The organism is Hyalangium gracile (assembly GCF_020103725.1).
Taxonomy (GTDB): domain Bacteria; phylum Myxococcota; class Myxococcia; order Myxococcales; family Myxococcaceae; genus Hyalangium; species Hyalangium gracile.
Map to the genome: position 1 here is coordinate 457790 of NZ_JAHXBG010000002.1, position 230686 is coordinate 688475.

Genomic DNA, 230686 nt, shown 5'->3' on the forward strand with positions numbered 1-230686 from the left:
GCTGCACCCAGCGGCCGTCGAAGCCACCGTTCGCCGGGTGGTACCACTGGCCGGGCAGCCAGAAGCCCGCCTCCACCCCGTCGGTGGAGTCGACGGTGCCGGAGTGGACGAAGTAGTCGTGCTGCCACCACCAGGTGGACAGCGAGCTGGGGTAGCCGCTCGCGCTCGCGCGGGTCTGCCCGCGGGAGTCCGCCACCGTGCCCGCCCACGACCTGTCATGGAAGACGCTGGAGCCCCCACCGCCCGTGTCCGAGGCGCTGGAGTTCAGCTCGTAGGTGCCGAAGAACCACTTCTTGTGGAGATAGCCCTCGCGCTCGTCCTCGTTCTCGATGTCCCGCGTGACGGCGAAGAAGCGCTGCATCCCCGGGCTGACCTCGGCCTGCCCCGCCTCGTCGAGGACCGGGCTCTCGAGGAAGAAGTCGCGAGGATCCGTGCTCAGCCAGTGCGTCTGGTAGCCGCCGTACTGCCAGTGGGTGGGCACGATGTCCGCGAGATCCTGCAGCTCGTAGGTGACGCGCTTGACGTTGGCCCAGGAGACGGAGCTGCCGTTGTCGGAGCGGCTCGCGAGCTGGTCCGCCGTCGCGTAGGTGATGGCCCGCGCGCCGAACGTCGAGACCGCGGCGGGCGAGCCCTGCGGCACGAACGCGTAGTGCACGTTCTTCTTCCCATCGTTGTTCACGCCGGTCTCGGCCTTGGCGTTGGCCGCCATCTGGCTCGACACCCAGGAGGCCGGGTTGGTGACGAACCGCAGCTCCTGCCCGTGCGCCGCCAGCAGCTTGTCCGACCACTCGGCCTGCCAGATCATCAGGTGGTTGCCGGTGGCGGTCTGCATGAAGTTCAGATCCGCGTGCCCATAGTGGCGGATGACGTTGCGCTTGTGCTGGGTCACCACGGCGTGCGCGACATACTCCCCGCTGCCCGGAGAGCCGACCACGTTCTTCACGAGCATCTCCACGCGCTCCCAGTCGTGCAGCTGGTAGTCGCCGGCGGCGTTCTTATCGAGCGCGTGATAGATGTGGTAGATGAGGACGAGGTTCTTGCCTCCGTCCATGAACTCGATGAGCGACGTGTAGAGCGTGGGACGGATGCTCCAGCGCTCGTAGGCGCTGGGCCCGACGCGCGAGGCATTGATGTAGTCGTCGATGTTCTTCCAGTTCAGCTTGTTGTTCGAGAAGTCGCCGTCCTGGTCGAAGTTGAAGTTCGTGATCCAGTCGTACCCATGACGGCTGCTGTCCGCGTTGGCGCGCTTGAAGACGATGGGCGCGTAGTAGTGGAGGTAGGCCTGGCGCTGGGCCTGGGTCAGCGACCAGCTCTGCGCCTGGGCCCGCGCTGGCCAGCAGAGGCTCGCCAGCGCGATGGCGAGCACTCCCCAGATTCCGATTCCTCGTGGCATCGACAGGCTCGTTCGGGTCGTGTGCATGGCGGCGGAGAGGATCACAGGGCGCTCCAGGCCGTCAAGCCGCAAAACACGAATTAGCAGGATTCCATTTGAGGGATTCCAGGCACTTGGCGGTAGTGAAAAAGAAAAAAAATGCCGTGTCGATCTCGCCGACCCCCGGTCGACGCAATGGTAGAGCGCGGCTCACAGCCGCCCGGCACTCAACCCCAAGAGGAGGAACGACCATGCGATTCATGATCCTGGTGAAGGCCACGAAGGACTCCGAGACGGGCGTCATGCCCAGCGAGCAGCTCATGGCCGAGATGGGCAGGTACAACGAGGAGCTGGTGAAGGCCGGCGTGCTGCTCGCGGGCGAGGGGCTCCACCCCAGCTCCAAGGGCGCCCGCGTCCGGTTCTCGGGCACCCAGCGCACCGTCATCGACGGGCCCTTCGCCGAGACCAAGGAGCTCATCGCCGGCTTCTGGATCTTCCAGGTGAAGTCGAAGGAAGAGGCCATCGAGTGGGTCAAGCGCTGCCCCAACCCCATGCTCGAGGACTCCGAGATCGAGATCCGCCAGGTGTTCGAGACGGAGGACTTCGCCGAGAGCGATCCCTCGGGCGAGCTCCGCAAGAAGGAGGAGGAGCTGCGTAAGGTCCTTGACTCGCAGCGCCGGTAGGCCCCGCCTCGGCCTTGCGCTGACGGAGGAAGTGCTCTAGTCGGAGGCCGTGACGGCTTCCGACACGCACCGAGCGATCCACGCGGTCTGGAGAATCGAGTCCGCCCGGCTCATCGCCGGCCTGGCGCGGATGGTGCGCGACGTGGGCCTGGCCGAGGAGTTCGCGCAGGACGCGCTCCTCGCCGCGCTCGAGCAGTGGCCGAAGTCGGGCGTCCCGGACAAGCCCGGCGCCTGGCTCATGGCCATCGCGAAGCGGCGCGCCATCGACGAGCTTCGGCGCGGCAAGCGGCTCGAGCGCAAGCACGAGGAGCTCGGTCACGAGCTCGAGGCCCGACAGGCGCAGGCCACTCCGGATCTCGATGCCGCGCTCGATGATGACGTGGGCGACGACCTGCTGCGCCTGGTGTTCACCGCGTGCCATCCGGTGCTCTCCACCGAGGCGCGCGTGGCGCTCACGCTGCGCCTGCTCGGAGGCCTGACGACCGAGGAGATCGCTCGCGCGTACCTCGTGCCCGAGCCCACCGTCGCTCAGCGCATCGTCCGGGCCAAGCGGACCCTCGCCGAGGCCCGCGTCCCCTTCGAGGTCCCGCGCGCCGACGAGCTCGAGGAGCGGCTGGCCTCGGTGCTCCAGGTCATCTACCTCATCTTCAACGAGGGCTACTCGGCGACGACGGGCGACGACTGGCTGCGGCCGGGGCTGTGCGAGGACGCGCTCCGGCTGGGCCGCATCCTGGCAGGGCTGGTGCCCAAGGAGCCCGAGGTGCACGGCCTGGTGGCGCTGATGGAGATCCAGGCCTCGCGCTCGAAGGCGCGGCTCGGTCCGTCGGGAGAGCCCATCCTGCTGCTCGAGCAGAACCGCGCGCGGTGGGATCGCCTCCTCATCCAGCGAGGGCTCGCGGCGCTCGATCGGGTCCGGGCGTTAGGGGGCGAGCAGGGCCCCTACGCGCTGCAGGCCGCGATCGCCGCCTGTCACGCCCGCGCGCGGACCGCCGAGGAGACGGACTGGGCGCGCATCGCGGCGCTCTACGAGCAGCTCGGCGAGGTGGTCCCCTCCCCTGTCGTGGAGCTGAACCGCGGGGTGGCCATCTCGATGGCGTTCGGCCCGGAGGCAGGCCTCCAGGTCATCGATGCGCTGGCCTCGGAGCCCCTGCTGCGCAACTACCACTTCCTGCCGAGCGTCCGGGGCGACCTGCTCTGGAAGCTCGGCCGCTTCGACGAGGCCCGCAAGGAGTTCGAGCGCGCGGCGTCGCTCACGCGCAACGAGCGTGAGCGGGGGCTGCTGCTCGAGCGCGCCGCGGCGTGCGCCCGCCCCCCGGCCTCGGAGCCCAAGGCCCCCACCCGGTTTTGAGCCGGCTCAGGCTCCGGGCGCGAGCCGCTCCCGCACCGCCGCGAGGGTGCGAGCCGCCTTCGTCACATCCTCCAGCGCGCCGCGGATCTCCTGGGCGTCGTCCGAGAAGCCGAAGTACGCCACGTGCGCCCGGTTCTTCTCCACGAAGCCGACCCGCTTGGGGTTGTAGAGCGAGAGGAGGGCCTGCTGGGCCTGGGGCTCCTCGACCAGGGCCTGCCCTTCCTGGGGGCGGTCGCTCTGGAAGATGTAGCACTCCTTCAGGGCGGGATCGGTCGGGGTGAAGGTGTTGTCCGCGAGCATGCGGTCGAGCCCCGTCGTCCAGCGGCGCGGCGCGGCGACGAAGCCCTCTGGCAGCTTCGCGGGCACCTCCGCGCGCACCACGCAGAACTGGCCGTAGCCATCCGGGTTGCGATGCGTCTCCATGGCGATGCGCACGCGCAGCCCCGCGTACTCTCCCCGGATGACACTGCCCTCGTGCGTGAGCCCGAGCTGCTCGGCCAGCGTCTTCCAGGTGGACTGCCGCTTCTGGCCCTGGGAGTAGACCTGGAAGATCGCGACGCTGAAGATGGCCACGGCGGCGATGACGATGAGCGGGGCGGGATCCATGCACCGCATAGGGTAGGCCGGAAGGCCGGGTCCGCGCACGCCCCCGCGCCGGCCCTCGCTCAGGCCGGCACCCGGCGCCACTCCAGGAAGTTCCGCAGCAGCCGCTGGCCGCTCCGCGTCCCGATGGACTCGGGATGGAACTGGACCCCGAAGATGGGGAACCGCGTGTGGGCCACGCCCATGATGAGCCCCTCGTCCGTGGCGGCCGTCACCCGGAGCGAGGCCGGCAGCGAGGCCGGATCGATCACCAGCGAGTGGTAGCGCATCACCTCCAGCGGGCTCTCCAGGCCCGCGAAGAGGCCCTCGCCCTCGTGGCGGATGCGGCTCGTCTTGCCGTGCATCACCCGGGGCGCCCGGACGACCCGGCCGCCGAAGGCCACGCCAATGCCCTGGTGGCCCAGACAGACACCCAGCAGCGGCGTCGTCCGGCCCAGCGTGAGGATGACGTCGCGGCAGATCCCGAACCAGCCCGGCTCCTCGGGGTTGCCGGGCCCGGGAGAGATGACGAGGTGCGTTGGGTTCTCGCGGGCGATGGCCTCGACGCTGGTGCGGTCGTTGCGCACCACCTTCGCCTCGACGCCCGTCAGCTCCCCCAGGGACTGGTACAGGTTGTAGACGAACGAGTCGTAGTTATCGATGAGGACGATCCGCGGCCTCGGGTCAGCGCTCATCGGCGATCTCCAGGGCCAGCACCAGCCCATGTGCCTTGTCGAGCGTCTCCTGGTACTCGTCCTCGGGGATCGAGTCCGCGACGATGGCCCCACCCGTGTGGAAGCTGACGCGCGAGCCCTGCTTGAGCACCGTGCGGATGACGATGCTGAGATCCATGGCTCCATCGAAGTCGAAGTAGCCGATGCTCCCCGAGTACACGCCTCGCCGGGAGGGCTCCAGTCGGGAGATGAGCTTCATCGCCTCGATCTTCGGCGCGCCCGTCATGGAGCCTCCGGGGAACGCCGCGCGCAGCAGGTCCACCGCGTCCAGCTCGGGGCGCAGGCGCCCGTGCACCGTGGAGACGAGCTGGTGCGTCATGGGGAACGTCTCCACCTGGCAGAGGCGGGGCACCCGGACCGTGCCGAACTCGCAGACCCGGCCCAGATCGTTGCGCGCCAGATCGACGATCATCAGGTTCTCGGCGCGATCCTTCTCGTTGAGCTCGAGATCCGCTCGGAGCGCCGCATCCTCCTCGGGGGTGCTGCCTCGTGGCCTGGTGCCCTTGATGGGGTGTGTCTCCACCTGACGCGCCCGATCCAGGGAGAGGAACCGCTCCGGCGAGGCCGAGAGGACCTCGCCCTCGGGGAGGCGCACGTACGCGGCCATCGGCGCTTCGTGGACGGCGCGGAGGATGCCGTACAGCGTCTCTCCCGAGCCCGAGTGCTCCGCGTCGAAGCGCTGCGTCAGGCAGACCTCGAAGACGTCACCGGCGGCGATGTGCTCCAGCACCTCGTAGACCGACTCCAGGTAGCGCGTGCGGTCGATGGAGGGGCGGACTCCGCGCTCCGCGAGGTGGGGCTCCAGCAGCCGGGGACGGAGGGCCAGCCGGGCCTTGCGCCGCTGGATGTACTCGGCCGCGCCGGGACGGGACGCCGCCGCGGGCACCGAGGCCAGGCGCCGCAGCATGTCCTCCAGCTCCAGGTCGGCCCTTCGCGAGGCCTCGGCGTGGGTGGCGCCGAAGCCGCTGGCGAGCACCCAGCTCGTGCCCTCCTGATGGTCGGTGGCCAGCACGGCGCCGCAGAACATCAGGCAGGCATCCGGCAGCGCCAGGTTGGCTTTCCCGGGAGCCGGAATGCCCTCGTGCGAGTGGAGCAGCTCGTAGCCCAGGTAGCCCACGGCGCCCCCGAGGAACGGCGGGAGCCCGGCGGTCCACTGCGGCGACGGGGAGCGGTAGCGCGCCAGCAGCGCCCTCAGCTCCTCGGACGGCTCGCCCGGCAGCGTCTGGAGATCGCCTGGCGGCCCGGCCCGGCTCGTGGTGCCCTGGGCCTGGAAGATGAGGAAGGGGTTGGCGCACAGGAACGAGTACCGCCCCCGGCCAGAGGAGCGCCCCGGAGTCTCCAGCAGGCACAGGTACGACTGGTCGGAGAAGCCGGGCAGCGCCTCATACGGCGTGAGGGCCGTGGAGAGCCTGTGCACTCGCAGGCTGCGCTGGAGCGGCTCGCGCGAGCTCATCCCGGACCTCCCGGAGAGAGCGGGCCGACGGTGCGCTGGCGGTAGAGGCCGTGCAGCCGCTGGTACACGGGCCCGGGCCTGCCCGCCCCAATCGTGGCCTGGTCGATGCGGACCACGGGCAGCAGCTCCGCCAGCGAGCTGGTGACGAAGACCTCCTCGGCCGCCGAGAGCTTTCCGACGGGGAGCGGCTCCTCCGCCACAGGCAGGCCGGACGCGCGCGCGATCGCGAGCACCTCCGCCCGCGTGATGCCCGGGAGGCACACCGTCCTGGGCGGCGTCACCAGGGCGCCATCCACCACCGCGAACACGTTGGAGACCGTGCCCTCGGTGACGTGGCCCGCTCCGTCGACGAAGAACCCCTCCTGGGCCTCGCGGCGGGGCAGCTCCATGCGCGCCACCACCGTGTGCTGGTAGCTGGTCGTCTTGAGCGTGGGCGGAGGATGCACCTGCGTCGGCCGGGCCCAGAGCACCGTGGCGGAGACACCCTCCACGTACCAGGCCTCGGGATAGGTCCGCAGCGGCAGCGCGGCGATCAGCACCGTCGGCGTGTCACAGCCCGCCGGATCCAGCCCGCGAGTGCCCACCCCTCGCGTCACCGTGATGCGCAGATAGGCCTCGGGCAGCCGCGCGCGGGCCAGCGTCTCCAGCACCCGCTCGTGCAGCACGGGCCTCGCGGGAGCACCTCGGATGGCCAGCGCTGAGAGCCCTTCCTCCAGCCGCGCCAGGTGCTCCTCCAGCCGGAAGGGCACACCGCCATAGGTGCGCAGGGTCTCGAAGAGCCCGTCCCCATAGAGGTAGCCATGGTCGAACGCCGGGACGGTGGCCTGGGCGGGCGCGACGAACGCCCCGTTCACATAGACACAGCCTTCCGTCGGTCCCATGGCGCTCCCAGAGCCCGCCCCCTGCCTCCCAGCGGAGCAGGCCCCGTCGGGCAGCCACCATAGGCTCGGGTCCCGTCCTCCGTCCACGGCCGCTGTGGTAATGGGCTCGGGTCATGGCCCCTCCCCGCCGTCCCGGTCGCGCTCTCGCCCTCAAGGCCCGCCAGCGCACACCAGGCCACCACTACAACGGCAGCTTCCTCTCGGCCGCCGACCGCGCCGAGATCCTCTCCTGGCTCGGCACCCTGAAGCCACTGTGGGAGGAGCGCTACTCCAAGCACTTCCCTCCCCCGCCCGGGCAGACGCAGCGCCGGCTCCTCCGCCCGGTGTACTGGCTGGGCAACTGGCAGTTCGCCTGCCTCGACTACTACCGGCCACCCAAGGGCGTGCACAACCGCTGCGTGAAGGCCGAGCCCTTCCCGCCGGTGCTCCAGCGCCAGGTGGAGAAGATCGAGGCGCTGGCGCGGCGGATGTTCCGGGGGCCGGACATGCCCCCGCGCTGGCACCTCAACACCTGCCTGGTGAACTTCTACGGCAACCGCCTGGAGGACGGGCGCTGGGTGGACACCGCCCGCGTGGGCGAGCACAAGGACTTCGAGCCTGGCCCGGTGGCCTCGCTCTCGCTGGGCGAGCGCGCCCTCATCCAGTTCGTCACCTCCACCCGGCCCGGCGAGCGGGACGCGGTGGTGCTCGAGCAGTGGCTCGACGATGGGGCGCTGGAGCTCTTCGGCGGCGCGCAGTGGAAGGAGCAGACCTTCCACCGGGTGCAGCGGGTGGACACCCGCGCGGGCCACGTGCTGCCGCCCGAGCTGCCGGACTTCCAGACCCGGCGCGTGAACCTCACCTTCCGCTACGTGCCGGACGAGCACGTGACGCCCTTCGCGAAGCTGTCTCCCGAGGCCCGTGAGGACGTGCGGCCCTACATGCGCAAGCTGGCCGAGGGCAGCGCCTTCTTCCGGGCGGAGCTGGCCCGCGAGCAGCCCGAGCCCGGTGCGCCTCCCTCGGGCGCCGAGAGCTGAGCGGCACCCTCGCGCTCAGCGCCTCGTGCCCCCGCGCGGGACGATCACGGGAAGGCGGCCTGGGCCGCGGCCCGAGCCTGACCCTCATCGCCGATGACGCCCACCACCAGCCGCTCGGCGCAGCCAGCGAACTCCTTCCGCAGCTCCGCCTCGCTCACCGCCTGGAGCAGCGCCGGACGGCCCGTGACGGCCGCCACATCCCAGCCCAGCACCCGCGCGTTCAGCAAGGCGTTCACCCAGGCCCCAGACGTCGTCAACCCCACGGCCTGCTCCGCCAGCAGCCCGCTCCGAGCGCTCTCCAGCTCCGCCGCTGGCACCCCATCCCTGGCATATGTCAGCAGCGCCGAGCGCACCGCCGTCATCGTGGCTCCCAGCTGGGGCGCGTCCACAACTCCCTCCAGCAACAGGTGGGCCGCGCCGCCGCGAGCCATCGACACCTGGGTGTGGAAGCCGTAGGTGGCGCCCATCTGCTCGCGGACCTCATGCCACAGGTGCCGGCGCAGCACGGCGGCCATCAGCGCATACCGCGCCCCGGCCTCGGGCGTCACCTCTGGCAGCCGGCAGGCCAGCTGCAGGTGCCCCTGCGTCGCGCCAGGGCGCGGGGTGATGAGCAGCTCCGGCCGCGCAGAGGGCGCCCCCAGGGGAGGGAACGATGGGGACTCCACCGCGCCGCCCCTGCCCCCCCACCCACCGAGGTAGTGGTGCACCAGCGGCATCACCTGCTGCGGCTCGAACTCGCCGGAGATCACCACCACCGCGTTCGCGGGGCGGTGCACCTGCGCGAGCCAGTCCTCGACGTCCGACTGTGTCACCTGGCCCATCTCCTCGCTCGAGGCGACCTGGCCATAGGGGTGCGCGCCGTAGAGCGCCCGCTGCAGCGCTCGCTGGGCCTTCTCCTCTGGATACGAATCCAAGGCCTTGCGCCAGGGCAGCACGTTCTCATGGTAGAAGCGCAGCACGGCGTACTCGGTGACCATGCTGGACAGCCGCTCCGAGAGGATCGCCAGGATGTTGCCCACGTTGCCCGCCGCGCCCTGAAGCCTGTAGCGCAGGTGATCGCGGTAGAGCACCCGGGAGCTGCGCAGGCCGTAGTCCCCCGGCCCTCCTTGGAAGTCCGACCTGGGGAAGGAGACCCACTCGGCCAGCTCCGCCACCCCACGCTTTCCGATCGCCTCGCCGCCGCCCAGCGCCACTCCGACGCTGACCAGGGGCATGCCAGGCCGCGGCGCCAGCAGCACCTCCATGCCGTTGGCCAGGCGCACCGAGGTGATCTGCGCGGGGCTCGAGAGCGCCGCGGGCAGCGGCCCCTTCGGCCCCTCCACCTCCGCCTCATCCGGAGGCAGCCCCGCGATGGACGAGAGCGCCGCCACCCCGTTCGCTCCCGGCTTCACCAGGATCATGCGGGCCCGGTCTCGCTGCAGCCAGTGATAGGCATACTCGGTCATCTTGGAGGAACCGATCGACGCCAGCGCGGCCTGGGTACGGCCATAGGACCGAGCGTCCAGGGTGAAGTGGGTGAGCTCCGCCCGGCTCAGGGCGCGCTCCAGGAGATCCTCTGCATCCAGCGCCATGCCCATCACGGCGCTGCGGTGCAACCGCTGGTAGGCGAACGTCTGCGCGAGCGCGTCGCCCGCCCCGCCTGTCGAGTCCCACACCCCGAACACCTGATCCAGCATCGCCTCGGCCGACTTCTCCGGATGGGCTCCGGTGATGAGCACCACGCGAACGATCAGCAACGAGGCCCGTGTCCCGGACACCACCCCAGTGCTGAAGCCCGCGATGTCGCCGTCGGTCATCATCGCGCGGCCCAGCTCGGACTCGAGGCTGGAGCGCATGAACGCCTGCAACGCGCTCTCCTCGTCGAAGCCGCGCGGCAGCACCCAGCTCAGGTACAGCTCGGGAGAAGGAACCGCGGCCTCGTGAGACACCAGCTTCGGGGCCGCGGGTGCCAGGGGAGGCTCGGGCGCCGGCTGTGCCAGCCGGGGGCTCACCGCCAGCGGCAGGCCGCTGCCATGCCAGGCCTCGGGCAGCCGCTCCTTCAGCATGGCATCCATGGCGGCCAGATCCACGTCCCCGGTGATGACCAGGGTCACGTTCTCCGGCTGGTAGTGCTTGCGCACGAAGCGCTGGGCATCCGCCAGGCTGAGCCGCGAGAGCGACTCATGGCTGCCGATGACCGGCCGCGCATAGGGATGCCCGGCGGGGAAGGATGCTTCCTGCACCCAGTGGAAGATCTGACCGAAATAGCCCGTCTCGTTGCTCTGGCGCAGCTCGTTGCGCACCACCTCGCGCTCCACGGCGAACACCTCCTCGGTGACGCCTGCGAGCGGAGCAGCCAGCCGCTGAGCCTCGAGCTGGAGCATCTCGGTCAGCGCCTCGCGCGGGACGAGCGTCTGGTAGAGGGTGTGGTCCAGGCTGGTGGCGGCGTTGAACCGACCCGCGCCCATCCGCTCCAGCCGTGTCCACACCGAGGCGCTGCCCCCATGGCGCGCCCGGAAGGCCAGGTGCTCCACGACGTGAGCCAGGCCCTCCTTGCCCGCGGGATCGCTGGAGCTGCCGCTCCCCACCAGCGCCACCAACGCCACCACGGGTGAGCGCCGATCCTCCTCGACGACGACCCGCAGGCCCGACGGCAGGCGGAAGTCCCTCAGGGGGAAGTTCACGTCCCGCATCACCACCTTGCCGCGCTCGGGCAGCATCGTGGCGCACGCGGACAGGGCGAGTGTGAGCAGGAGGAGCAGCCCTGGAAAAGCGCGCGGGCGCTTGGAACGACGGGACTCGAAGAGTCGGGTAGGCATGGCAAGACACTACCTAAAAAGGCGGGTGCCCTGCCAATCCCCCTGAAGGGGAACCTCCCGTCCCGGCCCCGCGTGCCCGGCTCAGTACGAAGCCGTCAGCCCCCAGCGGATGTCGATGTGCTGCTCGGAGGCCACGCCGCCCTCGCCCCAGCCGAACCGCGCGCCGGCCCCGGTGAAGGTGTCCTTCACCGTCGTGTACCGGCCTCGCACCGAGTAGCCCAGCGGGCCCCAGAGCTCACCGGCGAGCCCTACTTCCGCGAACCAGCCCGAGCTGGACACCTCCGCGCCGAGATCCCTCACCTCCAGCTCCAGCTCGCCGTCGTCGGCGGTGAGGCTCTGGCCGGCCTTGGGGCCGATGAAGAACTGCCCACCCCCCTCCAGGCGCAGCCAGTGGCGCAGCGGCACGGAGAACTCCAGCCCCGCGGACGGGTGCAGCCGGTGCGAGCCCGTCAGCGGCGCCCGCGCCTGCTGATCCACCTCGAAGGCCCGGCTCAGCATGCCGCCCCGGAAGCCGGCGTAGCCGAGCCTCGGGTGCGACTCGGTGCCCATGTTGAAGTAGTAGCGGTACAGGAGCATGCCGGTGATGACCGAGTCGGTGGCCACCACGCTGCGCGTGGGCGTCTCGCCCGTCTCCGTCGTCACCTTCACCCGCGTCTCCGAGTAGCCGCGCTGGTAGCCCGCCACCAGGCCCAGGCCGCGCCAGGGCTTGCCGGAGCGCGCCAGCGGCAGCACCTCGAGCTGGCCCGTCAGCCCCAGGTAGGGCACGCCGGACTTGAAGTCGATCGTGTCGCCCACCTGGTTCTCCTCGGGGCGGCTGTCGAACTCGCCGCAGGAGGACACCCCCGGCCGCGCGCAGTAGGTCCGCCACGTGGTCGTCCCGCCCAGGAACAGGTGGACGATGGGCGGGTGCCGGTGCCGATCCTTGGCCTCCAGCTCGGTGCGCGTGGCGTACTCGTCGAACGGCTGCGTGGAGGTGTGGGACTCGTCATCCAGGGACTTGGGGACCTCCAGCGGATCGGCGGGCGGCTTCGCGGCCGTCGAGTCCGCGGGCGTCTCAGTGGAGCCCGTCGCGGCGGGCGGCGTCGCGGGCGGCGTGGCCGGCGGCTTCGTCTCCGCCGGAGGCGGCTCCGTGGCCGGAGGCTTCGCGGCCGTGGCGTCGGGAGCGGGCGTCGTCGGCGTGGCCGTGGGCGGCGGAGCGGGCTCCGGCGTGGCGGGCTGCGCGGGCTCGGTGGGCGGCGGAGCCACGGCCGGAGGCGGCCTGGCGGCCGTGGTGGCGATGCCCGCAACCAGCCGGCGCGCCTCGCTCGCGGACATCTTCCCGCGCTGGAGCTTCACGTTCTTGGTCCACAGCTCGCTGCCGTCGGCGCCCAGCACCTGGACGTTGAGGGTGCGCCCGGCCGTCGCGATCACCACGGCGTCGACCTCGAGCCCGGGGGCCACCTGCGCCACTCCCTCGGGCATGCGAGCCGCAGCGCCCTTCAGGCCCACCTTGCCGGCGGCGCTCATGTACCGCTTGAGCGGGACGAGCTCCACCTGCTTGCCCTTCTTGAGGCCCGACTCCACCTGAGTGCGCAGCGCGCCGCGGCGGTCACCCTCGAAGTCGAGGACCACCACGCGCGGCTTGCTGGCCTTCTGGGCCAGCGCCACCTGCGAAGTCAGCGCCAGGGCCAGGGCGAGCAGCGCGCCCCACCGACTCATCCATCGTCCCAGGGACATCATCTGGGTGGGGAGGTTCACCCACCCCACACCCGATGTCCACAACCACACGCATCACGTTTCGATGGAGGACGCGGACAGGGTGGGCGCGGCCTCCAGGACGGCCGGGGCCAGCACCGGCGCGGGCTCCACGGCGGCCTGCGCGCGGGAGGGAGGCGGCTCATGCGGGGACTCGAACACCGCCGGCTGCGTCAGCCCCAGGAAGTCGCGCCGGTAGATGCGCACCATGGCCATGAAGAGCGCGGCGATGAGGGGCCCCAGCAGCATCCCCATCATCCCGAACACCGCCACCCCGCCGAACATCGACAGGAAGACGAGCAGCGGGTGCAGCGCCATGCGCGAGCCGCACAGCCGCGGCCGGATGAAGTTGTCCACGGTGCCCACGACGAGGCCGCCCCACAGCGCCAGGAAGACGGCGTCACCCACCTTGCCCGACAGGGCCAGCAGGATGCTGATGGGCACCCAGACGAGGCCGGTGCCCACGACGGGGACCAGGGCGGCGATGACCATGGCGGCGCCCCACACCACCGCGTGGGGCACGCCGGCGATCCACAGGCCCACCAGGCCGACGGCGCCCTGGATGAAGGCGGTGACGGTGTTGCCGTAGACGATGGCGTGGGCCACGTCGGTGAACTCGCGGGAGAAGTGCTGGATGTAGCGCCGCTCCAGGGGCACCAGGCGGATGGCCTCCGCGTAGAGCCGGCGCCCATCCAGGAAGAAGTAGTACATGGCCACCGTCATCAGGAAGAGGTTGATGACGAACTCGGAGCCCAGGCCCACCGCGCGGCGGATGACGGTGGCGCTGCCCGTGGCGGCCGACAGCAGCGCCTTCTCGGTCTCGGCGCCCACCGCCTCCGAACGCACATAGCGGCTCAGCCCTCGAGGCAGGTTGGAGAGCAGCTCCTGGCGCACGTCCACGCGCTCGAGGACGTCGGGCAGGTTGGTGGCGAGCTGGAACAGCTCACGCCCCACCAGCCACCCCACCGCGGCCAGCGGCGCGAGGATGAGCAGGAAGACGGTGAGCGTGGAGAGCAGGGCGCAGAGCGCCTTGTGCCCCTTCAGCCGCCGACACAGGAAGTCCTGGATCGGTAAGAAGAGAACGACGAGGAAGCCGCCCAGGAGCACCGGCATCAAAAAGGGCAGCAAGATGCGAGAGAACAGCACGATCGCGAGGGCAAACAGCCCCGCGAACACGAAATTGGACCACCGCTTCGAATCCGCCGCCGACACGCCCCACCACCCTTGAGCCCCCAGGCCCCCACGCGCCACACCGAACGTAGGAATGCCCCCCATCTCGGGGAAGTCCCGACCACACTCCTGGAGAAACCGATCTATGACTTCTGGACGCTTCTGGCTGATCGCCGCCACGCTCGCGAGCACCCTGGTGGCCTCGGCCGTGGGCTGCGGCAACAACGGCACCCCGTGCACCACATGCCCCTCCATCGAGGGCCGCTACCCCCTGGAGTTCGCCGCGGGCACCGTCCCGGCGGACTGCGCCTCGCTGGGGGTGGAGTTGCCGAAGGGGCCGCTGGACATCCAGCGCGCGGGCAGTCAGCTCACCGCCACGCTGGAGGAGGTGGAGCTGCAGGGCACGCTCTTCCAGGGCGCCGAGTTCACCCTGCTGGGCACGCGGCAGGCGATGGACGGCGGCAGCAGCAGCACCCAGTTCAGCCTGAATGGAACCTACACCCCGGGGAACCCGGACGGCGGCACGGGCCGTATCTCGGGATCCTTCACGGGAACCTACAACCGGCCCTCGGCACAGGGCATGCGCCGCTGCTCCGTGCAGCGCGCCTACACGGCCACCCAGAACGGGCAGCCGTGAAGCGGGCGCCAGGGGGCTACTTCTTCTTGCCGGCTTCCTTGGCGGCGGCCTTCTGCTTCTTCACGCGCTTCTTCCACGCCTGACGGTTCTTCATCTGCACGCGACGGTGCTTGCTCTTGCTGCGGGCCATTCGGGTGACTCCTGGGTGATGAAAAGGGAGCGCTACGTATCAGAAGACCCCCCGGGAGCGGAACCCTCCGCTTCATCCGGGGCGGGCCGGGTGGGGTAAGGGATGCCCTCGGCCCCTCGGACGTCGGTCGGCAGGGCCTCGGCCAGACGGACCTCGCCCTCCTTGTCCGCGTCCACGGGCTTCTGGCGCGAGGCCGGCGCGCTGCTCTGCTGGGGGCGCTTCTTCACCGAGGCGAAGATGGGCCGGCAGGCGTCCACGAAGCGCCGCACCTCGTCCAGGGGCAGGGCCGGGCAGTAGTTGTCGTTGACGCCCTTCATGGGCTCGGCCATGCACATGGAGTTGAGGATGGCCTCCTCGGTGGCCTCCATGACGGCCTCGTAGAGGGGGTCCAGGCGCTGGTCCAGGAGGATCTTCAGCTTGTAGACCATCTTCTGGGTGCGCCGGGGGATGATGTTGGCCGTGGAGAAGCCGACGATGATCTCCCCGGAGCCGTGCGCCGCGTAGCTGCCCACCCGGCCGATCCCCAGGGAGACACGCTTGCACAGGCGGTTGATCTGGTGGCTGAGCAGGGGGGCGTCCGTGGCCACCACGGCGATGATGGAGCCGTACGTCTGCCCTCGCCGGGGGGTGTCCTTGAACTTCTCGGCCAGCACCTCGCCCACCGGCAGGCCTCCCACCCGCAGGTTGTGCATCTTCCCGAAGTTGGACATGACCAGCACGCCCAGGGTGTAGCCGCCCAGGGCCTCGGGCAGCTTGCGCGAGGCGGTGCCGATGCCGCCCTTGAAGTCGCACGTCACCATGCCGGTGCCGCCGCCCACGTTGCCCTCGGCCACCGGGCCCGCCTTGGCGTTGTTGATGGCCTCCAGCACGTGGTGATCGCGCACGTGCCGGCCGGAGATGTCATTGAGATAGCTGTCGTCGCACTCGCCGACGATGGGGATGATGACGTCGTGCTCGTCGCCGATGCCGGGGTAGCGCTCCACCAGGTAGCGCGCCACGCCGTCGGACACGGCGCCCACCGCCATGGTGTTGGTGAGCATGAGGGGGGTCTCCACCAGGCCCCACTCCATGAGCTGCGTCATGCCGGACACCTCGCCGGCGCCGTTGAGGACGAAGCCGCCCCCGTTCATCCGCTCCATGAAGATGTTGCCGTTGTTGGGCAGGATGGCGGTGACGCCGGTGCGGACGGGCCCGTGGCCGGGCCGCAGCGGTCCCTCGCCCCGGATGATCGTGCTGTGCCCGACGAGCACGCCCTCCACGTCCGTGATGGCGTTGTAGCGGCCGGGCTTGAAGCGGCCCAGGGGCAGCCCCAGCTCGCGAGCACGGACGCGTGGCACGTTCAGTTCCAGTTGGCGCTGAGGCGACATGAGGGACCGGACGCTAGTCCAGCCCCGCGCGCGGTCAACCGTTCTGGGGCCTGTGCCGGAGCCCGTCCAACAACTGCCGGGTCTGGGCTACCGCGAGCGCCTCGGCGTCCGCGGCCCCCTTGCCCATGCTCTCGAGCACCCGGTCCACCAGCAGCGAGGACAGGCCGTGGACGATGGACCAGGCCCCCAGCGCCATCGACAGCGTGTCCCCCGGGCGCAGCACGCCTGCCTGCTGGCCCTGGGTGAGGCACTGCACCAGCAGGCCGAAGGCATTGCCGCCCTCGCTCTCCAGGCCTTCGTGCCTGGCGGGCCGGGCGAAGTGCGGCCCGAACATGACGCGGAAGTGCGAGGGGTGCTGGACGGCGAAGAGGACGTAGGCCACCCCACAGGCAACCAAGCGCTCGGCGGGGTCGCTCTCCCGGGCCATGCGCTCGCGCATCTGGGCCGCCATGGCGCGAAAGCCCTCCTCCGCGACGGCGGCCAGCAGGGCCTCCTTGTCGGCGAAGTGCCGGTAGGGCGCCGCATGCGTCACCCCCGCCCGCCGAGCCACTTCCCGCAGGGTGAGGGCGCTGAAGCCCTCCTCGGAGATGAGGGCCAGGGAGGCCTCGATGAGCGCACGGCGCAGATCGCCATGGTGGTAGCGCGCCTTGGGCTCCGCGCTCGTCGTCTTTCGGGCGGCCACGAATGCTCCTTTCGCCGGAAAGGTAGCACCGGAGGACGCTCAAAGTAACCACCGGCAACATCAACTCGGGGACTCCTCGGAATTCCAGCCCCCACCCTCCCCGCGTGCCGGGCGCAGTTTGTCCGAACTGGTCTACCTGTCATACCAGTTCGCTAGCGGTTCGCGGACAGGGCACCTCCCTGGCCAGGCCACTCCCCCGGCGCCTCCAGGAAGGGTGTATAGAACACACCATGCCCCCTCCCCTTCAGCTCCACCTGCGGGACCTCAGCGCCGGGCTGGTGGAGGCCTGGCGGCAGGAGTTCTCCGGCCTGTCCGGCATCACCATCTCCCAGGGAGACATCTTCTCCGAGCGCGCCGGACCGGTGTCGGCCAGCGATCCCATCGACATCCGAGCCGATGCCGTGGTGAGCCCCGCCAACAGCTTCGGCTTCATGGATGGAGGGATCGACCTCGTCTACACCTACCAGCTGGGCCCTCAGGTGCAGGAGCGGCTACGAGCGCTGCTGGAGGAGCAGCACGGCGGCGAGTTGCCCGTGGGCCAGGCCGTCATCGTCCCCACCGGTCACCCGGACATCCCGTGGTGCATCAGCGCCACCACCATGCGCGTGCCCACGGACGTCAGCGACACCGTGAACGCCTACCTCGCCATGCGGGCGGCGCTCCTGGCAGTGCTGGAGCACAATCGCCGAGGCCTCGAGCCCATTCGCACGGTGCTCTGCCCTGGACTGGGAACCGCCGTCGGGCGCATGCCGCCCCAGCGCTGCGCACGGCAGATGCGCGAGGCGTGGGTGCGGACCGTCCTGGACAAGCCGTTCATCCCCTACTCGCTCCGAGAGGCCGCGGAGCAGGACTGGAACCTGCGCAAGTGAGGCGCTCGCGCCCCTCGGCTCAGGAAGCCCGACGGATGGACGGACGCGAGGCGTTCGTCAGCTCCAGCTGCTTGGCCCGGTAGAGCTTCTCCAGATCGCTGCGCTCCTGCTCGGAGATGCGGCCCCCCGCCCGCGCCTCCTTGATGCTCATGCCCACCTTGCGCAGCGAGCGGGCATCCCGCGCCCCGGCAATCCCCCGGGCCAGGTTGCTCGCCTCGCCCCACGTCAGCGGCACCGGCGCGCCAGCTCCCTCCGCCTTGCTCGCGCCAGGCTCGAACCCGGGCGCCCGCTCACCCGCCATCAGCGGCGGCAGCGGCTCGTGTCCGCCCGTCCCCTCCCCGGCCCCGTCCACCCGAGGCGTCGAGAGCGGCGCCGGCGTGCCCGCCCCCAGATCCTGGAGCATGAAGTCCTCCACGTCCTGGGTGAACATGTCCGAGCAGCGCGCCAGCGCGATCGCCCCGTCCACCAGCGCCCGCTTCTTCGCCATCTTCAGGATCGTGTTGTCCAGGTCCGCGATGTCCTCGTTCTCCACCCGCCCCACCGCCTGGCTGGTGATGCGCTCGTCGGTCACCGCGTACTTCTCTCCGCAGCCGCCCTTCTTCTTGAAGCACACCCAGCCGCCGCCGTACTCGCTCTTGCCCTGGATGATCGCGTCCTTGTTGCAGGCGGGGCACTTGCGGTGCGCCAGGCGCCAGCGGAACCGGCTCTCGCGGCTGTTGGCCGAGCCGTAGCCCTCCGCCAGCACCGCGCCCAGCTCCCGGCTGAGGATGCGGCAGCGGAACGTGTACTTGAAGAAGCCGCTCTCGAAGTCCTCGTGGCAGAACTCCGGCACCAGGGTGAACTCCGGCGTGCAGCCGAACAGATCGATCAGCTTCTCCGCGCCGGGCTTGAGCAGGGTCGGCTTGTCCGAGCCAGCGATGCGGCCGTAGTCCGTGCCCTCCACCATGCACTGCTTCACGTACTGAGCCAGGACCTGGTGCTGCTCGCGCTCCTCCTTCAGGAGCCCGGCAGTGAGCTGTGCGCGGCGGGGGGCCGGAACCGACGTCTCGCTGCGAATCATCTCACCCTGCATGGCGCGACCTCCGTCTTGATCGTCTCCAGGTCTAAATCAGGGGTCTGACGTCCTCTCCCTCGGAGAACAGGCCCCTGCTCCCAGGGCAGGCGACCTGGCAGGGAGGGTGCCTCACCCCCGGTGAAAACCTTGCGTCCGTCCACAACCCCACAAAACTGTGGCGACCATGCGCACTTCCACCCTGATTTCACTTGGTTTTTTCGCCACCCAGACCCTCGGCTGCGGCCTGCTCGACGACACCCTGCCCGGCCGCGATGCGCGGTGTGACATGAGGCCCGCCTACGACCAGTGCACGGACCTGCGCGACTTCAAGGGTCCCTCGTTCTTCACCTTCGAGGGCGTCTGCGGCACCCTCCGCGCCGCCGTGGGCAGCGCCGACTACCAGGAGGATGCCCGGTGCGACATGGCCGGCGTCATCGGCGGCTGTCGGGCCCACAACGGGGACGGCTCGGACCAGACCAACTGGTTCTACAGCGGCGAGAAGTACAAGACGGAGGCCGACGTGAAGGAGGAGTGCGGCAACGGCCAGGACTTCCAGGCGCCCGAGCCGTAGTACAGGAGCCAACGCGGCCGGTGGATCCAGTGGTCCGGCTTCGCACCCCGGTGCTAGGGTGCCCGCGCCATGGCCAAGTCCCCCTGCCCCGTGTCGCTGTCGCAGTTCCAAGAGAAGGCCGAGCCGTTGAAGGTCGTCATCAACGGCCAGGAGATGCTCGCCGAGGTCAAGGCGTTCTCGACCGGCTCGTTCGGCTGGTACATCAATGGCAAGACGACCGTCACCGTCGACGGCAAGCCCGTCTCCGTGCAGATCGGCATGAACATGACGGTCGTCGGCTCGAAGGAAGCCGCCCGCTAGCCGCCCTCCGGCCGCCCGGCCGGCGAAAATCGACACGGCGGGTTCCCACGAAGTCCAGCTCGCGGAACCAATGGGCATGGAACCGGATGCCCCGCTGCCCTGTCCCTCGAAGCTGACCCTGGAGCGCTATGAGCTGGGCGAGCTGCCGCCCGTCCAGCTCACCGCCCTGCACGGCCACGTGCGTCAGTGTGAGCGCTGCCGCCAGCGCCTCGAGGAGATGAGCGCCCAGGGCGCGGGCTACAGCCGCACCCTCTCCGCACGCAAGGCCAGCGCCGCGCTGCTCGAGGCCGAGGACCGCTGGTGGCGGCGGACGGGCCTGCTGCTGGCCACCCCGGTGCTGGCCTGTGCCCTGGTGGCACTCGTCGTGCTCGCGCTCCCGCGCCTGGAGCGCGCCGGCCTCGGAAGCTCCCGGTCGCGGGTGCAGGCCCGGACCCTCCCGCTCGGCGAGCGCGTCGTGGAGCCTCGTCCCGACTCCTCACCGCGCAAGCGGGTGCACTTCGTCCAGCTGCGCGGACAGCGCGTCGACTTCGGCCAGGGCAGCCTCGAAGCCGCACCGGACAGTGGCCCGCCCCGCCCCTTCCTGCTGAGGCACACCGAGGTGGAGGCGGAGCTCACCGGCTTCGTCTCGGACGTCACGGTGACGCAGGAGTTCGAGAACCCCTTCACCGAGCGCGTGGAGGCCATCTACGTCTTCCCGCTGCCCGACGACTCCGCCGTGCACGAGATGATCCTCGAGGTGGGCGGGCGGAAGATCCGCGGCGTCATCCAGCGCCGCGAGCAGGCGCACCAGACGTACGAGCAGGCCCGCGCCGAGGGCCGCCACGCCGCGCTGCTCGATCAGGAGCGGCCCAACATCTTCACCCAGTCGGTGGCCAACGTCCTGCCCGGCGAGCGGGTGAAGGTCTCGCTGCGCTACGTGGCTCCGCTGGCCTATGACGACGGCACCTTCGAGTTCAACTTCCCGATGGTGGTGGGGCCGCGCTACACGGCTGGAGTGCCGGACGCCTCGCGCATCAGCCCGCCCGCCGAGCCGCCGGAGCGCTCGGGGCGCGACATCCGGATGACCGTGCGCCTCGACGCGGGCGTGGCGCTGGAGGCACTGGAGTCCACCTCGCATCGGCTGCGGGTGGACCAGCGGAGCGAGCGCGAGGCCGTGATCCGGCTCGCCGAGAACGAGCGCGTCCCCAACAAGGACTTCATCCTGCGCTACCGCACCGCCGGCGAGCAGCTGCGCGGCGCGGTGATGGCCACCGGGGGCCGGGACGGCTTCTTCGGCCTCATGCTCCAGCCCGCCTCGCGCAAGGCCTCCCAGGGTGAGGTGATGCCGCGGGACGTCGTCTTCGTGCTCGACACCTCGGGCTCGATGGAGGGCCCTCCGCTCGACGCCGCGAAGCGCGCCGTGCGCAGGGCCTTCCAGAGCCTGTCCCCCCGGGACCGGTTCATGCTCATCGACTTCGCCGACGAGGCCTCCAGCTTCCGCGATGAGCCCCTGGCCGCCACCCGCGAGAACCTGGAGCTGGCCTCGCGCTACCTGGACGACCTGCCGGCCGGGGGCGGCACCCACCAGCTCGCGGGCATCCTGCGCGCGCTCACCCTGCCGAGGGACGAGCAGCGCCTGCGGGTCGTCCTACTGATGACCGATGGCTTCATCGGCGACGAGGCGGAGATCTTCGCCAGGACCCACCCGCTGCTGGGCGACACACGCCTGTTCGGCTTCGGCGTGGGTGACAACGTCAACCACTACTTCCTCGACCGGCTCTCGCGCATCGGCCGCGGCTTCTACCAGTACATCCGCACCGACGAGGACCCCGGAGAGGCCATCGAGCGCTTCGTGCGCCGCATCGAGCGGCCGGTGCTCACGCGCGTCCAGGTGGACTGGGGAGGGCTCGACGTGTGGGACGTGAAGCCCGAGCAGCTCCCGGACCTGTTCGACAACCAGCCGCTGATCGTGCTGGGCCGCTACCGCCAGCCAGGGACCGCCACCGTCCGCGTGCGCGGGTCCACCCCGCTCGGCGAGCACGTCACGGAGGTGTCCGTCACCCTGCCCGAGGAGGGTGGCCACGCGCGGGCGCTGCGGACCTTGTGGGCCCGCTCCCAGATCGAGGAGCTGGAGATGCAGCGCGCGTTGAACCTCGGAGATCTCCGAGCTGCTCCGGCTCTCCCGCAAGACGGTGGGCCGACGCCTGAGAGCCCTCGCCGGACGGCTCTCCCTCGCGCTCGATGAGCAGGGACTGCCCGCGCTCCCGGGCGAGCGCACCCCTCCGCTGGAGCAGGTGTCGAGCCGCTGACCCGCAACACGAAGGGCCTGCCTCTCGCCATGGCGAGCAGCAGGCCCTCGTGTGTTCGAACCACCTCGCGTCGCGAAGTGGCTCCGCTCGATCAGATCGGGCGAACGTTCTGCGCCTGCAGGCCCTTGGGGCCGCGAGCCACGTCGAACTGCACGCGCTGCCCCTCGGAGAGGCTGCGGAAGCCATCGGCCTGGATGGCCGTGTGGTGGCAGAACACGTCCTCGCCGCCGCCATCCTGCGTGATGAAGCCGAAGCCCTTCGCATCGTTGAACCACTTCACGACACCAGTTGCCATTGTCGATTCCTTGCTCGTCCGGACGCAGTGGATTGCGCCGGAGCACCAGCTCGTCATGCGAGCCAGAGCCCCCCTGACAGCTTCCGCGGAAAAAAGCCAGAGGGGGGACCCCGGTTTGCGCGCCAGACCGCTCAAAGAGCGCTCGGGAAGGCTGAGAAATCCGGGGAAGTGCTGGTCACTCAACACTCAGTGGGCTAGATGGGACGGCGAATGCTCCGATACTCCGCCGACGTCCGGACACTGCTGTGGTGCGCCGCCATGCCCGTGGTGGCCCTCTCCATGTACGCCCGCCCCGAGCTCATCCCCTGGCTCAGCCCGCTGGCCTGTTATCTCGCGCTGTCCGCGGGAGTCATCGCCCACAACCACAACCACTGCCCCACGTTCCGCAACCGCCAGGCGAACAACGTGTTCGGCATGTGGCTGTCCATCTTCTACGGCTACCCCACCTTCGCGTGGATCCCCACGCACAACCTCAACCACCACAAGTACGTGAACAAGGCGGGGGACGCCACCATCACCTGGCGCTACACCAACCGCCACAACTTCCTGGTGGCCTTCACCTACTTCTTCGTCTCGTCCTACTTCCAGAGCGACCCCATCAAGGCCTTCATCCGCAAGGCGCGCACCAACAACCCGGCGCTCTTCCGGCAGATCGTCACCCAGTACGTGGTGTGGGCCGGCACGCACCTGGCGCTGCTGGGGCTGGCCATCGCGCTGCACGGGCCGGCGGCGGGCGCGCGGGTGTGGATCTTCGCCTTCCTCATCCCCGCCGTGTTCGCGCTGTGGACGATCATGTTCTTCAACTACATCCAGCACGTCCACACGGACCCCTGGAGCGAGCACAACCACAGCCGCAGCTTCACCGGCCGGGCCATCAACTTCTTCCTCTTCAACAACGCGCTCCACGCCGCGCACCATGAGATGCCGGGCGCGCACTGGAGCACGCTGCGCGAGGCCCACGCGCGCATCGAGTCCGGGATCCACCCGGACCTCAAGCCGCGCTACTTCTTCCCGTGGTGCTTCGCCAACTACGTGCTGGCCCCCTTCTTCCCCCGGTTCGGCACGCAGCAGATCGGCCGCGCCCCCTTCTCGCTCCCCACCGGAGAGAAGGCGGACGTGCAGTTCGGCGACGAATTGGAGGCCGTGGAGTCCGGCAGCAACGCCGCGCGCGTGTGACGCCGCGCCCGCCACGGCGCCACGCGCTCGCGTGTCAAGTCAGCCTCCGCGCGCGCTGAGGCTGCAACAATTCGGGCTCACAGCACGCAAAGTGCCATGCCGTGCTGGACCCACAGCGCGCCGTCAGTGACGTCTCTGAGACAATTTGTATCGAGGGACGGGGGCATGTCCTCCGTGTCTCTCGAGCCAAGGAGACCGCACATGACGGGAATGCTGCTCATCAGTCTGGCGTCGCTCGGTTTCGTGTCCACGGAGTCCCCGGAGCTCCACACCGCTCCCATCACCTGCACGGCGTCGGCGCCGGGTGTGACGTTCGGCATCGGCTCGGGGCTGATGTGCTTCCACTACAACACGACGTGCGACGGCCCCGTCGAGAGCATCACCATCAACGCCAGCTACAGCGGGCCGGCGACGGGCTCGGGCACCAAGACGTGCACCGACACCAGCTCGTGCGCGTACGTGCTGTGCACGCCCTACCGCCGGGGCACGTGGAGCTTCACCAACGACTCCACGTACACCGGCGGGGTGTGCGCCGCGACCAACAGCGTCACCTACAACCAGTAGGCCCGCTCACTTCACCGACGGCGGCCGCCGCGCGGGGACGCACCGCAGCTGGGTGGGATCGCACACGGAGACGAAGTCGGGGTTGATCGTCCCCGCCTTCGCGCAGAGCTCGTTGCTGGGCGCGCCGCCCTCGCCCGCGCAGTCCACGTCTCCGGGCCACATGCCCCACACCTCGTACCGCGCGGTGCAGCCGTCCTCGGTGTACTCCAGCTCCGCCACCATCTGCGTGCCGGGAGCCTGCGGGGTGGCGAGGATCCGGACGTCGTTCCAGCGATAGACGATGTCCTTGGCGGGCTCCGCGTCCGACGCCGCGGGGGCGTGCTTCTCGGCGACGGCCACGTCCGTGGCGGCGCAGAAGCCCTCCTCGTCCGACTCCTTGGCCAGCGTGCCCAGCGAGTACGCCAGGCGCTCGGGGTCGCGCTCGTCGAGCGCCACGAGCGTGGCCGGCTTGATGGAGAGCCGCTCGTCGCCCGTGGGCGTGGAGAACTTCTGGATGCCGAGCTGCTCGCCCGCCTTCACGGGGCAGGCGCTCTGCTCCAGGGGCTTGTAGGTGACGGCCCACGTGAGGCTCTGCACCGGGCAGCCGATGGGCGGCTGCTCCGTGTCACAGGCGGAGAACAGGGCGGTGGCCAGCACCAGGCCGAAGATTCGTCGAGTCATGGGAGAGACCTTTCCTGGGAGCAGCACGGCCTAGAACGTCACCCGGGCGCCGAAGCGGAAGGAGCGCGGGGCCTGGTAGGCGGTGGGTTTGCCGAAGTTCTTGTTGATGGCCTCGTCGGTGATGGGCTCGCCCGTCTCCGCGTCCAGCACCTTGCCGGGCAGATCGCCCTTGGAGCCGCCCTCGATGGGCAGCACCGGCGAGTACGTGTAGTTCTGATCGAACGCGGTGGCCGTCTGGAAGTTGAAGACGTTGAAGACGTCCAGGCTGAGCGAGGCGGTGATGTTCCTGGCCACCGTGTAGTTGACGGCCAGGCGGCTGTCGAAGCGGTTCACCCAGGGCAGCCGGCCCGCCGTGCCACGCTGGAGGATGTAGGCCTGCCCGGCGCCGTAGTCCACGTGCGCGCCGAGGTAGCTGTACGGCGAGCCCGAGTTGCCCCGGTACGACAGGCCCAGGTTGAGGCTCAGGCCGGGACGCAGCACGAACTCGCGCGCGCCGAAGGCCTTCACCTGGTGCGTGCGGTCGGCCGGCAGCAGGCCGTTGCGGTTGGGCAGCAGGGAGACCAGATCGAAGTCGGAGTTGATGTTCGGATCGAGCTGGCCGGTGTCCGAGCGGAACAGGCCCTCGTAGTTGCCGTAGAGGCGGGACCACGTGTAGCTCACCTGCGCCAGCCAGAAGTCCGCGAAGGTCTTCTGGAAGAAGAGCGTGACGCCGTCGTAGGTGCGCTTGGGCTTCGTGAAGTCCTTGGCGAAGCCATAGCCCGGGTTGCCGATGAAGTACGTCTGCCCGTCGTCGCGGCTCATGTCCTCGATGGCCAGGTTGAGCACGCGCCGGGTGTACGACAGCCCCACCCGGGCGTTGGCCAGCACCTCGTACTCGCCGCCCACGACGAGCTCGTCCGTGGACTGGGGCCGGATCTCCGGATCCACGATGGTGGCGCCCGCGCCCACGGTGCTCCACAGGCGGTTGGCGTCCAGCGGATCCTGGGAGCGCCGACGCGCCTGATCGCTCTGGCAGATGCCCTGCTGCTGCGCCGGATCGCGCGGGTCGCACAGCGCGGAGTCCTTCTCCGAGCGCACGCCGGGCTCGCCCGGGAACGAGCGATCCACCATGTCCAGCGGGACGCTCTCGTAATACCGGGCGTAGTTGCCGAAGAGCTTCATGCGCCCGGCGCGCGACGGATCGACGATGAGGCCCAGGCGCGGGGACCACTGGTTGGGCAGCACCAGCGCCGTCTTGCCGCCGCCGATGAGCTGCTGGGTGTCGTAGCGCAGGCCCACGTTGAGGGTGGCCATCTGGGAGAGGCTCCAGCTGTCCTGGATGAAGCCTCCGATGGCGTTGGACTTGGACCTGGGGCTCTGCGCGTCCTGGATGAGCACCTCGTCCGGGCCCACCAGGTAGCCGTACTGGCGGTAGTCGTAGAAGTAGTCGCCCTCGTCGGACTCGATGAGCACGCTGCGCCCCGTCACCGAGCGGGTGTGGTCGTAGACCATCTGCTCCAGATCGATGCCCGCCTTGAAGACGTGCTGGCCGGCGGCCGTGGCCAGGAAGGTGCCCACGGCCTTGGCCTGGTAGCGGTCCAGCGTGGCCTCGTCCAGGCGGCCCGGCCCGCCCGTCAGGTACGAGAGCACGGGGCAGCGCGTGGCCGTCACGGCCGGGTTCGACGAGTCACACACCGAGGGATCCGGCAGCGACTCGAACTCGGTGATGGCGTGCTGCGTCGGAGCGGTCCGCTGCCAGGTGACGTTGGAGATGCCCGCCAGGCCCTCCATGCTGCCGCCCACGGTGCCGTCCGAGGCGCGGATGGACAGCGTCTGGTGGTGCCAGCCCGCGGTGACGTTGAAGAGCAGCCGCTTCTCGAGGAACGAGGAGGACCACTTCAGGCTGGCATCCATGCTGTTGATGTTGCGCTGGGTGGCGATGGCGCCGTACTCGCCGGCGATGCGCTCCACCTCGGGGGCGCCGGTGCGCTCGCTGATGGCGAAGCGGCCCGAGCCTCCGGACGTGGTGGGCGTGCCCGTCAGCGTCACCGCTACGTTGTGATCCGGGTTGATCAAATAGGTGAGCTTGCCGATGTACTGGAAGCTCTTCTGGTCGGCGAAGTAGAGCTGCCGGGTGCCCTCGATGCGCTCCGTCTGGGTGAAGCCGCGCTCGTCCTGCAGCGGCTGGCCGTCCTCGCCCAGCACCAGGGCGTTGAGGTTGCGCTCCAGCTGGTAGCGGGTGAACGAGGGCGCGAAGCCCACGTAGAACCAGAGCTTGTCGTGGAGGATGGGGCCGCCCAGCTCCGCGCCGATGTCGCCCAGGTTCCACAGCGAGGCCTGGCCGGAGATGGTGCCCGCCTCCTGGCGGATCTCCGTGGTGGTGCCGCCCAGCGTGCCGGGCGTGAGGTTGCCGAACACGGAGCCGTGGAACTCGTTGGAGCCGGACTTCGTCACCGCGTTGACGACGCCGCCGGTGGCGCGGCCGTACTCGGGCAGGTAGCCGCCGCTGATGACGTTGACCTCGCTGATGAACTCCACGCTCAGCGGCGTGCCGTTGATGCCGAAGCCGGGATCATTCACGGACACGCCATCGACGATGTATTGGTTCTCCGGAGAGGTGGTCCCGCTCACGGAGACACCGTAGGTGTCCGCGTTGGCGCCGGGGGCGAGCTCCGCCAGGGACTCGAAGGAGCGGGACGCCGCGCCCTTCCCCGTGGGCGCCACGACGGCGATGTTCTTCACGAAGGCGGTGCTGACGTTGATGCCCGTGGTGGCCGAGCCGATGTCCACCGTGGGCGCCTGGCCGACGACGACCATCTCCTCGGTGAGCGCGGACTCGGGGATCAGCTCCACGTTGAGGCGGACCGAGTAGTCCAGCCGCAGGGTGACGCCCTCGCGGGAGTAGGGCCTGAAGGCCTCCTTCTCGAAGCGCACCGTGTAGACACCGGCGGGGAGCTGGGGAATGCGGTAGTTGCCGGAGCCGTCGGTGACCACCACCTGCTCGCCCTGAAGGTTGGGAGAGGTGGCCGTCACCACCACGTCCGCCACGGGCTTCTTCGTGGTGGTGTCGACCACGGTGCCGAGCAGCACCGAGCTGCCCTGGGCCAGGGCCGTGCTGCTCGCCAGGCACAGGACCAGCACCAGGGCTCCGATGTGCCGCAGCTTCCTTCTGTCTGTCATTGGGGCTTCTGGCCCGGGGGGGCTATCCATCTCTCCGCCAGGCGTTCCTCGCGGGCGTAACAAATGTCTGCTCGCGAACAGAATCAAGCCCTCCTTTCGATCTCCAGGCCCGGGGCTACAGTGGAGCGCGTGGCAGCTCCGCCTCACATCCAACCCATGGGCGACTCGGCCTTCGTGGTCCGCTTCGGGGACAGCATTTCCTTGGAGCTCCATGCACGCGTCGTCGGAGCGCTCCGGGTGCTGGACTCGGCCCGCGAGCGCTGGGTGGTGGATCTGGTGCCGGGCTACGCGAGCATCATGGTCCTCTACGACGCGCTGCGGGCCGCTCCCGAGGACGTCCTGCGCTGGCTGGAAGCGACGCTCCCGAGCGCTCGGCCGGAGCCTCCGAGCCATCGCCTCGTCGAGGTTCCCGTCTGGTACCACCCTTCGGTGGGACCGGACCTGGAGCCCCTGGCGCGCGAGAAGGGGCTCGCCGTGGAGGAGCTGGTCGCCCTCCACACCGCGCCCGAGTACCCCGTGTACATGCTGGGCTTCCGGCCCGGGTTCCCCTTCCTCGGCGGGCTCGACCCGAGGCTGTTCTCGCCCCGGCTGGCGACTCCGCGCGCGGCGGTCCCGGCGGGCTCGGTGGGCATCGGCGGACAGCAGACGGGCATCTACCCCCAGAGGAGCCCGGGAGGCTGGCGGCTCCTGGGCCGGACACCCCTGAAGCTCTTCTCTCCCGAGCGGGAGCCACCCTTCGCACTGAACGTGGGAGACAGGGTGCGCTTCGTCTCCGTCTCCGAGGCGCGATACCGCGAGCTCGGAGGGGAGCTGCCCGCGTGAGCCTTCGGGTCCAGAAGCCGGGGATGTTCACGACGATCCAGGACCTCGGCCGCCCGGGCCAGGGGCGCTGGGGCGTCTCGCCATCCGGGGCGATGGACCCGCTGGCGCTGACGCTGGCCAACCTCCTCGTGGGCAACCCCGCGGGCGCCGCGGCCCTCGAGGTGACCGCGCTCGGACCGGAGCTGCTGTTCGAGAGGGAGGCCACCTTCGCCCTCACGGGAGCCGAGCTCCGCGCCACGCTGGACGGAGCGCCCGTCGCCACGAGACAGGCCCACCGGGCCCGCGCCGGGCAGGTGCTCCGGTTCGGGGCCAGAGCCCACGGGGCGAGGGCCTACCTGGCGGTGGCTGGAGGCCTCGGAGCCAGCGCGCAGTCCTTCCTGGGCAGCGCGGCGACGGATGTCGAGGCGCACCTCGGAGGGCTGGGTGGCCGACCGCTCCGAGCGGGGGATGTGCTCGCGCTGGCCCCTCAGCCTCCGTTCCAGCCCAGGAGCGTGCACGCGGGGTGGGAGCGCTGGTACCAGCCGCCGGACGTGGTGCGCTTCATCCCCGAGCCGGGCGCTCGCCTTCCGGCGGAGGCACTGGAGCGCTTTGAAGCCGCCCGGTTCCGGATCTCCCCGCGCTCGAACCGCATGGGCTATCGGCTCGAAGGCCCCGCGCTGCCCACGGAGACGGGAGGGCTCCAGCTCTCGGAGCCGGTGGCGCCCGGCACCATCCAGCTTCCCCCGGACGGCCAGCCCATCGTGCTGATGGCGGACCGGCAGACCACCGGTGGCTATCCCCGGCTCGGGCACGTCCTCCGGGCCGATGTGCCGAAGCTGGCGCAGCGCTGGCTCGGGGACCCGGTGGGCTTTCGTGCCGTCACGCTCGAGGAGGCACGCCAGGCCCTGCGTGATCTGCAGGCCTGGCTCGAGCAGGCGGTGGCGTGATGCTCGAAGACATCGAACAGGTGGAGACCATGGACTGTCTGCTCAACATCGATCTCGGCGAGCTGCCCGATGAGGACGAGCAGCTCTATGCGCTCGCCCATGTGGCCAACATCGCCTGTGGCGGCCACGCGGGAGACGACGCCTCCATCCGCCAGGCCCTGGAGCGGTGCGCGCGGCATGGCACCCGGGCCGGGGCCCACCCCTCCTATGTCGATCGCGAGGGCTTCGGACGGCGGGCCCTGGACGTGACGCCGGAGGTGCTACGCGCCCAGATCGTCGAGCAGTGCGCCCGGCTCGCCGCCCAGGCCAGGACGCTCGGTGTCCCTCTGGAGTTCGCCAAGCCGCATGGAGCGCTCTACCACTCGGCGAACCGGGAGCCGGCGCTGGCTCGGGCGGTGGTCTCCGCGGTGAAGGAGGTGCTCGGCGCCCAGGTCATCGTCGTCGGCCCGGGCGCGGGGGCGCTGCGCGAGGCCGCCCGGGAGTCAGGGCTCCCCTACGCGCGCGAGGGCTTCGCCGATCGAGGCACGCTGCCAGATGGGACACTCGTGCCCCGCGGGCAGCCCGGCGCCGTCATCACCGATCCCCGTGTGGCCCGGGAGAACGCGGTCCGCCTGGCCCGGGGAGGCACCATCGACACGCTCTGCGTTCACGGTGATACACCCGGGGCGGTGGCCGTGGCCCGCGAGGTCCGAGCGGCGCTCGACGCACTGGAGCCCGTTCAGGGTGAGCATAAACGTTGACCGTGCCGGTTGCGGATCCGCACGGAGAGTCTCAGGTCAGCGACGCGCGGCCCCATCTGATGGATACTGTCGGCGCCCTTGCAGGGGGATTCATGGAGGCCGCATGAAAGCGCAGCGACTCACGAAGGCTCTCGTCCCGATGTTCCTCGGCCTGTGTCTGGCGGGGAGCACGGCGCTGGCCGCGGGCGTCAAGCAGCGCAAGCCCTCCGGCCGGGAGATGGCCACCCTGAAGGAGCTCTTCGCGGGCAAGGAGCTCAACACCAAGAAGGCGCTGTCCGTGTCCACCAAGAGCATGGGCGCCTTCCTCTTCGCGCCGGTGATGGACTTCACCGCGAGGCCGCCGCTGCAGCTCCACCTGGTGCAGGACCAGAAGATCCTCCTCACGCTCGCGCCGACGCCGGGGGACAAGACGTGGCCCGTCCTCCGCTTCGAGGGTGTCCTCTTCAAGGATCTGAACGATGACGGCTTCGAGGACGTGGTGACGCTGACCCGGTACATGCCCATGTCCGGGCCCAAGGCGAACCAGGTCTTCGCCCAGGGCGCCCTGTACCTGGGCCGGGGCGGCAAGTCCTTCGAGCTGCTCACCGGCGAGGTCCACACCGCCCTCAACGAGACGCCTCCGTCCTCGATGGCCGATCTGCAGAAGCGGCTGAAGAAGCTCGACAAGCGCAAGCTGGTCCTCCCCGCGCAGGTCAGCACCGGCCCGAAGCCCTGAGCCACACGCCGGCTTCCCTTCCCTTGCCTACCGGCTCACGGGAAGACACACAGCCAGCGTTCCAGCCCGCCCCAAAGTCTCCACTGTCATTGCCTCATTTCCGTCTGGATTTGAGGGTAAAAGACAGACATGTCCGAGAGCGTGTGGAAAAACAAATCACTCACCAGCCGAGCGAGCCATGCCATGATTCACGCGCGGTGATTCTCGGGAGGTGAGAGTGTGCGTCGGACTCCTGTTGATAGTCGCGGTGCTGGCTGCTCGAGAAACACTCCCTGGCCGCGGCGGTGGAGCGCCTGGGGAGCCCTGGTGCTGGTGCTCACCAGCTGCCAGGGGATGAACACGGAGCCCTCGGGAGAAGGAGAACCGGAGCCCGGTGGAAAACTCCCCGAGGCCTCTGCCCTTCCCGTGCAGGTCATCCGTCGGCTCAACCGGACGGAATACACGAACACGGTGAGGGAGCTGCTGGGCCCGGGCGCCACCACCGCGCAGGTGCTGCCGGCCGACGATCAGGTGGACGGCTACGACAACAACGCCCAGGTGCTGGGCATCAGCCCCCTGCTGCTGGAGAAGTACGCGCTGGCGGCGGAGGATCTGGTGACGTCGGCGCTGGCCTCCACCAACGCGGAGGGGCGGGCGAGGCTGCTCACCTGTGACTTCTCGGGAGCGAACGAGGGGCCGTGCGCGAAGCAGATCCTCTCTCGCTTCGGGCGCAAGGCGTGGCGCCGGCCGCTGACCGAGGAGGACGTGGGCCGGCTGCTCGCGCTGGTGCAGGAGAGCCGCGCGGCGGGCGACGCCTTCGAGGTGGCGCTGGGCGTGGGGCTGCAGGCCATCCTCACCTCGCCGCACTTCCTCTTCCGCGTGGAGCTCAATCCGGCCGTCGGGCTGCCGGACACGCAGCCGCTCACCACCTTCGAGCTGGCCACGCGGCTGTCCTATCTCCTCTGGAGCGGCCCGCCGGACGAGGCGCTGCTGGCGGCGGCGGAGAGCGGAGCGCTGCGGGAGGACACGGAGCTGGAGCGGCAGACGCGGCGGATGCTCGCGGAGCCGCGCGCGGCGGCGCTGGTGGACAACTTCGCCAGCCAGTGGCTGCGCACGCGGCAGCTCGCCCTGACGCAGCCCTCCCCTGCCCTGTACCCCACCTTCGAGACGCGTCAGCTGGGCCCGGCCATGGCCCAGGAGACGGCGCTCGTGTTCGCCGAGCTGCTGCAGGGCGACCGCAGCATCCTGGATCTGGTGGACGCGGACTTCACGTACGTGAACGCGGCGCTGGCGGCCCACTACGGCATCCCCGGCACCTTCGACCCGAGCCGCTTCACGCGCGTGACGCTCTCCGCGGACAGCCACCGGCGCGGCATCCTCACCCACGGCAGCATCCTGGCGCTGAACGCGACGCCCACGCGCAACTCGACGGTGAAGCGCGGCAAGTGGGTGCTGGGCCGGCTGCTGTGCCAGGAGCCGCCTCCGCCTCCGCCGAGCGTGCCGCAGCTGCCCACGGGGCCCACCTCAGCGGGCTCGCTGCGCCAGCGCATGGAGCAGCACGTGAGCGATCCGGCGTGCTCCGGCTGCCACGTGAAGATGGACCCCATCGGCTTCGCGCTCGAGCACTACGACGCCATCGGCGCCTGGCGGATGATGGACGGCGCCTTCGCCATCGACGCGCGGGGCACGCTGCCGGATGGCCGCTCCTTCAACGGCGCGATCGATCTGGCCAGCACGCTAAAGCAGGATCCGGATCTTCCCGGGTGCGTCGTGCGCCACCTCTTCACCTACGCGCTGGGCCGGCAGCCCGAGTACGCGGACGAGGCGGCGCTGGCGCGGCTCACGCAGTCCTTCCAGGAGAAGGGCTATCGGATGCGGGAGCTGCTGGTCCAGCTGGTGCTCAGTCCTTCCTTCCGGATGCGCCGTGCGCAGGAGGCCCTGCAATGAAGAAGTCCTGGGAGCTGTCTCGGCGAACGTTGCTGCGAGGAGCCGGCACGCTGCTGGCGCTGCCCGTGCTGGAGGCCATGGCCCCGGCGGTGGCCCGAGCCCAGGCGGCCGGAGCCCCCTCTCCGCGGCGGATGGCCGTCTTCTTCGTCCCCAATGGCATGTACCCGCCGGAGTGGTACCCGGCGACGAGCGGCGAGGGCTACGCGCTCAGCCCGCTGCTGACCCCGCTGGCGCCCTTCAAGAGCGACGTCCTGGTGCTCTCGGGCCTGGGGAACAAGCCGAGCCACGCGTCCTCGGTGGACGTGGGGCACGTGGCCTCCACCTCCACGCTGCTCACCGGCACCTCGGTGGCGGACGGGCCGCTGCGCAACGGCATCTCGATGGATCAGGTGGCCGCCGCCCAGCTCAAGCAGTACACGCGCTTCCCCTCGCTGGAGCTGGGGACGAAGAGCGGCACCTCGTTCGTGCTGCACAACAACATCTCGTGGAGCGCGAACTCCACGCCCATGCCCAAGGAGATCCGCCCGGACGTCCTCTTCGATCGGCTCTTCGAGGGGATGAACTCGAACCAGAGCAACCAGCAGGCCGAGGCTCGGCGGCGACGAAGGCTGAGCGTCCTGGACGCCGTGAAGGAGGACGCGACGCGGCTGGAGTCTCGGCTCGGGCGGCAGGATCGGCTCCGGGTGGACGAGTACCTGACGGGCGTGCGCGAGTTGGAGCAGCGGGTGGAGCAGACACGGCCGGTGCAGTGCACACCGGGCGCGAAGCCCGCGGAGCCGACGGACGTGCGCGATCAGGTGAAGTTGATGCTGGACATGATGGTGCTGGCCTTCCAGTGCGACATGACGCGGGTGGCCACCTTCATGTACGGCGAGGCGGTGGACGACAGCAGCTACGACTTCCTCACGGTGGCCGACGACCAGGGCAACCGGGTGCCGGTGAGCCAGGGCCACCACACGCTCAGCCATGAGATTGCTCCAGGCTCGCTGAGCCAGCGCATGTACAGCGCCATCTGCAAGTGGGAGGTGGAGCAGTTCGCCTACCTCCTCTCGAAGATGAAGGCGGTGCAGGAGCCGGACGGCACGCTGCTGGACAACTCGGTGGTGATGTTCGCCAGCGGCATTGGCGAGTCGAACCTGCACGACACGCTCAACATGCCGGTGGTGCTGGCGGGCCGGGGCGGCGGGAAGATCCGACCGGGGCGCCACGTGGTCTACAAGGACTACACCAACTTCTTCACGCCGGGTGTGCCCATCACCAAGCTCTTCATCTCCATGCTCGGCACCGTCGGGGTGAACGTGACGAAGTTCGGCCAGGACGGAGACGGTCCGCTGCCCAACCTCGCCTGAGGCGCGCGGCGGCGGGGCCGCCCGGCGCGAAAAGGGGCTTCCCGAAAGGGCGGTAATTCCTGCAAGGTTCGCAAACACCCCTTGCCGGAAGAGCCCCCCTCCATGCCGCTTCGCCTTGCCCTCCTCCTCGCGCTGGGCGTGCTGTTCGCGTCCACCTCGGTGCACGCGCAGCCCGCGTACAACGAGCTGCGCCAGAAGTCGTCGCACAACTCGTACCAGCGTCACGAGGCGCTGCTCGATCAGCTCGTCTACCACCGCATCCGCTCCATCGAGCTGGACATCCACACCGGCAAGGACGGCCGGTCCAAGATGACGGGCGACTGGTTCGTCTACCACGACGACGGAGAGCCGGAGACCACGTACCACCGGCTCTCGGACTGCCTGGCCGAGCTGCGGGCCTTCAACGCGGCCAACCCCAGGCATGAAGTGGTGACGGTGTGGATCGATCTCAAGGATGACTTCGAGGGCACCCGGATGCCGCAGGATCTGGATGCCCTGCTCATCAGGAGCCTGCCGCCTGACTCCATCTTCACGCCCGAGGAAGTGATGGAGAGGTGCCCGGGCGTGAGCAGCCTCCAGGCGGCGCTGACGGGTGCCTGCACCTGGCCCACCCACGAGGAGCTGCGTGGCCGGTTCATCTTCGCCCTCACGGGTGGAAGCGCAACCGCCAGCAAGCTGGGCACCTATGCCCCCGACGGCGCCACCGCGCTCACGCGCCAGGGCTTCATCGCGCCGGACCTGAGGACCTTCACGGACATCAGCGCCCGGCAGCACGTGGTCTTCTTCAACATGGAGAACGCCTACTCCTTCCTGGCCACCCACGTGCACCTGGCCAACTTCATCGGCCGAGTGTGGGGCGTGAACGACTCGAACAGCTGGACCAACGCGTCGGCCTTCAACGCCCACCACATCGCCACGGACAAGGTGAACTACCACGTCGATCCGTGGGCGGTGACGCACAACAGCCGCGGCTGGCCCTTCCAGTGCCTGGAGGGCTGGCCCTGCGGGAGCAACCAGGAGCTGGTGGATGTCATCGGCACGGAGGTGGACTCGGGGGACATCTGGAGCGGCAGCGACAGCTTCTTCTTCGCCCATGAGAGCAACAGCGCGGTGACGACGACGACGTGGACGACGTCGGTGTCCACGCCCAACAGCCACGTGGAGGAGTGGGGCAAGGCGTGCCTCATGGCGCGCGCGGGCACGGCGGCCAACGCGCGCTACTTCGCGGTGTGCCGCGCGTCGGACAACCACAAGCTGCGCATCCAGTACCGGACGGCGACGGGGGGAGCCTCCTCGTCCGCCGAGGTGGACATCGTCGCGCCGGACACGGTGGATCAGGAGAGCCTCACCTTCATCAGGCTCACCGTGCAGTATGACGGGACGCAGACCTGCGCGACGGGGCACGGCTCGCAGAACGGCTCCACGTGGATGTTCATCGGCAGCAAGTGCATCTCGGGGCTGCTGGGCAACCAGGGGCTGGCGGTCAGCTCGCACGGCAGCGGCCGGGTGAAGCTGCTCTTCAGCAACGTGAAGCGCGGCTCCACGCTCTACCGGGCCGCCAACTTCCCGAACAGGACCGCCATCGGCGGGGCGAGCTCCTCGCGCATCTTCGACGGCTTCTTCTGAGCCGGCGCGCCGGGAGCGGCGGGAGACTCCGGGGATTGAATAAACGAGCGGCCTTGCTCGTCGCGGCCCTGCCACTCTTCCGTCCCCAGGGCCGCTCATGCTCCTCACACTGCTCGGCATCACCCTCCTCGCCTCCGCTCCCCCCTTTCCTCCTCCCGACTGCCTGTCCGCCAATGGGAAGAGGGCCTGCGGCTACTCGTGCCGCGCCAGCTTCGAAGAGGTCCGCTGCGCCAGCACTCCCTACGGGACGTGCGCCACCTTCGATGGCCGGGTGGTCTGCTTCGATCCACCGGCCTCGGCCATCCACCACCCGCCCGACCAGGGGCTGCGCCCGGAGTGCAAGGGCGTGGCGGGCCAGGCTGCCTGTGGCTTCAACTGTCTCGTGGCCAAGGGCCGGGTCGCCTGTGCGCGAACGCCCTACGGGGTGTGCCGGGAGCACTACGGCCAGCTGGTGTGCTGGGATCCGTCGGAGGCCACCATCCACGAGTACGGCTCGGACATCCCCAGGCCCGAGTGCCTCACGGCCTCCACGGCGCTGGGGTGCGGCTATGACTGCAAGGCCGACCGTTCGGAGGTGAAGTGCGCGACGCCGCCGCGCGGCCGGTGCGAGAAGCAGGACTCGGTGTTCGAGTGCTTCGATCCGCCCATCCTCACGCAGTGCGCGCACACCCAGCCGCCCGACCCCAGCGAGATCCGCAAGCCGAAGAGCCAGAGGCAGGAGTCGAAGCCGGCCACCCCCACGCCGTCGAACTGACGCGCCCCGGGAAGGCGGATGGCCACGAGGCGGAGCGCGCTGCCCAGTAAGTGCTCCGCCTCGGCCTGACTCGCTCCGAGCCTTCCCAGGGCGTGGAAGCGGATTTCCCCTCCCCCACGGGCCTGGGTTCGCGGGCATCCCCCCGTGAACCGGCACCCCACCTGCAAGTGCCACGACTCACGGACGCCCGTTCCAAGCGAGGGCGTACCGGTGAACGGATGGAGGTCGGGCGTGGGCAGGTGGAAGCGAGGCATGAGGTGGGCGGTGTGCACCGCGACGGTGGGCGTGCTGGCAGGCTGCGGCGAGGAGCTCCCGGAGGCGGCGCCGCCGGAGCCGCTCGAGGCGACGCGGCAGGAGCTCGCGGAGACGCGGGTGTTCACCCCGGTGGCGGACGCCCGTGTCGAGGGCACGACGCCGACGGGGAACTACGGGAGCTCCAGCGTCCTCAAGGTGGATGGCTCGCCGCAGTACGCGTCCTTCCTGCGCTTCGAGCTGAGCGGGCTGAGCGGCACCATCGCCAGCGCGAAGCTCCGGCTCTACTCGACGGACGCCACGGTGAACGGCCCGGCCGTCTACACCACGGGCTCCTCGTGGCAGGAGAGCACGATCACCTTCCAGAACAAGCCCGCGACGCAGACGCTGCTGTCCACCGCGAGCACGGTGGCGGCGAACGCCTGGGTCGAGTGGGACGTGACGGCGGCCGTCCAGGGCAACGGCGCGGTGAACCTCGCGGTGGTGCCCACGGGCACGGATGGCACCGTGTTCTCCTCGCGCAACACCTCCAATACCTCCGTGCACCCGCAGCTCGTCGTGACGCTGAACACGGGCACGCCTCCCACGGGCAGTGACTGGACGTTCCACGGCGCGGCGCAGGGCGGCCCTCGGACCGTGTACGGCGTGAGCGCCGACGAGGGGGGCAACATCTGGGTGGCGGGCGGCGAAGAGGGGCTGTTCGTGCTCCAGAGGGGGCAGACGCAGTTCCGCCGCTTCACCATGGCGGACGGCCTGCGGCCCTACGGCTACATGCTGGATGGGAGCGCGCCTCCGGGGGTGAAGTACCTGAAGGTCATCTCCGTGACGGGAGGCCCGGCGGGCGTGGCCTTCGTGGGCTACGAGGGCCGCAAGCCAGCGGCGGGCATGCCCACCTGCGAGGACGAGTGGGACCAGGCCTACGCGGCGGGCCGCACTCCGGACGCGAGCATCTACAAGAGCGGCGACGCGGATCGGGTGACGCTCACCTCCTCGGGCAGCATCCAGGTGGTGCACTACGATCTCTCCACGGGCCCCAACAAGGTCGCCGCCGAGCCGCGCGGCCGGGAGAAGGTCTGCAACGTCCTGCGCATCGCCTACGATCCGCGGACGAAGAGCGTCTGGTTCGGCGGCAACCATGGCTTCGCCTGGGGCCGCGCGGACTTCCCGGGCTACAGCTGCGCGCCCGGGACGTGGGACTACGGCTGCGCCGGAGTGATGGAGCACGTGCACCCGGCCATCAATGGCTACAACTCGGACGGCACGCGCATGGTGCTGCTCACGGACGCGTACTACGGCGTCGCGGTGGCCTCCAACAGCGACGTCTGGATTGGCGGGGCCATCCGCTCGACGCGGTTCCGCTACGGCACCAACGGCAACAACTACTGGCAGGCGCAGGTGGAGACGGAGGGCAGCGCCTACGCGTGGAACCGGTATGACATCTGGCCGGACGCCGTCTCGGAGCCGACGCCGCCCACCCGGGCGCAGCGCGTGGATGACCACGTGTCGGGCATGGCGGTGATGAGTGACCAGACGGTGTGGGTGGGCAGCTTCAGCAACGGCCTGGCGCAGCTCAGCTCGAGTGGACAGCGGCTGCGCACCCTGTCCACCGAGCTCATCGATGGGCACGGGTATGTCTCCTCGATCGCGGGAGATCCGCTCGACAACAGCGTGTGGGCGGGCACGTCCTGGGGCGGAGGCATCAGCCGCGTGCAGGGCAGCACGGTGACGAAGTACGGCAGCGGCGTGCTCCCCAGTGCGCTGCTCTACATGCGCGTCACGGACATCCAGGTGGACCGCTCGACGACTCCGCGCCGCATCCTGATCGGGTTCCAGGGGACGGACAGCACGCCGGGCTCCATCGGCATCTACACCGGGCAGTAGGCCCCTGCTCCAGGCTCCAGCCGTGCTCTCCGCGCGGCTGGAGCCCCACCGTGTCGTACGCCTCACGAGAGCGTGATAAGCCCTTCTCGAAGGCCGCGACTTCCAGTGGCCGGAGGGGCTGGAATGCGGATCGTTCGGAGAATCCTGATCGGACTGGGCGTGCTGATCATGGCCGCCGCGATCGGGCTCGCCACCTGGGAGCCGCTGCTCACCGCCCGCCCTGCCCCGCCACCCGCGCACCCGTACGACGTGACGATCACCCGCGACGATTTCGGCGTGCCGCACATCCTCGGCAAGACGGATCCCGACGTCGCCTATGGCATCGCCTATGCCCATGCCGAGGATGACTTCTCGACGCTGCAGGAAGTGCTGGCGATGACCCGCGGCCGGCTCGGCGCGCTCATCGGGCCGGATGGAGCCAAGACGGATTTCGTCGTCCACCTGCTCGGAGCCCGTGCCACGGTCGCGCGCGATTACATGAAGCAGCCCGCGGACGTTCGCGCGTTGCTCGATGGCTACGCCTCGGGCCTCAACCGCTATGCCGAGACGCATCCGGACGAGGTGCGGCTGTCCAGGCTGTTCCCGGTCACTGGCGAGGATGTCGCGACCGGCTTCGTCGTCCGCTCGCCCTTCTTCTTCGGGCTCGAGGGCGTGCTCGGTGCGCTCGCCGGAGACAAGCCGCTGCCGATCGAAAGCGCCGCCAGCCCGCGGCCTGAAGCGCCTGCCGGCACGCCGCTCGGCTCCGAATCGAACCAGTCCGGCTCCAACGCCTTCGTCGTCGCGCCCAAGCGCTCGGCGGATGGCTTCACCCGGCTCGTCTCGAACTCGCACCAGCCCTGGCGCGGCGGCGCGGCGTGGTACGAGCTCGTCGTCCATTCACAGGCTGGCTGGGATTTCGCTGGCGCGCTGCTCCCCGGCGCCCCCTACCCGCTGATGGGGCACAACAAGGCGCTCGGCTGGACCAACACCGTCAACCGTCCCGACCTGATCGACGTCTACAAGCTCGTCACCGACGACGACCGCTATCGCTATGACGACCAGTGGCGACAGTTGGAGACACAGCGCGTCTGGCTGCCGGTCAAGCTCTGGGGCCCGTTCGTGCTGCCGGTGCCCAGGACGGTCTATCGCGCGGTGCAGGGGCCGGTGATCGTCAACAAGAGCGGCAGCTACGCGCTCCGCTATGGCGGCGCCGATCAGCTCAAGATGGTGGAGGCGTATTACCGGCTCAACCGAGCCACGGATTTCAACCAGTGGCAGGCGGCGCTGGCGCTGCAGGGCATTCCCGGCACCAACTTCCTCTATGCCGACGCGGCCGGCAACATCGCCTTCTTCTACAATGCCAGCTTCCCCAACCGGAAGCCGGGCTTCGACTATTCGAAGGTGCTGCCGGGCGACACCTCGAGCGCTTATGAGCCAGGCACCGTTCCGTGGAGCATGGTCCCGCGCAACGTGAACCCGGCCTCGGGCTTCCTGATCAACGGCAACAACTCCCCTTACCAGTCGGCGGGGCCAGGATCGGAGCTCCCGCCCCAGCCACCCTTGCTCGGCGTCGAGACGGACACCACCAATCGAGGCGACCGCGCGCTGGAGCTGATGAGCGCCGTGCCATTGATCTCCGAGGAGGACCTGAAGCGGATCAAGTTCGACACCGGCGTCGCCAAGAGCGGCTATCTGGAGGCGTGGTTCAAGGAGCTGCTCGCTGTCGAACCCCGTGGCGACGAGCTGCTCGTGCAAGCGCGCGATCTGCTCTCCAGGTGGGACTGGAACTGGGACGGCCAGGGCCCCGCCGACTCGCTCGCTTTCTCGATCCTGCGCTCGCAGCATCGCTTCCATTACGAGCGCAAGCCCAAGCCCGATCCGCGCGCGGTGATGACCGAGGCGGCGGGCTATCTGCGGAAGCACTTCGGCAAGCTCGACGTGCCGCTCGGCGAGCTGATCCGCCTGCGTCAGGGCAAGCTCGATCTGCCCATGGACGGCGGTCCGGATTCGCTCCGCGCCGCGACCAGCTATGACGAGGCGCCCGACGGACGCCTGGCGATCCGCCACGGAGACAGCTTCATCCTGTTCGTGACGTGGGACAAGGCGGGCAAGGTGCGCTCGGAATCGGTCCAACCGTTCGGCTCGGCCAGCACGCGGCCGGATTCACCGCATTACACCGATCAGGCGCAGCTCTTCGTGCAGCACCGCTTCAAGCCGGTGTGGTTCGACCCGGCGGAGCTGCAGGCGCACGCCGAGCGGAGCTACCGGCCGTAATCTGGAACCAGAGCCTGCTCCCCCTGAAACGGGCACAGGGGCCGAGTCCGCCCCCACGTCCGGTCCACCCCCCTGTCGGTCGCGCCCTGTACGAACTGGTCTGCTTGTCATACCAGTTCGCTAGCGGTTCTCGACCAGGGCGCCTCCCTGGTCAGGCCGCTCCCCTGGCGCAGGCGCCTCCCTCCAGGGTGCATGAACTTTTCCGGAATGACTTCAGGCGACGAGGCGCCCCGCGCGAGCGAGCCGGAGCAAGCCGGCGCGGGCCTCGGACCACTGCCGCGTCAGCGCCTCGGACGGCTCGCCGGGCCTGCTCGTGGCCTCGAGCAGGGGGAACGGTGAGGCCATCGCGCGTGGGCTGGGCAAACGATCGGTCGTCGGGAGGATCGTCGTCATCCCGACGTGAGCCTGGCGCTCGACTCGCACGACGCCGTCGGGCCAACGCTCGACGAGGGCGTGGACGACGGTCGCGACCGCGGCCTCCGGCAGCCGCTGCTCGGTCGCCTCGGCCCACCGTACCAGGACCGCGAGCCCGCGCAGCACGTCGTAGTAATAGAAGCGCGGGAACGTGAGCGCGCGCCAGGCCACCGCCGAGCCTCGCTCCTCCGCGTTGTGCACGGTCCTTGAGCCATGGATGAGGGCCCGATCGATCAGGAAGCCCCCGGCGCGAACGACAAAGTCGCGCTGCTCGCCCGTCCAGACTCCGCCGAGCAGCATGGCCTCGAGGGGCGCGACCGTCCCGACCATCGAGCTCGGGCACTCGCCCGTCTGGCGGTACGCGGTGCTGTCGCAGTTGAGGCCGCCATCGGCCATCTGGTACCGCACGAACCAGGGCCGGACCCAGGGCAGCTCGCGCTCGACGTCGACGCCGCACGCGGCCAGCACCGGGTACATCGTGCCGAGGGCGCAATGGCAGGCAGTGTCGCGCTGCGTGTCGACACCCGGGGCATCGCTCGGGTGGATCGGGAAGAGGTGCAAGAGCCGATTGATCCTCGCGGCCATCGCGGCGGAGGTGCGCACCGGGATCTGGCGCGCTTCGCCGAGCTCGTGGAGCAGCAGCATGTGCCACCACGGCGAGTTCCACTTGGGCCAGTACGGATCGAGCTCGATGCTGCTCAGCGCGGCATCCGAGCCGAGGAAGGCCACGGAATAAGCAATCCCACGCTCGACCTCGGCGCTCCGGATCGGCGTGGGATTGGGAACGGCGGCAAGCTCCTCGAGATCGATCATCATCAGCGACTCTGGCGTGGGAAGTCTCTCGGGTCCAGGGCTCTGATGACGGAGGGCGGCGCGGGTCGCTCACCCCCTGGCGTCAGCGCGTCGCGCGGACGGGAGCATGGAGCCCAGCAGCGCCAGGGCCACGAGGATCAGCTGGAAGACCGAGGTGTGCGACGTCGGGTTTCGCTCGCGGGGGGTGGGATTCATGGTCACGCTCCTCTCTCAGCGCTTGGACGTGAATACCAGAACACCCTGACATTCCGGCCAGCGCTTCCCAAGCGAGGCAGGCTCATCCTTCGCCGCGTGACGCGGACGGCGCTCGGGCAGCGACCATCCAGCAAGCAGCGGTGAAGCGGACGTCCGCTCCCTGCACATAGGGCTCGAAAGCGGCGCGGACCGTTTCGATGAGCTGGGTGCGAGTCCGCTCATCCGCCTCGTGAAGGATCATTCCGACAGGACCGAGCCGCGTCAGGTACCGGACCAGCTCCTTCTCGGGCAGGGTACAGGCAACATCGAGCGGCCGGATGTCGATCCCGGCCCAGCCGCTCTCCTCCAGAATGCGGGAGACGCGGCGCTGGTCCGCGAAGGCGAACTGCCCCGGACCGTCCGGCCGGCGAGCAGGAAGGTTCGGAAGGAGCGGTGCCGCGGCGCGCTCGGCCGTCGTCATGAACGGATTCTCCGAAGGGCCCCTCCAGGCGATGAACCGCAGCTCGGCGTTCTCCTCCGAGGCTCGCCTCAGGTTCGCGAAGGCCTGGACGGAGTCGTCGAAGAACATGACGCCGAAGCGCGAGATGATCATGTCGAAGCTCGCGGGCTCGAAGGCATGGGTCTGCGCGTTGGCGATGATGAAGCTTGCCGGCGTACCTTCCCGTTCGGCGCGAGCTCTGGCGGCGGTGATCATCGGAGCCGAGATGTCGATACCGGTGCAGCGGCCCTGCGCGCCCAGCAACCGCGCGACGGCGAGCGTCGTGCTGCCCGTACCGCAGCCTATGTCGAGCACCCGGCGACCAGCTCCAGCGGAGACCGCCTGGACGAGCAGCTCTTCCATCGGCTTGAACATCGAGTCGAACAGCTCCTGCGTCTCGACCCAGGCTCGTCCGGCGGGACCGTTCCAAAGCTTCGTCTGCTCGTCATCGGACTGGCGCGTGGCATTCATGCTCGTCTCCATTGGTGTGCCATGAGGAATGGAAGGCCGTACTGTGCCAGCTCGAGTCGACTTGAAGTCAAGCGGTGAGAGACCTGGACAGCACGGAGGAAATAACCTCCTCGCCTTCGTCACGAGCGATGCCGCCGGCAGCGACGAGTCCAGTCCGGCGCCCTAACGAGGGTCTACTCTTCAACCCGGCCTTTTGTTAGAAATTCTCAATCACTCCACCCAAGGAACGAAAAATGCGAATTGATCGGACACCCTCCTGGTTGGTGCTCGTGGGACTCGTCGTGGTCCTGGCCGCGTGGGACGCGCGTGCAGACTGTTGCGGCGCGGCCTTCGGGAGCACTTCCATCTGTGGAGATGGCACCTCAAGCAATGGAGGATGCTGTGGCTATGGCCCATGCAACATCTTCTGCTGCAACTGCGATGGAGGCTGCCGCCAGGCGCAAAACCTTCAGCAATGCGACGCAGCCTGCCAGGGACAGCGCGGCACCTGCATGAGCGGCTGCGACCTGACCTGCGGCGAGGGCGCGGCCGATGACTGCGAGATCTGCTACGCGGCGTGCAACGTGTCGGAGGGGAACTGCGAACAGCAATGCCAGCAGAGGTTCCCCTCCACGGCCACGGAGGCGAAAGCCACTCCCCCTGCTCCCTCCAAAGCCTCGCCTTCCCCCAAGAGCCAGCTATTGGTGGTTCACCGCTTCGCGCTCGTCGACAAGGACAGGAATGGAGCGATTTCACGCGGCGAGTTCGACGCCTTCGTGAAGGACCCCTCACAGGCGAAGTGTGGTGGGCCTGCGCGCTTCGAGCAACTCGACGCCAACAAGGATGGCCAGTTGACGCTCGATGAAGTGGACAGCAGTGGCGCCACCTACCTTCGCGAGCACCAGAAGGAGGCCCTGGCAAGCGCCCAGAAGCTGAAGCCCTACCTTGCTAGCCTCTTGAAAATGCTCGGAGCCCCCAAACAGCAGCCGTCCAAGAAGTAGCAGCCATCGAGCAGGAGCCTCGCAAGGGCGAACCGCAGCGCCGCGCATAGCGCTGCGGCGGCCGCCTGGCAGGGCCTGATGATACAGGCGACACGATGACCTGAGTCGAGTGGCACGAGCGACCGAGCTTCATCGCTCGGCAGCCCCCATCGCCTTCGCGCGACGCCGTCCGAGCAGGTTCCGCGCCACGATGAGCAGGCCAAAGAAGAGGCCAGAGTCCGTGCCGGAGGTGGCGCCACACCCGCCTCCACCCCCACCCCCGCCCCCGCCTCCGCCCCCGCCGTTCCCGTTACGCACGGTGACGGTCACCGGGGCGGCGTGCACCACGTTGCCCGCGCCGTCGGCAATGACCGCGGTGATGGTGTGGACCGAGTCGTCCTGCACCTTCGTGCTGTCCCAGCTGCCAGTCACCGTCGCGCCCGTGCCGCTGACGAGCACCACCCCATCCACGAGGATGGCGAGCTCGGCCAGCGTGGTGCCCGAAGCGACCGTCCCCGTGGCGGAGATCCGGACCTGGCCGGAGACGGTGGCACCATTGGCCGGCTCCGTTATCGCTACCATCGGCGGGGCCAACGGCGTGACGTTGAGCTGCGCGGTACCGGTCAGGCTCGCCGTCGCCGTGTCAGTCAGGGTGAGCGTGCGCAGCCCTGGCGACTTGAACGTCACCTTGAAGCTCTGGAGCACGCCTCCGGCGAACGTCGCCGTGGGAGCGAAGGACGCCGCGCCGTCGGAGCTGGTCACCTTGGCCGTGCCCCCGTAGCTGGTGGCCTGATTGCCGTAGGCGTCGTAGGCCGTGGCCGACAAGGTGGCCTGCTGGCCCACCGGCACGCTCGGATCGAGCACCAGCGTGTAGCTGGCCGCCGCGCCCGGCTTGACGTTGAACGCCTGGCTCGTCACCCCCGCGAAGCCCGACGCGCTCGCCACCAGCGTGTAGCCATTGCCGACCTTGCGCAGCGACAGCCCCTCGAACCTCGCCACGCCCTGGACCGCCGACACCGTGAGGGTGCCCAGCAGCTGAGCGCCCGTCGGGTTCGCGCCAAGGCCCAGCGTCACGCTGCCCGTGGCCTCGGTGAGCACGTTGCCCTGCGCATCCTGCAACTCCACCTCGACGGCGGACAGCAGGTCACCCGCGGTGACGTCCGCCAGCGTGGCACGGAAGACCAGCCTCCCCCCCCCGCTCGAGGTGATGTTGAACACCGCGCTCGTCACCGCCGGCAGCGCACCCGCGCTCGCCTGGAGCGTATAGCCCTGCCCAGCGCGGTTGATGGACAGATCCGCGAAGGTGGCCACGCCGTTGACGGCGTTGACCGTCTTCGTACCCGACAGCGTGCCATTGCCAGGGTTGTTGGCGATCGCCACCGTGACGGCCTGCGTGGCGTTGGTGACCGCGTTGCCGAAGGCATCCTGGAAGGCCACGCGGACCGCCGGGCTGATCACCGCGCCAGCCTGGGTGGAGCCCGGCTGCACCGTGAAGACCAGCGCCGCCGCCGGCCCATGGGTGATGTCGAACGTGGAGCTGGTGGCCTCCGTCAGCCCGCTGGCCTGGGCCTTCAGCTGGTAGCCCGTCCCCACCCGGGCGATGGACAGGGTGTTGAACGTCGCCACGCCGTTGACAGCCGCCACCGTGGTGGTGCCACTCAGCGTGGCACTCTGGCTGCCCTGGAGCGTGAGCGTGACGCTGCTGGCGACATTGACCCGGTTGCCCTGGGCGTCCTGCACCTCCACGGTGACCGTGCCGAGGTTGGCGCCTGCCGTGGTGCTCGCGGGAGCCTGCGTGAACACCAGCCGGGTCGCGCTACCTGCCTGGACCTGGAACGCCGTGCTGGTGGCGCTGCTGAGCGCCCCCGACGTCGCGGTCAGCTGGTAGGCCGTACCAGCCTGGTTGATGGACAGGCTGTCGAAGGTGGCCACGCCGCTGACGGCCGCCACCGTGGTGGTGCCGCTCAGCGTGCCGCCCCAGGGGTTGGCCGCCAGCGCCAGGGTGATGTTGGGAGTCGCGCTCGGAATGGAGTTGTTGAAGGCATCCAACACGGAGACCCTCACCGCCGGAGCGATGATGGCCCCTACCCCCGTGTTGCTCGGCTGGACGCTGAAGGCCAGCTTCGCCGCCGCCGCCGGGACGATCTCGAAGACATCACTGGTGGCGCTCTGCAGTCCCGTGGAGGCCGCCGTCAGCGTGTAGCCGGCGGCCGCCTTCTGGATGGAGAGGTTGGAGAAGGTGGCCACGCCGTTGACGGCCGCCACCGTGGTGGTGCCTCCCAGCGTGCCGCCCGCGGGGCCTCCCAGGGTGAGCGTCACCGGCGCCGTCGAGCCGGTAACCACGTTGCCCCCCAGATCCTGCACCTGAACCTGAACGGCGCCCAGTGTCGTCCCCGCCACCGCATTGCCTGGAGGCGCGCTGAAGACGAGCCGAGCCGCCGCCCCCACCGTCACATTGAAGCCGGTGCTGGTGGCGGTGAAAGCGCCCGAGGTCGCCTGCAGGGTGTAGCCCGTGCCTGGCTTGCTGACGCGCAGGTTGCTGAAGGTGGCCACGCCATTCACCGCCGCCACCGTGGTGGTGCCAGCCAGCTCGGCCCCCGTCGGGTTGTTGCCCAGGGAGACGGTGACATTCGCCGTGGACGTCGTGATGTTGCCGAACGCATCCAGGAGTGTCACCCGCACCGCCGGGTTGAGAGGCGTGCCCGCGCTTCCATTGGGGGGCTGGGTGCTGAAGAGCATGCTCGCCGGCGCGGCCGGGGTGATGTTGAAGGCCTGGCTCGTCTTGGAGCCGAGCAACGGGGAGCTGGCCACCAGCGTGTACCCTGTCCCCACCTTGTTGATGGACAGGTTGCCGAAGGTGGCCACACCCGCGAATAGCGTCGCCGTGGTGGTGCCGGACAGCGTGCCGCCACCCGGGTTGGCTCCCAGCGCGAGGGTGACGCTGCCGCTGCCCGACGAGACGATGTTGCCGTACAGGTCCACCAGCCTCACCTTCACGGCGGGGTGGATGGGGACTCCCGCCACCGCGGTGGCCGGCTGCACGGAGAAGATCATCCCGGACGCCGCGCTCGGGATGATGAAGCTGCTGCCGCTGCCTCGCAGCGTCGGGTTCGTGGTGGACGTCGCGGTGAGGGTCTGCGTGCCCGCGGTGCGCAGGGTGTACAGGCCAACCGCCTCGCCCGCGGTGAAGTTCAGGCTGGTGGCCCCGCTCCACTGAGGGTCCGAGCTGCTGATCGCCGCCGTGCCGGTGTAGCTCGTCACCGGGATGCCCACCGAGTCCACCGCGGTGAAGGTGGCGAAGAAGGACGAGCCCGACTGCCTCGAGTCGCTCATTCCGCTCACCCGGTAGGCGACGGCCGGGCCAACGGGCGGAGTCCGCGTGGAGCATGTCGCGTACGCATCCGCGGTGAGGCGCACGTCGTCAAGGTAGAACCCCTCTTCCTCCCAGGAGCTGTCGGTGTAGAACCGGAAGGCGAACCACACCCTCTGGCCCGCCAGCGCCGACAGGTTGACGGTGACCGGTTTGAAGGAGCCATTCGCCCCGCTCCTCGGGCCGGTCCAGATCCGGATGTTGGGGGAGGCGTCGAGCGCGCCGTCATAGCCCCCCGCGGAGATGTAGGGCGCCGTCGAGGACTCCGCGTCGCCAACCTGGGTCCACGGCCCGTTCGGCCCCTGCGTGCTGTAGGAGAGCCAGGCTCCATCCCGGCCCGTCTCGAGGACGTGCCAGATGTTGAACGTCAGCTGCGGAGTGCGGGTGCTCACAGGCAGGTTGAAGCCGTAGATGCTCGGGGCGGTGACGCCGTTGCCGCCGAGCACCAGGGTGCCCTCCGCGCTGGAGGGGTAGTAGCCCCCACAGCCGGTGCTGGCCCTGCCGAAACGGTAGGCCTTCAGGGCCGACTGGTAGCGACAGTTCGAGGTGAGGTTGATCAAGCCCGCGGGAGTGGAAGTCGGGAGCCAGTACAGGGACGCATTCGTCGGGCGGTTGCCGTCCAGATCATCGAAGTAGTTGAGGCCCGTGGTCTCGGCGCCCGTCGGCGTGGAGGACTTCTCGACGGTATTGGTGTCCTCGTTGGTGGCGCCGCCCTGCTCGGTGGCTCGGACCACGTAGAAGTACTTCGTGCCGCTGGTCAGGTTCAGATCATCCGCGAAGCTGGTGCCAGTCAGCCCCGTGGCAATGCGGTTGCCCACCGACGGAGTGAAGCCCGGGCTGGTGCCGCGGTAGACCGAGTAGCTCAGCGTGCCACCACAGGCCGGAGTGCCCGCGGCCCAGGTGACCGTGTTGGCGCAGGTGGCCGCCTGAGCGTTGCTCACGGCGGAGATGCCCGCGAAGGTGGGCGGCAGCGTGCATGCGCCGTTGGGAATGGCGGAGACCTCCGTGGACCGGGGGGACTCCGCGCACTGCACCGCGCGCACCACGTAGTAATAGCGGATGCCTCCCGACACTCCGAGGTCCGCGTACGGAGGCGCCGCCACGGTGGCCACGCGAGTGTACGGGCCGCCCGCGGTCGTGGAGCGATACACGTTGTACTCGGTGGCTCCGTTGGGCGCCCAGTTCACGTCGATGCGGTGGTTGCCATTGGCGGTGGCGCTCACCCCCGTGGGCACCTGGGACGCGCTGGCGCAGGAGTTGTAGGCCACCAGGGCGTAGTCCTGGTCCAGCGAGGAGGCATTGGCCGGCACGCCGTCCGAGTTGATGTTCGCCGCCGTCACCGTGATGGTGAAGGTGCCGTCGGTGCCCGGGGGCAGGAACACGCTCTCCACGTTGTTCACGCCGTCCGCCGTGCCGCCAGGGGTGGAGCTCGGGCCGGTGAAGACGTTGCCCTTGTAGGTGTTGGCGCCGACCGTGACGGTCAGGTCCAGGTTGTTCTTCCACGGACTGGCGGTGGTGGTGCCGGGCGCGTCCGTCCACGCCAGCGTGACGCGGAAGGGCCGGGTGGTGTCCGCGATCACTCCGGAGAAGGTGCGCGACTGGCCCGTGGCGGTGAAGAGGTTGGCCGGGTTCTCGTCATCCAGCAGGCGCTGGGCGCCGTCGAAGGCCATGCCCAGGTCCATCAGGCCCATACCCTGCTTGTTGGACCAGAGAGCGTCGATGGCATCCGCGCCCGTCAGGTAGCGGGCGGTGTTCATCAGGTACGCCTTCGTCATCGCCGGGCTCGGCGGCGTCATGCCCTGGTTGATGAAGTACTGGCGCAGCAGCGCCGCGCCGCCGGAGACGACCGGAGCCGCGTGGCTGGTGCCGGAGGAGGCCGTGTACCACTGCTGGCCCGACGGGAAGTACGGCGCGCCGTTGGCGCCGCCACACACGCCGCTGGCGTCGAAGCACGCGAGCGACTGGCCCAGGGGAGCAGCAGGCGGGTTGGCACGCTGCGAGGCCGCCTGCGCCACGCCACCGACGACGTGCGTGCCAGGGGCCACGAGGTCCGGCTTCTTGCGGCCGTCCGCCGTGGGGCCACGGCTGGAGGCATCGAAGAGCTCATGGACGCTGTTGGCATCGTCGTCCCCCACGGTGCAGAAATCCAAGGCGTTGAAGGGCTGAACGCTCTCGGAGGCTCCCACGGTGAGGATGTTCTTCGCGGTGGCCGGAGTCCTCACGGTGTTGGGGCCCGGGCCGCTGTTGCCCGCGGAGAAGACGATGACCATCTGCTGGTTGCCCGCGGCGGGCACCGCGGACCCGGTCGGCTGCGCGTCACGCACCAGCGCGTCGTACCGCTGGCTCTCCTGGGTGTAGGCGTTGCTGCTGTCGCTGCCCCAGCTGTTGCTGCTGATGCGCATGCCATCCCGATAGGCGCGTGACTGCAGGTCCTCGAAGTCGGGGTTGGTGAAGTCCGGTCCGTAGACGACAGACGAGCCTAGCTTCACGAAGGGCGCCACACCCAGCCCGTAGGCGTAGCCCTCCGCATCCGCGAACGGGGACCCGGTCAGGTCCGAGTAGCCACCGATGATGTGCGCGTTCAGTGTGCCGTGGCCATTGCAGCCCGAGAGCATGCTGCTCCCGGACCCCTCGATGCGGTTGTAGACGACACGGCTGGCCTTGCTGACGTCGCCGTCCACGTAGAGCCCGAAGTGGTTCGGCGCCTGGGTGCCGTTGTCCAGACCGCTGTCGGACACATCCACACCGAAGCCGGAGGCGGTGAACTGCGCCTGCGTGAAGCCCTTGGAGGCCAGCCAAGCCAGGTAGCCCGGCCCCGTGGGGTTGTTGCCGCTCAGGCGGCCGGAGACGATCACGCCCTGGCGCTCGTCATGCGGGCGCGGCACGAAGTACGGCTGGATGGAGAGCACGTCCGGACGGGCGGCCAGCTCGTGGAGCTCCCTCTTCGTCAGCCAGGCCACCACGTTCACGTAGCCCAGCGCCTCCTGGGTGGTGCCGTCGCGCGACTGCCGGGCGCGGATGAGCTCCAGCGTGGCGCCGTTGGCCTCTTCATCCTGGATGAGCTGGAGGGCGTACGTCTCCGTCTGGAGCCGGTGGATGGACGGATCCAGCTTGAAGTCCGGGAGGTAGTCCCCGCTCCACTGGATGGAGCGCTCGGAGCTGACGTGCCGCTGCAGGCGCGTCAGCGAGGCCGCGTCGCCGTACACGATATAGGCGTTGTTGGGGATGTACGTGATGAGCTGGACGCCGGTGGCCTGGAGCGCCTCGACCCACTGAGGCTGGATGGGGCCGGCGAACTGGACGATGTGCAGGCTCTTGCCGGAGGCGGGCAGCTTCATCCCGCGCAGGGACTGGCCGTGAGGAGACGCGGTGTCGATGGTGCCCGCGTTGAGCAGGATGTCGTTGAAGTCATCGCGCGGCTCGGCCCCCTCGGGCAGGGCCGCCATCGCATCCTCATCCACCGAGACGAGCTGGAAGGAGCCGTAGTCCGCGATGTGCTGGACATTGGCGCCACGCTGCGCGAGCTGCCGGGCCTGCTCCGCGCTCAGCTGCACCTTGTGGGTCGCCAGGCCCGGGCGAATCGCCTCGGACCGCGGCTCGAGCCCTGGCCCCGAGCCTTCGCACGCCAGTGTCGCAACGAGCCACATCGCCCCGAGCACCTGGGTGCTCCACCGCAAGACGCCTCCAGGAGGCATCCGAGTGCCTGATTTCATCATCGTCATGAGCCCGACCCACGCGGTTTCGCGTCTGAGAGGGCGTCACGAGTAACACGGCCGTGAGTTCAATTTTCCGCCAACCGACACACCTGGGGCTTTCCCTGACGCAACACCCGCAGGGTTTTCCCTGAGAGGGATTGCATCTGACGCGACGCAGGGTGACTTCCGCGCTGGCGCAAGCATGTACATGAGGGCCCGCCTGGTGCACGCAGCACGCGCAGTGGCCAGCGTAGCCCTGCACGGGAGAGGAGGATCACCATGCCCGAGGTGCTTTCTCACGAGGCGCGCATCCGTTTCGAGGACACAGGGCAGAGCGAGCCGGCACTGCTCCTCCTGCCTGGGTGGTGCACCAGCCGGGCTGTCTTCGCCCCGCTCCTGCCCAGGCTCTCGGTGCGTCACCGGGTGCTCTCCATGGACCTGCGCGGGCACGGCCAGTCCGAGCAGGGAGGCGAGGACTTCTCCAGCGAGACGCTGGTGGACGACGCGCTCGCGGTGGTGGAGGCCAGTGGTGCGCGGCAGGTGGTCCCGATCGCGCTGTCCCATGCGGGATGGATCGCCCTGGAGCTGCGCCGGCGGCTGGGCGAGCGCGTGCGAGGGCTCGTGCTGCTGGACTGGATCGTCCTGGAGCCACCCCCACCCTTCCTGGCCGCGCTCCAGGGGCTCCAGTCCGGTGCGTGGCAGGACAGCCGTGACGCGCTCTTCAGCATGTGGCTGAAGGGCGTCGACTCGCCCGCCGTCATACGGTTCGTCCGCGAGGACATGGGCGCCTTCGCCGGAGAGATGTGGCGCCGGGCAGGAAGGGAGATCGGCGCCGCCTACGCCCGGGAGGGCTATCCGCTGCGCGCGCTCTCCGCCCTGTCGCCCCCGGTTCCGACGATGCACCTGTACTCGCAGCCAGCGGATCCGGCGTACCGGATGGCACAGCAATCCTTCTCCGCGGATCATCCGTGGTTCCAGGTCCTGAAGCTGGAAGCGACCAGTCACTTCCCGACCTTCGAGGTACCCGACGCGCTGGCCACGCACGTCGAGGATTTCCTCCGAGCAGCTCTAGCGCGTCACCCCAGGATGGTAGACCTCGGTCTTCCTTCCGCGTGAGGCGTACACATGAAGCGCATGTTCCCGAGGTGGCGTGGGGGTCTCTTCCCAGGCCTGCTGCTGGCCCTGGCGTTGGCGTGCTCCAATTCGGAGCAGCCCCCGGCAGACCCGGATGGAGGCAGCCCCTCACCGGACGGAGGCAACACGGCTCTGGATGGAGGAAACACGAATCCAGACGGAGGGAACCCGGGGCCAGACGGAGGGAACCCGGGGCCAGACGGAGGGAGCCCTGAGCCGGATGGAGGCACCACCTCGCGCAAGCCCTACGTGATCTTCGTGGTGGATCGCTCCGCCACCATGATCTCGCCCCTCGACACGACCAACCCGAACTGCCGGATGGGCGACAACACCCTCTGCGGCACCCAGGGACAGGACAACTGCGATCTCTCCCGATGCCCCACACGCCTCAGCACCGTGAAGACCCAGCTGGAGACCTTCCTGTCCAGCCATGCCACCCAGGCTCGCTACGGCCTGGCGTTCTTCCCCGCCACCGAGAGCGGCAGCTCGACGGCGGCGGAGTCCTGCCGGTCCTTCTCGCAGCTGACGGTCCCTCCGCCCACGGTGGATGAGGCCACGCGCCTTCAGCTCTCGGCGGACGCGGTGCTGCAGGCGATCCGGAACGTGCCCACTCCCGCGGGCTCGACGCCCCTGGGCGACACGCTGGAGATGCTGGTGCAGCAGACGCCGCTCGGCACCTCGGCCGCCAGTGCCGGAGACGCGGTGGTGATCATCTCGGACGGCCTGCCCAACTGCAACGCCAACAATCCCAACGACGGCTCCCAGCCCGCGCTGTGCCGCTGCACCGCGCTGAGCTGTATGGGGGCGCTGGCGCGGCTCGGCTGCCTGGACCTGGACGCCCCATCGGCCTTGATGAGCAACCTGCGCGCTCGGGGAGTGCGGACCTACGTGATGCCGCTGGGCAACGAGGTGGCGATGGGTGAAGGCCCCCAGGTCTTCCAGTCGCTGGCCGAGGCCGGTGGCACGCTCCGCCCCTGCCCCAATGGCACGAACGCGGAGTGCGGCGCCTCGTATGTCTGCAATCCCTCCACGCGCCTGTGCAGCGGACCCTCCCTGCTGCCCGGCGAGCTCGACCGCGTCCTCGCGCCCTGAGGCCACCCGCATCCCGCTCGGGGCGCTTCACGAGGTGCCCGGCGCGGCGGCGCTCAGGGGACAGCTCCGGGAAGGCGCCAGACCGTCCGAGCGAGGCTCGAGCCTGACAGCCACGAGCGCCCGGTGACGACATCATCCGGGCGTGGAGGCGCGGAGGCGGGCAGCCCGAAGGTCTGGTCCACCAGTGTCAGGTCCCCTCCGTCTACAGGCACGCGGACGCGCAGCTCCAGGACGACGCCGTCTGGCGGCAGGCCGACGAACCGGAACCCCCAGCGCTCACCGGGGAACGGCGCCGAAGCGGCATCCGCCACCGGCAGTCCATCCACGGAGGCTTCGAGGACCTGGACGGCGGGCGAGAGGAAGACCCACAGCCAGGGCGCCTCCCGCGTCGATGCGAGTCTCAAGCGGACCTGTCGCGTACCGTCCGGGCGCACCTCGTCCAGCTCAGGCTCGACTCGCGGAGCCGGCAGGGGCTCGGCAGGCGCCGGGGCCTGCCACACACTCGCATCCGTGGCGTTGACGAAATCACTGGGGCCGCGGAGAGCCTCGTCACCCAGGAGGGTTCGGGCGTAGCGGTCCAAGCGCTGGCTCATGCTGAGCCACGAGCCCTTGCCCGTTGCCGCATCCCAGCCATAGGCCACGTCGGAGAGACTGGGCTGGGCGGCCGTCCCGGCGCGCGCGGAGAAAGCGCCTGCCAGGAGGCAGAGGAGCGCTGCACCGAGGAAGAGGCCCCAGGCCCCCCGCAAGCGCCCGAGGAACGGGAGCAGCGGAAGGAGCGCCAGGCCCGTGATGCCGCAGGAGAGCGCTGCTTGCGCGAGCGGGAGCCCTATCCACCCCATGAAGAGGAACGGCGCCCAGAGGCACACGGTGACGACAAGTACGGCTCCATCCAGGAGAGCCGGGGCGAGCTGCGTCCTGTCCGCGCGGGCGCGGGTGCGCCACAGCGCCGCGCCGGCCTGTGCCAGGAGCGGGAGTGCCAGCAGGTAGCTCGCCTCCGCTGCGCGCACCAACAGGAACAACGCGAGGACGGCCGCGGCCGGCGGCCCTGCCCACATCCGGCCTTCGGGAGACAGGCGCCGGGCGAGCCCCGCGGCGAGTGCGACACAGAGCAGGAGCAGCCCCACGCGGAAGGGGGCAGGCACATAGGGGTCCGCGCGCGGGGATGGCAGCAAGGACGGGTGAACGCGGGAGAGGCCCCACCAGACAGCAATGCCCAGCGCCGCACAGGCCGCGGGCAGCACGAGCGCCCAGGGCAGGGAGCGAAGCCACTGGTGAGCGGACCAGCGCCCTCCGCGTGCACCCATCCGATAGGCCGCGAGGGCGAGGGCCGCTGCCAGCAGGGCGAGGGCGATGGACAGGCTCGCGGGGTAGCGCACGAGCCATGGCCCCAGCGTGAAGAAGGTGTCGGGCCTGCGGGGATGGCCGCTCGCCCCAACGGGGTGTGTGGCAAACCACCGGGAGAGCGCCGTGGCCATGTCTCCCGCCTGCTGGAGGCTTCCTTCGTCCAGAGCCTCCGGCGTGTCGGCTCCCGTGTGATAGCGGGCCGCGCCGTCGACGATGACGAAGTTGAGCCCGGCCAGCCCTGCCTCGGCGAGCGGCGAGAAGTCCGTTCCGCGCGTCCACGGCCGCGCCATCCAGAGCAACGCAGAGGACGCGCTCAGGGGAGCGGCGGCCCGCCTCGCGCCGGACACGAGCTCCCCCACGGGCCCGGCCGCGGACACCAGGAGCACAGGGCCCCTGACTCCCCGCGCGTCGAGGTTGAGGACGAACCCCACCCGCTCACGCCCCAGGTGCTGCTGGATGAAGGACTGGATGCCGAGCAGACCTCCCTCCTCCGCGTCCGTGAAGAGGAGCAACACGTCGCCCTTCAACCGCGGTCCCGCCTTCAGCGCGCGCACCGTCTCCAGCAGGGCCGCGACCCCCAGGGCGTCATCGCCCGCTCCGGGGCTGCCGGGCATGGAGTCGTAGTGGGCGACGAGCAGCACGGCTGACGCTTCCTCCGGCGCCGTGCCTCTCAGCCGAGCCAGAATGTTGGTGACCCGTCCGGCCTCGAAGGGGACGCCGTAGCGCACACTCACCGAGGCCCCCGTGAGCAGGTGCACTTCCGCACCGGACGCCTGGAGACTCTCCTGGAGGTAGCGCTGCGCGCGCTGGTGTCCGGCGGAACCAACAGGCCGCGGCTCCGTCGCGAGCACCTCCACGTGACGCCAGGCCCTCTCTGCCGAGAACACCTCGGCGGGCCCGGACGTCAGCACCACCGCCGGAGGGCTCAACGGACGCAGGCTGAAGAAGAGCGTGCAGGCCACGAGGATACATGCTCCGAGGAGGCCTGGAGCGGCACTTCCAAGGCTGCGCAGGAGGGATCTCCCGGATGGTGGGGGCCGCCCAGGGGCAGGGGCGTCCGAGGATGTCGTGTGCATGGACAGCCGATACCACAGAGCGCCCCATCCCGCCTTGGCGTGGACTGCGAATGTGCAGAGCGGTGGCGCCTCACCCTCAGGGGCACCGGGGACCTCCACCGGGCTTCCTTCAGGGGCTGTCCGAGGTGGGCTCTCGCCCGACGGGGTACGAAGGCACGTAGCAGCCTCCCTTCCAGTCATACGCGTCCTCCTTCCCCTCCTCCTTGCAGGGCGGTTTGAGGTCGCGGAGCGCGGACCAGCATCCGCCGTGGATCGCCACCTCACCCGCTCGTTTGCATGGAGGCTTGCTCTGGCCAGGGAGCGGTGTCTCGGGCAAGGCCCGTGCCACCGTCAGCTTCCCGTCTGCCGTGGGCACCCCGCCGTGCGTCGATGCGGAGGTGTCATGGCTCCTGTCGCCCACCGCGACCGTGCCCTTCTCGGGAGAGGCCCTCTCCGAGCCATCCCCTACCCCGTTCCGAGCTCGGTGCAGTGTGGCCCCCATGAGACAGGCGAGCAGCAGCCCGAGGACAGCCACCGCCATTTCCGTTCCCCACAAGGGGCTCCTGGGCCTGCGCGGCACCTGCGGGCGCATGACCTCCGCGCGCTCGTGCTCCCAACTGGACGGAGGCCCCTCCCCCTCCGTCTCCGCGCCTGCCCCGGCCTGCTCCAGTGCCTCGGCCGCCTTCCGGGACTGACCTTCGAAGCGCTCCACGGGTTCCCTGGACAGCAGCCTCAGGATGAGTGCATCCAGCTCCGGGCTCACGTTGGGATTCAGCTCGCGCGGAGGGCGCGGCCCTGCACCTCCCTCGCGCCATACCTCCGAGCCTGGCTCTTCCGGTTGGGTGGGCGGCGGATACTCGTCCGTCACCAGCCGGTAGGCCATCACTCCCAGGGCGAACAGGTCATCGCTCGTGCTGGCGGGATAGTGCGCGGTCGGGTGGCGCTTGAAGAGGCCCAGGAACGCCCAGGCCTCGGGGCTGCGGTAGACGGATGTCCCCGGAGGCAGCAGCTTCGAGGTCAGCGTGGCCGCGCCCCGGTAGTGCCCCGCCCCGAAGTCCAGGAGGAAGGCCCTGCCGTCCGCCGGCCGCACCAGCACATTGTCCCCCTTTACGTCGCGGTGCACGCCACCGATGGCATGGACGGCCTCGAGGGCGCGTGCAACCTGGGCCAACACCCGCAACATCTGTCGCGAGGAGGGCTTGTGCCGCTCGGCCCAGTCGTACAGCGGCTCTCCCTCTATCCAGTCCATGACGAGGTACGGAAAGGTTCCGAAGGGGTGTTTCCACTCGCCCCGCGCGTGGAGCCGGGGCACGTGAGGGCTCCGCGTTCGTGAGAGCAGCCACGCCTCGCGCTCGAAGCGCTCGTCCCGAGGGAAGTGAGCCATCTTGAGCGCGAACCTGCCATCTGCCCCAGGCCCGGCGCGCTCCACCCGGTACACGCTGCCGTTGGCGCCTCGCCCGCTCCAGCCTCGGATCCGCCATGGGCCCACCCTCATCCCCAGCGGCAGGCACCGCGGGTCCACTTCCAGCAAGGGCACCTTCTTCCCCATGGCGTTCTCCGGCGTGGGGCGCTCATCTCCACCCCTTCGTCGCACCCTACCTCATGGGTGGAGTGGAATCGGCTTCATGCAGCACCTCCTGCAAGTCCCTGCCCTCCCCTGGGTCACTGCCATCCAGTTGACCGCGCTGACTCAGCCGACGCCGCTGGGTTGCCAGAGATAGAGCATGCACCCAGCAGCGAGGACGCGGGTTCGATTGCCGCCGCCTCCACCGGGTGGAAACAGCAGCGGCCCCGCACTCCGAACCTTCCGGAACACGGGGCCGCTGTTCATTCACCGCGAGGTTCTACGACCGCTGCGGCTTGTCCTGCCGCTTCACCGGCGTCGGCGCCATGCTCGCCGCCGAGTACTGGCTCAGCAGCCCCTCGATCAGGTGATTCACCTGCCCCAGGGGGATGTACCGGATCTCCATCACCGACTCGTCCTTGTTTTTGCCGAACGTTCGGTTCGGCAGCGTTCCGAACGAGCCCTCGTTTTTGCCGAACGTTCGGCAAATAGACGCTCACCCGTGTCGCCCGAACGCCATGCCGCTCAACCCCGTGGCTCCGGCGCTGGTCTACGGTGCTGGGGGCGGTTCGTCCAGGCCCGCTAGGTTCTCCTCGGCGGCACGGCGGAACCTCGGGACGACCTCCACGGCGAGCCATTCGCGGATCTGCTGGCGTGCACCTTCGAGATCCCCTGCATCCCGGAGTTCCGACATTCTTGAGAGCGCGTGCTCAAGGCGGTCTTCGGCGTCACGGAAGCGCCCCATGATCTGCCCGAGAAGCGCCCCTGCACTCTCAGGACTGCCTAGCGCCGGTTCCGTTTCGGCCTCGCTCATGCCTACGTCAGCGGCGGCCCGTCGCAGGAAGACGAGCATCCCCTCGTTGAGTTCCAGCGGGTGCCCTTGCTGGACGCGGTGCAGAAGGACGGGGAGCTGTGCACGAACGGAGAGCTTCGCATCTGCCTGCCCGCTCGCAGCAACGGACTTGAGCCGGGTTGCCTTGCGAAGCTGGGCCTCGGCGATCCTGCGGTAGTGAGGAACGACCTCAACGGCGAGCACCTCTTCCATCAGCTTGCATGCGCCGTCCAGGTCGCCTGCATCCTGGAGGTCGGATGCCCGGATTTGAGCCTTGGAGAGACGGGCCGAGCCCTCCCGGATGCGGCGCGTGATCTCTCCAAGCAGCGTTGTGGCCGTGGGGACACTGCGCAGAGCACTCGCCGCGTCCTCTGGAGAGAGCGCTACCTCTTCTGTGGAACGCTGCAAGAGAGCGCGTACCTCGTCCGAGAGTTCGAGCGGTTCACCGCGCTCGATGACTCGTCGCCCCAGTACGCGAATGGGTTCCCAGTCAAGCTCAGCAGCCATGATGGCATTCCTCTCTAGCTCGGTTCTTTGAAGCACCGATCCTCCGGCCACTTCCCCTGCTGGCCTTCGCAGTACCGGAGGCAGTCAACACAGTTCCATGTTCCGACCCAGCCGTCATTCATGCATTCGGTATATTGTCGGCGGCACTCCTTCTTCCAGGGTGGCTCCCTCCGTCCCGCCGCTTCCAAGACCCGTGCGGCGGCTTCAAGCTGCCCGAGCGCTTCGAGGATCTTCGCCGCTTCGAGGGGATCAGCGCCGCAACTCTGCACCGGAGTCAGGGGATGTTTCTGGACACAGCAACTGATGGTGTTCCAGCAACTCCCAGCAGCCTGGGACACGGCGTTAGGCGGGTTCGGGTCGGTCATGGCGAGCATGTTCGGCTCAGCCCCAGGGAGCGGCGCGAGAGCACGAACGGTAGTGACGCGGGCTCCCGTGGAACAGCCTCCCATGAGGGCCGCGAGCATGACCGGCATCCAGAGGACAAGGGCTCGCTCCGGCAATTTCATGGACTCCATGATAAAACGGCCAGAGATGCCGAACGACAGCGCCGAAGGTTGTCCCCCTGCCTCCCATCCTGCCAGGTCAGGTGAGCTATACTCGACCTCCTGCCTTCCCGGCTCGTTTTGCTTGCCGTGCTGGTGGCCTCGGTTGCCAGTGCTACGGACCGCGAGCCCCAGATCCGGGTGGTAGTGCTGGTACCGATCCTCGATTTGACTCCAGAGGACCGCCTGCCACTCGTGGTGACGTTGGTGGAGGGGACGCAGGTTCCCATCACCGTCACGGCGGACAAGGACACCATGGATCATCACGGACTCCGTGCGCATGTTCCGGCCTGGACGCTCGCAGCGATGCCCCAGCGCTCACCACGCCCGCCATGTTGCACGTATGTCGCAGGAGCGTGCGGAACAGGATGGAACAGGACGGGACGAAACGGGACGCGGCGGGATATCGACTCCTAAGCATTCCAGGCGGTTACGAGGTAAGGGCGCGATTCTGCTAGAGGTTCGCACCGCCCGGTGCGGGTTCGATTGCCGCCGCCTCCACCGGGTGGAAACAGCAGCGGCCCCGCACTCCGAACCTTCCGGAACACGGGGCCGCTGTTCATTCACCGCGAGGTTCTACGACCGCTGCGGCTTGTCCTGCCGCTTCACCGGCGTCGGCGCCATGCTCGCCGCCGAGTACTGGCTCAGCAGCCCCTCGATCAGGTGATTCACCTGCCCCAGGGGGATGTACCGGATCTCCATCACCGACTCGTCCTTGTAACGGGCCAGCTGCACCCGCATCGGCGAGCCCCGCGGCACGCTGCGCATGATGGCCTCGCGGTAGCCGTCCACCACCGCCCGATCCTCCGGCGGGAAGGGCGTGCCAGGCTCCTGCTCACGCACATGCCTGAGCGCCTGGCGCAGCTCCTCCACGCTGCAGTCGGCGAACAGCTTGAGCTTCACCTCGCCCTTCTTGTCCGGCACCTGGATGGGGGTGGTGCCCGGCTCCTGGTAGTCCAACTCCAGCTTCGTGGCGTCCTTGTAGTTGAGCAGCAGGCGCAGCCGCGAGATGCCGTAGCGGGTGCTCACCTCCTCGCGGAAGGCGCGCGCGACCATGCCGTAGTCCTGCAGGGACGTGCGCGACACCTCCTCCACGTTGTCGCAGATGAAGTCCAGCGGGCTCTTGTACTGCTTGGAGCCCTCCAGCAGCTTGCTGTCCACCAGGTAGTTGTAGAGCAACCCCATGCGGATGTGGTTGCGCGTCTCGTCCTTCACCAGCTGGCGCATGGTCTCCAGCGCCTGCTCCTGCGTCAGTCCCTCATAGGGATTGGGGATTACGTCGTTGCTATTCATGGATGTGTGCGCCCCCCTGTTGAGCCTCACTCCTGCTGAGACTCGGCCGGTGAAAAGGGCTTGCCGGCTGCGTCCCCATAGAGCAGGACCGGGGCCAACCTCCCGCACGCGGAAATTCAGGCGCTTGCGAAGAAGGTGCCGTCCGAGAGCCGAGACTGTGCAGTCCACGGTCGGAGACAGGGCACTGCTGGGGCCTGCTGCTGCCGCGTCCCTCCGGTTTTGCCGAACGTTCGGCCCGGCAGCGTTCCGAACGAGCCCTCGGTTTTGCCGACCGTTCGGCAGGAAGAGCAGCCCCAGCGGAAGGCCTACCAGCAGCGCCGTGGCGGCCATGTACCAGAAGCCGCCGGCCCAGTGGAGCCCGCCGAAGAGCCCCGCGCTCAGGAGCAGCGCTGGCCACGATCCCCACCGTTCCGCCAGGCGCGGCAGCACATGCCCCCGGTAGATGACCTCCTCCGCCACGGGCGCCATGACACAGTTGGCGAAGCCTCGTGGATCTCGGACCCCTGAAAGAGCGATACCCTCCTCGCTCTGCCGCGGAGGCCTCCCATGAAGCTCCGAAAAACGGGTGTGCTGCTGAGCCTGCTGCTTGCAGCGTGTGCCTCGAAGCAGTCCCTCCTCACCCTGGCTGGAACAATCGTGCCGGCCCGAGGAGTTGGTAGGCGTATCCACGGCGAGGGAGAGCGCGGGGGCTTGTGGAACAACGCCTGGAGACAGTTCAGGAGGGAAAATCCGCGCGCGTTGCCGGACGCCATCTACCGGCAGGCTGGGAAGATGATCTATGAGTTCGAGCTGGCAGGGCCTGTTGTCCCCTACTACTCAGGCCGGCGTGGGTGACAGGTGAAGTTCTATTTGCTCGACCCCGAGGAATTGTCGCGCCGCACAGGTGATATCGACGCTGCCCATCGGTGGAAGCTGCCCGGAGTTCGCTGTCCTACTTGTGGAGCCACCTGGTCTGACGGCTCGGATGCCTACCCCTCCGTGGACCTGGGTTCCCTGCCACAACACAAGGAGTTCGAGGAGCCTCGAACGAAACCTTTCGCCGAGTTCGCTCGACTCCGTGAACTCGTACGTCCCTGGGTACCTTCTGGGGTGCCTCTCTGGCCAGGAACAAGGTTCGGCCCACTGGTAGGCACTGCCTCGGGGACCTTTGGACCTTTCTGCTTCCAGAACCCGTGGACGATGCTGGCCCACCGCGAGACGGTAGAGCGCCTGCAAGCCGAAGGACTCCGCGACATCAAGGGCCGCCGCACCGAGCTGCGCTTCCGCAAGAAGAATCCCCCCGAGCTGCTGGAGCTCGAACTTCACCCGTACGGCCAGCTCCACGCCGACTGCCTCCCACCCGACCTTCCACCTCCCTGCGAGACATGCGGCCGCCAAGAACTCTCCCTGCCAGAGCAGCCCATCCTGGAGGCCGCGTCGCTGCCCACGCACGTCGACCTTTTCCGGCTTGCGAGCTTCTTGACCTTGATCATCGGTAACGAGCGCTTCGTGGACACCGTGCGCCGACTGGATCTGGGAGGAATCGTGTTTCGGGAACTCCCCGCCCGCTGAGCTCAGTGTTCGCCCCCTCGCCTGTCCTCGTGCGCGGCGTTCCACGCCATGGAACGGCGTGTACGCCTCTTGGCACGACCGTTCAGGCGCTCACCCATGTCGCCCGAACGCCATGCCGAACTTGAGCAGGTTCAGCGTGAGGTGCGCCGCGAGCGGTAGTGCCGTTGAGCCGCTCCGACGCTGGGCAGGTTGCGAGCGACACAGCAGGCAGGAGTTCCGTAGTGGCGTGGCGCTACGTGGCGAGGGAGGCGGGGACGCAGCGAGATTCAACGCGCCAGCGTTGGGGAGAGCATCCCCCGTAGGATGGGCGGGGAGGAGCAACAGGCGTCACCCGGCGCCTCCTCCTTTTCCAGGTGGCAGCCCTCTAGCCTGCTCCCTCCTCACATGAAGGGGTGCCACATGATTCTGCGGGTTCTCTGGAGGCTCAACGCGGTGATCCTTGCGTTCCTCGTGGCGTGCAGCGGCATCCCGAGGGCCCCCGTTGTGGAGGAGAAAGGCCCAGGGAAGGTCGTCGTCCACATTCCCCGCACGGCGGACCTGCAACCCGTCGTGTTGGAGGAAGAGGAGTTCCAGCAGGCCATGAGGCAGCTAGCGCGCGAGGCGCGGCTGACAGGCACGCCGCGCCAGACGGCGGAGAGGATGTTTCAGATCGATCCCCAGAGCGGTAACTACCTCTACCTGCCGAGGGATAGGAAGGTGGTGCCACTGGGGCCCGGCGAGACCTGGGACGGCACCTTGACGAAAGACGACCTGGAGACAGCGGAGCGTTACCGGGTCTGGTGCCAGCGTGTGCACAACTTCTATGGGGACTGTCTCGGGGCGCGCTGGTGGGTGGGCGCTACCTGGACATGCACGGCCGCTATGTCTGGGCGCTGGCCCTGAGCAAAAGCCCGGTGCTGGACGAGATGCAGAAGGCGCTGGGCGAGATGGTGGAATTTCGGGCGCTCATGAGCGCGGCCCTCTTCACGTTCGGATACATGCTGCTGATCATGGCGCTCAACCCCGTGGCTCCGGCGCTGGTGGCGGTGGTGGGCCTCGGGATGATCCTGTACGTGGGCTACGACACTATCCGCAACCTCGTGACGGGATGGCTCGAACTGATGGATGCGGTGAAGGTCGCCACCACGTTTGAGCAGATCCGCGATGCGGGCGAGCGATTCGGGAAGATCATCGGGCGTGAGTCGGCGCGCGCGTTCGCCATGCTGCTGATGGCGGCGATTGGACGGACGGCGCAAGAGTTCGCGGCGCGGGTGCCGACGCTGCCCGGCTCGGCGCAGGTAGCCATGCAGGCCGAGGGTCAGGCCGGCATCCGTCTTCCAGCGCTGGGGGCGGTGGAGGAGATTGCGGTGACGGCCGAGGGCGTCAGCGTCACGATGCCTGCAAACGCGGTGGCGATGGCAGCGCGGGACAGTGGCGGCAAGGCCCCTTGTGTCGAGACGCACCACATCGCCACCATCTGCAACGACAAGTCCACCGCACGCGGGGGCCAGTGGACGCCGAGGTTCCGGGAGATCTTCGCCAAGGCCGGGATGACGCTGGATGATCCAGCGAACAAGATGCCTCTGCCGGGGCATTACGGACCACACCCCGAGCGGTATCATCAGATCATCTTCAAGGAACTCAACGCGGCAACGCGGGCCTGCCGCACCGTCACGGACTGCCGTGAGGCGTTGACGGGCCGACTCCGGAAACTGGCCAGGCAGATCGCCACGCCGGGAACAGAACTGAACCAACTCGTCACCCGGCAGCCACCGCGCTAAATGGCCCTCATGCCCAAGCGTTATTTTGAACTCGCCGACGATGTGAGCATCCCGCACCGCTGGCACCTGGCGATGCCGAGGGACCGTCATGGCCTCAAAGTGGATGACGCGCAGTTTTCGAGTGGTGCCCCCGTCCACATTCAGGAGCGCTTGCGAATCCCCATCGAGATCGCTGGCAAGCCACTGGACTTCACGGAAGCGGGCATCAGTATCCCGGTGGTTCATGTCCGGGTCGCGTCCATGTTGGCGAAGGTGGCCCCTGATGATGTGCAACTGCTCCCGGTGGACGTGGAGGGCCACCCTGATCAGTACCTGATCCTCGTGGCCACACGATTGATCCGCTGCATCGACGAGACAGCGTCCCGGATCGAACTCTGGACGCACGAGGACGGAGTGCCTCACAAGGTCGGTCAGTATGCCTCCGTGCGTGACATGCGCATCGACAAGGCCAGCGTGGGAACCGCTAAGGTGTTCCGTCCCGAGGGTTGGGAGGTCACCCTGATTGTCTCCGGGGAGATCAAGGACGCCCTAGAGGGTATGGGCGCCATAGGCACGAGATTCGAGGAGGTCTAGTCAAGGCACCGAGGGCTTCTCGGCTCCGGCAGCCCTGGCCCGTGGAGCACGCGCGGTGACGAGGGCTTGCCGGCTGCGTCCCCATAGAGCAGGACCGGGGCCAACCTCCCGCACGCGGAAATTCAGGTACTTGTGAAGAGGTGCCGTCCGAGAGCCGAGACTGTGCAGTCCACGGTCGGAGACAGGGCACTGCTGGGGCCTGCTGCTGCCGCGTCCCTCCGTTTTTGCCGAACGTTCGGCCCGGCAGCGTTCCGAACGAGCCCTCGGTTTTGCCGAACGTTCGGCAAAAAGGCGCTCACCCGTGTCGCCCGAACGCCATGCCGAACTCGAGCAGGTTCAGCGTGAGGTGCGCCGCGAGCGGCAGTGCCAGCATGCCCGAGCGCAGGAAGAGCAGCCCCAGCGGAAGGCCTACCAGCAGCGCCGTAGCGGCCATGTACCAGAAGCCGCCGGCCCAGTGGAGCCCTCCGAAGAGCCCCGCGCTCAGGAGCAGCGCTGGCCACGATCCCCACCGTTCCGCCAGGCGCGGCAGCACATGCCCCCGGTAGATGACCTCCTCCGCCACGGGCGCCATGACACAGTTGGCGAGGAAGAAGAGGCTCAGCGGCCGGCTGATGCGATCCACGATCGCCCCCGAGGACACGTAGTCGCCCAGACTCGCCTGGAGCGCCACCAGCTGGCGCTCGATACCCAGCGCGTAGGCGGCGAAGAGGCCTGCGCCGAACAGCACGCCGATCACCACGGCTCGTGGCCATGGCCAGGCCGGCTGCCGGAGGGTGGTGGCAACGGCTCCTGAGCGCCAGAGCCAGAACGCGGTCGTGGCCAGCACCACCTGAACGAGCAGCAGGATGAGCCCCATCTTCCCCGTCACCCATTCGGCAACCTCCTGCGGGTCGCTGGGAGGGCCGCCTCGGACGAACCAGGCGGAGAAGCCCACCAGCAGGACGAGGAAGGCGACAGGCCCGACGAAGGCCGACACCAGCGGTGCCTTGAGAGACCCCTTAGCCATGGGCGAGCCCCTGTCCCAACAACCCACGCTTCATACTGGTTCTCCTTGCTCGACGCATCTGGCAGATATATCTGGAAGATAGATGAAGGAACCCAGAAAGCCAATAGGAGTGCGTCAGAACCGGACCCGGCCCGCGGTGTTGGGGGTGCTGGCGCGCGGCCCTGCGAGCGGCTACGAGATTCGCCGGCGCATTGAGGGCAGCTTCGGCCACTTCTGGCAGGAGAGCCTGGGACAGCTCTACCCCACGCTGTCGGCGCTCAGCGCAGAGGGGCTGATCCGCGTCGTCGACGAAGGAGGGCTCGGCGATCGCAAACGCATCCGCTATGCCATCACGAAGAAGGGCCGCGAGGCGCTGGCCCTCTGGATCAAGGAGGCGCCCGCCCCTCACGTCGAGAGAAACGAGCTCCTCCTCAAGCTGTTCTTCGCGAACGAGGGAGAGCTGGCCGACGCGCTGGCTCACCTGGAGTCGAGCTCGAGGGACGCTCAGGCGCAACGAGACTTCCTGCTGACGCTCGAGAAGGAGCTCTTCCCCACCGGCGAACCGCGCGAGCTGGATGCATTGCTCGGCTGGTTGACGCTGCAATATGGCCTGGCCGGGTTGGGCGCTCACATCGACTGGTGTAAGGGGGCGCTCCGCCGCCTGCGTGCCCGCGGCTGACGTAGGGTGCGGCTCGAGTGCTGCGCGAGCACCGCCCAGCTGGCCGTCTTCACCTCAGCTCGCTGAGTCCTCGCCTCCTCGTGTACGCAGGAACTCCTGGCTCCACTGGCTCAGCTCCTCGGGCGCGCGGAAGAGGGCGCTGCGAGCGCGGAAGGGCGCGAGGGCCTCCAGTGCTTCCGCGGCGTCCGCCGGGCGCCGGTCCGGATTCTTCTCCAGCATCCGCAGCATGAGCGACACCAGGCCCGCTGGCAGCTCCGGCCGGCGCTCCACCGGCGGCTGGGGGACCTTCTCGCGGATGGCCTTCATCTCGGCCAGGGGATCGTTCCGTTCATAGAAGGGGTGGTGCTCGAAGAGCATCTCGTAGAGCAGCAGCCCGAGCCGGTACACGTCCGTGCGCGCATCTCTGCGCGAGTGGTAGGGGGCCAGCTCTTCGGGCGCCGTGTCCGCCATGGACGGGATGATGGAGCTGAAGCGGCCGTCGAGCACCCGCTGTGTCTGAAGGGCCTCGCGACCGAAGCCCAGGTACATCAGCCGCACGCCTCCGTCTGGCAGCACCCAGACCGTGGACGGATCGAGCAGGTAGTGGCACAGGCCCGCGCGGTGGCTCTCGGCCAGCGCTTCCGTCACCTGCGTGGCCACCCAGAGGCAGGACTCGACGCTCAGGGGCCGCAGGCCCTTCATGAACCTGGGGTAGATGCGATCCTTGAGCGGCACGCCTCTCAGGTCCTCCCAGAGCAGGAAGCCTTCATCCTCCAGGTGGCCTGCCTCGAGCAGTGGGGGCAGGTTGCGGTGCTGGACGGCCTGGGCCCGCCGTGCCTCCTCCAGCCAGTCGGCCACCAGCTCCCCGTCCGGGCCTCTCTCGAGCGTGGGCAGGCGAGCGAGCAGTACGGTCTGCGCGCGCTGCCGGTCCCAGGCTCGCGAGACCGTACATTGCCAGAACGGGCGCACCAGCGTGCCCTTCTCGAAGCGAGGAAGGGCCTGCCGCAGCTCTCCCCAGAGCCGCTCGGCGATGCTCATTACCTCGGGCATGTCCTCGAGCGGGGTGACTCCCGGGGGAACGTCGGGCGTGCCGGAGACGAGCATGAAGAGACGCGCCCTGGAGGACTGGCGCTGGTGCTCCAGCAGCAACCGTTGGAGGACCAGCTGGCGCGTGCCCGGCATCAAGATGAAGGCGATCGGATCCTCGTCGGCGGTCAGCAGCGAGGTGGCGTGGAGCGGAGACTCCACAGAATCCACCTTGCCGGCCCCCAGCTCCATGAACGCCCGGCCCAGCGCGAAGAGGCGGTCACTGTCTTTGCCGATGAGCACCACTCGAGCAGCCATGACGGTCCGTGTCTCATGCAGCGGGTTCGCGAGCGATTACCCGGTCTCACGGGGACTGACACCGCGGCAAACCCGACGAGTCCGAGGGCAGGAAGCGCGGGGGGCCTCAGTACCCGAGCCGCTCGCCCACGTAGTGGTCGAGCTGCCGGAACCACGTGGTCCAGTCGTGGGGCATGTCGTGGCCCCAGATGTCCAGGTTGTGGGGGATGCCGCGCTGGTGCAGCAGGTAGCTGAAGTGCTCCGAATAGCCGGGGTGCTCCCACGCGCCGCGGCTCGACAGCAGGTGGATGCGGCTGTGGTGCCGGATGAGATCCATGGCCGGCCCCTCGGGCAGGTTCGGCACATAGGAGGCGGGGTTGTTGAAGTAGACCTCGTCACTCCAATAGCCGTGGAGGAAGTCCGGCTGGAGATCGTAGAAGCCGCCCATGGCGAGCAGCACCTCGAACAGATCCGGACGCCGGAAGAAGGCGTTGGCGGCGTAGAAGGCCCCAAAGCTGGCGCCCGTCGCGCCGATACGCGCGTGCGGGTTCTGCAGGCAGGCGCGGATGTGCGGGACGACTTCCTGCTCCACGTAGTCCGAGTAGAGCGCCTGGTTGTGGGCCTTCGCGTGGATGGGGATGCGGGAGTTCATCCACGCCCAGGGGTTGATGCTGTTGATGCCGAAGATCTGGAACCGGCCCGCGAACAGGTGGTGCGCGACGGACTGGATGAGCCCCATGCGCTCGGCCTCGAGGAAGTCTCCTCCGGCGGTGGGGAAGAGCAGCATCGCGGGGCCCCAGTGGCCGTAGCGGACGATGGGCATGTCCATGCCCAGCCGGTGGCTGTACCAGCCGAAGATTTCCCGGCGCAGGTTCGGATCGACGTGTGACATGAAGGCGGCTTCCTCTCGTGGGTGGGAGCGCGCCCTCTCTTATCAGTCTTCGGCGGGGAAGGTCCGCGAATCCGTCCGCCCCTCCCCTCAGCTGAAGACCGTGTTCAGGTGCAGCGGGCCGGCGGGGACGCCGACATCCTTGCCCGCGGGGTTGTCCGAGGGCGTCTGCCAGGCGTTCGCCTCCGTCACGGTATGGCCCGAGGCCTCGTTGGAGATGGACATCCTGCCGCTGTGGCCCGCGGGGCTGATCTGGCTGGTGTCATAGCCGCTCCAGCCCGTGCCGGCGTTCGCGAACGTCGCCTCGCCCCAGGTCTGCCCGTAGTTGGCCTCCGGGTTCGCCGTGCCGTCCTTCGACACGCACCACGCCACGCTGCTGTTGGTGTCGAACGCCACGAGCTGCGACTGGCCGGGCTGCAGCGTGAACGTCTTCGGCGTGCTCTTGTCGAAGTGCTGCCCATCGTTCGGGTTGCCAGTCTCTCCCGTCTTGTTCCACAGGGTGATGGTCTGCGGCTTGTCCGTCTTGTTGGTGAACGTGTTGGTGTACTTGTACTGGCTCTTCTGGCTCGGATCGATGAGCAGCATGTTGCTGTTGTAGGGCGTGCCGACGTTGTTGCGGGCCAGCCACGGCTCGCTGGGGTTCACCTGCTCGGTGGACCCGGCGGAGGGCGGACCGAAGCCCGGGCCCGCCTCGCTGGCGTAGGTGGGGTGCTTCGCGGTGTCCGGGCTGTTGGACGTGCTCGCTGCCGCCGCTGAGCCCTGGGCCTTGGGCGCGTCGAGGGGCGCCTGCACCGCCTGGGGCGCGGAGGCCGCCCCCCCTACCCCGCCCACCGCTCCGGCAGCGGCATCAGGGACGCCGCCCGCGGCTCCTGGAAGCTGCGCCTGCAGGCTCTGCAGCAGTTGCATGAGCTCGCCCAGCGCCTGCGCCACCAGCTGCGTCTTCTCGGCGCCACCCGCAGCGCCCATCGCCTGGCCGGCTCCCAAGGCGTCGCCCAGCCCGCGCGGGCCCTGCTCGAAGGAGTCCGCCATCAACCGCTGGCGCAGGGCGTTCCCAGGCTGCTGCGCCGAAGTGCGCTCCAGACCCTGGACCGGAGAGGAGACCGGCTGGCACTGAGAGGCGCTCGAGAGCGGCAGGGAGCAGGCAGAGCGGTTCAGGGGCGCGATGGACATTTCCGACTCCGGGTCGAAGAGTGAGGGGCAGACGTGACCAGGGCATGAGCAGGAAGCGCGCCATGTGTAGGCGGGGCCATGCCCAGGTGGGCTGGAGTCATCAGTCCCTTGGGAAATCAGGCACTTGAAACGAGCGCCCCGCTCACCAGGCCTCGACTGGAGTCGCTCCGCGCGATGACGGCATTCACCACCTGGTGTCTGGGGTCACCAGCTTTCGTCTCACGGGCTACCGTAGCAGGGCGAGCTCACTCACGATCGCGCGGTGGTCGAGCGGCCGTGGACCGGTGAAGTGTCGGCAGGCCCTCACGCTCCAGGCGTCGTCCCGGACGAAGACATGATCCAGGTCGAGCCAGGGAAGAGGAGCGCGCCAGGTGCCGCGCCAGCCGCTGAAGGACGCGGCACTGGTCCACCCTGCCCCGGCATAGGCATCGAACCCGATGCTGCGCGACGGAGCGTTGAAGTCGCCGACGATCCAGTCGACCGGCTTCCCGTCAGCCGCGGCTCGGGTCACCCATTGCAGCACCGCGGCGAGCATCGGCCGGCGGTCATGCCACGGGGCACTGGGCCCATCGACCACGAGCACGCGCAGCGCTCGCTCCGGGCGCGCGACCACGAACTCGCCGCCGACTCCATCCGCCAGGGCATGCTCCGCCACCAACGTGACGGGATGGGGCGCCACCACGGCGAGCCGATACCAGTCATCCGCGCCGGCGGCGTGCTGGACGTGCGCGAACGACCAGCGCGGGCCCAGCGCAGCAGGCAGCTCCCGAAGGTGAGCCAGGGACGGCGCCTCGCTCAGCACGACGACATCGGGGGACTCCGCCACGATCGCGGCGACCGTGCCGGCCCATGCGCTGGTGACGCGCTCGGGCGTCTCCCCTCCCCAGCGGACGTTCCACAACAGCACACGGACTGGAACGCTGCCCGGAGGTACGGGCCCCGGCGAACGCCATCCGATCATCCCCGCTGCATGCCACACAGCCACTGCAACGCAGGCGAGCGAGAGGCCGAAGCGCGGTCGCCGCCACGCGCGGCCCCGAAGCCATGCGTCGATCAGCACTCCGGCCAAGGCAATCAAGGGCACCGGGGCGTACGTCAGCGCCGCCACCGCCGCGACGCGGTCGCGAAGCAGCACTCCAGCCGTCGCGGCGAGCCAGGCCACCGTGACGAGCAACACGACGCTTCGCCGCACCCTCCACCCTTTCAAGGAGGGAGGAAGGCAAACACCCGCGCCGGAGCGCCGCTGCCATCCTTCACGAAGAGCGGAGAGACGACGAGGAAAGCCCCGGTCGGTGGCAGCGACGAGAGATCGGCGAGGTTCTCGATGTGGTAGCCGCCCCCGGCCAGGAAGTCCTTGTGCTGCTCGAACGTCGCGCTGGGACCTGGATCCGTGGAGAGGGTGTCGATACCGATGGCTCGCACCTGTCGCTGGCGCAGCAAGCGGCTGGCGGCCAGGGACAGGCCGGGGAAGTGCATGACACCGGCCGCATCCGCATTGCGGTAGCGCTGCTCGTCAGGCCAGCGCGCGGCCCAGCCTGTCCGGATGAGCACCAGGTGGTGAGGCTGCAGGGGACCGTGCTCGCGTTCCCAGGACTCGATGTCCGCGGTTGTCACCTCATAGTCCGGGTTGCCAGCCACTTGCGCGGTGACATCCACCACTGCCGCTGGCCCCGTCAGCACCTCCGGGGAGAGCTTGTCCACGGTGGCAGAGCCCGGAGCGAAGTGAGCTGGCGCGTCCACGTGGGTGCCAACGTGCTCTCCCACCTCGACCTGGCGGATGAAGTAGCCGTCACGCTCCACGGTGCCCAACACCTTCGCGTTGAGGCGCGTTCCGCCCGGGAAGACGGGCATGTCCGGGGTGAGCGGGTGGCCGAGCTCGACGACCCGGGCACGCGCGAGCCACGCGACCGGGGAGCTGCCCGCCCCGCCGCCGCTCGCGCCCGCAGTGGCACAGGCCCCCAGCAGCGGGGCCAGGAGAAACGGCAGGAGCTTCCAGCATCCGGTACTCATGGAGAAGGCCTCCAGCAGAGAGAGATTCGCTTCACGCCGTGAACGGCAAAGCCAGGAACGCTACCGGAAGCAGACCGACATGACGGAGAGGAATCGCCCTCTACCGGAACCATCGTCTGGATTCAGGGAGCGGGAGCGGCCATGGGGCTCAGCACCTGATCCTCGCAGCCGACCTTGGCGGTGCCGTTGGCGATGCGCTTCTGCCGAATCTGCTCGCGGAGCCGCTCCGCGCGAGTCATGTCCTCAATGGGCCTGGTGGACGTAGGATAGAGCGCGGCGTTGGTGCACCCATGAGCGCGGCCCTCGATGCGGTGGGATGCGCTGGATGGCCCCTGGGCCTCCTGCTGGCGCGGAGTGCACTCCGGCGGGGTCTCCGTCAGGTTCCACAGGGAGTGGTACTGCGTCACCACGTCGAAGCGCGGAGGGATGTACTCGCTCCGGTGCTGATACTCGTACCGGGTCACCGTCCGCGTCACGGGGACGTGGGAGCAGCGCTGCCTCATCTCGTGACGCGTCACCATCCGCGTGCGTGTCACCGAGCGCGTCGTCTTCGACGAGGGATCGTACTGGGACTGTTGATACGTCTCGGACACCGTCCTGGGTTCGGAGACCATCTGGCACCGGAAGTCCATCTCGGTGACGGTGCGGGTCACCGGCATCAGGATGGGCCGCGAGACGATGTGCCCCGGCCTCTGCACCTGCTGCTGGGTGGTGTGCGTCGAGAGGACCGGCACGACGCGCGTGCGGCACTCCACCGGCTGACCGTCCTCTTCCGTAGCGATCACGATGCTGACGTCACTGAGGTATTTCGCCCCGGCGGCATCCGCCTGCTCCATGAACTTCAACATCAGCTCCGTGCCATCCTGCTTCGCGCCAAAAGGCAGTGTCAGTGTCCACCCCGGCAGCTGCGCCTTGCGGACCTCTTCAGGGGTAGCCACGACGACACGCACGGCGGGGTCCGGCGCCATGTAGCCCTGAGGCCCGTGCACACAGGCGGCCAGGGAAGCCAGCGCGCCCAACGCCAGGATGGATGAGAGGGACGGTTTCATGCGGGCCCGGATGGTAGCGCTTACCCTGACGACCGAGAAGCGAGTGAGGCGAACCGAGCACCCGGTCTCTCTCATTGAAGGCAGGCTGCTTCGGGTATCCTCTGGAGCATGCGCCTTGCTCTCACTGTCTGCATCCTCGCCCTGACCTCCTCGGCCTGCGGCGTCACCAACAACAATGATGAGGATGAGGATCCAGCCATGGCCTGCACGGACCTCTGTACGACCTCTGGCTTCGCTCAGGGCAGAGCCGAGGTCTACCCGCATGAGCTGAATTGTTTCTGTGAGGGCGGGAATGCTTCCGCCAAGGTCTCCGCCGCGACGTGTACGCAGACCTGCAAGGACCTGGGCTGGAGCGAAGGGGAGGCCTTCGCGACTTACGCCTGCCAGTGCAGCTGAGAGGCTCTGCTACCTGGTCGACCCGCGGACCGAGAGCTGCTTGCTCGTCTTTGCCGGCGGCGCCGCGGCCCAGGTGTCCTGCGCGAAGCTGAAGCAGAACGTCCCCGAGGCCGCGCGCTACATCACCTGGGACCTGGGGGAGGACGCTGCTCCGGCTCCTGCCAGCGAGCAGACGCGCCCTCCCCCGCCTCCGCCGTCCTCTCACTGAGCGGACACCCGCCACGCTCGGCGGAGGACGGCCCGCGACAGCCTGGGCCTACAGGACGCCGGAGTACACCAGGAGCAGCGACGCGCCGCTCTGGTTGAAGGGGTTGAAGCTTCCGACAGGGGCGACCCAGCCGCACTTGCCGTAGCCCGACAGGCCGACCACCTGGTTCCCAGAGCTATAGGAGTAGGTCGATCCGCCGGTCGACACCCCGCCAATCCCGATCTGACCGGCCGCCACTGCGAAGGGCGTGCCGCGCAGGTCGATGTTGCCCATACCCCATCGGTCGCAGCCCATCGCCGTGGCATAGGGCATGGAGGTCACCTGGGTGGAGCCGTGCCGGAGCGAGCCGGTCGAGGTGGAGAACGTCTGGTCCGACGTGTTCACCCGCAGCGTGAGGGGGTCGATGCGCAGCCGCGTGAACGTGGTCCGCACGTCCGTGCCCGGCGAGTACCCGCCCGCCGTGTACTGGGAGTAGTTGGAGGACGCGCCCTGCTGGACCAGGGAGAGGTACTCGGAGGGCGTCCCCGCCATGTTGTGGCACCAGACGCTCCAGGGCTGGAAGAGATCCTTGTTGAAGTACAGCGTGTACTCGCCATCCGGAGCCAGCGCGTCCGCGGCACTGATCTCCTTGCACGTCGCGGGCAGGTGCTCGGCGCGGTACCGGAGCTGGAGCTGCGCGCCGCTCTGGTTGAAGGGGTTGAAGCTGCCCACGGGGGCATCCCAGCCGCAGTTGCCGCCTCCCGACAGGGTGACGACCTGATTGGCCTCGCTGTAGACGGTACCGCCCACCGGGCCCGCGCCGGCGATGGCGAACGCGTTCGGGGCCACCGCGAACGAAGTACCCCGCAGATCGATCCGAGCCGGGACCACGCTTTGGTTGCAGGTCATTGCCACGCCATAGGGCATGGAGGTCACCCGCGTGTTGGCGTGCCACAGCCCGCCCGTGGAGGTGGAGAACCGCTGGTCCGCCGTGTTCACCTTCAGCGTGAGGGGATCGATGCGCAGCCGCATATAGGTGGTCCGCACGGTGGTGCCCGGTGCGTTGCTGCTCGCGAGGTACTGGGAGTAGTTCGCATCAGGCCCGGTCTGAGCCAGCGTGAGGTACTCGGTGGGCGTGCCGGCCATGTCGTGGCACCACACGGTCCAGGGCAGCAAGGCATCCCCGTCGATGTGCACCGTGTACTCGCCATCCGTGGCAGCCGGGTCGGCCGCCTTGATGTCCGCGCACGTCACGGGCAGCAAGGAGAGGGACTGGGACGACGCCTTCGCGAACGCATCGCTCCACGGCTGGACATCGTCCCCGGCACCGCAGCCGGTGGCGAGCGCGGCGAGGCTCAACGCCAGCGCGCGCAGGCCACGGCGACGGCTCGGGAGGGGAAGAACGGCGGGAGAGACACTCGAACGCTTCGGGAAGTTCATGGGGGGCTCCGTGGGGGTGACGGGAACCTCCCATCGCAAGCGAGGTGCCACGCCTCCCGGAGTCCCCAAAACCCCTGAGTTTCAGGGCTTTACGCGCCCACGCGCTCCCTGGAGCCCGGGAGCCGCAGGCAGAACGTGCCAGTTCTGGCACGCACGCGCGCTCCTCCTGGAGACAGCCATGTCAGGGGGGCCGGGCTACACGCCGCCGGTGGCGGCGGTGAGCGTGTTGCGCATCAGCATGGCGATGGTCATCGGCCCCACGCCACCGGGCACCGGGGTGATGGCGGACGCGCGCTGCGAGGCGCTCTGGAACTCCACGTCCCCCACGAGCTTCCCGTCGGCCTTCCGGTTCTGCCCCACGTCGATGACGACCGCCCCGGGCTTGATCCACTCGCCCCGGATGAGCTCGGGCACCCCCGCCGCGACGACGAGGATGTCCGCCTGGCCCACCTCGCGGGGCAGATCGCTCTTGCGGTGGCAGATCGTCACCGTGGCGTCCGCCTGGAGCAGCATCAGCGCCTGGGGCTTGCCCACGATGTTGCTGCGGCCCACCACCACGGCCCGCCTGCCGGAGAGCTCACACTTCGCCTCCTCCAGCAGCCGCATCACCCCGAGCGGAGTGCAAGGCCGCAGCCCTGGCCGGCCCAGCGACAGCCGCCCGGCGTTGAGGGGATGGAAGCCATCCACGTCCTTCTCGGGGTTCACCGTGGAGATGATCAGCTCCGCGTCGATGTGCCTGGGCAGCGGGAGCTGGACGAGGATGCCGTGAACCGCCGGGTCCGCGTTGAGCTGGCGGACCAGCGCCAGCAATTCGTCCTGAGAGATGCTCGCGTCGCGGTGGTGCTCCCAGGAGTTGAAGCCGAGTTCCTGCGCCGCCTTCTTCTTCCCGTTGACGTAGATCTTCGAGGCGGGATCCTCTCCCACCCGGACGACGGCGAGCCCGGGGGTGAGCCCCCGCTGGGCCTTGAGCCGCTCGACCTCCGCCTTCACGTCCGCCCGCACCCGCGCCGCGACGGCCTTGCCATCGATCAACTGAGCCATAGGTCGGCGGACTCTATGCGAAACCGCGCCCTGGAGGTTGAAGCGGGAGCGGGCCGAGCGCGGCACGAACGTTCGGGCAAGGCGTGCGTCGACTCCCTGAAGGCCGTAGTCTCCCCCTCGGACTCGGCCGGGGGTCCCTGGGAACATGCCCCTATGAACTCGCTTGCTCCATCGATGAAGCGTCCGAAGTCCGGCCTCCTCTGTGCAGCGCTCCTGCTGGCCCTCGCGGGCTGCGGCGAATCCAAGCCGGAGGAGGAGAATGAAAACGACGAGCGCGCCAGCACCTACTGCGCCGACCTCCGGGCGATGGTGGAGGGGCTGCGTCAGAAGCGAGGCACCTGCGCGCCGCACTACAACAACGAAGAGCCCCTCGCGTTCCGCAACGACGAGTGCCAGGCCGCGCTCGAGAACGGCGCGTGCGCCGACAGCGACTTCCCGTTCGTCCGCAGGTACATCGACTGCCTGAACGCGGTGGGCAGCTGCGATCCCTCCCAGCAGACCGTCTTCAACGAGGCCATCGACGAGTGCGTGGATCAGCTCCAGGAGGAGCGTCAGTTCGAGCTGAATGGCGAGGAGAGCTGTCGCACCATCGTCATCGGCGACTGAGCCGCACCACCCACACGGCCCCCCTTGCACGCCGCCCTCCTGTTGCGTGTTCATGGGGGGGCGTGTCAACGGCATCCACCCAACCGACCTCGCCTGGCCTCCAGGAGCAGGCGCATGCGACCACCGCCTCCTTGCCCCTGGAGACGGACCCGGCTGGGCTCACCGAGAGAGCTCCCGCCGGGGAGACGCACCGCGCGAGCACCTCACGTTGGCTCGGCCCCCTGGCGCTGGCAGGCCTGGGACTGGCCATCGCGGGCATGACGGTGCCTACGTACGTCATCCGCGAGGTGCAGCTCGTCAACGGGCTCGCGCGACCGGTGGAAGTGCGTCTGAACGATCAGCCCCGCCTCCTGCAGCCAGGAGAGCTCTCGCGGGAAGACGTCTTCAGCCTGGGAGCCCCCTACCACGTCGAGGCGCGGTGGCCAGGCAGCTCGCAGCCCTTCGAGACTGTCTCCCTCGAGGCGACGCAGCGCTCTGTCTACAACGTCCTGGGCGCGGCCTCCCTGCGCGTGGGAGACCCGACGAAGGCGACGGACCCGACCCGGCTGGAAGCTCGCACCGGGAGCCTGCGGCCCGAGGAGGAGGTGCGGTGGGCGGGCAACTGGGAGCAGCGGCTGCGCGAAGACATGAACGCGAAGCGCTGGCGTGAAGCCGCGGACCTGGCTCGCGCTGTCTTCCACGCGGACTCCTCCCAGCTCCAGGCTGCCGAGACGGCCGCCACCCTCCTGGCTCGAACCCAGCCGGACGAGGCGCTCAGGTTCGCCCAGGAGCTCGCGCGGATGTCCCCGGACGCGCTCGCCGTCCACCGGCTCGCGCAGGATCTGTTCCTCGCCCTCGGCAAGCGCGAGGAGGCCTTCGCGCTCTACAGCGCCTCGGCCGAGCAGGCCCCTGACTCCGCGCGGAGAGCCCTGCTGGCTGCTCACTTCGCCCCTCCCGAGCAGCGGCGGGAGGCCTACGACCGTGTGCGGAAGCGCTTTCCCGAGGATCCCGAGACCATGCGCGTGGTCGCCCATTTCCACCTCGACGATGGTTATGGGCGGGTCGCGCTGCACCTGCTCGACACGGCGCGGGAGAAGAGCCCCGAGCCCTTGGAGGCCCTGGAGCTGCGCGTGCGCGTCCTGATCGCCGAGAGAGCGCACCGGCAGGCCTCCGAAGCGGTACACCAGTTCGCGGAGGAGCCGGGCCATGGCTCCTGGGAGCTCGCCATCCTCGCCGCCCGGGTAGCCCTCGTGACGGAGCCCAAGCGCCTGCAGGGCACCGCGCGAGCGCTGATCCCTCCCCGGCTCACCACCTCTCCGGAGCACATGGCGCTCTTCGATCTGCTGACGGAGGGAGGCACGGTCTCGAAGAAGCAGCTGAAGTCCATCCAGGACCCGGCCACGCGCGAAGCCATCGCGCTCACCCAGACGACCGTGCAGGATCCGGACAAGGCCGTGGAGCTGGTGCGCCAGGCCTCGGAGGAGGTGGTGTGGCGCCTGGATCCGGAGACCGCCGCCCTGCTCGCCCTGAGGCTCTCACGCCTGGGTGAGGAGCAGGCCGCGACCCGCGTCTTCGGCTCGAGCCTCTCGCTCATGGCGGCCCGCGAGCCGCTGGAGCGCTACCTGCACCATGGCGAGAAGCGAACCGACTTCCTACTGCACCCGCCGGGCCTGCAGGCCGCCGCGCACCTCGCGCGTTCGCGTCCCGGGCCCGAGCCCCGGTCCTCGGCGATGCTCGATGTGGGCCAGGCCGACAGCCCGGGCGGCATCGCCCGCCGGGCGCTCGACCCGTTCGACAAGTCCCCGCCCGCATTCGAGGACGTCCGGACCGTATCGCCCCGCCCTTCCCCAACCTACCCCATGCCCTGCAATGGCGGGCGCCTGTGGCGACCCCATACCTTCAGCGAATGACCTCGCTGAGGGCCAGCAGCTCGGGCTGGAGATCCGCGCCCTCGGCCAGGGAGGAGCGAAGGTTGACGATGAGCGCGGGCCTCGCCCCCTTCCGGAGGAGACCGACGCTGAGGCGCTCACGTACCTCTCGCTCCCGCCCCGAGAAGGACAGGATCCTGGATTGCCGCGTGGTGCCCGTGATGGACTCCAGCACGTCCACGAGCCCGGGACAGACGTAGAGCGCGGCCAGCGGCTGCCGCGCCATGGCCGCCGCGAACTCCTCCTGGCTCGAGTACGCGATGCTGATGACCTGCACGGGCAGGTTTCGGATCGCGGTGGTCCGCGCGAGATCCCGAAGCGCCGTGGCCATGTCGATCGCATACGTCTCAGATTCGAGGTTTCCCCCCCGATAGACGACGGCAATCTTGACGGTGTTCGTCGCACGGCGCGAGAAGGCGCGATCGTAGGGGAGCACGCGGAGCAGGAGCGCGGCCTGCTTGCCAGGCGCGAGGTCATCCGCGGCGAGGGCCGCCCGGCTGAAGCCCAGCACGACCAGCAGGAGCGCGACAGCACGGCCTGGAAGTGGGGACATCATGAGGAGAGCTCCCTAGAAGCCGAGGGCCAGCTGGATGATGAGCCGATGGCTCATGGGGGTATCCGCGCGAGGGTTCGTGACGCGATAGACGGTCTTGGCCAGGGCCGTCGGGATCTGCTCTGGAAACGGGTAGTAGATGAAGCCCGCCCAGACGGAGCTGGCGTCCTCGGCGAAGCTCCGGCCGTCGAACGGAGCGGGCAGCGTCCCTACCCGAACATGATCGAAGGAGACGAGCGGCTCGAACCAGGAGTTGAACCGATACGCCACGACGGCGCTGTAGCCCCACTTGTCCAGCGTTCCATCCAGGACCTCCTGGCGCGCCAGCGCGGCCTCCAGCTCGAGGGTGAGCGGGCCTCGGACGAAGTTCGCGTCGACACCGAAGATGCTCAGATCACGCGCCGCGTCCTTCGTGTAGGCGCCCAGGTAGCCTGAAGCACCGAGCGTCAGCCCCTCGGTGATCTGCGTGCTGAGCCGGGCGCCAAAGGACTTCCGCGTGTTGTTGGCGTCCTCGTAGGAGGGCGTGAAGAAGGCGATGGAGCCGCCCTCATCGATGCCGTCGTCACTCGGATCAAACAGGTTGTCGACGTCGTACTGCTCCATGCCGTTGGTGGCGTAGAGCGCGTAGCGGAGCGAGCGACCCGAGGCCCACTCCCACTCGCCTCCGAGCTGGATCCCCACCTCCTGCCAGGGCGTCGGAACCACCTCTCGGAAGACGGTGGGCCGCTCCGGGAGCTTGGTGATGAAGGCGGGGAAGGTCGTCGTGTTGTAGGTGCCGAAGGGGATCATGAAGAGCCCGGCCCGCAGGACGACGAGCTCCTTGTAGAGGCGGACGTCCACCTGGGCATAGCGGAGCCGGATCCCGGTGTTGAACTCGTAGGAGGTGAAGCTCGGCTCGAACTCGAGGAACACCTCGGGGACGATGATGTCGAGGATGTCCGCGCCGAAGTAGAGGTTGGCATCGCGGAGCTTGAAGGTGTTGCGATGCGGCGCATCACCGGTGCGGCGCTGCCACTGGAACAGGTCGGCGGAGAGCACCCCGTGGACATAGGGAGTGATGCCGTACCGCCGGAGCCGGTAGCCGAAGGAGCCCACCGAGGCGGGGGCCACCTCTTCCTGCAACAGATCCTCCAGACTGTCGGGCTCCGCCGGCGCCTTGGGCTCCTCGGGCGCGGTGGGGGAAGACTCCTTGGCCTCCTCGGCCTCCTCCGCGGCCGGCGGAGGCTGCCCCGGCGAGCCCGTCCCAGCCTCCTGGGCACTGGCCGGCAGGCCCTGGAGGAGCCAGAGGGGAATGAGACAGAGCCCGAGCCTGGTCCAGCGATGCTTCCCTAAAGGGCTTCCCGTGAGACTCGAGTGAACACCCAGCATGGTGACTCTCCTTGATCAAGAGAGGCATGCTCCCCGGCGCGCATGTCTCCCGATCTGGAGTATCATGTGAAACAGGCTCATGTGAAACACTCTCTTGCTGTCGATTCACGGGTGGCGGGCTAGCGAGGCGCAAAGCCGACGCAGCTCTCCAGTATGCGCATGTTGCGTTGACCGCCGCTGGCTGAGAAACTCGATACACCTTCTCCGGAGTCATCCACGATCCAGAAGGTCCTGGGGCCCGAGCCGCTGAACGAGCTGATCGAGTTGGAGCTCATCGTGGCGGACTCCCCGCTGCTGACCCGGGGGTTGCCGCCATCGTTGATGAACATGCGCACCGTCCGTGAGCACTCGTTCTTGATCGAGAAGCTGTAGTAGCCGGAGTCCCCTCCTCCCGTGCTTGCCCCGCCCGCCGAGGCGCTGCTCGCGGCGCGCTGCTCGGCCTCGCGCTTCTGGCGCTCTCGCTCCCACTCGGCCTGCCGGGCCTGCTCCCGCTTCTCGAACTCGCGTGCCTCCGCCTGGGCCTGGGCCATGGCCGCGCTCTGCTCGCGCACCTTCGCCTCCAGCTCCTGGGCCGAGAGCTGACGCTCGAGGAGCTGCACCTGGAAGTAGCCCTCGCCCAGCCGGGGGCTGCGACCGATCGTCCGCAGTCCGAGCTCGGCGCTCCCCGCCGCCGCCGCGCACCCGAGATCCGCGCTGAACGAGCGCAGCTTCAAGTAGCGTCCGTGGAGGGGAGCCTCGATGGCCGTGCCCTCGAACTCGCCCACCTTCTCCCGCGCCATGTAGCTTCGGTTGAGCATCAACGGATCCTGCGAGGCCAGCTCGAACAGGAGGTAGCGCTCGCCCTCGTCGCTGAGCCGGGCGTCGGGCTCCAGCGCCACGGCCACGGCGTAGCAGCGCCCGCGCTGGAGCTGCAGCGTGGAGGCGGGCGCGGACGCCAGCGGGTAGCGCGTGGGCTCGCCCACCGGCCTGAGCCCCGCGAGCGCCTGGACCTCCTTCTGCAGGAGCGCGCGCGCGTCCGTGGCGGGGAGCGGCGCGGGCGTCCGGGAGACGTACAGCGCGTACGCATAGAACGTCCCCGGCTCGGGCTGGAACATGGCATTGGCGCCGAGCTCCGCGGCCTTGGCCTTGAGGGCCTGCCGGACGGCCTGAGGCTCCGCGTAGCCACCCGAGGCGCTCACCCCCATGGCGGCGATCACCTCATGGGTGTCACTCTCGACCGGGTAGGACGGCACCACGTAGAGCTTCCGCCGGCCGTCCGGCATGAAGAGGAACATCAACCCAGGCGGCAGCGCCTGGACACCGAGCAGCTCCACGACCGTGGCGGAGTCCGTGGCGGGTCGCGCTGTCCCCAGCGGCTTGACCTCGACCTGGAGCGAGGCGGCCGAGGGGAACATGGAGTGAAGGCAGCCAGCCAATGCCACGGACAGTGCAACCGTGACGACGAGCGGTCTCGAGACGAAGTGCATGGCTGCAACTACCGCACCCCCGCGCCGCCCTCAACGGCAGGTGGAGGGGTCTCCGAGTCGGCCCGAGCGGGCTACCGCGGGGGGCTCGCGTCGGGCCGCGGGTTGGGTGACGGGATGAGGATGAGCTCCTCCTGAGGAGGGATGAGATACTCGGCCCCCGTCTCCGTCACCACGGCCATCTCTTCCACGGAGAGGGTCTTCGTCTCGCCCGGAGTGGGCAGCTTCCAGGCGAAGAAGCCATCGAAGGCGAACACCTGCCCGGGCCGGATGATGCGCGCGGAGGCGCCCTTGGCGGGCTGGCCCTTCTGTGCGCCAGACAGCGCCGGGCCGACGTCGTGCGCCCAGTAGCCCACGGGGTGGCCGGTGCCCCACATGACGGGCTCGCTGCCCACCTGGCGCATCCAGTCGCGCTGGGCCTTGTCCACGTCCCAGCCACGGGCTCCGGGCTTGATCGCGGCGAGCGCCACGCGGTTGCCCTTCTTCGAACGCTCCCACTTCTCGAGCGCCTCGGGGGGTGGCTTCGTCTCGCCCGGAGCCAGCACATAGGCGAAGCGCTGGATGTCCGTCACCCAGCGCCCCTGGATGGCGATGCCGAAGTCCGTCTGGATGAAGTCTCCCGGCTGGATGACGCGGTCGGTGGCATGGGAGTGCCCGCGGTCGGGGCCCGAGTTGACGTTGGGGTTCTGGTCCGGAGCCCAGCCGTCGGTGACGCCGAGCTCGGCCATGCGTCGCTTGAGGAAGCGCGCGACGTCCGAGTCCCGGGTCTTTCCGGGGATGATCTGCCGGTAGGCCTCCTCTTCCAGCTGGGCGGTGAGGGCGGCGGCGCGTCGCATCACCTCCACCTCCTCTGGAAGCTTGATGCCGAGCCACTCGACGACGAGCTCCTCGGAGGAGACGAGCCGCTGGCGCAGGGCTGGGGGCAGCGCGGCGGTGAGGAGCGCGCGCTGGGTGGAGGACAGCCCGTCAGCCACCGACATCCGCTCCGAGAAGTTGAGGGCGATGCGGCGTGGCTTCAGGCGGGCCAGCCGCTCGGAGACCTTGGCGTACAGGTCCGTGCCGCGAGGCAGGGACTCCACCTCGTCGTGCAGGCCCACGTCGCGCAGGGCCTTGGCCTCGCCCTCGGGAGACAGCGCGATCGAGCGCAGCTGCTCGGCCTCACGCAGGAAGAGGAAGGCAGCCGGGGCGCCAGCGTTCTCTCCGCCCACGTGGGCCGCGAGCGGATCGTTGGCGTTCTCGCGGCACACCACCACCCAGGCATCCACTCCGGCGCGCTTCATGGCCTCGGGAAGAAGGCGGGTGACGCGGGCCTTGCGGACCTCCGCCCAAGAGGGCGCGGGGAGAGCGGGAGTGTCTGCTGACCAGGCCTCGGGAATGGGGAGAGAGAGCAGCAGGAGGAGCGCGGAAGGGAGGACTCGCATGGAGAGCATTCGCTGGGGAGGAGACCCGTGCAACCGTGGGGGGTGGAGCCTAGCGCAGAGGAGGGCCCCTTGACGGCAGCGGGCCGCCGTTTCATAGGAAGAGCATGCCTGCGTGCCCGTGCTGCCTGGAGGTCCTGAAGCCCGCCCTCCTGGGTCTCGGCGGCCGTCGCATCGCCGGCAGTTGCGAGCTCTGCGGTGACGCCGTGTGCCAGGGATGCCTGCACTCGGGCTCGCGGGATGTGGAGGCGCTCTTCCGGCTCCGGGCCCCCGACGGAGGCTCCGCGCCCCGAGCCTCACCAGGAAAGGCTTGCGCCAGCTGTCTGTGGGAGTCGTTCGCGGCCCGCGGCAAGTCCCCGCCCTTCCCCGAGCCACCCGGCCGGCGCAAGCGGGCAACCCAGGCGGACTGCAAGCACTCCCATGCCGTCCGGTGGATGCAGTGCTGCCCCACCTGCGGCGCCAAGGTGTCCTGGGAGGTCGAGCACGACAACCCCGTGTGCGATGCGTGCGGAGCCCCCTCGCACTCCGCGTTCAACTGCTGCTGGGCCTGCGGCGAGTCCTTCGAGGAGGACAACGAGCCCGAGGATGCCGAGGGCTATGCGCTCACCTACGAATGTCGCTCCCGCAAGTGCCAGGGGCTGGTGGGGTGGCTCATGCCGTACTGCCCCTGGTGCGCCACGGAACAGCACTGGCACCCCTCCCAGGAGGAGGACGCGCCCACGTGCACGGCGTGCGAAGCGAGCCTCGATCCCACCTGGAGCTTCTGCGCCACCTGCGGCGAGGAAGCCCCCGTCCCCGAGGCGTGCTTCACCTGCGGAGCGCCGCTCGATCGGGCAGAGTGCGCCGCCCGCTGCGAGCACTGCCGGCGGATGGTGTGTGGCGACTGCTTCGGCGACTACACACTGAGGGAGCCAGTCCCCGCCCAGCCCGCCGAGAACGCCGGCCCCCCCGGAGTCCGAGAGCTGCTGCTGTGCACGGCGTGCGCGGAGGAGCTCGGGGCGGCTCCGCTCTCGGACGAGGAGGACTCCGAGGCAGATCCTCCAGCGGAGGAGCCGCGGGAAGATGAGGATGAGCCCCCTGCCCCCAAGGAGACTCCCCCGAGCAGCCCATGGGAGGTGCTCGGAGTGGCGCCGGGGACACCGCTGCCCGAGGTGAAGAGGGCCTACCTCGCCCTCATCACCCAGTACCACCCCGACAAGGTGGCGCAGCTGGGGCCGAAGCTCCAGGCGCTGGCGGCGGAGGAGACTCGCCGGCTCAACCAGGCGTGGCTCGAGGTACGCCAGCGGGCCGGCCAGGGCTCTTCGTAGCGTCCCCTTTCATTTTTCCCCGCAACCGCCGCGCGTGCTCCGGGTTCAAGGGACCGGAGGGTTTTTCATGCGCTGGTGCGCCATCCTGCTGGGCAACCGGCTCGTCCAGTTCCTGTCGCTGGGCGGGCTGCTGTTCATCCTCACCCCGAGTACCGGCTCGCCCACCCACATCGAGCTGTCTCGGCGGCACATCGCCGCCCTTCAGGCCGCGCAGGCCACCCGGCAGGGCTCGGACACGCTCCCGGAGAGCCATGCCTCCGAGGTGGAGTCCCGCGCCATCGAGGACGAGGTCCTCTATCGCGAGGCGCTACGCCTGGGGCTGGACCAGAGCGATCCTCTCATCCGGCAGCACCTCATCCAGAAGGTGCTCCTGCTGGCCGAGGATCTGGGCGGCGCCGGACGCGATCCCTCCGAGCCCGAGCTGCGCCGCTACTTCGAGGAGACCCGCCAGCGCTGGGTGATGCCCGGAGAGGTGCGCCTGCTCCACGTCTTCGCCAGCGAGCCCGCGTCCCTCGCCGCCCTGCGCCCGCGGCTCCAGGCCCACGAGGCCGTAACTCCCGAGGCCCTGCCCCCTCTCGGCGAGCCCTTTCCGCTCTCACGCGACGTGCGCAGCCCTCAGCACCGCCTGGCGGCGGAGTATGGCCCCGACTTCACCCAGGCCGCCTGGAGCCTCCCGATCGGCACCTGGAGCGAGCCTGTCGCCTCGCGCTACGGCTGGCACCTGGTGAAGGTCCTCTCGCGCACCGAGGTCCGTCCGGCCACCTTCGAAGACGTGCGCACGGAGCTGGTGCTCGACTTCGCCATCGCCCGCCGCAAGCGAGTGGTGTCCCAGTTCGTCGCCCGCGCGCTCGAGCGCTACACGTTCACGGTCGACAGCGTCCCCGTGACACCGCCCTCCCCCTCCGGTCGCCTCGGCATCCGCACCGAGGCCTCCGCGGAGGACTGACATGCGCGCCGCCCTCGTCCTTCTCCTGTTGCTGGGTGCCCTGGTGCCTCGGCTTGCCGGGGCCCACGGCATGCGTACCGCAGCCATCTCGCTCGACGAGCTGGAGCCGGGCACGGCCCGCGTCCAGGTCCGACTGAGCGTGCCCGATCCCTCCTTCCGCTTCCGCATCCCCGAGTCCTGTCAGCTCTCGGATGCTGTCTCGGAGGGAGAACTCCGCCACGCCTTCACCCTGCGGTGTCCCTCGGCGCTGGCCGGCCAGACGCTGGGCGTCATGGGCCTGGGGCCGGTGCTGGGAGAGGCCGTCCTCTCGCTCTCGCTCCATGACGGTCGCGCGCTCTCGCACCTGCTGCTGCCGGACGCCCCCTCATGGCGCATCCCCGAGCCAGGAAGCACCCTCTCGGTGGCGGTGGACTACGTCCGCCTCGGCGTCGAGCACATCCTCGCCGGCCCGGACCACCTGCTGCTGCTGGTCCTGCTGGTGCTCGTCCTGCGGAGTCCCCGAGCCGTGCTGCTCGCGGAGACGGCCTTCACCCTCTCCCACAGCCTCACCTTCGCCGCCACGGCGCTCGGCTGGATTCACGTGCCCTCGGCCTGGGCCGAGGCGTGCATCGCCTTGAGCCTGGTGCTCCTGGCGCTCGACGTGGAGCGCCCCGGCCTGCCGGCCCCCTCCGCCCTGCGCGGCGCCGCGTCGGCGCTCGTCTTCGGCCTGGTCCACGGGCTGGGCTTCGCTGGCGGGCTGCAGGAGCTGGGACTGCCCGAGCAGGCCGTGCTGCCAGCGCTGGTGGGCTTCGGCGCGGGCGTCGAGCTGGGCCAGGTGCTCTTCCTCGCCGGGGTGCTCCTCGTGGCATCGCTCGCGGCACGCCTGAAGGTCTGGCCGCGCCTCGTCCTCGCCGGTGGCTACGCGGCCGGCGCCGTCAGCTCCTGCTGGCTGCTCCAGCGCGTCTGGCTCTGTCTCGCCCGCTGAACTCCCTCTTCCTTCCGTGCACTGAAAGGCCCCTGCCATGAACTTCCGCTTCCCTCCCCCTTCGCTGCCAGGAGCCCTGGTGCTCGCGGTGTTGCTCGGCTCCGGCTGCACCCTCGAGGCCCCCGGACAGGCCCGCGACACGTCCTCCCCGGAGACACCACCCGCCGAGCCCCGCACGCCTGCCCTGGGGACCGCCACGCAGGCGCTGTGCTCCGACTACAACGCATACAAGAACGTCTACTGGGGCGATCTGCACACGCACACCTCCTACTCCGTGGACGCCTACTCCTTCCGGACGCGGAACACGCCCCAGGACGCCCATGCCTTCGCGCGTGGAGCTCCCAAGCAGATCGCCGCGGGGGATCCGGCCGGCGCGGGCCCCACCGTGCAGCTCAACTCCGGACGCCTGCTCGACTTCAACGCAGTGACGGACCACAGCGAGTGGCTGCCCACCGGCTTCGGCTGCGGCGCCGCCACCGACGGGACTCCTTATGATCCGGCCAGCCCCTACTACGGCTCGGCGGCATGCCAGTACTACCGCAGCGAGCAGCTCACCTTCCCGGGCTCCTTCCTGACCCAGGTGCCCATCTGCGGGAACTCTCCCAATGGAACCCCCGAGTGCACCGCGGAGCTGCGCTCGGCGTGGCAGGCGGAGCAACAGGCCGCCAACCAGGCCTACGTGCCCTGCACGTACACCACGCTCCATGGCTACGAGTGGACCTCCTCGCAGGATGGCGCGACGCTGCACCGCAACGTCATCTTCGGCTCGGACGTCGTGCCGGACGTGCCCTACTCGGCGCTCGACTACACGGATCCCGGTCAGCTCTGGACGGCGCTCGACCAGGGCTGCCTGGCCTCGGCGGGATGCGAGGCGCTGACCATTCCCCACAACACCAACCAGAGCAACGGTCTGGCGTTCGATCTGCCCGGGGACGCCGGCCCGGATGTCGTCGCCCAGGCGGGGCGCTACCAGCGCCTGGTGGAGATCCACCAGCACAAGGGCAACAGCGAGTGCGCCTACAAGCCGGATGCGGGCTACTCGCTGGATCCGCTCTGCCAGTTCGAGCAGTTCTCCAACGACACCCCGCCGCAGAGCTACGTGCGCCAGGGGCTGACGAAGGGCCTCGGCATCCAGGCGGCCACGGGCAGCAACCCGTTCCGGCTGGGCATCGTCGGTGCCACGGACAACCACAACGGCATGTCGGGCGCGGTCTCCGAGACGAGCTGGAACGGGCACGTGGGCATCAACGACAACACGCCGATGAAGCGCCTGCAGAAGACGCCGAACGAGAACCCCGGCGGCATCACGGGGGTGTGGGCCGAGCAGAACACCCGCGCCAGCATCTTCGCGGCCCTCAAGCGTCGCGAGGTGTTCGCCACCAGCGGCCCGCGCATCAAGGTGCGCCTGTACCAGACATGGAGCAGCACCAACTTCTGCACCGCCACCTATCCCCAGAACATCATCGGCGCGGGCGGCGTGCCCATGGGCGGGACGATGAGCGCCAACCCCGGCTCGGGCCGGCCGTACTTCGTCGTCTCCGCCGTGAAGGACGTGGTGGATCTGGCGAGCATCGACATCATCAAGGTGGACATCCTCAACGGCCAGCCGCGCGAGCGCGTCATCTCCTTCCCCCTCACGGGCGCGCAGGCCTCGACGACGTGCCTCTCCTGGCAGGATCCCGAGTTCGTGCCCGGGGCGCCGGCCTTCTACTACGCCCGCGCGGTGCAGGCGGCGACTCCTCGCTGGTCCTCATATGACTGCGACCAGCTCGGAGGCCTCGCCCCCGCTGGCTGCCAGGCAGGCGGCAAGTTCCGAGAGATGATCCAGGAGCGCGCATGGACGTCTCCCATCTGGGCACTCCCGTGAGCCGCTCCTTCCTCTGAGATGGGCAGGTTGCTGCTCGTCCGCGCTGCGCTCCAAAGCCTGTTCAGGACTGAACGCTGACATGTCAGCGTTCAGCACTGACACGATCCAGCGGGGTCCCGCCCCGTCTACGCCTGAATAGCAGGCGCGTATAGGCTTCGGAGCCGTACTCCATGGCAAACACTCCCCCATCCAAGGCAACGCCGGGTCGCTCCGACTCCCAGACTCGAGGCGGGCCTCCCCGAACTCCTCCCTCGTGGTTCATCCGAGCCCTGGACTCACTGCTCTCGGAAGAGCTGCGCGGGAGCCCTCCGTCGGATCTGGCGCGCTGCCGGGTCCTCGCCGGAAGCAGCTGCATCCTGCTGCTGTTCGCCCTGGTGGGACTGGTAGCCTTCCCTTCTCCAGCGCTCCGAGTCGTCATGGCGCTGATCTTCCTGGGCTATGGCACCGTGCTGGTGCTGCTGCGGCGGGCCACCTCCCACATCCCGCCTTCCCTCGTGCTGTGCTCCGCCTCCATCGTGGGGGGCGGCGCCCTGCTCTTCTTCATGAGGGACATGCCCTACTTCGGCACCCACGCGGGGCTCATGCTGCAGCCGGCGCTCGCGGTGTACCTGCTGGGCCCCCGCCGGGGCATCTTCGTCGCCCTCATCTGGGCCTGTGAGGGACTGCTCTACCCGCTCTACTACACACGGCTCGGGCCGGGCGTGAACGCCTCCTCGCCCGACGAGCTCCTCTGGCCGCTCTACCTCTGCGCCGCCTTCTCCTTCCTCGCCTCCTGGGGGCTGGGCTCGCTGGCCGACTCCGCGCGCGCCGAGGCCCAGAGCACGCTCGAGCACACCTTGAAGGAGCTGCGCGACAGCGAGGGGCAGCTGATCAGCCTCATCGAGAGCACCGAGGATCTGGTGTTCTCGCTCGACTCCGAGGGGCGTCTGCTCACCTTCAACTCCGCCGCGCAGCGGGCGTACGCGGCCCGCTTCGGCCAGAAGCTCGTCACGGGCCAGCCGTTGTTCTCCGACACGTCCCCGGAGCTGCGCGCGGCCTGGGAGGCGCAGCTGGCCGGGCCGATGGCGGGCCAGCGTCGGCGCTTCGAGGATGGCTACGAGCTGGGAGGCACCCCCTACACGTTCGACATCAGCCTCAACCCCGTCCACGGGACGGAGGGCCGCATCACGGGCGTGACGGTGTTCGCCCGCAACATCAGCGCCCGGAAGGACGCCGAGTTCCGGATGGGGGAGATGTACCGCACCCTGGTGGATGTCTCCCGCCAGGCCGGCATGGCCGAGATCGCCACCGGCGTGCTCCACAACGTGGGCAACACCCTCAACAGCGTCAACGTCTCCACCACCCTGGTGCTCGATCAGCTCCGCCAGTCCCGCCTGCCCGGACTGGCCAGGCTCTCCGAGCTGCTGCAGGAGCGGTCCCGGGAGCTGACCTCCTTCCTCACGCAGGATCCTCAAGGGCAGGTGCTGCCCGCGTACCTCTCGGCCCTGTCCGAGCAGCTCCAGAAGGAGCACACGGTGCTGCTCAAGGAGATGCGGTCGCTCAGTGACAGCGTCGACCACATCAAGGCCGTGGTCAGCATGCAGCAGAAGTACGCCCGCGTGGCCGGAGCCGTGGAGGAGGTACAGGTCCCCCAGCTCATCGACGAGGCCCTGCGCCTGCACGCCATCTCCTTCGAGCGCCTGGGCATCCGCATCGAGCGCAACTATGCCCCGGTGCCTCCGCTGCTCATCGACCGGCACCGCCTGCTGCAGATCCTCGTCAACCTGCTGAGCAATGCCCGCGATGCCCTGCTCTCCAGTGGTGTCGAGGGCAAGCGCCTGGTCATCGACATCCACCTGTCCGCCGACGGCCAGCAGCTGGTGCTGCAGCTGACCGACAACGGCATGGGCATCGCCGCGGAGAACCTGCCGCGCATGTTCACCCAGGGGTTCACGACGAAGAAGACAGGCCACGGCTTCGGCCTGCACATCAGCGCCCTGGCCGCCATGGAGATGCAGGGGAGGCTCTCCTGCACCAGCCCCGGGCCGGGCAAGGGCGCCACCTTCACGCTCGAGTTCCCCGTGTCGGGAGCCACGCCGCTGGAGCCGCCCCCCAGGCCCACCCTGCCCCTGAACGAGTCCCCGCGCTAGGTCCGCGCCTTGCCGTAGCGCCCCGTCTCGTAGGACCAGTCCATGTTGCCGCGCACCCAGGAGCGCAGGCCCATCAGGTAGCGCTGCACCGCGCCATCCAGCTCGGCCCCATGGGACGGCATGCGCTGCTGCAGGTCGACGTACTCCCGCATCCGGGCATTGAAGAGCCGTGCGGCCTGATCCACCGCGGACTGCGTGCTCAGCCGGTACTCGTGCTGCAGGAGGATGACGAGGTTGTGCACGTCCCCGGCTCGCAGCTCCTTCTCGAAGGAGACGATGTCGTTGAACCAGGCCACCATGTCGTTGGCCAGCACCTTCAAGGTGTGGGCCTGCTCATGGATCTGGTCGGGCAGCGAGACTTGTTCCACCAGCTCGATCAGATCGAAGAAGAGGTAGAGCGCGGAGGAGCGCCGCCGGTGCTCCATGTACTCCGCCAGGGGCGGAATCCGATGTCGGGCGCGATTCTCCGCCTCCCACTGGCAGCCCTGGGTGTAGTCCTCGAAGGACCGGATGAAGCGCTCCTCCCACCCCGGAGGGGCCCGGCGGCGCATCCGCTCCCATATTTCCGAGAGGCCCGCCACCAGCGGGTTCTCCTCCCGCTGGCCGGGGCGCGGATGCCTCATGGCCTGGATCAGCTCCTGGTGCTGGGCCCTCAAGCGCTCCGGCTCCCGCCCCAGTGCAGCCTCATCACACAAATCGTCCACCATGAAGAGCCAGCTCATGTAGGTCGCGACGATGAGGACGGACTCGAAGTCGGCATCCGGGTGCGCGCGTCCCGTCACCCAGGCGAACCGGCCCGCCTCGAAGCGACGGAGCGCGGCGTCCGTGCGGATGTAGCGCCGCTCCTGCATCCACTGGTTGAGGTGGGGCTGGACGGCTTCGACATGGGGACTGAGGGCGGGTGGAAACGGGCAGTAGAACTCCGGCAGATGGATGCTCTCCAACAGGTGTCCTCTCATGTCTGGGCTCCGCTGGAACTGACCGGCGGCTCGAATGGTAACGAGGAGGGAGCCCGCGCTGCCATGTGGGTCAGCGACCAGGGGGGCGAGCGCAGGTGTCTTCGCTGCGCGGACCGCCATGCGTCTGGGAGGAGAAACGTAGGAAGGGGTGCGCGGCACCTGAGGTCTTGCGCCGATGCCGGCCTGTTGGATCGCGCCGTCCGAGGAGACCTCAGACGTGGCGGCCGCGGATGGCCTCCGTCATGGCCTCCACGCCGACTTCCTTCTTGTGCTGCGCGAACATCCACTGGTGGCCGTCGGGATCGAGCAGCACGGAGGTGCGAGCCCCGAAGAACTGCTCGCTGGGGGGCATCAGCTCCCTGGCGCCGGCGGCCAGCGCGCGGGCGTGCAGCTGGTCCACATCCGCCACGTAGACGAAGAGCGAGACAGGCGTGCCCCCGGCGGTGATGGGAGAGCGCATCCCCCGCTCCAGGCTCTCCGGGCCAATCATCACCGTGCAGTTATCGTGGCCCATCTCGGCGTGCATGATGCGCCCGCCGGCTCCAGGCAGCATGAACTTGCGAGTGAAGCCGAAGGCCTTCTCGTAGAAGGCGGCGGCCGCGGCGACATCCCGGACCGTGAGGTGGGGGGTGATAGCGGTGGTCTTCTTGGGCATCTGCATGGTGGAAAGGACCTCTCGGGTAGAGCGGGCCTCGGACGATTCCAAGGGCCCGGAGGAAAGGAGGCTACGCGGCGGCCTGGTACGGCGAGCTCGTCTGCGTGGGCCGCTGGCCGATGAAGGGGCAGGAGCCGCCGGTGCGCCCGGGCTGCCCCATGCCGATGGAGCCGATGGGCGTGCTGGGAGCGGACTGCTTCGGAGGCGGCAGCAGCCCGAGCCGGCGCAGGGAGGCCTCCTCCAGCGCGTCGTTCATGGTGCGCTGCGGCGTGGCCGAGGGCGCGCCCAGGTACACGCGGTCCAGCACGTCCACCATGGCGTTCTCGAGGGAGTCCCCGTTGAAGACGCCATCCGAGGCCATGTCCGCGTCGCGCAGCATCTTCAGGTGCTCGGGGTTGAGGTTCACCTCCATGCGGTTGTTGCTGTTCAGGGCGTAGTTGATGATCGAGCCGTCGATCTTCCCGCCGGTGAACAGCGGCGAGTGCCCCCACAGCTGGAGCACCTCGTTCTCGAACTGGCTGAGGCCGTTGCCGCCCGTGAGGCGGTTGTCCATGTTGACCGGGCCCTGGGCGTAACGGATGGGGGCGTTGCCGTAGCGCTGGGAGATGTCCTTGCCCGTGAGCGTCTGGTAGAGGCCGAAGAACTCGTTGTCGAGCGACTTGCCGGTGATGCCGCCGTACAAGGCCTGCTCCCTGGCGGCGAGCTCCCTGGCGAGCGCGACCTCGGCCGGCTTGAACTTCTCCGGGTTGTTGAGGACGTTGAGCAGCACGCCGCCGTCCTGGTGGCCCGCCGAGCCCATCTGGATGCCCCACAGGTGGAGGATGGCGCGCTGGTGCTCGCTCATGCCGCTGGCCGCGTTGCGCTGCTCCGTCGTCATGTTCTGGTAGCTGACGCCCGTGGAGATGCCCGTCGTACCCGTGGTCCCACCGCCAGCGCCACCGCCCTCATAGGGATTGGAGCCACCGCCCGGCCCCTGCCCCCCGCCGCGCAGGTAGTTCGTCAGCTGCGTCACCATCTCGCGCAGCGCCACCTCGAGGATCGCGGTGATCAGCTGCGTCTGGAACTGCGACAGGTTCGAGCGCAGCCCCGTCTGCCTCGCGCTGGACAGCAGCGCTCCGCCGAGCACGTCCAGCGGGCGGCTCTGCAGAGGGCTCACGCCGCCGCTGTAGAAGGCCGGCGAGGCGGAGGCCGCGGCGAGGCTCGCGGTCGCTCCAATGCCTGGCATGAAGGCGTCGCGGGTCTGCTGCACGGCGCTGGCGCTCGTGGTCAGGCCCTGGGTCTTCTGCGGCTGCCGGGTCACCCCATGAAGTCCCTGCGGTGTCACCGAGCCATAGCCATAGTGGTGGATTTTCATGGTCCTGCCCCTGGAAGGAAGAGGGAGATGGATGAGCTGTCTTTGTAGCTTGTTATCGCCCCTGCCCCTTCAGAGTTGCTCGATGTGCGCGCAAAGCCAGCAATAAATCTCCGAGCCATCCAGATGTGTCTCTTTTCTGGGACAGGGTGTCTCGCGGCTGGGACACCCCTGTCCTTGGCCTGGGACAGTCGGGCGCCTCCCAGAGAGAGCCGCTCCTTTGCAAACACAGACTGTCTCCATTCTGGGACAGTCAAAATAGTTTCGAAAGACAAACAACCATTATTTCCGGGGTGCGAAAACAGGTTTGTGGGCTGCGCCATCGCCCTACCAACACTTACCCCCTATCTCGGAGAACGTCATGATTGGCTCTACCCGGTCGGTTCCTAGCTACTCGGTCACCTCCCGCCCCGCCGCCACCTCGTACGCGCCCGCGACCCAGAGCCGCGAGACGCTCTCCGCCCAGAGCCTGAGCGACAACCCGGTCCTCCGCTCACTCATGGGCCAGAGCGGGTTCGATGGCATCGGGAGCGCCAGCCAGCTCGGGCAGGACGGTGGGCTCGGCCAGGTGGCGGCGGTGCTCCAGCAGCTGGTGGGCATGCTCCAACAGGTCCTCGGCAATCAGGGCGGGCTGACGCCTGGCCAGGGCTCGGCCCAGCAGGTGGGGGGCACGGCGGGCACGGCCGGCACGGCGGGCTCCAGCGGCTATGGCAGCTCAGGTGCCAGCAGCTACGGAGGAGGCTACGGCGGGTACGGCAGCGTCGGCGGCGCTGGATACGGCGGTGGTGCCTACGGGACCGCCGGCAGCGGCTCGCTCCCCGCTCCTGCCGATCAGTCGGAGTTCGCCAGCTATCTGTCGGCCGCCACGCGACGGGGCAAGGGCCAGAACGGCAACATCGCCCAGAAGGACGCCCTGGCTGGCACCCGCTTCGGCCAGATCAAGGACGGCAAGCTGTTCGACGCCGCCGTCGCTCGCGGCTATGCCTATCAGTTCGCCGCCGTGGCCAAGGGCTACAACGCCAGCTCCCCGGATGGACTGGCGGCTGGCGCGGCGGCCTTCTCGCGCATGAGCCCGGACGCGCAGGCCTTCATGCAGGTGGCCGCCGTCTACAAGGGCGACCTCGAGGGCGGCGCCAAGAACTACAACAACGGCAAGCTCAAGGAGCTGCTCAAGAAGGCCGGCTATCCGGGCGCCAACAACCCTGGCGTGGGCAAGACCGACATCGAGACCCTGGGCGCGGTGGCCGACGCCCTCGACAAGGGCCTCCTCTCCCTGAATGACGTCATGCAGAGCGGCGCCATCAAGGACATGGGCAAGTACCAGAGGGTCATCAACTACGTGCAGGGCGGCCAGTTCGCCCAGGCCCTGGCCCAGTACGACGCCACCCCCATCCAGGGCGGCAACGGCGGCGCGGGTGGCACGGCAGGCACGGCAGGCACGGCGGGCACGGCGGGCACGGCCGGCACAGCGGGCACCGCTGGCTCCGGCGGCAAGCACGGTGGCACCGCGGGCACGGCCGGCACGGCGGGCTCCGGTGGCAAGCACGGTGGCACGGCGGGCACGGCCGGCACCGCTGGCTCCGCCGGCGCGCAGCAGACGCCGAGCTCGGGGAACTACTTCGAGACGCTGCTCCAGACGCTCCAGCAGATCCTGCAGCTCATCCTGCAGCTCCAGCAGGCCCAGGGCGGCGAGCAGCTCCCGCCGTCCAACGACCCGGGCATCCCCGTCACCACCCCGCAGCCCCAGCCGATGCCGTCCTACGGCGGCTACTGAGCCTGAGCCTCGCGGTCCCGAAGTGACACGGCCCGCTTCCCTCGAGGGAGGCGGGCCGTCGTGCATTCAGGAAAGCCCCGGTCAGCGCTCCCGGCTGTCCGTCGCGACCTGGCGAGATGGGCAGTCAGCGTCCGCGCGCATCTGCTATGTGCCATCCGTGGTGAGACTCCGTCTTCGCGGCGCGCTCGGAACCGGCCTCCTCCTCCTGGCATGGGGCAGCCTGCTCGTGCAGGTGCTGCGCCACTTCGCCCCGGGGAGCGCCTCCGTCACGGACTGGAATTCGGACGCGGCCATCCCCGTGCTGCAGTCGAACGATCCCGTCTTCGATGCCTTCCGTCTCTATTATTACGGGCAGGATCGCATCGGGGCATGGCCGTGGCTGCTGGGCCAGGGTTGGCGTGCCCTCACGGGCTTCGACTGGACGCCCTGGCGCGTCTTCGTCTGGCAGGCCACCTGGGCGTGTGGCGCGTGCCTCGCGCTTCGAGGGCTCCAGCGGCAGGCCGGGTGGCTGATGGCGTCGGCCTTCGCCGCGCTCGCGCTGCTCTCACCGCTCTTCCAGGTACAGCTCTTCGCGCTCAGCCAACCCTTCAGCTGGCAGCTCACGGCGCTCTTCCTCGCGTGGCTGACACTGACGCGGCTGCTGCGAAGCCTGGCCGAGCCCACCTCCGGACGTGGCGCCACGTGGCTCCAGGCCGCCGCCGCCGCGCTCTTCTCCACGCTGGCCTGCTGGACCTCCCCTACCTCCGGCCCTCTGCTCCTGGTGGCCGTCGTGGTGGAGGGCGTTCGCGTGGGGCTGGGCAGTCCCTCCGTGCGGCGGCGCTGGCTGCTCCTGGCCGCGCTCGTCCCGCTGGCGGTGGGCATCTCCTTCGAGTCCTGGACGCGCCACCTCTTCCACCGCTTCGCGAAGCGGCACTTCGGCTACGCGTACTCCACGCCCTTGAAGGTGGACAAAGGCTTCCTCGCGGAGAACGCCAGGGCCATCCTGAGCCGCATCGTCGAGGATCCGCTGGCCCCGGTGGTGCTCCTGGGCTTCGTGGCGGCGCTCGTGGCGGCAGGGTACCTCCTGCTCCAGCTTCGCCGACGCGCCCTGGAGGCGCACCGCCCCGAGACGGAGCTGGCGTTCCTCACGATCGCGTTCGTGGGCGGGGCGCTCGCCAACGCCGCCATCGCCACCCTGGTGCTCCACGTCCGCCTGAACGACTACGACATCCGGTACCTGGTGCCTACGCTCGTCCTCGGCATCCTGGCCGCGGCCTCGGGCGTCACCCTCGCCTTGCACCTCGTGCCAGTCCTGCGCGCCCGCGCCGCGGGGCTCTCGGCGCTCGCCGCCCTGGGGCTCTTCGCCTCGAGCCACCTGCTCGTACCGCCTCGCGTTCCGGAGCCGACGCTGGAGCTGGCCCAGGCCGCCACGGACGCGGTCACCGCCCGCGCGGGAGAGACGGTCCTGCTCGGGGACTACTGGGACACGTACCTGCTGGGGTCGCTCGATCCCGAGCACCGCCTGCTCTCCGTCTCGGTGGATGGGGACTACCTGCGCACCCCCTTCTGGGTCCCCCGCGTGCGCGAGGCCCAGCACGTCCTGGTGGCGCTCTACCAGGGGCAGCTCGCCGGGAGCGCGGAGCGTCCCAACCCGTGGCTGCTGCAGTACGGGGCACCATTCCAGCTCGAGGACGCGCGCTGGGCGGTCCACCCGCCCTTCGTCTTCGCCCGCTACCGCAGTGCCCGCTCCCAGGAAGTCCCGCTGCGCCAGGAGTCCGCGAAGGCATTCACGCCTTGCGAGCCCGACACCACCGTGACCTTCCACTTCGAGCTCCCCGTGGAGCGGGGCGTCCTCCTGGTGAGCACCAACGCGCCGACGAGCGGCACCGTGGCGCACGCACCCGAGGGAGCCCAGGCGCGGCTGGAGGGAGTGGCCAGCCTGTGGCTCCTGCAGTTCCAGGGCGGGACCCGTCCGTTGCGCGAGGTGACACTGCGGACCGGCCCGGAGCCACGCCCTGGAGGCTGCTGGTACCGAGGAGTCACGCTCCTGCGCCTCGAGGAGTGAGCGCTGGTCATCCCCAGGGGCCCGACGCTCGAGCCTTCGGCCCCGGCATCCCCTCCCCGCGTGTTGGGCAACCGAGCGGACGAGGGCCCGTCCGAAGGGACCTCACTCACCGAGCGCCCTTCACTTCACCACTCTGTGAGAGCGGAGGAATGGAATGCACACGGAGTCGGCTCTCAGTGCGCGCTGGTTGGAGAAGCCCGCGCGGCACGATGCGCTTCACGCGGCGAAGGTCGAGCGGATTGCACGGCAGCTGCGGCTACGGACGAGCACGCAGCCTGTCTCCCTCAAGAAGAAGACGCCGCCGCACCAGGTCCCCAAGCGCCATGATCGTCGGCGCAGCGACGAGAAGATCGATCTGAGCGATCTCGACCAGATCCTCGAGATCGATCCGGTGGCGATGACGTGCACCGCCGAGCCCGCGGTCACCTTCGACGAGGTGGTCCGCGCGACGATGCGCCACGGGCTGGTGCCCATCGTCGTCCCCGAGCACAAGACGATCACCCTCGGGGGCTCCGTCGCGGGGTGCTCCATCGAGTCCATGTCCTTCCAGTATGGAGGCTTCCACGACACCTGCCTGGAGTACGAGCTCATCACCGCGAAGGGCGAGGTGCTGAGCTGCTCCCCGGACCGGCACGCGCTCATCTTCCAGATGATCCACGGCTCGTTCGGGACGCTGGGCATCCTCTCGAAGCTGAAGTTCCGGCTGGTGCGCGCCGCGCCCCACGTGCACGTGAAGTACGAGACGTACACCACGCTGGACGCCTTCCAGCAGGCCATCTGGCGCCACTTCACCGCCCAGGACGTGGACTATATGGACGGGCAGATCTTCTCGCCGACGAAGCACGTGCTCTGCCTGGGCCGCTTCGTGGAGAAGGCCCCGTACGTCAGCCGCTACGACTGGCTCAAGGCGTACTGCGAGAGCATCCCCAAGCGCTCCGAGGACTTCCTGACGACGTACGACTACCTCTTCCGCTACGACCGGGGCGTCACCCACGTCACGCCGAAGAGCCTCGTCGGCCGGGCGCTGTTCGGCAAGCTGGTGCACTCCGACAGCATGCTGAGGGCCGCGGACCGCTTCCACCGCTTCCTGCCGGCCAAGAACCCATCGGTCATCGTGGACGTGTTCGTCCCCTTCTCGCGCACGGCCGAGTTCATGGACTGGTACCACCGCGAGGTCCACTACTACCCGGTGTGGTGCGTGCCCTACCGGCGCATGCGAGACTATGAGTGGCTCTCGCCCCGCTGGTGGGCCGGCGTGAATGATCCGCTCTTCCTCGATCTCGCCGTCTACGGGCTCAAGCAGCAGCCGGGCCGCAACTTCTACAAGGAATTCGAGGGCGAGCTGCTCCAGGTCAACGGCACCAAGACGCTCATCTCGTACAACTACTACGACGAGCAGACCTTCTGGAGCCTCTGGAACAAGGCGACCTACCAGGCGGTGAAGCAGCTCACCGATCCGGACAACATCTTCCGGGACCTGTACACGAAGACGTGCCGGGCGGCGCTCGGGCTGCAGGAGCAGTCGCCCTCCGGAGGGGCCACGGTGCACTGAGGCCCCGGCCCGGGCCCATCTCAGAAGGTGGCGTCGAGCTGGAGACGGGCCTGGTGCCGCGGATCCCCGTCCGTGGAGCCGAAGATGTAGAAGTAGTCGGCCTGCACCTTGAAGGCGTGGCCGTTCAGGTAGAGGTTGAGGCCGCTGCCGAGCTGCTTGCCCTGGGTCTGGACGAGCTGCACCAGCTGCGGATCCGTGGCGCCCCGGGAGAAGAGCTTGTCCCAGCGCGCGGTCACCTCCAGCTGGGAGTTCAGCAGGTAGCCGGCCTGCACGAAGTAGCCATGGCCGGAGCGCGTGGGCTCGCGCGTGACGGTGCCGTTGGTCTCCTTCTCCAGCACGTCCTGGCTGGCCTTGCGCCACAGGCCCTCGGCCAGCAGCGAGAAGCCTCGGTACTTGAACACCAGGTCCGCGGCGAGGTGGGTGTAGTTGACCGTCCCGGCGGTGAAGGCCGTTCCGATCGTGCTCTGGCTGCGCGAGGTCCGGTAGTTGTAGGCGCCCGCCACGCCCAGGGCCAGCCGCGGCTTGTCCGCGCGGGACAAGTCTCCCTCCTGATCTTCGTCGAAGGTGCCGAAGGGCCGCAGCGTGAGCCGCAGCGAGGTGAGCGGCCCGGCGGCATACGCCGCGAAGCGGTTGCGCCCGTCCCCGCCACCGAGGAAGAAGTTGTAGCCGAGCAGCTCGTTGAGCCCGAAGAGGTTGGTGGACGAGAGCATCACGCCCACGTCTCGATCGAGGTTCAGCTCTCGCACCGCTATCTGACGATCGGCGAACTGCAGCGCGAACTCGCGGATGGTGCGGGCCCGGTCGAAGGGCACGAAGAACTGCCCGACGCGGATGTTCAGATCCCGGAAGCGGGTGTAGTCCACGTAGGCATCGAAGATGGGCGAGCTGCTGCCCGTGTCGAAGTCGTTGCCGCCGAAGGCCAGCTGGATGGTGTAGCGGATGTCCGGCGACAGGATATTGCCGGCCACGGAGAGGCGCAGCGTCCGGACGTTGATCTCACTGGTGTCGCTGTCGCCAAAGTGGACATACGTCTCGCGAAGCTGGATGCGCGCCCGGACTCCGAAGGAGTACTTGCCGTCCGCGGTCTTCACGACGATGCCCTTCCCGGGCTCCGCGGTGACGGTAGGCGGCGGGTTGGCCGGGGCCTGCGAGGCAGGAGCGCTCGCGGGAGGCGCTGCGGCCTCCTGGGCCCCGGCGACAGCTCCGAATCCCAGCCACAGTGCGACAAAGAGGGTGAACGCGCGCGAGGTGCGCGGAGAGACATGTGAAGACATGAGAGGTTCTCGAGTCACCGGTACCGCGAGGATGCTTCCCACCGCTCTGGCACAGGCTTCGTGGTGGAGCGGAGGCTCACTTCTGACATGCAGAGGAGCAGCAACAGCGGTGACAGGCCTTCATCATGTATCCAGCCAACATAACGGACACTCGCAGGCGCTTCAACGGCAAAGCGTCCGTTATCACGGATGCGGGCGCTCGACGGCCCTCCTCCCAGGAACACCTTCCCAGGGAGGAGGTTGGAACGCGCCGTCTCAGTTGCGCGTGAAAGTCACCGTCCCGTTCTCCACGGAGCAGTTGGCGCCGAAGCCGCTCCTGAAGGTTCCAGAGATGGTGCCGCTCGCCTTGTTCTTGTCCGTCACGGTGGTGAGCTTGATGGAGAGGTCCGTCTCATCCTCCCGCGTGGAGGCCTTCTGGTTGTCGGAGCCCTTCAGGGGGAAGGTTCCGCTCAGGTCCAGCTTCGCGTTACTGCCCGTCCCGCCCATGTAGTAGTTCACGTCGGTCTGGGCCTCGAGCGCGCTGTTCTGCCCGGTGAGCGCCACCGTGAACTGCGTGGTGTAGTTGGCGGTCTTGATGTTGCCGAAGCCATGATCGCACCGCACGCCGTACTGCAGGGCGGCGTCCCACGTCCCGGCCCACGCGATTGTCTCACTCTGCGGCGGGTTGCCGGCCGGCGGATCGTTGTCGGTGTCCCCTTCGGTGCCCCCGCCGCAGCCGATCACCATCGTGGAGAAGAGTCCCAGCGCAGCACCCAGAAAGAATCGCTTCATGTGTTTGTCCCCTTGGCATGTCGCGCATCGGCCCTTGCCGGCGCGAACGGGGACACCCAGGGCAAGCGAAGTGCCACGAGGCCTCCGGGGGAAAAAGCCCCCGGATTTCATGCGGATGGGCGCCTGAGGCCCCAGCGAGCCCCGTGGGTGCGGGGAAGAACGTGCCAGGACTGGCACGCGCTCGGGGCTCGCCTGGGGCCGCGCATGTCATAGCGGTGTCGCGGCTCAGTCCGCCTGGCGTCGCGTCCGCTTCCGGCGCAGCACCAGCAGCAGCCCCAACCACCCCATCGCCCCCGCCGAGCCCGCGCCGCAGCCACAGCCTTCCGACGCGTCCTCCGGCGGCGGCTCCGTCCCGCCGTCCTGCTGCACCCCTCCGTCCTCCTGCATGGGCGGGACACACTCGCCATCCCCCACGCACACCTTGACCTCGACCGCCGCGCTCCTGCCGCCGGTGTCGTAGACGACCATGCGCACCTGGTGCGCGCCAGGCCGCAGGGACGTCGTGTCCCAGCGGTTGTGCTCACCGCCATAGTGGTAGTGGCCTGAGCTCTGCGCATCCGTGCTCGAGAGCACGCCGTCCACATAGAACTCCGCCTTCGTGCAGCCCACGTCGTCGAAGCAGTCCCCGAAGAACTCCGCCGCGGCCCCGGAGACGCGCTCCTCCTCCGTGGGACGCGTGAGCACCGCGCGGGGCGCCTCGTCCGCCTTCACGAGGACCTGGAAGGACTGCGTGGCGTCCGGCTGCACCCCATTGCTCGCCCGCACCGTCATGTCCACGGTGCCCACCACCTCCGGGCTCCAGACGAGGACGCCGCTGCTCGCGCCGATGCTGGGGCCCTGCACGCTGCTCGTCAGCGAGAAGGTCGGAGCGGGCAGTCCCTCGGCCACCACCTCGTAGCGATACGGCGCCCCCACCACCGCGGAGGTGACGGGCGTGGACACGATGGTCGGAGCCGAGGGGTCATTGTCCCGCACGGTGACGGCCAGCACGCGCGCGTCTCCTCCCGGTGCGGCCACGGTGAGCGTGGCCGTGTCCTTGACGTTGTCCGCGTCCTCCGCGGCGGCCACGGTGACGGTCTGCGGCGTGCTCCAGTTGCTGGGAGTGAAGGAGAGCGTCGCGCCGCTGGAGATCGTCACGTCCGCGTCCCCCGTCGTTCTCCCCACCGTGACGGAGACGTTCTGCCCGGGGGCCTTGGAGAGCGCCACCGTGAAGGTGTTGGTCCCTCCCTCATCCACCGTCAAGGACGCGCTGGACAGCACGATCCGCGCGGCGTTGTTGTCGATGGACACCACTCGCACCGTCTCGGAGGCCAGCCCCTGCGCGGACACGGTGAAGTCCGCGATGTCGGCGGTCGCGTCCGCATCCTCCACGGCGGAGAGCGTGACGACCTGGAGCTGGTTCCAGTTGGCCGGCGTGAAGGTGAGCTGCGAGCCGCTCTCGATGCTCAGATCCGCGTCTCCCGAGGCCCGCACCACGCTGACGCTGACGTCCGCCGTGGGAGCCTGGGCCAGGCGCACGGTGAACACGGCCTTGCCGCCCTCGACCACGTTCAGGTTGAGCGCCGAGACGATGAGCTTCTGCCCGGCAGCGACAGGCTGGACCCGCGTCACCGCGCCCGAGGTGACGCCCACGAAGTACAGCGCGCCATCCGGCCCCACGTCGATGTCCACGACCTGGGTGAAGCCCGTGCCCCACGAGTCCACCGTCGCCACCGAGCCATCCGCGGCCAGCGTGGCACGCACCACCCTTCCGGAGTTGTAGTCCCCGAAGAGGAAGTTGCCCCGGTACTCGGCGGGAAGGAGCGTGGAGTCGTAGAAGACGCCTCCGGTGATGGAGCCGCCCAGGTTCTGCGTCGCCGCCGTGCCCCCGCCGCTCGTCGCCTCGGGCCCGGCCTGCGCCGCCGTCCACGTGGTGGGGCTCGGGACGCTGGCCACGTAGACATCCCCGTTGAAGCTCGCGTCCGTGACACCCGACACGGTGATCTTCTCGCCCTTGCGGAAGCCATGGGTCGCGGTGGTGGTGAAGGTGACGGTGCCTCCGCTGCGCACGGCGCCGTTCGCGTTGAGGGTACGCGTGTCCGCGCCGTTGGTGCGGTACTTGATCACGGGCGTGATGAAGCCGTTGGGCTGATTGTTCTCGTAGTCGTTGTAGCCGGCGTGATCGCCCCGGTTCGTGACGAAGATCTGCTCGTAGCCCGTACCCACCGAGTTCACCCAGAGCTTGCCGGTGCCCGGCTGGAAGGTGAACGTGAAGGGGTTTCGGAAGCCGCGCGCCCAGACGTACTCGCTGTTGGGCCCCACCCCATCGTTGAAGGGGTTGTCATTGGCGGGCGTGCCATCCGGATTGGCCCGGCTCACCTTGGCTGCCATCGAGGTGAGATCCGCGTCCACCCCCGTGCCATTGCCCAGGTCGCCGATGGCCCAGTACAGCTTGCCGTCCGCGCCGAAGCCCACGGCCCCGCCATCATGGTTGTTCCCCGCGGTGGGCAGGTTGTCGACGACCACCGTGCGAGCGATGCCCACCCCGTTGGAGTCCGTGTAGCGGACGATCTGCTGCTTGGAGGCGGTGGCGGTGACGAACAGGTAGACGTAGCGGTTGACGGCGTAGTTCGGATCGAACGCGATGCCGATGAGGCCGCACTCGCTGTTGGTGTGGACGGTCTCCGTGGCGAACGTGGTCGTCACCAGGTTGTTGCCGGACGTGACGAGCTCCCCGTCCCGCATCGTCGCGATGCGCACGACGCCGTTCTTGTTGAGGAGGAAGAGACGCCCCGAGCCATCCGGCGCCCACGCCAGCCCCGTGGCGGGGGTGAGAGCCGAGGAGGAGTAGCGGGTCTCCTGGAAGCCCGTGGGCACCGCGGCCAGCACGGGAGACGCCAGGAGGCCGAGAAGAGCGAGACAGAAACGAGTTGAGCGCATGGCTCACACTCATAGTACGAGCCACGGCCACATCCGAGTGTTCTTCGTCGGCTACTCCGGCACGCCCTCGAAGAACTCCACCCGGCCGCTCACCAGATCATACTCCGCGCCCACCACGAGCAGGCCGTCCTCGTAGACGAGCTTCTCGAGCAGCTGCGAGCCGTGGCGCAGGGCGGACACGCTGGCGCGCACGTTGGCGCGGGTGGCCTCGCGCCGCAGCGCCGCGGGCTGGTGGGCCAGCTCGGTGTGCAGCAGCGGCACCACGCTGGGCCGCACGCGCTCGACGATGGAGCGCAGGCCGGGAGACTGCTTGCTCGGCGGCTCCGTCATCGCCTCGAGCGTGGCGTCGATGGCGCCGCACAGGGTGTGGCCCATGACGACCACGAGCCGGGCGCCGTGCCGCTCCACGCTGAACTCCACGCTGCCCACCTGCGAGGGAGCGACGATGTTGCCCGCCACGCGGATGACGAACAGCTCTCCCAGGCCCACGTCGAACACCGTCTCGGCGGGCACGCGGCTGTCCGAGCACCCGAGGATGACGGCCCACGGCTGCTGGCCCTGGGCGAACTCCGCGCGCCGAAGGTTGCTCAAGAGCGACTCGGCGCTCAGCACGTTGGATGCGAAACGGGCGTTACCCACCTTGAGCTTCTCGAGCGCTTCCTGGGCAGTGAGCGTAGGCACGGGCGGCGCATCTACCGCGCTTGCGGGATCGGGCAAAGCCTTTGTGGAGGGCCGCGCGTGGGTGCCCACATCCCGCGACACCGCACCGGGTTGCGCCAGGGCCCTTGGGACGGGTGTGATGGAGAGGTGAGCCACCCCGCCGAGCAACTCCCCAGCCCTCCTGCACCTTCGGCCCTGCCGCAGCCTCTCACCGTCGTCCCACCGCGGCCGGCGCGGGATGCGCGCTACGACTGGGCCGCGGAGCGAACCTTGCTGGCCTGGGTCCGCACCGGCCTGGCGCTGATGGGGTTTGGCTTCGTGGTAGCCCGCTTCGGCGCCTTCATGCGGGCCCTGGGCCTCACGGCTCCGGGGGTGGCTCCCGACGAGAGCCACTCGTATGCCTCCATCGCGGCCGGCGTCCTGATGGTCGCGCTCGGCATGGCCACCCACCTGGTGGCGGTCCGCCGCTTCCTGCGAAACCACCAGGCCCTCTCGCGTGGGGAGCCGATTGATCCCTCTCCCGTGGGCCCCGCGGGACTGGCGATCCTCGCCGCGGTGCTCGGCGCCGGGTTGGCTGTGCTGCTGGGGCTCACCCTCCTGGGCTGAGCGGTTGCTGTCGCCGGCCCAGGGGCTGGCCGTTTGCCGAGCTCGCTCCGGCGCCTCCGCGGGGAACCCTGCAGGATGGAATTGGCGTGCGATTCCAACCAATGACTGCCGCGTCAACTCACTCATTCTCAGAGGTGGGAGCGCCAGGCTCCAGGGGCGCTCCGCCTCGGCCCCGCGACAGCGCTATGCTGTCTCCATGAGAAACCTGCGCCTTGGAGTGCTCGCAGCCGCGCTCTTCGTGACGGCTTGCGCGACCCTCGCTCCGGACTCCACCCCCGGGCGGCCCAACAGCACCAGCTCCATGCGGAGCTCCCAGCAGAGCCAGCCCAAGGATCCGCGTGATTTCGTGGGGGACCCGACCATCGGCGCGGATCCTCCCCGCCCTCCCGAGAAGCCGCTGTGCCGGCTGCAGTGCGGCCCCAACATGCACTGCGACAACTCCGGCTTCGTCGAGCGCTGCGTGCGCGACGAAGAGCAGAAGCCTTGAGCAGGCCGTAGCGGCCACGGCCAGGCTCCACCGGCGGCTGCCACGCAATCCCTACTGGCCGTCCTTGCCTCGCTCGCACCTGGCGTCCTGCTCCTCCATTCGTAGGGCACCCTGGCCAGCCTGAACAGCCCCACCCCAACGGGAGGTGGAACGCGACCCGCGCCCTGAGGCATAATCCCCGCAAGTCTGGGGGAAGCTGTAATCGCAGCAAGGCCACCTCTCCAGGTCGCGCCTATGATCGCTCTCACGAGAACCAATGTCCGAGAGGAGAGCGCCGAGGAGCTCTACGAGCACGCGCCCTGCGGCCATCTCTCCACGCTGCCTGACGGCACGATCATCAAGGTCAACGAGACCTTCCTGGAGTGGACGGGCTATACGCGAGAGGAGCTGCTTGGAGGGATGCGGTTCCTCGAACTGCTGACCATCGCGGGGAAGATCTTCCACGAGACGCACTACGCGCCCCTGCTGCGGATGCAAGGGTTTGTCCGCGAGATCCAGCTCGATCTGGTGTGCAAGCAAGGCCGCGCCCTGCCCTCGCTGGTCAACAGCGTCCAGAAGAAGGACGCCGAGGGCCGGGTGCTGCTCCATCGCACCACCCTCTTCAGCATCACCGACCGCAAGAACTACGAGCGAGAGCTGCTGCTGGCCCGCAGGAAGGCCGAGCAGGCCGAGCAGGCCGCCAGGTCCAAGACGGCCTTCCTGTCCATGGTCAGCCATGAGATCCGCACCCCGATGAATGCCATCGTGGGGCTGGCGGGGTTGCTGCGGCAGAGCACGCTCTCTGCCGAGCAACAGAAGTACGTGAGCATCCTTCAGGCCTCTTCCGAGAACCTGCTGGGCCTGCTCAACAACATCCTGGATCTCAGCAAGATCGAAGCAGGCAAGGTGGCGCTGGAAGAGAGGCCTTTCGACGTGCGCCAGCTGCTCCACGGCATCTTCTATGGGCTGACCGTCAAGGCCGAGGAGAAGAAGCTGAACGTCCTGGTGGAGGTGGATGAACAGGTGCCGGCCTGGCTCCTGGGAGATCCCGTCAAGCTCAGCCAGGTGCTCACCAACCTGCTGGCCAATGCCATCAAGTTCACCGAGCGGGGCACGGTGACGCTGGCGGCCCGAGTCCAGGAGTCCTCCTCGCAGTCCGTCTCCATCGAGTTCCGGGTCACCGACACGGGCATCGGCATTCCCAAGCACCAGCAGGCGGAGATCTTCGAGGAGTTCACCCAGGCCAGCTACGACATCCACCAGCAGTATGGTGGCACCGGCCTGGGCCTCACCATCTGCCGACAGCTGCTGGGCCTGCATGGCAGCACGCTGAGCCTGGAGAGCGCGCCAGGGGAAGGCTCCTCGTTCTTCTTCACCCTGGGACTGAAGAGGGCCCAGGCGTCCGGGGCGCAGGAGGCTGCCACGAAGGACACGGCCTGCCCCCGGGACCTCCAGGGCGTCAGGCTGCTGGTGGCCGAGGACAACACCGTCAACGTCTTCGTGCTCTCGCAGTACCTGCGCAGGTGGGGCGCCAGCTTCGAGGTGGTGGAGAACGGGCATGCGGCCGTCGCGCACGTCCAGGAGGCGCGGTTCGACGCGGTGCTGATGGACCTGCAGATGCCGGAGCTGGATGGCTACGAGGCCACGCGCGCCATCCGGGCGCTGCCGGAGGAGAGCTTCAAGCGGCTGCCCATCCTGGCCATGACGGCCTCGAGCCGGGCCGGACTGGAGGATCGACTCGCGGACGCTGGCTTCACGGACTTCGTGTGCAAGCCCTTCAGGCCGGAGGAGCTCCTCTCGAGGATTGCCCTGCACGCTCGCCAGTCCCCGACGGTTCTCGCGGACGCCGCCCCGGAGGAGGAGCCTGGACGAAGCCAGGAGCTGCCCGCGCCCCCTGCCCCCACTCCCCCCCGCTTCAGCCTGGACGGATTCCGACGCATGGCCGAGGGGGACCCGGAGGCGCTGACCGAGTTCATCACCATCACCATCACCAACGCCGAGCAACACGGGCACGCGTTCCAGAAGGCGCTCGCGACGGGCAACCTGGAGGAGTTCGCGTTCCAGGCCCACAAGATCAAGATGACCGTGGCGCTGCTGCAGGCCCATGTCCTGGAGGAGGCCCTTCAGCGGGGTCGGGCGCTGCTGACACGGGAGGAGCGTGCCCCGGCCGAGCTCCAGGCCGCCGCCCACGCCATCCAGGCGGAGCTGGACGCCATCATCGTGGCCTTGAAGGAAGACTTGCTGCAGTCAGGGCGAATACCTCCACTGGCACGTGACTGACCATCATCAAGGTCCAGCCCACGACTGCTCGACGCGATTGCACGTGCCAGGAGCGAGGCGGCCCACTTGGGACCCGTGATACACAGCGGGACGAGCGATTGGGGCCGTTCACAGGACTTTCAACCGAGGCCCTCGACTCCAAAGGGGAATGCTCGATGCTCGAGGCGACCTACCGTGTCCGCGACTCCGCTGTCCTGGATGCGCCCATCGACGAGGTGTGGCCCATCGTCCGTGACATCGTCCGTCTCGTGCCGCTGGTCTTCGGCGAGGGATTCGAGGCTTGCCACTGGGTCGAGGGTTGCTCGGCCGAGCAGGTTCCCGCCCGGTATGAGGTGAAGAGTCGCTCCTCGGGAACGAGCGTCCTGGAGGTCGTCGGGCGCTCCGAGACGGAGTACTTCGTGACGTACCGGCTGGTCGGGCAGGCGCTGGGGATCACGGGGTACATCGCCACGTACCAGCTCCGCCCCATCACGACGGAGCCCGATCGAACCTTCCTCGATTGGGCCCGGCAGTTCGCGGTGGCGCCAGGGAATGATCCGGCGAAGGTTGTCCCCGCGATGGCTTCCTCCACCGCCAAGGAAGCGCTGGCGCTCAAGAAGCACTTCTCCAAGCGCTCCACACCCGCTCCCAGGTAGGAGAGCGTTCGCTCGCCCCGCTGTCTCGACAGGCACCTGCCCTGAGCATTAGCCTTCAGGCACTCTCCCGCTCCGCGAGGTGTCTTTGTGACTTCATTGTCCCAGCCCCAGATGTTGGGACGTCACGCCATCGTTTGTGGCAGCAGCATGGCCGGACTGCTCACCGCAGGCCTGCTGGCGCGCCACTTCGAACGCGTCACGTTGGTAGAGCGCGACCCCCTGGAGGACTCGGCGCAGCCGCGCAAGGGAGTGCCGCAGGGTGTCCACACGCACATCCTGTTGCGGCGGGGCCTGGACATCGCGGCCAGCATCTTCCCCGGGCTCCTCGAGGATCTCCAGGCGGCCGGGGCGCAGGTGATGGACATGTCCGCCGACTGCGAGTGGCATGTGGCAGGCATCTGGCGCAAACGCATCCACAGCGGCGTCTCCATGTATTCGCAGACCCGGCCCCTGTTCGAGTGGCGCGTGCGCTCGAGGTTGGCCGCATTGCCCAACGTGCGCATCCTGGATGGGCAGGAGGCAGCCAGCTTCCTGGTGAGCGCCGACGGCACCTCCATCAGGGGCCTGAAGATTCGCGCCGTCGGGAGTGATGCGGAGACCGAGCTCGAGGCCGACCTGGTGGTGGATGCCAGCGGCCGCGGGAGTCGAACGCCACAGTGGATGGAGGGCCTGGGGCTCCCGAAGGTGGAGGAGACGCAGCTGAAGGTCGACGTGGGCTACGCCACGCGGCTCTACCACAGGCCAGCGGGCTTCGACCCAGGGTGGAGAGCGCTCATCCTGTCGGCCGAGCTGCCGCGAATCCGGCGCATCGGAGCCATCCTGCCCGTGGAGGGAGACCGGTGGACGATCACTCTCGGGGGCTGGCTGAAGGACTATCCGCCGACGGATGACGCGGGCTTCCTCGAGTACGCGCGCACGCTGGTCCAACCGCACCTGTACGAGGTGCTACGGGGCGCAAGTCCGCTCGGTCCCGCGAGCAGCTACCGCTTCGCGCACAGCCAGTGGCGCCACTACGAGCGGCTGCCCAGGTTGCTCGAGAGGCTGGTGGTGGTGGGAGATGCATACTGCTCGTTCAACCCCATCCATGGGCAGGGCATCACCACGAGCGCGTTGCAGGTGGAGTGGCTGGGCGAGTGCCTCCGCCAGGGGATGAACACGCTGGCGCGTCGCTACTTCGAGGGCGCTGGAAGCATGTTGAAGGGTGTCTGGGCCATGTCCACCACCGAGGACCTGCGCCTGCCCGAGCTGGATGGGGTCCGCCCGATGGGGAGCGGCCTGGCGTCCTGGTATGGGGAGCGGTTCCAGCGGCTGACGACGAAGGACGACGAAGCCATCCAGACGTTCATGCAGGTGATGCACATGATCAAGCCACCGACGGCCATGTTCTCGCCGCGGCTGGTGCTGAAGACGCTGATGCGGCAGCCGGTGAGCTCGGAGCTGGCACGAGGGCCGGCGCTGCCCACCCAGGGGGAGCAGCAAGTCGCGTGACACCCGGGCCTCTCCTGGCGCGGGCCCATACCGTCACCGCGCGGCCGGCGGCGACCAGTGCTGCGCCCCACCCCCGAGGAAACGCGCTCGTTCAGCTTGCGTGAAGGTCGAGCGCCCCCGGCGAGCCTCAACGCGGCCCACCAGCGATTTCAAGCTGGTGGCGTGCAGGCGGAGCCACCCGTCATGGCCCACGACGATCAGCCAGTCGCCGTCCTCGCTGAAGGCGGCGGCACGCGGCTTCGACAGATCCTGATCGAAGACGGCGCTGATGGCCCAGCCACCCTCGGCGGCTCTCCAGAGCAGGCCACGCCCCGTCTTGTCCGCGGAGAACAGCAGAGTGCCGTCGTGGTTCCAGATGAGCTGGTGACCGCGCAGGCCACGGATCTGGGGGCTCATCACGAGATCCTTCCGGGCGGCGTTCCAGATCCCAACCACCCCGGTGCGATCACTGGTCGCGAGCAGATTGCCCGCGGGGCTGAACGCGACCCGCTGCACGACGTTGTCGAGCTGGAGCTGGGTGCTGAGGGTCACCACGGGGGCCTCCGGCGTCCCCCGGTCAGTGACGTGGTAGACGCGGACGTGCCGATCGTTGCAGGCAGCGGCCAGGTGCGCGCCCGAGGGGTGCCAGGCCAGGTGCCATAGCCCGTCCAGCTCCTGACTCCCCCGCGGCGTCGGTGGTGCGGGCCATGGGCCCTCGCCGGAGGATGGCTCGCCTCCCAGCGCCGTCGAGAGGTCCCACAGCCGCAGCGACTCCCCGTGCCCGGCCCACACGCCCAGCGCGATCAGCGGACGCTCCGGATGCCATGCGACCGGCAGGACCTTCTGCTCGAAGCTGGCTCTCGCCCTCAACCGGAGGGGCTCCGCCTCCCAGACCGAGACGTGCTTGCCCTCACGCACGGCGAACCACCTGCCGTCGGGGCTCCAGAAGACATCCACGGGCCTGCCCGCAAGGCCCTCCAGGAATCCAGACGGCCATCCCTCGGCGGTGCGCCAGACGCGGGGGACAGCGAAGCCCTCGCCGCTGTCGGGGAGCATGGCCACCGCGGCCCGGCTCCTGTCGGGGCTGAGTCGGCACCACGGCCCCGTGGCGGGTCGTCGCGGAGGCAGCTCGAGCTGCGGCATCACCTGCCCGGTGGACCAGGCGATCGGCCTCTCGGAGCGCGTCGCCGCCTCGAGCTCCGTGAGGCTCGAGAAGTGATCAGGCCCCCCCAGCTGGTGATCCCACAGCCGCACCGTGCCATCCCTGTTGCCGGTGGCCAGGAGCTCGCCATCCGGGCTCCAGACCATCGAGGAGAGCTTCCCCGTATGGCCGGTGAGCCGCGTCAGCAACCTGCCTGTCAGGGTATCCCAGAGCCAGACCCGCGCTCCCTCCCCGACGGCGAGGAGGCCAGGCTCGGCCGGGTTCCACGCGAGGTGCGTAGGGACTCCCCCGTCGCACCGCAGCACATCCATGAGCCCGCCCGCGTCACCATCCCAGAGGGAGACCGCGCAAGACGCCTGGCTCAACGCGGCCAGCGTGCCGCCGTCCGGGCTCCAGGCCACCTCGCTCGTCGGCGCTCCCCGGGTCTCGAGCGGCACCGGAGCGCGGCCAGGCGAGTACAAGAGGATGCCAGCCGCGCCACCCACCGCCAGCATGGGCTCGCGACGAGCAGCGCCTTGGGGGCGCCAGGCCAGGGCGCATGCACCCGCGAACGGTGTCCGCTCGACGACCACCGGCTTCCCGGACTCCAAGCGCCAGAGCACGAGCTCGCCGCTCCCCACCGTCGCGAACCGGTCCCCTCCCGGCTCCCACGCCGCGGTGTCCACCTGCACCTCGAGCGGCTTCGCGTTCCGCTCCGAAGCGCTCTGCCCCAGATCGACGAGCGCAGCGGACCGGTGGTCCTTGCTGCTCTCCCCGCTGGCGCTGACGTTCGGAGCGAGCAGCCAGGTCGCGGACGGCGCGAACGCGAGCCCCCAGTGGTTCCAGGTCTTCACATACAGCCCACGCCCCGGGGACTGGCGCAGCGCCGCCGCGCTCACGTCGCCTCCGGAGGAGAGCTCCCACAGCTTCACCCAGCCATCGTTGCCAGAGCTCGCCAGCAGGTCTCCCGCGGGAGACCAGGCGAGGTGGTTCAGGCTTCGATCCGTCCCCTCGGAGTGGCTCCGCGCCCCGGGCTCCAGGCTCTTCTTCTCCCTGTTCCACAGCCGCAGGTTCCCTTCGTTGTCGCCGATGGCGAGGTGGGTCCCTCGCGGGTGCCAGGCGAGGCACGTCACTCCGGACCTGGAGCTCTCGATGGTGCCCACCGTCAGGCCACGCCGCGCGAGGACGCAGCGCAGGGCCCGATCGACGTCCAGCGACAACACGCCCGCCTGCGCCGTCCGCACCGCATGCGCCGCCTCCAGCGCCAGCAGCCGCGCGAGCTCGAGATCGCCTTCGCGGCTCTCGCGCTCACTCTCGGAGGCCAGGACCCGGATCCACGGCACCTGCCGTTCCCGCCGCTTCTCCTCCTCCCGCTCTCGCCGGGCCTCCACCAGCTCCGTGAACCGGAACACGGTGGCCTGATCCACGTCCTTGCGCGTCTCCACGTTCACCAGCGAGAGCAGCGCATACGGGGCAACCCAGGAAGAGATGGCCACGGAGCTGCCGGTGATGCGCTGCGGCACCAGCGGCTCGAGCCAGTCGCGGATCACCTCCGCGCATTCCCCCGCGTGCTTCTCGGAGGAGGAGGCCACCTCGAGCCCGAAGGACACGATGTCCCTGCGCTCCAGCAGGTACTGCACCAGCTCATGCAGTGCCTGCTCTCCCGCCACCAGCTCGCGGCCGGTGACAACCAGCGGCATCTCCAGGGTGAGTCTCGTCCCGTCGTCTCGTACCGGCTCGGGCACGTTGTTCAGGCGGGCGCGCCACTGTGCCCGCGCCTGCGCGACGGCCTGGGCCAACTGAATGCTCTCCCGCGCCTCGTTGGCGATGCGGCGGCCCTCCCCGAACGCGAGCACCCACGCATGGTTGTGCTTGGGGCGGTACATCACGGTATTGCGCCCCACGCCCTGGCTCTCCCCCGCGGTCCGCGCGACCATGATGAGCATCCGCAGGGTGTCCTTGGCCCTCAGTATCGGGTTGAGCTCGCGCAACAGCACCCCCAGCACGGGCACGGACGGGAACGAGCGCACGCGGGGAGACACCCGGGAGATGGCGTTCGCCGCGATGAAGATGTCGGCCCCCTCCGCGCGCAGCACATCCACCGGCACGTTGGCCACCACGCCGCCATCGAGGAAGCGGCGATCACCGACGAGCGTCGGACCGATGAGAGGGGGCAGCGAACCGCTGGCCCGCGCGCCGAGGCCCACCGTGCCATGGCGGATGTCCCACTCCACACCCGCGTCCGCGTCCGTCACCACGGGGAACAGCGGCACCTCCAGCTCATTCAGATCGATCGCGCCGAGCTCATAGTCGACCCACCAGCCGAGCCCCGCGCTGCTGGCGACCCCGAGGAGCGCGACGACGTTGATCATGGAGGCGTGATCCACCAGCAGGTTCAGCCCCATCAGCTCGCCCGCGCAGTAGAAGGCGCCCACCACCGAGCCGAAGCTGGAGCCGGACACCATGTCGACCGGGACGCTCCGAGAGAGCGCCGCTGCGCGGGCCGCCTCCGGAGGGGAGCTCCCGCTGGCCTCTCGCGGCGGAGCGCCGAGCAGCTCCTCCAGCAGGGCCAGGTGCACGAAGCCGTAGGCACCACCGCCCCCGAGCGCGACACCTACCCGGCGGCCCGTCGCGGCGCGGGCCCACCGGTCGAACGTGCGCCGCAGCACCTCCGGCGCATCCTCGAGCGTCCGGGGGAGCGGGCCGCCCGAGGACCAGTCCTTGGGGAACCGGACCCGCACCGTCCCCATGGGCCACCTCATCGTCGCCTCGTCCCGCTTCCGTCGTATCCGGGCGCGCAGGCCATCCGCCGCGAGCCCTGCCACCTCCCCGAGCCGGGAGAACAGCTTCCACCGGCCATGCTTCACGTCGTCGCCCGTCGCGTGCTCGACGCCATCCTGGCGGATCCTCTCGAGGCGAGCGGGCACCTCCGAGCTCAGCAGCCCCGTGGGGATCAGCTGGACCTTGCCTCCGTACCCGTCGAGCGAGGGGCGCTCGCTGACGTCATTGAGGAGGTACAGCAGCCTGGCGGGCCCGCGCCGGGCCCCCTCCGTCGAGAGCAGCTCAAGCACCTGGGCGCGCTCCGGGCGATCGAGCGCGGAGACGTCGATGATCGTGACGTTCACCTCACCCGCGACGCGAGCCCCATCCTGCATCCAGGCGAGCTCGTTGTTGTAGGTGAGTACCCGGCCCGCCTGTGCTGGCCACTCGATGGTGCTCTCGGCCACCCACCCATCCCGGGCGCCCTTCGGCCGGCGGATCTTCCCAGGGCGCGAGGTGGTCGCCTCGGCCACGAGGTGCACCACGTGGACGTGCTCCTCGAGGTGCGCCGCGATCCGCTCCGCCAGCAGGCAGGCCAGCTCCCTCAGCGGGAGTGTCACGGAAGGCGCGCTGTCCAGCATCAGGAACTGGTTCAGCGCGGGAGGACCTGGGTCGGGTATCAGCTCGGGACTCCCCCGGCGAATGGCTCGATGGAGGTCCGGCACCGTCTGGATGAGGTGCATCAGGTGCGCTCCCTCGATGCGAAGGAGCACCGTGCTCCCCACCTCCTCCTCCGGCACCACCACGCTGCCCGCCAGCGGCTTCTTCAGCAGGAGCTTCTTCGACGCGATGATGGCCGGCGGTCGAAAGACAGCGAGGCGCTGGACGCCGCGGCGAAGCTCCGAGGAGCCCCCGAGCAGGATGAAGAAGGCCGTGGGGAGAGCCCCCTCCCTCATGAGCACACGATAGCCGCGGTCACCGATGGTGACGCGCTCCAGGCTCTCCACGTCCACCCGCGCGGCACCCTCCACGAGCCGGCGAAGATCGTGCCGGTGCGCATTGGTGAACCGAGGCTCGTAGTCGAGCGCCCGCACCGCGTCGCACGCCAGCGGGACGGCGGCCGCGGCCGCGAGCAGGCGCTTCAGGATGTCAGTGCCCAGGCCCGTGAAGGCCCGAGGAAAGGACTCGAGCGGCAGCTCGAGGAGTTCCATCGGCTCGAGCGCCGTGGCCCGGCGTGGCTTGCGCCCGGCCTGTCCGGTGGACCATTCCGCTACGTACTGGAGCCCGAGGACACTCCCGGGCTGGGGCTTGAACCCCCCACCCTCTTCCTGCACGAAGGCGGCTCCCTTCCAGACGAACCTGAGCGCGGGCGGCAGCCTGTCGAGCCGCGTCCCGGCTTCGTAGCGGCGCAAGACGAGCCACTCCGCCAGCCAGCTGGCGTGAGCTGGCTGAAGCGGGGCTGGTTGCGGCTGCTCTGACTGCGGCGAAGCTGACTGGGGCGCCTCGTCAATCGCCAGCGCCGGGCAACCCAGGAGCAGGCGCTCCCATTCACTTCCAGAGCTTGCAGCCATGCGTTCTCGCTCCTCCAGGTTCGCTTCCATACCGAGGCGTCGGTGTCCTCACCAGTGGTCGCGGAGCCACTCGAGGACTCCCTGCCAGCTGCGCGTGCTCTCTCCCTGGGTGCCCGGCAGGCCCTGCACGTAGGCCTTGGCGTCACGCTGGAGATGGCGGTTCATGAACGAGGGGAAGTTGAGCCCGTACATCATCACCCACTCGAGCAGGTTCACGCCCGCCTGCGGGTTGACGCGCAGGTATGGCAGGTCCTCGGATCGGGTCTCTGGATGCAGCGCCTTCATCAGCTCCATGCCGTCTTCGGTGGAGGGGTAGATGTTGAGGTCGTACAGGAAATGCACCAGCCGCAATCGCCGGAGCCATTGCAGCCAACCCCAGTCGTGGTCACCAACCACCTGGCCGGCCGGCACGAGGCCGTTGCCGATCGACAGGAGCACGAAGTCCTCGGGCTCCGGAATCTCGTCGGGGTGCTTCCTGTGGAGCTGCCACAGGTAGACCAGTGCCATCGCGCTGGGGTTGTTGCGGAGCAGCCCCCCATCAGCGCTGCCATCATGGATCGGCGCCAGCAGGGGCGCGGCGGAGGAAGCGAGCGCGACGTCGAGTGCCTTCCTGTCGCCGTGTTCCCAGCTGTTCCAGTTCCTCAGGTTGAACAGCGTGGGGCCGCTGAGGCCCACGGCCGTCAACAGCACCTTCTTGCTCAGGCCTCCGAGCGTACTCGCGCCGACGAGGGGCTCGAGCACATGACGGAAGTTGTCGCCGTACAGGGACTTGCTGAGGAGAACGAAGCGGAGCCAGTGGGGGTTCGTCAGCGCGCGGGTTCCCTGGTTGCTCCACAGCGCGGACAGCGCCCGCTCCACCCCCTTCGCCCATTGATCAGGCGGCTGCGCCGCGATGGTGAGCGCGTTCCAGGCACCAGCCGAGGTACCGACGATGACGTCGGCTCGCTCCAGCAGGCTGGGATGGTTGTCCATCATCTCCTTCAAGAGCAGGATCGACACCATCCCCCCCGAGGTGCTTCCACCGTCGAGGGAGAGGATGCGGAACTTCTTGCGATTCCCAGCACCTTCCCCTTGCTTGCCCATGAACTCCCCGTTTGCCATTGAAGTCACGCGCCGGTAAGCCGGTCGATCCGCGTCCGCAGGGCCTGCCCGAGCTTCCCCACGTTCTCCTGGCTCAGCAACGTCATGTGATTGCCCGGCACCAGCTCCACCTCGAGCTCGCTGGTGACGAAGTCGCGTGTCTGCTCGAGGTCCAGCATCCGCCTGTCGAGTCGGCTGCCCGTCGCCCGGAAGAGGGTGACCGGGCCCCCGTAGGGCCGCGGCTGATAGTTCACCGCCGAGAGGAAGTTGGTCTTGTACACCGCCATCAAGCGCGGCAGGTTGAGCGCCAGGCTGCGACCGTAGCGGGCAATGGTGGCGGCGTCCCGCTCCAGCAGCGTGCGCATCGAGTCGGGCAGGTTCACGCCCACCCACCGGCTGAGCAGCAGGAAGTCCTGGTAGGAGGTCGGCGGCTTGATCTCGAAGAACAGCCGCAGCACATCCGAGACCGCGGAGGCCACCCGCAGCCTGCTCTCTCCCAGAGGGCGCCCCCCCGCCGACACCACCCCGCTGTCCAGGAGCGCGAGCAGCGGCACCGGCGCGGAGGCCTGCGCCAGAAGGCGCGCCATCTCGAAGGCCACGACGCCGCCGAAAGACCACCCTCCCAGGCAGTACGGCCCGCTCGGCACCACCTGCCGCAGCTCGCGCACGTAGCGCGCTGCCAGCGCCTCCACCGTATCGGGCGTCTGCTCGTCATCGTGCAGGCCAGGGCACTGAAGGCCGTAGACGGGTTGGTCAGGCCCGAGGTGAGGAATCAAGCCCGCGTAGCACAGCGGGCTGCCGCCCGCGGGATGAACCAGGAACAGTGGCGGCCGGCGTCCCGTCGGCGAGAGCGGCACGACGCAGGTCGGCGCCGCGTCCCCTCCCCTCTCTCGCCGCGGCGATTCCAGCAGGCGCCCCATCCCGGCCACCGTCGGATCGCGCATGAACTCAGGCATGCTGATGGCCACCCCGAGCTCGTCACGCACGCGGGCGAGGAGGTGCACCGCCACGAGCGAGTCGCCCCCCGCGTCGAAGAACGTCTTGCGGCGGTCGAGGCCGCGGACACCGAGCGCCGCCTCCCAGATGGCCACCAACCGCGCTTCCACGCCCCTCGCGCCGCCAGCGTCGGGGACAGGAGCGCTCACCGCCGGAGGGGGCCGCATGGGCTCTCCCACCGCCGCCCCAGGCGCGCGCTGAGGGCTGTCCGGAAGGCCGAGGGGCTCGAGCGGACGCTGGGCGATGAACAGGCGGTGATCGGCGCCAGGCGAGCCAGCGGGGAAGGTGCGGGCGGACGCGACGTCGAGGCGTGCGAGCACCGCCTCCCACTGCGCGGCGCTCATGAGCAGCTCCGTGCGGCCGTCGTTGAAGTCCCAGTAGCCGGGCGCCAGCCCCCACATGAGGTGGTGGAAGCGCTCGACCTCCACGGCCTCGATGAGCATGAGCAGGCCTGCCGGGGCGAGCAGGGGCAGCAGCTGCTCCATGGTGCGCCGCACGTCGGGCGTCGCGTGCACCACGTTCAGGGCCAGGATCACGTCGTAGTCGCCGAGGCGCAGACCCTGCTCCACCGGGTCGGCGGCGATGTCGTACCGCGAGCAGCGCAGGTTCGTGATGCCGCGCCGCGCCGCCTCCGCCTCGGCGCGAAGCACGAACAGACGACCGATGTCCGTGAAGTGATAATCCACCCTGGCGCCTCGGAGCGCTTCCAGGGCTGGCCAGGTCAGCAGGCCGCGGCCCCCGCCGACCTCCAGGATGCGCAGCGGGCGGGCTCTCGGCCGCGCGGCGAGCTCCGCCAGCACCTCGGTGGTCAGCGAGATGCACACGCGCGACTGGTTGTACTCCACCGTGCGCTGCTCGCAGTCGCGGATGAAGGCGTCGGTGCCATCCGGGAAGAGCACGCTCACCGCATCGTGCTCGCCGCACAGGGCGGGGCCGAGGTGCTCCGCCGAGCGCCGAAGGAAGCTGAGGATGCCGGCGAACCCAGGGTGGGCGGCGGCGAGCTCCGCCTCTCGCGCGGCCGAAGGTGGGATGTCGGATGCGTCCGTCAGGCACTCGATGACTTCGCCGCGCCGCGCGAGATGCCCGTCCCGCTCCAACGAGTCGAGCAGGAAATCGAAGAAGCGATGGAACCGGGGAAGCACGCCGACTGCCCGGAGCCACTCGTCGCGCGAGCGGGATTCACCCCGCCGGAGCCCCACCCCGCGGGCGCTCAAGCACTCGCTGATGTAGCTGGTAGTGAGCGCCGAGAGCCCCTCGCGCAGTCCTGGGTACGCATCCAGCCCTGGGATCGCGAGCTGCTCCTGGATCCGCGCGCCGCGCCGGGCGATCTGGCCGCTCTCCTGCGCCAGCACGAAGGCGCCGTCTCCACTCGCGGGCGCCTCCGGAGGCTGGTCGGTGCGGGAAGGCACCGGCGCGACTGTCCGCTCTGGCAGCACCAGCGGAAAGGACCGCCGCTCGAAGGGATAGGTGGGCAGCGGCACGCGGCGGCGGGACTCGCCCCGGTACAGCGCTTGCCAGTCGATGGGGACACCGGCCGACCACAACCCACCGAGAGTGGAGAGGAACGCGCTGCCTGCGTCGCGGCTCGGCAGGACCGGAAAGCAGCGTGCCGGGGCGCCAGAGAGACGCCGCTGCATCGCACGCGACAGGCCGCGCCCTGGTCCCGCCTCCACGAACACCAGGCTGGCATCGGCGGCCAGCGTGTCCAGCCCGCGAGCCAGTTGCACGGGCTGGCGCGCGTGGCGCACCCAGTATGTCGGGTCCGTGGCCTCGGCGGCGGTGATCCAATCTCCGGTGACGTTGGAGACGAACGGGATCGAGGGGGGCGAGAGGTGCACGGCCCGCACCCGCGCCTCGAAGTCGGCGAGCAGCGGCTCCATCATCCACGAGTGGAATGCGCGCTCCACGGGGAGCCGCTCCGTCGCGATTCCGGCAGTCGCGAGGCGGCCTTCCAGCGCCTCCACCTCCTCCGGTGGCCCGGACACGAGCGTCCGATCGGGCAGGATGCCCGCGATCGAGAGTCGTTCCCCCAGCCACGGCTCCAGCGCGGACAGCGGGGCGAGCACGGCCACCATCCGCCCGGGGGGCATCGCCTGCATCAGCTGGCCACGGGCGACCAGCAGGGCCAGGGCGTCCTCCAGCGTGAACACTCCCGCCACGGCGGCAGCCGCGTACTCCCCCAGGCTGTGTCCCATCGCGGCGGCCGGCCTCGGGCCAACGGACTCGAGCAGCCGCGCGAGCGCATACTCCACGGCGAACAGCGCGGGCTGCGCCAGCGCCCCCTCAACGAGCGCCGGCGGCTCGGACGCGCTGGGGTGAATCGCGGCGCGCAGATCCAGTCCCAGCAGGGGGAGGAGGATCTCGGCGGCGCGATCGATCTCGGCGCGGAACACGGGCTCGGTCTGGTAGAGCGCGCGGCCCATGTCCGGATGAGGCACTCCCTGCCCGGGGAACAGCAGCGCCATCCGGCGTGGCGGCTCTCCCACGGGGACTGGTGGCGCGGGCGAGAGGGAGTCCAGGGAGGCGACGGCCGAGGGCACGTCGCGGCAGACGGCGAACGCGCGGTGCGGATGCTCGCCGCGGCCAACGTGCAGCGTGTAGGCCACGTCGGCGAGGGGAAGGTCCGGCCGTTCGCGCAGGTGGGAGGCGAGTGAGGCAGCGGCGGCGCGGAGAGCTCCCTCCGAGCGCGCCGAGAGGCACAGCAGCCGCACCGGGCGCTCGCTCGACTCCACGGGAGCGACGGGTGGCGCCTCCTCGAGGATGACGTGGGCGTTGGTGCCGCCAAAGCCGAACGAGCTCACCGCCGCGCGACGAGGGGCATCGCCCTTCTCCCAGTCCAGCACCTCGGTGTTGACGAAGAAGGGAGTGGCGGCGAAATCGATGTGCTCGTTGGGAGCTCGGAAGTGCGCCGTGGGAGGGATGCGCCGGTGCTTCAGGGCCAGGATCGCCTTGATCATCCCGGCGATGCCCGATGCCGCCGCGAGGTGGCCGACGTTGGACTTGACCGACCCGACCGCGCACCGATGCCCGGGCGCCTTCCCGTAGGCGCGCGCCAGCGCCTCGATCTCGATCGGATCTCCCAGCCGGGTGCCAGTGCCATGCGCCTCGACGAAGCCAATGCTCTGGGGCGCGATGCCCGCGGTCCGGAGTGCGCTCCGGATCACCTCCTCCTGTCCCTCCACGCCGGGCGCGGTGAAGCTCGCCTTGCGCGCGCCGTCGTTGTTGACCGCTGCTCCCAGGATCACGGCATGCACCGTGTCGCCGTCGCGCAGCGCATCAACCAGCCGCTTGAGCACCACCACTCCCACCCCGCTGCCCACGACGGTGCCGCTGGCGTCACGGTCGAACGGTCGGCAGCGGCCGTCGCGCGAGAAGATGCTCCCCTCGCGGTATCGATACCCCACCGCCTGGGGGGCGATGACGCTCACCCCACCGGCCAGCGCCATGTCACATTGCCCCGCCTGCAAGGACTGGCAGGCGGCGTGGACCGCCACCAGCGAGGTGGAGCACGCCGTCTGGACGTCGAGCGCGGGGCCACGCAGGTCGAGCTTGTAGGCCACCCTCGTGGCCAGGAAGTCCTTGTCGTTGCCCAGCGCCATCATGATGTCGAGGCCGGTGTCGTGGGTCGGCCAGCTGGCATGCAGGTTCGCCACCGAGAAGCGGTTCATGTGGGCCCCGCCGAACACCCCCACGCGCTGGGAGGTGCGGCGCGAATCGTAGCCAGCGTGCTCGAGCGCCGCGTGACACTGCTCCAGGAACAGCCGGTGCTGCGGATCCATCCGCTCCGCCTCGGTGGAGGAGATGGCGAAGAAGTCGGCGTCCAGCCCGTTGGCGTCCGAGAGCAGAGCGGCGGCCTTCACGTAGTCCGGATCGGCCAGCACCTCCCTCGGCACCCAGGCGCCAAGCTGCTCGTCGGTGAGCTGAACGATCGAGTCGACACCGTTGCACAGGTTGTCCCAGAAGCGGGCGAGGTCGGGAGCACCCGGAAACCGCCCGGACAGGCCAACGACGGCCACCGCTCCAGCAGGATGAGCGCCACCCTCCGGCGCCGTTCCTGTCGAGGCCGCCAGCGCCGCTCCGGACGCCTCCCTCCCCCCCGCCAGCCGTGCCGCCAGCGCCTCCACGGTGGTGTAGCGGAACAGCTCCGCAATCGTCAGGTCCACGCCGAACGCCTCGTGCAAGCCGCGCCGGACCTTGACCAGTGCGAGCGAGTGGCCGCCCGCGTCGAAGAAGTTGTCGCGATGGCTGAAGTCGTCGCGCCCGAGAACCTCCGCCCACACCGCGGCGACGCGGCGAGCCACACCGTCACGGTCTGCCGCGGTCCCCTCGTTGAAGCCCGAGCTGGGAGCGGGAGGGAGGTCCCGGCGGAGGGGGACGTTCCACATCGGCCTGCCCTCGACGGGAGCAGCGGCCACCGTCCCGGGCAGCTCCCACCACGGCGCTACCGCCGGGCCGCGATGGAAGAGCACGTCGAACTGATCGAGCGTGCCCGACCAGCCAGCCTCCACGTGGTAGCCCTCCGCGACGGCCAGCTCCCGCAGATCCTCGGGATCGAAGCCAGGAGGGAGGCTGGCGGCACGCGCGCGTAGCTCCGCCACCGTGGCCGGGGCATCGGTCGCCGAGAGCAGCGCCGCGCACGCCACTGCTTCCTTCACCCTCGCATTCAGCAGCCCACGAAGGAGGAGCGTTTCCGGCCGCTCCTCACGCAGCCGCCCGCGCAGCTCCGCGAGGTCGGCCGGTGGCGCCGCTGGGGAGATCCGTGACGGCAGGGGCGGCGGGGGCGGCGGGCCCACGCGCAGGCACACGTTGTAACGAAACGCCGTCATCTCGTTATGGTGACGGCCGCGCTGCAGGCGCACGCCCACCGAGGTGATGGTGGGAAAGCGGCGCGGCAGGGAGTGGAAGAAGGAGGGATCCAGCACCAGCTCCTCCTCCGACCGGATGCGTGCGTCGACGCGGGAGCGCAGCGCGGAGACGGGGAGCCCGTCGTCCGCCTGCTCCAGCTGCACCCAGGTATGAAACGCCTCCAGGAGCGGCAGGCTGCGCACGTCGCCGAGGAAGATGAATCCGCCCGGGGCAAGGGCTTCGACCGAGGCACCGATGACGCGCAGCAAGTAGTCATCATCGGGGAAATGCTGGGCCACCGAGTTGATGACCACGGTGTCGTACTGCCCTGGCCGCACACCGCGGAAGTCGTCCGCCTCGCGCACCGTCACTGTCGCCCTGGACGCCTCCGGAAGCGCGGCGATCCGGCTGGCCAGGCGGGCGGCGAACACGCGGCTGAAGTCCGTGCCGTCGTACACCTCGCAGTGTGGGGCGATCCGCAGGAGCAACATGCCGGTGCCGCAGCCCAGCTCCAGGACCCGCCGAGGGCCCAGCGCCCGGATTGCCTCCACCTTGTCCTCCACCCATTCCCGCATCTCGCTGGCGGCGAAGGGGAGTCCGCCGCGGCTGCTCGTCCACCCCTGGGTGTCCAGCCGCGGATCGGTCGCATCCGGCGCGTGCGACTGCGCCATCTCGTCGAACAGCGCGCGCCACTCGGCGACCCGCTCGGCGGAGGTGGACGTGGCGGCCAGTGACGCGGCGGGAGATGAGGTCGCCGCCCGCGCGACGAGAGCGGGACGGTCGACCTTGCCACTCCGGGTGAGAGGCAGGGCCGGCAGGGGGAGGATGCGGGACGGGACCGCGTAGGCAGGAAGGAGCTGCTGGAGGTGGCGTCGCACCTCGACATCCGTGACGGGCATCGCCAGCGAAGGCCCGCTCTCCAGGAGCGAGGACGTCGCCGCTGGACGCGGGGCGTAGAACAGGGTGATGTCTCCGTCGCCGTCCGGCCGCCGCACATGCACCGCGGCGCAATCGCCGACCGCGGGGTGCTGTCTCGAGGCGGATTCGATCTCCCCCAGCTCCACCCGGCAGCCGCGTACCTTCACCCGGCCGTCCGTACGCCCCAGGAAATGCAACCGCCCGCCCTCTCCTACCCGGACGCGATCGCCGGTGCGGTGCAACCGCGCGCCGGGGGTGGTGCCGAAAGGATCGGGGATGAAGCGCGCCGCTGACAGGTCCGGCGCGCCGAGATAGCCGCGCGCCACCCCCACCCCACCCACGTACAGCTCTCCCGGCTGGCCGTGCGGCACCGGGGACAGGTGCTCGTCGAGCACGTGCACCGTCACGCCAGGAAGAGGCAGGCCGATGTCGTTGGGATCGTCCCCCGAGCGCAGCACACCCAGGGTGGCGCAGACGGTGATCTCGGTGGGGCCATAGGCATTCACGAACCGCCGCCCGGCGGCGAAGCGGTCGAGGATCCGGTCCGTGCACGAGTCCCCCGCCGACACCAGCGTCGCGAGCTCGGGCAGGGGCGCGTCCGGCAGGGCGGCGAGCACGGCGGGCGGAAGCGTGGCCACGCTCACCGCATTCGTCTCCAGGAACCGCACCAGCTCTGGCCCGGGCAGGCGGACCGAGTCCGGAGCGAGCACCAGCGTCGCTCCAGCGCCGAGCGCGGTGAAGGTCTCCTCCACCCAGGCGTCGAAGACAGCCGGGGCGAACTGAAGCACCCGGCTGGCCGGCGTGATGTGGAACGCGTCGATGAATGCCCGCACCAGGTTGACCGCGCCCCCGTGCTCCACCATGACCGCCCGTGGCACGCCGGTGGAGCCGGAGGTGTAGAGGACATACGCTAGGTGGGACGAGCCACTCGCGCTGTCCAGGGGGGCCGCCTCCTGCGCCTCGAGGAGGGCGGCGGCGTCGGGCAGCGAGAGCGTGAGCGCGGCGGTGGAGATGGGCTTCCCGCCGCTACCCGTCACCAGGATCCGCGCCTTGCTGTCGGACAGCATGAACCGCAGGCGCTCGTCGGGCGCCTCTGGATCGAGCGGCACCCACGCCCCGCCGCTCGCGAGGATTCCCAGGATGGCCACGAGCAGGTCCGGCCCGCGGCCGGCACTCACCGCCACCGGCGTCTCGGGCCCGACTCCGAGCCCACGCAGCAGGCGCGCGAGCTGCCAGGCCCGCTCGGCGAGCCGGCGATACGTGAGAGGCGGGCCAATGCCGGTGACGGCGACAGCGTCGGGGGACGCTGCTGCCTGTGCCGCGAACATCGCATGCAGAGTGACGGGTCCGGGTCCGACACCATCGCTCATCGCGGCAGCTCCAGGATGAACTCGGTGAAGCGTCCCTCCTCGGTCTCGAAGCGCAGCCCGCCGCGGTGACGCTTGACCACGATGTCGTAGCTCAGCGACAGCCCCAGCCCCACCCCCTGCCCCGCCGGCTTGTTGGTGGTGAACGGGGAGAAGATGCGGTCGCGTAGCGCCACGGGGATGCCATCGCCGTTGTCTCGTACGCGCACCTCCACCCGGTCACCGATGTTTCGGGTGGTGAGCCGCACCTCGGCCTCGAAGCCGGGCTCCGCGCGCTCGGCGCGGGCCCGCGCGGCGAAGCAGGCATTGTTGATCAGGTTGATGAACACCCGGCTCAGCTCCTGGGCGTTGGCCTGCACCGGCGCCAGCGCCTCGTCGTATTCCTTGACGAACGTGACCAGCCTCGCTCCCTTCTCGCCGACCGCGGCGAGGGGGATGCTGTTGTCGAGCAGGGGGTTGATCTCCACCGGGCCCGGCGTACTGGCGGAGCCGCGCGCGTGCATCAGCATGCTGTGGACGATCCGCTCGACGCGCTGCGAGTGCTCGCCGATCTTCTGGCTGGCTTGCTCGATCTCGCCCAGCAGCGCCTGCACCTCGGACGGATCGCCGTGCCCGCTCTCCAGCTGCTCGCGAAGATCACGCACCAGGTCCAGGAGCGACTGGCTGAAGTTGTCGACGAAGGTCAGGGGGTTGCGGATCTCGTGCGCGATGCCGGCGGTCAGGCTGCCGAGAGAGGACAGCTTCTCCTGCACGATGATCTGCTCCTGCATCCTCTGCAGGGACGTCAGCGCCTCGGCCAGCTCCCGGTTCTTGCCATGCAGCTCGTTGGTGCGCTCCGCGACGCGCCGCTCGAGGGTGGAGTAGAGCGACGCGTTCTCGAGCGAGGTGGCGAGCTGGGAGGAGAGCAGCTCGAGCAACCCGAGCCGATCCGCGGTGAAGCTGCCGGCGACCAGGTTGTTCTCCAGGTAGAGGACGGCGGTCACCTGGCCCTGGTAGATGAGCGGCATGCAGAGGACCGACCTGGGCCGGCGTGCCGCCACGTAGGGGTCCTTGCGAAAGCGCGGATCCTCCCCGGCGTCCTCCAGCACCACCCGGCGGCCCGTGCGCTCGCAGTACGCGACCACCGTGAGCGCGAGGTCCGCGGCCTCGTCCACCGCCCGCCCGCCCACGAAGGTGACCACCTGGCCGAGCGCGGTTCCCTCGGCGTCCACGTACAGGCGCCCCGCGCGCCGCCGCGCCAGCACGCCGCGCTCGGCCCCCGCGTTCTCCAGCACGATCTTCATCAGGCGCTCGAGCAGCCGCTCGAGGACGATCTCTCCCGACAACGCCTGCGATGACTTGAGGATGGAGTACCAGTCCAGCAGCTCCAGCGAGTTCGCGGTGGAGACGCCGGGCTCGGTCTTGTCCGTGGTGTGCACCGGCACCCACCCAGGACGCGCGGCGGCGGCGATCATCGCGCCGTGCTGCTCCTGCATGGCCGCGACCTTGGCATGGGCGCCCAGCCGCCCGTACAGCTCATGGGCATCGCCAAAGTAGGAGCGGGCGAAGCGCCGACGCCCGAGCGCCAGGCAGCGGAGGCCGGCCCGCTCGCACGCCAGCCCCGCGTGCAGGAAGAACCCGTTCGCCCGAGCGGACGCCGCCGAACGGTCGTACAAGTCGGTCATCCGGGCCAGCTCGCCGCCCTCCTCCGCCAGCAGCTCCGCCTCGATCAGCAGCACGCGGTGCTCGAAGTTGCCCGGACAGTGCCGCGCCCACCGACGGAGCTCGCCCAGCTTGCGCTCGATCTCGGCGCGGTACGCGGCGCGCTCCGGCTCCGCCGCGGAGCCTAGCATCCCCACGAGGCACAGGCAGCGGAAGAACCTGTGCTCGGCATACACGATGAGGCCGGTGGCCGACGCCGCCGCCTGCTCCGCCGCGTCGCTGTGCCGTTTGGCTTCCCCGAGATTGCCGTAGAGGTAGTGCAGGATCTCCTTGCACAGGTGGAAGTAGAACAGGTTCGTGTAGTCCTGGATGTCCTGCCAGCGCTGAACCGCCTGTACCTCGTCGAAGTCCTCCCCGGCGAGCACGGTGCGCTCGGAGGAGCGCCCCATGAGGTTGAGCCCCATCTGGCGAAAGAGCTGGCAGTTGACCTTGAGATCGGTCTTCCGCCGGAAGGCATCGTAGGAGGCGAACTGTTCCTCGCTCTCCGCCAGGTCGCGCCATCGCACCAGGATGGTGTAGTGCAGCGCCTCCAGACAATAGTTCCAGTACTCGTAGTTGCCCGTCTTGACGGAGGCGTCGAACGCCGTGGAGATGAGGGCCAGCCCCTCGCGCAGGTGCTCCTTCCAGTGGCGCAGGAAGACGCCCGCGATGAAGAGGGTGACGGCCTCGTAGCGGTTGAACCCGAACTTGCGCTGGAGCGCCAGGCTGAGGGTGCCGTAGCGGTGGCAGGCGTCGAGGTCCTCCATGGCGCCGGGCGTGAACAGCATGGCGTAGTAGCCGAAGGCCACCGGAGAGATGCTGGAGAGGCCGTGCTCCAGCGTGAGCGCGATCTGCCGCGTCATCACCAGGGGCAGCAGGTGCGGGCTCGCCACGTAGACGGCGGGGATGATCCGCAGAAGGATGGCTATCGCCGCCTGGGCCGTCGGGTCGGTCATGGGCGGCAGGTTGAGCAGATCGTCGTCGGACAGGGCGGAGAGGCGGGCGGCGGTGGCCTGCATCAGCCGGCCCGTCTCCGCCTCGATCGCGGCCGGCTCCTCCGGCAGCACGATGCCGATGCGGCGCAGGGCCTCCAGGCCCAGCCGCAAGGCGACGTCGTACTTGACCTCCCTCACCATGTGGCTGGCGATGAGCAGCAGGTAGGCGGGGACCTTCTCCAGGTCCGTGTGGGCATGGGCGAGCACGGCGTCGATGTGCCGCCCCATCTCGGCGAAGTCGCCCTCGGCATGGGCCGCCTCGGCCAGGTCCATGTGCAGGCGATAGCTGAGCTCGTAATCCGTCTCCCAGCAGGTGGCCGGCAGCAGCTCCACCGCGGCGGTCCAGAACTGGATCGCGGGGCGGAAGGCAGCCGACGCTCCCGCCCGGCGGCCGGCCAGCACGTTCAGCTCCGCCACCTCCTTGCGCTCGGAGGGCTCGGTCAACAGCTCGCGCCCGCTGTTCAGGTGCTCGACGATCTCGAACAGCCGCTCGCCGCGGGCCTCGACGGGCGTGCCGCGGAGCAGCAGGCGGCCGATGCGCAGGTGGATGGACGTTCGCTCGGCCGCTGGCACCTGAGCGGCGGCGGCCTGCTGGATGCGGTCGTGCACGAAGCACCAGCGCGGAGCGCCGCCGTCATGCGCGGAGGTGACGTGCACCAGCCCCGCCTCCAGCGCGGGCCCGAGCGCCCGCTCGACCTCGGCGGGCGACCGGCCCGAGATCGTCGCCAGCGCGTCGATGTCGAAGACGTGCCCCATGCAGCCCGCCAGCAGCAGGAACTCCCGCGTCTGCCCGTCCAGCTCGCGCATCCGCTCCGACAGCAGCTCGACCACGTTGTCGGTGATGTTGCGCGCCCGGATGGCCGCGGTGTCCCACCCCCAGTGTCGGGTGGTGGCGTCGTAGCGGAGCAGTCCGTCGCGGTGCAGGCGCTTGAGGAACTGGGTGAGGAAGAACGGATTGCCGCCGGTCTTCTCCTTGAGCAGGCCCGCCAGCTCCGCCGCGCGCCCCGCGTCCGCCCCGAGCGTCTCCCCGACGAAGCGGGTGATCTCCGGCAGCGCGAGATCGGCCAGGTGCATCTCGGACACCGGCATGGCGCGGTGAGCCTCGGCCAGCGCGGTGCGCAGCGGGTGACCAGGGCCAACCTCGGAGCTGCGGTAGGCGCCGATCAGCAGGAGGTGCCGGCTGTCCGGGTCCTCCAGGAGGGTGCGCAGGAGCGCGAGGGAGCCGTCGTCCGCCCACTGGAGATCGTCGATGAACAGGACGAGCGGGTGCTCGCGCCGCGCGAACAGGCCGACGAAGCGGGCGAACGTCAGGTGGAAGCGGTGTCGCGCCCCGAGGGCATCCAGCTCCGGGACGGGCGGCGGGGTCCCGATGACATGGAGGAGCTCCGGGATCACATCGGCGATGACGCCGACGTTGGCCCCCAGCTCGCGCGACAGCGTCTCCGGCCACGCGCCCAGGGACTTCTGCTGCAGGAGCTGGTTGACCAGGCTGCGAAACGCCTGGATGAAGGCGCGGTACGGCACGTCGCGGAAGAGCTGCTCGCAGCGGCCCTCGGCGAGCCACCCGTGGGAGGCCGCCAGCGGCTTGTACAGCTCGTGCACCAGCGACGACTTGCCGATGCCCGGCATGCCCAGGATCAGCAGCGCCCGGCTGGCGCCGTTGCGAGCCGCCTCGAAGTGCTCCAGCACCATGCGGAGGTTCTCGTCGCGGCCGTAGAGCTTCTGCGAGATCGCGATCCGGTCGCTCCCGTCCTCCTGCCCCAGGGGGAAGGGCGCGATGGTGCCGGTGCGCTCCAGCTCCGCGCGGCACCGCTCGAGATCGTGCATCAAGCCGGCGGCGCTCTGGTAGCGCTCCTCGGCGGTCTTGGCGAGCAGCTTCAGGACCACCGCCGACAGCGCCGGGGGCACCGCGGGGTTGACCTCGTCAGGCGGCACCGGGCGCCGCGCGATGTGGCAGTGCACCATCTCGATGGGATCGGCGGCGCGAAAGGGGGGCGCACCGGTGAGCATCTCGTAGAGCAGCGCCCCGAAGGAGTAGAAGTCGGTGCGATAGTCCAGCGAGCGGTTCATCCGCCCGGTCTGCTCGGGGGACATGTAGGCCAGCGATCCCGCTATCCGGTCCGTGTGCTGCACGGCCGGCGTCTCGGACACGAAGCGCGAGGCGAGATCGAAGTCGATGATCGTGACCTGCCCCGTCCGCTCGTCGACCAGGATGTTGCCCGGGCTGAGATCCTTGTGAACCACGTTCGACTTGTGGATGCACCCGAGCGTCCGGGCGCTGCGGATCGCGATCCGCAGCGCCTCGTCCAGCCGCAGCCGCCGCGCTCTCAGGAGCTCCGCGAGCGAGCGCGCGGCGACGTCCTCCAGGAGCAGCGCCGGCCGATCCTCGAGTTCCAGCAGGTCCACCGCGCGCACCACGCCGTCGCAGCGCAGGTGCTGGAGGATCTCGAACTCGGCGCGCAGGTCGGCTCCGGCGCGCGCGGCGGAGCGGTCACCCGCCACGCGCTTCACCACCACGGGCTGCCCCTTCCAGACGCCTCGGACCACCACGGTGCGCGAACTTGAGTACAGCGTGGAGTGAACCTCGAGCTCACTGACTGATCTCATCAGGGCGATTCGAACACATTTGCTGCTGGAGCGATCATCCAGCTCTCAACGGTCGCCCTGGATTCCAGTCCCAGGACATCCGTATTTCCGGGCTTTCGGGTACCGTTCGCCTGCACGCTGGTACCGCCCCCCATGCCCCTGACAGGCCTCACCGCCGACATCCGCAAGGAGATCGAGGCCTCCACGGCCCTGGTGGAGGCTGTGCGCGCGCACTGGCCCGCCGACATCGATCCGCGGCCGGACGGGGTCTCCAGCTATCTCGATCTGCCCTACTTCTTGCTGCCTGCCTTCCCCCGCCTGCCCTCGGAGGCCATCCGTCCGCTGACGGCCTTCGCGCGGCTGATGCACGGCGCCATCCTCCAGCACGACAGGATTGCGGACGGGGACAGCTCCCCGCCCCGGGCCGGCGAGGCGGCCATGCGCCTGATGGCCATGCAGTTCGAGGCCTGCCACGTGCTGTACCCGTCCATCCCCGCCCACGCCCCCTTCTGGGAGCGGCTGCGCAGGGATCTGGCCGAGTACGCCCACGCCTTCGTCGAGGAGCGGCGCTTTGCCCAGGGCCAGCGCTCGTGGCGCGAGTACACCGAGGAGGTGGCGCGCCGCATCGTCCTGGGCAAGAGCGGCGTGGCCCGCACCGTCGCCGCGGGGCTCGTGGAGCTGGCCGGGGATGACGGCCTGCTCGCGCCGCTGCTGGAGGCGCTCGACGCCTTCCACTTCGCCTCGAGGATGTGCGACGACCTGCTGGACTGGCGCGAGGATGCGTTCCGGCGCACCCCTTCCCTGCTGCTGGCGCGCGTCCTCCCCGAGCGCCCCACCCAGCAGGGCGCGGAGCTGGAGGCGGAGCTGGATCGGCTCGGCCGCGAGCTCTACCAGGGAGGACATGCCGCCCACGTCGTCGGGCTGGCCCTGTCCGCCCTGGACACCGCGAACCGGCTCCGCGAGGTGCTGCCCGGCCTCCAGCTGCCCTGGTACTCGCTCACGGAGGCGCTGCGCCGCAGGTGTCTGGCCGTTCAGGAGCACATCCAGCGGCTCGCCGTCGAGCACGTGCCTCGCGCGCGGCAGCTGCCCTCCGTGGAGCTGGAGCTGCCGGAGCCCGAGGGCCGCTGGCAGCGCGTGGCCTGGGAGGCCCTGCGCTTCCTCGTGCGCCAGTGGCACCTGGGCTTCGGCGAGATGCGAGCGGCGGCGCAGGAGCCCGATCGAGAAGGTGCCGGGAGCGATGTCCGCTCTCGCGCCCTGGTGCTCGACGCGCTGTGCGACGCGGACACCCTGCTGGGAGGACGGCTGCGAGGGCTGCTCGACTACGAGGCGCGCACGCTGCTGGGCCGCCGAGGCCCTGGCGGCCTCCTCGAGCGAGGCGCCTCCGAGGCAAGCCGCCCGGACGCCGAGACCGTGACGCAGCTCGCGCGGACCCTGCTGCGCACCGGCCACCGGACCCAGGCCCAGCAGGCGCTCGGCACGCTCATGGAAGAGGCGCTCGCCGCCTCCGCCTCCGGCCTCCCCGACGTGGAGCAGGCCGCCTCGCTCCACACGCTCTGGCTCCTGAACCCGGAGCGCTATGCCGCCCGGCTCCAGCAGTGCGCCGAGCAGCTGGAGCAGCAGCTGGAGCCCGAGCGCTTCTGGCAGGAGCTCTCGCGCTCCGGCCCGTACTCGCGCGCCCACGCCCGCCTGCGCCTGCTGTCCACCGTCCGCCCCGCCTCGCCCGCGATGCGACGCCTGCGCGAGTTTCTCCTCGAGTCACAGCGGGATGACGGTGGGTGGAACACGGGCTCGGGCCCGAGCGATGCGCTCAGCACGGCCCTGGCGCTCCTCATCCTGTCGGTGGCCCACGAGGCGGGAGAGGCGCCTCCGGAGACGGACCTCGCCACGCGAGCGCTCGGCTTCCTCGAGGCGGCCCGAGGCGCCGAGGGGGCCTGGTCCGCCCGCCCGCTTCCGAAGGCCAACGCCGAGGCGATACAGATCAGCCGCACCCTCACCAGCGCCCTCGTGCTCCAGGCCGCGCTGAGCTGCCAGCGCTGGGCCACCTCCTCCGGGTAGAGGACTGGCCGCGCCTGCCGCGCGCGGTGTATGAACCGCCTCCCCCTCGCCGCGAGGAAGTCCATGGGCCGAGCTGAAATCCACCGAGGGTCTTCCTTCCTCCTGCTGGCCACGCTCCTGCTCTCCGGGCTCGCGCTCGCCGAGGAGCCCGTGGTGCCGGACTGGGCGGAGGGTTGGAAGGAGACGTGGCTCGACGCCTATCGAGACGGCTCGATCCGGATGTCGAGCAAGGTCACCCCCCGCTTCCTGGGGAACGGCCGACAGGAGCTCTTCGCCGTCCTGGAGCTGCGCTCCCTCTCCTTCCCACCGGGAGAGCCTCCCGCCGCCAGCGTGGCGCTGGTCATCGATCGCTCGGCCTCGACGGCCGGCCGCCGCCTGCTCATCGCCCGGAAGGCCGCGCTGAGCGTGATCGACGGGATGACCGAGAAGGATCAACTGGCCATCATCCGCGTGAGCGACGAGCCGGAGGTCCTCCCCATCGAGCCGCTGACCGCCGAGCACCGCGCGAGGATGAAGGCGCTCGTGTCGGAGATGGAGGCGGTGGGCCGCAGCGACCTCTCCGCGGGGCTCGAGGCCGCCTTCGCGCAGCTCTCCAAGCCCTCGGAGGCGGGCCTCTACCGCCAGGTGATCCTCCTGAGCGATGGCCGCCCCACCGATGGCATGGTGGATCAGGACGGCCTGGCCCGGCTCGCCCGCGCGGCCCGCGAGCAGCACAGCATCCACGTGAACACGGTGGCCATCGGCGAGGACGCCGATCTGGATCTGATGGCCGGCATGGCGAAGCAGGGCTGGGGCTTCGCCGCCAGCCTGAATGACTCGGCCGCGACGACGCGCGTGTCGACCCGGCGGCAGCTGGATCTCGTGCGTCGCGCGGCCAGCGCCGTGGAGCTGCGCGTGAGGGTGGGCCCCACCGTCACCCTGCTGGGGGTGATGGGGCTGGATGCCGCCGTCCAGGGCAGCCTCGCGCGAGTCCCCGTGGGCGAGGTGGGCTCGGGCGAGGTGATCCGGCTCGTCCTCCACCTCTCCACGGACAACGTCGGCAAGGAGGTGCGCCCCATCGAGCTGGCCCAGATCGATCTCCAGTACGAGGACGCGCTCACCGAGAAGCGCCGCACCCAGAGCCTGAGCGTGAAGGCGGAGCTCAATCCCGCGAAGGCCAGGGGACGCGGCGCGCTGGATCCCGAGGCCCTGAAGCACGCCTCCGTGGCGTTCGTGCAGCGGCACACGGCCCGCGCGGATGAGACCGCGGAGGATGGAGACCGGGCCGGGGCCCGGGAGATCCTCGAGTCGACCCGAGAGAGCCTGAAGCAGATGGCCAGGCTGGCCCGGCTCCAGATCACCGACGCGATGGCCCTGCTCGCCAGGCGCAGCAGCGAGATCGCCGAGCAGAGCCGCCCCAAGGCGAAGCCCGACCCGTCCGCCTCGAAGAAGAGCCCGAAGAAGAAGCCCTGACCCTCCGTCCGCAGCAGCTCGCCAAGAGGAGAAGACCGTGGACTTCACCGTGTTCGACAAGCCAGGAGCGAAGGTCAAGCTCGCCTCCATCTCCGAGAAGCCGCCCAGGGGGCTCACCCAGGAGCACGCCCGGGAGGAGTTCGAGACGCTGGGTCAGGAGCTCTTCGATCTGCAGGACCTGCTCTGGGGCTCACGCCAGCACTCCGTGCTCGTCATCCTCCAGGGGCGCGACAGCGCGGGCAAGGACGGCGCCATCAAGCACGTGGTGGGCAGCCTCAACCCTCGCGGCGTCCACGTGACGTCCTTCGGCGCGCCCACGCCGGAGGAGCTGGAGCACGACTTCCTCTGGCGCGTCCACCGCCACGCGCCGCGCCGGGGCGAGTTCGCCATCTTCAACCGCTCCCACTACGAGGACGTGCTCGTCGTCCGCGTGCACGATCTCGTGCCGAAGTCGCTCTGGAAGGAGCGCTACGATCACATCCGCGACTTCGAGGAGCTGCTCGCCGAGCACGGGACGATCATCCTCAAGTTCTTCCTCCACATCAGCCGCGGCGAGCAGAAGAAGCGCCTGCTCAAGCGCGAGGAGGATCCGCGCACGTCCTGGAAGCTCAACGCCGGGGACTGGGAGGAGCGCGAGCTCTGGGACGAGTACACGGAGGCCTACGAGGAGGCCCTGTCGCGCACCTCGACGGAGATGGCTCCGTGGATCGTCGTGCCCGCGGACGCCAAGTGGTATCGCAACCTCGTGGTGGCCCGCGCGATCGCCGACGCGCTCCGGCCACACCGCAAGGCCTGGCAGCAGCACCTCGACGAGCAGGGCGCGCGCAAGCGGGCGGAGCTCGAGGCCTGGCGCAGGGGTAGGCGCTGACCCGGCGGACTCCCCTGCTTTCCTCGGATGTCCTCTCTCTGAGCCGCGGACGGCGGCTGCCGGAGGCGCTTGCGCGTCACGTCATCGGTCACGTGGCGGATGGACACGCGGTGGTGTCGCGAGCGTAGAGTGTCCTCGTACCCGCAAGGCACCGCGGGCAGGGGAAGTCGCTAGCGCTCTCACGGAGAGGTACCCCGCGTGAACGGGCAGACTGGCAGCACGACAGAAGCCCGGGCGCACGGCGCTACCCCTCCTCTCCCTCAGCTGGAAGGCTTCCTCGCGCTCGAGTTCCTCGGGGCAGGCCCGTCGGGACAGACCTGGCACGCCCGGACGAAGGCGGGACGCGCCGTGGCGCTCAAGCTCTTCTCCCCCCGGCTCACGGCGCACCCGGGCTTCCCCACCCGCTTCGAGAAGGAGACGGCGCCCCTGCTGGCGCTGCGCCACCCGCACATCGCGGAGCTGGTGGAGCGCGGGCGCGCGGGGGACCAGTACTACGTGGCGACGGAGTACCTCTTCGGGGGCTCGCTGCGGAAGCGCGCCGCGGAGCTGCCGGACACCCAGGCCGCAATGCGGCTGGTGCTCGAGGTGTCCAAGGCGCTCCACCACGCGCACCAGCGCGGGCTGGCGCACCGCGGGCTGAAGCCGGAGAACATCCTGCTGACCGACTCGGGCACGGTGAAGGTGGCCGACTTCGGGCTGGCGCGGCTGAGGGAGGACGAGGCCACCAGCCCGAGCCCCTACGTCGCGCCGGAGCAGCGCGCGCGCCCGGCCTCCGCCGACGGCCGCGCCGATCTCTTCGCGCTGGCCACCGTGCTCTACGAGGGGCTCTACCGCGAGCGTCCCCCGAGGCCCTGGAGCGCCGCGGCCTCCAAGGTGCCCGTGCGGGACACGCGCCTGTTCTCCCTGTTCTCGCAGAGCCTCGCCGAGGACCCCGAGCGGCGCTTCCGGCGGGTGCAGGACTTCGCGGACGAGCTGGAGCGGCTCATGCTCGACACCGGCTCGGCGGCCCCAGCCGCGCCCGCGGTGATGGCGAGCCAGACGGCCGGCCCGCTCTCGCTCGAGGTGAAGGGGCGCACGGTCTTCGTCAGGGTCCGGACGCGCGGGGACGCGGAGTGGCTCAAGCGCTCGCTGCTCTCGGTCGAGCAGGTGCTCCGTCAGCCGGGCCCCTGGGGCGTGGCGTACGATCTGTCCGAGATGACAGGCTGGAGCACTCGCGAGGTCGAAGCGGTGGTCGAGCTCCACCGCCGCTACGCGAAGAACCTCCGGCGGGTCGGCTTCTGCTCGTCGGTCTCCTCGGTGCGCGGCGGAGGCGTGCTGGTGGGCACGTCCGTGAAGGAGGTCTCCTGGAACACCTTCGCCTCCTCGCGCGCCATGCAGGACTGGGTGGAGGGCGGCTGAGGCCCCACGCCGCGCCGCTTCTCCCTGGCTCGCAGGGAGGAAAACGGTAGGCTCTCCCGGACCTCGAGCAGAACGGGAGAAACGATGCCAGGAAGAGTGGAAGGCAAGGTAGTGATGGTGACGGGCGGCGCGTCAGGGCTCGGCGCGGCCTCGGTGCGGATGCTCGTGCGCGAGGGCGCGCGCGTGGCCATCACGGACCTGAACGAGCAGGCGGGCCAGGCCCTCGCGAAGGAGCTGGGCATGGCCACGCGCTTCTGGCGCCTGGACGTCACCCGCGAGGAGGACTGGACCCCGGCGGTGGATGCGGTGCTGGCGACCTTCGGCCGGCTGGACGTGATGGTGAACAACGCGGGCGTCGGCATCGTCAAGGACGTGGAGACGATCTCGCTCCAGGAGTGGCGGTGGGTGCACTCGGTGAACCAGGACGGTGTGTTCCTGGGCTGCAAGCAAGCCATCCGCGCCATGCGGCAGTGCGGCGCCAAGGGCTCCATCATCAATATGAGCTCCGTGGCGGCGCTGGTGGGGTCGGCGGCCTTCCCCGCCTACTGCTCCAGCAAGGCCTCCGTGCGCCTGCTCACGAAGTCCGTGGCGCTGCACTGCGCGCAGAAGGGCTACGACATCCGCTGCAACTCCGTCCACCCCGTGTACGTGGAGACGCCCATGCTGGACAAGCTGGCCAGCGTGATGGGTGATGCCGCCGCGGCCAAGGAGAGGCTGGGCAAGAGCATTCCCCTGGGGCGCCTGGGGCAGCCGGACGAGGTGGCGCACGCCGTCGTGTACCTGGCCTCGGACGAGTCCTCGCTGATGACGGGCTCGGAGCTGGTGCTCGACGGCGGCATGACGGCGATGTGAGCCGGCGGGGCGGGGCTCAGCCTTCCCGGCACGCCGGGTCGAGCAGCTCGGGGCGGTACTCGAAGTGCATGGTGTCGTAGTGGTACCAGCGCCCGCCCCAGATGAAGCCCTCCGCCTCGAAAGCGTCCACGATGACCTGGGGGATGCGATTCTCCCAGCGCACCGGGCTCTTCGGCTTCGCCCACTCCCAGTAATGGGAGCGCGCCACGTTCAGGTCGATGGACACGCCATACGAGTGGGCGCTCTGGCGGTTCGTGTTGGCGATCTTCCGCCAGTTGAAGGTGCCGCCCACGTTGGTGAGGAAGGGGCGCAGCGCCGGCTCCTTCTCCAGCACCGCCGCGAGCCGCTGCTCCACCCGCGCGAAGACGGGCGCCACCTTGCGGTGCACCTTGAGCTTCTGCCCCAGGAAGGTGATGCCCACCACGTCCACCTGCTCCTCGGACGCGCCGTAGGCCGCGTGGAACAGCGGATCGAAGCGGAAGCGCCCGGGGTCCTCGTTCTCCCGCGTCACCGGAGCGATGGGGCCCGCCCGGTAGGGAATGGAGAACGTGTCCTCCAGATCGGGCGCGTCGAGCTTCTCCTCGAAGGACTTCGTGCGCCCGTCATCGAACGGGTACGTCTTGCCCCCGGGCAGCCGAGCCTTCCACTCGCCGTCCACCCGCACCGGCTCCACCGGGTACCACTTCGCCAGGCAGGCCAGCGCGCGAGGAGGAGCCTCCGCCGGAGCCTCGCTCCCCTCCCCCGCCGTGGCCGCCACGGGCCCTCCGAGCGACAGCAGCAGCAGGACACTTCGGAGAGGCCGAGCCAGGACGGGCATGGGACGCGTGAGCACCCGAGCATGCTGCCACACTCGTGCGCGCCGTGCCGGCCGCCTCAGCGGATGCGCACCCGGCCTGCCTGGATGCGCGCGTCGCTGCCGAGATCGTCGGAGAGGCTCTCGATGAGCTGCGCCACGCCTGGATCGTCCTCCGCGCGCCGAGGTGGCTCGCGCAGGCCGGCGCGCAGCGGCACCGCCTCCACGTCCACGGCGGCTCCCGTGGCGTCGATGCGGAAGCGCAGGACATAGGCATCCCGCTCGTCCGTACAGCTACAGGAGAACGCCAGGTTGCCCAGGGAGTACGCGATGACCCCGCGCCCGCGCCGCTCGATGCCCTGCGGCGTGTGAGGACCGTGGCCGAGCACCGCCGTGGCCCCCGCGTCGATGAGCCGAGCCGCCAGCCTGCGCTGCTCCCTCGTGGGCAGCAGGGCTCCGGCGCGCCCCCAGTGCAGCGACACGAGCACCGGCCCCGCCGCGCGTGACTCGCGGACCCGGGCCTCCAGCGCGGAGGCCTCCGACTCGGTCCACTTGTCGGACAGGTTGCGCGCGATGAGCCGCACCCGGCGCTCCCGGACGCTCCACTCCGCCTCCGTGGAGGCCGTGGCCACCTGGAGGCCCCGGGCTCGCAGGTGCGCCACCGTCTCCGTGAGCCCCTGCTCGCCCTGGTCCAGCGCGTGGTTGTTCGCCAGCGACACCACGTCCACGCGGCCCTCGAGCCAGCCCGCCACCCGGGGGGGCGCGTTGAACTTCAGCGCCCCGACCGGCGTCCCGTCCTCGGCCAGCCCGGACTCCCGGCCCGATGCCGTGAGCGGGCCCTCCAGGTTGACGAACCGCACGTCCCCCTGGAGCAGCGTGCCCAGCGCCGCCACCTGCGCCTCGGGCGTGCTGGCGCCAGTCTGCAGATCTCCGCCGGCGGAGACGGTGATCGGCGCGGCCCCCAGGCACAGCAGCAGGAGCAGTCCCATTCAGACGGACCAGATGGACTCGACGCGGGTGCGCACCTTGAGCCGCCCCTCGTTGAAGCCGGGGAGCGAGCGCATGGCGGTGAGTGCCGGGCAGCGATCAATCCACTCCAGATCGATGAGCGCCGTGTTCGCCGCCCGCTGGAAGTACGTCAGCGCGAGCTCCGGACGATCCGTCAGGCACAGCACCTCCGTCGCGAGCTGACAGAGCATCGACGCGAACCTCGGGCTCACCAGGCCCCCGAGCACCATGTCGAAGCTCACCATCGTCTCCTCCACCGGCACCTCTCCCAGGACGGCGGACGCGTAGAGCTCCGTGTTGCGCGCGAGTGAGTTCGGCTCGTGGCGCAGCTCGATCCGGCACCGCTGCACCTCCTCGAGATCCCGCTTCCACGCGGCGATCCGCATGCGCAGGAGGAGCGACGGCAGGCGGAGGAATGGAAAGGCCGCCAGCTTCTCGAGCGCCTCGCGGTACTCCTCCATCTGCCCCCGGAGCGCGCTGCAGCGGGCGATCTCGTACTGGGCGCTGGACATGGTGGGGTCCAGCTCGAAGGCCGTGCGCAGGCGCTGCAGCCCCTCGTCCGCCCGGCCCGCCTCGCACTGCAGGCTCCCGAGGTACTGCAGGGCTCCGGCGCAGGTCGGCGCCGCGTCCAGCACGGCCCGGAGCGCCACCACCGCCCCCCGCCAGTTGCCCTCCTGGGTGGCTCGCATGGACCTGGCCAGGAGCGTGTCCACCAGCTCCGGGGCCTGCTGGTTGGCGCGCTCCATGCTGGCCATGGACACGGACAGCCAGGTCTGCTGCTGCTCCGGCGAGCGCATGAACCACGTCCGCATGGTGGCCAGGGCGTGCAGGCCGATGGCCGGCAGGAAGCCGGGCGCCCGCGCGATGCACTCTTCCAGCGGCCCGAGCACGTCGTCCGGGAGCACCCGGGGCGCCGAGCTGGCCTGCACCAGCGCCTGACGGTAGAGCGACTCCACCTCGGGCGTCGCGTGCGCGCGGTACGCGGCGATGAGCAGCTCGCAGCGCAGCGCCTCCGTCATCCGCCGCCCCAGCCGATCCTGGAGCGCGAATGCGTCCTCTCCCGAGTCCTCGAAGCGCCCGTTCCAGAGCTGCACGCCGGAGGCGACCTCCACCAGCCGCAGCGAGACGCGCACCATCTTCCCGAGGCTCTGCACCGTGCCGTCGACCATGAGCTCCACGCCCAGCTCACGCCCCACCACGCGGGGATCCCGCTCGCTGCGGAAGCGCGCCGTCGCCCCGCTGCTCTGCACCCGCACGCCCCGGGTGCGGGACAGGATGTCGATCAGCCCTTCCGTCACCCCGTCTCCCAGGTATTCCTGCTCCTTGGGGCCGATGAAGCGCAGCGGCAGCACGGCCAGCCCCTGCATTCCGGAGCGGCTCGTCGTCCGCGGCGTCTGCCGGGGCGAAGGCGTGCCGGCCAGAGCACCCGCGCCCTGAGCGGAGACGGGGATGCTCGGAGTCACGGGCCCCGGGGCCTGGAAGCCGGGGATGGGCGTGCTCGCATGGGTGGTCAGCTCCACCGCCTCGCCCATGGAGCCCAGCCAGGTCCGCAGCACCGTGGCCACCTCGTGCGCTCCGGCGGGGCGCTCTGAGGGCTCCCGCGCCAGGCACTCGCGCACCAGGTGGGCCAGCGCATCCGGAACGCCGGGGCGGCCCGCCGGATCTGGCGGAGGCTGCCTCAGCCGCGCGAAGGCCACCGCCATTGGCGAGTCCCCGGTGAAGGGCGCCTCGCCGGTGAGCATCTCGTAGAGCAGCAGCCCCACCGCGTACAGATCCGAGCGCGCCTCCACCTCGCCGCCCTCGAGCTGCTCCGGGGACATGTACATGGGCGTGCCCACCATGCCCTGCGTGCGCGAGGCCGACTCTCCCGCCATGGCCCGGGCAATGCCGAAGTCGGTGAGCACCACCCGGCCGCCCTTCTCCACGAGCACGTTGGCCGGCTTCAGGTCCCGGTGCACCACACCGGCCGCGTGAGCCGCGGCCAGCCCCTCGCACACCGCCAGTGCGATCCGCGCCGCTCGCACCGCTCCCAGCGCCCGCTCCCGCACCAGCAGCGACTGCAGATCCTCCCCCTCCACGTACTCCATGGTCAGGAAGAGGTGGCCCCCGTGCTCGCCCAGATCGTGCGTGCGCGCCACGTGGGGGTGGGAGATGCGCCGGGCCAGTCGGACCTCGCGGCGGAAGCGCTCCAGCAGATCGGCTCGCTGCTCGGCCTCCAGCTCCAGCATCTTCAGGGCGACGACATCGCCCACCAGGGTGTCACGCGCCCGATAGACGGTGCCCATGCCGCCACGGCCGATCTTCCCCAGCAGCATGTAGCGCCCGGCGAAGACACCCTCGCCCTCCGCGCTCGCTGCTGGCGACGGCCCTGGCTTCGCCAGGACGGTGTCATTGCTGCCTTGCGGAGCGTTGGCTCCCTCATGTTCCTCGGACACGGCCGGCGGAGTGTACCGCCCTGGCCCCCTTCCCGCCCAGCAAACCACCGTCCGGGTAGGCAATGACCTGCCTCGAAGCCAGCCGCTACCCGAGCAGCCGGGGGAGCCCGACGTTTCCCCATGCCTCGGTAGTAGGCTGTGGCCTGGGCGCGACCGCGAGAGGACGTAGGAGTCACGAGCCATGCCACAGCGTGCGGGATACACCTTCCACGAGACACTCCACGAGAGCGCGCGCTCGATGCTCATCCGGGCCACACGGGAGCGGGATGAGTGCCCCGTCATCCTCAAGCTGCCCGGCAGCGACTACCTGGACCGGCGCCGCACCCTGGAGATCCACCGCGAGCACGCCATCGCCCGCCGCGTCCAGGGCGAAGGCATCATCCGGGTGATCGGCCTCGAGGACCTCAGCGACCGGGTGGCCCTGGTGCTGGAGGACTTCGGAGGCCGCTCGCTGTCGCACCTGCTGGACGAGCGCGGCCCGCTGGATGTGGAGACGTTCCTCCAGTACGCCATCCGCATCACCGCGGCCCTGGGCCACATCCACCGCCAGGGCGTCATCCACAAGGACATCAAGCCGCAGAACATCATCGCCAACCCCGACACGGGGATGCTGAAGATCGCCGACTTCTCCATCTCCGTGGCGCTCGAGGTGGAGGCGGTCAGCCCCGAGAGCCCCACCTACCTGACGGGAACCCTGGCCTACATGGCGCCCGAGCAGACGGGGCGCATGAACCGCGGCGTGGACTACCGAGCGGACTTCTATGCGCTGGGCGCCACCTTCTTCGAGCTGCTGACGAACCACCGGCCCTTCGAGGCCGAGACGCCGCTCGAGCTGCTGCACGCCCACGTCGCCCAGGTGCCGCCCTCGCCGCGCAAGCACGTCTCCACCATCCCAGAGTGCATCGCGGCCATCGTGCTCAAGCTGCTCGCCAAGGATCCCGCCGCCCGCTACCAGAGCGCCTGGGGCCTCATCGCCGATCTCGAGGAGTGCCAGCGCCGGCTCCAGGCCGGGGAGCCGCTCACGCCCTTCCCGCTCGGCACGATGGACCGGACGGTCCAGTTCCGCCTGCCCCAGGGGCTCTACGGGCGCGCCGCGGACATCGAGCTGCTGGCGTCGGCTCACGCGCGCGCCGTGGCGGGCCGTGGAGAGCTGCTGCTGATCTCCGGCTCGGCGGGCATCGGAAAGACTTCGCTCGTCAACGAGCTCCACCGGGTGACGGCGGCCAGCCATGGCCGCTTCACCTCCGGCAAGTGCGACCAGCTGCTGCGCGGCGTGCCGTTCGACGCCGTCCACCAGGCCCTGCGCGAGCTCGTGCGTCAGACGCAGGCCGAGGGTGAGGAGGAGACGGAGCGGGTGCGCCAGCGGCTGGACGCGGCGCTCGGGGTGAACGCGGCCGTGCTCGTGGAGGCAGTGCCGGAGACCCGCGCGCTGCTCGGCGAGCAGCCCCCCTCCGCGCCCCTGCCCGCCGCCGAGTCCAGGAACCGCCTCAACCGCGTGCTGGCCCGGGCGCTCCAGTCCTTCGCCACCGCCGAGCGCCCGCTCGTGCTCTTCCTGGATGACCTGCAGTGGGCGGACCTCGCCACGCTCACGCTCCTGCAGTCGCTGGCGCGGGATCCGGACTGTCACCACCTGCTGCCCGTCGGCTCCTTCCGCGACACCGAGGTGCCACCCTCGCATCCGCTGGCCCTGGCGATGGACGAGCTGCGCGCCACGGGCACGCCGGTCCGGGAGATCCACCTGGCGCCGCTCGCGCCCGAGGAGGTCGCGCGCATGGTCCGCGAGGCCACCGGCGTCGACAGCGGCCGCGCGCTGGAGTTCGGCCAGCTCATCCACTCGAGGACCGCGGGCAACCCCTTCTCCGTCCGCGAGTTCCTCCGCTTCCTGCACGACCAGGGGCTGATCCGCTACGAGACGCGCACCGGCCGGTGGGAGTGGGATCTGGCCCAGATCGAGGCGCGAGAGATCCCCAGCGACGTGGCCGGGCTGATGGCCGAGGAGCTGCGGCGCCTGCCTCCGGAGACGGGGGAGCTGCTGCAGCTGGCGGCCTGCCTGGGGGTGGTGTTCAGCTTCAGGGATCTCGTCGTGGTCCACGGCCAGCCAGCACAGGAGACGGCCCGGAGGCTCTGGAGCGCGGTCGAGCGAGGCTTCGTGCTGCCGCTCCACAAGGACTACATGCTGCTGGATCCCCAGGGTGGCATCCCGCTGCCGGCGGATCTCGAGGTGTCCTTCCGCTTCCTGCACGATCGGGTCCGCCAGGCGGCCTATGCCCTGCTGCCCACGGGCTCGCGGGCGGCTCACCACATCCACGTGGGCCTGCGGCTGATCGAGGAGGCCCGTGCCACGGGCACCCTGGAGGAGCGCGCCTTCGTCGTCCTCCCGCACCTCGCGTACGACCCGGACCGGGTGGGCCCCGCGGCGCTCCGGCTCGAGCTGGCCGACCTCCACCTGCGGACGGGGCGCCGCGCGAAGGCCTCGGGCGCGTACCGCACCGCCTGCGAGCTCTTCCGCACCGGCAGCGCGCTGCTGAACCCGTCCGCCTGGGAGCGTGAGTATGACCGGGCCTTCACGCTCCAGCTGGAGCTGGCCGAGTCCAGCTACCTGGCCGGTGAGTTCGACGCGGCCTCGCAGGGCTTCGCCACGCTGCTCTCGCAGGCCCGCAGCGCGGCCCAGAAGGCGAGCGTCCATGCGATGCAGGCGACGCTGAGCTCCCTCAACAGCCAGCACCAGGAGGCGATCCAGCTCGGCATCGCGGGCCTGCGCCTGCTGGGAGTGGACATACCGGCCACGGTGGATCTGGCGGCGCTCGGCGCGGAGCTGGGCGCCGTGGCGGAGGGGCTGGCGGGCCGCAAGCCGTCGGACCTGCTCGAGCTGCCGCGGATGAGGGATCCGAACGCGGAGCTGTCCATCCACCTGCTGGCCAGCATCGCGGCGTCGGCGTACATGGTGGACCAGAGCCTCTTCGCGCTGCTGGTGCTGCGGATCGTCCGGCTCTCGCTGGAGCATGGCAACAGCCGCTTCTCGGCGTTCGGCTACGTCATCTACGGCGTCCTCCTGGCGTCGGCGCTGGATGAGCCCGCGACGGGCCGGGAGTTCGGCCAGCTCGCCGTCGAGCTGTCCGCGCGCTTCCGGGATCCCATGCTGCACGCCCGCGTCCGCTACCTCCGGGCGGGGCTGATCGATCACTGGACGCAGAGCGCGCGCTCCGGCGTCGCCGAGCTCACCGAGGCGTACAAGGGGCTGATGGAGAGCGGCGACTGGATCTACGCCGGGCACTGCCTGATCGTGCGGCTGTGGCGGCGCGTGGCGGTGGGAGATCCCCTGCTGGAGATCCTGGCGGAGAACCGCCGCTTCATCGACTTCCTCGAGACGAAGAAGGACCCGGACTCGCTGCAGATGTTCCTGGGCATGCACCGGACGCTGCTGGCGCTCACGGGAGTGGAGGATCCCGCGTCCCCGCCGCCCCCCAGCGGGACGTCGAACACGGCGCTGGCGTACCTGAAGCTGGCCTCGGCCGAGCGGAACTACCTGCTGAGACAGCCGGCCGAGGCGCTGGGCCAGGCCGCGGAGGTGGTGCCGCTCCTGCCGTTCATCTCCGGCCTCTTCCACGTGGCCACGCACGCCTTCTACCACGCGCTGAGCGCGGCCGCGGTGTACGCCGACGCGAGCGAAGAGCGGCGCAAGGAGCTGCTGCAGGTGATGGAGCAGCACCGCGCCGCGCTGGAGAAGTACGCGCACCGCTGTCCGGAGAACTTCGCGCCCTATCACCTGCTGGTGAGCGCGGAGCTCCACCGGGTGCAGCAACGGGAGCCGGAGGCGATCGCCGAGTACGAGCGCGCGATCGCGGCGGCGCGCTCCAGCGGGTTCGTGGGGGTGGAGGCCATCGCCTGCGAGCAGGCCTTCCGCGCACTGGCGACGAAGGGGCGCCGGCTGCTCTCCTCGGCGTACCTGCTCGAGGCGCTCTACGCCTACGAGCGCTGGGGAGCCAGCACCAAGGCCCGGCTCCTGGCCGTCGAGCAGTCCAACCTGCTGCTCTCCCACGGCAGCGCCCTGCGGCACTGGGATGGGAAGCCTCGGAGCTCGACGACCACGGCGACGCTGCAGACGGAGCGCGGAGCCTCCACGCACCCGTCCAGCTCCGAGTCGATCTCCTCGTCCTTCGACATCACCTCGGCGATGAAGGCGTCCCAGGCGATCTCGAGCGAGATCCTCTTCCCCCAGCTGGTGGCCAACCTCATCCACGTCGTCATGGAGAGCGCGGGGGCGCAGCGCGGCGCGCTGGTGCTGCGGCGAGGCCAGGAGTTCTTCGTCGAGGCCAAGGGCGAGGTCGGCCACCGGAGCGCCGAGGCGGAGACGGCCCAGCCGCTGGCGGAGAGCGCTGGACTCTGCCACGCGATCGTCACCCAGGTGCTGCAGAGCGGGACGCACCTGATGCTGGACGACGCGTCCGCGATGGAGGCCTGGCGCAAGGATCCGTACGTCTCCGGGAACAAGATCCGCTCGGTGCTCTGCGCGCCCATCCGGCACCGGGGGCAGGTGCTGGGGCTGTTCTACCTGGAGAACAACCTGACGCCGGGCGCCTTCAACACCAGCCGGCTCAAGGTGCTGGGGATGCTGACGAGCCAGGCGGCCATCTCCATCGAGAACGCGGAGCTGTACCGGCGGCTCGAGGACTACAGCCACACCCTGGAGGATCGGGTGGCGGACCGCACGGCCGAGCTGCACAGCAAGAACGCGGAGCTGCAGCGGGCGCTGGAGACGCTCAAGACGATGCATGCGCAGATCGTCACGCAGGAGAAGCTGGCCTCGCTGGGAGCGCTCACCGCCGGCATCGCGCACGAGCTGAAGAACCCGCTGAACTTCGTGAGCAACTTCGCGGCGCTCTCGAACGAACGGGTGAAGGAGCTCCGGGAGATGAAGCCCGGCGCGCGGCTCGCGCCGCCCGCGCAGGTACAGGAGATGGAGGACATCCTGGAGGAGCTGGAGCTGAACACGCGGAAGATCCGCGAGCACGGGCAGCGGGCCGTCAGCATCATCGACGGGATGCTGCAGCACGCGCGGGGCAAGCGGGGCGACAAGCGGGCCACCAACGTGAACCAGCTCGTGGAGGAGGCGGTGCGCCTGGTGCACCATGGGCTGAAGGCGAAGAGCACCCGCCGCAACGTGATCATCGAGACGGCCTTCGACGCCACGCTGCCGGACGTGCAGCTGGTGTCGGACGACATCCGCCGGGTGGTGCTGAACCTGGTGGACAACGCCTGCTACTCGGCGAGCGAGAAGGCCCAGCAGTCCGGCAGCACGGAGGAGGCCCGGGTGAAGGTGTCCACGCGGTGGACGGGCAAGGAGGTGGAGATCCGCGTCCGGGACAACGGCAAGGGAATCCCCGCCGCGCTGCGAGAGAAGCTCTTCACGCCCTTCTTCACCACCAAGCCGACGGGAGAAGGCACGGGGCTGGGCCTGTCCATCAGCCACGAGATCGTCGTGGTGTCGCTGGGAGGCAGGCTCTCGGTGGAGTCCGAGGAGGGCAAGTACGCGGAGTTCATCGTCGTACTGCCCGGCGGAGGCCAGCGGGCGGGTCCTCCCGTCTGAACCGCGGAGGAGATCCGGCAGGTCCTCCATCACGAGGGCGATCCGGAGCCGTTCCAGGGGTGGACTCGAGGACCCGTCTCTCGCTCGTCAACGCCCTCTACTTCAAGGCCACCTGGGCCGCGTCGTGGACCCGAGCCCCTGACGGACCCAACCGCGCTCGGGGCACGATGAGCTCTGCGGTGCTCACCTTGCGGCCGCATGCCGCGAGGAGAGCGCCCGACAGCACGAGCAGAAACGAGTGGGGACGCGATGGTTTCACGATCATCCGCGACGGGACAGGAGGTGGCTGGCGGGGACTACATGCGACCGCCCTTCTTGGGGAGCGGCGGAGGGGGCCTCTCCGCGGCGAGGCTCAGCTCATGTCTTCATCGAAGCCAGGCTCCTTGGGGTACGCGCAGGGAACATCCCCTGGACACGACCGGCGTCCCGGCCCTCTCGAGCAATTCGCATGCCTGTCACCGGCTGCTCTGAAGCCCCTGCCCGCCCGTGGGAAACCGTGGCAAGACGCAAGGCCTCCCAGGCGAGCGGTGGCCTCTCCAGTGTTGAGTCGTCGAGTTCTCTCTTCTCTTTCCACACAGCGCCCCCCTCCAGGCGTAGCGTACGCAGGGTTCCAGCCAGTCCCGGCCTTGGAGGAGAGAGCGCGGTATGAGCCTTCGAAGTCTGCTCAGCGTGGTTGCGGGAGCCATCCTGCTCCTGGCCCTCACGATCTCCGCGGCCCTGGTCACCATCACCAGTCGGATGGAGCGGGACAGCCAGCATCTCTGGCATGCCGTGGAGAGCGTGCGCGCGGCGGAAGAGGCCGAGATCGCACTCCTGCTCCACAACCGAGAGCACCGGCTGCTGGGCCTCACCGGCGATGAGAACCACGCCACCACCATGCAGGCGGCGAAGGACAACCTCCACCACTGGCTGGCGGAGGCCCGTCGCTTCGTCGGAACCCCAGAGGAAGCCACCATCCTCGAGGATCTCACCCGGAACAGCACGGAGTATCTGGCGCTCGTGGACCGGCTGCGGCCCCAGGCACAGGATCGAGTCCCTGAGAGCCGCCAGTTGCTCGACAAGGCGCTGCTCAGTGCCGAGCGGCTCGTCGAGATCAACATCGCCGATGGTCGGAGAATCTCGGAGGAGACGCGCCAGTGGGACGAGCTCGCCAACCAGCTGGGCTTCCTCATGATCACGGTGCTGTTCATCGGACTCGGTCTGGCCATCTGGAGCATCCGCCGCTACGCCTACCAGCCGCTCCTGGCCGTCCGGAATGCCCTGGTGCGCTTCCACCCGGGCACCCCGGGTGCGGCCGTGCCGGAGACCGGTCCCCGAGAGCTCCGGGACATCTCCCGGGAGTTCAACGAGATGGCCGCGCGGCTCGAGCGCCATCGCGAGGTGCAGCTCGGCTTCATCGCGGGGGTGGCGCACGATCTGCGCAACCCCCTGAGCGCCCTCAAGCTGAGCGCGTCGATGGTGCGACCGGACCGTCCGCTGCCTCCGGAAGACAAGGTGCGCGAGCGCTTCGCCCTGGTCACCCGCCAGGTGGAGCGCATCGAGCGGATGGTGGAGGACCTGCTCGACACCTCCCGGATCGAAGCGGGCAAGCTGGAGCTGCGTCCGGAAGAGCTGGATCTGCGAGGGCTGCTGCGAGAGGTCGTCGCGCTCCATGAGGGGACCTCGACAACCCACGCGCTGGCACTCCACCTGCCGGAGGAGCCAGTCCCCGTGCGCTGTGACGCCACGCGCATCACGCAGGTGCTCAACAACCTGCTCAGCAACGCCATCAAGTACTCGCCTCAGGGCGGCAAGGTGCGCGTGGAGCTGACCTCGACCCCCGAGGCCGCCTGGGTGGCCGTGACGGACTCGGGCGTGGGCATCCCCGAGGGGGAGCGCGAGAGCATCTTCGAGCCCTTCCGGCGCGGCGCCGCCACCCGGGACACCATCCCGGGAGTGGGCCTCGGCCTGGCCGTGGGCCGCCGCATCATCGAGGCACACGGCGGCCGCATCGAGGTGGAGAGCACCCAGGGAGTGGGCTCCACCTTCCGCTTCCGCCTTCCCCGGACTCCGCTCCCCAGCGCTTGAGCGGGCCCTGCCGCCTCAGAAGTCGCTCTCGCCGGCGATGTGCTCCGGGAAGCCGGAGATGGCCTGCGAGGCCTGGAGCCCGGACATGGTCGCCGCCTCCACGCACCCGGCGTTGAGCCCCGTCAGGGTCCAGTCGCCCGCCAGGTACAGGTTCGGGAAGTCCGAGTCGTGAGAGCCCAGCCGCGCCGCCGTGGAGCCCGGCAGGGACAGCACGTACCGTTCGCTCGGATCAATGTTCGCGCGCCAGAACTGGCTGTCGAAGCGTGCAACGCCCCTGGCGCCGGCCGGAGCCGTCAGCAGCTCCCAGTCCAGGCCCGTGGGGTTGTAGCGCGGAGCATCCGGCCACAGGGCCCCCGTCCACTCCTTGAACCAGCGGATCGACAGCTGCTTCAGCCGCTCGTGCTCGCGCCGGGGGAAGTCGTGATCGGAGAACGGAGGGATCACCGGCGCGTCCAGCAGCGGCGCGGTGAAGTAGGCGATGTCCTTCACCGCTCCCGGCGGCCAGGTCTCGCGAGGAATGACCTGGGCCATGTCCGCGTAGGTGTTCAGCGGCTCGGCGTAGCCCGTCATCACCGTGGGAGAGGCTCGCCAGCCGAGCTGCTCCAGCGTCCTGGACAGCCAGAGCTGCACGCCCATCGTCTGGTTCGTCTGGAGCGCCTGGACCATCCGCTGCCAGCGCGGGCTCCGGGCAATGAGCTCCTCGCAGATGTACGGGAAGGCCCCCAGCGAGACTCCCATCACCAGGACATCGAAGTCCCGGCCGCGCTCCAGGGTGACGGGCCGCTCGCCCTTCCAGCGAGGCGCCCAGTACGACTCCAGGTTGATGCCCGAGGCCTCCAGCTCCTGGCCATCGACGATCTGATCGTACAGCGGCCGATCGGGCCAGCACGGCAGCCCGAGCACGTCGACGAGCGGCTGATACCCCGCCGCCGGGTTCTTCAGCTGCACCTGCTGCGTCAGCTCCACCCGCTCGATGTTCCGCGTCAGCGGGTGCGCGTGCAGGCTGCTCACCTTGTGGAAGAGGCGGAACTGGACGCCGCGCCGCTTGAGCACCTCGTACAGCGGCGTGAAGACCACGTCCCCCATGCCCGCGCGCATCTTGTAGAAGACCGCGCCCTTGTACGCGAGCGACATGCGCAGCAGGAAGCGCGTGGCCACGCCCGCGGCGAGCTGCTGCCGGTTCGGATCGCCCTGGATGTACGCGAAGAGCAGCTGGTACATCCCCTTCACGATGGGCGCGCGGTAGAGCGTGAAGTCACTGGCTCCGTGGCGCGCCAGCCACGCGCGGAAGTCCTCGCCGTCGATGGCGTTGAACCCCTTGCTGAGCACGCCATCCCGGAGCACGCCCCGGGCCATGACGAGCCCCAGCTCCAGCACCGCCCAGACCTTGCGGATCGCGCTGTTCTCCAGGCTCCGCGTGAAGCGCGCCGACAGCCGCGCCCAGGCCTCCTCCAGCAGCCACAGCAGCGCCTCCAGCTGCGTCGCGTCCTGCTCGCCCGGAGCCCGGGGCAGCCGCGCCGCCAGCAGCTGCGCCAGCTGGAGCACCCGCCCGATCCCAGGCACCCCGATCCTCGGGACGAGCGTGAGGCCCAGGGATCGCAGCGCTCCCTCCACACGAGCCGGCAGGCTGTCCGGCGCGGGCGTCGCCGCGGCGAGCCCCGCCCCCGGCGCCTGGTACAGCAGCTCCAGCAGCGCCTTCAGCCCTCGCTCCAGGTAGGTGACGAGGGTCGGCATGTCCCCGCCCAGCCCCGGCTCCTCGAGGTTGGTAGGGAACTGGAAGTCCCAGTTCACCCAGTCCGTGGGCGTGCGCTCGAAGAGCGTGATGAGCGACTGCTTCTTGAAGGCCTCGTCGATCGTGGCCAGCGGCGCCCCCCGAGGCCGCCCCAGCTCCTTGTAGGCCTGGCGCATCACCCGGAAGGCGTTCTCGTAGTGCCCCATCCAGACGTGCAGGCCGTGCTCCTCGATGCGCTGGGAGACGTCCTTGTTGCGCCCGCTGGCGCCCTTGCCTCCGAGCCTCCACCCCAGGCTGTAGAGGACCACCTCGTACTGCTCCTGCCAGCCCGGATAGCTGGTCAGCCCGAACGCCGCCGACATGGCGCCGACGCCGCCTCCGAGGATGACGATCCTTCGCTTCCGCCTGCGCGACTCCTGTGCCGTGCTCATCGATGTCTTGCCTCAGCGGTACCAGAACGCCTCGCCGGCGATGCGCAGCTTGCGCCCCGTGACGGCGCGGAAGGCCTGCATGCCGGAGATGACGGCGCCCTCGGCCGCCCCGATGTAGAACCCGTTGTCCACCCAGTCCCCACAGATCGTGAGGTTCGAGAACCCGGTGCCGTCCGGCCGGATCCGCGCCTTCGCCGTGCCCGGCAGCGCCAGCGTGTAGCGCTCGCTCGGGTCCACGTTGGCCCGCCAGTACTGCGTCGCGAAGCGCTCCTCCCCTGCCCTTTCATTCGACGGCACCAGCAGGTTCCAGTCGAACACCGCCGGGTTGTTCGGCTGCGTGGCCCGGGGCCAGAGCACCCCGATGTCGTTGCGCAGGAAGCCGAGGGCATTCTCCAGCGCCACCGCCTTCTGGCGGGCCGGGTAGCCATGCTCGGTGGGCGGCGGCGGAATCGTGGGCCCGGGCAGCGGGCCGCAGAAGTACGCCACGGTGAGCGGCGCGTTGGGCTGGGCCCACCCCTCCCGAGGCAGCACGCTGGTCATGTCCGCCCACGTGTCGAGCGGCTCCACGTAGCCCGTCAACAGCGGCGCCCCCACCGTCCACCCCAGCGCCCGCTGGTCCTTCGACAGCCAGAGCTGGAAGGCCTGCGTCTGGATGGTGGCCACCTCGTCCACCATCCGCCGCCACGCCGGGTTCAGCTCCATGAGCGTCGGGCACAGGTAGCGCACCGACGCCACCGGGATGCCGAACACCACCTGATGGAAGTCCTTGTCCACCTCCAGCACCCGCTCGGCCACGCTGCGCCAGGGGGTGTAGAAGGACTCCAGGTCGATATTCTCCCGCAGCAGCTGCTCGCCCTGGACGATCTGATCGTACAGCGGCCTGTCCGGCCAGCACGGCAGGTTCTTCACGGTGATCAGCGGGTCGTACCCCGCCGCCGGATCCTTCAGATCCACCTGCCGGCCGATGCGCAGCTTCGTGATGCGAGGCTGGCCGCCCGGCACCCGCTCGGCGACGACCTCCTCCACGCGGTGGAAGAACTCGAAGCGGACGCCGTTCTTCCGGCACGCCTCGTAGAGCGGCACGAAGACGGTGTCGCCCATGGAGGCCGAGAACTCGTAGGCCACGTGCCCCTGGTACGTGAGCCCGATGCGCAGCAACGCCCGCAGGGCGCTGCCCGCCCCGATCGACTGGCGATCCGGATCGCCATCGACCATCGACATGGCCGCGTCATAGATGACGCGCGCGAGCACCGAGCGCAACGTCAGCTCGCTGGCGCCGTGCTTCTTCAGCCACTCGCGGTAGTCCACCCCGTCGATGGAGTTGAACCCCCGGGTCAGCACCCCGTCCTCCAGGATGCCGATCAGGTTGGCCATGATGAAGTCCAGGCCCACGCTGAGCTGGTAGAGCAGGAAGTTGGACTCGATCAGGTGCTCTATCTGCTCCCAGAGCCACTGGAGGAAGTCCCGCATCAGATCGAGGATCTTCGCGCCCAGGGACTCCAGGGCCACCACGTGCTCCTGGGCCGCGGCGGCGGCGGTGGCATGGGCCTGCTCGAGCAGCCGCGTCCCGACCGCCAGGACGACCTCCTCCACGAGCTGCGCGGGGCCCCGCTCCGCCGAGAGCGTGAGCCCTCCCTTCAGCTTGCCGAAGAGCTCCAGCGCCACGCGGAGCAGGCCCTCGATGACCTCCCAGGAGGCGGTGTCCTCCAGGCCCTCGCCGGGCCGCCGGGAGTTCGCGGGAAACGGCACCACCCACCGCTGCCAGTTGCCCTGGACGAAGTCCTCCATGGCGATGAGATCCCTCGGGCGGAACGCCTGCTCGAAGGTGGCCAGCGGCGCCGTCGCGGGCCGGTTCATCACCCGATAGCACTCGCGCATCAGCGCGAACGCGTTCTCGTAGAAGCCCCAGAAGAGGTGGAGGCCGTGCTCCTCGATGCGGCCGTGAGGACCTCGCCCGCTCGCGCCCTTCCCGCCGAGCCGCCAGCCCACCTGGTAGACGGTGACCTCATACTCCTCTCGCAGCTCCGGCGTCCGGGACAGGTAGTACGCGGTGGTGAGCGCGCCAGCGCCCCCACCGAGCACCGCCACCTTCTTCTTCATGAACCGCTCCAGATGTGGTGACCTTCGTTGAGGCGGAAATCGAACCGGATCTGCAGCCCACCGGGGATCGTGAGCTGCCCCCGCGAGTCGAGATCCAGCCCCAGGGTCTGCGCAAGTGGCTGGGAGGCCAGAGGCTCCACCCGCAGGCGGAAGCGCCGCGGCAGCAGCCGGAGGCTCTTGAGCTGGATCTGATCCGCCTCCGCGCCCACGATGGCCTGGTAGCAGGCGCCGGTGGTCGTGCCCACGTCACGGAACTGCTTGAGGAAGACCATGGGCAGGCTGGGCCTGAACAGGAACTCGACGATCCGCGAGCCGATCTCGAAGTTGAAGTCCAGCAGCTGTCCCAGCTCATCGCGGAGCACGCCGAGCTTCTCCAGCAGCTCCTCGCCCAGCGACCAACCCAGCTCGCCGTGCTCCAGGGCAGCGCCGTCCGCGCGCTCCAGGGAGAGGACCCGGGAGACCTGGGCCTGGGAGTGCGGACCGAAGGTGCGGTACGCCAGAGTCTGGATCTCGAACGAGCCCGCGCCCTGCTGCGAGCCGGGCATGAGGATGGTGGAGGCCTGCTTGGGGAAACCGTACAGCTCCCGCCCGCCGGCCACCGCCCAGGGGTTGTCCGAGTAGATGTACGGGACGAAGAGCTCCACCTTCTTGCAGAGATCGTCCAGGCCGTGCTTGCGGTAGTCGCTCACCGCGATCCAGAAGGTGGCCTCGCGCTCGGAGGTGTGCCCCCAGTCCTTGAAGCCCTCGGCCCCCGAGGAGAGCCGGCCCACGTGCTGGAACGTAAGCATCACGTACGGCAGCCGCGGGCGGTAGTCCACGGCGCCGCCCGACGGCTTGTTGAGGTACGTGTCACACAGCTCCTGCAGCTTCGACTGCCGGCCCTTCAGGAAGAAGATGTACTGCGTGACGTCCTCGCACAGGCTCGGCGGAGGAAAGACCTGGAGCGAGGCGCTGTCGACATACTTCCTCCCCGGTGGACTCATCTCTGCTCCCTCGGCCCTCGCCAGTTGAGCGGCTTGGGCATCACGAATCGCGTCTTCGGCAGGTACTGCACCACCTGCGGCGTGAAGCGCAGGTCCACCAGATCCTTGCCCAGCACGCTGTCGCTGGACATGGAGAACTCATCGCCGTCGCCGAAGAGGCGGAAGCGCGGCTCCAGCTCGAAGTGCATGATGTTGCGCGTCTGGAACACCTCCTTCGGGGTGACGAACCCGAACGAGACCTTCTGCACCGGCGCCTGCTCCTCCGGGAAGCGGACGCGCCCGAAGACGACGCGCCTGCCGTCGCACGACACGTCGAAGCGGCACCAGGGCGCCGAGAAGGTGATGTCCACCGGCTGGGGCGTGGGGTGCTTGGCGTGCCCGTGCACCTCGCGGCCGAAGTCGATGGGCACCTGCTGATCGAGGATCAGCTTCTGGCAGAGGATGGTGGCGTCCGGGTGCGCGCCCGCCATCAGCAGCTCCATGGGCGAGGAGGCCACCACCTCCAGGGACTTCAGCGACACGGAGAAGCTGAGGATCAGCTCCTTGTACGGACCGCACGAGGTGTCGTGGTACTCCGCCAGCCACAGCGTCGCGGCCGTCTTCCCTCCCCCCACGGAGACAGGCTGGTAGCGCTGTCCGGCCAGCATCCGGCGGGCGACCTCCAGCTCCACCGGGCCATGCAGCACGAGGAAGTCCGCCGAGCGGCACGCGTAGGGGATCTGGCAGACCACGCCCGAGGAGAGCTCATAGTCCTCGGAGGGAGGGTACGCTTCGAACAGGGACGCGACAGGCGTGTTCGTCTGCATGGAGGGATCTCCTCTCTACCGCGCTGGAGTGCGCTGTTCGCAGTGTAACTTCGCTCCAATGCGCGGCTCGATAGGCCCTCCGTGCAGCCCTCGCGTCGGATTCAGCGAGGATTCACGAAATCCATGGACTCTCAGGCCTACCGCGAGCTGCCCGTGGCGCGTGCGCTCTCGTACGGAGGCGTCTCCGCGTCCTGCTCGCGAGGTGCCGCCGGAGCCGCCGGGCGGGAGAAGGTCGCCCCACGCCGTCCCACGACGTCATGCACGGGCACGGGCGCGCTCGCACCGGGCAGCAGGCGCGTCCCCACAGCCCGGCACTCGAACTCCAGGGAGGCACGCTGGCGCAGGCGATCGCTGATCAGGATCTCTCCGGGCCCGGCCACGGCGGCCAGGCGCCCGGACTGATCCACCGCCTCGCCGACCATCGTGTAGTCCAGGCGTCCCACCTCGGGCCCACCCAGGCCACCCAGGACCACCTCTCCCGAGTCCAGCCCAACCCCCACGAAGTGGGGCGCCGGGGCCTCCTCGCCCCGGGAGGCCGCCACCGCCCGGAGCTGCTCCCGGGCCCCCAGGCACGCCTCCACCGCATGGCGCAGGTGATCGGCGCAGCGGAACACCACGCGCACTGCGTCTCCCAGGAAGCGATCCACCACCCCGCCACGAGAGGTCAGCTCCGGCAGGAGGATCTGGAAGTGCTCGTTGAGCTTCTGGATGACGGCCTCGGGCGAGAGCTGGCGCACCACCGGGGTGAAGTCCAGGAGCCGGAGGAAGACCACGGTGGCCTCCGTCTTCTCCCCGGCCAGCACCCCCGGCCCGTGCGTCAGCGGACGCAGGCGCTCCAGGACGGTGCTCTGCACGAACATCCGCAGCAGCGCGTTCTCCTCGATGGAGCGCATCATCTGACGCGCCTCCGCCACGTGCTTGAGCGTCTTGCCCAGCGTCGCCTCGAGATCCTGGAAGTCGAGCGGCTTGGTCAGGAAGTCATAGGCACCGCGGTTCATCGCGGTGCGGATGTTGGTCATGTCGCTGTAGGCGGAGACGATGACCACCTTGGCCAGCGGGTTCACCTCGCCCACGCGGCTGAGGAACTCGAGCCCGTCCATGCGCGGCATGTTGATGTCGGTGAGGATGACGTCGATGTCAGGGTTCTGCCGCAGCTTCTCCAGCGCGTCCTCGCCGTCACAGGCGAAGAACAGCTCGTAGATGGAGTCGCGGATCTGCCGGCGGAACGCCTGCCGCAGCAGCATCTCCACGTCCGGCTCGTCATCCACCACGAGGATCTTCGCCGCCTGGGAGCGGCCGGAGTGGACGATCGACGCGAAGACGGCGGCCAGCTCCTGGGCGGACTGGAAGCGCTGGGCGGGCTCCGGGTGCAGCGCCTTGGTGAAGAAGCGGTCCAGCTCCGGGCCCAGCTCGGGCAGGAGGCTGGAGGGCGGCGTGTCGGGCGGGAAGAAGCTGCCGTTGAGCAGCTGCCCCACGGAGTCCAGGGTGAAGGGGAACTTCCCGGTGAGCGCCCGGTAGATGACCACCGCGATGGACCAGAGATCGCTGCGGTGATCGAGCCCCAGATCGCCGCGGATCTGCTCGGGGCTCATGTAGCGCAGCGTGCCCACCATCCCGTCCATGGACTCGGGGGTGATGTCCAGGGTGCGCGTCTTGAGCCGCACGAGCCCGAAGTCGAGGATCTTCACCACCTCCTGCCCGTCGATGCGGGACACGAAGAGGTTGGCCGGCTTGAGATCGCGGTGGATGATGTTGGCGGTGTGCGCGGCCGTCAGGGCGCGGGCCACCTGAGTGAGCAGCTGGGCCACCTGGGCGGGCGGCAGCCGCTCGCGGCGCTTGAGGCGGGACTCGAGGTCCTCCCCCTCGAGCAGCTCCATGACGATGTACGGCTCGTCTCCATCCAGCCCGAAGTCATGGATCTGCACGACGTTGGGGTGGTGGAACTGGGCGATCGCCTTCGCCTCCTTCTCGAACTGACGCCGGGCCCCTTCGGACGAGAGTCGGTGGGACGTCGTGAGCTTGATCGCCACCCGTCGGTGGAGCTGCGGATCGAACGCCGCCCAGATGGCGCCCATGCCACCGCCAGCAATCCTGCGTTCCAGGACGTACCTACCCCCAACCTGGCGTCCGGACATGGACCGACCACCCGTGCAAGAGCCGGAGGACTCACCCCGGCAGTGATGAGGGACGGCTGCACGCTCCCCTGAAGAGCAAGTTCATATCACCGGAGCGAGCCGCTCGCCCGAGGGTCCCTTCCCACCCGAGCGAGGGCTGTTCAATCCATCGCTTTTTCCGCATGACGCACCGCATCCCAGGGCGTCGGGTTATGAAGAGGAGAACTCCCCACCTACCCCACCTGGAGGTTTTCCCCATGCCCATGCCCCGCCTGCGCCGCGCCGTCCTCACCGGATTGGGGGCGCTCGTACTCGTGGGGACGACGGTGGCCGGGGTGGGTTGCCATGCGTTCTCCGCCCCTGTCTACCGCGGGCCGAAGTCGGACCACTTCGACGGAGAGCGGTTCCAGAACCAGGAGCCGCGCCAGTCGCGGATGACGTTCTTCCAGTGGCAGATGAACCGGGAGCAGGGCCCCTGGACGGAGTGGACGGACGCGCCGGCCGGGCCTCCCCCACCTCGGCGCGTGGCGAAAGGCACGGTGCGCGTCACCTTCATCAACCACGCCACCACGCTGCTGCAGGTGGACGGGGTGAACGTGCTGACGGATCCCATCTGGTCGGACCGCTGCAGCCCGCTGTCCTTCGTGGGCCCCAAGCGCGTGCGTCCGCCGGGCATCCGCTTCGAGGATCTGCCGCCCATCGACGCGGTGATCATCAGCCACAACCACTACGATCACATGGACGTGCCGACGCTGAAGCGCCTGCAGGAGGCGTTTCCCAACGTGCGCATCTTCGCGGGGCTGGGGAACAAGGCGTTCCTGGACTCCAAGGGCCTGTCCTACGTGAAGGAGCTGGACTGGTGGCAGGAGGCGCAGCTCACCCCCGAGGTGAAGCTGGTGAGCACCCCGTCCCATCACTTCTCGAACCGGGGGCTGAGCGACCAGAACGGGACGCTGTGGACCAGCTACGTGCTCCAGGGGCCGTCGGGGGTGACGTACTTCGCGGGGGACACCGGCTACGGCAAGCACTTCCGCCAGGTGCGCGAGCGCTTCGGCCCGGTGCGGCTGGCGGTGCTGCCCATCGGCGCCTACAAGCCCGAGGCCTTCATGGAGGTGGTGCACGTCTCGCCCCAGGAGGCGGTGCAGGCCAGCGTGGACCTCGAGGCGAAGGTGAGCGTGCCCATGCACTACGGCACCTTCAAGCTCGCGGATGACGGGCAGGAGGAGCCCGTCACCGCCCTGCGCGCGGCCCTCGAGGCCCGGACGGACGCCAGGCCGGAGTACTGGGTGCTCGGCTTCGGAGAGGGCCGGGACGTGCCCTGAGGCTCAGGCCTTCACGTCCAGGCGCGGCTGCGGCTCGCCGCCGTGCTGCGAGCCGTTCCCGTTGCTGCTCCCGGCGGGCTTGTCGTCCAGCGAGGACTTCTCCCCCGCGGGCTTGTCCAGCAGGACCTTGGCCGGAGCGTTCTCGTCCGCGGCGCGGCGGGCCTCGCGCTCCTTGTAGCGGCGGATGGCCGGGGCCATGATCTCGCCGATGAGCGTGCGGTAGTCCATGCCCGCGCCCTGGGCGATGAGCACCAGATCGCTCCAGCCCGGCGTGAGGCCCGGCAGCGGGTTGCACTCGATGAAGTAGATGCGCCCCTTGTCGTCCATGCGGAAGTCGATGCGCGCCACGTCGCGGCACCCCAGCGCCATGAACGAGCCACGCGCCGCCGCGCGCAGCTTCTCCAGCAGCGCCGGCTCGATCTTCGCGGGCGCGTCGTACCGGATGCGATCCGTCCAGTCGAGCTTGTGCTGGAAGCTGTAGACGGGCGTCTTCTCCTCCTTGTCGAGGAAGACGATCTCCATGGGGGGCAGCACGCGCGGCCGGCGCTCGCCCAGCAGGCCCACGGTGAACTCGCGCCCGCCGATGTACTCCTCGATGAGCGCCGGCTGCTGGTACTTGCCGACGATCTCCTTCACCACCTCGCGCAGCTCCGCCTCGCTGTTGCAGACGCTCTTGCTCACCACGCCCTTGGAGGAGCCCTCCGCCACCGGCTTCACCATCAGCGGGAAGGCGGTGAACTCCTTGTTGAGCCGCTCCTTGCCCGTGAGCATGAGCTGGAAGTTGGGCGTGTGGATGCCCGCCTGACGGACGATCTTCTTCGCCAGCGCCTTGTCCAGCGCGAGCGAGAGCGTGGCCGGATCGCTTCCGGTGTACGGGATGTCCAGCAGCTCCAGCATGGCCGGGACCTGGCTCTCGCGGTTGCGGCCCTTGAAGCCCTCGGCGATGTTGAACACCAGGTCCACCGGGGTGCTGGCCAGCACGCTGGGCAGCTCCTGGTTCGCCTCGAGATCGATCACCTCGTGGCCCCAGGAGGCAATGGCCTCGCGGATGGCCTGGAGCGTGGCCGGCGAGTCGTACTCGGCCTCCCTGTCCTCGGAGGCGTCCGCGGTGGGCTTCACGCGCTTGACGTTGTAGGTGAAGCCCACGCGCAGCGGGCCCGTCTTGCGCGTCGGCTTGCCCTGGCGCCGCGCCGAGTCCTTGATCTTGTAGCGCTTGGCCGCCCCCTGGATGATGGAGCCGATCACCCCGTCCAGGTGCAGCCCATCCAGCGCCGCGGAGGCGTAGATGCCCGCGCCCGGCTCCAGGCTGGGCAGCGCGTTGATCTCCAGGAAGTACGGCACGCCCGCGTCGCTGAGGCGGAAGTCGATCCGGCCCAGATCGCGGCAGTCCAGCACCCGGAAGATCTTCTTCGCCGTCTCGCGCACGTCCTCCGCCGTCTTCGCGGGGATGTTCGCCGGGGCGCGCACGCTGACGGCGCTGTAGTTCTTCACCTTCAGATCGTAGTCGTAGATCGGGTACTTGCGGCCCGCCGTGACGGCCGGGTCGATGATGTACTCCACGGGCGTGAGCACGCCGTCGTAGTCGTTGTCCACGGCGGCCAGGAAGGGCACCGTGATGTCGCGCCCGCCGATGTACTCCTCCACCAGCACGCCGGCCGGGTACTTGGCGAGCGCCTGCGCCACCTTGGCGCGCACCTCGTCCAGCGTCTCCGCGATGGAGTCCTGGGTGATGCCCTTGGAGGAGCCCTCGAAGTTCGGCTTGACGATGACGGGGAAGCGCAGGTTCTCCGCCGTCAGCTCGCTGAGCTTCTCCACGTACTGCCAGCCCGGCGTGCGGATGCCGTGCTTGGCGAGGATGAGCTTGGTGAGCTGCTTGTCCAGGGTGACGGCCAGCGCGTACGCGTCGCTGCCGGTGTACGGGAAGCCCAGCTCGTCGAAGAGGGCCGGATAGAAGGCCTCGCGGAAGCGGCCTCGGCGCCCCTCGGCGGTGTTGAAGATGAGGTCCGGGCTGTAGGCCTCCAGGCGGGCCACGGTGCGCGAGGCCGGGCCGCTCACCTCGAAGCGCTCGAGCCGGTGGCCGAGCCGCTCGATGGCGCCCGCCAGGGCGTTGACCGTCTCCTGGGTGTCGAACTCCGCCTCCTCTTCCGAGTCGGAGAGCCTGAGGTTGTACGTCAACGCGATGCGCACGGCTTCCCCCTTCTCGCCTTCTTCAGCGAGCGGTCGCGGCGATTCCTGGCCGCGGACATCAGTCGCCCCGTCGCGCGCTCATGCGCCACGGGGGTGCGGGCGGCAACCGTCGCGCCCGCCACAACCTTCCCATCCACCACCTGCGTCTGGGCCCACATGTCCCCGAGCCTCCAGCCGAGCGGATCCTTGAGGACGCGCCATCCCTCCAGCCCGCCGATGACGAGCAGCCCGGCGGCGCCGGCCACCAGGCCCAGGCCCTCGGGCATCATCCCCAGCAGGATGATCAGCGCCAGGGGCGCGTTGCGCAGGGCGCTGTCGCGGTGGCGCGCGGCCGAGCGCGTGGGCAGGTGCATGACCTTCACGCCGAAGATGCGCTTGCCCACGCTCTGGCCCAGGAGCATGCCGTCGGCCAGGAGCAGGAAGAGCAGCGCCACCACGGAGCCGGCGGCGCCGCACACCACCCACAGGCCCCACGCCACGGCCACGTCCACCAGCCGCGCGCCCAGGCGCAGCAGCAGCGAGGCCTTGGGATAGGGCGAGCCGGGCATGACGTCGCCCTCGTGGACGAGGCGCAGCGCGCGCTCCGTCCGAGGAGCCGCCATCCAGGCGCGTTCGGGGACGGGGCTCACTCCTCGGGCTCCAGGATGAGACCCTTCTCGGGGGACTCGGGCTCGTCCAGGCCGGCGAGCTGGGCCAGCCGCTCGTGGGCGCTGATGGGCAGCTTCGTCGGGTAGGCGGTCCGCTTCTGGTGCACCCGGGCGTGGTCCGCCATCAGCTCCGCCGTGGCGGAGCCCGTCTCCGACAGGCGCATCAGCCGCTCGCGAGCCTCGTCGACGTCAGGCTCCACGACCTCGCCCTCGCGGGTGAAGAAGACAAAGGCCATGGCCGGGCGCTTGGAGGCCTCGCGCATGGCGAACTGCACGCCGTCCAGGTTCCAGCCCTTCGGAACCCACTCATTGAGGGTGCGCTCCAGCGAGCCCTCGTCCACCGTGGAGAGCTCGACGACCTTGTACTGGAGGGGACCGGGCGCGCGCACGACCGGGGTGTGACCCGATCCGGGGCGTTTCCCGGCTCGACGGGTACGTTCGGGCGGAGGCTTCGCCGCCTTGCGGCTGGGGCGCTTCTTCTTCGTAGGCATTGCCGTAGCGCTCACTTTGCGCGCACTGGTGGGTACGGATCAAGCGGCCCGAAGAACTTGCGGGCCCGCCTGTCGGCTACAGGAGCTTCGAGGCTTCCAGGGCGTGGTAGGTGATGATGAGGTCCGCCCCGGCGCGCTTGATGGAGGTGAGGATCTCCATCATCACGCGATCTCCATCGACCCAATTGTTTTGAGCTGCAGCCTTCACCATCGCGTACTCGCCGGACACGTTGTAGGCGACCAGGGGCAGCTCGAAGCGCTCCTTCACCCGGTGGATGATGTCCAGGTACGAGAGGGCGGGCTTGACCATGATCATGTCGGCGCCCTCGTCCACGTCCAGGCCCACTTCCTTGAGGGCCTCGCGGGCGTTGCCCGGATCCATCTGGTAGCCGCGGCGGTCGCCGAACTGGGGCGCGCTCTGGGCGGCCTCGCGGAACGGGCCGTAGAAGCCGGAGGCGTACTTGGCGGCGTAGGAGAGGATGGGCGTGTCCACCAGGCGAGACTCGTCCAGCGCCTTGCGGATGGCGGTGACGCGGCCGTCCATCATGTCCGAGGGGGCGATGATGTCCGCGCCGGCCTGGGCGCAGGTGACGGCCATCTGCGCCAGCAGCGGCAGCGTGGCGTCATTGACGACGTGCCCGCCCTCGAGCACGCCGCAGTGGCCGTGGTCGGTGTACTCGCACAGGCACACGTCCGCGATGATCTGCAGCTCGGGGACGGCGTCCTTGATGGCGCGGATGGCGCGCTGGACGATGCCGTCACGCGCGTAGCCCTGCGTGCCGCGGGCGTCCTTGGTGTCCGGGATGCCGAAGAGGATGACGGAGGGCACCCCGAGCGAGTGGGCCTGCTTCGCCTCGGCCACCGCGTGCTCGATGGAGAGGTTGAAGATGCCCGGCATGGAGCCGATGGGACGGCGCACGTCCCGGCCTTCCACGACGAAGAGCGGATAGATGAAGTCCGAAGGAGCGAGCGTCGTCTCCCGGACCATGTCCCGGAGGACGGCGGAGCGGCGCAGGCGACGGGGGCGGTGGGTGGGGAAGGCCATGGCGACGGTATAAACCGCCGGTGGCCTCGCCTTCAGCCCCCAAGTGAAGCGGCGCCCTCCTCCCGGCCGGGCGGCCAGGCAGCCGCCACCCTCCCTGCCCTGCGCTCGAGCGACGGGGCCCGGCTCAGTGCCAGGTGTGCCGCTGGGCGTCACGGGCAGCAAGCTCGGCGCGCCGCTCGGCCAGCTCCGCCTCGTGAACCGCTCGCGCATAGCGACCGTGCGCCGCGGGGGTACCCGCCTTCAGCCCCTCCTCCGCCGCCGCCAGCTCCCGACGGGCCTGCACCAGCTCCTTCTTCACGATCTCGGTCCACGACATGGCGTTCGTTCCTCCTCAGCCCTGGTCCATGCACACGGCGGACCAGCAGCCCGCATGGGTGAAAGGCGCGAAAAGTGGAGCTTCCGCACAGCAAGTGAACCCTCGTCCTGCGAACGTCGCTTCCCATAGGCGCGACGGGAGCAACGCGAGCAGGCCCACGACGCGCCTGCTCACCCGCCTGGGCTGCCGGACGGCAATCAGAGTCCGGCGGCATCGTCTAGAGTGGCACTGTGTCAGCGATTGAAGTCAGCGGGCTCCGCAAGACGTACCGGCGCGCCTTCCGGCGCACGGGGAATGACGCACTGCGGGGCGTGGACCTCACCGTGCCCGAGGGGAGTGCCTTCGGACTGATAGGCCCCAACGGCGCGGGGAAGACGACGTTCATCAAGGCCATCCTCGGCATCGTCCAGCCGACAGGGGGGACGGTGAAGGTGCTGGGGGGCTCGCCCGAGGATCCCCGCATCCGCGCGCGCATCGGCTACCTGCCCGAGCGCCTGCACCTGCCGAACTCGTGGACGGCCGTGGCGTTTCTCCACACCGTGGCGAAGCTCAAGGGCCAGCGCCCGGATGCAGCCTCGAACCTGCGCCTGCTGGAGCGCGTGGGGATCGCCCACGCGGCGAACCGGAAGATTGGTGGGTACTCCAAGGGCATGCGCCAGCGGCTGGGGCTCGCGGCGGCGCTGCTCGGCGGCCCCTCCCTGCTCGTGCTGGACGAGCCCACCGACGGCATCGATCCGCTGGGTCGCGTGGAGGTGCGCACCATCCTCCAGGAGGAGGTCCGGCGCGGCACCACGCTGTTCCTGAACTCGCACCTGCTGGCGGAGACGGAGCGGCTGTGCGATCGCGTGGCCATCCTCGCCAACGGGCTGGTGCTGCGCGAGGGACGGCTGGAGGAGCTGGCGCGCGGCGGGGCGCGGTGGGCGGTGCGCTTCGCTCCCGGCGCGGATGCGGGCGCGCTGGCGGCGGCGGGCTTCCAGGCGGGAAGCACGGAGGGGCTCTTCCACGTGGAGGCGGCGGAGCCGGCGGCGCTGAACGCGGCGCTGGACAAGGCGCGCGCGGCGGGGGCGCTGCTGGTGGAGCTCAAGCGGGACGGCCAGGACCTGGAGGCCGTGCTGGCCTCCACGATGGGAGCGGCGGCATGAGGCCCGTGTTCGGAATCGCCGGCTACGTGCTGCGCGAGGCGGCGTCGCGCAAGTTCATCATGGCCTTCCTGATCGGCATCACGCTGATCCTGATCGTGCTGTCGATGAGCCTGAAGCTCGAGGTGCTGGACGGAGCGCTGGCCGCCACGCGGCTGTTCGGCAAGTCGGTGCACACGTCCATCCGAGCGGTGGACGTGGCGCTCCGGCCGCTGTTCCAGGCGTGCTCGTACGTCGTCTTCTATGGAGGCATCCTCTTCGGCATCGTGGCGTGCTCGGACTTCGCGCCGAGCCTGATGTCGCCGGGGCGCATCGAGCACCTGCTCGCCCTGCCCCTCCAGCGCTGGCACATCCTGGCGGGCACGTTCCTGGGGGTGATGACGCTGACGCTGTGCGGGGCGCTCTACGGCGCGGGCGGGCTGCTGATCATCTTCGGGGTGAAGACGGGGTACTGGACGGCGGACCCGCTGATCTCGGCGGCGCTGGCGTGTGGGAGCTTCGCGGCGGTGTACGCGGTGATGCTCACCACGGCCACGCTGGTGCGCAGCGCGGCGCTGTGCGCGGCGGCGGGCTTCATCACCTTCGTGACCGGCATCATCGCGGGCTACCGCACCTCCATCGCCGGGGTCTTCGAGGAGGGCCCGAGCCGGCAGATCTTCAAGGGGGTGACGCTGCTGCTGCCCCGGCTGTCATCGCTGGCGGATGCGGCCGCGGATCTGGCGACCTCGCAGCCGCTGACGGTGAGCTCGCTGCAGACGCTGGTGGGCGGCGTGGTGGTGTTCGGCCTGGGAGTGCTCGCGGTGGGCTTCTGGCTCTTCGACGGAAAGGACTACTGATGAACCGGCGGCGTGGCACATGGCTGGCCTTGGCGGTGGTGCTGCTGGCGGCGGGCGCCTGGCTGATGTTCACCGGAGAGGGCGAGGAGCCGGAGCCCGAGCCGCCCAGGAAGGTGGTGTTCCCCAACCGGATGCAGAACAACCAGTGGAAGCGGGCCGACCAGCGCAGGACGCAGCTGGTCCCGATGCAGGCGGACGCGGGGGTCGCGGCCAACGACAAGCCGCGCATGAGAGATCCGCTGCTCGCCGCCCTGCCCCGGGGCAAGGGCCACTCGGCGGTGATCATCGAGGCCAATGCGCTGCGCTACTCGCCCATTGGCGAGCTGCTGCTGGACTGCCTGATGCGCGACGGAGGCAAGCGGCTGGACGACTTCCGCAAGGCCAGCGGCGTGGATCCGCTCCAGGATCTGGACCGGCTGGCCATCACGGATGACGGAGTGATGTTCTCGGGAGACTTCAGCAAGGCCCGCTTCGGAGAGATGTTCCAGGAGCGCGTGGCCGCGGACTACGGCCCCAACGCGCGGGTGTACGAGCCGGGCGCGGTCATCCTGCAGCTGGCGGATGGAGGCGTGCGGCGCGGCCGGGACGACGCGGCGTTCGGCACCTGGAACAACCAGATGCTGGTGGTGGGCGACAACCCGGAGTCGGTGAAGTCGGTGCTCGATCGGGTGCACGGCGGCGGCTCGGACGAGCCTCCCGTCCTGTCCGAAGAGGCCACGTACGGAGAGATGTACGGGGTGCTGTCGGTGGAGCAGATCGCGCGGCTGCTGCCCCCGGACCAGGCGGAGCTGGCTCAGCGCCTGAGGGAGGCGGCCGAGACCATGGAGTTCCACATGGACGCGAGCTCGGACATGGCGCTGGTGGCGCACATCAATGGTGCGGATGAGGGCAAGGTGACGGATCTGGGCAAGTCGCTGGGCGCGGCGCTGTCGGTGGCGCGGCTCAAGGCGCAGGCGGAGGGCGAAAAGGAGCTGGCGCAGATGCTGGACTTCGCGAAGGTCCAGCCGTACGGCTCGTCGTTCAAGCTGGAGCTGGCCGTGCCGCTCGAGGTCCTCAAGGAGCGCCTGGCGTTCTGCCGGGATGAGCGCAAGGCCTCGGAAGGCACGCAGGGCGCGGAGGTGAAGCCATGAAGCGCTCGGAGATGGTGGCGCTCGTCGACATGGACGGGACGCTCTGCGACTACGAGGGCGCGATGGCGCGGGAGCTAGAGAAGCTCCGCAGCCCGCACGAGCCGCCCTTGAAGATGCGGGAGAGCCACTCGGACCCCTGGCTGCGCGAGCGCGTGGAGCTCATCCGGCGTCAGCCGGGCTGGTGGGCGGGGCTGGAGCGGCTGAAGCTGGGGTTCGACGTGCTGGAGGAATTGCGCGCGCTGGAGTTCGAGCTCCACATCCTCACCAAGGGGCCGGTGCAGGCGACGAACTCGTGGGCGGAGAAGCTCCAGTGGTGCCAGCGGCACGTGCCGGACGCGCGGGTGACGGTGACGATGGACAAGGGGCTGGTCTACGGGAAGGTGCTCGTGGACGACTGGCCCGAGTACATCCAGCGCTGGCTCACCTGGCGGCCGAGGGGGCTGGTGATCATCCCCGCGCAGCCGTGGAACGAGGACTTCCACCACCCGAACGCGCTCCGCTACAACGGGAAGAACCTGGACGCCGTGAGGGCGAGCCTCCGAGCCGTCAAGGAGCGGGCCCTCACCCTGCCCCCGGAGCCGGAGCTCCCTGCGCCGGAGGATGAGGAGCCGGCGTCGGAGGGTTGAGCGTCTCATGTCTCTGTCCACCCTCTGCCAGCGCTGCGGGCTGTGCTGCGACGGGAACCTCTTCTCGACGGTGCCGCTGCGCCGGACCGAGATCGAGCCCATGGAGCGCCTGGGGCTGGCGGTGATCAAGCGGGCGGATGGCACCTCGCCCGGGTTCACGCAGCACTGCAGCGCGCTGGAGGGACGGAGCTGCAAGGTGTACGCGGAGCGCCCCGAGGCCTGCCGCCGCTACCGCTGCCTGCTGGCGACGGCCCTGGCGGAGGGAGAGGTGTCGCTGGAGGAGGCGCTGAAGGTGGTGGACGAGGCCCACGCGCACATCCACGCCGTGGAGGCCCTGCTGCCTCCGGCCCGAGCCGACTCGCCGCGCGCCGTGCTCCAGCGGGTGCGCCAGGAGGATCTCCCGGAGCACGGGGGGCCACTGCCGCCCCGGACGCAGGAGGTCTGGAATCAGGCGGAGAGCCACCTGGACCGCCACTTCCGCGGGCGCCACCGCCGAGGCGGCTGAGCCTCCAGGGAACGCGCGGGCTCAAGGCTCCACGCGGGAGCCCTGGTCCACACCGGAGAGCTGTTTCCACTGAGCGAAGTCGCGCGTCTCCTGGGCTCGGCCTTGAACAGACCTCCGGCCTCGTAGCGGTTCGCTTCCATCCGGAGCCCGGGCCGCTGCCGTCCCAGCCGGATGAGCTTCTCGGTGCGGATGACGTTGTTGCGCACGAGCAGATCGCGACTGGGAGCGCCGTTGGTCCCGAGCCCGAGCATCATCCCGTAGCCCTGGGTGTCCTCGATGGTGTTGCCCTCGAGCTGGACCTGGTTGGCGTTCTCGACGCGGATGCCGGCCCCGTCGCTCCCACCCGCGGTGGAGATGTCTCGGATGCGGTTTCCCTTCACGACGATCTCGGTGGGGTTGGCGCCGTGGGTGACGCCGCCCACCGCGATGCCCTTGCCGGCCTTGGAGATGTCGTTGTCCTCGATGCGGACCTCCTGGGCGGAGAGGTGGACGACGACGGCCTCTCCCGAGGAGGTGGCGCTCTTGCGGAAGTCGGACATGCGGTTGCGGGATGGACTCGACGCCAGAGCCACATCCGCCGAGAGCGATCGCCAGGCTGGCTGTTCCCAGCACCCACCAGAACCTGCTGCGCATGGGCTTCCTCCCCATGGGCCGAGCGAGCCCGCCCATGTATCCATGGGAGGTGGAGTGGCCCGCGGCGGTCTGTGATGACCTGGCGCGCCTCCAGGGGACAACTGGCTCGCTTAAGGTGGAAACCGTCACGGAATCCACGGAGGAGGACTGGAGATGATGAGACGGCCCCTGGTCGCAGCGCTTGCTCTGCTGGTCATCTCTCTTATTACGGCTTGCACCGCGCCATCCGCAGCCAGACGACCAGGCGGGCAATGGCAGTTAGCGGGCCATGGCTCGAACACCCTGGCCGGGGACTCATCGAGCGACGCATCTCCTTCCAACGAACCGCCATGGCGTGAGTCGGATGCCAGCGCCTGGGAACCGGCTCGGGAGCGCGAAGCCGAGCGAGCGTGGGAGATCTTGTGGAGCGTGGCAGGCCCCACGAATGTCCCTGGAGCCGAATGGACGTTCCACTTCTGGTCGTCTGGAGGGGCACTTACGCTGCTGTCGGTGCACCGCACCAAGGCAGGCGAAGGGCGGTCAAGCCCCTTCTCCCGAGAAACATTCCTCCCCCACCTCACAGGTGAACTCCCTACCCTCATCGGCACGACTGCCCGCGAAGTCACGTTCATTCTCCAACGGCAGGAGACTGGATGGAGCGCTGACCTCTCTACCTCTCTGGAGAAAGAGCCACCTCTCCACGCGAGGACGATCCCCTCCATGCGAGATGGAAGCGCCGCGGAGACGCACCGGCAGGTGCTGGATGCTTCTCGCCGTATCGCGCGGCTGATGTCCGTCCCTCGCGGTGGCCGCGCTGCACTCGTCGCTCGGGTGTCCCTGGATGACGCTCGAATTGTCGACTGGGAACCCGAGAGGTTGCACGCGTCCGGAGATGGCCTGGCCCTGTCCGCCAGCGAGAGCGAGGTCCCTCTCCTCGTCGCGGCATTGCTGCCATTCACGCGCGGTTTTGGGGAGCGGACGCTGTCCCTCTCCATGAAGGGCGAACACCGGAATGGAGAATCTCTCCCACGCTGGAGCCTCGAGGAGGCACGAGTCCTGGAACCGGCCCCTCCTCCATCAAGCGTCGCGGACATCCACCAGGAGTATCGGGCGATCCACGAGTCCATCCTCACACAGTTCCAGGAGCAGACACGTGAGTACGCCGTCCTTGCCGCGGGCTTCACCCTGGAGCAGCTCGCCTACAGCCTCGTGGGAGGACTGGCGCTCAAGGGAGGCTGGGTGTTGGTGGGAAAGGGAGCCCCCACGGTCCTCTCCTTCCTCTCCAAGGGTGGAAGGGGCGCGGTGCTCTGGTTCCGCAACCTCCTGGTGCGCACCCCTACGGCGGATCGGGAGCTGCTCGTCCGGCTGTGGATGAAGGCTGAGACCCAGGGCCTCAAGGCACTCACCGAGGTGGAGAAACAAGAGCTCCGAGCCCTCATGATCCGCATGGAGAAGGTTCTGGAGACCCCGCTGGACGACACGGCGAAGAACAGGCTCTGGGCATGGGCTCGCGAGGAGTACTTCAGCCTGTACCACCCCCAGTTCGCGAAGCTCCTGGGCGAGGCGGGCCTGAGAGCCTACGAGGTGCATCACCTCTACCCGATGCGATATGCCCACCTCTTCCCGAAGCTGGACATCAATGGCAGGGCGAACCTCGTGGGACTCCATGTGGACGTGCATCGCAGCGTCAACGCGGTCTGGCTCTCACTGGGCCGAGCCGCGCAGCGAATGAAGCCACAGGACGTCACCCAGGTCGTCGAGACCATCAATCACCACTACAGCCGCTGGTTCCACAAGGTGTACAACCCAGCCGATGCCGCTGCTCTGGCCAACGCCCAGCGAGCAGCACTCGGTGAAGTGGCCGCGCTCAAGGCTTTGCTCGTTCCGTGAGGCAGGACCCGCATGCTCTCCGAGACTCCGCTCCCTGGGCTCGACCGACTCATTGCCGTCTGCCAGCAGCAGTCGCTTCCGCTGAGCCGCTCCCTTCCCGTGGCAAATGCACCCAAGGCAGGAGACGCTGTCCTGGGAGAGCCCTTCGATCCCCAGCTCGCGGCCGTCTACCACCGCTTCGGTGCCGCCGACTTCGGTCCTCTGTCCCTCTACGGCCCTGGCTCCGAGTCGCTCGACCTCATTCCATGGAACGAGCGGCTGAGGGAACTGGATGCGGTGCAGTTCCGCTCCTCACTCATCTTCGGCAGGAAGACGGGATTCTCCCTCTACTTCGCCACTGTCCCCAGGCTGGCCACCCCTGAGGGGCTCCAGCCCGTCGTCTATATCGAGGCGGTGGATGCTCTCACCTGCGTTCCCGTGGCCTCCAGCGTCGACCGCTTCTTCGACACCTACTCCCGCTATCTCGAGCTCATGGTGGTGGACCCGGAGTACATCGCCAGCCGCCTCCCGGAGAGCGTCTTCCCGTGGAGCGTGCCGCACCTCATAGCCCACGACGAACCCCTGGTTGCCCAGGTGCGCGCGGGGGCCTTCGACTTCCTGACGCCTGACGAGGATCTTCCCCACCCGTGGGTTCAGAAGCTACGAACCGCATCCCCATAGCCGAATGTCCCTGACGTACCGGCTCACTCCTTGGGCCTGGCAACCACGACATTGCCTCCCGCCCGGCTGCCCACGGCCGTGGGCACTCCCAGCAACAGCGCGGGCTCTCCGGGCAATTGGTGGCTCGCCTCGGCTCGCATCAGCGGCAAGCCCTGAGGCTGACGCTGCAGCCATGCGATGAGCTTCTCGCGCACCAGGCAGCGCAGATCGAACGCCTTGCCCGCATCCGAGGCGCTCACCAGCGCCCTCATCAACATCGTGCGCTCGGAGAGGCCCGTCACCTGGAGCCCCTGCACCTTCCCGTCCCAGAGCCCCTGGGACTCCTGCTCGAGGATGCGCTGGAGCTCCGCGCGCATCGCCGGCACGTCCGTGCGGAAGTCCACGTAGATCTCCGCCGTGCCCAGGATCTCCGGCGACACCTTGCTCCAGTTCTGGAAGGGCTTGTCCAGGAAGTGGCTCATCGGCACCACCAGCCGCCGCAGATCCCACACCTTCACCACCACGTACGTCAGGGTGATCTCCTCGATCCATCCCCACTCGTTCTCCACGATGACGGTGTCTCCAATCCGCACCGGCTGCGTGATGGACAGCTGGATGCCCGCCAGCAGCGTGGAGATGGACTTCTGCGCCGCCAGGCCGATGACCAGCCCCGCGATGCCCGCCGACGCCAGCAGCGACACCCCCACGTTGCGCACCACCTCGAACTGGAGCAGCAGCAGCGACGCCGCGACCAGCACCACCGCGACATCCGCGATACGCCGGAGCACGGCCAGCTGCGTGCGAATCCCGCGAGCACGGCCGACATCCTCACCACTCCCCCCCTGGGCCACCTTCTGCTCCATGAAGAGCGCCGCCAGCCGCAGGAACCGCAGGAGGAACCAGGCCAGGGTCACGATCGCCACCGACCGGGCCCCGACATCCACCATGTGCTGGGCCGGAGCCGGCAGCAGCAACAGCCGCCCCCCCGCGGCCACCAGCATCACGAACAGCAGATGGCGCAGAGGCCCTCGGCCCGCGGCCATGATCTGGTCGTCCCACCCCGCCTTCGTCAGCGCCGTGGCGCGCCCCACCACGCGAAGCGCGAGCCCCTCCAGGACACGCCCGACCAGCAGGCTCACACCCACGGCCAGCGCCAGCCCCAGCCACTGCCACAGCTCCAGCACCCAGAAGGGCCGAGCCAGGAGGAAGTGAGGCAGCACCGAGTCCCCCGGGGCAGCAACAGCCCCGGCCCCCTCGCTGAGCGCGAGGGCCGGCAGGGACGACAGCAACGACATGAGCGTGAGGGATCGGCGCATTCTCGGCTTCCGGCAGATGACCGCACGGTGCCCCAGCGACTCCTGGAGGGACTCCCCCTCGACGAACCGACAGAGCACCGCACATCCAATTATTTTGAGCTCAAACAATATAGCTTCCAGGGCTCCGGGTCCAGCCCCCCCTCCGCGCTCAGAGCGGCTGACGGCCCTCGTCGCAGCGCTTCTTGCAGAGCGCCGCAGGCAGGCACGTCCCCGTACAGGGGCACATCACCTGCCCCAGGCCACACTCCGAGGAAGGGCTCGTGCGGAGACACCTCCCGTTGCGGCAGTCGAAGCCCGCACCACACGAGGTGCCGCAGCGGCCGCAGTTCGCATCGCTGGTCTGGAGGTTGACGCAGGCGCCGCCACACAGCGTCAGCCCCTGGGGGCACTGGCACGTGCCTGCCTGGCAGAGCTGGCCCGCTCCGCAGCGCCTGCCGCAGCTGCCGCAGTTCTGCTCGTCCGCCCGGGTGTCGACGCACTGACTGCCGCAGACCGTCAACGTGCCCGGGCACTGGCAGCGGCCGTTGCGGCAGACCCGGTCCGGACCACACGCCTCTCCACACCTCCCGCAGTTCCGGCTGTCCGTCTCCGTGTCGACGCACTGGCCCCCGCACAGCGTCCCTCCCCCAGGGCAGCTGGTGCGCACGCACTGCCCCGCGCGACAGTCGAACTCCGCGCCGCAGGCGTTCCCACAGCGGCCGCAGTTCTCGTCGCTGCTCTCGAGGCTGACACAGGCACCGCCGCAGAGCGCCAGGCCCTGCGTGCACTGGCAGATGCCCGCCTGGCAGCGCTGATCCGGACCACAGGTGCCGCCGCAGCGGCCACAGTTCTGGCCATCGACCTGGAGATCCACGCACTCGCCCGCGCACGAGCTCTGCCCCACCGGACACCCTGCGGGCGGAGGCTCGCCGTCACGCAGGGCGAGGAACGCCGCCACGCCGCCAGCGACCACCACGCCGACTCCCACCGCGACGAGCCACCACGGAGAGCCCCTGGCAGGCGCCGCGACAGGTGCACTCACCGACACGGAGACCGCAGGACCTTCCGCGAAGCGCTCGTCCGGCACGTCGTTGTCGGCCACCACCAGGCTGAAGGTGCGTGGGCCCGGCGCCGTCCCCGCCGGCACCTGGATCTCCACCGTGAACACCTCCGTGCTCCCGGGCGGCATGTCGCGCAGCACGGAGCCCCGCAGGCTCAGCCACTCGCCCGGCAGAGCGGACGAAGGCACGAGGCTCGCCTTCGCCCGCAGGAGACCGTCCGTCACGTTGGAGACCGTGAAGGACACTTCGCCTCGCCCGCTCGGCTCCAGGGTGATCGTGGCAGCGGGAGTGGTGATGGCGAACACTCGCGGCATGGCCGGCGCTCCTCCTGGCTGAACCGAACCAGCAAGTTAGGGAGCGCCACTCAGAGTAGAAGCTGGCCCCTGGCGCGCCGTGGACTGTCGGAACCGCCCCTGCCCCAGAGGGCAGGCGCTCCGGTGCCGCCGTCCAGGAGCGCCGCTCCCCCGGGAGGCCTCCTGCCAAGCGAGTCCGGGCCGCGATGTCGCGTGAAGAACTCTGAGCGGAAATTAGTTTGCACTCAAATCATTGAGGATAAATAGGTAGGCACGTGACTGACGCCGCTCTTTCCCAGCGGGTTCAGCGCTTCCTCATGTCGCACATCGACTCCATCGAGAAGCTGGAGGTCCTCCTCCTGCTTCGGAACGTGACGGATCGGGAGTGGACGGCATCGACGGTGGCGCTGGAGCTCCGCATCACAGAAGCCTCCGCCGCCGCCCGGCTGGCGGACCTCACGGCGAGCCGTCTGCTCGTCAGCAGCAGCGGCTCGCCCGAGGTGTACCGCTTCAGCCCAGCCTCCGCCGAGGACACGCGCTCGGTCGCGGAGTTGGCCATGACCTACTCGGAGCGGCGAGTGAGCGTCATCACCTTCATCTTCTCGAGGCCCCAGGAGCGGGTGAAGGGCTTCGCGGACGCCTTCCTCCTCAAGAAGTGAGGCGAGCCCCTGGCCGAGGAGTCACCGTGACGGAACGGCCCGGAGATAGGGGAAGGCTGGCGTCGTGAGCCGCAGCCGAGCGCGCTGGACGTTGCCGAAGTGGGGCGCAATCCCGAGCTCGGCGAAGACCTCGCCCATGACCCGGCTCCGATCGAAGCGCTCATAGAGGGCCTTCACGGAGTCCTCCGGCACGGAGGCCGGGTGGACGATCGACTTCATCGAGAGCCGGAAGCGCCCGTCCTGCCCCCGGATGTAGCTCTGCTGCATCGTGCTGGCGCGCTCGAAGGTCGTCCGCAGAAACTCGTCGTTGAGCTGCTGCTCCGACTTTCGCGGGGTCCGCGCATCCTGGCGGCGCAGGTAGAACCAGAGCATGGGCGACTTCTCGTGCATCAGCAGGTTCGACACGCGCCACCGGTCCAGGTCCGGCATGGCGTCGTAGACGCGCTGGATGTCCGGGTCGGCGAACGCCATCTCCCAGAAGATGCTCTCGGCGCGGTACTTCGCATAGAGGCTGATGCAGGGCCGCGCCAGCTCCAGGTTGCACCCGGCCGCCAGCTCGGCCAGCGAGTCCACCGTGTAGCTGTGCTCCACCGGGTTGATGAGCAGATCCGCGAAGTCCGACTCCTCCCAGTCCCGGTGGCGGCTGATGAAGCGCGCCATCGTGTTGTCGATGGCGAACCCGGCCGCCAGCCGCTTCGCCACCGGATAGTCGTTGGCCGGCAGCCCCTTCGTCATGATGCGGATCGCCTTCTGGAAGGCGCTCGTGATGGTCCGGTGGAACCGGTTGTAGACGAGCAGCTCCATCAGCCCGTCCCGCTTGAGGGCCCGCGAGAGCCGCCCCAGCGCGTGGGCCGGCTCGTAGGTGTGGTGGATCACCCCCGTGCACACGACGAAGTCGAACTGCTCCTCGTACGTCGCGTCGTTGATGCTCTCCAGCCGGAGCTCGAGGTTCTTGACGCCCAGCGCGGCGGCATTGGCCGCGCAGATCTCGATCGACTTCGTGGACAGATCCGTCCCCAGCACCCGCGCCTTCGGGAAGAGCAGCGCGGTGAGCAGCGCCTGGTTCGTTCCGCAGCCCGCCACCCAGATGGACGCATCCCGGGGCACGGCCGTGTGGCTGAAGTCCCCCACCTCCTGGCTCACCATGATCCGCTCGAACTCGGGATCCTGGAGCGTGTCGAACTTGGACGAGTTCCACGGCCAGGGGAACCGGCTGTAGAACGCGCCGACCTTCTCGTCCACGGACGTGATGGACTCCGCCAGGACGAGGTTCTCCTCGTCGCTCTTCTTCGCGGCCGCTCCGAGCGCGGGCGTCGCGTCACGAGGGAGCTCGGGCTCGGGAATGAAGCGAGGAAGAGGCTCGGCCTCGGTGCTCGCGCCCGTCGCCAGGCGGATCTGCTCGCTGCCCCGGGTCCGCTCGATGCTTCGAGCCAGCGCCGCGATGGTCCGGTTCTCGAAGATGCTGCGCATGTTCAGGTCCACCCCGAGCGCCTCGCGGATCCTCAGGATGATCTGGTTGGCCAGCAGCGAGTGGCCGCCGATCTCGAAGAAGTCGTCGTCGACGCCGATCTCCGCGAGGCCGAGCGATCCGCGCCAGATGGACGCCAGCTCCGTCTCCGTGGGGGTGCTGGGCGCGGCGGACGCGCTCCGCATGCGGCCCTTCACCTCCTCGAGTCGAGGCAGCGCCTTCGTGTCGATCTTCCCGTTGGCGGTGAGCGGCAGGCGCGGGAGGTGGACGAAGTACTGGGGGATGATCTCCTGGCTCAGCATCGTCGCCATGAAGGCGCGCAGCACGGACGAGTCGATCGCATGCTCCGCCGCGTAATAGGCCACGAGCGCGCTGGAGCCAGCATCCGTGCAGAGCAGGACCACGCTGTCATGAACCGCCAGGTGCCGGTTGAGGAGGCTCTTCAGCCCCTCGAGCTCGACACGGTGGCCGTTGAACTTGATCTGGGTGTCGTTGCGGCCCTCGAACGCCAGGACACTCCCGGGCAGCCAGCGCGCGAGATCGCCCGTCCGGTACACCACCTCGCCCTTCACGAAGGGGCTGGGAATGAAGCGCTCCTGGGTCATCCCCGGGTCGCCCAGGTAGCCCAGCGCCAGGCAGTCGCCGCCCAGGTACAGCTCGCCCGTCACCCCCTCCGCCACCGGGGACATGTAGCCATCCAGCACGTAGGCCTGGGCATTCGGCGCCGGCTGGCCGATGGGGACGAAGTCCTGGACATCCGTGCCCGGATCGAACCGGTGCACGATGCACCCCACCGTCGCCTCGGTGGGGCCGTACTCGTTGAAGATCTCCAGGTGGGAGCCGAAGCTCTCCATGGCCCGCAGCGCCAGCCGGGTCTCCAGGCTCTCGCCGCCGACGATGAGCCGCCGCACCTTGCTGCCGGGATGCTTGCGCGTGACGAGCAGCGACAGGTGGCTCGGGGTGAGCTTCACGATGTCGACGCGATTGTCCTCGATGGCGTCCATGAGCGCCGCCCCCGCCGAGGACCCCGGGTAGACGATGATCCTCCCGCCCGAGATGAGCGGGACGAAGATCGACGTCACGGTCAGATCGAAGGCCAGCGACGAGTACAGCGGGAAGGTGGCGACCTCGGAGCCCACGTAGAGCTTCCACGCCCACCACACGTAGGTGGTGAGCGCCCGGTGCGGCACGAGGACTCCCTTCGGACTCCCCGTCGTGCCCGACGTATAGATGGCGTAGGCGGCATCCTCCGGGGAGAGAGTGGCCTCCGGCTCCCTGCCCTCCTGGGGCGAGGGCTCGACCTCCGTGGGAGAGATGCACCGCACCGGGAGATCACGCAGGGGCTCGCCCAGCGATGGCTCCGTGAGGACGATGGAGGCACCGGAGTTCTCGATGACGAACCGCGTGTAGTGGAGCGGTCGCAGCGGCTCCAGGGGGACGTAGGCCGCGCCAGCCTCGAGGCACCCGAGGAGCGCGACGATGAGATCCAGCGAAGGGTTGAGGAGGATGCCGACCCGGCTTCCTGGCCCCACCCCCTGCCGCCGAAGCAGGGAGGCCAGCTGGCGAGCCCTGACGGACAGCTCCTCATAGGTGAGGCGCTCCTTGCCGGACTCCACCGCGACCGCCTCGGGAGTCCGCTGCGCTTGCTTCTCGAAGAGCTTATGAACAGGCTCGGACCTCGGGTAGTCGGCGGTCGTGGGGTTCACATCCACGGGGAAGCGCTGGAGCTCTCTCTCGGTCATCCTGATCTCGGCTTCGTGAGTGACGGACGAAAGATTAAAGCCTTGGGCGCCCCTGTCCCATGGAATCGGAGCCTCGTGGAGGAGCGGAGATGACACGGGTCGGCTCTCCCCGGAGTTCGTGGAGGCGGAGTACCGCAAGCACTTCGGGTGAGCCGGGCGCTCACTCCACCATGGCGCTCACCTCTTCGGTGAACGCGTGCTCGTCCTCGGCGTGCACCACCAGCGGCGGCAGCACCGTCAGGTCCGCGCGGCCGCCCTTCACCGCGTGCAGCAGCACCAGCTTCGCGGGGCGATCGGCCCGCGGGTGCACCATGCGCGCCGTCTTCGGCTCCAGCCGATGCTCCCGGAGCACCGCCGCCAGCTCCGCGAACCTCGCCGCCGGGAACACCACGCACAGGCCCCCCTTCGGTGCCAGCAGGTACCTGGCCGCGCGAGCCACATCCGGCAGCGCGCACGCCACCTCGTGCCGCGCGATGGCCTTCTCCATCGTCAGGCTGCTGCGCCCCGTCGCGCACGCCCGATAGGGCGGATTGCACAGCACGTGGCTGAAGCTGCCCGCCGCGAACTGCCGGTCCACCTGGCGCAGGTCCCCCTGCACCAGCGTCACCTGCTCCTCGCAGCGGTTGAGGTACACGTTGCGCTCGGCCAGCGAGTAGAGCCTCGGCTGGAGCTCCAGCGCGGTGATGTCCTTGCGCCCCAGCCGCTTCGCCAGCACCAGGGGGATGATGCCGCTGCCGGTGCCCAGGTCCATCAGCCGCCCGCGGTGCGCCCCGCCCTCGTACACCGCGAAGTGCGCCAGCAGGATGGGATCCAGCGAGAACCGGTAGCCCAGCCGCCGCTGGAGCACCTGCACCTCACCGCCACAGATGGCGTCCAGCGTCTCCCCGGGCCCCGGGCGCAGCTCCAGCTGCACCTGCCAAGGCCACTCCAGCAGGGGTTTGGAGGACGGGAGCCGCACCTTGAAAAGCTAAGCCTCGGGGTCCAGGAACAGGAGGCCCGCCGGTGGAAGAGGTTCCACTCTCAGCGTTCGCGAGGGCAGCGTCGCGGCAGCCTCCATCACCGCCCGCACCTCCCAGACCGGCGGAGGGTTGAGGGCAAAGCCTGCCTGGTAGAGCCCCGACTCGACGCCCTGCACCAGTTCCTCCAGCTCCCGCACCGGGAACACCTGCGGGTGCCCCGCCGCCTCCGGCTCCTGGATGCCCAGCACCGTGCGCAGCACCAGGGCGTTGAGCAGCGCCAGATCCAGGCTCCGCAGCGTCGGGTTGCGCGGCGCCGCCTTCAGGTGCGCCAGGTCCAGCCCCTGCCGGAACCGGAGGATCTTCCCCCGCCCCTGCGGCATCACCAGCAGCACCGCGTGGTGCCCCGTGATGAGGGTGGCCAGGCGCTCGCGGGCGGCCCCCAGCCCCCGGGGCGTCGTCAGCGGCTCGTCGAGGTCATAGACGCGTGCGTAGGCCGTGACGAGCTTGAGGAAGGTGTCCTCCTTGAACGTGTCCACCCCCTTGAGGGCCCGGTGGATGGGCTCGAGCTGGAGCCCTGGATCGGACAGCGGCACCACCGCCGCCAGCGTCGGGTGCTCCTCGTCCAGCGCCGCCAGCGGGCGCATGGGCGCCTCGTCCAGCACGCCCTGGATGCGCTTGGAGATCGCCGATGGCTCGATGCGTCGCAGCACCACCCGCGAGCCCCGGAACGCCCCCTGCCACACCACCCCCGCCCGCTCGGCCGCCTCCGCCAGCAGGCCTCGCAGCACGCCGTGATCGTCCGCGGCCAGGGTGACCGCGGGCTCCGCGCACCACGAGCGGGGACGGTAGGGATCGTGCTCGAGCGGCAGCGCGGCGTCAGGCCTCAGCGAGCACAGGAGGAAGCGGACCGGAGGCCCGCTCAGCTTCCCCGCGGGGCCATGCAGCTCCACGACGTAGAGGGCCGGCCGGGGATCGCGCAGGACGGCTCCGGACGCGCGCCACCGGCCCAGCTCGGCGTCCGGGTTGGGCGCCTCGAGCAGCGGCCGGACGTGCGAGGGCTGAGGCACGCCTCGGGACGAGGGCCCGTCCGCTTCGAGGTGGGTCCCCAGGGTGGACAAGAGAGCAGGAAACGGAAGGACTCGAGCCATACGGGAAGAAGGTGGGGTCGCCCTCCCTCCCCTGCCACCACGGCCGCCCGTCCGCTCTCCTGGCGGGCAGCTACCAGTAGCCCTTGTAGGGCTTCTTCTTCGAGCGGTAGCCCACTGTGCCCGAGGGAACGGCCGTGCGATCCACGCTCTCCTCCCACAGCAGGCTCACCGTGGTGATGGCGCCCGCGGAGGCCAGGAAGGAGAGCACGTAGGGCGTGGGCTGATCGAAGCCTCCGAGCACCAGCCCGGACAGCAGCAGCACGGCGGCCCCGACCCCCCCGCCGAAGATGTTGGCGCGCAGGACCTGCCCGGAGGTCGGGCTGTAGCGCATGGTGGCGATGGCCAGCGCTCCGGCGCCGATGCCGGGGGCGATCAGCAATGTGTCCGCCCAGGTCTTCCCCCGGATCTCCGTGCCCGAGAAGTGGATGATGGCCAGCAGCAGCGCGCTGGAGGCCAGTCCCCACGCGGCGCCAGAGGAGATGAGCAGGCCGTGGTTGAGCGGGAGCTGCCCGGTGCCCACGACGGCGGTGAGCCACGCGCCCAGCTCCGCGCCGACGAACGAGGACCACGCCAGCACGTCCCGGTCGTCCGCGAGCAGATCCATGAAGCCGCCCAGGAACATGCCTCCCACGACGGAGTTGGCGATGCCGAAGTAGCTCAGCGGCCGATCCACCCAGTTGTTGAACTGCCACCAGGCGGAGGCGCCGAAGCCCAGGCCCGCGCCGATGAGCGTGCCCGCGAGCATCGCCTCGCGCGAGTCACGGTCGATCTTGAACTCCTGCGCGAAGCCCTGGGTGAAGAGGCCGCCCATGGCGCCCAGGAGCGTGTGGTGGAGGATGAACGTCAGGCTGCCCGGCCCCGACAGGAAGGGGCCCTGGCGAGGACGCCCGTCCAGCATCGCCCCGGTGTCCTCGGGAGGAGGCGGCGGCGTGGGGTTGAAGCCCGGCCGCAGCGGCTCCTGGGGTCGCGTGCGCAGCGACTCCGGCTCGGGAGGCGCCACCGGGGCATCACTCGTCCGGGCCGGGGGCTGGGTGTCCGGCGTGGCCTGGATCGTCGTGGTCCCCTGCTGGGTGCCCTGGGTACCCGAGGTGGACGGGGGCGGTGGCACCGCCTGCTGATCCGCGGGCGTGGGCGCCGGGGCGGGAGGCGCCGTCTGCGCATCCGCGGGAGGCGGGTAGTACGGGGTGACCGGGGGCGGTGAGGATGGCGGGGGCTGTGCCCGCGAGGATCCCGGCAGGATGACGGCGATGACGGCGACGGCGAGAAAGCTCCAGGTTCTCAGGTGTGACACGCAAGCACTCCTCAAGCTCCGGCCTCGTAGCCGCGTACCAGAGCGCAACCGAGGCGCTCTTGCACCGGTTTTTTGCTTCGGTCGGCTCAGGCGCGTAGCTCGACCAGGTCCACGAAGATGATCTCCTCCGCTCGCGAGCGGATACGCTCCAGCATCTCCTCCGGCGGCCTGGAGTCCAGCTGGATCTTGCAGCACGCCGCCTGGGCGCCCTCGAAGATGGTGTTCTCGATCTCCTGGGCGTTGATGCCCGCCTGGCGCACGGCGTCCAGCACGTTGGCCAGCACGCCCACCCGATCGTGGTGGCGCACGATGAGCTGGTAGCGCGCCGGCGTCCTCCCCGCGATGTTCACGCAGTTGGGCACCACGCCCTCGTTGAGGAACCTGTCGACGAGCCGCACCGTCTCCCGCGCGATGGCGTCCTGCGCCTGCTCCGTGGAGGCGCCGATGTGGTGCGTGCCGTAGACGTGGGGCAGCTTGCCCAGCTCGCTGTGGAAGGTGGCCTCGCCGCCCTTGGGCTCGTCCGGGAACACGTCCGTGGCCACGGAGATGCGCCCCCGGCGGGCCTCCTCGAGCAGCGCCTCGTTGTCCACCACGTCCGCGCGGCTCGTGTTGATGAACAGGGCCCCGTCCGGCAGCGCCGCCAGCACCTGCCGGGAGATCAGCCCCTTCGTCTCGGACGAGGCGGGCACGTGCACGCTCAGCACGTCGCTCTGGCGGGCCAGGGCCAGCAGGCTCTCCGCCCGCTCGATGCCCAGCGCCTTCGCCCGCTCGGGGGTGAAGGAGCGCGAGTAACCCACCACCCGCATCCCGAAGCTCAGCGCCCGCTCGGCCACCGCCGCGCCGATGGCGCCCAGGCCCACGATGCCCAGCGTGCGCCCATAGAGGCCCCGCGCCTGGGAGAAGCGCTTCTTGTTCCACACGCCCTGGCGCAGCGAGGCCACGTTGTCCGGGATGTGGCGATCCACCGCCAGCATCAGCCCGAACGTCAGCTCCGCCACCGCGATGGCGTTCTGCCCGGGGCAGTTGGCCACGAACACGCCGTGGGCGCTGGCCGCCTTCACGTCGATGGTGTTCACCCCGGCCCCCGCGCGGATGACCAGGGACAGCCCCCTGGCCACCTCGAACACCCTGGCGGGCACCTCCGTGCTGCGCACCACCAGGATGGAGACGTCCCTGGCGGCCTCCGCCAGCGCGTCGCCCTTGAGCCCGGGCCGGAAGTCGACGGTCAGCCCCAACCCCCGCAGGGAATCGAGGTGGACCTTGGGAAACTCGTCGGCGACCAGGACGCGCATCGAGACACCTCCAGTGGGGACCCGCCGGGCAAGCTAGCCCACTCCCCAGGTCGTCCAGCCCGGTTTATCAGCTGGGATTTCCGGGACGTTCAGAGGCTCGCACTTCCAGGGTTCGACGCGGTGCGACGTGCCGCGACGCGTAGGGCGCTCGCGCATCGGAAGGGCACCATGCCTTCTGGCTTCTCCTGGTCCGAGCTCGATGTCGACTCCTCCCGTGTCCTGGTCGTGAACGAGGCGCCCCTGCCCTCCGGGCGGGACTTCGTCCTCTACTGGTGCATGGTGAACCATCGCGCGGACGAGAACCCCGCGCTCGACGCGGCCATCGCCCTGGGCAACCACCTGAGCCTGCCCGTCGTCGTCTACCAGGCCCTGCGTCCGGACTACCCGCATGCCTCGGACCGGCTCCACGCCTTCGCCCTGGAGGGCCTGGCGGAGCTGCCAGCCGCCTGTGCCCGCCACGGGCTGCCGTACTGGCTCGAGCTGCCTCGCAGCCCCCGGGAGCACCGCCCCCGCCTGGCCGAGCTGGGAAAGCGCGCCGCGGCCATCGTCTCGGACTTGTTCCCCGCCTTCATCATCCCCGGCCACCTGCGCGGCGCGGCGAAGGCGCTGGACGTGCCGCTGTTCGCCGTGGACGCCTCCTGCGTGGTGCCCATGCAGCGCATCACCGAGCCCCAGCTCGGCGCGTACACCCTGCGACCCAAGCTCCGGAAGCTGTGGCCGGAGTACCTGGGCCGCTCCTTCTCCCCTCGCCCGCTGAAGGCCACCCGCGCCGCGAAACAGCTCTCTCCGGACTTCGCCCTCTCGGACGCGAAGGCCCTGCGCAAGGCGCTCGACACCTTCCAGATCGATCACTCGGTGCCCCCCGTGCCCGACGTGCGCGGAGGGCGGGCCGCGGCGCTGAAGACGCTCCAGGCCTTCATCGAGACGCGCCTGGAGGGCTACGACACCGAGCGGAACGATCCCGGCAGGGACCAGCAGTCCGGCCTGTCCCCCTACTTCCACTGGGGCCACCTGTTCCCCGGGGAGGCCGCCCGCACCGTGCTGAAGGCCGGCGGCGAGAAGCACCCGGGCATGCAGTCCTTCCTGGAGGAGCTGCTCGTGCGCCGCGAGCTGGCCTTCAACTACTGCACCCACACCGCCGTGCCCCGTCAGCTCTCCGTGGAGTCCCTGCCCCGCTGGGCCCGCGAGTCCCTGGAGACGCACCGCAAGGACAAGCGCGAGCACCTCTACTCCCTGGAGGAGCTGGACGGGGCGCGCACGGGGGATGGCCTCTGGAACGCGTCCCAGCGCGAGCTGCGCGAGCGCGGCCGCATCCACAACTACCTGCGCATGCTCTGGGGCAAGAAGATCCTCGAGTGGAGCCCCACCCCCGCCGAGGCGCTCCAGCGCATGGCCCACCTCAACGATCGCTACGCCCTGGACGGGCGGGATCCGGCCAGCGTGGCCAACTTCATGTGGGTGCTCGGGCTGCACGACCGGCCCTTCCAGGAGCGGAAGGTGCTCGGCAAGGTGCGTCCGATGAGCTCGCTGCGAACGGCCGAGAAGTTCGACCTGGGGCCCTACCTGGAGCGGTGGGCCCGACCGGGGGATGCCCCCGTGAAGCTCCCTCGCCGCCGGAATCCGAAGAAGTAGCAGGGCTGTTGACTTCCGCGCTTCCGGGGATCACTCGGCGGTTCCCTTCCAGCCGCTTCATCACTAAACCGGCGGAACAGCTACCCCGATCAGGAGCCAGTATGGGCACGATGAAGTTCGAGGTCTTCCACACCCTGCAGAAGGACGAGGCGAAGAAGCGCGTCGAGCAGCTCCTCCACTACTGGGGCACCAAGTACGGCGTGAAGTCCGACTGGGCCGGCGATGGCGCGAAGCTCAACGGCAAGGTGATGGGCATCAACCTGGATGCCTCCTTCGTCATCACCGACAAGGCCATCCAGGGCGAGGGCACCGACCCGGGGCTGCTGCTGCGCGGCCAGGCCAAGGCCTACCTGCAGAAGAAGTTCGCCTCGGTGCTCGACCCGGCCAAGAGCCTGGCCGACATCAAGGGCGACATGGACAGCTAGTGTCCGTCTTCCTCCAGCGCCGCCAGCGCGTAGCGCGCCACCCGGGCAATCGCCTCCGGTGAGTCCGGGATGTCCGGGTAGTGGCCCGCCAGCGGGCGCTGGGGGAAGCGCAGCTGCGCGATGGCGTTGCGGTAGCTGCGCCGCGCGCCCTCGCGATCCTTCGTGCGCTCCTGCACCTGCGCCAGCAGGTAGTGGCCGATGGCCAGCGTGGGCTCCAGGAAGAGCGCCTTGCTCAGCTCGGAGCGCGCCTCGGCCAGCTGGCCCGCCTGCAGCGCCGCCACCCCGCCGAAGACGCGCGCCTCCACGCACAGGGGCTCTCTCGCGAGCGCTTGCGCGAAGGCCTCTCGCGCCTCGTTGATGCGGCCGGTGAGCGAGTGGAGGTTGCCCAGCGTCAGCAGCGCGTCCAGGTGCCCCGGCTCGTCCACCAGCAGCTTCTCCACCTCGCGGATCGCCGCCGGGAAGTCGCTCTGCATCATCTTCCGCATCGCCTGGTTGAGCCGCTCGGCGGGCGGCAGCGCCTTGGCGCCCCCGGGCACCTCCGTGGTGCGCATCACCCGCGGCTCGGCCGAGCCCACCGGGGGCATCTCCAGCGTCAGGCGCGCTGGACGGGGAGGATCGTACAGGCTCTTGCTCTCGGAGCCGGCGCCCTGCTTCGCGTTGGCGGCCAGCCGCTCCCGGATGGAGTTCAGCGCATCGGCCGGAGACACCGCGGGCTTGGGGCCCCCCGCGCTGGCGGTGGTCTCCGGTGGGCGCGGACGCGGCGGCAGCCCGGAGCTCGGCATCGGCACCGGCGTCGTCAGCGGTATCGCCGTCCCACCCGCCGGAGTCGTCGACGGCTGCGGAATGGGCGGCAGCGTCGGCCGGGCCTTCGGATCCGCCACCGGGCGCCGGTATACGAACGCCCCGTCCACCTCGATCATCTCGAAGCGGTCATAGACCTTGAAGAGGCTCTCCGAGTAGCCCAGGAACAGCAGCCCGCCCGGACGCAGCGCGTTCAGGAACCGGTCCATCAGGCCGCGGATGGTGGGCAGATCGAAGTAGATGATGACGTTGCGGCAGAGGATGAGGTCCAGCGAGCCCGGCGCCACCATGCCGTCGAAGGTGGGCGCGGCGAGGTTCAACCCCTCGAAGCGCACGTACTCCCGGATGCCGGGCTGCACCTCCAGCCCCTCCTCCACCGGCTTGAAGAAGCGCTCGAGCCGCTCCGAGGCGATGTTGCCCGCGCGCCGCACCGAGAAGCGCCCCTGCCGGGCGGCCTCCACCGCCGCCAGGTTCAGGTCCGTGGCCCAGACGTCCACCTCCATGGACAGCGCGCCCAGCTCCGACATCACCATGGCCACGCTGTAGGGCTCCTCGCCCGTGGCGCACCCGGCGGACCAGATGAAGACCTTGCGCATCTCCCGCCGCGCCTTCGCCAGCAGCTGCGGGAGGATGAAGCGCTCCAGCGCCCGGAACTGCTTCGGGTCCCGGAAGAACTCCGTGTGCCCCACCGTCACCAGCGGCAAGAGCGCGCGCAGCTCCTGCTCGCCGCCCACCTCGCGGAGCCGCTGCACGTAGGCCTCCGGATCGGTGACGCCCACCGCGGGCATGCGGGTGGACAGCGCCAGCCGGAGGCTGTGGAACCCGTCGGGCGTGATCTTCAGACCGGCCCGCTCCAGCAGGAGGGCGGCGAGCTGCTGCAGGGCCTTCTGGCTCACATTCAGCACGTCTCCACCCACTCGAGGAGGGTTGGTCCAATCCTATCCAGGGCGAGGACTTCCTCCGCCGCGCCGATCTGCACCGCCTCACGTGGCATGCCGTAGACGGCACACGTCTCCGCGTTCTGCGCGATGGTCCTCCCGCCACGCTCGCGGATCTCCTTCAGCCCCCGCGCCCCGTCACGCCCCATCCCCGTGAGGATGACCCCGATGCACCGGCGCCCGAACGCCTCCGCCGCCGAGGATAGCAGCAGATCGCACGAGGGCCGGAACCCGCGCACCGGCGGCCGGCCATCCAGCACCAGCTTCCCATCCGAGCGCACCAGCATGTGCGCGCCCGAGGGGGCGATGTACACCGAGCCCGGCTCCATCATCTGCTCGTGCGTGGCCTCCAGCACTCGCAGTGGTGTCTCCGTGGACAGCCAGTGCGCCAGCCCCTCGGTGAAGCCGTCGCTGATGTGCTGGCAGATGGCCACCGGCGCCGGGAACTTCTTGGGGATGACGCGGAGCACCTGGGAGATGGCCTTGGGCCCGCCCAGCGACGCGGCGATGGCCACCAGCGGGAAGGGAGCCTCCGGGCCCTCGTGGGCCCCCAGCCGCTTGAGCTTGCCCTGGACGTGGCGCACCACGCGCACCTGCGCCAGCATCGTCAGCCGCCGCGCGATGGAGTGCCAGTACTCCGGGCCAGGCGCCGGCGTGCGCTCCATCACGTCCAGCGCGCCCAGCGCCAGCGCCCGGAAGGCCTCCTCGCGCGACAGTTGCTTCGGATCCAGCGCGAGGATGGGCGTGGGGCGCTCCGCCATGATGCGCTCGATGGCGTCCAGGGCATCCACCGAGGTGAGATCCATGAGGACCACGTCGGGGCTCTGCGCCTGCACCACCTCCAGGGCGTCGATGAAGGCGCACTCCCCCGCGCTCGTCAGGGAGTCACTGTCGAAGAGGTTGCGGGCCATGAGGCGGAGCCCTCCGCCCACGAGCAGCACGCGATATGACAGCCCTGAAGTGATGCGCACGCGGTCCCCTTCAACTGCCCGTCACGTCAACCGCTCGATGGTCTGGGCGAGGCTCTCCACACCTAGCTCGCCCTTGACGAGGTAGCCGTCCGCCCCCGCCTCCAGGCCGCGCCGCTTGTCCTCCGGAGAGGCCAGCGAGGACAGGATGATGACGGGGATGCGAGCCACGGCGGGGGTCGTCTTCAGCCTCCGGGTGAGCGAGAAGCCATCCATCTTTGGCATCTGCACGTCGGTGAGGATCAAATCATACGAATTGATCTGCACCTTCGAGTAGGCCTCCTCGCCGTCCTGCGCCTCCTCCACCGAGTGGCCGAGCGCCTTGACCAGCGCGCCTTCGGTGGCCCGGGCGATGGGCGAGTCGTCCACCAGCAGCACCCGCAGCCGCTTGGAGGACTGCTGCTGGGTGACGGGGCGCGCCATGCGACGCACCTCGGTCATGATGTCCGGCACGTGGCACAGCACGGCGATGCGCCCGTCCTCCAGCGCCGCGGTGCCGGCGATGAAGGGCGCGCCCTTGAGGAAGTCCCCGCCGCACGGCTTGACGGCCACCTCGCGCTCGTCCACGAAGCCGTCCACCACCAGCGCCGCGTTGTCCTCGCCGTGGCGGACCACCACCGCGGGCGGCTTGTCCATGCGGTTGCCGCCGTTGACGCCCAGCAGCGGCCCCATGGCCACCAGCGCGATGGGCTTGCCGCGGTGCTTGATCGCGATGGTGCCGAACACCTCCATCCGATCCTCGGGCTTCACGCGCGTCACCGCCACCACGTCCGCCGCGGGGATGCCGTACACGTCGTCCCCCAGGCGCACCAGGAGGACCTTCATCAGCGCCAGCGACTGGGGCAGGCGCAGCGTGATGGTGGTGCCACGGCCGATGCGGCTGGAGACCCCCACCGAGCCGCCCAGCGTCTCCACCTTCCGCTTCACCACGTCCATGCCCACGCCGCGGCCGGAGATCTCGCTGACCTGATCGCGCGTGGAGAAGCCGGGGCGGAAGATGAGATCGACGGCCTCGCGCTCGGACAGCGCGACGGCCTGGGCCTGGGTGATGAGGTGCCGGCTGACGGCCACGGCCTTCAGCCGCTCGGGATCGATGCCGCGGCCGTCATCCTCCACCTGGATGTGGAGCATGTCGCCGTCGGCGCGCACGCGGATGCGGACCTTGCCCGCGGCGGCCTTGCCGAGCTGCTGGCGGGCCTCCGGGGACTCCAGGCCGTGATCCACCGCGTTGCGCAGCAGGTGCACCAGCGCGTCGCGCACATCCGCGAGCATGGAGCGATCCACGCCCAGGTCGGCGTTCTCGACGACGAGGTCCACCTCCTTGCCCTGGTTGCGCGCCAGCTCGCGCACCGCCCGGGGGAAGGCGTCGAAGACGGTGGACAGCGGCACCAGCCGGGCCTCGGCCACCCCGTCCGCCATCTTGGCCAGGTTGCCGTGCAGGATGTTGATGCCGTCGTCATTGCGCCGCAGGAAGCGGAACGCGTCGTCCCGCAGCATGTGCAGATCGCTCTCGATGCCCTCCAGCATCGTCCGCAGATCCGGAGAGAGGGTCAGCTCGTCGCTCAGCCGCAGGAAGCGGTCGCTCAGGCGCGAGAAGCGCTCGAACAGGTGGGCGGTCTCCTGGGCCCGGAGCCGACCCCGGGCGCTCTCCACGAGCAGATCGCCCGAGAGCACGCCCAGCGCGTCGAGCACCTCGACGTTCACCCGGATGCTGCGGTCGGCGATGGCCGGCTTCGCGCTCGGCGCGGCCGGAGCCTCTTCCTCGGCCCGCGGCGGGGCCGAAGCCTGGGCGGGCGCGGTGGCCGGAGCCTGGGCTGGAGCCGCCGGACGCGGAGCCTGGGCCGCCATCGTGGCGGCGGGTGCGGCCGGAGCCGGTGCCGCGGGCGCGGGGGCAGGCTTCGCGGCGGGCGCGGCCTTCCCACTGAGGGTCGGCGCCGGGTGGCCGGAAGCGGCCGCCAGCGCCTGGACCATCTCCTCGCTGGTGGGAGTGCCCGTGTGCGCGGCTGGCAGATCCTCGATCAGATCCGACAGCACGTCGCATGCGCGCAGGAGCAGGTCCGTGGCCACCTCGGTGGCCGTCTTGCCTTCGCGCTCGGCGCGCAGTACGTCCTCCGCGGCGTGCGCCAGCTGGCCGATGGCGGCGAGCCCCAACATGCGGGCCTCGCCCTTCATCGTGTGCAGCTCGCGCGCCACGTCGTCCGCCGCCTGCTCAGCGGTCTCCTTCTCGAGGTCGAGGACCCCGAGCTGGATCTTCTGCAGCCGGTCGGCGGTGACCTCCTGGAACTTCTTCAGGAGGGATTTCTTGAGGGCCTCGGTATCCATGGCCGGCAGTGCTCCGGGGGGCTTGGGCGAGCGGGGGAGCCCGCCTCACCCTCCGGTCGGTCCTAGTCCGCCTTGAAGCGCTTGATGAGCTCCGCCAGACGACCCGCCAGCTGCGACAGCTCGGCCGAGGCGCCCGTGGCCTGCTTCGAAGCCTGCGTCGTCTGCCGCGTCACGTCCTCGATCTCCGCCATGGACGCCACCACCTGCTCGGTGGCCGTGCGCTGCTGCTGCGTGGCGAGGTTGATGACGCGCGCCGCGTCGCTGGTCTCCTGGACACCGGCGAGGATGCCCTCGACGGCCTGCGCGGCCACGGCGCCCAGCTTCTCGCCGGACTCGGTGGCCACCTTGGAGGCCTCCGCCGCGCTGCCCGCGTTGGCCGTGGCCTCGCGGATCTCGGTGATGAGGCTCTTGATCTCCTTGGTGGAGTCCAGGACGTTCTCGGCCAGCCGCCGCATCTCCGCCGCGACGATGGAGAAGCCCTTGCCGGCCTCACCGGCGCGGCTGCCCTCGAGCGCCGCGTTGAGCGCCAGCAGGTCCGAGCGGTCGGCGATCTCGTCGATCACCTCCACCACCGTGCCGATGCGCTCCACGCGCTTGGACAGCTTGGCGATGGAGTCCGCCACGGCGATGCCGTCGCTGCGGATCTGCTGCATGGCCTGGATGAACTCGGCGATGGCGCCGCGGCCCGCGCGCGCCGCGCCCAGCGTCTCCTCGGCCACGCGAGCCACCGCGCCCGCGTTCTCGGCGATCTGCGCCGAGGCGTGCTTGAGCTCCTCCATGGTCGCCGTCGTCTCGTGGATGGCGGCGGCCTGTTCAGTGGAGGACGTCTCGTGCTGCGTGGAGGCGGCCAGCACCTGGTTGGCGGACGAGGACAGGCGCAGCGCCGCCTCGTTGATCTCGCGCACGAAGGTGCGCAGCGTCTCGATCACCTTGCCGAAGCCCTCGAGCAGCGGGGCCAGCTGGGGATCTTCCGTCGTGGTGTTCCAGCGCGACAGGTCTCCCTCGCGCACCAGGGCGATGAGGGCGTCCAGCGCCTGATCGATCTCCTGGGCCGCGACCTGCTTGCGGTGCTCGGAGTCCGAGAAGCGCTCGAGGACCTGGTTGAACAGGGTGGCGACCTCCGCCATCTCGCCGCTGACGATCTCCGAGGCCACGCGGGCCTGGAGGTTGCCGGCCAGCACCGACTTGAGCGTGTCGGACAGGGGCTTGAGGGACGGGGCGTTCCCGTTGGCCGAAGTCTTCGCCGCGCTCTTGGTCGCCGCGGGCTTCTTCGCGCCACGGGCCTTGGTCGGCTTGTCGTTGGTGGTGTCCAGGGCCATTGCTGTCAGTGCCTTCCTTGCGTCTTAGCGGTTTCGACCAGATCGATGAGCAACACGAGGCGGGCCTGATCCAGGCACGCACCGATGGTAAAGCGGGCGGCGTTCACGGCGGGCGGCAGCCGGCGGAGATCCCCGACGGGGATGGGGCGCACGCCCCGCACAACATCCACCTTGAGGTGGGACTCTCCCTCCTCGGTGGAGAACACGAGTGCCCGCCTGCCGTGCTTGAGCTCCCCCAGCTCCACCCGGGAGAGATCCTCCGGCAGCGAGCGTTCGATGCGCAGCACCTGCGAGGCGTCCGTGCCATAGAGGTGCTCGCCGACCTCGAAGAAGAGGATGTCCACCTCCTCCTCGACGGACGTCTGTTCGTCCATCATCGCGACACCGCCCGCTGCCGCGCCGTCTGGAGCAGCTTGGAGAAGTTGAGCAGGTTGATGGTCTCCTCGGCGGTGGGCCCGGCGACGACCCCCAGCATGTGCTCGGTGGCGGCGTCCGCGCCCATGGGCGGCGGGAGGATGTCGGAGACGAGGATCTTCCGCAGCCCCAGCACCGTGTCCGCCACCACGCCGGCCACGTAGCTGCCGCTGACGCCCACGAAGATGCGCGTGCGGGGCATGATGCGCGCCTCGCCCTTGGCCAGGAAGCGCAGCAGATCAATCACCGGCAGCACCTCGCCGCGGTGGCCGGTGACGCCCAGCAGGAACGAGGGGGCCCGCGGCAGCGGCGTGAGCAGCCCCGCGCGGAGCACCTCGAGCACGTTCTCGCTGGGCACACCGAGGCGCAGGTCTCCTACACGGAAGCAGAAGAACTCTTGCTCGGGCCGGGCCTGAGCTGCGATGGCACGGTCCGGCGCGATGCGGAGCGCTCGTTGGAGGGGAGTCGAAGTCAAGGCGCCAAAGTATCCGGAGGCGATCAAAACGGGTCAAGGGGACTTGCTCGGTCGCCTGCCTGCATGCCGTTTCGATGGTCCCCCAAGCCTCAACAGTGTAGGGTTGCTTCAGGATTCTTGAGGAGGCAGATGTCCCGAGTACTGGTCATCGACGACAGCCCGATGCTGGTCGAGCTCACCGTGCGGGCGCTCAGCGCGGCTGGTTACCAGGCGAGCGGCGCCATGGATCTGGCCAGCCTCGAGCAGAAGCTCGCGGAGGGGCCGTTCGCGCTGATCCTGATGGACGTCAACATGCCGGAGATGTTCGGTGACGACGTCGTCGAGTACCTGCGGACCCAGAAGAAGGTCACCGCCAAGCTGGTGCTCTACTCGGACATCTCCGAGCAGGAGCTGGCCACGAAGGTTCGGACCTCGGGAGCGGACGGCTACATCCTCAAGGGCGGCGGCCTGGAGGCGGTGCTCGAGGGGGTCATCAAGCTGATCGGCTCTCCCGCCCTCACCGCGACGCCTCCGGTCTCCTCCCCTCCTCCACCGGCGCCGGTCCCCTCGGAGCCCCCCGCCGCCTCGCCAGCTCCGGCCGCCAGCGGCTCGCCCGCGCCCTCCCTGGCCCCGGCCACCGGGAGCCTGGCGGCCGCGAAGACGGGGGGGGCGCAAGCCGCGCATCCTCATCGTGGATGACAGCGAGATGACGGCGCAGATCATCGCGGCGGACCTGCTCACCAAGGGCTTCGAGGTCCACGTCGCGGACACGGCCGACAAGGCGACGAAGATCATCCTCAAGAAGCAGACGCGCCCGGATCTGGTGCTGCTGGACGTGCGGATGCCGAACGTGAACGGCGAGCAGTTCTGCCGGTTCATCAAGAGCAACAGCCTGTTCCGCGGCATCAAGGTGCTGCTGTGTTCGGGAGAGAACGTCGAGGAGCTGCAGCGCATCTGCCGCGAGGCCGGCGCGGACGGCTACGTCCCCAAGGACGCGGTGATGAGCAGCCTGGTGGCCAAGGAGCTCGGCCCCGCTCCCGCTCCCCAGGAGTAGCCCCTGTCGGGGAATGTATGACCCGCTGAGTGACGCACTGCCATTTGCGGTTGGCGGTGCCGCGGTCGCACTCCCAGCGAGAAACGCACTGCCAGCATGGCGTAGCTGCTCCCGCGGTGGAATGGCGCCCCATTGATTCCGCGCCCCGTGTCCGGAGATGGTGCCGCCGTCCCGTGGGCATGTTCACTATGCCGCAAAGGTCCGCGCGCTGAGCGCTCCTGGGACACTCACAGGGGATGCGATGAGACTCGAGCGGCGGCTGGCCTGGCTGGCCTGGGTATGGATTGTGGTGGGAGGGTGCGGAGGCCCGGAGTCCCCCCGGAGTGGCTCGGAGCAGGCGGCCCGAGGCGCCGCGCAGGCCCTGGCGAGCCTGCCGACGCCCGTGCTCGTCAAGGACATCTGGCCCGGCAACCTCGCCTCGAATCCCGGCGTCCTCACGAACGTCAACGGCACGCTCTTCTTCGCGGCGGATGACGGCGTCAACGGAGTGGAGCTGTGGAAGAGCGACGGCACCGATGCTGGCACCGTGCTCGTCAAGGACATCCGCCCGGGTGCCCTCGGCTCGGACCTGAGGGACTTCGCGAGCGTGAACGGCACGCTCTTCTTCTCCGCCAACAGCTCGGGCTTCGGGCCGGAGTTGTGGAAGAGCGACGGCACCGCCGCGGGCACGGTGTTCATCAAGAGCTTCTCCTACGTCAGCTCCTTCACCGTGGTGAACGGGACGACCTTCTTCGTGGGCGGCGACGGCACCCGAGGCATCGAGCTGTGGAAGACGGACGGCACCACCGCGGGCACGGTGCTCGTCCGGGACATCCGCTCCGGCTCCCTGGCCTCCTACCCGTCCGAGCTGACCGCGATGAACGGCGTGCTCTACTTCCGCGCCAACGATGGCACCAACGGGGAGGAGCTGTGGCGGAGCGACGGCACCACCGCGGGCACGTACCTCGTCAGGGACCTCGAGTCCGATGTGAATGCCGGCGGTCCCGACAACCTGCTCGCGGTGAACGGCAGGCTGTTCTTCAATGCCCGTGCCCCCACGCTCGGCTACGAGCTGTGGACGAGCGACGGCACCAGCGGAGGTACCGTCCTCTTCAAGGACATCGTCCCGGGCAACCTCAGCGGGGATCCCATCAAGCTGACAGCCTTCGGTAACGGGTTCTTCTTCACCACCACCAACGCCACGGGCGGCTATGAGCTGTGGAAGAGCGACGGCACCGCCGCCGGCACCGCGCGCTTCGGGACCTTCCGCGTGAAGGGCACCTACCCCGCCACGGACCTCATCAACGTGCAGGGCACGCTCTACTTCGTGAGCGACGAGGGCACCCACTACGCCCTGTGGAAGAGCGATGGCACCCTGGCGGGCACCGTCCGCATGAAGGACTTCGAGCCCAGTGTCATTGCCCTGGGGAGTCTGACTGCATCCGGGAGCCGGCTCTTCTTCTACACCATCGGAGGGACAGAGCCGGGCCCCCCGCTCTGGGTGAGCGACGGCACGGAGGCGGGCACCCGGCCCGTCCGGACCTTGCGGATCGCCAGTCCGCTGGCGGATGTGGGGGGAAAGGTGTTCGTCTCCGCCACTGATGGCGGGCTCGACGGCTTCGAGCTGTGGAAGAGCGACGGCACCGACGCGGGAACGGTGCAGGTCAAGAACATCCGGACCACGCCAGGCTCCTCCACGCCGGGGGCCCTCTACGGCGTGAATGGCACGGTGTACTTCACGGCCACCGAGGGCGTTCATGGCCGCGAGCTGTGGAAGACGGACGGGACGGAGACGGGCACTGTCTTCATCCGGGACATCAACACGCGCGATCCCACGTCGTACTATGAGTCCACGCCGCGAGAGTTCATCGCGAAGGACGAGAACACGATCTTCTTCAACGCCGTGGAGGACAACCTCGGCAGGGAGCTGTGGAAGACGGATGGCACGGCGGCAGGAACGACGCTCGTCCGGAACATCGCCTCCAGCTCCAGCAGCTCGTCTCCGGAGCGCCTCACGATCGTGAACGGCACGCTCTTCTTCCGAGCGACGGATAGCAGCACGGGCTACGAGTTGTGGAAGAGCGACGGCACTACCGCCGGCACCGTGATCGTCAAGGACATCTGGTCCGGCTTCAGCAGCTCCAACGCGACCAACCTCACGGAGTTCAACGGCACCCTCCTCTTCTCCGCGAACAACGGGAGCATCGAGGCGCTGTGGAAGAGCGATGGCACCTCGGCCGGCACCGTCCTGCTGAAGGACTTCTCCTCGGTCCCCTCCAACTTCACCCGGGTGGGCAGCACCCTGTTCCTCTCCGCCGCCCAGAGCGCGACTGGCACCGAGCTGTGGAAGAGCGATGGCACCGCCACCGGCACCGTGCTCGTCAAGGACATCCGTTCCGGCTCCACCAGCTCCCAGCCTGGCAACCTCACCGAGGTCAACGGGACGCTCTTCTTCACGGCCGACAACGGCACCCAGGGTCGGGAGCTGTGGAAGAGCGACGGCACCGCCACCGGCACCGTGCTCGTCAAGGACATCGCCCCGGGCGCGACGGCCTCCAGCCCGACGGCCCTGGTGAACTTCAATGGCACGCTCCTCTTCGCGGCCAATGATGGCGCCAGCGGCGTGGAGCTGTGGCGCAGCGATGGCACGGAGGCCGGCACGTGGCGCGTGCGGGACATCCGCCCTGGCGCCACGGGCTCCGCCGTGTCGCGGCTCGTGGTGGCGGACGGGGTGCTCTACTTCGTCGCGGATGACGGCGCCACCGGCAGCGAGCTCTGGCGGAGTGACGGCACGGAGGCGGGGACCATGCTCGTCGCCGACCTGGCTCCGGGCGCCGCCGCTTCTGCGCCGGACCTGCTCACCCCTGTCGGGGCGACGCTCTATTGGGTGGCGGAGGACGGGGTGCACGGCCGCGAGCTGTGGCGGCTGCAGGCGGTCGCGGACACGACGCCTCCGGTGGTGACGTGCCCCGCGGGCAGCACCGCCGAGGCCACGGGCGCGTCGGGCGCCACGGTGACGTATCCGCCGGCCACGGCGACGGATGATCAGACGACGGCGCCGGTGCTGAGCTACAGCCACCCCAGCGGGGGCGTGTTCCCGCTCGGGGTGACGACGGTCACCGTCACCGCGACGGACGAGGCGGGCAACGGCGCCACGTGCAACTTCACCATCACCGTGCGGGACACCACCGCGCCCGCGCTCACCTGTCCCTCCGACGTGACGGTGGACGCGCAAGACACGGAGGGCGCCACGGTGACGTACCCGCCGGCCACCGCCTCGGATGCGGTGTCCACGCCGCAGGTGACGTACAGCCAGGGCTCGGGCACTCGCTTCGGCGTGGGCACCACCGTCGTCACCGCCACCGCGATGGATGGGGCGAACAACACCTCGACGTGCGCGTTCAACGTCATCGTCCGGCTCCCTTCGCCGCCCACCGCCACCTGCCCGGCGGACGTGACGGCCGAGGCCACCAGCGCGAGTGGCGCCGTGGTGAGCTACCCGCCTGCCACGGGCACGGGCCCGGCGCCTGTGTCGGTGAGCTACAGCGGGGCTTCGGGCACGGAGTTCCCTCTGGGCACCACCTCCGTCACCGCCACCGTGACGGACGGGCTGGGCCGCACCGCTTCGTGCAGCTTCGCCGTCCTCGTGCGTGACACGACGCCTCCGGCCGTGTCGTGCCCGGCGAACGTCACCGTGGAGGCCACGGGGGCCGAGGGTGCGAGCGTCACCTATTCCTCCGCGACCGCGTCGGATGCCGTCACGGCTTCGCCCTCGCTGACCTACAGCCACGCGAGCGGTGCTTCCTTCCCGCTGGGTTCCACGACTGTGACGGCCACGGCCAAGGATGGCGCGGAGAACAGCGCCACCTGCTCCTTCACCGTCACGGTGCGAGACACCACTGCCCCCGTGCTCACCTGCCCGGCGAATCTCACCGTGGAGGCCACCAGCGATCAGGGTGCGAATGTGAGCTATCCGCCCGCCTCCGCCACCGACGCCGTGTCCTCTCCGGAGGTGACGTACAGCCTGCTGTCGGGCACCACCTTCGGTCTCGGCGTGACGCGCGTCACGGTGACCGCCACGGATGGCGCCGCCAACAGCGCCACCTGCGAGTTCCTCGTCACCGTGCGAGACAACACTGCCCCCGTGCTCACCTGCCCGGCGAACCTCAACGTGGAGGCCACCAGCGCCCAGGGCGCGGCAGTGAGCTATCCGCCCGCCTCCGCGACCGACGCCGTGTCGTCCCCGGAGGTGACCTACAGCCAGCTGTCGGGCACCACCTTCGGTCTCGGCGTGACGCGCGTCACGGTGACCGCGAAGGATGGCGCCGCCAACAGCGCCACCTGCGAGTTCCTCGTCACCGTGCGAGACACCACCGCGCCCGTGCTCACCTGTCCGGCGGACGTGGTGGTCGAGGCCACCAGCGACCAGGGCGCCGCGGTGGACTTCCCGAGCGCCAGCGCCACGGACGCCGTCACCGCGTCGCTGGTGCCCACGTATAGCCACGCGCGCGGCGCCACCTTCCCGCTCGGCGTGACGAACGTGACGGCTTCTGTCTCGGACGCGGCAGGCAACACGGGCACGTGCGGCTTCACTGTCACCGTGCGCGACACGAGTGCGCCCGTGCTCACCTGCCCGGCGGACGTGACGGCCGAGGCCACCAGCGCGCAGGGCTCCTCCGTGGAGTTCCCCCCCGCCTCGGCGCGGGACACCACCTCCATGATGGACGTGACGTACAGCCACGCCTCGGGCTCCACCTTCGCGCTCGGCGCCACGCTCGTCACGGCCACGGCCTCGGACTCCGCGGGCAACACGGCCTCGTGCACCTTCACCATCACCGTGCGAGACACCACTCCGCCCGAGCTGGGATGCCCGGCTCCGCTCATCGCGGAAGCCCAGTCCTCGACGGGCGCGGACGTCGTCTTCTCCTCGGCCGCACCGCGTGATGCCGTGACGCTCGCGCCCACCGTCTCGCTCAGCCATGCGCCGGGCAGCCGCTTCCCGCTCGGAATGACGGAGGTCCAGGTGTCCGCCGCCGATGAAGCCGGCAACTCCCGCACCTGCTCCTTCACCGTCACGGTCCGCGACACCACCTCGCCCACCCTCACCTGCCCGGCCGACGTGAAGGTGACAACGCCCTCCCAGGAGGGAACAACCGTGACCTACGCGCCCGCCTCCGCCTCGGACGCGGTGTCCCCGGTGGCTCCGGCCTACAGCCAGCCGTCCGGAACGTCCTTCGCGGCCGGCACCACGCCCGTCACCGTCACCGCCACCGACGAGGCGGGCAACGCGTCCTCCTGCACCTTCCAGGTGGTGGTCGAGGTGAGCTCTCCGGTGGTGGTGGAGCCTCCTCCCGAGAGCCTCGGCTGCTCCTGCGGCGCGGGCTCGAGCGGCCCGCAGAGCCTGGGCTGGGGCGCGCTGCTGATGCTCGCGTGGGCCACGGCCCGCCGTCGTCTCGGTCGGGAGGACTGAGCGGAGTGCACCCGGAGGGCGCTCGGGTCACTCCCTCTCGGCGGGGAAGTCAGTCACCGCGGTCTTCCCCGCCCACCATCCTGGCCTCGTCGGCGTAGCCACAGGAGCCCTCCTTGATCAGCTGGGGCTTGCCCTCCTTGAGGCTGATGCCGTCCTTCCCGATGGAGACCACCACCTTGGCCTTCCACGCCTTGAAGTAGTCGCCGGCCGGGGAGCACGGCGGGTCTCCATAGTCGAGGCTGGAGACCAATCGCTCCCCCTCGACCGTGAATGCCTCGAGCCTCGTCGCATCGCTCGGGCCATCGTGCACCTGGGACTCCACCAGCTTCCGCGTCTTGGAGTCGATGAGCAGGTAGACCGTCTTCACGGTGAAGTAGGAGCGCGCGAAGTCCCCCGCCTCGTCCCAGCTGTAGTGGAAGGCCAGACCCGCGAGCACCTTCCCCTTCTGAGCCACGCGCTGCGCCCCTTTCAGTTCCCAGAGGACGGGCTCATCCGCGGGATCGCGGGTGACTTCCTCTCCCTGTGGGCACTCCAGGGCCGGCGTCTCCTTGCCAGGCTTGTACTTCACGGTCCGGGTGTAGACGTCCGCGTAGAGCGTCTGGAAGATGCGCAGCGGCTCCGCCACCTTCTCCTTGGGGCAGAGCCCCAAAGCCACGATGAAGAACCCGGGCTTCAGCCCCTCCACCCTGGCGCTCTCCAGCACCACGGGCTTCACTACGTAGATGTCCTCGAGCGCCTTCAAATAAGCGTCGAGTCCTTCCTGCTGTTGCTCGGCCTCCTCCCGCGTCTTCCCTCCAGACCAGACGATCAGCTCGGCTTCCCCCGGCTGTCCCGCTGGCGCGGTGGGCGGAGCGGCATCCACCGACCTGCCCACGAGCCCCAGCACCAGTCCCACCAGAACTCCCACAGCGCGCACAGCACTCGGCATGAAGCACCTCACGGTGGAGACAATAGTCGACCGATATTGAGCGTAGGGCTGATTCCCTTCGACCGCGTAGCCAATCACTTGTCGGCGAGCCAGCGGCGGCCCCTTCCGGGCCTACGCGGCGTGAGAGTGTCCTGGCATACTCCAGAGTGGGCCACCTTTTGCCTATGGCTCCCCGCAGGACCGAAAGGGCATTGGCCATGCGTCTCCGAACTTGCAGCGCCCTCCTGCTCCTTCTCTCGGCCTGCGCGACGATGGATCCGATCCCGGGAGAACCGGAGGACCCGAGCCAGAGGCTCGCCAACCTTCAGCGGGCGGCCCTCTACCCCTGGACGGATGATGGGCAGTGCGTGGTGCGAGAAGCCTCCAACGAATGGCCTATCCTGGCGGAGCGGTGCTTTAACGCTCTCGACCGCGACAGGGTGAGGTTTCGGGATGTGACAAAGAAATGCGCTGTCGCCTACGCGGATGCAGCCGTTCCTGCAGCCCCCGCGGTCGTAGCCCTCTGTATCTTTGCGTCTCCGGCGGTTGTCACTGGAGCAGTGATTGTCATTGGAACCGTGGTGGTGGCGGTTGCCATCAAAGAGGGGATTGACGCTTATCAACGGAACGCATCCCGCGAGCGTGCGAAGCCCAAGACGCAACCGAGACCCGCCGAGGAACCGTTTGCGAACCAAACACCCAAGCCAAAGGAATCACCCACCGGAGACATCTTCCCAGTACCGGACTCCACCCAGCCCCGCCTGGAGTGCGAACCGGTCCCGGTGCCTCGCGCAACCAAAGATGAGCCGCATAACGAGTGCGCCGACAAGTTTCCGCCGAACCGTTATCCCGGAATGGACGTGCGCGTGGGTGGCAAGCGCTTTGATGCGCTGCAAGTCGGCGGGCGCGTGCTGTGGGAGATCAAGACCCATCAATTTGATAAATACAATGCCTTCGTCCAGAAGATGGAGATCGACAAGGAACTCAATCAAATCAGAAAGGAGCGAGACGTCGCCGTGGTATGCGGATATGACTTCGTTGTAGGGGTGAGCACCCAAGAGCACAAGGCCGCGCTGCTGTATGAAGAACCCACACTCAACATCGTCGTCACGGGATGCAAACGATGACTACACGAGCCAGACTCGGAATCATCGTCTACGCACCTGCGCTCGTGGGCAAGGACGGTCGCACGGTCGACGTCATCCGTGGGATGGAAAATGCGCTCCCCGGCCTCCGTCTGGAATGGCGGCTCTCCGCGGGAGGGCGCCCCATCCTATTGCCTCAGCGCGACGCATGGCTCGTAGAGAGCATCAAGGACGGGGAATTCCCTATTGTGTGCAACGGGAACCTGAGTTACCCCATTACAGTCAAAGGGAGGGAACGGTCGGGACTCGTCAGCCCAGGGAGCCAGCCCCAGTTTCAAGTCCATGCAGACATGCCACTGGATGAGCCCGTGATCGCGGCAGCGGCGGCTGTGCTTGAAGGCATGGCGGATGGCGCCCGCGCGTTCTGGGGACATGCGTCGCCGTATAGTTACGGCGCGGAAGTCTCGCAGCAGTTTCGCCGCTCGACTCATGAACCCGAGTTCTCACCTCGTGGGCTTCCCATGCTCACCCTTCCAGAGAAACTCCCCTCGCCTGAGATTCCATGGTTCCTCGCGTGGCTGAACTACTGGTCTTCCGCTGCTGCGAAGGCCATCAGGTTCCCGGACCCGGCTCGCGATGCCGATCTGCTCACGCGAGCGCGGCGCACGGCGTCGGGGGGATGGGTCGTACAGCTCACCGAGGCGCCGCTCGATTACGACAACCCCGCCCACCTGGACGCGCTCAAACGGGCCTACGAGCGCTTCCCAGAGATCGGCGGGCGCGTACCCCCACGCTAACTGCGACTGGTACGTCCCCATGGAGGGGTCCTTCGTGACGGCCTCCAGCAGCGTGCCGCATAGCAGGGACCGGTAGCGCTGCTGTGGCTCGCAGTGGAGGATCCGCAGGGCTGACATGTCGCTTTCGAGTGCTGACGTGTCAATGCCGACGCAAAACGTCCACTCTGGAAGTTCTGAACGGCCTCTCCAGAGGAACGACGCGAGGCTGCTGTCCTGGCATCCCGCGTGCAATCTCCCGGGACGAAGTTCCTCCATGGCACTCGCGAATGGGTGCCACCCACCAGGCAGATGAAGGAGCGTCCTCATGAAGCAGAGCAAGATGATCAGCGGCCCCGTCCCGGAACACATCAAGACCAGGACCCGTGAGGAGTTCCTCGCGCAGACGAACTTCGGGGCATTGTCGGGTGACGATCTCTACTGGCTGCTGTATCGAGCTGCCTCGGAAGCGCAGGGGTCGCTTGACAAGTTCTTGAATGAGGTGGAGCAATTGCTTACAGCCAAGCTGGGGGAAGGGAATTTCATTTTTGTTGTTCGCGCAGGGGCCTCCATTTCCAGCGATGGAGGCTACGGAGGCTCAGCGCTTCCCAATTCCCAGTACTGGGCTGGATATGCAGGAGTTCTCCCAGGCTTTGGGGCGAACCACGCCATCGCGTGCTCTGTGTTCTGGCGTTGAACGAGGAGGGTGGAGGCACTGGCGGAGAATCCACCGACAGTGTCTGACCACCTGATGACTACGCGGCGCCGGCCGCGTTGTCCCGCTCGTCCAGCCCGCGCGCGAAGTTGCCGATGATGAGCCCCGGCCGCGCCGCCTTCAGCCGCTTCAGCAGCGTGCGGATGCCCACGGGCTCTCCGCCCGCGCCCTTGTCCCGCGCCACGTCCAGGTACTGGAGCGGATCGATGCACAGCGAGCGCGTCTGCACCTGATCCACCTGGTACTTGCGCACCAGCCGCTCCAGGGCCTTCACCTCGCCCTCGCGGTCCGTCACGCCCGGGAACAGCAGCAGGTTCAGCGCCAGGTACGCGCCGCGCTCCCGCGCCAGCGCGATCGACGCCTCCACGTCCTCCCACGTGTACTTCACTGGCTTGTAGTAGGCCTCGTAGAGATCCTTCACCGCCGAGTTCAGCGACACCCGGATCGCATCCAGCCCCGCGTCGAACAGCGCCACCAGGCCGTGCGTCAGGCTCCCGTTGGTGTTGATGTTGATCGAGCCCTTGTCCGTCCGCGCCCGCATGTAGCGGATCGCCTCCGCGATGGCCTTGTAGCGCGTCAGCGGCTCGCCCTCGCAGCCCTGCCCGAAGCTCACCATCGTCCGGCCCGGCGCGCGCTCCAGGTGGTAGAGGCCGATCACCCCCATCTCCTCGCCCGTCGGCCCGTCATCCATCCGCTCGTGCGAGGCGGGCGGCCCGTCCTCCGGCTGATCCGAGATGCACCCCACGCACCGCGCGTTGCACATCACCGACGCCGGGATCGCCGCCTCGTCGCGCACATAGAACGTGTTCTGCGACGTGAAGCACCGGTACAGCAGCGCGCACGTCTTCAGCTGCTTGAGCACCCGGTTGCCCGGAAAGCGCGCCATGTGACTGTCCACCAGCGAACGCATCTCCGGCGTCGAGTACTTCTCCGGGTCCCAGTGGCTGCGCGTGTCCGTGTGGATGGCCCACGCCACCGGCCCCTCCTTGCCCCAGGCCGCCGCCGTGTACGCCCACTGCGGCAGGATGGGCCCGTCCCCCTTCACCTCGCCCGGCAGGAACGTCCGCGTGTACCCCGGAGGCAGCAGCGCCCCCACTGCGTTGGGCACAAACGTTCTTCCTCCCACCTTCATCTCGCGCACCAGCTCCAGCTCACCCGTCTCCGGGTGCAGCCCTACCGGCAGCCGGCCCGGCAGGTGAACGAGCCTTCCAGCGGAGGGCAGCGGGATGGGCCGGTCCTGCGGGGGGACGAGCTCCTCCCCACTGCGCAGGGTGGCAATCAGGTACGGATGCTCCAGCACCCGCCCCTTCGGATCGGCGAACAGCAGCTTGGGGCCCGACGTCATGCCCTCCTTAACTACCACCACCGCCGGTTCCCTTCGATGATTGCCTGTCCGCATGCGTCACCGCCCCCCCGCCGCCGCGCGTCATGCACGCCGCGCCGCGCCACGCTCCCTCGCTTGCCGGAGCCATCAGCCGCGCTCGGGGGGCCGCCTTGATTCCCAGGGATCCGCTGGTATGGTCCGCCCGCTTTTTTCGCCCTGGAGGCACGTCGTGATCGTCGGAGTTCCCAAGGAGATCAAAACCCGTGAGTACCGCGTCGGCATGGTGCCCGCGGGCGTGCGCGCGCTGACCAGCGCTGGCCACACGGTCCTCGTCGAGATGAATGCCGGCGTCGGCTCGGGCATCCCCGACTCCGAGTACCAGCGCGTGGGTGCGCAGATCGTCAAGAGCGCGGACGAGGTGTGGTCCCGCTCGGAGATGATCGTCAAGGTCAAGGAGCCCATCGCGCCCGAGTACGAGCGCATCCAGCCCGGCCAGATCATCTACACCTACTTCCACCTGGCCGGCGTGGATCCGGAGCTCACCAAGACGCTGGTGAAGAAGAAGGCCGCCGCGGTGGCCTACGAGACGCTGCAGCTGGATGACGGCAGCCTGCCCCTGCTCAAGCCCATGAGCGAGGTGGCCGGAAAGATGGCCATCCAGGTGGGCGCCACCTGCCTGGAGAAGGCGCACGGCGGCAAGGGCATCCTGCTGGGAGGCGTGCCCGGCGTGCGCCGCGGCCGCGTCACCGTCATCGGCGGCGGCGTGGTGGGCCTGTGCGCCGCCAAGGTCGCCGTGGGCATGGGCGCCGAGGTGTCCATCCTCGACGTGAACCTGGAGCGCCTCACCTACCTGGATGACGTGTTCCTCGGCCGCGTGGCCACCCTGGCCTCCGACACCGAGTCCATCGCCCGCACCGTGCGCGAGTCGGATCTCGTCATCGGCGGCGTGCTCATCCCCGGCGGCAAGGCGCCCAAGCTCGTCTCCGAGGCCCTCATCAAGGAGATGGAGCCCGGCTCCGTCGTCGTGGACGTCGCCGTGGATCAGGGCGGCTGCATCGAGACGTGCAAGCCCACCACGCACGACAACCCCACCTACCTGGTGCACGACGTGGTCCACTACTGCGTGGCCAACATGCCGGGCGCCGTGCCGCAGACGTCCACCTTCGCGCTCACCAACACCACCCGCCCCTACGCCAAGAAGATCGCCGACATGGGCCTGGTGGAGGCCGTGAAGTCCGACAAGGCCCTGGCCCGCGCCATGAACACCTACGACGGCAAGGTCACCTACGAGGCCGTCGCGAAGGACCTGGGCTACGACTACGTGCCCCTGATGGACGCCCTGGGCGCCAAGGGCCGGTAGGTCAAGCCCGTACCCCGGTCCACCAAGGGAGGTAGGGTCGCCTGGACTCCTACCTCCCCTGGCAGAGTGTCGGGAATAAACGTTGCCGCCAGTTGTATCCAGCCCTTAGGAGCAGCCGTGCGAACGGCAAGGGAGGCGGATTGCGTTGTTGACCCTTCTGTTCCCGTGCATACATTGATGGGCAGACAACGACGCATTCGCCTGTAATTTCGGGCCCTTGGAAGGCGGGATATGTTGGACTTCAGGCAACCGAACCGGACGAAGCAGGAATTCGAGGAGCTGGCCCTGGCCCACCTGGACCCGCTCTACTCCGCCGCGCTGCGGCTGACGAAGAACGAGCGCGACGCGGAAGATCTCGTGCAGGACACCTGCATGCGGGCCTACCGCTTCTTCGACAAGTTCGAGCGCGGTACCAACATCAAGGCCTGGCTCTTCAAGATCCTCACCAACACCTTCATCAACCGCTACCGGCGCAAGGTGAAGGAGCGCACGGTGGTGGAAGGCGTGGAGCGCGAGGCCGTGCACGAGCGCTTCGTGAGCCGGGACGCGACGGACTTCGCGGCCAACCCCGAGCAGTACTTCTTCGACCGGCTGCTGTCGGACGATGTGCTGCGCGCGATTGACTCGCTGCCCATCGACTTCCGGCTGGTGGTGATCCTCGCGGATCTGCAGGAGTTCTCCTACAAGGAGATCGCCGAGATCCTCGAGTGCCCGGTGGGCACGGTGATGAGCCGCCTGTTCCGTGGGCGCAAGCTGCTGCAGAAGACGCTGCGCGAGTACGCCGAGGGCCAGGGAGTATTCCGCCATGAGGGCGAGCCCGTGATCGCACCGGCGAACCTGGAAGAGTACCGGCAAAGGAAGAAGACAGGGTAGAACGAGGTTGACGGGCCCGAGGGTATTTAAACCCGAGGGCCCGTGGCATCTCCGCCCTCTTCGAGCGCTCATGAACTGCCAGGAACTCGATCGCCTGCTCTACCCCTACCTCGACGGCGAGTTTCAGCCCGAGGAACGGATGGATGTGGAGACCCACCTCGAGGCGTGCGCTGACTGCGCGCGCCGGGTGGAGAAGGAACGGGAGATTCAGCATGCGCTGCGCCGCGCCGCGCGCCACTCCGTTCAGTCCGGCCGCGCCCCCCAGTCGCTGCGGATGGGAATCCAGGTGGGGCTGCGCCGCGAGCAGCGCCGCGCCTCGCAGATGCAGTGGCTGCGCCTGAGCGCCGCGGCGCTCGTGGTGGTGGCCGTGGGCGGCGGGTGGATCGCCCTCCGCCCCGAGGAGCGCCAGCGCTTCGTGGAGGACGCGGCCCGCCGGCACGCCAAGCGCCTGCCCGTGGAGATCTCCAACGCGGCCCCCGAGCACGTGGAGGCCTGGTTCAACGGCAAGCTGGATCACCAGGTGTCGATCCCGCGCCTGCCCAACGCCCAGCTGTCCGGGGCGCGCATCTCCAACGTGAAGGATCGGCCCGCCGCCTACATCAGCTACGAGACGCGCCCGGAGCGCGAGGGCCAGGAGGCCCGCCGCATCGGCGTCTTCGTCTTCGACGACGCGGCGCGGGATCTGGACGCCCAGGCGCTACCCTCCGTGCACGTGGACTCGAGCCAGGGCTACAACGTGGCTGTCTGGCGGGATGGCGAAGTCGTCTACGAGCTCGTGACGGATCTGTCCGAGGCGGACATCCGCAAGATGTTGCAGGAGAAGGAGCGCTCCTCGCGCGTGGCCAACGTGCCGCGTGCGGAGCCCGTCGTCCTTCCCATCTCCAACGTGTCCCACTCGCCCTGAGGGCGCTCCGGGCGGCCGTTCCTGCCCCGCGGTCCGAGGGTGGTTTCCACCCTTGATCGCTCGGCCGCTCGGCGGGAGGACACCTGCGGACATTGGCTGGCCCGAACATTGACCGACCCCACGGTGGCCGATAGCCTCTCGGGGAGATTCTGTTCCTCGAATGCCGTCGCTCGCGCGTGGCCCACCGCCCGCGCCGCACCCCTGGTCGGGCCGCCCGTTCATGTCCAAGAAAATCCTCATCGTCGAAAGTGACACCGCCCTCTCCTCCACCCTGCGCGAGGCGCTCGAGGCCAAGGGCTTCGCGGTGGACGAGACCACCGACGGCAAGGGGAGCATGGATCAGATCCGCCGTGATCGGCCGGACCTGGTGGTGCTCGCGGTGGATCTGTCCGGCGGACAGAACGGCTACCTCATCTGCGGCAAGCTGAAGAAGGACGACGATCTCAAGAACGTCCCCATCGTCATCATCGGCAACCCGGACGGCTTCGCGGCGCACCGCAAGCTCAAGGCCCACGCGGACGAGTACGTGGCCAAGCCCGTGGACTCGGATCAGCTCGTGGACCGGGTGGGAGCGCTGATCGGCTTCCCCGAGGTCGTCGTCGGAGAGGTGGTCGAGGACGAGGGCCTGACGCTCGACGGGCTGACGGATGAGCCGCTGGATCAGGACGAGCCGCTCGCCGGAGGAGCCGAGGAGATCGCCGTCAGTGACACGCCCGCGGAGGGCGAGGACCTGGACATGCTGGACGAGGCGTTCAGCGACATGTCCGATCCGAGCACCTCGGCGGAGGAGGAGCCCGTGGTGGCGCCTCCGGAGGCCTCCGGAGGCGAGGAGGAGTTCGACGCGCTCGACAACCTGGGCCGCGACGCCGAGGACGCGCTGGACTCGCTGGGCGACGACGAGAAGACGCAGATCGGCTTCATGGCGCCCACCCCTCCCCCACCGGTTCCCGAGCCCGTGAAGCAGCCGGCGCCGTCTCGGCCGGCGATGACGCTGCCCGCGGTTCCGGCGGCGAGCGCCTCTTCTTCCCGGCCCGCGGCGGTCTCCAGCCCCGCGGCCGCCGCGACGTCCGCCGCGGATGCCGCCGAGCTGCGCAACCTGCGCGCGAAGGTGGCGGAGCTGCAGAGCGCGCTGTCGGAGGCGCAGTCCCAGGCCTCCTCCTCGGAGAGCCGCATCCAGGAGCTGGAGTCCCAGCTCGAGACGCAGAGCACGGAGCTGGAGACGGCGAGGGCCTCCGCCGGCAAGAGCGACAAGGACTCGTTCGCGCTCAAGGACGCGGTCAACAAGAAGGACAAGGAGATCCTCCGGCTCAAGAGCGAGCTGAACCTCAAGGAGCAGGAGAAGGACAAGGAGATCAACCGGCTCAAGGGCGAGCTGTCCCAGAAGGAGCACGACTTCGTCGAGCTCCAGGACAAGCAGCTGGAGCTGGAGCGGCAGACCACCGAGTCCGCCGCGGAGATGGCCCGCCGCGACGCGCAGATCAAGACGCTCACCGGCAAGGTGGATCAGCTCACCTCGGACAAGAAGAAGGTGGAGCAGCAGCTCACCGCCGCGAAGGACGAGGCGCGCGCCTCCTCCTCGAAGCTCACCGCGCTGCAGGCCGAGGTGGACGCCCACAACGAGCAGCAGGCCTCCACGCAGGCGGAGCTGGAGGAGCTGCGCGGCAAGGTGAGCCAGGTCGAGACGGAGCTCGAGACGGCGCGCGGCGAGGCGGACGGGCTGCGCGGCCAGGTAGAGAGCGCCCAGCAGGAGACCAGCGAGCTGCGCGGCCAGCTGGAGGCCGTGCAGTCCGAGCTGGAGACGGTGCGCGGCGAGCTGGAGACGGCCCGCGGCGAGCTGGAGACGGTGCGCGGCGAGCTGGAGACGGCCCGCGGCGAGCTGGAGAGCCAGGCGACCCAGGCCGCCGAGGAGGCCGAGGGCCTGCGCAAGCGCATCACCGAGCTGGAGGAGGCGGCGGTGCGCAACGAGGAGCGCGTCACCAAGCTCTACACCCGCATCAAGAACGACGAGAAGCTGCGCGAGCGCGCGAAGAAGGCGCTCGGCATCGCCCAGCAGCTCCTGGAAGAGGCCCCCTCCGCCACCGAGGAGGCGGACGAGGCCGCCGCCTGAAGCTCCCGCGGATGAGCCCTTGAGGGAACCTCCTGGGCACAGTACCCCAGGGACACAGGTCGCGGGTCCCTCGCTGCGGGGCGGGTCCCCCCGTCACTGACGGGTCCGCCCGCCCCGGCGTCCCGCTCTCCCTCTGACCACGGCTCGTCCGACTGATCAGCGCGTCGGACGGGTGTCGGCGTCCTTGATCATTTTCTCGATCCACGCCCTGTGATGATGGGTACTCGTATACGTGGACGTCTTGCCCATGTCCGCGCTCGAGAGAATTCCCACCAGTTTGTCTTCGACGAAGCAGCCCCCTCCACTGTCGCCGCATGCCCCAAGAGCACTCTCACGATCCGCGATCGTGAAGAGTTCTCCACCTGACTCCTTCGTGGACACCGTGTTGTATCCAAAGCGGCGCACAGGATTGAGATCCGTGTACTTGCACTCTCCATCCCCATTCAGCGCATCCGCACCAAAACCGGTGAGGATCACTCTACTCTCGTCCTGAATCTCATCCGCGTGGAGCATGGCGTGCGGAACCCCTTCTGGCGCCCTGTCCCTCAAGCGGATCACAGCAAGGTCGGCGGTCCTCGATGTCACCTTGTCTTGACCATCCATCTTCCTGGTCACCAGCCTGAAGTCGGGATTCGGTATCACCTCGCCCAGGCGGAATTGCGCATCGCTCTTTTCCTTCGACTCTTGCCGGTACATCACTGTCTGCACCAGAGCTTCGCTCCAGCAGGTCGACTTGTCTCGCACCTGGCTCGTGTCAAAGAATCCTTCATACCGATACCCGCAGACGCAGTGCGCGGCAGTGAGAACCAGCCGAGGATGAATCAGCACTCCGCTGCAGTCTGGCTTCCGCTGGGCGCGATTCTTCATGATCACGACCACGGACGAGTACTTGTTTCCCACGTCCGTCTCGTGAGGCCCCAGGATGGCTGGCACTTCAGAATACCGTGGCCGTCCCGCCACCGGCGCCCCGGCACATCCGGCCCAGACGAGCGAGAGCGTGAGCATCCTCGTCAGCTGAAAAAGGCTCGGTGGTCGAAAAGCCATGCAATGAGCCCTCACTCTACTTCTTGCCATTCTCCATGGAGTTCGGTGCGTTCGCTCTTTGCAAGGCAGCAGCCAGCCACTCGCCATGAACGTACAGGCTCGTGCAGGCAGGCCTATCACCCAACCCTCTATTGGACACCCCGACCAGGGAGACTCCCGCACTGTCCTGGCGAAGGCACGGTTCACCACTCCCGCTCGTGAACGCAGCTCCGTGCGGCTCGAACAACACTTCATCGCCGCCATCCACAGGGACTGTCTTTATCCTCTTCCGACCAAAGCGGCGAACTCCATAAATCAGCTCGGTCGCTGTGTCATAGCCATATCCAGCCATGAGAATGATCTCGCCCGCCTTCGCCTCGGAGTCCGCGAGACGAACCGGCACGGAAGCACCCGCCACGGGGCGATCTAGAAGAGCGACCGCAAGATCCGCCTTGCTGGAGAGAGGGTGTGCTCGCTCATCCAGGGCCACCTTCATTTCAGGATGGACCAGAACCCTCCCGTAGGCTGTCTCCGAAAGAAATCCAGGAGGGACCGAAGGAGCCGCTGGACGTTCATGATAGGTAATGCTCGTCACGGACACTTCTTCCGCGCAGTTCGAGCCATCTATCAAGAACCTCTCATTGCCTCCCGAGTCTGTAGACGCTCGCCGCGCGCATACGCAATGGCCTGCCGTCAGGACCAGGCTCGGGTGGATGAGAACACCCGTGCATTTGAGCGTCTCTCCCGTCTTCATCGAGGCGGCCACGATGACGGCGAATACGAACTGATTCCTTACATCCTCGGTGCCATCTTGCAGGGCGATGCGCTCGTCAACGGGGAGCACTTCGCCCCCCTTCGGCTGGGTGGACTGCGAACCGCATGCGCCGCAAGAGGAAATAAACGCAGCGTAAAGCGCGGTGGGGACCATCGCCTTCCAACTGTTCCTCATGGCCCTCCTTTTCCGCGCACAACCCAGCCCGCGCCGGGACTACTTGTCTTCCTTCTTCGGCGCCGTCTTCTTCTCCACGAGCTTCTTGGCGAACGTCGCCACGCCCGAGGGCACGTTCCGGTCACGGGCGAGATCCTTCAGCTCCGTGTCCCTCAGCCCACTGAGGAACTTCATCACCACCGTGAGCGGCACCTTCGGGTTCTTCACCAGCGCCAGCTTGATCTTCTGGTTCTTCGTCCACTCGCGGTTGTTGTAGACGATGCGCAGCACCTCTTCGTTCGCCGCGCGGTTGGAGGCCGTCGCCAGCACCTCGCCATCCGTGATGCGCGGGCTGCGGATCACCGCCGTGCACACCAGCTTGTTGGAGTCGCGGATCAGCAGCGTGCGCGCCTCCTTGTTGCCCAGCGTCGCCAGCTTGATCTTCTCGGCGATGCTCATCTTCATGATGCGCTGGGTGAGGTTGAGCCGCTTGCCCTCCTCCATCGGCGCGGCGCTCTCCTCCGCCACCTCCTTGAAGTCCTGGAGCACCTGCTCCGCCGTAGGGCCCGGGTCCGGCGGCGCCTGCACCGCCTGCGGCCCGAACAGGCGCACCCGCGCCGCCTGCATCTGCGGCACGTCCGCCAGCGTCAGCCCGCTGCGCACCGCGAAGTCGCACACCGAGTCGATCAGCGCCTGGCCGGCGTTGGGGTTGGTGCACAGCTTGCGAACGATGTCCTCGTGCCTCAGCACGCGCAGCTGGTTCTGACCGATGATCTCCGCCAGCTTCGCGCTGCACCCCGCCGCCACGTCCGCCACCGCCTCGTCCGGCGTGGTGGCGTTGAGCACCAACATCTCCGCGTAGGTGTCATTGCCCTTCAGCAGCCCCAGGAACCAGCCGAGCACCGGCGCCTGGACACCCTCGTCCCGCAACGCCGAGCCCAGGATCCGGTCCGGCAGCCCCGAGGCCGTCTTGGCCGCCGTGTCACGAATGTTCTGCTCCGCGTCGTAGGTCAGCATGTACAGCGCGCCCAGCATGTCCGAGGGGCTCAGCGGCACCAGCCCCTTGGCCGCCATCATCCGCAGCGGCACCGGCGCCGCCGGATCCACATGCTTGCGCATGTTGGGCGGCAGGAACTCCGAGTTGAACGGACAGCCCGCCGGAGCGGGAGGCACGGGAGCGGCGGTCGTCATGAGGCGTGATTCCTTCCGTAGATGATGCGCAGGCCCTCGAGCGTGAGGAACTCGTCCACTTCCTGGATGGCCTTGGACTCGCTGGCCACCAGCGGCGCCAGGCCCCCCGTGGCCACGACGCGGACGGGGAAGCCCAGCTCCGCCTGCATCCGCTGGCAGATGCCGTCCACCAGCCCCACGTAGCCGTAGACGAAGCCGGACTGCATGGAGTGCACCGTGTTGCGGCCCACCACGTGCGGCGGCCGGGCGAACTCCACCCGCGGCAGCTTCGAGGCGTTCTGGAACAGCGCCTCCATGGCGATGTTGATGCCCGGGCAGATGGCGCCACCCAGGTACTCCCCCTTGGGCGACACCGCGTCGAAGGTGGTGGCCGTGCCGAAGTCCACCACGATCAGCCCGCCGTGGTGCTTCTCGTAGGCCGCCACCGAGTTGACGATCCGGTCCGCGCCCACCTCGCGCGGGTTGTCGTAGAGGATGGGCATGCCCGTCTTCACGCCCGGCCCCACGAACATGGGGCGCGTCTTGAAGTAGCGCTCGCTCATCTTCTCCAGGTTGAACTGGAGCGGCGGCACCACGCTGGAGACGGCCACCGCCGTCACCTTGTCCGGCTCGATGCCGCTGTACTGGCAGAGCTGTCGCACGAAGATGCCGTACTCGTCATAGGTGCGGCGGGCGTTGGTCTCCATGCGCCAGTGCGCCAGGAGCTTCTTCCCGTCGTACACCCCGAGCACGGTGTTGGTGTTGCCGACGTCGATCGCGAGGAGCATCACGCGCGCACTCTAGCGCGAAGGCGCTCCGTGCGGACGGCTTCAGGAGCCGGACGTCGCCCGGGGACGCAGCCGCTCCACGTCTCCCGCCAGCACCCGCTCGACCGAGCCGTCCTCCGTCCGCACGAGGAGTGCACCCATCGTGTCGATGTCCTCGGCCAGTCCCCGGAATTCCCGACGATCGGTGCGCACCAACACATCCTGCCCCAACGTGGAGGACAGCTCCTTCCAGCGCTGGCGCACGGCGTCGAAGCCCATCTCCACGTGCAGATCCAGCCACTCCTCCAGCCGGTTCCACAGCGAGGCGGCGAAGAGGGCGCGCGGCACGCGCTGCCCGCGAGCCAGGGCCAGCGAGGTGGCCGTGGCGCGCAGCTCCTCGGGGAAGTGCTCCTCCTGGGCGTTGAGGTTCACCCCCACGCCCAGCACCACGAAGTGCACGCGCTCGGGCTCGGCCGACAGCTCCGTGAGGATGCCCGCCACCTTGCGCCCTTCAATCTGCACGTCGTTGGGCCACTTGATGAAGGCCTCGGCGCCGGTCTCCCGCAGCACCTCGGTGAGCGCCACCGCCGCCACCAGCGTCAGCTCCGCCGCGCGCTGGGGCGGCAGCTCCGGACGCAGGATGGCCGAGAAGTAGAGGTTGAGCCCCGGCGGTGACACCCACGCCCGGCCCCGCCGGCCCTTGCCCGCCGTCTGCTGCTCCGTCACCACCACCTCGCCGTGCTCGGCGCCGTCGTGCGCCAGCCGGAAGGCCAGCTCGTTGGTGGAGCCCACCGTCTCGTGGAAGTGGATGGTGTGGCCCAGATCGTGCGTGGCCAGCAGCGGCGTGAGCTCCAGCGGCGTCAGCCGATCCGGCACCTCCACCAGGCGGTAGCCGCGCGCCGGCACGGCCTCGATGCGGTAGCCCTTGCCGCGCAGCGCCTCCACGTGCTTCCACACGGCGGTGCGCGACAGGCCCAGCTTGCTGGAGAGCGCCTCGCCCGAGGTGAAGTCCTCACCTCCATCAGCGAGGAAGCCCAGGATCAATGCTTCCTGTGTCTGCTCGGATGACTCGGGACCCACGGCGGCCTCTTCGGAAAGAGGCCTCAGGGTACGTAGGCCCCCCCTCGCACGCAACGGCAGTGGCCTCTCGGGAAGAGCGCCACCCGCCTGCCTGCTCAGCCGCCAACCCTGAGCACCGCCGGCCCTTCCTCGATGCGGATGACCTGGGTGGGAGCGCGTGTGCTACGCAGCGCGTCAATCCACTGCACCGCGGCCTGGATGTCCTTCTCGCGGGCGCTGTGGCTGAAGACGACGATGGTGGCGTGCGGATCCTCCGGCCGAGACGGGCGCTGGAGCACCGAGGCCAGGCTCACGCCCTTCTCGCCGAGCACCGTGGCGATGCGGCCGAGCACGCCCGGCTCGTCGCTCACGGAGAAGCGCAGGTAGAAGGGGCCGCGCCGCTCGCTGGCGGGGATGAGCGGCACCTCCTGGATGTGCGGCGAGCACAGCATGGGCAGCCGGCCCGAGACGCCGGCCAGCAGGTTGCGGCAGATGTCGATGATGTCCGACACCACGGCGCTGCCGGTGGGCAGCGAGCCGGCGCCCAGGCCCGAGAAGAGCGACGCGCCGAGCGCCGCGGACTGGAGCAGCACGGCGTTGAAGGCCCCGCGCACGTCCGCCAGCGGGCTGGCCTCGGGGATGAAGGCCGGGTGCACGCGCACGTCCAGGCCGTCCGGCAGGCGCCGCGCGATGGCCAGCAGCTTCAGCACGTAGCCCGCCTCGCGGCCCAGGGTGATGTCCACCGGGCGCAGGGAGGTGATGCCCTCCACGTGCACGTCCTGCGGAGACACCTTCGCGGCGAACGCCAGCGAGGCCAGCAGGCAGAGCTTCTGCGCCGCGTCCATGCCGTTCACGTCCAGCGTGGGGTCCGCCTCCGCGTAGCCCAGCTTCTGCGCCTCGCGCAGGGCGTCCTCGTAGGTAGCGCCGCCGTCCGCCATGGCCGAGAGGATGAAGTTCGTCGTCCCGTTGACGATGCCGTGGATGGAGGCCACCCGGTCCGAGGCGAGCGCCTCGCGCAGGGTGCGGATGATGGGGATGCCGCCGCAGACGGCGCCCTCGAAGTGCAGGTCCACGCCGCGCGCGAGCGCCTGCGAGAAGAGCGACTCACCGTGAGCGGTGAGCAGCGCCTTGTTGGCGGTGACGACGCTGCGCCCGGAGGCGATGGCCTTCTCCAGGTAGTCCTTGGCGGGCACCTGGCCGCCCATCAGCTCCACCACCACCGACACCTCGGGATCCGAGAGGATGGCGCCGATGTCCCGGGTGATGAGCGAGGCGGGCACGTCCTCGGGGCGGGAACGGCCCGTGTCCCTCACGAGGATGTGACGTACCCGCACCCGCGCGCCCAGCCGCCGCTCGATGTCCCGAGCATGGTCCGCGAGGATCCGGTACGTGCCGAGCCCTACATTGCCCAACCCCAGCAGCGCGATGCCAATCTCTTTCATACTCTCCTCTCAGCCCTGCCCTGGATTCACCTGGTAGGACGTCAGCTCCAGCCGCGTCTGGGGGATGCGCCGGCCGTCGTGCTCGACCTCCATCTGGATGCGCACCAGCCCCACGCCGGGAGCGAAGGTGAAGGTGTTGATGAGCGTCGCCTTCGCGTCCACGCGGTTGCGCGCCTCGACCTGGACACAGTTCTGGAAGCTGCCCGCGGGGACCTGGCAGGGAATGCCCACGTGGAGGATCTCGTAGCGCTCCGTGGACGAGACGGACACCACGTTCGTCCACGTGCGGCCCGGCTCCAGGGGAGCGCGCAGCAGGTAGCGCTTCTCGTCCCGGATCCCGAAGGAGTCCACCATGAGCTGGCCGTTCTTGTTGTCGTGGAAGAAGCCCTCCTCCTGCTTGAGGATCTTCACCTGCTCCTGCCGGTCGGTCCGGCCGTCCAGGGCGTACGTCCAGGTGTTTCCCACGGCCAGCGGGTAGTACTCGGAGAGCTTCGCGGCGTCTGGCGGCTTCTCCTCGACCACCTCGGCGTTGTTCGCGCAGCCGCTCCAGCCCAGGCCCGCCACTCCCAGCAGCAGCCCACACACGACAGAAGAGAGCTTCATCTCGATGTTTGATTCGCGGGGTCCGTCCCTCGCGCCTCCGGTGAGCCGTGCTTGCGTGACGCGTAGAGCGTGTCCAGCGCCTGCTGCGCCGCGGCCTGGATGGCCGGCTGATCATGCCCCTGCGCCACCGTGTACAGATAGGCCTCCGCCTCGCTGCCGCCGATCTCTCCCAGCGCGAAGACGATCTCCTGCAGGAAGCCCACTTCCTTGCCTCGAGCCAGATCGATGAGCGCGGGCACGGCGTTGGCCGCGCGCATCTCCACCAGCGCTCCGATGGCCCGCCGCACCGTGTCCGCCTCGGTCGACTTGAGCTGCTCGATGAGCAGCGGCGCGGCCGACGGGTGCCGGCGCTCGGCCAGCGTGCGCAGGGCGAACTCGCGGATGCGCGCATCCGTGGACTGGAGATCCTGCACCAGCGCGGCGTTGGGGCGCTCCAGCGCCGCCAGCTGCAGCACCGCGGACTCGGACACCTGCTTGAGCGCCGCCTCGAGCGCCGCGCGCAGCGCCTTGCGCCGGCCCTGGGGCGTCTCCGCGTCCAGGCGCACCTCGCCCAGGCCCACCACCTCGTAGCGCTCGGGCAGGTCGCCGCCGAAGCGCTCCAGCACCAGCGTGGCGCCCACCTCGGCGTAGGTGTGCTTGCCGTCGTCCTTCAGCACCTCGCGGGTGAAGGGCAGCTCCAGCGTCATCCGCCACGGGCGCGTCTGGCCCAGGGACTTGCCTTCCGTGGGCTCGAAGCGCCTGGTGTCCTCCAGGGCCTGGCCGAGCAGGGTGCGCACCTGGTCCGGCCCCAGCGCCAGCAAGGCGTTGTCCGTGAGGGTCTCCCCGGACAGCCGCACCTCCTGCACCGGGTAGCGAGACCCCTGATTGCGGCAGGCGCCGAGCAGCAGGACGCAGGCGGTGAGGAGCAGGGCCGGCTTCATGGCCCTCTCAAGGTACCCCACTCCCCCCGCTCGCGTCCCGCGCTGCGTCAGGGGGCGCTCCCCTCGGACGAGCCACCGCTCGGTGGGCTCGGTGGAGGTGGGGGCGGCTCCGACGCCCTGGGCGCTTCACCGCCCGAGGAGGCGGAACTCCCACCGCCCGAAGAGGCAGCACTCTCACCTCCCGACGGCGCGGCGCTCTCACCACCCGACGGGGCAGCCGTGGCGGGCGCGGCGCCCTCCGCGGGGGCTCCGGTGATGACAGGCGTGCCTCCCGCCGGGGTGGTACCGGACGCGCCGGCCTCACCCGCGCGGTTGCCACGGCCGCGGCGACCGCGACGACGGCGGCGGCGGCGCTTGCGCTCACCCGGAGCGCCTCCCTCGGCGGGAGCGGCTCCCTCGGGACGCCCGGCCCCGGACACGAAGGCGCTGGCGGCCTCGAGATCCTCGTCATCGCCCTCCTCGTCCCCTTCCTCATCGTCCTCATCGGACGCGGACGCGGACACGGGCTCGGGGGCCACAGGAGCCGCCGCGACCACGCTGCGCTCCTCCTCCTCGGCCTTGGGCTCCTCGGTGGAGGAAGCCTCCTCGCGCTCGGCCTTGGGCCTGGCCTTGGCCTTGCGAGACGCCTCCGGCTCACCCTCGTCGCGCGCCTGCTCCTTCTTCTCGCGCTGGCGCTCCTCGCGGCGCTTCTGAGCCTCCTCGGCGTCCAGCCGGGCCGCCTCGAAGAAGCGCTCGTCCACGTCGAACAGCTCCACGGTGGTGACGGTGACGGCCGTCTTCGCCTCGAGGAACTTCTCCCCCAGCGCGTCGCCGCACCACAGCATCACCAGCGCGCCGCTGGCCTGGGCCTCGGCGCGCGCGTCGCCGCGCACGTCTCCCGCGCTCACCAGCAGGCCCACCTGCGCCGAGTAGTGGCCGAGATCCCTCCGCAGTTCCTGCACCGTCTTGCGATCGATGGAGGGCGTGCCCTTGAGCATCCGCACCGCGTAGCGCAGCTCCACGCTGCCCTCGCGCTTGCGGGCGGTGAGCAGCGGCCCCTCCTTGGAGCGCTTGGCCACCTTCAGCTCGCGGAAGTGCAGCGCGTGCATCATCTTCACGACGGACTTCTCGAAGGTGCCCACGTCCGCGTCGCCCAGGCGCTTGCGCAGCCCTCGAGCCACCGCGCGCCGCGCGTCCTTGAGCGTCGTCTTGAGCGTGGTGAGCAGCGCCGGATCCACCAGCGCCTCGCCCGTGGCGGCCGCGGGCTTGCCCAGCACCGGGCGCCCATCCTCCAGCGGGATGCCCAGCGCGGCGGCGAAGGCGGCCTGCAGCTCCAGCGGCGGCGCCTCGCTCGGGGAGCCCGCGCGCTCCAGCGTCACCACCTCGCTCGTCTGATTGTTGAAGGCGAACTGCGGGCGGCGGCCGGCGTCGATGCGGCGCTGGTTGTCCTCCAGCAGCGCGGTGAGCACCAGCTCCACGGTGATGTCCTCGCCGCACAGCTCGCGCGAGCGGGCGCGCTCGATGAGCTGCTCGGCGCGCAGGCCGCTCTCGGCCTCGCTGAGGATCTCGAACACCACCTCCGGGAGCGGCGGGAAGCGGCGCTTGCGGCCCTTCTGCTCCTCCTCCTCCTCGCGGCGGCGCTTGCGCTCGCTGCCTCGGCCCGAGACGCGCACGCTGTCGTTGCGCGGCTCCGGGTGGCGCTCCACCGGACGCAGCGGAGGCAGATCCTCCTCCGGGTGCGCCTCCGGGACGCCTGTCTGAGCCAGTGCTTCGGGATCCTCCGGTACCGCCCAGTCCACCAGAGCGAAGGTGTCCTTCGCCGTGACGATCACCTTGCGATCGCGCGTCCTTCGTGCCATCGCGGCCAGCCGCGACAGCATCGTCACTTCAGGTGTCTTCCCGATGTGGGACAGCAGATTCTGGGCGATAGACTTCTCGGTGATTTCCAGGAAGTGGAGGGGACGACCTTCGCTCTCCAGCACTCGGAGCGCGGCCTCGTAAAATGTCATCGACTATTCCCCAAGAATTTCGAACGGTTACAAAAATGTAGGTCCGTATGGGCGGCGGATGGTAGCCACCGGTATTCTGGCTTGTCAACGAATGGGAGATGAAGGGAAAGGATGACCCGGTTCCGACTCGGACAGCGCTGGAAGCGCGAACCCACGGCCCACCCGTTGGATTCCATCGCCCTGGAGCTGGACGGCGTGAATCTGCTGGCCGGAGCGGTGGAGGAGCCTCTGGCGGAGGTGGTCCCCTCCCTGGTGGGGGTGGCGGCAACCCTGCGCGCCGGGCGTCGGAAGCTGGCCCAGGTGTCCCTGCCCGAGGCCAGCCTGGAGCTGGTGGTGCGGCGGGCCGGGCTGGAGGTGGAGCTGAGCGTGGCCAGCCTGGGGCGTCCAGCCCGGATGCTGCGGCCCCCCGTCCGGGTGGAGCTGGAGGAGTTCGCCGAGGCGGCCCGCGAGTGCGGGGAGAGTTTCCTGAAGGACATCTCTCAGGCGGCCCCCGAGGCGCTGCCCTCCTCGGTGGCCGAGGGGCTGAGCGAGTCGCTGCGCCTGCTCAGCGGCGCGGTGAGCACGCCCCGCGAGTCTCTGCCGGAGCCCTTCACCCGCCGGGTGGAGCCCTCCGAGGAGCCGGGCTTCGGCTTCGAGCTGAAGGATCCTTTCGACTTGCTGCGCGCCTATGAGCGTGGCCAGGGAGCGGCCCTGGGCTCGCTGCTGTGCTCGGGCGAGGTGTGGCTGACGCTGCCGGGGCGAGCGCAGGCCTGGCGCGCCACGGGCTCGCCCTTCCTCACCGCGCTGGAGCTGTCCCGACAGGCCGGGGAGCTGGCGCGGGCGGTGGAGCTGGGCGAGCCACGCTTCTCGCTCGAGCTGGCGGGGGTGAGGCCGGGGCTGTCGCTGGAGCTGACCACGAACAAGGGGCGGCTGGGCTCGAGCGCGGCCTTCGCGGTGGACGGCACGGCGCTGGCGGCGGCCATGTTCCACCTGGGGCAGGCACTGGCGCTGGCCATCTCCGAGCGGGAGCGGAGCCAGTCCGGCAACCCCTACCTGGTGGAGCTCACCGAGCGGTGCCGGGAGGGGCTGTCCCACCTGAGGGGAGCCGTCCAGCCTCCGGAGGGAGAGGGAGAGGCCCGGGAGAAGTCCCGCGCCTCGCAGCGCACCGGGCGTCCGCTGCCGGTGCCCGGGCGCCTGCGCCGGCTGCGCTTCGAGAAGAGGTGGGAGCAGAAGGGGCTGGCCGGAGCCGAGTTCGGCCACCTGCTGCTGGGGCGCCAGGGGCCGGTGTTCGGCTCGCGGGAGCAGGCCTGCGCCTTCGCTCGCAAGAACGGGCAGGAGCTGTGGCGGCGCGAGGCCAGCCAGGGCGTGGCGGCCTCGGCGGACGGGCTCGTGGTGACGGCGGACGCGGATCGCGTGTACGGCTTCGTCGGGGCGGGCGCGAGCGCGCGCTGGCTGCACGACCATGACGGGCTGCCGCTGGGGCCGCTGCTGCTGCGCCAGGACGGGCTGCTGCTCACCCTGTCCGACGAGCGCGCGGTGCTGGCCTTCGCCGAGGTGAGTGGCCGCGAGGTGTGGCGCCTGGCGCCTCCGCGCACGCAGCGCAGCTGGCTGGCGACGCAGGGCCACCGGGCGCTGCTGGCCACGGACTCGGGCTACCTGTACGGGCTGGACATGGCGGATGGACAGGTGCGCTTCCGGATGCGCGCTCCCCTGCCCTTCCATGGGACGCCCGTGCCGTGGGGCAAGCGCTTCGTGACGGTGCTGGGCCGGGGGACGCAGCACGCGCTGCTGCTCGCGGACGCGCACAGCGGGGACGTGACGTGGACGCGCGAGTTCCAGCTCTCCCTGCCGTCCGCGCCGCTGCCGGCGAGGACCCGCGTCTACATCGCCGGGGAGCGGGAGCGCGAAGGCATCCTCATCTGCCTGGACGCGCGCGGGCGGGAGCTCTGGGAGCGCACGCTGCACCTGGGCGCGGGGCCGTTCGCGCTCACCGTGCTGCCGCGGGGGGTGCTCGTCACCTCCGCCAGCGGCGCGGCCGCCCGGGTGGACACCTCCGGAGAGCTGGTGTGGCGGGTGGGCGCCGTGGGCGATCCGCTGGCCCGGGCGCTGCCGGCCCGCGTGTCCCGAGGCGTGGTGCTCATCCCCGGAGAGCGGGTGCGCGCGGTGGAGCCCCGCGGGGGACAGGTGCTGGCCGAGGTCCGCGCCGGAGCCGGGCTCATGGCGCTCCAGACGGACTCGCGGCTGGGGCTCTACTTCCTGGATGACGCCGGTACCCTGTCCGCGTACCAGCTCATGTCCCACTTCACCGTCGTGGAGCAGTGAGCCGCCAGGGCCCACCGGCCTTCGGTCTCAGTTCTTCGCCGACTTCGACGGATCGATCTCCTCCTCGGGACGCTCCTCCTCGGTGGCGCCCTCCCACTTCTCACCGGCGCCGAGCCTCCAGTCCGAGGGCACCGAGTCCACCTTCCACACGTAGCTGGCGTCGGCGGTGCCACCCGAGGCGGCGCGCGAGCTCACCTTGAAGGAGATCTCCATCCTCGCCACCTCGTTGGGCACCAGGTCCATGTCGTAGTGGCCCAGCACCATCTGCGGCGGGAACTCGGGGATGTAGCGCTCGGGGTAGTCGATCTTGTTGGCTGGATCTCCACCCTTCATCTCGCCCAGCAGCCGGCCCTTGGCGTCCGTGAGCTTCCAGGCCGTGTCGAAGGTGGCGCTGGTGATCATCTTCTTCACCTTGCCCTCGTCCTTCAACGAGCGCTGGGCGCCCCAGAGTGCCAGCTGGAAGCGCACCTGCGGGGTGCCCTTCACCATCACCACGTCCGCGGTCACCACGTCCAGGCGCATGCCCTTGTCCGTGGCCGTCCACACCGGCTGGTAGCGGCCCTTGCGGAACGTGTCGAACAGCTTGCGCGTGTACTCGTAGACGGCCTTGCGCTCGGCGATCTTGTCGTCCTTGCCGCCCTCGCCGCGCTGCTCCACCTCCTGGATGTAGCCGTCGAACTCCTTGTTGCCCTTGAACTGGTCCAGGTGGGCGTCCACCTGCTCGAAGTACGCCTTGAAGAAGGGTCCCACCTCCTCGCGGTAGGCGTTCTCGTCCGGGTTGGTGCGCATCCACCCTACCCGCTCCAGGTAGTCCTTCTGGATGCGCGCCATGTCCGCCTCGCGCTGGGCCTCCAGGGTCTGGGCGCTCAGCCGGCGGTAGAACAGGGCCGAGCCGACGAATACACCTGCGACGACGACGAGGACACCGAAGTAACGCATCAAGCGGAGACTCTCCTTAGGCGTTCGGGCGCACAGTGATAGAAGAATTCCCCTGCGTGATCCAGGCCACGGGAACCCACCTCCTGACAGTACCGCTCCCCCTCGAGGAGGGAGGCCTGCTCGACGGCACCCAGGTTGCCTACGAGACGTACGGAGAACCGTCCGGCGAGAACTCGGTGGTGCTACTGCACGACATGGCCTCGTCCCATCGGGCGCTGGGGCCGCCGGAGAGCACGGCGTATCAGCCGTCCGGGTGGGGCCGGGAGCTGATTGGCGAGAAGCGCCCGCTGGATCCCACCAGCCTGCACATCATCTCCGCCAACCTGCTGGGCAGCCCGTTCGGTACCACCTCGCCCATCACCGAGGACCCGTTCACCGGGCAGACGCTGGGCCCGGCCCTGCCCCTGCTGTCCACCCTGGACATGGCGCGCGCGGTGGCCGCGCTGCTGCGGGGCATGGGGCTGAAGCGGGTGCGGGCGCTGGTGGGCGTGGGGCTCGGCGGCCTGGTGGCCCTGCGCCTGGCCGCCCTCTTCCCCGAGCTGACGGCGGGAGTGGTGACCATTGGCGCGGCGCGGGCGCTCCCCGAGGCACTGCGGGAGCGGATCGGCATGTTCCACCAGCTGCTCTGGATGGACCCCGAGTTCAAGGAGGGCTTCTATCGGCTGGGCAGCGGGCCCCAGCGGACCATGCGCAAGCTGCGGCTGGAGCACCTGAAGCTCCTCTACGGCCGCGAGTACCTCACCGCGCGCTACCGGGACATCACCGCCGCGGAGAAGGCGCTGGAGGCGGACGCCGACGACTTCGCCCGGACGTTCGATCCGAACGCGTGGATCTTGATGAGCACCGCGTACGCGGGGTGCGATCTGACGGAGTACCTGCCGAAGGTGCAGGCGAAGGTGCTGCTGATCGCGGGCGCCTCGGACATCCTGGCGCCGCCGGCGCGGGTGCGCGAGACGTACCACCTGCTGAGCGCCGCGGGAGTGCACGCCCGCTACCACGAGTTACAAGGCGCGGGAGACCACGGCGCACTGCTCACCGAGACGCGCCGCATGCACGGCCCGGTGCGCGACTTCCTGCGGCGGCTGCGCTGAGCTACTTCGGAGCGTGAGCCCCGGCCATCAAGGCCAGCCGGGCGCGCAGGGCCCCCACCAGCATGCTGATGGCGATGTCGTTGTTGCCGCCGTGCGGGACGATGATGTCCGCGTGGTGCTTGGATGGCTCGACGAAGCCCATGTGCATGGGGCGCACGTGCCGCAGGTACTGGCTGACGACGGAGTCGAAGTTGAAGCCGCGATCCTTGATGTCGCGGGTGAGGCGCCGGAGGATGCGCAAGTCGTCATCCGCGTCGACGTAGATCTTCACGTCCAGCTCGTCGCGCACCTCCTTCATGTGGAGCACGAGGATGCCCTCGATGAGGATGATGTCCCCGGGGTCCACGCGGACGACCTCCGGGTGGCGGGTGCAGGTGCGGAAGTCGTAGACGGGCTTGTCGATGGCCCGCCCCTCCTTCAGCTCGCGCATGTGGCGCACGAGCAGATCCGTCTCGAAGGCGTCCGGGTGATCGAAGTTGACCTGCCGTCGCTCCTCGAGCGGCATGTCCTGCAGATCCCGGTAGTACGAGTCCTGATCGATGAAGGCGACACGGCAGTCGGCGAGCGCTTCGCGGACCTTCCGAGCCACCGTGGTCTTGCCCGAGGCGGTGCCGCCCGCGATGCCCACGACGAGGGGTAACGACATGGCGCGCACCTACCGCAGCGGGCAGGCCAGTGCAAGGCTCTGTCGGGAACCCGATACCTGTTCGAGAGCCCGGACCCTACTGGGTGGGCGTCTCGCTCCTACTCCCCTGGTCGGAACAAGCGGAATAAGCAGAAGGCCCGGATGGGCTCAGCCTGGAGTCGGAGCTGGCTCGGGCGTCCTGGGTGCTAGGGTCCGGCGGCCATGGGCGTCCGGCGCATGTTTCCAATGCTGTCCTGCGAGAACCTGGAGCGCTCCCTTGGCTTCTACCGGGAGCTGCTCGGAGGGACTGAGACGTACCGCTTCCCGGAGGACGGGCCGCCCGCGTTCATCTCGCTGAGGCTGGGGGAGTCGGAGATCGGGCTGGGGGCCATGGGCTCGGGGGCCCCGCTGCACGGGCAGGCGCTGCGCCCGGCGCAGGGGCACCGGATCGAGCTATGCGTGTACGTGGAGGATGTGGATGCCACGACTGAGCGCCTGCGGGCAGGAGGCGTTCCGATCGTGCTCCCTCCGAGCGATCAGCCGTGGGGCGAGCGGGTGGCCTACGTGAGCGACCCGGACGGTAACCTGGTGATGCTCACCCGCTGAGGCTTCCGGCTACCCGGCGGCGCCGAAGCGCAGCGCATCCCGGCCGACGCGAGCGATGGCCTTGTCTCCCTCGCTCTCGCCGTACAGGAGCAGCGCCACGCCGTAGTGGAACGCCCGGAAGCGCGCGCGATCCCACGTGGCGGCGTCGATGGCGCCGTAGGCATTGCGAAAGGCCTGCCGGGCTTCGGGCGGCAGGAAGGTGAAGGCGAGCGTCAGATCGATCGCCGGATCTCCGAGGTGCACGTCACCCCAGTCGAGGATGCCCGTCACGGTGTGGTGCTCATCGACGAGCAGGTGCCGGGCGTAGAGATCTCCATGGACCCAGCAGGGGCGCCGCATCCAGGGAGGCGCGTCGATCAGCCGCGAGAGCCAGGAACGGATCGCTGCTCCGTCCACGTCGGGGTGCTCCGCCTCCACCTTGGCGAGACGCTCGAGGATCATCGGCGCGCGCTTGCGCAGGTCGGCGCGAGCGAGCTCGTCTCCGGGTCCTTGCGTCAGGGTCTCATCGTCCACGGGGATGCCGTGCAGCGCCGCCAGGAACTTCCCGAGCGGCGCGGCGTTGCGCTGACGCTCCTCGGGCGTCCACTCGAGGGCGCACGCGGTCACTCCCTCGAGCAGGGCGTACCCGGCGAACGGGTACGGGAAGCCCTCGTCCGGATGGCCATGCCACACGGGCTCGGGGATGCGCAGCGGCAGGTGGTGGGCCAGCCGGGGCAGGATGCGGCCCTCGTTCTCCAGCAGGCTGATGGCGACCCTGCGGCGAGGGAAGCGGAACACCCAGCGTCGATTCACCACGTACGCGGCATTGTCCCAGCCTGCGCCCAGCGGTTCGAGGCTCGCCGGGGCGAGGTCCGGGAACTGGCGCTCGACCAGCCGGGCGGCTTCCTCCTGCGTCAACGCGATATCCGCCTGCCAGACCGCCATGGTTGGAACGTACGCCATGTGCGAGTCCGCGTCAGCGGCACGGCGCCCCGTCCACTTCCCAGCTGAGGCCCACTCCCCACTAGTGGGGAGTGACCGCCAGCCGAGGCCCGCTCCCCACTAGTGGGGAGTGACAGCTGCACCTTCCACGTTCTCGGACGGTCTCTGTCGTGAGCCGTTGAACCATTCCCTGTCTTTTCGCGGCGTTATTGGCCCCCTACCCTCTAGAGGCGGCCGGCGTGTGAACCCGATGCGCAAGCGTCTAGGGGCCACTTGGCGCCCGGCACCTTTCGTCCGGACTGGCTCCGGAAGACCCATGGGGTAGGTTTTCAGGAGACATCATGACTCATCGCTGAAGCTCGCCACGTGGGGACGCACGGTCGATCCTGACGCTGCTGTGGCTCTTCGGGTGCGCCCCTCCACCCTCGCTCCGACCGGGCCCAACGCAAGAGTTCTCGGCCGTGGTCCTCACGGCTCACCCGAGGTGGGCTGGCGCGGGCCTTCAATAACGGCCCTGAGGCACTTGCCCTCGTACTCATAGCCTGCCGAGTCACAAGGCGGCTTCCCCTCGAGGATGGACCAGCACACGCCGAGGACTTCACGCTCGAAGCGAGGAATGCAAGGCGCCTTCTTCTGCCCGGGAAAGGGGGTCTTCGGAAAGCGGGCTGCGAGGATCGTGTACGGGATGACGTCCTGTGGGATCGCTGATGTGGCAACAAGGGCCGTATCTCCGACACCCGCATCCGGGGCATCGCGCGACGGCCCTTCCTGCACTACCTCCGCGAAACTGCCTGACTGCCGAGGCGGGAGGTGCCGCAACACCAGCGCGCCACCCACGAGCAGCGCCACGGTAGCGAGGGCCGCTCCAGCGGGAAGCCACGGGGCCCGTCTGCGCTGCGGGCCGGGGTTGCTGGCCCTGTCGGTGTCCGCTGCATTGGGCGTCGGCTCGATGGGGGCGCTGGCCTCCGGCTGCTGCGCGGCATGCCCCAGCGCGGCAGCCAGCGACGAGGCGCGAGGACGACGAAGCGGCTCCTCGGCCAGGCACGCCAGGAGCAGCGCGTCGAGGCCCGAGCTTACCGTGGCGAAGTCCTTCGGAGGGAAGAGCCGGCGCGGCGGGCCGGACACCTCCTCGAAAGGCGGTGGGTAGGTGCCCGTGACGAGCCGGTAAGCGGTAACGCCCAGGGCGTAGACGTCATCCGCGCCCCGAGGCTCGTACCTCTCCCCAGAGAGGCGGTGCGCCCAGTGCCAGCGCAGGCTTTCCGGGCTGCGATAGGAGGTGGTGCCTGGCCCGAGCGAGTTCTCGGTGACAGGCGTGGCCCCGCGGTGCACCGCACAACCCCAGTCGAGAAGGACGGCACGTCCCCCGGCGGTGACGAGCACGTTGTCTCCCTTGACGTCCCGGTGCACGCCGCCCAGAGCGTGAGCGGCAGCCAGCGCGCTAGCGATCTGTTCAAGCACCAGCAACACCTGGCGGCTCGTCCTTCGTGCACCCCGGGCCCACTCGTACAGCGGCACACCCTCCACCCACTCCATGACGAGGTACGGGTACTGCGCCCCGGACGACGGCGAGTCCCACCAGCCCCGGTCCTCGAAGCGCGGCACCGAGGAGTGCTGGAGGCTCTGGAGCAGCGCCACCTCGCGCGTGAAGCGCGGGTCATCCGGCGTCACGGCCACCTTCAGCGCGAAGGGCCCGGCGTCGGAGTGCCCGGCTCTCTGGGCTCGGAACACCACGCCGAAGCTGCCCCGGTCGTGCCGAGCGCGGATGAGCCAGGGGCCTACGAGCATCCCAGGCACCAGTTCCGCGTGCATCGCCTCCCTCTCAATCACGGCTCCCTCCTATGCGGTTGGCAGCGAGCGACCTTACCCTGGAAGTAGCCTCGGGCAAGAGACGAAGTGGCGGAGGGTCGTGGGAGGTTGTGCGGGTGTGTTGGGCTTGCCCCAGTTTCGTGGCTCTCCCGCACTTCGTGTGGAGCACACAGCGAGCAGCACACGGCGATGCAGGCTGATGGCAACCCTGCGGAGAGGGAAGCAGAACACCCAGCGTCGATTCACCACGTACGCGGCATTGTCCCAGCCTGTGCCCAGCGGTTCGAGGCTCGCCGGGGCACGATACCGCCGGAGGCTTTGATGCCAATCCCCAGGCTAACCGTCTTGCGTATCAGGTCGATGTGACTGTCTGAGGCCGAGACCCGCTCCCCATTGGGGGAGTGACAATGAGGCGACTCCGGCTGCACCGTCCACGATCTCGGACGGTCTATTCCGTGAGTTGTTGAAGCACCTCCCTGTCTTTTCGCCGTGTTATCAAATTCCCCCTGGCCGCCAATTGTCTCAACCCCCGGCAATCTCAGAGATTTTCTGGACCGTCTCGCAGTTCGGACGCTCCGTCCACGCGCACGGACGGTTCCTGGGAGCGTCTGGTCGCAAGTGGCCGTTTTCTCAGTAGCCCCGGCGGTGGCGCGCGGCCTGCATCAGGTCCCAGCAACCGCACGGTCGAGCGGCTGGGTCGCAATGGTGCGTCTCTCATGAGGGAAGAGCCTCTCATCATACGTCCGAACGTGGCTCCATTCCCTCCCGACCAAAGAGGATCAACAATGAAAAAGCTGCATGCAGTGGTAGGAGTCGCAGTGGCGCTGTCGCTGGCGGGGACAGCTGCTTGGGCAGGCGCTAAGACTGTCGTGCCCGTCACGATCAGCCCCTCCGCCTCGACTACCTGGGTCAGCGGCACCATCGGCTCAGCCCGCAACAGTGCGAATACCAACGAGACTATCGGGTGCGCCTTGTATGCATACAGCAACGTGTCCGCACCATCATCCATTCAGTGCTATGCAAGGAATGCGGCTGGCACTTACATCTCTTGCACGTCGACTGCGCCAGCCCTCGTGAATGCGATGTCGGCCATTACGAGCGACTCCTACATCACGTTCGTGGTGGACACGAGCGGGAGCTGCACCCACGTGTACATCAACAACTCTTCATATTTCGAGCCCAAGGCCCCGTAGGAGCATCCGCAAGGCTCTAGAGGAGGCGCGCCTGCGCCTCCTCGCTCCAAGTGTGACACAGCTCCAATACACCGATGAGGCGGTCGCTCGGCGCTCATCCGCAAGCGAAGGGGACCGTCCTCAATGCAAGCCCCTGATTCGAGCCCGAGAAGCTTTCCGCTGGCGCGGCTCACCCGCGCCGCACGAGTCCCCGGGCCATGGCCTCGGCGAGCAGCGCCGGAGCGATGTCCTTCTCCAGCACCGGGCCGTTCGTCAGCGCGCGCAGCACCTCGGAGAGCACTGGCGGCGCCGTGTGCACCTCCATGCCCCCTCCCCGCTTGCGACGAGCCGCGAAGCGCCATGGCCGCGACACCGTCCGCCGTGCCGCTTGCGCCAGTGCCTCCAGCCCGCTCGACTCCACCACCCCGTTCCCCCAGGCCCGCCCGGTGAGGTGTCGGCGCAGCGCTCGCGCCGAGTACACGAGCTCGGACAGATCCGCCGGGAACGTCCCCACCCGCACGTCCTCCGCGAGCCCCACCTCTCCCGCCTTGGGTGGCGGCACCGGCCGCTGCATCAGCGTGGGCAGGAACGTCTCGAACGACAGCGCCGCCGCCGCCGCCGCGCCCTCGTCCGGATGCTCCCGGAGCCGCCGCCGCGCGTAGTCCAGGAACGCATGCCCGAACGACCGGCCCGAGCCCTCGAACAGCTCGCGGAACTCGTTGGACAGGGTGAACGACAGCAGCCCCTCGCGCGTGCCCGCCAGGATCAACCGCGAGATCGGAAAGTCCTTGTCGAGCTGCTCCGCCACCACCGCCAGCCGGAAGTCCGTCTCCGCGACGCTCCCCTCCACGTCATCGGACTCCACCGCCCGCCGGATGCCGTAGCCCAGGTCGAACAGCTCCCACGGCCTGCTCACGTTCCCCAGGGGCGGCGGCACCGCCTGCACGGGCGTCAGCCGCAGCGGCTCACGCTCCCCTCGCGGCACCAGGCTGCGCAGCCGACGCAGCGTCAGCATCGCCACCTCGGGAGGGTGGCCATCCCCCTCGAACGTCACCGCCCGCAGGGACGTGCACCGCGGCAGCACATGCTCGAGCAGCTCGAACAGCTCCTCGCGCACCGGCTGCGTGTGGTCATCCACGTAGAAGCGCCGGGACCACCGCCGCGTCACCACGCCACCGGCGATGTGGATCTCGATGATCCGCTCGAACGGGAAGCCCTCGAACCCCGCATCCAGCGGCAGCTCCGAGGCGAGCTGATAGCTCAGCAGGTGCCCCAGATCCAGCAGCAGCGGCAGCCCGGTCCGGGCCTGCAGCCGAGACATGAACTCGAGCACGTGCATGTCCCCGCGCCGGGCCATGACCGCCGGGTTCTCCAGCGCCAGGGGCACGCTCAACCCCGCCTGCACATGCAGCGCGTGCGCCGCGCAGTCCTGCAAGCCCTCGTTGGTGAGCGGCGGCGTGACATAGAGGTAGCCCGGGAAAGGCTGCCCACCCGAGTGCCACCACCCCACGTCGTTGCCCACCCACGCGCTGCCCACCGTGCGCGCGTGCGCATCCAGGTCCGCGATGTCCGTCTCCGCCTCGAGCACCGGCCCGTAGAGGTTCAGGTGCACCGGGTGGAACAGCACCGGCACCTCCCGGAGGCGCCGGAACATCTCCGGAAACAGCGTCGCGTGCTTCTTCGTCTCCGCGATCGACAGCGGAGCGCTGTACTCCACGAAGTCGAAGAGCTCGGGCTCCTCGTCGAGCAGCCGGTATGGGTGGGGCTGGTCAGCGGCGCTGAGGTTGCTGCTCAGGCCGAGCCCTCGCCAGGGCAGCGTCCAGGATTCGGGGGATGGAGCCATACCCCTACCCTAACCGAGCCCCTCGCCTCCCTCACCCATCTCGCAGCCAATGAACGTTGAAAGCCGGGCAGCGGTAGCTGGCACTCGTCTGGCGGCTGCTGTTACACGGATGGCCATGTTCCATCGCAAGGGTCCCACGTTGATTGAGCTGGCGAGACAGGCACTGAGCTCGGTGGAGCAGGGCTACGATCTGCTCGCGCCCAAGTTCGAGTACACGCCCTTCCGCACGCCGGATCCGGTGCTGAGGACGACGATGGAGCAGGTGGGGCCGCCGCGCTCCATCGATCGCGCGCTGGATCTGTGCTGCGGCACCGGCGGCGCCATGCGCTTCCTGCGCCCGCTGTGCCGCCAGGAAGTCGTGGGCGTGGATCTGAGCCGCGGCATGCTGGACGAGGCCCACCGGCTGCTCGCGGATGCCCCCGGCGACGCGAGGATCACCCTGGTCCAGGGCGACGCGCTGGAGCTGGGCTACACCTCCGAGTTCGACGTGGTGACGAGCTTCGGAGCCTTCGGTCACATCCTCGAGCAGGACGAGCCACGGCTCGTCGAGGGAATCGCCCGAGCGCTGCGTCCAGGAGGCCGCTTCCTCTTCATCACCGCGCACCCGCCCTCGGTGCTCAACCCCGGCTACTGGATGGCCAAGGGCTTCAACGCGGCGATGCGCGTGCGCAACGCCCTGTGGAAGCCCCCCTTCGTCATGTACTACCTGACGTTCCTCGTCCCCAGGGCCCGCGAGCTGCTCGAGGCCCAGGGCTTCGAGGTGGACGTGCGGGACAGGCTCATGCCGCCGCCTTTCACGCCCTTCAGCATCGTCGTGGCGACGAAGAAGGCCTAGCCCCGCTCACGCCACGGCGGCTTCCGGGCGGCTCGCGCTGATCGGCAGCGCGATGCACATCCGCGCCCCGCCCTCCTCGCGGTTCGTCGCCGTCAGCCTGCCGCCAAACTGCTCCACGTACTCGCGCGACAGCACCAGACCCAGCCCGGTCCCCTTCTCCGGGCCCTTCGTCGTGAAGAACGGCTCGAACAGCCGCGCCAGCACCTCCGCCGAGAAGCCAGGGCCGTTGTCCTCGATGAGCACCTGGACGGTGCCGCCCTCGACGCGGCCCAGGACGAGCACCTCTCCCTCCGAGCCCCGATGCGGCTCCACCGCATCCCCCGCGTTCACCAGCAGGTTGAGGATCACCTGCGCCAGCCGCCGCCGCACCACGTACACCACGGGCAGATCCGCGGGCACCTCGACGCGGAGCTCGGCCACGTTCTTGAGCCGGACCGACGCCAGCCGCGACGCGTCCTTCACCACCTCCGCGAGCGAGCAGTGCGTGGGCTCCTCCGTCGCGTCCATGCGCGAGAAGCCCTGGAGATCGGAGACGATCTGCCGGATGCGCTCCACGCCGCTGCTCACATCCTGGAAGGCCTCGCGCAGATCCTCCTTGGACTCGACGGCCGAGGCCATGAGCTCCTTCTCGATGAAGCCCAGGTTGGAGCGGACGTAGGCGATGGGGTTGTTCAGCTCGTGGGCCACGCTCGCCGCCAGCCGGCCGATGGTGGCCAGCTTCTCGGACTGGGCCCGGCGGTGCTCGCTGAAGGCCAGCTTCTCGAGCGCCTCGCGCCGCGCGCGCTCCAGGAGCATCGCCTCCTCCGCGTGCCGGACCTTGCGGAACTGCATGCCCCCGTAGGTGCCGAAGAACATCATCACCATCAGCATCGCGCCCCACATCACGCCCTGGAGCGCCGGCTCCCCTCCCGCATACACGAGCCACCCACCGCCCAGCGCGCTGACGACACCGCACGTGACGGCCGACGCCAGCGTCTCGGAGGACGTCAGGGCCAGGATGAGCGGCAGCGTGGGGAAGAAGTAGAAGTACGGGCTGTGCGTGCCCCCGGTGAACACCAGCAGCCCCAGGTAGCAGAGCGCGGACACCACCCCGTAGCCGCCGCCCACCCAGCGCGCCTGCGCCAGGCTCACTCGCGGGAGCATCGCCCCGCTCACCATCGTCGCCACCCCCCACGCCACCCGGATCCCCAGCAGCTCCCACTGGGAGTGCCCCAGGACCATCAGGTCCAACCCGTACAGCCCGACGATCAGCACCGAGAACAGCAGGTTCGTTCTCTGACGCACCCACCCACCCTCGCTCGCTCCTGCACCGCGACCCATCGCTCCTCCCGTCGCCGAGAGCCTGGGAGGTTTTTCATTTTATCGCAACAAGTCGGGATTTTTCCGTTATTGATACAACAGTAACATCAGGGAGCGAGGAGGGGGACGAGCGCTCGCCGTGCCTACCCGACGGGATCGGCGGAGGCCTCGTCCTGCTCGATGAGGCCCTGCTCGATGGCCATCTGCCGCAGGTGGACCTTGATGCGCTGGAACTGCTGGCGCAGCGCGGTGGCCTTGCGGGTGACGGCGGCGCTCGTCATCGGCTCGTCCGAGTCCCACATCACCCGGGCCACCTCCGTCCACGCCAGGCGCTGATCCACGCGCAGCATCAGCAACATGCGCTCATCGGGCTCGAGGCTCTCGCGCAGCGCCCGGAAGCGCTCCTTCACGGAGGTGCGCTGCCAGGGCCGGGTGTCGGAGCGGTTGCCCAGCGGAGCCTCGGGGATGGCCGAGGAGCTGACGGGCGTCTCCCGGGCCGACGGCGCGTGCACCAGCTGGTAGCAGGCGTTGCGCGCCAGGCGATAGGCCCACGTGCGGAAGGAGCTCTCCCAGCGGAACGACGGCAGCCCCTTGAGGAGGCTCTCGCAGAAGACGCTGAAGGCGTCCTTGGCCAGCTCCGGGTTGTGGAGCACCGAGGCCATCAGCCGCATGATCTCCATCCCGTAGCCCTGCAGCGCGCGCTCCACCGCCCCCGCCGTGTCCCCCCGCAGACACAGCTCCCGAATCTCCTGCTCCAGCTGCTCGCGACCGTTCGACATCGTCGTCCCCTGTGTGTCCATGGCTCGTCTCCCG

167 protein-coding genes and 3 pseudogenes (1 of these 170 only partly in view) are annotated in these 230686 nt (G+C 69.3%); 75 read left to right on the forward strand and 95 right to left on the reverse strand.

All coding sequences use genetic code 11. The features are described 5' to 3' along the window. Nucleotides 1–1393, reverse strand: partial view of a hypothetical protein gene (locus KY572_RS05485; RefSeq protein WP_224241143.1) — the 5' portion only. Its footprint begins 14 nt before the window's first position; only the first 1393 of its 1407 coding nucleotides appear in the window; its start codon is at nucleotides 1391–1393; its stop codon lies beyond the left edge, outside the window. A 230-nt stretch (nucleotides 1394–1623) separates the two neighbouring features. On the opposite strand from KY572_RS05485, the gene KY572_RS05490 reads away from it, so the two are divergent. Both KY572_RS05490 and KY572_RS05495 read left to right on the forward strand, forming a co-directional pair. Continuing rightward, the gene (locus KY572_RS05490; RefSeq protein ID WP_224241144.1) at nucleotides 1624–2055 is read left to right on the forward strand and encodes a YciI family protein; all 432 of its coding nucleotides are present in this window, start codon (nucleotides 1624–1626) and stop codon (nucleotides 2053–2055) included. A 49-nt stretch (nucleotides 2056–2104) separates the two neighbouring features. After that, on the forward strand, nucleotides 2105–3403 hold the full coding sequence (locus tag KY572_RS05495) for an RNA polymerase sigma factor (protein WP_224241145.1): 1299 nt from the start codon (nucleotides 2105–2107) through the stop codon (nucleotides 3401–3403). Between the two features lie 6 nt (nucleotides 3404–3409). On the opposite strand, the gene KY572_RS05500 is transcribed toward KY572_RS05495, so the two are convergent. The 4 genes from KY572_RS05500 to KY572_RS05515 are packed head-to-tail and all read right to left on the reverse strand — an operon-like array spanning nucleotide 3410 to nucleotide 7053. Beyond that, nucleotides 3410–4009, reverse strand: coding sequence for a hypothetical protein (locus tag KY572_RS05500; RefSeq protein ID WP_224241146.1), 600 nt, complete (start codon nucleotides 4007–4009; stop codon nucleotides 3410–3412). Between the two features lie 59 nt (nucleotides 4010–4068). Continuing rightward, the gene (locus tag KY572_RS05505) at nucleotides 4069–4680 is read right to left on the reverse strand and encodes an anthranilate synthase component II (RefSeq protein ID WP_224241147.1); all 612 of its coding nucleotides are present in this window, start codon (nucleotides 4678–4680) and stop codon (nucleotides 4069–4071) included. Beyond that, entirely contained in the window at nucleotides 4670–6172 is a 1503-nt protein-coding gene (gene pabB, locus KY572_RS05510; protein ID WP_224241148.1) for an aminodeoxychorismate synthase component I, read from the reverse strand. The genes KY572_RS05505 and pabB overlap by 11 nt, the downstream gene beginning before the upstream one ends. Next, nucleotides 6169–7053, reverse strand: coding sequence for an aminotransferase class IV (locus KY572_RS05515; protein WP_224241149.1), 885 nt, complete (start codon nucleotides 7051–7053; stop codon nucleotides 6169–6171). The genes pabB and KY572_RS05515 overlap by 4 nt, the downstream gene beginning before the upstream one ends. 113 nt (nucleotides 7054–7166) lie before the next feature. Between KY572_RS05515 and KY572_RS05520 the strand changes: the two genes are divergently transcribed. After that, on the forward strand, nucleotides 7167–8069 hold the full coding sequence (locus KY572_RS05520; RefSeq protein WP_224241151.1) for an alpha-ketoglutarate-dependent dioxygenase AlkB: 903 nt from the start codon (nucleotides 7167–7169) through the stop codon (nucleotides 8067–8069). Between the two features lie 44 nt (nucleotides 8070–8113). Here KY572_RS05520 and KY572_RS05525 read toward each other — a convergent pair whose 3' ends face one another. The 3 genes from KY572_RS05525 to KY572_RS05535 all read right to left on the reverse strand — a co-directional run bounded on the left by KY572_RS05525 (nucleotide 8114) and on the right by KY572_RS05535 (nucleotide 13813). Beyond that, nucleotides 8114–10867 carry a M16 family metallopeptidase gene (locus KY572_RS05525; RefSeq protein WP_224241153.1) on the reverse strand — a complete coding sequence of 918 codons (2754 nt, stop codon included), beginning with the start codon at nucleotides 10865–10867 and terminating at the stop codon, nucleotides 8114–8116. An 81-nt stretch (nucleotides 10868–10948) separates the two neighbouring features. Beyond that, a complete protein-coding gene (locus tag KY572_RS05530; RefSeq protein WP_224241155.1) occupies nucleotides 10949–12565 on the reverse strand; it encodes a hypothetical protein in 1617 nt (538 codons plus the stop codon). A gap of 72 nt (nucleotides 12566–12637) precedes the next feature. Continuing rightward, nucleotides 12638–13813, reverse strand: coding sequence for an AI-2E family transporter (locus KY572_RS05535; protein WP_224241157.1), 1176 nt, complete (start codon nucleotides 13811–13813; stop codon nucleotides 12638–12640). Nucleotides 13814–13916: 103 nt separating this feature from the next. Here KY572_RS05535 and KY572_RS05540 point away from each other — a divergent pair, with 103 nt between their 5' ends. After that, nucleotides 13917–14408 carry a hypothetical protein gene (locus KY572_RS05540; protein ID WP_224241158.1) on the forward strand — a complete coding sequence of 164 codons (492 nt, stop codon included), beginning with the start codon at nucleotides 13917–13919 and terminating at the stop codon, nucleotides 14406–14408. Between the two features lie 16 nt (nucleotides 14409–14424). Here KY572_RS05540 and KY572_RS05545 read toward each other — a convergent pair whose 3' ends face one another. From KY572_RS05545 to KY572_RS05555, 3 genes are read right to left on the reverse strand one after another with little or no spacing between them, the layout of a single operon-like run. Further along, entirely contained in the window at nucleotides 14425–14538 is a 114-nt protein-coding gene (locus tag KY572_RS05545; protein ID WP_224241160.1) for an aminopeptidase, read from the reverse strand. A 32-nt stretch (nucleotides 14539–14570) separates the two neighbouring features. Continuing rightward, complete coding sequence (locus tag KY572_RS05550; protein ID WP_224241161.1) at nucleotides 14571–15905, reverse strand: DmpA family aminopeptidase; 1335 nt, start codon at nucleotides 15903–15905, stop codon at nucleotides 14571–14573. A 34-nt stretch (nucleotides 15906–15939) separates the two neighbouring features. Further along, a complete protein-coding gene (locus KY572_RS05555; RefSeq protein WP_224241163.1) occupies nucleotides 15940–16587 on the reverse strand; it encodes a TetR/AcrR family transcriptional regulator in 648 nt (215 codons plus the stop codon). A 230-nt stretch (nucleotides 16588–16817) separates the two neighbouring features. On the opposite strand from KY572_RS05555, the gene KY572_RS05560 reads away from it, so the two are divergent. Continuing rightward, nucleotides 16818–17456 (forward strand): macro domain-containing protein, encoded by a 639-nt coding sequence (locus tag KY572_RS05560; RefSeq protein WP_224241164.1) that lies wholly within the window; start codon nucleotides 16818–16820, stop codon nucleotides 17454–17456. Between the two features lie 19 nt (nucleotides 17457–17475). Here the strand turns inward: KY572_RS05560 and KY572_RS05565 are convergent, their stop codons facing one another. Then, nucleotides 17476–18528: a hypothetical protein gene (locus tag KY572_RS05565; RefSeq protein WP_224241166.1), complete on the reverse strand. Its 1053-nt coding sequence runs from the start codon at nucleotides 18526–18528 to the stop codon at nucleotides 17476–17478. A 166-nt stretch (nucleotides 18529–18694) separates the two neighbouring features. Here KY572_RS05565 and KY572_RS05570 point away from each other — a divergent pair, with 166 nt between their 5' ends. The 3 genes from KY572_RS05570 (at nucleotide 18695) to KY572_RS05580 (ending at nucleotide 21605) form a co-directional block, all read left to right on the forward strand. Then, a complete protein-coding gene (locus tag KY572_RS05570) occupies nucleotides 18695–19081 on the forward strand; it encodes a hypothetical protein (RefSeq protein WP_224241168.1) in 387 nt (128 codons plus the stop codon). A 69-nt stretch (nucleotides 19082–19150) separates the two neighbouring features. Further along, nucleotides 19151–19381: a hypothetical protein gene (locus KY572_RS05575; RefSeq protein ID WP_224241169.1), complete on the forward strand. Its 231-nt coding sequence runs from the start codon at nucleotides 19151–19153 to the stop codon at nucleotides 19379–19381. A gap of 76 nt (nucleotides 19382–19457) precedes the next feature. Then, complete coding sequence (locus KY572_RS05580) at nucleotides 19458–21605, forward strand: VIT domain-containing protein (RefSeq protein ID WP_224241172.1); 2148 nt, start codon at nucleotides 19458–19460, stop codon at nucleotides 21603–21605. A 155-nt stretch (nucleotides 21606–21760) separates the two neighbouring features. Here KY572_RS05580 and KY572_RS05585 read toward each other — a convergent pair whose 3' ends face one another. Beyond that, entirely contained in the window at nucleotides 21761–21964 is a 204-nt protein-coding gene (locus tag KY572_RS05585) for a cold-shock protein (protein WP_224241174.1), read from the reverse strand. A gap of 210 nt (nucleotides 21965–22174) precedes the next feature. Here KY572_RS05585 and KY572_RS05590 point away from each other — a divergent pair, with 210 nt between their 5' ends. Further along, on the forward strand, nucleotides 22175–23140 hold the full coding sequence (locus KY572_RS05590) for a fatty acid desaturase family protein (protein WP_224241175.1): 966 nt from the start codon (nucleotides 22175–22177) through the stop codon (nucleotides 23138–23140). Between the two features lie 201 nt (nucleotides 23141–23341). After that, the gene (locus KY572_RS05595) at nucleotides 23342–23704 is read left to right on the forward strand and encodes a hypothetical protein (RefSeq protein WP_224241177.1); all 363 of its coding nucleotides are present in this window, start codon (nucleotides 23342–23344) and stop codon (nucleotides 23702–23704) included. 6 nt (nucleotides 23705–23710) lie between these two features. Here KY572_RS05595 and KY572_RS05600 read toward each other — a convergent pair whose 3' ends face one another. Together KY572_RS05600 and KY572_RS05605 are read right to left on the reverse strand one after the other, a co-directional pair. Next, nucleotides 23711–24364 carry a hypothetical protein gene (locus tag KY572_RS05600; RefSeq protein ID WP_224241179.1) on the reverse strand — a complete coding sequence of 218 codons (654 nt, stop codon included), beginning with the start codon at nucleotides 24362–24364 and terminating at the stop codon, nucleotides 23711–23713. Nucleotides 24365–24394: 30 nt separating this feature from the next. Further along, nucleotides 24395–27523 (reverse strand): TonB-dependent receptor, encoded by a 3129-nt coding sequence (locus tag KY572_RS05605; RefSeq protein ID WP_224241180.1) that lies wholly within the window; start codon nucleotides 27521–27523, stop codon nucleotides 24395–24397. Nucleotides 27524–27652: 129 nt separating this feature from the next. Here KY572_RS05605 and pxpB point away from each other — a divergent pair, with 129 nt between their 5' ends. The 10 genes from pxpB (at nucleotide 27653) to KY572_RS05655 (ending at nucleotide 40767) form a co-directional block, all read left to right on the forward strand. Beyond that, nucleotides 27653–28345 (forward strand): 5-oxoprolinase subunit PxpB, encoded by a 693-nt coding sequence (gene pxpB / locus KY572_RS05610; protein WP_224241182.1) that lies wholly within the window; start codon nucleotides 27653–27655, stop codon nucleotides 28343–28345. After that, nucleotides 28342–29271: a 5-oxoprolinase subunit C family protein gene (locus KY572_RS05615; RefSeq protein ID WP_224241183.1), complete on the forward strand. Its 930-nt coding sequence runs from the start codon at nucleotides 28342–28344 to the stop codon at nucleotides 29269–29271. The genes pxpB and KY572_RS05615 overlap by 4 nt, the downstream gene beginning before the upstream one ends. Continuing rightward, the gene (locus KY572_RS05620; protein WP_224241507.1) at nucleotides 29271–30011 is read left to right on the forward strand and encodes a 5-oxoprolinase subunit PxpA; all 741 of its coding nucleotides are present in this window, start codon (nucleotides 29271–29273) and stop codon (nucleotides 30009–30011) included. The genes KY572_RS05615 and KY572_RS05620 overlap by 1 nt, the downstream gene beginning before the upstream one ends. Nucleotides 30012–30114: 103 nt before the next feature. Continuing rightward, nucleotides 30115–30726: a hypothetical protein gene (locus KY572_RS05625; RefSeq protein WP_224241185.1), complete on the forward strand. Its 612-nt coding sequence runs from the start codon at nucleotides 30115–30117 to the stop codon at nucleotides 30724–30726. A gap of 405 nt (nucleotides 30727–31131) precedes the next feature. Further along, nucleotides 31132–32652, forward strand: coding sequence for a DUF1592 domain-containing protein (locus tag KY572_RS05630; RefSeq protein WP_224241187.1), 1521 nt, complete (start codon nucleotides 31132–31134; stop codon nucleotides 32650–32652). Beyond that, entirely contained in the window at nucleotides 32649–34001 is a 1353-nt protein-coding gene (locus tag KY572_RS05635) for a DUF1552 domain-containing protein (protein ID WP_224241189.1), read from the forward strand. Before KY572_RS05630 ends, KY572_RS05635 begins: the two co-directional genes overlap by 4 nt. A 102-nt stretch (nucleotides 34002–34103) precedes the next feature. Further along, on the forward strand, nucleotides 34104–35627 hold the full coding sequence (locus tag KY572_RS05640; protein WP_224241191.1) for a Ca2+-dependent phosphoinositide-specific phospholipase C: 1524 nt from the start codon (nucleotides 34104–34106) through the stop codon (nucleotides 35625–35627). A gap of 97 nt (nucleotides 35628–35724) precedes the next feature. Continuing rightward, complete coding sequence (locus KY572_RS05645; protein ID WP_224241192.1) at nucleotides 35725–36381, forward strand: hypothetical protein; 657 nt, start codon at nucleotides 35725–35727, stop codon at nucleotides 36379–36381. Nucleotides 36382–36633: 252 nt separating this feature from the next. Further along, nucleotides 36634–38514 carry a CBM96 family carbohydrate-binding protein gene (locus tag KY572_RS05650; protein WP_224241193.1) on the forward strand — a complete coding sequence of 627 codons (1881 nt, stop codon included), beginning with the start codon at nucleotides 36634–36636 and terminating at the stop codon, nucleotides 38512–38514. Nucleotides 38515–38637: 123 nt separating this feature from the next. Further along, the gene (locus KY572_RS05655; protein ID WP_224241194.1) at nucleotides 38638–40767 is read left to right on the forward strand and encodes a penicillin acylase family protein; all 2130 of its coding nucleotides are present in this window, start codon (nucleotides 38638–38640) and stop codon (nucleotides 40765–40767) included. A 213-nt stretch (nucleotides 40768–40980) separates the two neighbouring features. Here the strand turns inward: KY572_RS05655 and KY572_RS05660 are convergent, their stop codons facing one another. The 3 genes from KY572_RS05660 to KY572_RS05665 all read right to left on the reverse strand — a co-directional run bounded on the left by KY572_RS05660 (nucleotide 40981) and on the right by KY572_RS05665 (nucleotide 43030). Continuing rightward, nucleotides 40981–41997: a hypothetical protein gene (locus KY572_RS05660; RefSeq protein ID WP_224241195.1), complete on the reverse strand. Its 1017-nt coding sequence runs from the start codon at nucleotides 41995–41997 to the stop codon at nucleotides 40981–40983. Between the two features lie 66 nt (nucleotides 41998–42063). Then, a complete protein-coding gene (locus tag KY572_RS47045) occupies nucleotides 42064–42189 on the reverse strand; it encodes a hypothetical protein (RefSeq protein WP_263451373.1) in 126 nt (41 codons plus the stop codon). Between the two features lie 82 nt (nucleotides 42190–42271). Further along, nucleotides 42272–43030, reverse strand: coding sequence for a class I SAM-dependent methyltransferase (locus tag KY572_RS05665; RefSeq protein WP_317987816.1), 759 nt, complete (start codon nucleotides 43028–43030; stop codon nucleotides 42272–42274). A 599-nt stretch (nucleotides 43031–43629) separates the two neighbouring features. On the opposite strand from KY572_RS05665, the gene KY572_RS05670 reads away from it, so the two are divergent. Then, nucleotides 43630–44118, forward strand: a complete 489-nt coding sequence (locus KY572_RS05670; RefSeq protein WP_224241197.1) for an EF-hand domain-containing protein — start codon at nucleotides 43630–43632, stop codon at nucleotides 44116–44118. A gap of 129 nt (nucleotides 44119–44247) precedes the next feature. On the opposite strand, the gene KY572_RS05675 is transcribed toward KY572_RS05670, so the two are convergent. After that, the gene (locus KY572_RS05675) at nucleotides 44248–51144 is read right to left on the reverse strand and encodes a S8 family serine peptidase (protein WP_224241198.1); all 6897 of its coding nucleotides are present in this window, start codon (nucleotides 51142–51144) and stop codon (nucleotides 44248–44250) included. 297 nt (nucleotides 51145–51441) lie between these two features. On the opposite strand from KY572_RS05675, the gene KY572_RS05680 reads away from it, so the two are divergent. After that, nucleotides 51442–52278 carry an alpha/beta fold hydrolase gene (locus KY572_RS05680; protein ID WP_224241201.1) on the forward strand — a complete coding sequence of 279 codons (837 nt, stop codon included), beginning with the start codon at nucleotides 51442–51444 and terminating at the stop codon, nucleotides 52276–52278. Between the two features lie 297 nt (nucleotides 52279–52575). Next, nucleotides 52576–53388: a vWA domain-containing protein gene (locus KY572_RS05685; protein ID WP_224241203.1), complete on the forward strand. Its 813-nt coding sequence runs from the start codon at nucleotides 52576–52578 to the stop codon at nucleotides 53386–53388. 53 nt (nucleotides 53389–53441) lie between these two features. Here the strand turns inward: KY572_RS05685 and KY572_RS05690 are convergent, their stop codons facing one another. From KY572_RS05690 to KY572_RS48065, 7 genes and pseudogenes are all read right to left on the reverse strand, one after another. Further along, a complete protein-coding gene (locus KY572_RS05690) occupies nucleotides 53442–55694 on the reverse strand; it encodes a M20/M25/M40 family metallo-hydrolase (RefSeq protein ID WP_224241204.1) in 2253 nt (750 codons plus the stop codon). Nucleotides 55695–55917: 223 nt separating this feature from the next. Next, nucleotides 55918–57381, reverse strand: a complete 1464-nt coding sequence (locus tag KY572_RS05695; RefSeq protein ID WP_317987817.1) for a serine/threonine protein kinase — start codon at nucleotides 57379–57381, stop codon at nucleotides 55918–55920. A gap of 250 nt (nucleotides 57382–57631) precedes the next feature. Continuing rightward, the gene (locus KY572_RS47050) at nucleotides 57632–57760 is read right to left on the reverse strand and encodes a hypothetical protein (protein ID WP_263451375.1); all 129 of its coding nucleotides are present in this window, start codon (nucleotides 57758–57760) and stop codon (nucleotides 57632–57634) included. Nucleotides 57761–57901: 141 nt separating this feature from the next. Then, entirely contained in the window at nucleotides 57902–58690 is a 789-nt protein-coding gene (locus KY572_RS05700) for a DUSAM domain-containing protein (RefSeq protein WP_224241207.1), read from the reverse strand. A 14-nt stretch (nucleotides 58691–58704) separates the two neighbouring features. Further along, nucleotides 58705–59514 (reverse strand): hypothetical protein, encoded by an 810-nt coding sequence (locus KY572_RS05705; RefSeq protein WP_224241209.1) that lies wholly within the window; start codon nucleotides 59512–59514, stop codon nucleotides 58705–58707. A 294-nt stretch (nucleotides 59515–59808) separates the two neighbouring features. After that, nucleotides 59809–60525 (reverse strand): hypothetical protein, encoded by a 717-nt coding sequence (locus KY572_RS05710; protein ID WP_224241523.1) that lies wholly within the window; start codon nucleotides 60523–60525, stop codon nucleotides 59809–59811. A 285-nt stretch (nucleotides 60526–60810) separates the two neighbouring features. Continuing rightward, nucleotides 60811–61134: pseudogene (locus tag KY572_RS48065) on the reverse strand (CPBP family intramembrane glutamic endopeptidase); the annotation flags it as partial. On the opposite strand from KY572_RS48065, the gene KY572_RS05720 reads away from it, so the two are divergent. From KY572_RS05720 to KY572_RS05740, 4 genes and pseudogenes are all read left to right on the forward strand, one after another. Next, nucleotides 61072–61359 (forward strand): DUF2380 domain-containing protein, encoded by a 288-nt coding sequence (locus KY572_RS05720; protein ID WP_224241211.1) that lies wholly within the window; start codon nucleotides 61072–61074, stop codon nucleotides 61357–61359. The pseudogene KY572_RS48065 and the gene KY572_RS05720 overlap by 63 nt on opposite strands. 3 nt (nucleotides 61360–61362) lie before the next feature. Beyond that, nucleotides 61363–62076 (forward strand): SitI6 family double-CXXCG motif immunity protein, encoded by a 714-nt coding sequence (gene sitI6, locus KY572_RS05725; protein WP_224241212.1) that lies wholly within the window; start codon nucleotides 61363–61365, stop codon nucleotides 62074–62076. Between the two features lie 399 nt (nucleotides 62077–62475). Next, nucleotides 62476–63836, forward strand: a pseudogene (sitA5, locus tag KY572_RS05735) (SitA5 family polymorphic toxin). A gap of 9 nt (nucleotides 63837–63845) precedes the next feature. After that, nucleotides 63846–64409 (forward strand): imm11 family protein, encoded by a 564-nt coding sequence (locus tag KY572_RS05740; RefSeq protein WP_224241216.1) that lies wholly within the window; start codon nucleotides 63846–63848, stop codon nucleotides 64407–64409. 295 nt (nucleotides 64410–64704) lie between these two features. Here KY572_RS05740 and KY572_RS05745 read toward each other — a convergent pair whose 3' ends face one another. Then, nucleotides 64705–65415 (reverse strand): CPBP family intramembrane glutamic endopeptidase, encoded by a 711-nt coding sequence (locus tag KY572_RS05745; RefSeq protein ID WP_224241217.1) that lies wholly within the window; start codon nucleotides 65413–65415, stop codon nucleotides 64705–64707. A gap of 82 nt (nucleotides 65416–65497) precedes the next feature. On the opposite strand from KY572_RS05745, the gene KY572_RS05750 reads away from it, so the two are divergent. After that, complete coding sequence (locus KY572_RS05750) at nucleotides 65498–66073, forward strand: PadR family transcriptional regulator (RefSeq protein WP_224241218.1); 576 nt, start codon at nucleotides 65498–65500, stop codon at nucleotides 66071–66073. A 54-nt stretch (nucleotides 66074–66127) separates the two neighbouring features. On the opposite strand, the gene KY572_RS05755 is transcribed toward KY572_RS05750, so the two are convergent. From KY572_RS05755 to KY572_RS05780, 6 genes are all read right to left on the reverse strand, one after another. Continuing rightward, nucleotides 66128–67396, reverse strand: a complete 1269-nt coding sequence (locus KY572_RS05755; protein WP_224241219.1) for a protein kinase domain-containing protein — start codon at nucleotides 67394–67396, stop codon at nucleotides 66128–66130. 106 nt (nucleotides 67397–67502) lie between these two features. Beyond that, entirely contained in the window at nucleotides 67503–68267 is a 765-nt protein-coding gene (locus KY572_RS05760) for an esterase family protein (protein WP_224241220.1), read from the reverse strand. A gap of 87 nt (nucleotides 68268–68354) precedes the next feature. Beyond that, complete coding sequence (locus KY572_RS05765) at nucleotides 68355–69434, reverse strand: hypothetical protein (protein WP_224241221.1); 1080 nt, start codon at nucleotides 69432–69434, stop codon at nucleotides 68355–68357. Nucleotides 69435–69660: 226 nt separating this feature from the next. Further along, nucleotides 69661–70611, reverse strand: coding sequence for an endonuclease/exonuclease/phosphatase family protein (locus KY572_RS05770; protein ID WP_224241224.1), 951 nt, complete (start codon nucleotides 70609–70611; stop codon nucleotides 69661–69663). A gap of 26 nt (nucleotides 70612–70637) precedes the next feature. Next, on the reverse strand, nucleotides 70638–71444 hold the full coding sequence (locus KY572_RS05775; protein ID WP_224241226.1) for a cyclase family protein: 807 nt from the start codon (nucleotides 71442–71444) through the stop codon (nucleotides 70638–70640). 122 nt (nucleotides 71445–71566) lie between these two features. Continuing rightward, nucleotides 71567–72493: a hypothetical protein gene (locus tag KY572_RS05780; protein ID WP_224241227.1), complete on the reverse strand. Its 927-nt coding sequence runs from the start codon at nucleotides 72491–72493 to the stop codon at nucleotides 71567–71569. Between the two features lie 436 nt (nucleotides 72494–72929). Here KY572_RS05780 and KY572_RS05785 point away from each other — a divergent pair, with 436 nt between their 5' ends. Then, the gene (locus KY572_RS05785) at nucleotides 72930–73097 is read left to right on the forward strand and encodes a hypothetical protein (protein WP_224241229.1); all 168 of its coding nucleotides are present in this window, start codon (nucleotides 72930–72932) and stop codon (nucleotides 73095–73097) included. Nucleotides 73098–73145: 48 nt separating this feature from the next. On the opposite strand, the gene KY572_RS05790 is transcribed toward KY572_RS05785, so the two are convergent. Beyond that, a complete protein-coding gene (locus tag KY572_RS05790; protein WP_224241231.1) occupies nucleotides 73146–74516 on the reverse strand; it encodes a GON domain-containing protein in 1371 nt (456 codons plus the stop codon). Nucleotides 74517–74711: 195 nt separating this feature from the next. After that, a complete protein-coding gene (gene folD, locus KY572_RS05795; RefSeq protein WP_224241232.1) occupies nucleotides 74712–75557 on the reverse strand; it encodes a bifunctional methylenetetrahydrofolate dehydrogenase/methenyltetrahydrofolate cyclohydrolase FolD in 846 nt (281 codons plus the stop codon). A 153-nt stretch (nucleotides 75558–75710) separates the two neighbouring features. Between folD and KY572_RS05800 the strand changes: the two genes are divergently transcribed. Continuing rightward, entirely contained in the window at nucleotides 75711–76163 is a 453-nt protein-coding gene (locus KY572_RS05800) for a hypothetical protein (RefSeq protein ID WP_224241234.1), read from the forward strand. A gap of 62 nt (nucleotides 76164–76225) precedes the next feature. Further along, nucleotides 76226–78052, forward strand: coding sequence for a tetratricopeptide repeat protein (locus KY572_RS05805; RefSeq protein ID WP_224241236.1), 1827 nt, complete (start codon nucleotides 76226–76228; stop codon nucleotides 78050–78052). Here KY572_RS05805 and KY572_RS05810 read toward each other — a convergent pair. The 4 genes from KY572_RS05810 to KY572_RS05825 form a co-directional block, all read right to left on the reverse strand. Next, nucleotides 78042–78626, reverse strand: a complete 585-nt coding sequence (locus KY572_RS05810; protein ID WP_224241238.1) for a YfiR family protein — start codon at nucleotides 78624–78626, stop codon at nucleotides 78042–78044. The genes KY572_RS05805 and KY572_RS05810 overlap by 11 nt on opposite strands. A 12-nt stretch (nucleotides 78627–78638) precedes the next feature. Next, nucleotides 78639–79991, reverse strand: a complete 1353-nt coding sequence (locus KY572_RS05815) for a hypothetical protein (protein WP_224241240.1) — start codon at nucleotides 79989–79991, stop codon at nucleotides 78639–78641. A gap of 119 nt (nucleotides 79992–80110) precedes the next feature. After that, nucleotides 80111–81385 carry a YdgH/BhsA/McbA family protein gene (locus KY572_RS05820; protein WP_224241242.1) on the reverse strand — a complete coding sequence of 425 codons (1275 nt, stop codon included), beginning with the start codon at nucleotides 81383–81385 and terminating at the stop codon, nucleotides 80111–80113. A gap of 143 nt (nucleotides 81386–81528) precedes the next feature. Then, nucleotides 81529–82734, reverse strand: coding sequence for a M24 family metallopeptidase (locus KY572_RS05825; RefSeq protein WP_224241244.1), 1206 nt, complete (start codon nucleotides 82732–82734; stop codon nucleotides 81529–81531). 245 nt (nucleotides 82735–82979) lie between these two features. Between KY572_RS05825 and KY572_RS05830 the strand changes: the two genes are divergently transcribed. The 5 genes from KY572_RS05830 to KY572_RS05850 all read left to right on the forward strand — a co-directional run bounded on the left by KY572_RS05830 (nucleotide 82980) and on the right by KY572_RS05850 (nucleotide 90085). Further along, a complete protein-coding gene (locus tag KY572_RS05830) occupies nucleotides 82980–84179 on the forward strand; it encodes a J domain-containing protein (protein ID WP_224241245.1) in 1200 nt (399 codons plus the stop codon). Nucleotides 84180–84246: 67 nt separating this feature from the next. Further along, nucleotides 84247–85125 (forward strand): peptidyl-prolyl cis-trans isomerase, encoded by an 879-nt coding sequence (locus KY572_RS05835; protein ID WP_224241247.1) that lies wholly within the window; start codon nucleotides 84247–84249, stop codon nucleotides 85123–85125. A gap of 1 nt (nucleotide 85126) precedes the next feature. After that, nucleotides 85127–86089 carry a HupE/UreJ family protein gene (locus KY572_RS05840; protein ID WP_224241249.1) on the forward strand — a complete coding sequence of 321 codons (963 nt, stop codon included), beginning with the start codon at nucleotides 85127–85129 and terminating at the stop codon, nucleotides 86087–86089. Nucleotides 86090–86126: 37 nt separating this feature from the next. Next, on the forward strand, nucleotides 86127–87956 hold the full coding sequence (locus tag KY572_RS05845) for a DUF3604 domain-containing protein (RefSeq protein ID WP_224241251.1): 1830 nt from the start codon (nucleotides 86127–86129) through the stop codon (nucleotides 87954–87956). A 416-nt stretch (nucleotides 87957–88372) separates the two neighbouring features. Further along, nucleotides 88373–90085: an ATP-binding protein gene (locus KY572_RS05850; protein ID WP_224241253.1), complete on the forward strand. Its 1713-nt coding sequence runs from the start codon at nucleotides 88373–88375 to the stop codon at nucleotides 90083–90085. Here the strand turns inward: KY572_RS05850 and KY572_RS05855 are convergent. The 3 genes from KY572_RS05855 to KY572_RS05865 all read right to left on the reverse strand — a co-directional run bounded on the left by KY572_RS05855 (nucleotide 90082) and on the right by KY572_RS05865 (nucleotide 93053). After that, complete coding sequence (locus KY572_RS05855) at nucleotides 90082–91044, reverse strand: terpene synthase family protein (RefSeq protein WP_224241254.1); 963 nt, start codon at nucleotides 91042–91044, stop codon at nucleotides 90082–90084. The genes KY572_RS05850 and KY572_RS05855 overlap by 4 nt on opposite strands. Before the next feature lie 211 nt (nucleotides 91045–91255). Then, complete coding sequence (locus tag KY572_RS05860; RefSeq protein WP_224241255.1) at nucleotides 91256–91705, reverse strand: VOC family protein; 450 nt, start codon at nucleotides 91703–91705, stop codon at nucleotides 91256–91258. Between the two features lie 64 nt (nucleotides 91706–91769). After that, nucleotides 91770–93053, reverse strand: coding sequence for a hypothetical protein (locus tag KY572_RS05865; RefSeq protein WP_224241256.1), 1284 nt, complete (start codon nucleotides 93051–93053; stop codon nucleotides 91770–91772). Nucleotides 93054–93411: 358 nt separating this feature from the next. On the opposite strand from KY572_RS05865, the gene KY572_RS05870 reads away from it, so the two are divergent. The 3 genes from KY572_RS05870 (at nucleotide 93412) to KY572_RS05880 (ending at nucleotide 98420) form a co-directional block, all read left to right on the forward strand. After that, nucleotides 93412–94824: a hypothetical protein gene (locus tag KY572_RS05870; protein WP_224241257.1), complete on the forward strand. Its 1413-nt coding sequence runs from the start codon at nucleotides 93412–93414 to the stop codon at nucleotides 94822–94824. Between the two features lie 157 nt (nucleotides 94825–94981). Then, nucleotides 94982–96868 carry a hypothetical protein gene (locus KY572_RS05875; protein WP_224241258.1) on the forward strand — a complete coding sequence of 629 codons (1887 nt, stop codon included), beginning with the start codon at nucleotides 94982–94984 and terminating at the stop codon, nucleotides 96866–96868. Nucleotides 96869–97022: 154 nt separating this feature from the next. Then, nucleotides 97023–98420 (forward strand): FAD-binding oxidoreductase, encoded by a 1398-nt coding sequence (locus KY572_RS05880; RefSeq protein WP_224241259.1) that lies wholly within the window; start codon nucleotides 97023–97025, stop codon nucleotides 98418–98420. A gap of 20 nt (nucleotides 98421–98440) precedes the next feature. Here KY572_RS05880 and KY572_RS05885 read toward each other — a convergent pair whose 3' ends face one another. From KY572_RS05885 to KY572_RS05900, 4 genes are all read right to left on the reverse strand, one after another. Continuing rightward, complete coding sequence (locus KY572_RS05885; RefSeq protein ID WP_224241260.1) at nucleotides 98441–99694, reverse strand: porin; 1254 nt, start codon at nucleotides 99692–99694, stop codon at nucleotides 98441–98443. 255 nt (nucleotides 99695–99949) lie between these two features. Next, nucleotides 99950–100465, reverse strand: coding sequence for a hypothetical protein (locus KY572_RS05890; RefSeq protein ID WP_224241262.1), 516 nt, complete (start codon nucleotides 100463–100465; stop codon nucleotides 99950–99952). A gap of 225 nt (nucleotides 100466–100690) precedes the next feature. Next, nucleotides 100691–103384, reverse strand: coding sequence for a PQQ-dependent sugar dehydrogenase (locus KY572_RS05895; protein WP_224241264.1), 2694 nt, complete (start codon nucleotides 103382–103384; stop codon nucleotides 100691–100693). A 51-nt stretch (nucleotides 103385–103435) separates the two neighbouring features. Beyond that, complete coding sequence (locus KY572_RS05900) at nucleotides 103436–104065, reverse strand: carbonic anhydrase (protein ID WP_224241266.1); 630 nt, start codon at nucleotides 104063–104065, stop codon at nucleotides 103436–103438. A gap of 57 nt (nucleotides 104066–104122) precedes the next feature. Here KY572_RS05900 and KY572_RS05905 point away from each other — a divergent pair, with 57 nt between their 5' ends. The 5 genes from KY572_RS05905 (at nucleotide 104123) to KY572_RS05925 (ending at nucleotide 109519) form a co-directional block, all read left to right on the forward strand. Continuing rightward, nucleotides 104123–104650 (forward strand): YidH family protein, encoded by a 528-nt coding sequence (locus tag KY572_RS05905; RefSeq protein WP_224241268.1) that lies wholly within the window; start codon nucleotides 104123–104125, stop codon nucleotides 104648–104650. A 196-nt stretch (nucleotides 104651–104846) separates the two neighbouring features. After that, complete coding sequence (locus KY572_RS05910) at nucleotides 104847–105137, forward strand: hypothetical protein (protein ID WP_224241270.1); 291 nt, start codon at nucleotides 104847–104849, stop codon at nucleotides 105135–105137. 234 nt (nucleotides 105138–105371) lie between these two features. Next, entirely contained in the window at nucleotides 105372–107396 is a 2025-nt protein-coding gene (locus tag KY572_RS05915; protein WP_224241271.1) for a PAS domain-containing hybrid sensor histidine kinase/response regulator, read from the forward strand. A gap of 155 nt (nucleotides 107397–107551) precedes the next feature. Further along, on the forward strand, nucleotides 107552–108031 hold the full coding sequence (locus tag KY572_RS05920) for an SRPBCC family protein (protein ID WP_224241273.1): 480 nt from the start codon (nucleotides 107552–107554) through the stop codon (nucleotides 108029–108031). A 111-nt stretch (nucleotides 108032–108142) separates the two neighbouring features. Then, nucleotides 108143–109519: an FAD-dependent oxidoreductase gene (locus tag KY572_RS05925; protein ID WP_224241510.1), complete on the forward strand. Its 1377-nt coding sequence runs from the start codon at nucleotides 108143–108145 to the stop codon at nucleotides 109517–109519. Between the two features lie 33 nt (nucleotides 109520–109552). Here the strand turns inward: KY572_RS05925 and KY572_RS05930 are convergent, their stop codons facing one another. The 4 genes from KY572_RS05930 to KY572_RS05945 form a co-directional block, all read right to left on the reverse strand. Next, complete coding sequence (locus KY572_RS05930) at nucleotides 109553–114811, reverse strand: patatin-like phospholipase family protein (RefSeq protein ID WP_224241275.1); 5259 nt, start codon at nucleotides 114809–114811, stop codon at nucleotides 109553–109555. A gap of 207 nt (nucleotides 114812–115018) precedes the next feature. After that, nucleotides 115019–116053: a patatin-like phospholipase family protein gene (locus KY572_RS05935; protein WP_224241277.1), complete on the reverse strand. Its 1035-nt coding sequence runs from the start codon at nucleotides 116051–116053 to the stop codon at nucleotides 115019–115021. A gap of 23 nt (nucleotides 116054–116076) precedes the next feature. Then, nucleotides 116077–124179 carry a polyketide synthase gene (locus KY572_RS05940; protein WP_224241279.1) on the reverse strand — a complete coding sequence of 2701 codons (8103 nt, stop codon included), beginning with the start codon at nucleotides 124177–124179 and terminating at the stop codon, nucleotides 116077–116079. Continuing rightward, nucleotides 124176–129458, reverse strand: coding sequence for a trifunctional serine/threonine-protein kinase/ATP-binding protein/sensor histidine kinase (locus KY572_RS05945; protein WP_224241281.1), 5283 nt, complete (start codon nucleotides 129456–129458; stop codon nucleotides 124176–124178). The genes KY572_RS05940 and KY572_RS05945 overlap by 4 nt, the downstream gene beginning before the upstream one ends. Before the next feature lie 132 nt (nucleotides 129459–129590). Here KY572_RS05945 and KY572_RS05950 point away from each other — a divergent pair, with 132 nt between their 5' ends. From KY572_RS05950 to KY572_RS05970, 5 genes are all read left to right on the forward strand, one after another. Next, entirely contained in the window at nucleotides 129591–131492 is a 1902-nt protein-coding gene (locus KY572_RS05950; RefSeq protein ID WP_224241283.1) for a prenyltransferase/squalene oxidase repeat-containing protein, read from the forward strand. A gap of 63 nt (nucleotides 131493–131555) precedes the next feature. After that, nucleotides 131556–132944, forward strand: coding sequence for a vWA domain-containing protein (locus KY572_RS05955; RefSeq protein ID WP_224241285.1), 1389 nt, complete (start codon nucleotides 131556–131558; stop codon nucleotides 132942–132944). Nucleotides 132945–132981: 37 nt separating this feature from the next. After that, entirely contained in the window at nucleotides 132982–133812 is an 831-nt protein-coding gene (locus KY572_RS05960; RefSeq protein ID WP_224241286.1) for a PPK2 family polyphosphate kinase, read from the forward strand. Nucleotides 133813–134010: 198 nt separating this feature from the next. Then, entirely contained in the window at nucleotides 134011–135210 is a 1200-nt protein-coding gene (locus KY572_RS05965; RefSeq protein WP_224241288.1) for a serine/threonine-protein kinase, read from the forward strand. A gap of 96 nt (nucleotides 135211–135306) precedes the next feature. Beyond that, complete coding sequence (locus tag KY572_RS05970; protein ID WP_317987818.1) at nucleotides 135307–136062, forward strand: glucose 1-dehydrogenase; 756 nt, start codon at nucleotides 135307–135309, stop codon at nucleotides 136060–136062. Nucleotides 136063–136078: 16 nt separating this feature from the next. Here the strand turns inward: KY572_RS05970 and KY572_RS05975 are convergent, their stop codons facing one another. From KY572_RS05975 to KY572_RS05985, 3 genes are read right to left on the reverse strand one after another with little or no spacing between them, the layout of a single operon-like run. After that, nucleotides 136079–136879: a M15 family metallopeptidase gene (locus tag KY572_RS05975; RefSeq protein ID WP_224241293.1), complete on the reverse strand. Its 801-nt coding sequence runs from the start codon at nucleotides 136877–136879 to the stop codon at nucleotides 136079–136081. Nucleotides 136880–136935: 56 nt separating this feature from the next. Then, complete coding sequence (locus tag KY572_RS05980; RefSeq protein ID WP_224241295.1) at nucleotides 136936–137844, reverse strand: CapA family protein; 909 nt, start codon at nucleotides 137842–137844, stop codon at nucleotides 136936–136938. Next, a complete protein-coding gene (locus tag KY572_RS05985; RefSeq protein WP_224241297.1) occupies nucleotides 137845–140298 on the reverse strand; it encodes a protein kinase domain-containing protein in 2454 nt (817 codons plus the stop codon). Nucleotides 140299–140479: 181 nt separating this feature from the next. Here KY572_RS05985 and KY572_RS05990 point away from each other — a divergent pair, with 181 nt between their 5' ends. After that, nucleotides 140480–145885 (forward strand): trifunctional serine/threonine-protein kinase/ATP-binding protein/sensor histidine kinase, encoded by a 5406-nt coding sequence (locus KY572_RS05990; protein WP_224241299.1) that lies wholly within the window; start codon nucleotides 140480–140482, stop codon nucleotides 145883–145885. Nucleotides 145886–146530: 645 nt separating this feature from the next. Then, nucleotides 146531–147952 (forward strand): sensor histidine kinase, encoded by a 1422-nt coding sequence (locus KY572_RS05995; protein ID WP_224241301.1) that lies wholly within the window; start codon nucleotides 146531–146533, stop codon nucleotides 147950–147952. 15 nt (nucleotides 147953–147967) lie between these two features. Here KY572_RS05995 and KY572_RS06000 read toward each other — a convergent pair whose 3' ends face one another. The 5 genes from KY572_RS06000 to KY572_RS06020 form a co-directional block, all read right to left on the reverse strand. Further along, entirely contained in the window at nucleotides 147968–150115 is a 2148-nt protein-coding gene (locus tag KY572_RS06000; RefSeq protein ID WP_224241303.1) for an FAD-dependent oxidoreductase, read from the reverse strand. A 12-nt stretch (nucleotides 150116–150127) separates the two neighbouring features. Continuing rightward, entirely contained in the window at nucleotides 150128–152215 is a 2088-nt protein-coding gene (locus tag KY572_RS06005) for an NAD(P)-binding protein (RefSeq protein WP_224241304.1), read from the reverse strand. After that, complete coding sequence (locus tag KY572_RS06010; protein ID WP_224241306.1) at nucleotides 152212–153198, reverse strand: acetoacetate decarboxylase family protein; 987 nt, start codon at nucleotides 153196–153198, stop codon at nucleotides 152212–152214. The genes KY572_RS06005 and KY572_RS06010 overlap by 4 nt, the downstream gene beginning before the upstream one ends. After that, nucleotides 153195–154004 carry an acetoacetate decarboxylase family protein gene (locus tag KY572_RS06015; RefSeq protein ID WP_224241308.1) on the reverse strand — a complete coding sequence of 270 codons (810 nt, stop codon included), beginning with the start codon at nucleotides 154002–154004 and terminating at the stop codon, nucleotides 153195–153197. The genes KY572_RS06010 and KY572_RS06015 overlap by 4 nt, the downstream gene beginning before the upstream one ends. Before the next feature lie 137 nt (nucleotides 154005–154141). Next, on the reverse strand, nucleotides 154142–156139 hold the full coding sequence (locus KY572_RS06020) for a protein kinase domain-containing protein (protein ID WP_224241309.1): 1998 nt from the start codon (nucleotides 156137–156139) through the stop codon (nucleotides 154142–154144). A 236-nt stretch (nucleotides 156140–156375) separates the two neighbouring features. On the opposite strand from KY572_RS06020, the gene KY572_RS06025 reads away from it, so the two are divergent. After that, complete coding sequence (locus tag KY572_RS06025; RefSeq protein ID WP_224241310.1) at nucleotides 156376–157440, forward strand: MBL fold metallo-hydrolase; 1065 nt, start codon at nucleotides 156376–156378, stop codon at nucleotides 157438–157440. Nucleotides 157441–157443: 3 nt separating this feature from the next. On the opposite strand, the gene KY572_RS06030 is transcribed toward KY572_RS06025, so the two are convergent. The 5 genes from KY572_RS06030 to KY572_RS06050 all read right to left on the reverse strand — a co-directional run bounded on the left by KY572_RS06030 (nucleotide 157444) and on the right by KY572_RS06050 (nucleotide 162126). Beyond that, entirely contained in the window at nucleotides 157444–159627 is a 2184-nt protein-coding gene (locus KY572_RS06030; protein WP_224241311.1) for a D-alanine--D-alanine ligase family protein, read from the reverse strand. Then, entirely contained in the window at nucleotides 159612–160229 is a 618-nt protein-coding gene (locus KY572_RS06035) for an RDD family protein (protein ID WP_224241512.1), read from the reverse strand. The genes KY572_RS06030 and KY572_RS06035 overlap by 16 nt, the downstream gene beginning before the upstream one ends. Before the next feature lie 23 nt (nucleotides 160230–160252). After that, nucleotides 160253–160765, reverse strand: coding sequence for a hypothetical protein (locus KY572_RS06040; RefSeq protein ID WP_263451379.1), 513 nt, complete (start codon nucleotides 160763–160765; stop codon nucleotides 160253–160255). A gap of 76 nt (nucleotides 160766–160841) precedes the next feature. Continuing rightward, entirely contained in the window at nucleotides 160842–161810 is a 969-nt protein-coding gene (gene hemB / locus KY572_RS06045) for a porphobilinogen synthase (protein ID WP_224241313.1), read from the reverse strand. A 124-nt stretch (nucleotides 161811–161934) separates the two neighbouring features. Further along, nucleotides 161935–162126 (reverse strand): hypothetical protein, encoded by a 192-nt coding sequence (locus tag KY572_RS06050; RefSeq protein WP_224241314.1) that lies wholly within the window; start codon nucleotides 162124–162126, stop codon nucleotides 161935–161937. Between the two features lie 230 nt (nucleotides 162127–162356). On the opposite strand from KY572_RS06050, the gene KY572_RS06055 reads away from it, so the two are divergent. From KY572_RS06055 to KY572_RS06075, 5 genes are read left to right on the forward strand one after another with little or no spacing between them, the layout of a single operon-like run. Then, entirely contained in the window at nucleotides 162357–163268 is a 912-nt protein-coding gene (locus KY572_RS06055) for an ABC transporter ATP-binding protein (RefSeq protein WP_224241316.1), read from the forward strand. Then, entirely contained in the window at nucleotides 163265–164101 is an 837-nt protein-coding gene (locus KY572_RS06060) for an ABC transporter permease subunit (protein ID WP_224241318.1), read from the forward strand. Before KY572_RS06055 ends, KY572_RS06060 begins: the two co-directional genes overlap by 4 nt. After that, nucleotides 164101–165231 carry a hypothetical protein gene (locus KY572_RS06065; protein WP_224241320.1) on the forward strand — a complete coding sequence of 377 codons (1131 nt, stop codon included), beginning with the start codon at nucleotides 164101–164103 and terminating at the stop codon, nucleotides 165229–165231. Before KY572_RS06060 ends, KY572_RS06065 begins: the two co-directional genes overlap by 1 nt. After that, complete coding sequence (locus KY572_RS06070) at nucleotides 165228–165857, forward strand: 5' nucleotidase, NT5C type (RefSeq protein ID WP_224241322.1); 630 nt, start codon at nucleotides 165228–165230, stop codon at nucleotides 165855–165857. The genes KY572_RS06065 and KY572_RS06070 overlap by 4 nt, the downstream gene beginning before the upstream one ends. Nucleotides 165858–165864: 7 nt before the next feature. Next, nucleotides 165865–166362 (forward strand): YkgJ family cysteine cluster protein, encoded by a 498-nt coding sequence (locus KY572_RS06075; RefSeq protein ID WP_224241324.1) that lies wholly within the window; start codon nucleotides 165865–165867, stop codon nucleotides 166360–166362. Here the strand turns inward: KY572_RS06075 and KY572_RS06080 are convergent. Beyond that, complete coding sequence (locus KY572_RS06080) at nucleotides 166305–166901, reverse strand: right-handed parallel beta-helix repeat-containing protein (RefSeq protein WP_224241325.1); 597 nt, start codon at nucleotides 166899–166901, stop codon at nucleotides 166305–166307. The two genes, KY572_RS06075 and KY572_RS06080, sit on opposite strands and share 58 nt — an antisense overlap. 583 nt (nucleotides 166902–167484) lie before the next feature. Between KY572_RS06080 and KY572_RS06085 the strand changes: the two genes are divergently transcribed. Further along, a complete protein-coding gene (locus tag KY572_RS06085; protein WP_224241327.1) occupies nucleotides 167485–168864 on the forward strand; it encodes a hypothetical protein in 1380 nt (459 codons plus the stop codon). Between the two features lie 99 nt (nucleotides 168865–168963). Beyond that, on the forward strand, nucleotides 168964–169524 hold the full coding sequence (locus KY572_RS06090; protein ID WP_224241329.1) for a hypothetical protein: 561 nt from the start codon (nucleotides 168964–168966) through the stop codon (nucleotides 169522–169524). A gap of 23 nt (nucleotides 169525–169547) precedes the next feature. On the opposite strand, the gene KY572_RS06095 is transcribed toward KY572_RS06090, so the two are convergent. Then, on the reverse strand, nucleotides 169548–170819 hold the full coding sequence (locus tag KY572_RS06095) for a mechanosensitive ion channel family protein (protein WP_224241331.1): 1272 nt from the start codon (nucleotides 170817–170819) through the stop codon (nucleotides 169548–169550). Nucleotides 170820–170967: 148 nt separating this feature from the next. Further along, the gene (locus KY572_RS06100; RefSeq protein ID WP_224241333.1) at nucleotides 170968–172173 is read right to left on the reverse strand and encodes an MXAN_6577-like cysteine-rich protein; all 1206 of its coding nucleotides are present in this window, start codon (nucleotides 172171–172173) and stop codon (nucleotides 170968–170970) included. Between the two features lie 254 nt (nucleotides 172174–172427). Here KY572_RS06100 and KY572_RS06105 point away from each other — a divergent pair, with 254 nt between their 5' ends. Next, a complete protein-coding gene (locus tag KY572_RS06105; RefSeq protein WP_224241335.1) occupies nucleotides 172428–172811 on the forward strand; it encodes a hypothetical protein in 384 nt (127 codons plus the stop codon). Nucleotides 172812–172832: 21 nt separating this feature from the next. Here KY572_RS06105 and KY572_RS06110 read toward each other — a convergent pair whose 3' ends face one another. The 5 genes from KY572_RS06110 to KY572_RS06130 all read right to left on the reverse strand — a co-directional run bounded on the left by KY572_RS06110 (nucleotide 172833) and on the right by KY572_RS06130 (nucleotide 180711). Continuing rightward, the gene (locus KY572_RS06110) at nucleotides 172833–176021 is read right to left on the reverse strand and encodes an amino acid adenylation domain-containing protein (RefSeq protein WP_224241336.1); all 3189 of its coding nucleotides are present in this window, start codon (nucleotides 176019–176021) and stop codon (nucleotides 172833–172835) included. 160 nt (nucleotides 176022–176181) lie between these two features. Next, a complete protein-coding gene (locus tag KY572_RS06115; protein ID WP_224241338.1) occupies nucleotides 176182–176934 on the reverse strand; it encodes a tRNA1(Val) (adenine(37)-N6)-methyltransferase in 753 nt (250 codons plus the stop codon). Nucleotides 176935–176988: 54 nt separating this feature from the next. Continuing rightward, nucleotides 176989–178128 carry a DUF1015 family protein gene (locus KY572_RS06120; protein WP_224241340.1) on the reverse strand — a complete coding sequence of 380 codons (1140 nt, stop codon included), beginning with the start codon at nucleotides 178126–178128 and terminating at the stop codon, nucleotides 176989–176991. Between the two features lie 70 nt (nucleotides 178129–178198). After that, nucleotides 178199–179419, reverse strand: coding sequence for a hypothetical protein (locus KY572_RS06125; RefSeq protein WP_224241342.1), 1221 nt, complete (start codon nucleotides 179417–179419; stop codon nucleotides 178199–178201). An 86-nt stretch (nucleotides 179420–179505) separates the two neighbouring features. Then, complete coding sequence (locus KY572_RS06130; RefSeq protein WP_224241344.1) at nucleotides 179506–180711, reverse strand: 3-phosphoglycerate dehydrogenase family protein; 1206 nt, start codon at nucleotides 180709–180711, stop codon at nucleotides 179506–179508. Between the two features lie 168 nt (nucleotides 180712–180879). Between KY572_RS06130 and KY572_RS06135 the strand changes: the two genes are divergently transcribed. Continuing rightward, on the forward strand, nucleotides 180880–182343 hold the full coding sequence (locus KY572_RS06135; protein ID WP_224241345.1) for a deoxyribodipyrimidine photo-lyase: 1464 nt from the start codon (nucleotides 180880–180882) through the stop codon (nucleotides 182341–182343). A gap of 101 nt (nucleotides 182344–182444) precedes the next feature. After that, nucleotides 182445–182768 carry a polyhydroxyalkanoic acid system family protein gene (locus KY572_RS06140; protein ID WP_224241346.1) on the forward strand — a complete coding sequence of 108 codons (324 nt, stop codon included), beginning with the start codon at nucleotides 182445–182447 and terminating at the stop codon, nucleotides 182766–182768. Here the strand turns inward: KY572_RS06140 and KY572_RS06145 are convergent. The 6 genes from KY572_RS06145 to KY572_RS06170 all read right to left on the reverse strand — a co-directional run bounded on the left by KY572_RS06145 (nucleotide 182765) and on the right by KY572_RS06170 (nucleotide 189972). Continuing rightward, a complete protein-coding gene (locus tag KY572_RS06145) occupies nucleotides 182765–184474 on the reverse strand; it encodes a CheR family methyltransferase (protein ID WP_224241347.1) in 1710 nt (569 codons plus the stop codon). The genes KY572_RS06140 and KY572_RS06145 overlap by 4 nt on opposite strands. Continuing rightward, on the reverse strand, nucleotides 184468–185460 hold the full coding sequence (locus KY572_RS06150) for a chemotaxis protein CheB (protein ID WP_224241514.1): 993 nt from the start codon (nucleotides 185458–185460) through the stop codon (nucleotides 184468–184470). Before KY572_RS06150 ends, KY572_RS06145 begins: the two co-directional genes overlap by 7 nt. Before the next feature lie 39 nt (nucleotides 185461–185499). Further along, nucleotides 185500–187797: a hybrid sensor histidine kinase/response regulator gene (locus tag KY572_RS06155; protein ID WP_224241348.1), complete on the reverse strand. Its 2298-nt coding sequence runs from the start codon at nucleotides 187795–187797 to the stop codon at nucleotides 185500–185502. A 62-nt stretch (nucleotides 187798–187859) separates the two neighbouring features. Continuing rightward, nucleotides 187860–189116, reverse strand: coding sequence for a methyl-accepting chemotaxis protein (locus KY572_RS06160; RefSeq protein WP_224241349.1), 1257 nt, complete (start codon nucleotides 189114–189116; stop codon nucleotides 187860–187862). A 5-nt stretch (nucleotides 189117–189121) separates the two neighbouring features. Then, nucleotides 189122–189493: a Frizzy aggregation protein FrzB gene (locus KY572_RS06165; RefSeq protein ID WP_224241350.1), complete on the reverse strand. Its 372-nt coding sequence runs from the start codon at nucleotides 189491–189493 to the stop codon at nucleotides 189122–189124. Continuing rightward, a complete protein-coding gene (locus tag KY572_RS06170) occupies nucleotides 189490–189972 on the reverse strand; it encodes a chemotaxis protein CheW (RefSeq protein WP_224241516.1) in 483 nt (160 codons plus the stop codon). The genes KY572_RS06165 and KY572_RS06170 overlap by 4 nt, the downstream gene beginning before the upstream one ends. A gap of 162 nt (nucleotides 189973–190134) precedes the next feature. On the opposite strand from KY572_RS06170, the pseudogene KY572_RS47710 reads away from it, so the two are divergent. Further along, nucleotides 190135–191038, forward strand: a pseudogene (locus tag KY572_RS47710) (response regulator). Nucleotides 191039–191279: 241 nt separating this feature from the next. Beyond that, nucleotides 191280–196487: an ELWxxDGT repeat protein gene (locus tag KY572_RS06185; protein WP_224241353.1), complete on the forward strand. Its 5208-nt coding sequence runs from the start codon at nucleotides 191280–191282 to the stop codon at nucleotides 196485–196487. A 49-nt stretch (nucleotides 196488–196536) separates the two neighbouring features. Here the strand turns inward: KY572_RS06185 and KY572_RS06190 are convergent, their stop codons facing one another. After that, nucleotides 196537–197382, reverse strand: coding sequence for a hypothetical protein (locus tag KY572_RS06190; RefSeq protein ID WP_224241354.1), 846 nt, complete (start codon nucleotides 197380–197382; stop codon nucleotides 196537–196539). A 230-nt stretch (nucleotides 197383–197612) separates the two neighbouring features. On the opposite strand from KY572_RS06190, the gene KY572_RS06195 reads away from it, so the two are divergent. The 3 genes from KY572_RS06195 (at nucleotide 197613) to KY572_RS06205 (ending at nucleotide 199949) form a co-directional block, all read left to right on the forward strand. Further along, a complete protein-coding gene (locus KY572_RS06195; RefSeq protein ID WP_224241355.1) occupies nucleotides 197613–198521 on the forward strand; it encodes a DUF6310 domain-containing protein in 909 nt (302 codons plus the stop codon). Next, entirely contained in the window at nucleotides 198518–199276 is a 759-nt protein-coding gene (locus tag KY572_RS06200; RefSeq protein WP_224241356.1) for a DUF5953 family protein, read from the forward strand. The genes KY572_RS06195 and KY572_RS06200 overlap by 4 nt, the downstream gene beginning before the upstream one ends. A 304-nt stretch (nucleotides 199277–199580) precedes the next feature. Beyond that, on the forward strand, nucleotides 199581–199949 hold the full coding sequence (locus KY572_RS06205; protein WP_224241357.1) for a hypothetical protein: 369 nt from the start codon (nucleotides 199581–199583) through the stop codon (nucleotides 199947–199949). A gap of 58 nt (nucleotides 199950–200007) precedes the next feature. Here KY572_RS06205 and KY572_RS06210 read toward each other — a convergent pair whose 3' ends face one another. Next, nucleotides 200008–201312 carry a radical SAM protein gene (locus KY572_RS06210; RefSeq protein ID WP_224241358.1) on the reverse strand — a complete coding sequence of 435 codons (1305 nt, stop codon included), beginning with the start codon at nucleotides 201310–201312 and terminating at the stop codon, nucleotides 200008–200010. 208 nt (nucleotides 201313–201520) lie between these two features. On the opposite strand from KY572_RS06210, the gene ald reads away from it, so the two are divergent. From ald to KY572_RS06230, 4 genes are all read left to right on the forward strand, one after another. Beyond that, nucleotides 201521–202651 (forward strand): alanine dehydrogenase, encoded by a 1131-nt coding sequence (gene ald, locus KY572_RS06215; protein WP_224241359.1) that lies wholly within the window; start codon nucleotides 201521–201523, stop codon nucleotides 202649–202651. Nucleotides 202652–202882: 231 nt separating this feature from the next. After that, complete coding sequence (locus tag KY572_RS06220) at nucleotides 202883–203524, forward strand: sigma-70 family RNA polymerase sigma factor (RefSeq protein WP_224241360.1); 642 nt, start codon at nucleotides 202883–202885, stop codon at nucleotides 203522–203524. A gap of 70 nt (nucleotides 203525–203594) precedes the next feature. After that, on the forward strand, nucleotides 203595–204428 hold the full coding sequence (locus tag KY572_RS06225) for an anti-sigma factor family protein (protein WP_224241361.1): 834 nt from the start codon (nucleotides 203595–203597) through the stop codon (nucleotides 204426–204428). A 220-nt stretch (nucleotides 204429–204648) separates the two neighbouring features. Continuing rightward, on the forward strand, nucleotides 204649–206535 hold the full coding sequence (locus KY572_RS06230) for a response regulator (protein ID WP_224241362.1): 1887 nt from the start codon (nucleotides 204649–204651) through the stop codon (nucleotides 206533–206535). 156 nt (nucleotides 206536–206691) lie between these two features. Here KY572_RS06230 and KY572_RS06235 read toward each other — a convergent pair whose 3' ends face one another. The 9 genes from KY572_RS06235 to KY572_RS06275 form a co-directional block, all read right to left on the reverse strand. Beyond that, nucleotides 206692–207435, reverse strand: a complete 744-nt coding sequence (locus KY572_RS06235) for a trypsin-like serine protease (protein ID WP_317987819.1) — start codon at nucleotides 207433–207435, stop codon at nucleotides 206692–206694. Between the two features lie 160 nt (nucleotides 207436–207595). Next, nucleotides 207596–208507, reverse strand: coding sequence for a trypsin-like serine protease (locus tag KY572_RS06240; RefSeq protein WP_224241364.1), 912 nt, complete (start codon nucleotides 208505–208507; stop codon nucleotides 207596–207598). Nucleotides 208508–208546: 39 nt separating this feature from the next. Then, nucleotides 208547–209677 (reverse strand): hypothetical protein, encoded by a 1131-nt coding sequence (locus KY572_RS06245; protein ID WP_224241365.1) that lies wholly within the window; start codon nucleotides 209675–209677, stop codon nucleotides 208547–208549. After that, nucleotides 209674–210444, reverse strand: coding sequence for a type III pantothenate kinase (locus tag KY572_RS06250; RefSeq protein WP_224241517.1), 771 nt, complete (start codon nucleotides 210442–210444; stop codon nucleotides 209674–209676). Before KY572_RS06250 ends, KY572_RS06245 begins: the two co-directional genes overlap by 4 nt. 42 nt (nucleotides 210445–210486) lie before the next feature. Further along, on the reverse strand, nucleotides 210487–211503 hold the full coding sequence (locus tag KY572_RS06255; RefSeq protein ID WP_224241366.1) for a biotin--[acetyl-CoA-carboxylase] ligase: 1017 nt from the start codon (nucleotides 211501–211503) through the stop codon (nucleotides 210487–210489). 95 nt (nucleotides 211504–211598) lie between these two features. Continuing rightward, entirely contained in the window at nucleotides 211599–212924 is a 1326-nt protein-coding gene (locus KY572_RS06260) for a homoserine dehydrogenase (protein WP_224241367.1), read from the reverse strand. Nucleotides 212925–212933: 9 nt separating this feature from the next. Then, the gene (locus KY572_RS06265) at nucleotides 212934–213527 is read right to left on the reverse strand and encodes a hypothetical protein (RefSeq protein ID WP_224241368.1); all 594 of its coding nucleotides are present in this window, start codon (nucleotides 213525–213527) and stop codon (nucleotides 212934–212936) included. Next, complete coding sequence (locus KY572_RS06270) at nucleotides 213524–214447, reverse strand: HEAT repeat domain-containing protein (protein ID WP_224241369.1); 924 nt, start codon at nucleotides 214445–214447, stop codon at nucleotides 213524–213526. The genes KY572_RS06265 and KY572_RS06270 overlap by 4 nt, the downstream gene beginning before the upstream one ends. Nucleotides 214448–214494: 47 nt before the next feature. Continuing rightward, nucleotides 214495–216435 (reverse strand): HTH domain-containing protein, encoded by a 1941-nt coding sequence (locus tag KY572_RS06275; protein ID WP_224241370.1) that lies wholly within the window; start codon nucleotides 216433–216435, stop codon nucleotides 214495–214497. A gap of 111 nt (nucleotides 216436–216546) precedes the next feature. Between KY572_RS06275 and KY572_RS06280 the strand changes: the two genes are divergently transcribed. Next, on the forward strand, nucleotides 216547–218736 hold the full coding sequence (locus KY572_RS06280; RefSeq protein WP_224241371.1) for an outer membrane protein assembly factor BamB family protein: 2190 nt from the start codon (nucleotides 216547–216549) through the stop codon (nucleotides 218734–218736). 27 nt (nucleotides 218737–218763) lie between these two features. Here the strand turns inward: KY572_RS06280 and KY572_RS06285 are convergent, their stop codons facing one another. Next, nucleotides 218764–219675 carry a hypothetical protein gene (locus KY572_RS06285; protein WP_317987822.1) on the reverse strand — a complete coding sequence of 304 codons (912 nt, stop codon included), beginning with the start codon at nucleotides 219673–219675 and terminating at the stop codon, nucleotides 218764–218766. Nucleotides 219676–219731: 56 nt separating this feature from the next. Here KY572_RS06285 and KY572_RS06290 point away from each other — a divergent pair, with 56 nt between their 5' ends. Continuing rightward, entirely contained in the window at nucleotides 219732–220766 is a 1035-nt protein-coding gene (locus tag KY572_RS06290; protein WP_224241373.1) for an alpha/beta fold hydrolase, read from the forward strand. Between the two features lies 1 nt (nucleotide 220767). Here the strand turns inward: KY572_RS06290 and udk are convergent, their stop codons facing one another. After that, nucleotides 220768–221412, reverse strand: coding sequence for a uridine kinase (udk, locus tag KY572_RS06295; protein WP_224241375.1), 645 nt, complete (start codon nucleotides 221410–221412; stop codon nucleotides 220768–220770). 216 nt (nucleotides 221413–221628) lie between these two features. Here udk and KY572_RS06300 point away from each other — a divergent pair, with 216 nt between their 5' ends. Beyond that, complete coding sequence (locus KY572_RS06300; protein WP_224241378.1) at nucleotides 221629–221997, forward strand: VOC family protein; 369 nt, start codon at nucleotides 221629–221631, stop codon at nucleotides 221995–221997. 9 nt (nucleotides 221998–222006) lie between these two features. Here the strand turns inward: KY572_RS06300 and KY572_RS06305 are convergent, their stop codons facing one another. The 3 genes from KY572_RS06305 to KY572_RS06315 all read right to left on the reverse strand — a co-directional run bounded on the left by KY572_RS06305 (nucleotide 222007) and on the right by KY572_RS06315 (nucleotide 227739). Then, a complete protein-coding gene (locus KY572_RS06305; RefSeq protein WP_224241380.1) occupies nucleotides 222007–222921 on the reverse strand; it encodes a phosphotransferase in 915 nt (304 codons plus the stop codon). A gap of 465 nt (nucleotides 222922–223386) precedes the next feature. Continuing rightward, nucleotides 223387–224745: a serine/threonine protein kinase gene (locus KY572_RS06310; RefSeq protein WP_224241382.1), complete on the reverse strand. Its 1359-nt coding sequence runs from the start codon at nucleotides 224743–224745 to the stop codon at nucleotides 223387–223389. Between the two features lie 1341 nt (nucleotides 224746–226086). Continuing rightward, a complete protein-coding gene (locus KY572_RS06315) occupies nucleotides 226087–227739 on the reverse strand; it encodes a multinuclear nonheme iron-dependent oxidase (RefSeq protein WP_224241385.1) in 1653 nt (550 codons plus the stop codon). 115 nt (nucleotides 227740–227854) lie between these two features. On the opposite strand from KY572_RS06315, the gene KY572_RS06320 reads away from it, so the two are divergent. Next, nucleotides 227855–228574 carry a class I SAM-dependent methyltransferase gene (locus tag KY572_RS06320; protein ID WP_224241387.1) on the forward strand — a complete coding sequence of 240 codons (720 nt, stop codon included), beginning with the start codon at nucleotides 227855–227857 and terminating at the stop codon, nucleotides 228572–228574. 6 nt (nucleotides 228575–228580) lie between these two features. Here the strand turns inward: KY572_RS06320 and KY572_RS06325 are convergent, their stop codons facing one another. Next, nucleotides 228581–229858 carry a sensor histidine kinase gene (locus tag KY572_RS06325; protein WP_224241389.1) on the reverse strand — a complete coding sequence of 426 codons (1278 nt, stop codon included), beginning with the start codon at nucleotides 229856–229858 and terminating at the stop codon, nucleotides 228581–228583. A gap of 158 nt (nucleotides 229859–230016) precedes the next feature. Then, nucleotides 230017–230673, reverse strand: a complete 657-nt coding sequence (locus KY572_RS06330) for an RNA polymerase sigma factor (protein ID WP_224241391.1) — start codon at nucleotides 230671–230673, stop codon at nucleotides 230017–230019. Nucleotides 230674–230686: the final 13 nt, after the last annotated feature.

Coding starts and splice junctions, on each gene's coding strand:
- KY572_RS06065 (WP_224241320.1), top strand. CDS start 164,101: ATGAACCGGCGGCGTGGCACATGGCTGGCCTTGGCGGTGGTGCTGCTG.
- KY572_RS05570 (WP_224241168.1), top strand. CDS start 18,695: ATGCGCACTTCCACCCTGATTTCACTTGGTTTTTTCGCCACCCAGACC.
- KY572_RS05775 (WP_224241226.1), bottom strand. CDS start 71,444: ATGAGTACCGGATGCTGGAAGCTCCTGCCGTTTCTCCTGGCCCCGCTG.
- KY572_RS06020 (WP_224241309.1), bottom strand. CDS start 156,139: ATGTCCGGACGCCAGGTTGGGGGTAGGTACGTCCTGGAACGCAGGATT.
- KY572_RS06035 (WP_224241512.1), bottom strand. CDS start 160,229: ATGGCGGCTCCTCGGACGGAGCGCGCGCTGCGCCTCGTCCACGAGGGC.
- udk (WP_224241375.1), bottom strand. CDS start 221,412: ATGTCGTTACCCCTCGTCGTGGGCATCGCGGGCGGCACCGCCTCGGGC.
- KY572_RS06195 (WP_224241355.1), top strand. CDS start 197,613: ATGCGTCTCCGAACTTGCAGCGCCCTCCTGCTCCTTCTCTCGGCCTGC.
- KY572_RS05800 (WP_224241234.1), top strand. CDS start 75,711: ATGAACTCGCTTGCTCCATCGATGAAGCGTCCGAAGTCCGGCCTCCTC.
- KY572_RS05710 (WP_224241523.1), bottom strand. CDS start 60,525: ATGAATAGCAACGACGTAATCCCCAATCCCTATGAGGGACTGACGCAG.
- KY572_RS05815 (WP_224241240.1), bottom strand. CDS start 79,991: ATGCTGGGTGTTCACTCGAGTCTCACGGGAAGCCCTTTAGGGAAGCAT.
- KY572_RS06050 (WP_224241314.1), bottom strand. CDS start 162,126: ATGTCGTGGACCGAGATCGTGAAGAAGGAGCTGGTGCAGGCCCGTCGG.
- KY572_RS05565 (WP_224241166.1), bottom strand. CDS start 18,528: ATGCAGGGTGAGATGATTCGCAGCGAGACGTCGGTTCCGGCCCCCCGC.
- KY572_RS05625 (WP_224241185.1), top strand. CDS start 30,115: ATGAAAGCGCAGCGACTCACGAAGGCTCTCGTCCCGATGTTCCTCGGC.
- KY572_RS05850 (WP_224241253.1), top strand. CDS start 88,373: ATGGCGCTGATCTTCCTGGGCTATGGCACCGTGCTGGTGCTGCTGCGG.
- KY572_RS05560 (WP_224241164.1), top strand. CDS start 16,818: ATGCCCCCTCCCCTTCAGCTCCACCTGCGGGACCTCAGCGCCGGGCTG.
- KY572_RS05750 (WP_224241218.1), top strand. CDS start 65,498: ATGAAGGAACCCAGAAAGCCAATAGGAGTGCGTCAGAACCGGACCCGG.
- KY572_RS05845 (WP_224241251.1), top strand. CDS start 86,127: ATGAACTTCCGCTTCCCTCCCCCTTCGCTGCCAGGAGCCCTGGTGCTC.
- KY572_RS06070 (WP_224241322.1), top strand. CDS start 165,228: ATGAAGCGCTCGGAGATGGTGGCGCTCGTCGACATGGACGGGACGCTC.
- KY572_RS05500 (WP_224241146.1), bottom strand. CDS start 4,009: ATGGATCCCGCCCCGCTCATCGTCATCGCCGCCGTGGCCATCTTCAGC.
- KY572_RS06275 (WP_224241370.1), bottom strand. CDS start 216,435: ATGACATTTTACGAGGCCGCGCTCCGAGTGCTGGAGAGCGAAGGTCGT.
- KY572_RS06205 (WP_224241357.1), top strand. CDS start 199,581: ATGAAGCAGAGCAAGATGATCAGCGGCCCCGTCCCGGAACACATCAAG.
- KY572_RS05745 (WP_224241217.1), bottom strand. CDS start 65,415: ATGGCTAAGGGGTCTCTCAAGGCACCGCTGGTGTCGGCCTTCGTCGGG.
- KY572_RS06080 (WP_224241325.1), bottom strand. CDS start 166,901: ATGTCCGACTTCCGCAAGAGCGCCACCTCCTCGGGAGAGGCCGTCGTC.
- KY572_RS06245 (WP_224241365.1), bottom strand. CDS start 209,677: ATGACGACCGCCGCTCCCGTGCCTCCCGCTCCGGCGGGCTGTCCGTTC.
- hemB (WP_224241313.1), bottom strand. CDS start 161,810: ATGGCCTTCCCCACCCACCGCCCCCGTCGCCTGCGCCGCTCCGCCGTC.
- KY572_RS06300 (WP_224241378.1), top strand. CDS start 221,629: ATGTTTCCAATGCTGTCCTGCGAGAACCTGGAGCGCTCCCTTGGCTTC.
- KY572_RS05580 (WP_224241172.1), top strand. CDS start 19,458: ATGGAACCGGATGCCCCGCTGCCCTGTCCCTCGAAGCTGACCCTGGAG.
- KY572_RS05810 (WP_224241238.1), bottom strand. CDS start 78,626: ATGATGTCCCCACTTCCAGGCCGTGCTGTCGCGCTCCTGCTGGTCGTG.
- KY572_RS06210 (WP_224241358.1), bottom strand. CDS start 201,312: ATGACGTCGGGCCCCAAGCTGCTGTTCGCCGATCCGAAGGGGCGGGTG.
- KY572_RS06160 (WP_224241349.1), bottom strand. CDS start 189,116: ATGGCCCTGGACACCACCAACGACAAGCCGACCAAGGCCCGTGGCGCG.
- KY572_RS05665 (WP_317987816.1), bottom strand. CDS start 43,030: ATGGAAGAGCTGCTCGTCCAGGCGGTCTCCGCTGGAGCTGGTCGCCGG.
- KY572_RS05865 (WP_224241256.1), bottom strand. CDS start 93,053: ATGAAAATCCACCACTATGGCTATGGCTCGGTGACACCGCAGGGACTT.
- KY572_RS06225 (WP_224241361.1), top strand. CDS start 203,595: ATGAACTGCCAGGAACTCGATCGCCTGCTCTACCCCTACCTCGACGGC.
- KY572_RS05515 (WP_224241149.1), bottom strand. CDS start 7,053: ATGGGACCGACGGAAGGCTGTGTCTATGTGAACGGGGCGTTCGTCGCG.
- KY572_RS06135 (WP_224241345.1), top strand. CDS start 180,880: ATGCCTTCTGGCTTCTCCTGGTCCGAGCTCGATGTCGACTCCTCCCGT.
- KY572_RS05955 (WP_224241285.1), top strand. CDS start 131,556: ATGGGCCGAGCTGAAATCCACCGAGGGTCTTCCTTCCTCCTGCTGGCC.
- KY572_RS05915 (WP_224241271.1), top strand. CDS start 105,372: ATGATCGCTCTCACGAGAACCAATGTCCGAGAGGAGAGCGCCGAGGAG.
- KY572_RS05680 (WP_224241201.1), top strand. CDS start 51,442: ATGCCCGAGGTGCTTTCTCACGAGGCGCGCATCCGTTTCGAGGACACA.
- KY572_RS05940 (WP_224241279.1), bottom strand. CDS start 124,179: ATGAGCGATGGTGTCGGACCCGGACCCGTCACTCTGCATGCGATGTTC.
- KY572_RS06140 (WP_224241346.1), top strand. CDS start 182,445: ATGGGCACGATGAAGTTCGAGGTCTTCCACACCCTGCAGAAGGACGAG.
- KY572_RS05890 (WP_224241262.1), bottom strand. CDS start 100,465: ATGAAGCGATTCTTTCTGGGTGCTGCGCTGGGACTCTTCTCCACGATG.
- KY572_RS47045 (WP_263451373.1), bottom strand. CDS start 42,189: ATGAATCCCACCCCCCGCGAGCGAAACCCGACGTCGCACACCTCGGTC.
- KY572_RS05980 (WP_224241295.1), bottom strand. CDS start 137,844: ATGGGACTGCTCCTGCTGCTGTGCCTGGGGGCCGCGCCGATCACCGTC.
- KY572_RS06220 (WP_224241360.1), top strand. CDS start 202,883: ATGTTGGACTTCAGGCAACCGAACCGGACGAAGCAGGAATTCGAGGAG.
- KY572_RS05550 (WP_224241161.1), bottom strand. CDS start 15,905: ATGTCGCCTCAGCGCCAACTGGAACTGAACGTGCCACGCGTCCGTGCT.
- KY572_RS05540 (WP_224241158.1), top strand. CDS start 13,917: ATGACTTCTGGACGCTTCTGGCTGATCGCCGCCACGCTCGCGAGCACC.
- KY572_RS05910 (WP_224241270.1), top strand. CDS start 104,847: ATGAGAAACCTGCGCCTTGGAGTGCTCGCAGCCGCGCTCTTCGTGACG.
- KY572_RS05820 (WP_224241242.1), bottom strand. CDS start 81,385: ATGTTCCCCTCGGCCGCCTCGCTCCAGGTCGAGGTCAAGCCGCTGGGG.
- KY572_RS06015 (WP_224241308.1), bottom strand. CDS start 154,004: ATGCAGACGAACACGCCTGTCGCGTCCCTGTTCGAAGCGTACCCTCCC.
- KY572_RS05645 (WP_224241192.1), top strand. CDS start 35,725: ATGCTCCTCACACTGCTCGGCATCACCCTCCTCGCCTCCGCTCCCCCC.
- KY572_RS05650 (WP_224241193.1), top strand. CDS start 36,634: ATGAGGTGGGCGGTGTGCACCGCGACGGTGGGCGTGCTGGCAGGCTGC.
- KY572_RS06330 (WP_224241391.1), bottom strand. CDS start 230,673: ATGGACACACAGGGGACGACGATGTCGAACGGTCGCGAGCAGCTGGAG.
- KY572_RS05595 (WP_224241177.1), top strand. CDS start 23,342: ATGACGGGAATGCTGCTCATCAGTCTGGCGTCGCTCGGTTTCGTGTCC.
- KY572_RS06010 (WP_224241306.1), bottom strand. CDS start 153,198: ATGAGTCCACCGGGGAGGAAGTATGTCGACAGCGCCTCGCTCCAGGTC.
- KY572_RS06005 (WP_224241304.1), bottom strand. CDS start 152,215: ATGAAGAAGAAGGTGGCGGTGCTCGGTGGGGGCGCTGGCGCGCTCACC.
- KY572_RS05840 (WP_224241249.1), top strand. CDS start 85,127: ATGCGCGCCGCCCTCGTCCTTCTCCTGTTGCTGGGTGCCCTGGTGCCT.
- KY572_RS06025 (WP_224241310.1), top strand. CDS start 156,376: ATGCCCATGCCCCGCCTGCGCCGCGCCGTCCTCACCGGATTGGGGGCG.
- KY572_RS06260 (WP_224241367.1), bottom strand. CDS start 212,924: ATGAAAGAGATTGGCATCGCGCTGCTGGGGTTGGGCAATGTAGGGCTC.
- KY572_RS05760 (WP_224241220.1), bottom strand. CDS start 68,267: ATGTCACACGTCGATCCGAACCTGCGCCGGGAAATCTTCGGCTGGTAC.
- KY572_RS06285 (WP_317987822.1), bottom strand. CDS start 219,675: ATGCGTTACTTCGGTGTCCTCGTCGTCGTCGCAGGTGTATTCGTCGGC.
- KY572_RS05765 (WP_224241221.1), bottom strand. CDS start 69,434: ATGTCCATCGCGCCCCTGAACCGCTCTGCCTGCTCCCTGCCGCTCTCG.
- KY572_RS06200 (WP_224241356.1), top strand. CDS start 198,518: ATGACTACACGAGCCAGACTCGGAATCATCGTCTACGCACCTGCGCTC.
- KY572_RS05660 (WP_224241195.1), bottom strand. CDS start 41,997: ATGATGATCGATCTCGAGGAGCTTGCCGCCGTTCCCAATCCCACGCCG.
- KY572_RS05880 (WP_224241259.1), top strand. CDS start 97,023: ATGCACACGGAGTCGGCTCTCAGTGCGCGCTGGTTGGAGAAGCCCGCG.
- KY572_RS05780 (WP_224241227.1), bottom strand. CDS start 72,493: ATGAAACCGTCCCTCTCATCCATCCTGGCGTTGGGCGCGCTGGCTTCC.
- KY572_RS06165 (WP_224241350.1), bottom strand. CDS start 189,493: ATGATGGACGAACAGACGTCCGTCGAGGAGGAGGTGGACATCCTCTTC.
- KY572_RS05505 (WP_224241147.1), bottom strand. CDS start 4,680: ATGAGCGCTGACCCGAGGCCGCGGATCGTCCTCATCGATAACTACGAC.
- KY572_RS06110 (WP_224241336.1), bottom strand. CDS start 176,021: ATGACCGAGAGAGAGCTCCAGCGCTTCCCCGTGGATGTGAACCCCACG.
- KY572_RS06040 (WP_263451379.1), bottom strand. CDS start 160,765: ATGCCTACGAAGAAGAAGCGCCCCAGCCGCAAGGCGGCGAAGCCTCCG.
- KY572_RS05635 (WP_224241189.1), top strand. CDS start 32,649: ATGAAGAAGTCCTGGGAGCTGTCTCGGCGAACGTTGCTGCGAGGAGCC.
- KY572_RS05895 (WP_224241264.1), bottom strand. CDS start 103,384: ATGCGCTCAACTCGTTTCTGTCTCGCTCTTCTCGGCCTCCTGGCGTCT.
- KY572_RS05830 (WP_224241245.1), top strand. CDS start 82,980: ATGCCTGCGTGCCCGTGCTGCCTGGAGGTCCTGAAGCCCGCCCTCCTG.
- KY572_RS06130 (WP_224241344.1), bottom strand. CDS start 180,711: ATGCGCGTCCTGGTCGCCGACGAGTTTCCCAAGGTCCACCTCGATTCC.
- KY572_RS05700 (WP_224241207.1), bottom strand. CDS start 58,690: ATGGCTGCTGAGCTTGACTGGGAACCCATTCGCGTACTGGGGCGACGA.
- KY572_RS05585 (WP_224241174.1), bottom strand. CDS start 21,964: ATGGCAACTGGTGTCGTGAAGTGGTTCAACGATGCGAAGGGCTTCGGC.
- folD (WP_224241232.1), bottom strand. CDS start 75,557: ATGGCTCAGTTGATCGATGGCAAGGCCGTCGCGGCGCGGGTGCGGGCG.
- KY572_RS05825 (WP_224241244.1), bottom strand. CDS start 82,734: ATGAAGCGCGCCGGAGTGGATGCCTGGGTGGTGGTGTGCCGCGAGAAC.
- KY572_RS06060 (WP_224241318.1), top strand. CDS start 163,265: ATGAGGCCCGTGTTCGGAATCGCCGGCTACGTGCTGCGCGAGGCGGCG.
- KY572_RS05755 (WP_224241219.1), bottom strand. CDS start 67,396: ATGGCTGCTCGAGTGGTGCTCATCGGCAAAGACAGTGACCGCCTCTTC.
- pabB (WP_224241148.1), bottom strand. CDS start 6,172: ATGAGCTCGCGCGAGCCGCTCCAGCGCAGCCTGCGAGTGCACAGGCTC.
- KY572_RS05925 (WP_224241510.1), top strand. CDS start 108,143: ATGTTGGGACGTCACGCCATCGTTTGTGGCAGCAGCATGGCCGGACTG.
- KY572_RS05640 (WP_224241191.1), top strand. CDS start 34,104: ATGCCGCTTCGCCTTGCCCTCCTCCTCGCGCTGGGCGTGCTGTTCGCG.
- KY572_RS05720 (WP_224241211.1), top strand. CDS start 61,072: ATGAAGCTCCGAAAAACGGGTGTGCTGCTGAGCCTGCTGCTTGCAGCG.
- KY572_RS05530 (WP_224241155.1), bottom strand. CDS start 12,565: ATGAGTCGGTGGGGCGCGCTGCTCGCCCTGGCCCTGGCGCTGACTTCG.
- KY572_RS06250 (WP_224241517.1), bottom strand. CDS start 210,444: ATGCTCCTCGCGATCGACGTCGGCAACACCAACACCGTGCTCGGGGTG.
- KY572_RS05945 (WP_224241281.1), bottom strand. CDS start 129,458: ATGAGATCAGTCAGTGAGCTCGAGGTTCACTCCACGCTGTACTCAAGT.
- KY572_RS05620 (WP_224241507.1), top strand. CDS start 29,271: ATGCTCGAAGACATCGAACAGGTGGAGACCATGGACTGTCTGCTCAAC.
- KY572_RS06320 (WP_224241387.1), top strand. CDS start 227,855: ATGTTCCATCGCAAGGGTCCCACGTTGATTGAGCTGGCGAGACAGGCA.
- KY572_RS05935 (WP_224241277.1), bottom strand. CDS start 116,053: ATGGGCAAGCAAGGGGAAGGTGCTGGGAATCGCAAGAAGTTCCGCATC.
- KY572_RS06100 (WP_224241333.1), bottom strand. CDS start 172,173: ATGCCGCGAGTGTTCGCCATCACCACTCCCGCTGCCACGATCACCCTG.
- KY572_RS06155 (WP_224241348.1), bottom strand. CDS start 187,797: ATGGATACCGAGGCCCTCAAGAAATCCCTCCTGAAGAAGTTCCAGGAG.
- KY572_RS05600 (WP_224241179.1), bottom strand. CDS start 24,364: ATGACTCGACGAATCTTCGGCCTGGTGCTGGCCACCGCCCTGTTCTCC.
- KY572_RS05885 (WP_224241260.1), bottom strand. CDS start 99,694: ATGTCTTCACATGTCTCTCCGCGCACCTCGCGCGCGTTCACCCTCTTT.
- KY572_RS05855 (WP_224241254.1), bottom strand. CDS start 91,044: ATGAGAGGACACCTGTTGGAGAGCATCCATCTGCCGGAGTTCTACTGC.
- KY572_RS05575 (WP_224241169.1), top strand. CDS start 19,151: ATGGCCAAGTCCCCCTGCCCCGTGTCGCTGTCGCAGTTCCAAGAGAAG.
- KY572_RS06095 (WP_224241331.1), bottom strand. CDS start 170,819: ATGCGCCGATCCCTCACGCTCATGTCGTTGCTGTCGTCCCTGCCGGCC.
- KY572_RS06075 (WP_224241324.1), top strand. CDS start 165,865: ATGTCTCTGTCCACCCTCTGCCAGCGCTGCGGGCTGTGCTGCGACGGG.
- KY572_RS06185 (WP_224241353.1), top strand. CDS start 191,280: ATGAGACTCGAGCGGCGGCTGGCCTGGCTGGCCTGGGTATGGATTGTG.
- KY572_RS05655 (WP_224241194.1), top strand. CDS start 38,638: ATGCGGATCGTTCGGAGAATCCTGATCGGACTGGGCGTGCTGATCATG.
- KY572_RS05790 (WP_224241231.1), bottom strand. CDS start 74,516: ATGAACTTCCCGAAGCGTTCGAGTGTCTCTCCCGCCGTTCTTCCCCTC.
- KY572_RS05520 (WP_224241151.1), top strand. CDS start 7,167: ATGGCCCCTCCCCGCCGTCCCGGTCGCGCTCTCGCCCTCAAGGCCCGC.
- KY572_RS06265 (WP_224241368.1), bottom strand. CDS start 213,527: ATGAAGCTCTCTTCTGTCGTGTGTGGGCTGCTGCTGGGAGTGGCGGGC.
- KY572_RS05995 (WP_224241301.1), top strand. CDS start 146,531: ATGAGCCTTCGAAGTCTGCTCAGCGTGGTTGCGGGAGCCATCCTGCTC.
- KY572_RS05525 (WP_224241153.1), bottom strand. CDS start 10,867: ATGCCTACCCGACTCTTCGAGTCCCGTCGTTCCAAGCGCCCGCGCGCT.
- KY572_RS05860 (WP_224241255.1), bottom strand. CDS start 91,705: ATGCAGATGCCCAAGAAGACCACCGCTATCACCCCCCACCTCACGGTC.
- KY572_RS06240 (WP_224241364.1), bottom strand. CDS start 208,507: ATGAGGAACAGTTGGAAGGCGATGGTCCCCACCGCGCTTTACGCTGCG.
- KY572_RS05870 (WP_224241257.1), top strand. CDS start 93,412: ATGATTGGCTCTACCCGGTCGGTTCCTAGCTACTCGGTCACCTCCCGC.
- KY572_RS05490 (WP_224241144.1), top strand. CDS start 1,624: ATGCGATTCATGATCCTGGTGAAGGCCACGAAGGACTCCGAGACGGGC.
- KY572_RS06270 (WP_224241369.1), bottom strand. CDS start 214,447: ATGAAGCCGGCCCTGCTCCTCACCGCCTGCGTCCTGCTGCTCGGCGCC.
- KY572_RS06000 (WP_224241303.1), bottom strand. CDS start 150,115: ATGAGCACGGCACAGGAGTCGCGCAGGCGGAAGCGAAGGATCGTCATC.
- KY572_RS05705 (WP_224241209.1), bottom strand. CDS start 59,514: ATGCGCACGGAGTCCGTGATGATCCATGGTGTCCTTGTCCGCCGTGAC.
- KY572_RS06230 (WP_224241362.1), top strand. CDS start 204,649: ATGTCCAAGAAAATCCTCATCGTCGAAAGTGACACCGCCCTCTCCTCC.
- KY572_RS05605 (WP_224241180.1), bottom strand. CDS start 27,523: ATGACAGACAGAAGGAAGCTGCGGCACATCGGAGCCCTGGTGCTGGTC.
- KY572_RS05835 (WP_224241247.1), top strand. CDS start 84,247: ATGCGCTGGTGCGCCATCCTGCTGGGCAACCGGCTCGTCCAGTTCCTG.
- KY572_RS06120 (WP_224241340.1), bottom strand. CDS start 178,128: ATGGCTCGAGTCCTTCCGTTTCCTGCTCTCTTGTCCACCCTGGGGACC.
- KY572_RS05685 (WP_224241203.1), top strand. CDS start 52,576: ATGATCTCGCCCCTCGACACGACCAACCCGAACTGCCGGATGGGCGAC.
- KY572_RS05975 (WP_224241293.1), bottom strand. CDS start 136,879: ATGCCCGTCCTGGCTCGGCCTCTCCGAAGTGTCCTGCTGCTGCTGTCG.
- KY572_RS06280 (WP_224241371.1), top strand. CDS start 216,547: ATGACCCGGTTCCGACTCGGACAGCGCTGGAAGCGCGAACCCACGGCC.
- KY572_RS05545 (WP_224241160.1), bottom strand. CDS start 14,538: ATGGCCCGCAGCAAGAGCAAGCACCGTCGCGTGCAGATGAAGAACCGT.
- KY572_RS05670 (WP_224241197.1), top strand. CDS start 43,630: ATGAGCGGCTGCGACCTGACCTGCGGCGAGGGCGCGGCCGATGACTGC.
- KY572_RS05990 (WP_224241299.1), top strand. CDS start 140,480: ATGCCACAGCGTGCGGGATACACCTTCCACGAGACACTCCACGAGAGC.
- KY572_RS05950 (WP_224241283.1), top strand. CDS start 129,591: ATGCCCCTGACAGGCCTCACCGCCGACATCCGCAAGGAGATCGAGGCC.
- KY572_RS06315 (WP_224241385.1), bottom strand. CDS start 227,739: ATGGCTCCATCCCCCGAATCCTGGACGCTGCCCTGGCGAGGGCTCGGC.
- KY572_RS05740 (WP_224241216.1), top strand. CDS start 63,846: ATGCCCAAGCGTTATTTTGAACTCGCCGACGATGTGAGCATCCCGCAC.
- KY572_RS05920 (WP_224241273.1), top strand. CDS start 107,552: ATGCTCGAGGCGACCTACCGTGTCCGCGACTCCGCTGTCCTGGATGCG.
- KY572_RS06305 (WP_224241380.1), bottom strand. CDS start 222,921: ATGGCGGTCTGGCAGGCGGATATCGCGTTGACGCAGGAGGAAGCCGCC.
- KY572_RS05590 (WP_224241175.1), top strand. CDS start 22,175: ATGCTCCGATACTCCGCCGACGTCCGGACACTGCTGTGGTGCGCCGCC.